196 protein-coding genes, 1 tRNA gene and 3 pseudogenes (2 of these 200 running past the window's edge) are annotated in these 230,686 nt (G+C 60.2%); 118 read left to right on the top strand and 82 right to left on the bottom strand.

The window, feature by feature from the left end:
• Nucleotides 1-333, top strand: partial view of a hypothetical protein gene (locus tag ABIE16_RS06855; protein WP_057716387.1) — the 3' portion only. 357 nt of this gene lie to the left of the window's left edge; only the last 333 of its 690 coding nucleotides appear in the window; its start codon lies beyond the left edge, outside the window; its stop codon occupies nt 331-333.
• Nucleotides 334-336: 3 nt separating this feature from the next.
• Here ABIE16_RS06855 and ABIE16_RS06850 read toward each other — a convergent pair whose 3' ends face one another.
• Nucleotides 337-1,122: an IclR family transcriptional regulator gene (locus ABIE16_RS06850; protein ID WP_429520762.1), complete on the bottom strand. Its 786-nt coding sequence runs from the start codon at nt 1,120-1,122 to the stop codon at nt 337-339.
• Nucleotides 1,123-1,285: 163 nt separating this feature from the next.
• Between ABIE16_RS06850 and hmgA the strand changes: the two genes are divergently transcribed.
• From hmgA to maiA, 3 genes are read left to right on the top strand one after another with little or no spacing between them, the layout of a single operon-like run.
• On the top strand, nt 1,286-2,590 hold the full coding sequence (gene hmgA, locus ABIE16_RS06845) for a homogentisate 1,2-dioxygenase (protein ID WP_429520761.1): 1,305 nt from the start codon (nt 1,286-1,288) through the stop codon (nt 2,588-2,590).
• 3 nt (nt 2,591-2,593) lie between these two features.
• The gene (gene fahA / locus ABIE16_RS06840) at nt 2,594-3,898 is read left to right on the top strand and encodes a fumarylacetoacetase (protein ID WP_429520760.1); all 1,305 of its coding nucleotides are present in this window, start codon (nt 2,594-2,596) and stop codon (nt 3,896-3,898) included.
• A 12-nt stretch (nt 3,899-3,910) separates the two neighbouring features.
• Nucleotides 3,911-4,546 (top strand): maleylacetoacetate isomerase, encoded by a 636-nt coding sequence (maiA, locus tag ABIE16_RS06835; protein WP_429520759.1) that lies wholly within the window; start codon nt 3,911-3,913, stop codon nt 4,544-4,546.
• A gap of 57 nt (nt 4,547-4,603) precedes the next feature.
• Here maiA and ABIE16_RS06830 read toward each other — a convergent pair whose 3' ends face one another.
• Nucleotides 4,604-5,407, bottom strand: a complete 804-nt coding sequence (locus ABIE16_RS06830; protein ID WP_429520758.1) for a SirB1 family protein — start codon at nt 5,405-5,407, stop codon at nt 4,604-4,606.
• A 183-nt stretch (nt 5,408-5,590) separates the two neighbouring features.
• Between ABIE16_RS06830 and ABIE16_RS06825 the strand changes: the two genes are divergently transcribed.
• Nucleotides 5,591-6,610 (top strand): Glu/Leu/Phe/Val dehydrogenase family protein, encoded by a 1,020-nt coding sequence (locus ABIE16_RS06825; RefSeq protein ID WP_057716381.1) that lies wholly within the window; start codon nt 5,591-5,593, stop codon nt 6,608-6,610.
• Nucleotides 6,611-6,798: 188 nt separating this feature from the next.
• On the opposite strand, the pseudogene ABIE16_RS06820 reads toward ABIE16_RS06825, so the two are convergent.
• Nucleotides 6,799-7,038: pseudogene (locus ABIE16_RS06820) on the bottom strand (YebG family protein); the annotation flags it as partial.
• 276 nt (nt 7,039-7,314) lie between these two features.
• On the opposite strand from ABIE16_RS06820, the gene ABIE16_RS06815 reads away from it, so the two are divergent.
• On the top strand, nt 7,315-7,815 hold the full coding sequence (locus ABIE16_RS06815) for a phosphate-starvation-inducible protein PsiE (RefSeq protein WP_057716379.1): 501 nt from the start codon (nt 7,315-7,317) through the stop codon (nt 7,813-7,815).
• On the opposite strand, the gene ABIE16_RS06810 is transcribed toward ABIE16_RS06815, so the two are convergent.
• Together ABIE16_RS06810 and ABIE16_RS06805 are read right to left on the bottom strand one after the other, a co-directional pair.
• On the bottom strand, nt 7,812-8,126 hold the full coding sequence (locus ABIE16_RS06810; protein WP_429520757.1) for a DUF3509 domain-containing protein: 315 nt from the start codon (nt 8,124-8,126) through the stop codon (nt 7,812-7,814). The two genes, ABIE16_RS06815 and ABIE16_RS06810, sit on opposite strands and share 4 nt — an antisense overlap.
• A gap of 309 nt (nt 8,127-8,435) precedes the next feature.
• Nucleotides 8,436-9,812 carry an L-serine ammonia-lyase gene (locus ABIE16_RS06805; RefSeq protein WP_057716377.1) on the bottom strand — a complete coding sequence of 459 codons (1,377 nt, stop codon included), beginning with the start codon at nt 9,810-9,812 and terminating at the stop codon, nt 8,436-8,438.
• A gap of 135 nt (nt 9,813-9,947) precedes the next feature.
• Between ABIE16_RS06805 and ABIE16_RS06800 the strand changes: the two genes are divergently transcribed.
• From ABIE16_RS06800 to ABIE16_RS06780, 5 genes are all read left to right on the top strand, one after another.
• Nucleotides 9,948-10,895, top strand: a complete 948-nt coding sequence (locus tag ABIE16_RS06800) for a LysR substrate-binding domain-containing protein (RefSeq protein WP_349733663.1) — start codon at nt 9,948-9,950, stop codon at nt 10,893-10,895.
• 214 nt (nt 10,896-11,109) lie between these two features.
• Nucleotides 11,110-11,517 carry an HPF/RaiA family ribosome-associated protein gene (locus tag ABIE16_RS06795; protein ID WP_057716375.1) on the top strand — a complete coding sequence of 136 codons (408 nt, stop codon included), beginning with the start codon at nt 11,110-11,112 and terminating at the stop codon, nt 11,515-11,517.
• Between the two features lie 223 nt (nt 11,518-11,740).
• Complete coding sequence (locus ABIE16_RS06790; RefSeq protein WP_057716374.1) at nt 11,741-12,319, top strand: RNA polymerase sigma factor; 579 nt, start codon at nt 11,741-11,743, stop codon at nt 12,317-12,319.
• Nucleotides 12,316-13,305 carry a FecR family protein gene (locus ABIE16_RS06785; protein WP_223501285.1) on the top strand — a complete coding sequence of 330 codons (990 nt, stop codon included), beginning with the start codon at nt 12,316-12,318 and terminating at the stop codon, nt 13,303-13,305. The genes ABIE16_RS06790 and ABIE16_RS06785 overlap by 4 nt, the downstream gene beginning before the upstream one ends.
• Nucleotides 13,306-13,542: 237 nt before the next feature.
• A complete protein-coding gene (locus ABIE16_RS06780) occupies nt 13,543-15,972 on the top strand; it encodes a TonB-dependent siderophore receptor (RefSeq protein ID WP_429520756.1) in 2,430 nt (809 codons plus the stop codon).
• A 143-nt stretch (nt 15,973-16,115) separates the two neighbouring features.
• Here the strand turns inward: ABIE16_RS06780 and ABIE16_RS06775 are convergent, their stop codons facing one another.
• Entirely contained in the window at nt 16,116-16,991 is an 876-nt protein-coding gene (locus ABIE16_RS06775) for a helix-turn-helix domain-containing protein (protein ID WP_057716371.1), read from the bottom strand.
• Nucleotides 16,992-17,142: 151 nt separating this feature from the next.
• Between ABIE16_RS06775 and ABIE16_RS06770 the strand changes: the two genes are divergently transcribed.
• The gene (locus ABIE16_RS06770) at nt 17,143-18,045 is read left to right on the top strand and encodes a DMT family transporter (protein WP_429520755.1); all 903 of its coding nucleotides are present in this window, start codon (nt 17,143-17,145) and stop codon (nt 18,043-18,045) included.
• A 27-nt stretch (nt 18,046-18,072) separates the two neighbouring features.
• On the opposite strand, the gene ABIE16_RS06765 is transcribed toward ABIE16_RS06770, so the two are convergent.
• Both ABIE16_RS06765 and ABIE16_RS06760 read right to left on the bottom strand, forming a co-directional pair.
• Nucleotides 18,073-18,582 (bottom strand): DUF2165 domain-containing protein, encoded by a 510-nt coding sequence (locus ABIE16_RS06765; RefSeq protein WP_057716369.1) that lies wholly within the window; start codon nt 18,580-18,582, stop codon nt 18,073-18,075.
• Between the two features lie 187 nt (nt 18,583-18,769).
• Entirely contained in the window at nt 18,770-19,744 is a 975-nt protein-coding gene (locus ABIE16_RS06760) for a 2-hydroxyacid dehydrogenase (RefSeq protein ID WP_090453152.1), read from the bottom strand.
• A gap of 195 nt (nt 19,745-19,939) precedes the next feature.
• Between ABIE16_RS06760 and ABIE16_RS06755 the strand changes: the two genes are divergently transcribed.
• Complete coding sequence (locus ABIE16_RS06755; RefSeq protein WP_340315238.1) at nt 19,940-20,197, top strand: hypothetical protein; 258 nt, start codon at nt 19,940-19,942, stop codon at nt 20,195-20,197.
• Nucleotides 20,198-20,325: 128 nt separating this feature from the next.
• Here the strand turns inward: ABIE16_RS06755 and ABIE16_RS06750 are convergent, their stop codons facing one another.
• The 5 genes from ABIE16_RS06750 to norR form a co-directional block, all read right to left on the bottom strand.
• The gene (locus ABIE16_RS06750; RefSeq protein ID WP_407514327.1) at nt 20,326-21,075 is read right to left on the bottom strand and encodes a YkgJ family cysteine cluster protein; all 750 of its coding nucleotides are present in this window, start codon (nt 21,073-21,075) and stop codon (nt 20,326-20,328) included.
• Between the two features lie 83 nt (nt 21,076-21,158).
• Nucleotides 21,159-21,485, bottom strand: a complete 327-nt coding sequence (locus tag ABIE16_RS06745; RefSeq protein WP_057716365.1) for a hypothetical protein — start codon at nt 21,483-21,485, stop codon at nt 21,159-21,161.
• 152 nt (nt 21,486-21,637) lie between these two features.
• Nucleotides 21,638-22,096, bottom strand: coding sequence for a GNAT family N-acetyltransferase (locus tag ABIE16_RS06740; RefSeq protein ID WP_191622249.1), 459 nt, complete (start codon nt 22,094-22,096; stop codon nt 21,638-21,640).
• Nucleotides 22,097-22,123: 27 nt separating this feature from the next.
• Complete coding sequence (locus ABIE16_RS06735; protein WP_007970363.1) at nt 22,124-23,026, bottom strand: chemotaxis protein CheV; 903 nt, start codon at nt 23,024-23,026, stop codon at nt 22,124-22,126.
• A gap of 196 nt (nt 23,027-23,222) precedes the next feature.
• Nucleotides 23,223-24,773 carry a nitric oxide reductase transcriptional regulator NorR gene (gene norR, locus ABIE16_RS06730; RefSeq protein WP_150815167.1) on the bottom strand — a complete coding sequence of 517 codons (1,551 nt, stop codon included), beginning with the start codon at nt 24,771-24,773 and terminating at the stop codon, nt 23,223-23,225.
• 156 nt (nt 24,774-24,929) lie between these two features.
• Between norR and hmpA the strand changes: the two genes are divergently transcribed.
• A complete protein-coding gene (hmpA, locus tag ABIE16_RS06725; RefSeq protein ID WP_429520754.1) occupies nt 24,930-26,111 on the top strand; it encodes an NO-inducible flavohemoprotein in 1,182 nt (393 codons plus the stop codon).
• 271 nt (nt 26,112-26,382) lie between these two features.
• Nucleotides 26,383-26,892, top strand: a complete 510-nt coding sequence (locus ABIE16_RS06720) for a disulfide bond formation protein B (RefSeq protein WP_057716361.1) — start codon at nt 26,383-26,385, stop codon at nt 26,890-26,892.
• A 551-nt stretch (nt 26,893-27,443) separates the two neighbouring features.
• Here the strand turns inward: ABIE16_RS06720 and ABIE16_RS06715 are convergent.
• Nucleotides 27,444-27,704 (bottom strand): hypothetical protein, encoded by a 261-nt coding sequence (locus ABIE16_RS06715; protein WP_057716360.1) that lies wholly within the window; start codon nt 27,702-27,704, stop codon nt 27,444-27,446.
• 27 nt (nt 27,705-27,731) lie between these two features.
• On the opposite strand from ABIE16_RS06715, the gene cyoA reads away from it, so the two are divergent.
• The 7 genes from cyoA (at nt 27,732) to ABIE16_RS06680 (ending at nt 33,918) form a co-directional block, all read left to right on the top strand.
• The gene (gene cyoA / locus ABIE16_RS06710; protein WP_057716359.1) at nt 27,732-28,676 is read left to right on the top strand and encodes a ubiquinol oxidase subunit II; all 945 of its coding nucleotides are present in this window, start codon (nt 27,732-27,734) and stop codon (nt 28,674-28,676) included.
• Between the two features lie 3 nt (nt 28,677-28,679).
• Nucleotides 28,680-30,710 (top strand): cytochrome o ubiquinol oxidase subunit I, encoded by a 2,031-nt coding sequence (gene cyoB, locus ABIE16_RS06705; RefSeq protein ID WP_015093557.1) that lies wholly within the window; start codon nt 28,680-28,682, stop codon nt 30,708-30,710.
• A 3-nt stretch (nt 30,711-30,713) separates the two neighbouring features.
• Entirely contained in the window at nt 30,714-31,334 is a 621-nt protein-coding gene (locus ABIE16_RS06700; RefSeq protein ID WP_030128695.1) for a cytochrome o ubiquinol oxidase subunit III, read from the top strand.
• Nucleotides 31,335-31,676 (top strand): cytochrome o ubiquinol oxidase subunit IV, encoded by a 342-nt coding sequence (gene cyoD, locus ABIE16_RS06695; protein ID WP_090453161.1) that lies wholly within the window; start codon nt 31,335-31,337, stop codon nt 31,674-31,676. It abuts the gene before it with no gap.
• Between the two features lie 11 nt (nt 31,677-31,687).
• A complete protein-coding gene (gene cyoE / locus ABIE16_RS06690) occupies nt 31,688-32,575 on the top strand; it encodes a heme o synthase (RefSeq protein WP_057716357.1) in 888 nt (295 codons plus the stop codon).
• A 268-nt stretch (nt 32,576-32,843) separates the two neighbouring features.
• A complete protein-coding gene (locus tag ABIE16_RS06685; RefSeq protein WP_218494955.1) occupies nt 32,844-33,482 on the top strand; it encodes a DUF6036 family nucleotidyltransferase in 639 nt (212 codons plus the stop codon).
• The gene (locus tag ABIE16_RS06680; protein ID WP_090453165.1) at nt 33,466-33,918 is read left to right on the top strand and encodes a hypothetical protein; all 453 of its coding nucleotides are present in this window, start codon (nt 33,466-33,468) and stop codon (nt 33,916-33,918) included. The genes ABIE16_RS06685 and ABIE16_RS06680 overlap by 17 nt, the downstream gene beginning before the upstream one ends.
• A gap of 283 nt (nt 33,919-34,201) precedes the next feature.
• Here ABIE16_RS06680 and ABIE16_RS06675 read toward each other — a convergent pair whose 3' ends face one another.
• Entirely contained in the window at nt 34,202-35,620 is a 1,419-nt protein-coding gene (locus ABIE16_RS06675; RefSeq protein WP_429520753.1) for a PLP-dependent aminotransferase family protein, read from the bottom strand.
• Between the two features lie 148 nt (nt 35,621-35,768).
• Here ABIE16_RS06675 and ABIE16_RS06670 point away from each other — a divergent pair, with 148 nt between their 5' ends.
• The 10 genes from ABIE16_RS06670 to ABIE16_RS06625 all read left to right on the top strand — a co-directional run bounded on the left by ABIE16_RS06670 (nt 35,769) and on the right by ABIE16_RS06625 (nt 45,091).
• Nucleotides 35,769-36,869, top strand: a complete 1,101-nt coding sequence (locus ABIE16_RS06670; protein ID WP_090453168.1) for a hypothetical protein — start codon at nt 35,769-35,771, stop codon at nt 36,867-36,869.
• 42 nt (nt 36,870-36,911) lie between these two features.
• Nucleotides 36,912-38,192, top strand: a complete 1,281-nt coding sequence (locus ABIE16_RS06665; RefSeq protein WP_429520752.1) for an ATP-grasp domain-containing protein — start codon at nt 36,912-36,914, stop codon at nt 38,190-38,192.
• A gap of 48 nt (nt 38,193-38,240) precedes the next feature.
• A complete protein-coding gene (locus tag ABIE16_RS06660) occupies nt 38,241-38,735 on the top strand; it encodes a RidA family protein (RefSeq protein ID WP_046040191.1) in 495 nt (164 codons plus the stop codon).
• An 83-nt stretch (nt 38,736-38,818) separates the two neighbouring features.
• Nucleotides 38,819-39,304, top strand: a complete 486-nt coding sequence (locus tag ABIE16_RS06655) for a cupin domain-containing protein (protein WP_340315259.1) — start codon at nt 38,819-38,821, stop codon at nt 39,302-39,304.
• Between the two features lie 243 nt (nt 39,305-39,547).
• Entirely contained in the window at nt 39,548-40,192 is a 645-nt protein-coding gene (gene yfcF, locus ABIE16_RS06650; RefSeq protein ID WP_429520751.1) for a glutathione transferase, read from the top strand.
• A gap of 32 nt (nt 40,193-40,224) precedes the next feature.
• A complete protein-coding gene (locus ABIE16_RS06645; protein WP_429520750.1) occupies nt 40,225-41,565 on the top strand; it encodes a KamA family radical SAM protein in 1,341 nt (446 codons plus the stop codon).
• A gap of 31 nt (nt 41,566-41,596) precedes the next feature.
• Nucleotides 41,597-42,472, top strand: a complete 876-nt coding sequence (locus ABIE16_RS06640) for a branched-chain amino acid aminotransferase (RefSeq protein WP_218494960.1) — start codon at nt 41,597-41,599, stop codon at nt 42,470-42,472.
• Between the two features lie 18 nt (nt 42,473-42,490).
• A complete protein-coding gene (locus ABIE16_RS06635; protein WP_429520749.1) occupies nt 42,491-43,249 on the top strand; it encodes a TauD/TfdA family dioxygenase in 759 nt (252 codons plus the stop codon).
• Nucleotides 43,250-43,316: 67 nt separating this feature from the next.
• Complete coding sequence (locus ABIE16_RS06630; RefSeq protein ID WP_090453179.1) at nt 43,317-44,276, top strand: diiron oxygenase; 960 nt, start codon at nt 43,317-43,319, stop codon at nt 44,274-44,276.
• 14 nt (nt 44,277-44,290) lie between these two features.
• Nucleotides 44,291-45,091: an N-acyl homoserine lactonase family protein gene (locus tag ABIE16_RS06625; RefSeq protein WP_090453180.1), complete on the top strand. Its 801-nt coding sequence runs from the start codon at nt 44,291-44,293 to the stop codon at nt 45,089-45,091.
• A gap of 248 nt (nt 45,092-45,339) precedes the next feature.
• Here ABIE16_RS06625 and ABIE16_RS06620 read toward each other — a convergent pair whose 3' ends face one another.
• From ABIE16_RS06620 to ABIE16_RS06605, 4 genes are all read right to left on the bottom strand, one after another.
• Entirely contained in the window at nt 45,340-46,770 is a 1,431-nt protein-coding gene (locus ABIE16_RS06620) for a PLP-dependent aminotransferase family protein (protein ID WP_090453182.1), read from the bottom strand.
• Between the two features lie 235 nt (nt 46,771-47,005).
• Entirely contained in the window at nt 47,006-47,710 is a 705-nt protein-coding gene (locus ABIE16_RS06615) for a hypothetical protein (protein WP_057716344.1), read from the bottom strand.
• Nucleotides 47,711-48,034: 324 nt separating this feature from the next.
• Entirely contained in the window at nt 48,035-49,555 is a 1,521-nt protein-coding gene (locus tag ABIE16_RS06610) for a HAMP domain-containing sensor histidine kinase (protein WP_429520748.1), read from the bottom strand.
• The gene (locus ABIE16_RS06605; RefSeq protein WP_090453186.1) at nt 49,552-50,271 is read right to left on the bottom strand and encodes a response regulator transcription factor; all 720 of its coding nucleotides are present in this window, start codon (nt 50,269-50,271) and stop codon (nt 49,552-49,554) included. The genes ABIE16_RS06610 and ABIE16_RS06605 overlap by 4 nt, the downstream gene beginning before the upstream one ends.
• A 298-nt stretch (nt 50,272-50,569) precedes the next feature.
• Here ABIE16_RS06605 and msrB point away from each other — a divergent pair, with 298 nt between their 5' ends.
• From msrB to msrA, 3 genes are read left to right on the top strand one after another with little or no spacing between them, the layout of a single operon-like run.
• The gene (gene msrB / locus ABIE16_RS06600) at nt 50,570-51,088 is read left to right on the top strand and encodes a peptide-methionine (R)-S-oxide reductase MsrB (protein ID WP_429520747.1); all 519 of its coding nucleotides are present in this window, start codon (nt 50,570-50,572) and stop codon (nt 51,086-51,088) included.
• 33 nt (nt 51,089-51,121) lie between these two features.
• Entirely contained in the window at nt 51,122-52,897 is a 1,776-nt protein-coding gene (locus ABIE16_RS06595; RefSeq protein ID WP_429520746.1) for a cytochrome c biogenesis protein DipZ, read from the top strand.
• Nucleotides 52,898-52,927: 30 nt separating this feature from the next.
• Nucleotides 52,928-53,635, top strand: a complete 708-nt coding sequence (msrA, locus tag ABIE16_RS06590) for a peptide-methionine (S)-S-oxide reductase MsrA (protein ID WP_429520745.1) — start codon at nt 52,928-52,930, stop codon at nt 53,633-53,635.
• Nucleotides 53,636-53,681: 46 nt separating this feature from the next.
• Here the strand turns inward: msrA and ABIE16_RS06585 are convergent, their stop codons facing one another.
• A complete protein-coding gene (locus ABIE16_RS06585) occupies nt 53,682-54,587 on the bottom strand; it encodes a LysR family transcriptional regulator (protein WP_429520744.1) in 906 nt (301 codons plus the stop codon).
• A gap of 102 nt (nt 54,588-54,689) precedes the next feature.
• On the opposite strand from ABIE16_RS06585, the gene ABIE16_RS06580 reads away from it, so the two are divergent.
• On the top strand, nt 54,690-55,865 hold the full coding sequence (locus tag ABIE16_RS06580; protein WP_429520743.1) for an aspartate aminotransferase family protein: 1,176 nt from the start codon (nt 54,690-54,692) through the stop codon (nt 55,863-55,865).
• 8 nt (nt 55,866-55,873) lie between these two features.
• On the opposite strand, the gene ABIE16_RS06575 is transcribed toward ABIE16_RS06580, so the two are convergent.
• The 4 genes from ABIE16_RS06575 to ABIE16_RS06560 all read right to left on the bottom strand — a co-directional run bounded on the left by ABIE16_RS06575 (nt 55,874) and on the right by ABIE16_RS06560 (nt 58,258).
• A complete protein-coding gene (locus tag ABIE16_RS06575) occupies nt 55,874-56,128 on the bottom strand; it encodes a Txe/YoeB family addiction module toxin (protein ID WP_057716336.1) in 255 nt (84 codons plus the stop codon).
• Nucleotides 56,125-56,379: a type II toxin-antitoxin system prevent-host-death family antitoxin gene (locus ABIE16_RS06570; RefSeq protein ID WP_057716335.1), complete on the bottom strand. Its 255-nt coding sequence runs from the start codon at nt 56,377-56,379 to the stop codon at nt 56,125-56,127. The genes ABIE16_RS06575 and ABIE16_RS06570 overlap by 4 nt, the downstream gene beginning before the upstream one ends.
• Before the next feature lie 208 nt (nt 56,380-56,587).
• The gene (locus ABIE16_RS06565; protein WP_218494968.1) at nt 56,588-57,079 is read right to left on the bottom strand and encodes an adenylate kinase; all 492 of its coding nucleotides are present in this window, start codon (nt 57,077-57,079) and stop codon (nt 56,588-56,590) included.
• A gap of 252 nt (nt 57,080-57,331) precedes the next feature.
• Nucleotides 57,332-58,258: a hypothetical protein gene (locus ABIE16_RS06560; RefSeq protein WP_218494969.1), complete on the bottom strand. Its 927-nt coding sequence runs from the start codon at nt 58,256-58,258 to the stop codon at nt 57,332-57,334.
• 468 nt (nt 58,259-58,726) lie between these two features.
• Between ABIE16_RS06560 and ABIE16_RS06555 the strand changes: the two genes are divergently transcribed.
• Nucleotides 58,727-59,875 (top strand): hypothetical protein, encoded by a 1,149-nt coding sequence (locus ABIE16_RS06555; RefSeq protein WP_057716332.1) that lies wholly within the window; start codon nt 58,727-58,729, stop codon nt 59,873-59,875.
• Nucleotides 59,876-60,084: 209 nt separating this feature from the next.
• On the opposite strand, the gene ABIE16_RS06550 is transcribed toward ABIE16_RS06555, so the two are convergent.
• A complete protein-coding gene (locus tag ABIE16_RS06550; protein ID WP_429520742.1) occupies nt 60,085-62,007 on the bottom strand; it encodes an alkaline phosphatase D family protein in 1,923 nt (640 codons plus the stop codon).
• Nucleotides 62,008-62,212: 205 nt separating this feature from the next.
• Here ABIE16_RS06550 and ABIE16_RS06545 point away from each other — a divergent pair, with 205 nt between their 5' ends.
• The 7 genes from ABIE16_RS06545 to ABIE16_RS06515 all read left to right on the top strand — a co-directional run bounded on the left by ABIE16_RS06545 (nt 62,213) and on the right by ABIE16_RS06515 (nt 68,636).
• Nucleotides 62,213-63,193: a quinone oxidoreductase family protein gene (locus ABIE16_RS06545; RefSeq protein WP_008050013.1), complete on the top strand. Its 981-nt coding sequence runs from the start codon at nt 62,213-62,215 to the stop codon at nt 63,191-63,193.
• Nucleotides 63,194-63,206: 13 nt separating this feature from the next.
• Nucleotides 63,207-64,055 (top strand): TauD/TfdA dioxygenase family protein, encoded by an 849-nt coding sequence (locus tag ABIE16_RS06540; RefSeq protein ID WP_057716330.1) that lies wholly within the window; start codon nt 63,207-63,209, stop codon nt 64,053-64,055.
• A 115-nt stretch (nt 64,056-64,170) separates the two neighbouring features.
• Complete coding sequence (locus ABIE16_RS06535; RefSeq protein WP_057716329.1) at nt 64,171-65,223, top strand: 3-keto-5-aminohexanoate cleavage protein; 1,053 nt, start codon at nt 64,171-64,173, stop codon at nt 65,221-65,223.
• Nucleotides 65,224-65,315: 92 nt separating this feature from the next.
• On the top strand, nt 65,316-66,647 hold the full coding sequence (locus tag ABIE16_RS06530; RefSeq protein WP_057716328.1) for an MFS transporter: 1,332 nt from the start codon (nt 65,316-65,318) through the stop codon (nt 66,645-66,647).
• Nucleotides 66,644-67,306, top strand: a complete 663-nt coding sequence (locus ABIE16_RS06525) for a DsbA family oxidoreductase (RefSeq protein WP_154947348.1) — start codon at nt 66,644-66,646, stop codon at nt 67,304-67,306. The genes ABIE16_RS06530 and ABIE16_RS06525 overlap by 4 nt, the downstream gene beginning before the upstream one ends.
• The gene (locus ABIE16_RS06520; protein ID WP_057716326.1) at nt 67,303-67,629 is read left to right on the top strand and encodes a Rieske (2Fe-2S) protein; all 327 of its coding nucleotides are present in this window, start codon (nt 67,303-67,305) and stop codon (nt 67,627-67,629) included. The genes ABIE16_RS06525 and ABIE16_RS06520 overlap by 4 nt, the downstream gene beginning before the upstream one ends.
• Nucleotides 67,626-68,636, top strand: a complete 1,011-nt coding sequence (locus ABIE16_RS06515; protein ID WP_349733625.1) for a YeiH family protein — start codon at nt 67,626-67,628, stop codon at nt 68,634-68,636. The genes ABIE16_RS06520 and ABIE16_RS06515 overlap by 4 nt, the downstream gene beginning before the upstream one ends.
• A 307-nt stretch (nt 68,637-68,943) precedes the next feature.
• Here the strand turns inward: ABIE16_RS06515 and ABIE16_RS06510 are convergent, their stop codons facing one another.
• Nucleotides 68,944-69,960 (bottom strand): AraC family transcriptional regulator, encoded by a 1,017-nt coding sequence (locus ABIE16_RS06510; protein WP_057716324.1) that lies wholly within the window; start codon nt 69,958-69,960, stop codon nt 68,944-68,946.
• 356 nt (nt 69,961-70,316) lie between these two features.
• On the opposite strand from ABIE16_RS06510, the gene ABIE16_RS06505 reads away from it, so the two are divergent.
• The 8 genes from ABIE16_RS06505 to ABIE16_RS06470 all read left to right on the top strand — a co-directional run bounded on the left by ABIE16_RS06505 (nt 70,317) and on the right by ABIE16_RS06470 (nt 82,341).
• Entirely contained in the window at nt 70,317-70,883 is a 567-nt protein-coding gene (locus ABIE16_RS06505; RefSeq protein ID WP_057716669.1) for an RBBP9/YdeN family alpha/beta hydrolase, read from the top strand.
• A 124-nt stretch (nt 70,884-71,007) separates the two neighbouring features.
• A complete protein-coding gene (locus ABIE16_RS06500; protein ID WP_102669165.1) occupies nt 71,008-73,011 on the top strand; it encodes a DUF1302 domain-containing protein in 2,004 nt (667 codons plus the stop codon).
• A 41-nt stretch (nt 73,012-73,052) separates the two neighbouring features.
• On the top strand, nt 73,053-74,411 hold the full coding sequence (locus tag ABIE16_RS06495) for a DUF1329 domain-containing protein (RefSeq protein WP_057716322.1): 1,359 nt from the start codon (nt 73,053-73,055) through the stop codon (nt 74,409-74,411).
• A gap of 224 nt (nt 74,412-74,635) precedes the next feature.
• Nucleotides 74,636-75,727, top strand: a complete 1,092-nt coding sequence (locus ABIE16_RS06490; protein WP_218494974.1) for a WD40/YVTN/BNR-like repeat-containing protein — start codon at nt 74,636-74,638, stop codon at nt 75,725-75,727.
• A gap of 16 nt (nt 75,728-75,743) precedes the next feature.
• The gene (locus ABIE16_RS06485) at nt 75,744-78,263 is read left to right on the top strand and encodes an efflux RND transporter permease subunit (protein WP_429520741.1); all 2,520 of its coding nucleotides are present in this window, start codon (nt 75,744-75,746) and stop codon (nt 78,261-78,263) included.
• Between the two features lie 6 nt (nt 78,264-78,269).
• Complete coding sequence (locus tag ABIE16_RS06480; protein WP_429520740.1) at nt 78,270-80,048, top strand: acyl-CoA dehydrogenase C-terminal domain-containing protein; 1,779 nt, start codon at nt 78,270-78,272, stop codon at nt 80,046-80,048.
• Nucleotides 80,049-80,072: 24 nt separating this feature from the next.
• Entirely contained in the window at nt 80,073-81,716 is a 1,644-nt protein-coding gene (locus tag ABIE16_RS06475; protein ID WP_429520739.1) for a fatty acid--CoA ligase, read from the top strand.
• A 283-nt stretch (nt 81,717-81,999) separates the two neighbouring features.
• Nucleotides 82,000-82,341 carry a potassium channel family protein gene (locus tag ABIE16_RS06470; protein ID WP_154861668.1) on the top strand — a complete coding sequence of 114 codons (342 nt, stop codon included), beginning with the start codon at nt 82,000-82,002 and terminating at the stop codon, nt 82,339-82,341.
• 154 nt (nt 82,342-82,495) lie between these two features.
• On the opposite strand, the gene ABIE16_RS06465 is transcribed toward ABIE16_RS06470, so the two are convergent.
• The 5 genes from ABIE16_RS06465 to ABIE16_RS06445 form a co-directional block, all read right to left on the bottom strand.
• On the bottom strand, nt 82,496-82,717 hold the full coding sequence (locus tag ABIE16_RS06465) for a formate dehydrogenase subunit delta (protein ID WP_057716316.1): 222 nt from the start codon (nt 82,715-82,717) through the stop codon (nt 82,496-82,498).
• Nucleotides 82,714-85,590, bottom strand: a complete 2,877-nt coding sequence (fdhF, locus tag ABIE16_RS06460) for a formate dehydrogenase subunit alpha (RefSeq protein WP_429520738.1) — start codon at nt 85,588-85,590, stop codon at nt 82,714-82,716. Before fdhF ends, ABIE16_RS06465 begins: the two co-directional genes overlap by 4 nt.
• Nucleotides 85,587-87,149: a formate dehydrogenase beta subunit gene (locus tag ABIE16_RS06455; protein ID WP_429520737.1), complete on the bottom strand. Its 1,563-nt coding sequence runs from the start codon at nt 87,147-87,149 to the stop codon at nt 85,587-85,589. Before ABIE16_RS06455 ends, fdhF begins: the two co-directional genes overlap by 4 nt.
• Nucleotides 87,146-87,622 (bottom strand): formate dehydrogenase subunit gamma, encoded by a 477-nt coding sequence (locus ABIE16_RS06450; protein WP_154910404.1) that lies wholly within the window; start codon nt 87,620-87,622, stop codon nt 87,146-87,148. Before ABIE16_RS06450 ends, ABIE16_RS06455 begins: the two co-directional genes overlap by 4 nt.
• Nucleotides 87,623-88,370: 748 nt before the next feature.
• Nucleotides 88,371-88,682, bottom strand: coding sequence for a DUF3077 domain-containing protein (locus ABIE16_RS06445; protein ID WP_150813618.1), 312 nt, complete (start codon nt 88,680-88,682; stop codon nt 88,371-88,373).
• Between the two features lie 836 nt (nt 88,683-89,518).
• Between ABIE16_RS06445 and drt2 the strand changes: the two genes are divergently transcribed.
• Nucleotides 89,519-90,814: an antiviral reverse transcriptase Drt2 gene (gene drt2 / locus ABIE16_RS06440; RefSeq protein WP_429520736.1), complete on the top strand. Its 1,296-nt coding sequence runs from the start codon at nt 89,519-89,521 to the stop codon at nt 90,812-90,814.
• A gap of 197 nt (nt 90,815-91,011) precedes the next feature.
• Here drt2 and ABIE16_RS06435 read toward each other — a convergent pair whose 3' ends face one another.
• Both ABIE16_RS06435 and ABIE16_RS06430 read right to left on the bottom strand, forming a co-directional pair.
• Nucleotides 91,012-91,341: a hypothetical protein gene (locus ABIE16_RS06435; RefSeq protein WP_429520735.1), complete on the bottom strand. Its 330-nt coding sequence runs from the start codon at nt 91,339-91,341 to the stop codon at nt 91,012-91,014.
• 150 nt (nt 91,342-91,491) lie between these two features.
• Nucleotides 91,492-91,576: transfer RNA gene (locus ABIE16_RS06430), tRNA-Leu, on the bottom strand.
• A gap of 107 nt (nt 91,577-91,683) precedes the next feature.
• On the opposite strand from ABIE16_RS06430, the gene queA reads away from it, so the two are divergent.
• The 6 genes from queA (at nt 91,684) to ABIE16_RS06400 (ending at nt 97,784) form a co-directional block, all read left to right on the top strand.
• A complete protein-coding gene (gene queA / locus ABIE16_RS06425; RefSeq protein ID WP_429520734.1) occupies nt 91,684-92,748 on the top strand; it encodes a tRNA preQ1(34) S-adenosylmethionine ribosyltransferase-isomerase QueA in 1,065 nt (354 codons plus the stop codon).
• 14 nt (nt 92,749-92,762) lie between these two features.
• The gene (tgt, locus tag ABIE16_RS06420) at nt 92,763-93,878 is read left to right on the top strand and encodes a tRNA guanosine(34) transglycosylase Tgt (RefSeq protein WP_162130301.1); all 1,116 of its coding nucleotides are present in this window, start codon (nt 92,763-92,765) and stop codon (nt 93,876-93,878) included.
• A gap of 43 nt (nt 93,879-93,921) precedes the next feature.
• A complete protein-coding gene (gene yajC, locus ABIE16_RS06415; protein ID WP_007956696.1) occupies nt 93,922-94,257 on the top strand; it encodes a preprotein translocase subunit YajC in 336 nt (111 codons plus the stop codon).
• Nucleotides 94,258-94,321: 64 nt separating this feature from the next.
• Nucleotides 94,322-96,190, top strand: a complete 1,869-nt coding sequence (secD, locus tag ABIE16_RS06410) for a protein translocase subunit SecD (protein ID WP_057716306.1) — start codon at nt 94,322-94,324, stop codon at nt 96,188-96,190.
• Between the two features lie 9 nt (nt 96,191-96,199).
• Complete coding sequence (gene secF / locus ABIE16_RS06405; RefSeq protein ID WP_154861686.1) at nt 96,200-97,114, top strand: protein translocase subunit SecF; 915 nt, start codon at nt 96,200-96,202, stop codon at nt 97,112-97,114.
• A 121-nt stretch (nt 97,115-97,235) separates the two neighbouring features.
• Entirely contained in the window at nt 97,236-97,784 is a 549-nt protein-coding gene (locus ABIE16_RS06400; RefSeq protein WP_057716304.1) for a glycine zipper 2TM domain-containing protein, read from the top strand.
• Nucleotides 97,785-98,037: 253 nt separating this feature from the next.
• On the opposite strand, the gene suhB is transcribed toward ABIE16_RS06400, so the two are convergent.
• Entirely contained in the window at nt 98,038-98,856 is an 819-nt protein-coding gene (gene suhB, locus ABIE16_RS06395; RefSeq protein ID WP_008053258.1) for a type III secretion system regulator SuhB, read from the bottom strand.
• 146 nt (nt 98,857-99,002) lie between these two features.
• Between suhB and trmJ the strand changes: the two genes are divergently transcribed.
• From trmJ to ABIE16_RS06290, 21 genes are all read left to right on the top strand, one after another.
• Nucleotides 99,003-99,773: a tRNA (cytosine(32)/uridine(32)-2'-O)-methyltransferase TrmJ gene (trmJ, locus tag ABIE16_RS06390; protein ID WP_008053257.1), complete on the top strand. Its 771-nt coding sequence runs from the start codon at nt 99,003-99,005 to the stop codon at nt 99,771-99,773.
• A gap of 2 nt (nt 99,774-99,775) precedes the next feature.
• Entirely contained in the window at nt 99,776-100,552 is a 777-nt protein-coding gene (cysE, locus tag ABIE16_RS06385; RefSeq protein WP_007982740.1) for a serine O-acetyltransferase, read from the top strand.
• 254 nt (nt 100,553-100,806) lie between these two features.
• Nucleotides 100,807-101,298 carry a Fe-S cluster assembly transcriptional regulator IscR gene (gene iscR / locus ABIE16_RS06380; RefSeq protein ID WP_007903581.1) on the top strand — a complete coding sequence of 164 codons (492 nt, stop codon included), beginning with the start codon at nt 100,807-100,809 and terminating at the stop codon, nt 101,296-101,298.
• 50 nt (nt 101,299-101,348) lie between these two features.
• Nucleotides 101,349-102,563 carry an IscS subfamily cysteine desulfurase gene (locus tag ABIE16_RS06375; RefSeq protein ID WP_057716303.1) on the top strand — a complete coding sequence of 405 codons (1,215 nt, stop codon included), beginning with the start codon at nt 101,349-101,351 and terminating at the stop codon, nt 102,561-102,563.
• Nucleotides 102,564-102,664: 101 nt separating this feature from the next.
• Nucleotides 102,665-103,051, top strand: a complete 387-nt coding sequence (iscU, locus tag ABIE16_RS06370; RefSeq protein ID WP_028620148.1) for a Fe-S cluster assembly scaffold IscU — start codon at nt 102,665-102,667, stop codon at nt 103,049-103,051.
• A gap of 34 nt (nt 103,052-103,085) precedes the next feature.
• Nucleotides 103,086-103,409 (top strand): iron-sulfur cluster assembly protein IscA, encoded by a 324-nt coding sequence (gene iscA, locus ABIE16_RS06365; RefSeq protein ID WP_003227904.1) that lies wholly within the window; start codon nt 103,086-103,088, stop codon nt 103,407-103,409.
• A gap of 8 nt (nt 103,410-103,417) precedes the next feature.
• Nucleotides 103,418-103,939, top strand: coding sequence for a co-chaperone HscB (gene hscB / locus ABIE16_RS06360; RefSeq protein WP_057716302.1), 522 nt, complete (start codon nt 103,418-103,420; stop codon nt 103,937-103,939).
• A gap of 51 nt (nt 103,940-103,990) precedes the next feature.
• Nucleotides 103,991-105,853, top strand: coding sequence for a Fe-S protein assembly chaperone HscA (gene hscA, locus ABIE16_RS06355; protein ID WP_429520733.1), 1,863 nt, complete (start codon nt 103,991-103,993; stop codon nt 105,851-105,853).
• 2 nt (nt 105,854-105,855) lie between these two features.
• Nucleotides 105,856-106,197, top strand: coding sequence for an ISC system 2Fe-2S type ferredoxin (gene fdx, locus ABIE16_RS06350; RefSeq protein WP_007998670.1), 342 nt, complete (start codon nt 105,856-105,858; stop codon nt 106,195-106,197).
• Nucleotides 106,198-106,211: 14 nt separating this feature from the next.
• A complete protein-coding gene (gene iscX, locus ABIE16_RS06345; RefSeq protein WP_008070969.1) occupies nt 106,212-106,412 on the top strand; it encodes a Fe-S cluster assembly protein IscX in 201 nt (66 codons plus the stop codon).
• Between the two features lie 89 nt (nt 106,413-106,501).
• Nucleotides 106,502-106,927 carry a nucleoside-diphosphate kinase gene (ndk, locus tag ABIE16_RS06340; protein ID WP_007903599.1) on the top strand — a complete coding sequence of 142 codons (426 nt, stop codon included), beginning with the start codon at nt 106,502-106,504 and terminating at the stop codon, nt 106,925-106,927.
• Nucleotides 106,928-106,955: 28 nt separating this feature from the next.
• Nucleotides 106,956-108,098, top strand: a complete 1,143-nt coding sequence (gene rlmN / locus ABIE16_RS06335; RefSeq protein ID WP_057716300.1) for a 23S rRNA (adenine(2503)-C(2))-methyltransferase RlmN — start codon at nt 106,956-106,958, stop codon at nt 108,096-108,098.
• 16 nt (nt 108,099-108,114) lie between these two features.
• The gene (gene pilW, locus ABIE16_RS06330; protein ID WP_057716299.1) at nt 108,115-108,873 is read left to right on the top strand and encodes a type IV pilus biogenesis/stability protein PilW; all 759 of its coding nucleotides are present in this window, start codon (nt 108,115-108,117) and stop codon (nt 108,871-108,873) included.
• Nucleotides 108,873-109,895, top strand: a complete 1,023-nt coding sequence (locus ABIE16_RS06325; RefSeq protein ID WP_429520732.1) for a RodZ domain-containing protein — start codon at nt 108,873-108,875, stop codon at nt 109,893-109,895. Before pilW ends, ABIE16_RS06325 begins: the two co-directional genes overlap by 1 nt.
• Nucleotides 109,896-109,898: 3 nt before the next feature.
• Nucleotides 109,899-111,008 carry a flavodoxin-dependent (E)-4-hydroxy-3-methylbut-2-enyl-diphosphate synthase gene (ispG, locus tag ABIE16_RS06320; protein WP_003185136.1) on the top strand — a complete coding sequence of 370 codons (1,110 nt, stop codon included), beginning with the start codon at nt 109,899-109,901 and terminating at the stop codon, nt 111,006-111,008.
• A gap of 37 nt (nt 111,009-111,045) precedes the next feature.
• Nucleotides 111,046-112,335: a histidine--tRNA ligase gene (gene hisS, locus ABIE16_RS06315; protein WP_008053247.1), complete on the top strand. Its 1,290-nt coding sequence runs from the start codon at nt 111,046-111,048 to the stop codon at nt 112,333-112,335.
• Between the two features lie 41 nt (nt 112,336-112,376).
• A complete protein-coding gene (locus tag ABIE16_RS06310; RefSeq protein ID WP_057716297.1) occupies nt 112,377-113,018 on the top strand; it encodes a tetratricopeptide repeat protein in 642 nt (213 codons plus the stop codon).
• Nucleotides 113,011-114,162 carry an outer membrane protein assembly factor BamB gene (bamB, locus tag ABIE16_RS06305; protein ID WP_057716296.1) on the top strand — a complete coding sequence of 384 codons (1,152 nt, stop codon included), beginning with the start codon at nt 113,011-113,013 and terminating at the stop codon, nt 114,160-114,162. Before ABIE16_RS06310 ends, bamB begins: the two co-directional genes overlap by 8 nt.
• A 240-nt stretch (nt 114,163-114,402) precedes the next feature.
• A complete protein-coding gene (der, locus tag ABIE16_RS06300; RefSeq protein ID WP_057716294.1) occupies nt 114,403-115,872 on the top strand; it encodes a ribosome biogenesis GTPase Der in 1,470 nt (489 codons plus the stop codon).
• A gap of 122 nt (nt 115,873-115,994) precedes the next feature.
• Entirely contained in the window at nt 115,995-117,143 is a 1,149-nt protein-coding gene (locus ABIE16_RS06295; RefSeq protein ID WP_429520731.1) for a pyridoxal phosphate-dependent aminotransferase, read from the top strand.
• Nucleotides 117,131-117,922, top strand: a complete 792-nt coding sequence (locus ABIE16_RS06290) for an amidohydrolase (RefSeq protein ID WP_057716292.1) — start codon at nt 117,131-117,133, stop codon at nt 117,920-117,922. The genes ABIE16_RS06295 and ABIE16_RS06290 overlap by 13 nt, the downstream gene beginning before the upstream one ends.
• Before the next feature lie 186 nt (nt 117,923-118,108).
• Here ABIE16_RS06290 and leuA read toward each other — a convergent pair whose 3' ends face one another.
• The 3 genes from leuA to xseA all read right to left on the bottom strand — a co-directional run bounded on the left by leuA (nt 118,109) and on the right by xseA (nt 122,445).
• On the bottom strand, nt 118,109-119,788 hold the full coding sequence (gene leuA / locus ABIE16_RS06285; RefSeq protein ID WP_057716291.1) for a 2-isopropylmalate synthase: 1,680 nt from the start codon (nt 119,786-119,788) through the stop codon (nt 118,109-118,111).
• A gap of 452 nt (nt 119,789-120,240) precedes the next feature.
• Entirely contained in the window at nt 120,241-121,062 is an 822-nt protein-coding gene (locus ABIE16_RS06280) for a peptidoglycan DD-metalloendopeptidase family protein (protein WP_102670186.1), read from the bottom strand.
• A gap of 3 nt (nt 121,063-121,065) precedes the next feature.
• Nucleotides 121,066-122,445, bottom strand: coding sequence for an exodeoxyribonuclease VII large subunit (xseA, locus tag ABIE16_RS06275; protein ID WP_429520730.1), 1,380 nt, complete (start codon nt 122,443-122,445; stop codon nt 121,066-121,068).
• 196 nt (nt 122,446-122,641) lie between these two features.
• On the opposite strand from xseA, the gene ABIE16_RS06270 reads away from it, so the two are divergent.
• Nucleotides 122,642-123,409 carry a sulfite exporter TauE/SafE family protein gene (locus tag ABIE16_RS06270; RefSeq protein ID WP_057716288.1) on the top strand — a complete coding sequence of 256 codons (768 nt, stop codon included), beginning with the start codon at nt 122,642-122,644 and terminating at the stop codon, nt 123,407-123,409.
• A gap of 140 nt (nt 123,410-123,549) precedes the next feature.
• Here the strand turns inward: ABIE16_RS06270 and ABIE16_RS06265 are convergent, their stop codons facing one another.
• From ABIE16_RS06265 to ABIE16_RS06255, 3 genes are read right to left on the bottom strand one after another with little or no spacing between them, the layout of a single operon-like run.
• Nucleotides 123,550-123,957 (bottom strand): DNA polymerase III subunit chi, encoded by a 408-nt coding sequence (locus ABIE16_RS06265; protein ID WP_429520729.1) that lies wholly within the window; start codon nt 123,955-123,957, stop codon nt 123,550-123,552.
• An 8-nt stretch (nt 123,958-123,965) separates the two neighbouring features.
• On the bottom strand, nt 123,966-124,394 hold the full coding sequence (locus ABIE16_RS06260; RefSeq protein WP_407514254.1) for a DNA polymerase III subunit chi: 429 nt from the start codon (nt 124,392-124,394) through the stop codon (nt 123,966-123,968).
• Nucleotides 124,395-124,454: 60 nt separating this feature from the next.
• Nucleotides 124,455-125,945, bottom strand: coding sequence for a leucyl aminopeptidase (locus ABIE16_RS06255; protein WP_090457748.1), 1,491 nt, complete (start codon nt 125,943-125,945; stop codon nt 124,455-124,457).
• 393 nt (nt 125,946-126,338) lie between these two features.
• On the opposite strand from ABIE16_RS06255, the gene lptF reads away from it, so the two are divergent.
• From lptF to pdxJ, 8 genes are all read left to right on the top strand, one after another.
• Nucleotides 126,339-127,457, top strand: a complete 1,119-nt coding sequence (gene lptF, locus ABIE16_RS06250) for an LPS export ABC transporter permease LptF (RefSeq protein ID WP_429520728.1) — start codon at nt 126,339-126,341, stop codon at nt 127,455-127,457.
• On the top strand, nt 127,450-128,511 hold the full coding sequence (gene lptG / locus ABIE16_RS06245; protein ID WP_057716284.1) for an LPS export ABC transporter permease LptG: 1,062 nt from the start codon (nt 127,450-127,452) through the stop codon (nt 128,509-128,511). The genes lptF and lptG overlap by 8 nt, the downstream gene beginning before the upstream one ends.
• A 171-nt stretch (nt 128,512-128,682) precedes the next feature.
• Nucleotides 128,683-130,482 carry a translation elongation factor 4 gene (lepA, locus tag ABIE16_RS06240; RefSeq protein ID WP_008053223.1) on the top strand — a complete coding sequence of 600 codons (1,800 nt, stop codon included), beginning with the start codon at nt 128,683-128,685 and terminating at the stop codon, nt 130,480-130,482.
• Nucleotides 130,483-130,487: 5 nt separating this feature from the next.
• On the top strand, nt 130,488-131,342 hold the full coding sequence (gene lepB / locus ABIE16_RS06235; RefSeq protein ID WP_057716283.1) for a signal peptidase I: 855 nt from the start codon (nt 130,488-130,490) through the stop codon (nt 131,340-131,342).
• Nucleotides 131,343-131,526: 184 nt separating this feature from the next.
• On the top strand, nt 131,527-132,216 hold the full coding sequence (gene rnc / locus ABIE16_RS06230; RefSeq protein WP_008053221.1) for a ribonuclease III: 690 nt from the start codon (nt 131,527-131,529) through the stop codon (nt 132,214-132,216).
• Complete coding sequence (gene era, locus ABIE16_RS06225) at nt 132,209-133,111, top strand: GTPase Era (RefSeq protein WP_007973959.1); 903 nt, start codon at nt 132,209-132,211, stop codon at nt 133,109-133,111. Before rnc ends, era begins: the two co-directional genes overlap by 8 nt.
• Nucleotides 133,112-133,283: 172 nt before the next feature.
• On the top strand, nt 133,284-133,967 hold the full coding sequence (gene recO, locus ABIE16_RS06220; protein WP_057716281.1) for a DNA repair protein RecO: 684 nt from the start codon (nt 133,284-133,286) through the stop codon (nt 133,965-133,967).
• Between the two features lie 49 nt (nt 133,968-134,016).
• Nucleotides 134,017-134,763 (top strand): pyridoxine 5'-phosphate synthase, encoded by a 747-nt coding sequence (gene pdxJ, locus ABIE16_RS06215; RefSeq protein WP_429520727.1) that lies wholly within the window; start codon nt 134,017-134,019, stop codon nt 134,761-134,763.
• 123 nt (nt 134,764-134,886) lie between these two features.
• Here pdxJ and mltF read toward each other — a convergent pair whose 3' ends face one another.
• Nucleotides 134,887-136,347 (bottom strand): membrane-bound lytic murein transglycosylase MltF, encoded by a 1,461-nt coding sequence (gene mltF / locus ABIE16_RS06210; protein WP_218494991.1) that lies wholly within the window; start codon nt 136,345-136,347, stop codon nt 134,887-134,889.
• A gap of 285 nt (nt 136,348-136,632) precedes the next feature.
• Between mltF and purL the strand changes: the two genes are divergently transcribed.
• A complete protein-coding gene (gene purL, locus ABIE16_RS06205) occupies nt 136,633-140,529 on the top strand; it encodes a phosphoribosylformylglycinamidine synthase (RefSeq protein ID WP_057716279.1) in 3,897 nt (1,298 codons plus the stop codon).
• Between the two features lie 5 nt (nt 140,530-140,534).
• Entirely contained in the window at nt 140,535-140,846 is a 312-nt protein-coding gene (locus ABIE16_RS06200; RefSeq protein ID WP_057716278.1) for a YqfO family protein, read from the top strand.
• A gap of 184 nt (nt 140,847-141,030) precedes the next feature.
• On the opposite strand, the gene nagE is transcribed toward ABIE16_RS06200, so the two are convergent.
• The 7 genes from nagE to ABIE16_RS06165 form a co-directional block, all read right to left on the bottom strand.
• A complete protein-coding gene (nagE, locus tag ABIE16_RS06195) occupies nt 141,031-142,746 on the bottom strand; it encodes an N-acetylglucosamine-specific PTS transporter subunit IIBC (RefSeq protein WP_429520726.1) in 1,716 nt (571 codons plus the stop codon).
• 29 nt (nt 142,747-142,775) lie between these two features.
• Nucleotides 142,776-145,292 (bottom strand): phosphoenolpyruvate--protein phosphotransferase, encoded by a 2,517-nt coding sequence (ptsP, locus tag ABIE16_RS06190; protein ID WP_429520725.1) that lies wholly within the window; start codon nt 145,290-145,292, stop codon nt 142,776-142,778.
• A 154-nt stretch (nt 145,293-145,446) separates the two neighbouring features.
• Nucleotides 145,447-146,469: an SIS domain-containing protein gene (locus tag ABIE16_RS06185; protein ID WP_090453264.1), complete on the bottom strand. Its 1,023-nt coding sequence runs from the start codon at nt 146,467-146,469 to the stop codon at nt 145,447-145,449.
• Nucleotides 146,450-147,556, bottom strand: coding sequence for an N-acetylglucosamine-6-phosphate deacetylase (gene nagA, locus ABIE16_RS06180; protein WP_429520724.1), 1,107 nt, complete (start codon nt 147,554-147,556; stop codon nt 146,450-146,452). The genes ABIE16_RS06185 and nagA overlap by 20 nt, the downstream gene beginning before the upstream one ends.
• A 39-nt stretch (nt 147,557-147,595) precedes the next feature.
• On the bottom strand, nt 147,596-148,327 hold the full coding sequence (locus tag ABIE16_RS06175) for a GntR family transcriptional regulator (RefSeq protein ID WP_057716273.1): 732 nt from the start codon (nt 148,325-148,327) through the stop codon (nt 147,596-147,598).
• Between the two features lie 295 nt (nt 148,328-148,622).
• Nucleotides 148,623-149,126: a L,D-transpeptidase family protein gene (locus tag ABIE16_RS06170; RefSeq protein ID WP_007982819.1), complete on the bottom strand. Its 504-nt coding sequence runs from the start codon at nt 149,124-149,126 to the stop codon at nt 148,623-148,625.
• A gap of 121 nt (nt 149,127-149,247) precedes the next feature.
• A complete protein-coding gene (locus tag ABIE16_RS06165) occupies nt 149,248-149,799 on the bottom strand; it encodes an NUDIX hydrolase (RefSeq protein WP_057716272.1) in 552 nt (183 codons plus the stop codon).
• 147 nt (nt 149,800-149,946) lie between these two features.
• On the opposite strand from ABIE16_RS06165, the gene ABIE16_RS06160 reads away from it, so the two are divergent.
• The 8 genes from ABIE16_RS06160 (at nt 149,947) to guaA (ending at nt 157,523) form a co-directional block, all read left to right on the top strand.
• Entirely contained in the window at nt 149,947-150,546 is a 600-nt protein-coding gene (locus ABIE16_RS06160; protein ID WP_150813638.1) for a CoA pyrophosphatase, read from the top strand.
• A 71-nt stretch (nt 150,547-150,617) separates the two neighbouring features.
• On the top strand, nt 150,618-151,142 hold the full coding sequence (locus tag ABIE16_RS06155) for a gamma carbonic anhydrase family protein (RefSeq protein ID WP_057716270.1): 525 nt from the start codon (nt 150,618-150,620) through the stop codon (nt 151,140-151,142).
• Nucleotides 151,139-151,354: a DUF1289 domain-containing protein gene (locus tag ABIE16_RS06150; protein WP_090453267.1), complete on the top strand. Its 216-nt coding sequence runs from the start codon at nt 151,139-151,141 to the stop codon at nt 151,352-151,354. The genes ABIE16_RS06155 and ABIE16_RS06150 overlap by 4 nt, the downstream gene beginning before the upstream one ends.
• Before the next feature lie 322 nt (nt 151,355-151,676).
• Nucleotides 151,677-152,144, top strand: a complete 468-nt coding sequence (locus tag ABIE16_RS06145; protein ID WP_057716267.1) for a VUT family protein — start codon at nt 151,677-151,679, stop codon at nt 152,142-152,144.
• Nucleotides 152,145-152,221: 77 nt separating this feature from the next.
• A complete protein-coding gene (gene purT / locus ABIE16_RS06140; protein ID WP_429520723.1) occupies nt 152,222-153,403 on the top strand; it encodes a formate-dependent phosphoribosylglycinamide formyltransferase in 1,182 nt (393 codons plus the stop codon).
• Between the two features lie 195 nt (nt 153,404-153,598).
• Entirely contained in the window at nt 153,599-154,147 is a 549-nt protein-coding gene (locus ABIE16_RS06135; RefSeq protein WP_429520722.1) for a sugar ABC transporter ATPase, read from the top strand.
• A 229-nt stretch (nt 154,148-154,376) separates the two neighbouring features.
• Complete coding sequence (gene guaB, locus ABIE16_RS06130; RefSeq protein ID WP_008053208.1) at nt 154,377-155,846, top strand: IMP dehydrogenase; 1,470 nt, start codon at nt 154,377-154,379, stop codon at nt 155,844-155,846.
• Nucleotides 155,847-155,945: 99 nt separating this feature from the next.
• Nucleotides 155,946-157,523, top strand: coding sequence for a glutamine-hydrolyzing GMP synthase (gene guaA, locus ABIE16_RS06125; RefSeq protein ID WP_008053207.1), 1,578 nt, complete (start codon nt 155,946-155,948; stop codon nt 157,521-157,523).
• 190 nt (nt 157,524-157,713) lie between these two features.
• Here the strand turns inward: guaA and ABIE16_RS06120 are convergent, their stop codons facing one another.
• Nucleotides 157,714-162,423 (bottom strand): membrane-targeted effector domain-containing toxin, encoded by a 4,710-nt coding sequence (locus ABIE16_RS06120; RefSeq protein ID WP_218494996.1) that lies wholly within the window; start codon nt 162,421-162,423, stop codon nt 157,714-157,716.
• Between the two features lie 190 nt (nt 162,424-162,613).
• Here ABIE16_RS06120 and ABIE16_RS06115 point away from each other — a divergent pair, with 190 nt between their 5' ends.
• Both ABIE16_RS06115 and tadA read left to right on the top strand, forming a co-directional pair.
• Nucleotides 162,614-163,990: a multicopper oxidase family protein gene (locus ABIE16_RS06115; RefSeq protein ID WP_429520721.1), complete on the top strand. Its 1,377-nt coding sequence runs from the start codon at nt 162,614-162,616 to the stop codon at nt 163,988-163,990.
• Nucleotides 163,990-164,487 (top strand): tRNA adenosine(34) deaminase TadA, encoded by a 498-nt coding sequence (tadA, locus tag ABIE16_RS06110; protein WP_218494998.1) that lies wholly within the window; start codon nt 163,990-163,992, stop codon nt 164,485-164,487. The genes ABIE16_RS06115 and tadA overlap by 1 nt, the downstream gene beginning before the upstream one ends.
• A gap of 128 nt (nt 164,488-164,615) precedes the next feature.
• On the opposite strand, the gene cmoB is transcribed toward tadA, so the two are convergent.
• From cmoB to ABIE16_RS06070, 8 genes are all read right to left on the bottom strand, one after another.
• Nucleotides 164,616-165,572, bottom strand: a complete 957-nt coding sequence (gene cmoB / locus ABIE16_RS06105) for a tRNA 5-methoxyuridine(34)/uridine 5-oxyacetic acid(34) synthase CmoB (RefSeq protein ID WP_057716261.1) — start codon at nt 165,570-165,572, stop codon at nt 164,616-164,618.
• Nucleotides 165,569-166,312 carry a carboxy-S-adenosyl-L-methionine synthase CmoA gene (gene cmoA, locus ABIE16_RS06100; RefSeq protein WP_008053199.1) on the bottom strand — a complete coding sequence of 248 codons (744 nt, stop codon included), beginning with the start codon at nt 166,310-166,312 and terminating at the stop codon, nt 165,569-165,571. Before cmoA ends, cmoB begins: the two co-directional genes overlap by 4 nt.
• A gap of 189 nt (nt 166,313-166,501) precedes the next feature.
• On the bottom strand, nt 166,502-167,137 hold the full coding sequence (locus ABIE16_RS06095; protein ID WP_340315381.1) for a lysoplasmalogenase: 636 nt from the start codon (nt 167,135-167,137) through the stop codon (nt 166,502-166,504).
• Between the two features lie 2 nt (nt 167,138-167,139).
• Nucleotides 167,140-167,532, bottom strand: a complete 393-nt coding sequence (locus ABIE16_RS06090) for a protease inhibitor I42 family protein (protein WP_218495000.1) — start codon at nt 167,530-167,532, stop codon at nt 167,140-167,142.
• A gap of 190 nt (nt 167,533-167,722) precedes the next feature.
• Nucleotides 167,723-168,181, bottom strand: a complete 459-nt coding sequence (locus ABIE16_RS06085) for a hypothetical protein (protein WP_218495001.1) — start codon at nt 168,179-168,181, stop codon at nt 167,723-167,725.
• A gap of 186 nt (nt 168,182-168,367) precedes the next feature.
• On the bottom strand, nt 168,368-170,785 hold the full coding sequence (gene lon, locus ABIE16_RS06080) for an endopeptidase La (RefSeq protein ID WP_256353229.1): 2,418 nt from the start codon (nt 170,783-170,785) through the stop codon (nt 168,368-168,370).
• A gap of 332 nt (nt 170,786-171,117) precedes the next feature.
• Complete coding sequence (locus tag ABIE16_RS06075; RefSeq protein WP_218495002.1) at nt 171,118-173,529, bottom strand: glucose/quinate/shikimate family membrane-bound PQQ-dependent dehydrogenase; 2,412 nt, start codon at nt 173,527-173,529, stop codon at nt 171,118-171,120.
• Between the two features lie 224 nt (nt 173,530-173,753).
• The gene (locus tag ABIE16_RS06070; protein WP_218495003.1) at nt 173,754-175,136 is read right to left on the bottom strand and encodes a carbohydrate porin; all 1,383 of its coding nucleotides are present in this window, start codon (nt 175,134-175,136) and stop codon (nt 173,754-173,756) included.
• A gap of 366 nt (nt 175,137-175,502) precedes the next feature.
• Between ABIE16_RS06070 and ABIE16_RS06065 the strand changes: the two genes are divergently transcribed.
• Entirely contained in the window at nt 175,503-175,733 is a 231-nt protein-coding gene (locus ABIE16_RS06065; protein ID WP_090453280.1) for a VF530 family DNA-binding protein, read from the top strand.
• A 2-nt stretch (nt 175,734-175,735) separates the two neighbouring features.
• A complete protein-coding gene (locus tag ABIE16_RS06060) occupies nt 175,736-176,380 on the top strand; it encodes a Pr6Pr family membrane protein (protein WP_218495004.1) in 645 nt (214 codons plus the stop codon).
• 171 nt (nt 176,381-176,551) lie between these two features.
• Here the strand turns inward: ABIE16_RS06060 and ABIE16_RS06055 are convergent, their stop codons facing one another.
• Both ABIE16_RS06055 and ABIE16_RS06050 read right to left on the bottom strand, forming a co-directional pair.
• A complete protein-coding gene (locus tag ABIE16_RS06055; protein WP_090453282.1) occupies nt 176,552-177,337 on the bottom strand; it encodes a siderophore-interacting protein in 786 nt (261 codons plus the stop codon).
• On the bottom strand, nt 177,334-177,909 hold the full coding sequence (locus ABIE16_RS06050; RefSeq protein ID WP_057716251.1) for a PadR family transcriptional regulator: 576 nt from the start codon (nt 177,907-177,909) through the stop codon (nt 177,334-177,336). The genes ABIE16_RS06055 and ABIE16_RS06050 overlap by 4 nt, the downstream gene beginning before the upstream one ends.
• A gap of 501 nt (nt 177,910-178,410) precedes the next feature.
• On the opposite strand from ABIE16_RS06050, the gene ABIE16_RS06045 reads away from it, so the two are divergent.
• Together ABIE16_RS06045 and ABIE16_RS06040 are read left to right on the top strand one after the other, a co-directional pair.
• Nucleotides 178,411-178,899 carry a CS1 type fimbrial major subunit gene (locus tag ABIE16_RS06045; RefSeq protein WP_057716250.1) on the top strand — a complete coding sequence of 163 codons (489 nt, stop codon included), beginning with the start codon at nt 178,411-178,413 and terminating at the stop codon, nt 178,897-178,899.
• Nucleotides 178,900-179,007: 108 nt separating this feature from the next.
• Nucleotides 179,008-179,751, top strand: a pseudogene (locus ABIE16_RS06040) (pilus assembly protein PapC); the annotation flags it as partial.
• A 70-nt stretch (nt 179,752-179,821) separates the two neighbouring features.
• Here ABIE16_RS06040 and ABIE16_RS06035 read toward each other — a convergent pair.
• Nucleotides 179,822-181,666: pseudogene (locus ABIE16_RS06035) on the bottom strand (TcfC E-set like domain-containing protein); the annotation flags it as partial.
• 31 nt (nt 181,667-181,697) lie between these two features.
• Between ABIE16_RS06035 and ABIE16_RS06030 the strand changes: the two are divergent.
• Together ABIE16_RS06030 and ABIE16_RS06025 are read left to right on the top strand one after the other, a co-directional pair.
• Nucleotides 181,698-182,147: a CS1 type fimbrial major subunit gene (locus tag ABIE16_RS06030; protein ID WP_429520834.1), complete on the top strand. Its 450-nt coding sequence runs from the start codon at nt 181,698-181,700 to the stop codon at nt 182,145-182,147.
• Nucleotides 182,148-182,316: 169 nt separating this feature from the next.
• A complete protein-coding gene (locus ABIE16_RS06025; RefSeq protein WP_224795449.1) occupies nt 182,317-183,516 on the top strand; it encodes a DUF2771 domain-containing protein in 1,200 nt (399 codons plus the stop codon).
• 145 nt (nt 183,517-183,661) lie between these two features.
• On the opposite strand, the gene ABIE16_RS06020 is transcribed toward ABIE16_RS06025, so the two are convergent.
• From ABIE16_RS06020 to ABIE16_RS06010, 3 genes are all read right to left on the bottom strand, one after another.
• The gene (locus tag ABIE16_RS06020; protein WP_429520720.1) at nt 183,662-188,335 is read right to left on the bottom strand and encodes a dermonecrotic toxin domain-containing protein; all 4,674 of its coding nucleotides are present in this window, start codon (nt 188,333-188,335) and stop codon (nt 183,662-183,664) included.
• 171 nt (nt 188,336-188,506) lie between these two features.
• Nucleotides 188,507-191,620: a transglycosylase domain-containing protein gene (locus ABIE16_RS06015; RefSeq protein WP_057716244.1), complete on the bottom strand. Its 3,114-nt coding sequence runs from the start codon at nt 191,618-191,620 to the stop codon at nt 188,507-188,509.
• A 292-nt stretch (nt 191,621-191,912) separates the two neighbouring features.
• Nucleotides 191,913-192,371 carry an REP-associated tyrosine transposase gene (locus ABIE16_RS06010; protein ID WP_218495120.1) on the bottom strand — a complete coding sequence of 153 codons (459 nt, stop codon included), beginning with the start codon at nt 192,369-192,371 and terminating at the stop codon, nt 191,913-191,915.
• Between the two features lie 529 nt (nt 192,372-192,900).
• Here ABIE16_RS06010 and ABIE16_RS06005 point away from each other — a divergent pair.
• The gene (locus tag ABIE16_RS06005) at nt 192,901-194,322 is read left to right on the top strand and encodes an amino acid permease (protein WP_429520719.1); all 1,422 of its coding nucleotides are present in this window, start codon (nt 192,901-192,903) and stop codon (nt 194,320-194,322) included.
• Nucleotides 194,323-194,562: 240 nt separating this feature from the next.
• On the opposite strand, the gene ABIE16_RS06000 is transcribed toward ABIE16_RS06005, so the two are convergent.
• Nucleotides 194,563-195,687 carry an OpgC family protein gene (locus tag ABIE16_RS06000; RefSeq protein ID WP_429520718.1) on the bottom strand — a complete coding sequence of 375 codons (1,125 nt, stop codon included), beginning with the start codon at nt 195,685-195,687 and terminating at the stop codon, nt 194,563-194,565.
• A 244-nt stretch (nt 195,688-195,931) separates the two neighbouring features.
• Between ABIE16_RS06000 and ABIE16_RS05995 the strand changes: the two genes are divergently transcribed.
• From ABIE16_RS05995 to ABIE16_RS05985, 3 genes are read left to right on the top strand one after another with little or no spacing between them, the layout of a single operon-like run.
• The gene (locus ABIE16_RS05995; protein WP_429520717.1) at nt 195,932-196,306 is read left to right on the top strand and encodes a GtrA family protein; all 375 of its coding nucleotides are present in this window, start codon (nt 195,932-195,934) and stop codon (nt 196,304-196,306) included.
• Entirely contained in the window at nt 196,303-197,244 is a 942-nt protein-coding gene (locus ABIE16_RS05990) for a glycosyltransferase family 2 protein (protein ID WP_429520716.1), read from the top strand. Before ABIE16_RS05995 ends, ABIE16_RS05990 begins: the two co-directional genes overlap by 4 nt.
• A gap of 1 nt (nt 197,245) precedes the next feature.
• Nucleotides 197,246-198,754 (top strand): glucosyltransferase domain-containing protein, encoded by a 1,509-nt coding sequence (locus ABIE16_RS05985; protein ID WP_340315416.1) that lies wholly within the window; start codon nt 197,246-197,248, stop codon nt 198,752-198,754.
• 27 nt (nt 198,755-198,781) lie between these two features.
• Here ABIE16_RS05985 and ABIE16_RS05980 read toward each other — a convergent pair whose 3' ends face one another.
• Together ABIE16_RS05980 and ABIE16_RS05975 are read right to left on the bottom strand one after the other, a co-directional pair.
• Nucleotides 198,782-200,401, bottom strand: coding sequence for an FMN-binding glutamate synthase family protein (locus ABIE16_RS05980; protein WP_407514211.1), 1,620 nt, complete (start codon nt 200,399-200,401; stop codon nt 198,782-198,784).
• Between the two features lie 164 nt (nt 200,402-200,565).
• Entirely contained in the window at nt 200,566-201,366 is an 801-nt protein-coding gene (locus ABIE16_RS05975) for a helix-turn-helix transcriptional regulator (protein WP_057716236.1), read from the bottom strand.
• Between the two features lie 124 nt (nt 201,367-201,490).
• Between ABIE16_RS05975 and ABIE16_RS05970 the strand changes: the two genes are divergently transcribed.
• The 5 genes from ABIE16_RS05970 to ABIE16_RS05950 all read left to right on the top strand — a co-directional run bounded on the left by ABIE16_RS05970 (nt 201,491) and on the right by ABIE16_RS05950 (nt 205,616).
• Nucleotides 201,491-202,312: a carbon-nitrogen hydrolase family protein gene (locus tag ABIE16_RS05970; protein WP_057716235.1), complete on the top strand. Its 822-nt coding sequence runs from the start codon at nt 201,491-201,493 to the stop codon at nt 202,310-202,312.
• Between the two features lie 226 nt (nt 202,313-202,538).
• Complete coding sequence (locus ABIE16_RS05965) at nt 202,539-203,864, top strand: APC family permease (protein WP_429520715.1); 1,326 nt, start codon at nt 202,539-202,541, stop codon at nt 203,862-203,864.
• A 155-nt stretch (nt 203,865-204,019) separates the two neighbouring features.
• A complete protein-coding gene (locus ABIE16_RS05960) occupies nt 204,020-204,454 on the top strand; it encodes an NUDIX hydrolase (RefSeq protein ID WP_057716233.1) in 435 nt (144 codons plus the stop codon).
• 23 nt (nt 204,455-204,477) lie between these two features.
• A complete protein-coding gene (locus ABIE16_RS05955; protein ID WP_057716232.1) occupies nt 204,478-205,116 on the top strand; it encodes a LysE family translocator in 639 nt (212 codons plus the stop codon).
• A 2-nt stretch (nt 205,117-205,118) separates the two neighbouring features.
• A complete protein-coding gene (locus ABIE16_RS05950; protein ID WP_057716231.1) occupies nt 205,119-205,616 on the top strand; it encodes a GNAT family N-acetyltransferase in 498 nt (165 codons plus the stop codon).
• Between the two features lie 177 nt (nt 205,617-205,793).
• Here ABIE16_RS05950 and metR read toward each other — a convergent pair whose 3' ends face one another.
• Nucleotides 205,794-206,711 carry a transcriptional regulator MetR gene (gene metR / locus ABIE16_RS05945; RefSeq protein ID WP_007985733.1) on the bottom strand — a complete coding sequence of 306 codons (918 nt, stop codon included), beginning with the start codon at nt 206,709-206,711 and terminating at the stop codon, nt 205,794-205,796.
• Between the two features lie 117 nt (nt 206,712-206,828).
• A complete protein-coding gene (locus tag ABIE16_RS05940) occupies nt 206,829-212,045 on the bottom strand; it encodes a dermonecrotic toxin domain-containing protein (protein WP_429520714.1) in 5,217 nt (1,738 codons plus the stop codon).
• 207 nt (nt 212,046-212,252) lie between these two features.
• Between ABIE16_RS05940 and ABIE16_RS05935 the strand changes: the two genes are divergently transcribed.
• Nucleotides 212,253-213,284 (top strand): alpha/beta fold hydrolase, encoded by a 1,032-nt coding sequence (locus ABIE16_RS05935; RefSeq protein ID WP_218495014.1) that lies wholly within the window; start codon nt 212,253-212,255, stop codon nt 213,282-213,284.
• Between the two features lie 130 nt (nt 213,285-213,414).
• Here the strand turns inward: ABIE16_RS05935 and ABIE16_RS05930 are convergent, their stop codons facing one another.
• The 7 genes from ABIE16_RS05930 to ABIE16_RS05900 form a co-directional block, all read right to left on the bottom strand.
• Nucleotides 213,415-214,743, bottom strand: a complete 1,329-nt coding sequence (locus ABIE16_RS05930; protein WP_429520713.1) for a sigma-54-dependent transcriptional regulator — start codon at nt 214,741-214,743, stop codon at nt 213,415-213,417.
• Nucleotides 214,740-216,641: a sensor histidine kinase gene (locus ABIE16_RS05925; RefSeq protein ID WP_090453313.1), complete on the bottom strand. Its 1,902-nt coding sequence runs from the start codon at nt 216,639-216,641 to the stop codon at nt 214,740-214,742. The genes ABIE16_RS05930 and ABIE16_RS05925 overlap by 4 nt, the downstream gene beginning before the upstream one ends.
• A gap of 223 nt (nt 216,642-216,864) precedes the next feature.
• The gene (locus ABIE16_RS05920) at nt 216,865-217,599 is read right to left on the bottom strand and encodes an amino acid ABC transporter ATP-binding protein (protein WP_057716227.1); all 735 of its coding nucleotides are present in this window, start codon (nt 217,597-217,599) and stop codon (nt 216,865-216,867) included.
• Nucleotides 217,596-218,267, bottom strand: a complete 672-nt coding sequence (locus ABIE16_RS05915; RefSeq protein WP_057716226.1) for an amino acid ABC transporter permease — start codon at nt 218,265-218,267, stop codon at nt 217,596-217,598. Before ABIE16_RS05915 ends, ABIE16_RS05920 begins: the two co-directional genes overlap by 4 nt.
• The gene (locus ABIE16_RS05910; protein WP_057716225.1) at nt 218,267-219,013 is read right to left on the bottom strand and encodes an amino acid ABC transporter permease; all 747 of its coding nucleotides are present in this window, start codon (nt 219,011-219,013) and stop codon (nt 218,267-218,269) included. Before ABIE16_RS05910 ends, ABIE16_RS05915 begins: the two co-directional genes overlap by 1 nt.
• 194 nt (nt 219,014-219,207) lie before the next feature.
• The gene (locus ABIE16_RS05905; protein WP_046041277.1) at nt 219,208-220,122 is read right to left on the bottom strand and encodes a glutamate/aspartate ABC transporter substrate-binding protein; all 915 of its coding nucleotides are present in this window, start codon (nt 220,120-220,122) and stop codon (nt 219,208-219,210) included.
• A 277-nt stretch (nt 220,123-220,399) separates the two neighbouring features.
• A complete protein-coding gene (locus ABIE16_RS05900; RefSeq protein WP_057716224.1) occupies nt 220,400-222,028 on the bottom strand; it encodes a glucan biosynthesis protein D in 1,629 nt (542 codons plus the stop codon).
• A gap of 416 nt (nt 222,029-222,444) precedes the next feature.
• Here ABIE16_RS05900 and ABIE16_RS05895 point away from each other — a divergent pair, with 416 nt between their 5' ends.
• The gene (locus tag ABIE16_RS05895; protein WP_046041279.1) at nt 222,445-222,630 is read left to right on the top strand and encodes a hypothetical protein; all 186 of its coding nucleotides are present in this window, start codon (nt 222,445-222,447) and stop codon (nt 222,628-222,630) included.
• 150 nt (nt 222,631-222,780) lie between these two features.
• Here the strand turns inward: ABIE16_RS05895 and ABIE16_RS05890 are convergent, their stop codons facing one another.
• The 7 genes from ABIE16_RS05890 to ABIE16_RS05860 all read right to left on the bottom strand — a co-directional run.
• Nucleotides 222,781-223,293, bottom strand: a complete 513-nt coding sequence (locus tag ABIE16_RS05890; protein WP_429520712.1) for a BRO-N domain-containing protein — start codon at nt 223,291-223,293, stop codon at nt 222,781-222,783.
• Nucleotides 223,294-223,732: 439 nt separating this feature from the next.
• The gene (locus ABIE16_RS05885; RefSeq protein ID WP_150815320.1) at nt 223,733-225,157 is read right to left on the bottom strand and encodes a gamma-aminobutyraldehyde dehydrogenase; all 1,425 of its coding nucleotides are present in this window, start codon (nt 225,155-225,157) and stop codon (nt 223,733-223,735) included.
• 176 nt (nt 225,158-225,333) lie between these two features.
• On the bottom strand, nt 225,334-226,143 hold the full coding sequence (locus ABIE16_RS05880) for an ABC transporter permease (RefSeq protein WP_057716221.1): 810 nt from the start codon (nt 226,141-226,143) through the stop codon (nt 225,334-225,336).
• Nucleotides 226,133-227,080 carry an ABC transporter permease gene (locus ABIE16_RS05875; RefSeq protein WP_154909578.1) on the bottom strand — a complete coding sequence of 316 codons (948 nt, stop codon included), beginning with the start codon at nt 227,078-227,080 and terminating at the stop codon, nt 226,133-226,135. The genes ABIE16_RS05880 and ABIE16_RS05875 overlap by 11 nt, the downstream gene beginning before the upstream one ends.
• 1 nt (nt 227,081) lies before the next feature.
• The gene (locus ABIE16_RS05870) at nt 227,082-228,119 is read right to left on the bottom strand and encodes an ABC transporter ATP-binding protein (protein ID WP_102670121.1); all 1,038 of its coding nucleotides are present in this window, start codon (nt 228,117-228,119) and stop codon (nt 227,082-227,084) included.
• 256 nt (nt 228,120-228,375) lie between these two features.
• The gene (gene ydcS, locus ABIE16_RS05865) at nt 228,376-229,527 is read right to left on the bottom strand and encodes a putative ABC transporter substrate-binding protein YdcS (protein ID WP_057716218.1); all 1,152 of its coding nucleotides are present in this window, start codon (nt 229,525-229,527) and stop codon (nt 228,376-228,378) included.
• Between the two features lie 83 nt (nt 229,528-229,610).
• Nucleotides 229,611-230,686, bottom strand: the 3' portion of a protein-coding gene (locus tag ABIE16_RS05860; protein WP_429520711.1) for a gamma-aminobutyraldehyde dehydrogenase. It continues 382 nt past the right edge of the window; 1,076 of the gene's 1,458 nt are visible here — the last part of the coding sequence; its start codon lies beyond the right edge, outside the window — the gene reads right to left on this strand; its stop codon occupies nt 229,611-229,613.

The following is a 230,686-nucleotide window of genomic DNA, read 5'->3' as shown; positions in this document are numbered from 1 at the left end:
TCAATCAACCTCTCAAAACGCTCGGTCAAGGTTTCTGGTATCGAGCAGGTCCACGCAGCGTTAAAGTATCAGATCCCGGAAATCAATATTGATAATGTGTACTTGACCAGCTTTGTGACTGAGTCGGACGGGCGAAAGATACTTCAATCCAGAAGTCTGGCCGAAGATATCTTTGCTCATTTTCAACATGATGAAATTCCTTACTATCACGGCGAAGGACTGGGTGTTTATTCGATCGCCTACAGTTCCCGGGAATCTGATTTGCATCCGCAACTGACGATCAAGGACATCAGTGACCTTGTAATCGAAATTGCTCCGGATTTCCTGATCTGATACTCAGGGACTTTCGTAGCCCATTCTCCAACTGACGGCCCGCGTCGCAGCCAGTAACCGCTGCGCCGCCGGGCCGTTTTCATCGGCATGAAACAGCGAGGTCGGCCCGACCACGGTCAGTACTGCCGTGATCCTGCCCATGGCGTTGAACACCGGTGCCGACAAGGCATCCACTCCGGGCATCAAGAGTCCATGCACATGATGCAGGCCCCGATGGCGGATCTGTTCGCACATCGTTGTGTAGGCCTGATCATCCGCCAAGGCGTGGGCGGTAACGTTTTGCAGTTCCTGTTCACGCAGATCCACGGTTTCACGCGCAGGCAGGTAGGCGCCAAACACCAGTCCCGTCGAAGAGCTGAGCAATGGCAACACCGAGCCCAGTTGTGTCACCACGGTCACCGCACGCACCGCCGGTTCGATATGCACCACGGTCGCGCCCTGATTGCCCCACACCGCCAGGAAACAGGTTTCGTTCAAGTCATCGCGCAGTTCAGCCAGGGGCAGGGCGGCGACTTTCAGCACGTCCATACTGTTGAGTGCCGCCAACCCTACGCGCAGGGCTTCGCGGCCCAGGCCGTAATGGTTGGTGGCGGCGTTCTGTTCGGCGAATCCGCTGGCGATCAAGGCCTGCAAATAGCGGTGAACCTTGCTCGCCGGCATCTGCACGTGTTCGGCCAGGCGCGACAGCGAAGTCGAAGGCGACAACTCGGCCAGGGCCTTGAGGATGTCGGTGCCAACCTCGGCCGAGCGGACTTTCTGTTTACCGTTGTTGTCGCTGGTTTTTTCCATGGTGGCTGGGATCCCGGGACGAATGGGCGTCTTTATAGCTTGACGGTCAATACCAATCAAATTACGTTATGCGTAATCAAATTACGATAAAAACAACCCAGGCGTGCCTCGACCTCTGCAACAGAGCGAGCGGCCACTGCCGACTCCCTGTTCAGGAGGCTCCATGAACCCCGATTCAACGACGCCAGCGCTGGCCTACCAGTCAGGCTTCGGCAACGAATTCAGCAGCGAAGCGTTGCCCGGCGCACTGCCTGTCGGCCAGAACTCCCCGCAAAAAGCCCCGTACGGCCTTTACACCGAACTGTTCTCCGGCACGGCGTTCACCATGGCGCGCAGCGAAGCGCGACGGACCTGGATGTACCGCATTCAGCCGTCGGCCAATCATCCGGCATTCGTCAAACTGGACCGGCAACTGGCCGGCGGCCCGCTGGGTGAGGTGACCCCCAACCGCCTGCGCTGGAACCCGCTGGACATTCCCGTCGAGCCGACCGATTTCATCGACGGCCTGGTGAGCATGGCCGCCAACTCGGGCGCAGAAAAACCGGCCGGGATCAGCATCTACAACTACCGCGCCAACCGTTCCATGGAGCGCGCGTTCTTCAATGCTGACGGCGAGATGTTGCTGGTGCCTGAACTGGGGCGCCTGCGCATCGCCACGGAACTGGGCGTGCTTGAACTGGAGCCGCTGGAAATTGCCGTACTGCCTCGCGGCCTTAAATTCCGCATCGAACTGCTCGACCCGCAAGCCCGCGGTTACGTCGCCGAAAACCATGGCGCACCGCTGCGTCTGCCGGACCTGGGGCCGATTGGCAGCAATGGTCTGGCCAATCCGAGGGACTTTTTGACCCCGGTGGCGGCCTACGAAAACCTGCAACAACCCACCACGCTGGTGCAGAAATTCCTCGGCCAGTTGTGGGCTTGCGAGCTCAATCATTCGCCGCTCAACGTGGTCGCCTGGCACGGTAACAACGTGCCGTACAAATATGACCTGCGCCGATTCAACACTATCGGCACCGTCAGTTTCGATCACCCCGATCCGTCGATCTTCACTGTGCTGACCTCGCCGACCAGCGTTCACGGCCTGGCCAACCTCGACTTCGTGATCTTCCCTCCACGCTGGATGGTGGCCGAGAAAACCTTCCGTCCGCCGTGGTTCCATCGCAACCTGATGAACGAATTCATGGGGTTGATCCAGGGCGAATACGACGCCAAGGCTGAAGGCTTTGTGCCCGGCGGCGCATCGTTGCACAGCTGCATGAGCGCCCACGGTCCCGACGGAGAGACTTGCACCAAAGCGATCAACGCTGAGCTAAAGCCGGCGAAAATCGACAACACCATGGCGTTCATGTTCGAGACCAGCCAGGTGTTGCGCCCAAGCAGTTTCGCCCTTGATTGCCCGCAACTGCAAAACACCTACGACGCCTGCTGGGCTACGCTGCCCGCCACTTTCGACCCGACCCGGAGATAACCCATGACGCAGACTTCCATCACTCGCAGCTGGGTTGCATCCGCCAACGGCCACGCGGACTTCCCCCTGCAAAACCTGCCGCTGGGCGTGTTCAGCCTCAACGGCTCGGCACCGCGCAGTGGCGTGGCGATTGGCGAGCATATCTTTGATCTGCAAGCGGCCCTGGAGGCCGGATTGTTCAATGGCGCCGCGAAGGCTGCCGTCGAGGCCACCTGTGGCGGCCAGTTGAATGCGTTCTTCGAACTGGGCCGCGAGGCTCGCGTCGCGCTGCGCGAGCGTTTGCTGGAACTGTTCGCCGAGGGCAGCACCCTGCACGGCAAGATCGAAGCCCAGGGCGCAAAACTGCTGCCACTGGCGGCGGATTGCGAGATGCACCTGCCGGCGAAAATCAACGATTACACCGACTTCTACGTCGGCATCGAGCACGCGCAGAACGTCGGCAAACTGTTCCGCCCGGACAACCCGTTGCTGCCGAACTACAAGTACGTGCCAATCGGCTACCACGGTCGTGCGTCGACCATTCGCCCGTCCGGCACCGATGTGCGCCGCCCGAAAGGCCAGACGCTGCCGGCCGGTCAGAGCGAACCGACGTTCGGCCCTTGCGCGCGCCTGGACTACGAACTGGAACTGGGCATCTGGATCGGCCAGGGTAACGACATGGGCGACTCGATTGCCATTGGCGACGCCGCCGACCACATCGCCGGTTTCTGCCTGCTCAACGACTGGTCGGCACGGGACATCCAGGCCTGGGAATACCAGCCGCTGGGGCCGTTCCTGTCGAAAAGCTTCATCACCAGCATCTCGCCGTGGGTGGTCACCGCCGAAGCGCTGGAGCCGTTCCGTCGTGCCCAGCCTGCACGTCCCCAAGGCGATCCGCAGCCGCTGCCGTACCTGCTCGACAAGCGCGACCAAGCCGCTGGCGCGTTCGACATCGAACTGGAAGTGTTGCTGCTCACCGAGGCCATGCGTGAACAGAACCTGCCAGCCCATCGCCTGACCCTGAGCAACACCGGGCACATGTACTGGACCGTGGCACAAATGGTCGCGCACCACAGCGTCAATGGTTGCCAATTGCAGGCGGGTGACTTGTTCGGCTCGGGCACGCTGTCGGGGCCGCAGAGCGGTCAGTTCGGCAGCCTGCTGGAAATCACCGAAGGCGGTAAAAAGCCGATCGAACTGGCCTCGGGCGAGGTGCGTAAATTCCTTGAGGACGGTGACGAAATCATCCTGCGCGGCCGTTGCCGCCGCGACGGTTTTGCTTCCATCGGTTTCGGCGAATGCCGCGGCAAAGTGCTGCCGGCGCGCTAACAGGAGCGGGGCATGGAACTCTATACCTACTACCGTTCGACATCTTCGTACCGGGTGCGTATCGCGTTGGCGCTCAAGGGCCTGGATTATCAATCCTTGCCAGTCAACCTGATCGCACCGCAGGGTGGCGAGCATCGTCAGCCGCCTTATCTGGGCATCAACCCGCAGGGCCGCGTGCCGGCCTTGCGCACCGATGAAGGCGAGTTGCTGATCCAGTCTCCCGCGATCATCGAGTACCTGGAGGAACGTTTTCCACAGGTCCCGCTGCTGTCCAAAGACCTGGCTGCCCGTGCTCACGAGCGCGGCGTGGCGGCAGTGATCGGCTGCGATGTACACCCGCTGCACAACGTCAGCGTGCTCAATCGGCTGCGCCAGTCGGGCCACGACGAACCGCAGGTGGTGGAGTGGATCGGTCACTGGATCGGCCAAGGGCTGGCCACGGTGGAGCAGTTGATCGGTGATGACGGTTACTGCTTCGGCCCCGAACCCGGGCTGGCGGACGTCTACCTGATCCCGCAGCTGTACGCGGCCGAGCGTTTCAATGTTTCTCTTGAGGCTTATCCACGCATCCGGCGAGTGGCGGCATTGGCGGCGACGCACCCGGCGTTCATCAAGGCGCATCCGGCGAACCAGCCAGACACGCCCTGAAACCTCACACCGTTCCAATGTGGGAGCGAGCAGGCTCGCTCCCACAATGATTTGTGATCAGTGAACGATGGAGTTCGGCGGCAAATGCCCCAGCCGCTCCGTCAGGCGAATCCGCTGGATCGGATCGTCGCTGAGCAGCAGCGCATGCTCCAGGTCAAAACGCTCGGCGTTCGGACAGTCCAGCCGTTGGTACAGGCTGGCCCGGGCCAGATAGTCGGCGGCGCTGGCGTTGCCCAGTTCCAGGACGCGTTCGGCGTCGATCAAGGCATTGATGACGTCGTCGTGGGACAGGTACAACTGGCGCAGGTTGCGCGACAGCCGTTGCAGCATCTGCACTGGCTCGGCGGTTTCCAGGTGCTCGGCGCTGAGCTTGATGTTCGGGCCGTACTGGCAGAGCAACAACTCCCGACAATCGTTGGGATAAAGGCGACGGCCGCCGCAGGGGTCGAGCAAATGATCGGCGCCCGGCACCCGCAGCAGGAAATGCCCGGGGAAGTTGACCCCGACCATGGGAATTTCCAGGCCCTTGGCCAACTCCAGCGCAATCAGCCCCAGCGTCAAGGGTTGTCCTCGTCGGCGCTCCAGTACCTTGTCGAGCAGTGCCACTTGCGGGCGCAATGGCGTGAAGTCGTCCTGGGCGAAGCCAAGGTCATTCATGCGCCGCAGCAGCGGTTGGGCCAGTTCACTGACCGGCAGCATCGGCAAGCCACCGCTGACCCGTTGTTGCAACGCCTGGAAATCGGCCAGCAGCGCTTGCGGTTCCACCTCGCTGTCGTGCTCGGCCGCAATCCACAGTGCCGCCTCGAACAGCGCGGGCGGTGAACGTTGCAGACAGGCGAAGAACGATTGGCGCGGGGTCATCAAAATCTCCGGGCAATGCCTCGTTTTAGCCCCCTCTCCGGCATTCGTCCAGTACCGTACAAGAGCGACCACGGGTTATTTCCGAAAGCCTGCATCGGGGCCGTGCTTATTCCGGTGCGCTTCTGCAATTTTTGGGCGCAAGCCTATACTGGCGACTACAAGAAGTGATTCGGGAGCCCTACGATGTTCGCTCTCATGCAAAGCACTCGCCTTGAATCGCTGCATCTGAGCGTTGACTCGGTCACCGGGTTGAAGGCGGTCATTGCCATTCATAACAGCCGGCTGGGGCCTGCCCTGGGTGGTTGTCGTTACCTTGCCTATCCCAGCGACGAGTCTGCGGTCGAGGATGCGGTGCGCCTTGCCCAAGGCATGAGTTACAAGGCGGCACTGGCCGGCCTGGCCCAGGGCGGCGGCGTGGCGGTGATCATTCGCCCCGTTCATGTGGCCAACCGCGCGGCGCTGTTCGAAGCCTTCGGGCGCTGTATCAATCAGCTCGACGGGCGCTACATCACGGCCATCGACAGTGGCACCTCAGTGGCGGACATGGATTGCATCGCCCAGCAGACCCAGCATGTCACCAGCACCACCGCGGCGGGCGACCCTGCGCCACACGCGGCGATGGGCGTATTCACCGGCATTCGCGCCACGGCGATGGCGCGACTGGGTAGCGATAACCTCGAAGGCCTGCGCGTCGCCATTCAAGGCCTGGGCAACGTCGGTTATGCCCTGGCAGAACAGTTGCACGCCGCCGGGGCCGAACTGCTGGTCAGCGATATCGATCACGGCAAGGTGCAACTGGCGATGGAGCAACTCGGGGCTCACCCCATCGCCAACGACGCACTGCTCAGTACGCCTTGCGATATTCTTGCTCCGTGCGGTTTGGGCGGAGTGCTGAACAGCCACAGCGTGACGCAACTGCGCTGCTCGGCAGTGGCCGGTTCGGCGAACAATCAGCTGACCCATCTGGATGTTGCCGACCAACTGGAACGTCGCGGCATCCTGTACGCACCTGATTACGTGATAAACGCCGGCGGACTGATTTACGTGTCGCTCAAGCACCGCGGCGAGGAACTGTCGACCATCACCGCGCACCTGTCGAAAATCAGCTCGCGCCTGACTGAAGTGTTCGCCCACGCCCAGGCGGAAAAACGCTCCCCCGCACGGGTAGCCGACGAGTTGGCGGAGAAGGTGTTGTACCGGTGAAACTGGCATGAGTTTTCCACAGGCATGAAAAAGGCCCTGGGTCATTCGACTCAGGGCCTGTTCAATTCGGGCTTTGCCTATTTGGCGGCTTTTGGGGCCTTGGCAGGCTTGGCCGGGGTGACCGGCTCAGCGGCCTCAACGACCTCGGTTGCCGCAACAGGTTGTGCGACTTCAACCGGTGCGCTGAGCAGTTCGGACAGGGCGTCCGGCTGGCTCTTGAACGCCTTGGCGAACACGTCGCGATTTTTCGCCATGTAGATCCCGGCTTCTTCCACTTGCTGCTCGGTCAGGGACGGAACGGCTTTTTGCAACACTTCAGCCAGCAATTCGGCCAGTTCGAGCATTTTGTCATGACGGTCAGCTTCGGCTTTATCCATGAACAAGCGCTCCAGATCTCGGCTGCTGCGGTATACCACTTCGACGGCCATTCACCACCTCACATGCCTTCACATTGGTTGTCGATTTCGACTACTGTATCTATATACAGCTAAAGGATAAGCGAATCCCTGCCTTTTGGGTAGTGGCTTTTTAATGTAGACCGGATTCGGGATTTGTCAGGCGAGGCGCTGCACAGGTGCGACCAAACGCCACGGCGCACAATCCCGAGCGGCTCGCCATCATGGGCTGGCCTTTTTTCTGCATGCAGAAAAACCGTCACGTCCAACCCGCATCATCCGGTCGAGCCGACCTAAGGAAGCATCATCGTGAAAATCAACTGGGCCGAAAAACTGCGGCAGAACGTGCATGAACTGGCCGAGTCCCTGGGCAATCTGTTTGTCGAAACCTTTCACTACCTGGCGTTGTTCGCCATTGGTGCGGTGACCGCATGGGCGGCGGTGATGGAATTTCTCGGGATGATCGAAGAAGGGCACATCAAGATCGATGACATCTTGCTGCTGTTCATCTACCTGGAACTGGGGGCGATGGTCGGGATTTACTTCAAGACCAACCACATGCCCGTGCGCTTCCTGATCTACGTGGCGATCACCGCGCTGACGCGGCTGCTGATTTCCAACGTTTCGCACCACAACCCGCCGGACCTGGGGATCATCTACCTGTGCGGCGGGATTCTGCTGTTGGCGTTTGCGATTCTGGTGGTGCGTTACGCTTCGTCGCAATTTCCTTCGGTGAAGATTGAGAACCCGCACCGCAAAACAGGTAAGGGCTCCAGTGAACATCCGGAAGTAGAAAAGGGCGAGCTTTAAAGCCCCATGGTGGGTCGGTGGCGGTCACTGGCTGGTGGGGGCAGGCTGCGCGTGCCGCCGTCGGTCATTGATTCGAGGATGGCCACGGCGCAGTGGCCCTGTTCGATGGCAATGCCGAACTGAATGCTTTGCACCAATCGTTTCAGGCGCTCGGGGTCATTGCGTTGTTCGGCGCTGATCATGCGTTTGGCCACCACGCGGCCACTGTTGGACAGGGTCAGCATGATGCGGCCGTCCAGGCCCTGAATGCTCAGGTTGATCTGGTAATCCGCTGCAAAGGCATCGGTAATGAGCTGGAAAGGGTTGTCCATGATGCGTCACCGCCTGATTGAACGTGCAGTTGTTGACCGGCCATGATCGGGTTGGTTCGCAACGCCAGACCACCGGCCATCTCGCCATCATTGTTCCAGCATGGAAGTAGCAAGGCCCATGCCGGAAAATTGTCGGACAAAAAACACGTTCTGTAGGAGCGAGCCTGCTCGCGATGGTCGTGAACGATAACGCGTCAAACCAGATGGTTTGCGGCGCCTGAGGGTTTTTCGCGAGCAAGCTCGCTCCTACGGGGGGCCGCGTTTTCTGCACGTTTCAGGGCAATTAACCTCGACGTGCCTCCAAAACGGTCAACATTCCACCCAGTTCACCGCCAGTCCGCCCCGCGACGTCTCTTTGTACTTGTCATGCATGTCGGCCCCGGTGTCGCGCATGGTGCGGATCACCCGGTCCAGGGAAATGAAGTGTTTGCCGTCGCCGCGCAGGGCCATTTGCGTGGCATTGATGGCCTTGACCGCGGCGATCGCGTTGCGCTCGATACACGGCACTTGCACCAGTCCGCCAACCGGGTCGCAGGTGAGGCCGAGGTTGTGTTCCAGGCCGATTTCGGCGGCGTTTTCCAGCTGCTCCGGGGTGGCGCCAAGCACCTCTGCCAGGCCAGCGGCGGCCATGGCGCAAGCGGAGCCGACTTCACCCTGGCAGCCGACTTCGGCACCGGAGATCGAAGCGTTTTTCTTGCACAGGATGCCGACGGCAGCTGCACCCAGGAAAAATGCGACCACGTCATCGTCAGACGCATCGGCATTGAATTTCATGTAGTAGTGCAGCACCGCCGGAATGATCCCCGCCGCGCCGTTGGTCGGCGCCGTGACCATGCGCCCGCCGGCCGCGTTTTCTTCGTTCACGGCAAGGGCGTACAGGTTGACCCATTCCATCGCTGACAAGGTGGACGTAATGACATTCGGCTTGCCGATTTCCTGCAGGCTGCGATGCAGTTTCGCCGCTCGACGCGGAACACTCAGGCCGCCGGGCAAGATGCCTTCGTGGCGCAAACCCTGCTCGACGCATTCGCGCATCACCGACCAGATATGCAACAGGCCCTGGCGGATTTCCGCGTCACTGCGCCATGCCCGTTCGTTGGCCATCATCAGTTCGCCCACTCGCAGCCCGTGCTCGTTGCAGAGTTTGAGCAGTTCGGCGGCGCTGGAGAAATCGTAAGGCAGCACCACGTCGCCGGCCGGCGCGATCCCGGATTCGGCTTCGGCGGCTTCGATGATAAAACCGCCGCCCACCGAGTAGTAGGTCTGCTCGAACAGTTCGCCGGTTTCACCGAAGGCTGTCAGGGACATGGCGTTGGGGTGGTAGGGCAGGCTTTCGTCCAGTAGCAGGAGATCGCGTTGCCAGTCGAAGGCAATTTGCGCAACGCCTGCAAGGCACAGTTTGCCGGTTTCGCGCAGGGTGTGAATGCGGCTGTCGATGGTGGTTGGATCGATGCGGTCGGGCCATTCGCCCATCAGGCCCATGACGCAGGCGCGATCCGTCGCGTGGCCGACGCCGGTCGCTGAAAGAGAACCATAGAGACGGATTTCCACGCGTCGCACGTCGGCCAGAAAACCGTGATCGACCAGCGCTTGGGCAAAGGTTGCGGCAGCGCGCATCGGACCGACGGTATGGGAACTGGACGGGCCGATACCCACTTTGAAGAGATCGAAAACACTGATAGCCATGCTAAAGCCTGCACACGCAATGGAAGGGAAATCGCTGCCATTTCTGTAGGACAAGCGCAATTTGGGCGATACTGCCTGTCACGAGCCTGCGTGACCAACGAAAATTCCTAAGACATCCTTTAGCAGGACTAAACGATGAGCCGTCAATTACACGCCCAGACGTATGTCTGGCTGAACGTGTTTGCCTGTGCCGCGCGGCACCTGTCGTTCACCCGCTGCGCCGAAGAGCTGCACATCACACCGGGGGCGGTCAGCCAGCAGATCCGCCAGCTGGAAGAACGCCTGGGCTTTCGCCTGTTTCACCGCCGCCCCCGCGGAGTGGAGCTGAGCGCAGAGGGCCAGCGCCTGGCCATAACCGTCAACGAGGCCTTTGGCAGCATCGACGCGGAATTGCGGCGACTGGACGCGGGCATGATCAGCGGGATTCTGCGGGTGCGTTCGATTCCGTCGTTCCTGAGTAAATGGCTGACGCCGCGACTGCCGCGTTTGCAGCAGCGTTTTCCGGACATCCAGTTGCGCCTGGTGGCCGAGGACAGCAGCGTGCCGTTGCATGAAGGTGACTTCGACCTGGCGATCGACCTGAACGACGGCAGTTATCCGGGACTGTTATCCACAGCCTTGCTTGATGAACAGATTTTTCCGGTGTGCGCGCCGAGCCTGTTGCGTGGTCGTCCACCACTGCATGGTCCGGCGGACCTGATGCACTTTCCCTTGCTGCACGACATCACCGCCTGGCGCGGCAGCTACGAGTACGCGGAATGGGAGTTTTACCTCAACGCCATCGGCTTCGAGGGTGCGGATGTGCGACGCGGGCATACCTTCAATCGCAATCACCTGACGATCGAAGCGGCCATCGCCGGGATGGGGGTGGCGATTGCTCGACGGACACTGCTCAACGATGAGCTGGAGCGCGGGGCGTTGATCGTGCCGTTCGGCCTGGCGGTGCCCAATCACAAGCGCTACATGCTGCTTTACGCACCGGGGGCGTTGAGCCATCCGGGTGTGCGCGCGGTGCACGATTGGTTGGTGGAGGAGGCGGGTGCTTTTCGCAGCCTGCACCCGTTGGGGGAGCGGCAAATGTGAGCAATTATTACGTAAGAGCAGGGCGACCCAACTCCCGACCTTAACAGCGCTTTTACCGGTTGTCCGGCTTTTTTTGCGATTGAAAATTTATCTTTTTTAGGGGGTTGAATTGTTCAGCGTACAGACCGATTGTGTAAGTAAGAGGTCACGGTGATGACGCCCAAGGGCTTAGCTGACCGGCCTCTCGCGAGCTAGCTGAAATAAGGGATGAACTATGCAAATCCAAGTCAATAGCGATAACCATATTCAAGGCAGTAAACGACTGGAGGAGTGGGTACGTACGACCATTGAGAGCACGCTCGAACGCTACGAAGAGGACCTGACACGAGTCGAGGTTCACCTGCGGGACGAGAACGGCGACAAGCCGGGTCCCCACGACATGCGCTGCCAGCTGGAGGCGCGGCCAAAAGGCCATCAACCGATTTCCGTCACCCATAAAGCCTCCACCATGGAGCAGGCGATCGACGGAGCGGCTACCAAACTTGAACATGCGCTGGAGCATATGTTCGGCAAATTACGCGGCAAACGAGCCAATGTGGTGCCCATCGAGAGTGCCGCCCATGCCGACCATCTGCTGGAAGAAGAGTTTCTTGAGAACGAACAGGCAGCGCTTAACGGCTGACACCTGATTCACTTTTTTACCTTCCCATGAAAACGGGCCTGCATTGCAGGCCCGTTTTGTTTTCGGTGGCTTTTGGATTCCATGGCTATGCCATTGGTGCAACCAACGGGCGTAATAAAGGGCTGCACCCGATCCTTTTGCATATGAGAATATTTATCATTAATATTGCGGCCTTTCCGGTCCCCTGACGCTGTCGTGGCCTCCCCGGTTTTCAGGTCGAAACATGAACGATGATCACTCCGCCCCCGAACCCCGCGATATCGAGCGCGATCCACTGCGCGGGGACCGTGCGCATTTTCTCCAGGTGTTTCTCTCCCAGCGTTCGCAAATGGAAGCACTGGTGAGCCGGCGTGTCGGTTGTCGGGCGACGGCGGCTGACCTGGTACAGGATTTGTTCCTGCGATTCTGGCGGCGGCCGTTGGTGCAAGTCGAGGAACTCAGCACCTACCTGCTGCGCTGCGCCGGCAACATCGCCATCGATCACTTGCGCAGTGAAGGCACGAGGGTCCGGGCCAGCGAAGGTTTGATGGTGGAATCACCAGACAGCCATGGCAGCGGACCGCAAGCGGCGCTGGAGGCGGGCAACGATCTGCGCCATGTCGAAGCCGCGTTGCGCGCCTTGCCGGAGCGTACGCGGCAGATCTTCTTGCTCAATCGCATTCACGGCCGCAAATACGCCGAGATCGCCAAGGCCATGGGCTTGTCCCAAAGTGCCGTGGAAAAACATATGATGCGCGCCCTCGAAGCCTGCAAGGCCAGCCTTCGGGAACCCGAACCGCGTACGCCAGGGACAGCACCGTGAACGACTTCAAACGCGTCACCCCGACGCCGGCGCAGGAGCAGGCCGCGCTGGCCTGGCTGAGCCTGTTGCATGACCAGCCCAACAGCGGTGACCAGGCGACGTTCAGCCAATGGTTGCAGGCCGACCCCGCCCATGCCGAGGCCTATGCCCGGGCGCAGGTCCTGTGGGAGTTGAGCGAAGGACCGGCGCGCACACTCGCCGATGAAGACGCTTTTGCCTTGCAGGGCTATCTCAACGCCATGGACAAGCCGCGGCGTAGCACGCTCGGGCGTTGGTCCGGTGCGTTGGCGATGGCCGCGTGTCTGCTGTTGATGATCAGTGTCGGTACAGGCTGGCAGCCTATGCGTTGGATTGATGACCTGGGGGCGGATTACGTCTCGGCACCGGGGGAAATTCGCACCGTTATCCTTGCCGATCAGTCGCAGGTGACACTGGATGCCGACAGCGCCATCGCCGTGGATTTCAGTCGCGGTGAGCGGCATGTGCAACTGCGCCGCGGCGCCGGCTTTTTCAGCGTTACCCATACCGGCGAGCCGTTTGTGGTGGACGCCGAGAAAGGCCAGACGCGGGTCCTGGGCACGCAGTTCGAAGTCCGTTTGCAGCCCCACGGTGCACAGGTCACGGTGCTGTCGGGACGGGTTGGCGTGACGGCGCACCAGAAAGCCGATCAGCAAGTGCTCACCGCCGGCCAGCAAGTGGCCTATGGCGAAGGCTCGGCGCAAACACTCCACTCGGTGGACAGCGAAGCGCAGTTGGCATGGCGCCAGGGCTGGCTCAATTACTACAAGGCGACGTTGGCCGACGTGGTACAGGATTTGGCGCGCTATTACCCCGGACGGATCGTGTTGCTCAATGATGAACTGGCGAGGCGCCGGGTCAGTGGCAGCTTTCCGAGCAGGAACCCGCAGGCGGTGTTGAGTTCGTTGCAGGGGGTGTTGGGGTTTGAGCAGCATCAGGTTTTGGGGCATCTGATTATTCTGCGCTAAAGCTGCTGGCCTCTTCGCGGGCAAGCCCGCTCCCACAGGGTTACGTGTTGCCCCAATATTGTGACCGACTCAATACCTGTGGGAGCGAGCTTGCTCGCGATGACGGCAGATCAGACACCCAACCACTCAAATAAAAATATTTTCAGTTTTTGCTGAGGTAAACCCGATTGCCATCCGTGTAGTGACTGAAACTGCGAGTCATTCGCATCCGTTGCGGTTCTACACAGGTCATGAGTCATGAAGTCCAGGGCAAAATCGGGTTCGGTCAAACAATGGTTGGGTGTGTCTGCGTTGAGCTTTTCGGCATTGTCCTTGTTGCCGCTGAGCGTAGCGCTGGCCGCAGAGGCAGGCAGCAGTCAGTCGCGTGGGCAATTCAATTTCGCGCTGGCCGCCAAACCGTTGCCCCAGGCCCTGAGCGATTTCAGCCGAGTGACCGGCATCAGCGTCGTCTACAGCGATGAGGCACCGTACGGTCTCAATGCGCCGGCCATCAATGGCCAGATGAGCGCCGAACAGGCTCTGCAACGTCTGCTCACTGGTTCGGGCTTGACGTTCCGTCGCACCGACGACCACACCATTGCACTGGAACCACGGCCGACTGAAGGGGCGTTGAACCTGGGCGCGACCACTATCACCTCGGTGATGGATGACTCCATGAGCTATCAACCGCCACCCATCACTTCAGTGATGCGCTCCTCGGCCCCCGTACAGGAGATCCCGCAGACGATCAACGTCGTTCCGGCCCAGGTCATCCGCGACCAGGCGCCGCGCAATCTCGATGACGCGCTGGCCAATGTCAGCGGCATCACCCAGGCCAACACCCTGGGCAGCACCCAGGACTCGGTGATGGTCCGTGGCTTTGGCGACAACCGTAACGGCTCGATCATGCGCGACGGCATGCCGATCGTGCAGGGTCGTGGCCTCAACGCCAGCGTGGACCGGGTCGAAGTGCTCAAGGGCCCGGCCTCGTTGCTCTATGGCATCCAGGATCCGGGTGGCGTGGTCAATATGGTCAGCAAGAAGCCCGAGCTTGAGCGGTACAACGCGCTGACCGCGCGCGGTTCGAGCTATGACGACGGCAAGAACGGCAGCGGTGGCAGCCTCGACAGCACTGGGGCCCTCGGCGATTCCGGACTGGCCTACCGCATGGTGCTGGACTACGAAGACGAAGATTACTGGCGTAACTTCGGTGTGCATCGCGAGAGCCTGATCGCGCCGTCGCTGGCCTGGTACGGCGAAAGCACCAAGCTGCTGTTCTCCTATGAGCACCGCGAATTCCTCACACCGTTCGACCGCGGCACGCTGATCGATCCGCGGACCAACCATCCGCTGGACATCTCGCGCAACGAGCGTCTCGACGAACCGTTCAACAACATGGAAGGGCGCTCGGACCTCTATCACTTCGAGGCCGATCACGAACTCAACGACAACTGGAAAGCCCATTTTGGCTACAGCTGGAACCGCGAAACCTACGATGCCAGCCAGGTGCGCGTGACCGCCATCGACACCAAAAAGGGCACCCTGACCCGCAGCATGGACGGCACCCAGAATGCGATCAGCACCGACCGTTTCACCACCGCCAGCCTCGAAGGCAACGTGAATGTGCTCGGCATGCAGCATGACCTGCTGTTCGGTATCGACGATGAGTACCGTAAGATCTACCGCGAAGACCTGATCCGCCAGAAAAGCCTGACCACATTCAGTTACGTCAATCCGGTTTATGGACGGGAAGTGCCGGGCACCACCGTCAGTGCGCCCGACAGCGCACAAACCGATGAACTGCGCAGCGATTCGGTCTTCCTGCAAGACTCCATCCACCTCACCGACCAGTGGATTCTGGTGGCCGGCGCGCGTTTCCAGGCGTACGACCAGTACGCCGGCAAAGGCGTACCGTTCCACGCCAACACCGACAGCAACGGGCAGAAATGGGTGCCGCGCGCGGGCCTTGTGTACAAATACACCGATGCCTTGTCGTTCTACGGCAGCTACACCGAGTCGTTCAAACCCAACTCGACCATCGCGCCATTGAGCGGCAGCAGTACCGTGCTTGACGGCGGTATCGCGCCGGAAGAAGCCAAGTCCTGGGAGCTGGGTGCCAAGCTTGATCTGCCGGGCCGCGTTACCGGCAACATCGCACTGTTCGACATCAAGAAGCGCAATGTGCTGGTGGCCAACGCCGAAGGTCCGACCACGATTTACAGTGCCGCCGGTGAAGTGCGTTCCCGTGGCCTGGAAGTGGACCTGAGCGGTCAGCTCACCGATCGCTGGAGCATGATCGGCAGCTACGCCTATACCGATGCCGAAGTCACCGAAGACCCGGATTACAAAGGCAATCAGTTGCAGAACGTGGCGAAGAACAGCGGCTCGTTGTCGGCCGTCTATGACTTCGGCAGCGTCATTGGCGGTGATCAACTGCGGGTCGGCGCCGGGGCGCGTTATGTGGGTGAGCGCGCGGGCAACGCGGTGAACGATTTCGACCTGCCGAGCTACACCGTGGCCGATGCGTTTGCCACCTACGACACCAGGGTCGAAGGGCAGAAGGTCAAGTTCCAGCTCAACGTGAAGAACCTGTTCGATCGCACCTACTACACCTCGGCGGCGAGTCGGTTCTTTGTGTCGATGGGGGATTCGCGGCAGGTGACGTTGTCGAGTACCTTGGAGTTCTGACGATAGACCGTGTCATCGTTCATCGCGAGCAAGCTCGCTCCCACAGGGGAATAGGGTAGCCACAAAACAGGTAAGCACCACCAAACCTTGTGGGAGCGGGCTTGCCCGCGAAGGCGGCAGTACAGGCGATAAAAAAATCGGGTCTAGCGCAAAAACGCCTGTCGATACTCGCCGGGCGTCCCGCCAAGTGTCTGGCGAAACCGGTTGGTGAAATGGCTGGCGCTGGCAAAACCACAAGCCAGTGCAATCTCCCCAAGAGGCTGCGAGGTCGTGCGCAGCAACTCCCGCGCCCGGTCAAGGCGCCGCGCCAGCACATACTGGTGGGGTGGCAAGCCGAAGCTTTCGCGGAACATCCGCGCGAAGTGGTATTCGGACAACGCACACAACGCCGCCAATTGACCGAGGCTGATGGCCTCGTCCAGATGGCTGTTGATGAACTCCACCAGATGCCGGCGCTGGTGCGCGGCCAGCCCGCCTTTAAGGCGTAAGCCCTGACGCACGTTGACCTGGCTGAGCAGGGCATGGCTGAGCAGTTCGTGAGCCAGGCTGCTGGTGAGCAGGCGCTCGCCCGGCTCGTCCCAGTTCAAGGCGACCAACTGCCGAAAGCGCAGCGCCTGCTGCGGATCATCGAGAAAGGTCTGCTCGCGCAGCTGCATTTCCCGTGGCTCGCGATCGAGCAGGGTGACGCAGCCAAGGGCAAATTGTTCGGGGCTGAAATACAGGTGTGCCAGGCGAATATCGCCATTGATCACCCAGCCTGACTGGTGATCGGCGGGGAGGATGCACAGTTTGTCCGGACCACCCTTGTTGCCGGGCTGGTCGCGGCGAAAGGTGCCGGTGCCGCCGGCAAGGTAACAGGACAGCGTGTGGTGGCTGGGCGCTTCGTATTCCTGAGCGTCGTGGTGATTGCTCCACAAGGCTGCAGACAAGCCGTCACCGAGCTCGGCGCTGTGCTCAAGGCGAGCATTCGGCGAGCGGTTGAGGGCTTGAAAGACTTGTAGGGTATCCAGTGCCGCCATGATCGTTGCTCTCTAACACCTGCATCCAACGGCTTGCATCCTACTCCGTAGACGTGCGCCTGCCAGCCTGTCGCCAGACAAAAGCGCAAGTTTATGCAAGTGCGCCCAGGCGTGGCGCCGGACACTGGGCACCTAGCGAGGAGCCTTAGTCATGAACCTTTCTTTGTACCTGCTGACTGTGCTGATCTGGGGTACCACCTGGATTGCCTTGAAATGGCAACTGGGCGTGGTGGCCATTCCCGTGTCGATCGTGTATCGCTTCGGCCTCGCCGCACTGGTGCTGTTCGTGATCCTGCTGCTCAGCCGACGCCTGCAAGTGATGAACCGTCGCGGGCACCTGATCTGCCTGGCTCAAGGCTTGTGCCTGTTCTGCGTCAACTTCATGTGCTTCCTCACCGCGAGCCAGTGGATCCCCAGCGGTCTGGTGGCCGTGGTGTTTTCCACCGCCACCCTGTGGAATGCCCTCAACGCGCGGGTGTTCTTCGGTCAGAGAATTGCCCGCAATGTGCTGATGGGCGGTGCGTTGGGCCTGCTTGGGTTGGGGCTGCTGTTCTGGCCGGAGCTGGCCGGGCATACCGCCAGCCCGGAAACCTTGTTTGGCCTCGGTCTGGCCCTGTGCGGCACCTTGTGTTTCTCGGCGGGCAACATGCTTTCGAGCCTGCAACAGAAGGCCGGTCTCAGACCGCTGACCACCAATGCCTGGGGCATGGCTTACGGGGCGGCGATGCTAACCGTGTGGTGCCTGGTCAAAGGCATTCCCTTCGACATGGAGATGAGCACGCGTTACATCGGGTCACTGTTGTACCTGGTGATTCCGGGATCGGTGATCGGTTTCACCGCCTACCTGACCCTGGTCGGCCGCATGGGGCCAGAGCGGGCTGCGTACTGCACAGTGCTGTTTCCGGTGGTGGCACTCAACGTGTCAGCGTTCGCCGAGGGTTATCAGTGGACGATGCCGGCGCTGTTGGGGCTGGTATTGGTGATGTCGGGTAACGTACTGGTGTTTCGCAAGCCCAAACCACGCTTGGTACAGGGGAGTAGCAAGCTCGCTTGAGATGACGTTCATCGAGCGCTGAAGTCCTCAGCGCTCGACTTTGATCGCAATATAAATCAGCAGCGGTAGTATGAAGTCGACAATATGCCGGGTCCAGTCTTTGTAATTCCAGGCTTGTGATTGGTCCATGTTGAACCATTCCACGCCGATAACTTGAAAGCCGACATAGTAAAGCAAGAGCGCAATGAGTAATCCTATGATCGCGGGCTTTTTGGCCTCGTGAAACTCTTCAGCGCTGCTACTCATGTTTTTATAAAGATAACAGGTTCCGATCATGAAGAAGAGCGTGTAGATAACCTCGAGTGTAATGATGAGCCAGTAGATGCGGTGATGGAGTATCTGCGAGGTAATGGCCCTGTAGGTGTACTTCTCGTCGTCATCTGTGGTCTCCATGCTCAGGATGTTACTGATGTTTTCGTAGTTGGTTGCGTAGTCCGTAACGTTGCTGTACATCACCAGCAATCCAAAAATACTTATGAATAACATTAGTGTGGCTTTGCTGAAGCGTATGACTTGATTTGTCGTAAGTTGATTCAAGGTGGTGATCTCCTTTGTTGTTTCCGTTGTGTCTGGAAAAGTAAGGAGAGTCTAGCGGGTGGTTTTGTTATTTGTTTATTGACTGAATTGCAGGGTGTGTATTCAGACAGTTTTTTTACAGGTTTAGAGTGATATTGTTTTTATTTTTTGCATTTAAGGGCAGGCGCTTTTAACGCCTGCCCTTTTTTCAACCCTTCCAGACTTGCGGGTTGACCAGGTCCTGTGGGCGTTCCCCCAACAGCGCACTGCGCAGGTTGGCCAGGGCACGGTTGGCCATGGCATCGCGGGTCTCATGGGTGGCCGAGCCAATGTGCGGCAAGGTCACGGCATTTTTCAACTGGAACAGTGGGGACTCGGCCAGCGGTTCTTTTTCGTAAACGTCCAGCCCGGCACCACGAATGCGGTTGTTTTGCAGTGCTTCGATCAGTGCCGGCTCATCCACCACCGGGCCACGGGAAATGTTCACCAGAATGGCACTTGGCTTCATCAGCGCCAGTTCACGATGGCTGATCAAGTGTTTGGTTTTCTCGCTGAGCGGCACCACCAGGCAGACGAAATCGGCCTCGGCCAGCAGTTGATCAAGGCTGCGGAACTGCGCGCCGAGCTCCTGTTCCAGTTCGGTCTTGCGGCTGTTGCCGCTGTAGATGACCGGCATGTTGAACCCCAGGCGACCACGTCGGGCGATGGCCGCACCGATATTGCCCATGCCGACAATGCCCAGGGTTTTGCCATGCACATCGCAACCGAACAGCTGCGCACCGACAGTGGCCTGCCATTGCCCGGCCTTGGTCCAGGCATCCAGTTCGGCGACGCGGCGCGCGCTGCTCATCAACAGGGCAAACGCCAGATCGGCGGTGCTTTCGGTGAGCACATCCGGCGTGTTGGTCAGCATGATCCCGCGTTCGTTGAAGTAGGCCAGGTCATAGTTGTCGTAGCCCACCGAGACACTGGATACCACCTCCAGCGTGGTGGCGTTTTCCAGTTGAGCGCGGCCGAGTTTGCGACCGACGCCGATCAAGCCGTGGGCGTGGGGCAGGGCTTCGTTGAATTGGGCGTTGATGTCGCCGTTTTTCGGATTCGGCACGATGACGTCGAAATCCTGTTGCAGGCGTTCGATCATTGGTGGGGTGACGCGGCTGAATGCAAGGACGGTCTTTTTCATGGGCGGGCGGGCTCGTCGGGCGGCGAAGAATGATGAGCACGCTAACATTCTTCGCGGGATTTGTGCGAGTCGTCAGGCGGTCTATGCAAGCTTGCAGCTTGTCGTGCTCCATCCAGTTATACTGCCGCACTTCTTATACTGTGGCATGCGGCCCGCTCACCGGGCCCGACATTTCATGCACCACCCGGAGCTTTCATGACTTCCCCGAAACAACCGCCGGTCGCCGACGCCCTGAACGACGTGCAGGCAGAGCTGCCAGACAGCGTCGACTCCAGCGCCGACAGCGAATCCAAAGCCGAGATCCCGGCCTTCAAATTCCCGTTCAAGCCGGGTGAGCTGGCGGCCGCCAAGGGTTCCAACCAGCCGTGGTACAAGAACGGCGCCAAGAACGGCCACACCAAGACGCCGGGCATGGCACCGCCGGGGACTCGTCGGTCGATGGGTAAGCGCTGAGTTCTTAAGTCTGCGGTGACTGATCTGCCGTCTTCGCGAGCAAGCCCGCTCCCACATTTGGAATGCATTCCTCCAGTGGGAGCGGGCTTGCTCGCGAAGGGGCCGGCACAAACACTGAAAATCCCGGATCAAGTCGCCCGCAACGAAATAAACGAGTAATTCGTCAGCGCATCCGCCGTCACTTGCGCACCTGCGGCCAGCACTTGCCCGGCAATATCATCCCCCGACACATGAAACCGCCATTCACTGCCCCACTGCGGCAACGTTTGCCCGGCCAGGTCGTCGATGATCGCGGCAAATTCCGCCATATCCGGCAGATAAGCGGTAAACCCGTCGCCCTTCAGGGCTGTGGTGCGAATCCCCAGCAGCGCACAAATTGCATCCTTCATCGGAATGTCATCACGATCCGCCTGACGGGAGCGCTGGATCAGTTCCGACAATTCCCGGTCGACCAGCTCACCACCGACAATCAGCTCCGGTCCTTTTTCCCACGACTCAGGTGGACATTCCTTCATGGCGGTGTTCAGAGGTATGTGCGGATTGATTTCCATCGGATAGATACGGCACACCAGCGGCCGGCGTTCGTAGATGCGACAGAGGTTGTCTTCGTCAAGATTTCGGCAGGGGCCGACATTGTAGGCGGCGAAGGTGATAGCCACGTACGCCTCGGATTCACCGCTGCGCACTGCCGCCGAACGGCGTTCGGCGTGTTCCCGTTGGTGCACCGGCAGACCCAGGCCATTGCCCAGAAACGCCTCCACCAGCACGATCACCTGACCGCCATCGGCTGCCCACATCCGGGCTTCGCCCAGGGTCAGGGGCACATGGTGGTCGTTACAGCATTTGCCGCAGCCTACACAGGAAAATGTTGTATTCATCGAGCGTTCGTTCGCGTCACAGGGCATGAAGCGGCGACAGAATGCCGCCGCAAAAGCCGCTATCGAAGCAAATTATGCGCCAGTCAGTTTGCCTTGCCGGCCGGGCGGATGGAGTCCCATTCGGTGACGTACGCGGTTTTGCTCTTTTTGTTGTACAGGCACAACTCGGTGCCTTGTGCGCCTTTCATGTGCTTTTGCGGGTACTGGCCCTGGAGCAGGAGCGCGGTGTAGCCGACCCGGTCATCGAACTGCGCGGCGTTGCCGACCGGTTTGCTGTCCTTCAGGCCACTGGCCTTGGTGCAACTGGTGAGTACGGCTTTGTCGTAGGTGGCCCAGGCGTCGGGGCTGGAGGCGTGGGCCTGGGAGGCGAGGGCGGTGAGGCAGAACAGAATCAGGGGCGCAGCTTTCATGGTTCAGGCTTCCTTGGGCTGAGTGGCCAAGGCAGGAGTATGCCTGAAAGGTAGATGGAGACTTTGCTGACCTCTTCGCGAGCAAGCCCGCTCCCACATTGGACGGTGTACACACATCAACTGTGGGAGCGAGCCTGCTCGCGATGGCGGCATCAGAGCGGAACCGGCTCCCGGCGGATCGCGCGCATCCCGACGTTTTCATACAAGCGCCGCGCACGAAGGTTGTCTTCACGTACCTTCAGGTCCACGAAACCTTCATGCCGCTGCTGGAACACCTTGAACGCCTGCAACAACAGCGCACGCCCCAACCCCCGACCCTGAAACCGCGGGTGCACCACCAGGTTCTTGATATAGGCACTGGTCCAGCACTGGCAAACGCCGACCACTTCCTCGGCATCCAGGGCAATGAAGCACAGGGCCGGGTCATATTCCGGATCGGTTTCGAACTGCCGTTGCCACATGTCCAGCGCGGCTACGCGACCACCGCCGTCGAGATAACCGAACTCCATCAACCGGTGCACGGCGGCGCCCAGTTCGGGGCGGTATTCGCTCAGTTGCAGGCCGGTTGGCCAATCAGGGGGCGGCACGACGACAGAGAGGTCGCGCCGCATCAGCCAGCAGAATTCTTCGGTCAACACTCAATAACCCTGTTCGGCGACAGCCTTGGCCGCGGTGATCAGGCACTGGGTCAATTCCGGCGAAGAAAACTTGGTCAGCACCGCGTTCGCGCCCGCCAGTCGTGCTTTCTCGGCGTTCATCGCACTGTCCAGCGAGGTATGCAGCAGTACATAAAGATGCGCGAAATCCGGGGTTTCCCGCAGGGTGCGGGTGAAGGCGTAACCGTCCATCTCCGACATCTCGATGTCCGAGACGATCAGGTTGATCTGCTGCGCGGTGCCTTGCAGGTCCAGCAGGCAGTCGATGGCTTCCTTGGCGCTGCGGGCCGTATGGCACTGCAGGCCGAGGTTACGCAGGGTGTGCACCGATTGCTGCAAGGCGACCTGACTGTCATCGACCACCAGGATGCGCGCGTTGCCCAGCAGTTCGGCGTCTTCCATGCTCAGTTCGGTCGGCGCCATTTCGATTTGTGCCGGGGCGATGCCATGGATGACTTTTTCGATGTCCAGCACTTGTACCAGGGTGCCATCGACCGACGTCACGCCAGTGATGTAGGCACGCAAACCACCGGAGCCGAAGGGCGGCGGGCGGATGTCGGTGGTCAGGCAATGGACGATCTTGCTCACGGCCTGTACGTGCAGGCCCTGCTTGGAGCGGCTGACGTCGGTGACGATCAGGCAGCCGCCGTTGGGGTCTTCCAGCGGACGCTCGCCAATGGCACGGCTGAGGTCGATCACCGACAGCGAGGCACCGCGCAGGGTGGCGATGCCTTTGACGTGGGGATGTGACTCCGGCAGCCTGGTCAGCGGCGGGCAGGGAATGATTTCACTGACCTTGAGCAGGTTGATCGCCATCAGCTTGCCGCTGCGCAAGGTAAACAGCAGAAGCGAAAGTGAGTCTGCGCGGGCTTTGGTGGAGGACATATAAACCTTCTCTGGAAAAAGGTGACGGGCAATCCAGGGATCGCCAATGACTTCGATGCCGGGTTATCGACTTGTTTGGGGCAGGCTTTAACAATTGCGGTGAACAGTAAGACGCCATCGCGAGCAAGCTCGCTCCCACATTGGATCGTCGTCGTTCACATATCCTGTGGGAGCGAGCTTGCTCGCGATGGGGTCATCACTTCATGCCGAGCCTTTTGGCCATCCGCCCAAGATTCGCCCGATCCAAGCCTAGCTCACGGGCCGCGCTTGCCCAGTTGTTGTTGTGCCGCTCCAGGCAGGCACCGATCAACTGGCGCTGATAGTTTTCGGTCGCCTCGCGCAAATCACCTGCTACCAACGCCACAGCGGCGATGGCGGGTTGCTCGGCAGCGGTTTCAACGCTGGCGCTGGGCAGGTCGAGATCGGCTGCGCTCAAGCTGAGAATCTTTGGCCGCTCCTTGCAATTGCCCAAGGCTTTCAAGGCGCTGCGGCCGATCAAATGCTCAAGCTCGCGCACATTGCCGGGCCAGTCGTAGGCCAATAACGCGGCCTGGGCGTCGCTGTTCAGGCGCAGGCTGTTGAGGCCCATGCGCGAGCGGTTCTGCTCCAGGAAGTAACCGCTGAGCAGCAGCACATCGCGCCCGCGATCGCGCAGGGCCGGCACCAGCAGCGGATACACGCTGAGGCGATGGTAGAAGTCGGCGCGGTAACGGCCGCTGCGTACTTCTTCTGCGAGGTCGCGGTTGGTCGCCGCGATCAGGCGCACGTCGACCTGATGCTCCTGGTCCGAACCCAGTCGCTGCAGTTGACCGCTTTGCAGCACCCGCAGCAACTTGGCCTGCACGGTCAGCGACAACTCGCCGACTTCATCAAGGAACAGCGTGCCGCCATTGGCCAGTTCGAACTTGCCACGGCGGTCGTTCATCGCCCCGGTGAAGGCGCCGCGAACATGGCCGAACAACTCGCTTTCCACCAGGGTGTCGGGCAGCGCGGCGCAGTTGAGGCTGATGATCGGTTTGTCGGCGCGGGGCGAGGCGGCATGGATGGCTTGGGCCACCAACTCCTTGCCGACCCCGGTTTCGCCGGTGATCAACACGGTCAGGTCGCTGCCGCCCACCAGGCTGATTTCTTCGACCAGGCGCTTGTGGGCCTTGCTCTGGCCAATCATCTCGCGATTCTGCTGGCCGCTGGCCTGGCGGTAGACCTCGGCGCGCTGATGCTCATCTTCGACCCGGTTGTTCAACCGCTCGATGCGCTCGGCGGCGTTGACCGTAGCGGCCGCGAGGCTGGCGAAGGCTTGCAGGGCATCCAGTTCGATCGGTTCGAAGCGCTCCGGGTCGAGGGCATCGAGGGTCAGCAGGCCCCATGGGCGCTCGTCGATGAACAACGGGCAACCCATGCAGTCGTGGACTTCCAGATGATCATCCAGGCCATCGACCAGGCCGTCATAGGGGTCAGGCAAGTCGCTGTCGGCAGCGAAACGGGTCGGGCCGGGGCCGCTGAGCAGCGCTTCGAAACGCGGGTGCTCGCTGACCTTGAAGCGCCGGCCGAGGGTGTCGGTACTCAAGCCGTCGACGGCCAGCGGCACCAGCCATTCACCATCAAGACGCAGCAGGGCGGCGGCGTCGCACGGGAGCAGGGCGCGCATGGCTTCCAACAGGCGGCGATAACGCTCACCCTCGGGCAGTTCGCGGGACAGGTCGGCGACCAGGGGCAGCAGAGCAGTGAGCAGGGGTTTTGCAGTCATAGTGACTCCGTGTAGTCGGTATGACTATAAAGCAGGCAGTGTCTAAATGACTATTAAGTTACTAACTTACTGATTTATAACGATTAAATAGTTGGCACGAAAGCTGATACGCATAGGGTAATCCGTTAGCAACCCAAGAAGACCAGGAGTCACCTTATGCTGAGCGCTCAAGACCGTGCCATCGTCAAATCCACCGTGCCGCTGCTCGAAAGCGGTGGTGAGGCGCTGATCACGCACTTCTACCGCATGATGCTCTCCGAATATCCGCAAGTCCGCCCGCTGTTCAACCAGGCCCACCAGGCCAGCGGTGATCAGCCGCGTGCCCTGGCCAACGGCGTATTGATGTATGCGCGCCATATCGACCAGCTCGACCAGTTGGGCGACCTGGTGGCCAAGATCATCAACAAGCACGTGGCCCTGCAGATCCTCCCGGAGCACTATCCGATTGTCGGCAGCTGCCTGCTGCGGGCCATCGCCGAAGTATTGGGCGAAGAGATCGCCACTCCTGAAGTGATCGCGGCCTGGGGCGCGGCCTACGGTCAACTGGCGGACATCCTGATCGGTGCCGAAACCAGCATCTACGACCAGAAGGAACAGGCACCGGGCGGTTGGCGCGGGGCGCGGGAATTCATCGTGGCAGACAAGGTCGAGGAGAGCGCCGAGATCACTTCGTTCTACTTTGAACCCGCGGACAAAGGCCCGATCCTGCTGGCAGAACCCGGCCAGTACATCGGCATGAAACTGATCCTCGACGGTGAAGAGATCCGTCGTAACTACTCGCTGTCGGCGCTGGCAAACAAAGGCCAGTACCGCATCAGCGTCAAACGCGAGGCCGGTGGCCGCGCTTCCAACTTCCTGCACGACCAGTTGCATGTCGGCGCCAGCATCCAGTTGTTCCCGCCATCGGGCGAGTTCGTCCTGACCGCCAGCGACAAGCCACTGGTACTGATCAGCGGTGGCGTGGGCATCACCCCGACCCTGGCGATGCTCGAAGCGGCGCTGGAAACCCAGCGGCCGGTGCATTTCATCCACTGCGCGCGCAACGGCAGCGTCCATGCCTTCCGCGACTGGATCGATGGCCTGGCTGAGCGTCACCCGCAACTCAAGCGCTTTTACTGCTATTCCGAGGACGACGGCGTGAGCCCGGCGGCGCACAAGATCGGGTTGTTGAGCCAGCAGCAGTTGCATCAATGGCTGCCGCAAGAGCGCGATCTGGATGCCTACTTCCTGGGGCCAAAAGGCTTCATGGTCGCGATCAAACGCCACCTCAAAGCATTGGGTGTGCCGGAGAAGCAAAGCCGGTATGAGTTCTTCGGGCCGGCGGCGGCGCTGGAGTAAGGGGGTGCGGCGGCTCGGGGGACCGAGTCGCCTGCTTCGCGAGCAAGCCCGCTCCCACATTGGTCCGTGTCGTTCACAGATCCAATGTGGGAGCGGGCTTGCTCGCGAATGCCGCACTGCGGTCTTGATTTGAAAAAAACACTGGAAAGTTAATCCCTTCTTAACCGCCTTATCGTCTATTCCCCCGAATCCCCCTCACATGCGCCAGACTCTCAAAGGTCCGGGCCAGCGTGTAGACTGACGGGCAATCGAAATATTGAAGGGAAACGCGATGAGCGATGAATCCATGCGGTTGGGGCGTGAACGGCGCTACCTGGTGTTTTTGGGCATCATTTGCCTGGCGCTGATCGGCGGCGCGCTGTACATGCAAATTGTTCTGGGCGAGGCCCCTTGCCCGTTGTGCATCCTGCAACGTTACGCGTTGCTGCTGATCGCGATCTTTGCCTTCATCGGCGCGGCCATGCGCGGCCGTCGCAGCATCACGGTGTTTGAAACCCTGGTGGTGATTTGTGCAGTGGCAGGTGCAGGCGTTGCCGGGCATCACGTCTATACGCAGTTCTATCCGGCGGTCAGCTGCGGCATCGATGTGCTGCAACCGATTGTCGATGACTTGCCGCTGGCGAAGATCTTCCCGCTGGGTTTCCAGGTCGATGGTTTCTGCTCCACTCCATACCCGCCGATCCTCGGTCTGTCGCTGGCGCAGTGGGCGCTGGTTGCCTTCGTGCTGATCGTGGTGCTGGTGCCGTTGCTGACTTCGCGTAACCGCAAAACGCTGCGCTGAGGTCAACTGCCGCCTCCCATTGTCGGACAAAAAAGCCCCGGTCCTCGAAGAGAGGGCCGGGGTTTTTTTTGTCTTGCAGAGCACATTTCAGAGGCCGGGTAAAAAGACTGTGACGGGTGGCAATCAAGGGTGCGACACGTGTGCGACATGTTGTCACAGAGTGGGCGCCGCAGGGCGTTCGAGAAGGCCGGATTGGTGCATGGAAACGTAACGAAATTGGCTTGTTTTGCAGGCTTCCGGTTTTTTCCATTACGGGCACGAACAGGCAGTTTTAACAGGCTCTGGCGAATGGCCAGAGCCCCCGTCATATCGGGCCTTGGGCAAGGTCAAGGGCCGAGAAGAGGGACACGATACTGTCTGAACCGTGGGTGGAAGACCTACTTATTTTGGTGTTTTTGTTGAGAATTAATTTCGATAAGATGCGCCACTTTTGCGAAAACGCTTAATGATTGTTGCCGGTTCGGATAAAAATTATTTCGGGATGAGACATGGTTTATGGAACGTTACATATCTACAATCGCCCGCACTGAATTCCCGGCACTGCTCAAATCTTAACCAGGGGTGAGCAGAAACAGGGTGTCGAGAGGTCTGGTGGCTTCATGCGATTCCCAGGTGTCGGAGCCTCCAATTACCCGCACCAAATGGAATTGGTCTGTAACAAGGCCTTTGACCACGTATTCGAATAAGAACTCACCGCAGGCCCGGGATTTGTCGTACAGCGTCTGACGCACGACGGGCATGCCCTTATTCAATCCAAGAAAAATGCCAACCCTTGGCAGGGTGAAGTGTTGGCGATCAAAACCCAACTGCATTGCGCAAGCTGCTTTAGAGGTCGTGAGATGAGTAAAAACAGGTACCCCAGACTACTAGGCTTATTGCCGCTGATCGGCACGTTGTTGCTGTCAGGCTGCAACATGACCTTGCTCAATCCCAAGGGCCAGGTTGGTCTGGACGAGCGAAACCTGATCATCACCGCAACGCTGCTGATGCTGTTGGTCGTCGTTCCGGTCATCATCATGACCTTCCTGTTCGCCTGGAAATACCGCGCGTCCAACACCAACGCTACCTACACCCCGAAATGGAACCACTCCACCAAGATCGAGATCGCGGTGTGGGCTGTTCCAGTGCTGATCATCATTGCCCTGGGTTACGTCACCTACAAGTCGACCCACGCCCTTGACCCGTACAAGCCGCTGGAATCCGACGTCAAGCCTGTGACCATCGAAGTGGTCGCGCTGGACTGGAAGTGGCTGTTCATCTACCCGGAACAAGGCATCGCCACGGTCAACAAGATCGTGTTCCCGGCGCACACCCCGATCAACTTCAAGATCACTTCCGACGCGGTGATGAACTCGTTCTTCATCCCTGCGCTGGGCGGCCAGATCTACGCGATGGCGGGCATGCAGACCAAGCTGCACCTGATCGCCAACGAGAACGCCGAGATGGACGGTATCTCCGCCAACTACAGCGGCGCGGGTTTCACCGGTATGAAATTCAAAGCGATCGCAACTTCCCAGGAAGATTTCGACGCCTGGGTAAGTGAAGTCAAAAAGGCACCTAAGCAGCTTGAACAAGCTGAATACGCAGCCCTTGCCAAGCAAAGCCAGAACAACCCAGTCGAGCTCTACTCCTCGGTGACGCCGAACCTGTTCCAGACCATCGTCGACAAGTACGAAGGCATGAAACCGGGTCCGAAAGTGAAGCACGAGAAAGAAGAGAAAGAAGTGGCCGCTACGCAAGGAATGGACATGAACTCGCATTCAGCTGCCGGGGCAGAGGAGTAAACGATGTTTGGTAAATTAAGTTGGGAAGCAGTCCCGTTCCACGAGCCGATCGTAATGGTGACCATCGCCATGATCGCGCTCGGTGGTCTGGCGCTGTTCGCTGCAATCACCTACTTCAAGAAGTGGACCTACCTGTGGACCGAGTGGCTGACGTCGGTCGACCACAAGAAAATCGGCGTGATGTACATCATCGTCGCCATGGTCATGCTGCTGCGCGGCTTTGCCGACGCCATCATGATGCGTACCCAGCTGGCCATGGCCACCGAGGGTTCGCCTGGCTACCTGCCACCTGAACACTATGACCAGATCTTCACCGCCCACGGTGTGATCATGATCATCTTCATGGCGATGCCATTCTTCACCGGCCTGATGAACCTTGCAGTGCCGCTGCAGATCGGCGCGCGTGACGTTGCCTACCCGTTCCTGAACTCCCTGAGCTTCTGGCTGCTGGTTTCCGGCGTGGTGCTGATCAACCTGTCCCTGGGCGTCGGCGAATTCGCCAAGACCGGCTGGGTTGCCTATCCGCCGCTGTCGGGCCTGCAATACAGCCCTGGCGTGGGGATGGATTACTACATCTGGGCGCTACAGCTATCCGGCCTGGGTACGACGCTGACGGGGGTCAACTTCCTGGCCACCGTGCTGAAAATGCGTACCCCTGGCATGAAGCTGATGGACATGCCGATCTTCACCTGGACCTGCACCTGGGCCAACGTCCTGATCGTGGCCTCGTTCCCGATCCTGACCGCTACTCTGGCACTGCTGACGCTTGACCGTTACATGGATTTCCACATTTTCACCAATGAACTTGGTGGCAATCCGATGATGTACGTGAACCTGTTCTGGGCATGGGGTCACCCTGAGGTGTACATCCTGATCCTGCCAGCGTTCGGTATCTTCTCCGAAGTCATCTCGACCTTCACCGGCAAGAAACTGTTCGGCCACCACTCGATGGTCTACGCATCGGGCGCGATCTCGATCCTGGGCTTCATGGTTTGGCTGCACCACTTCTTCACCATGGGTTCGGGTGCCAGCGTCAACGCCTTCTTCGGTCTGGCGACGATGCTGATTTCCATCCCGACGGGTGTGAAGCTGTTCAACTGGCTGTTCACCATCTACCAGGGCCGTCTGCGTTTCACCAGCCAGGTTCTGTGGACCCTGGGCTTCATGGTGACCTTCGCCATCGGCGGCATGACCGGCGTACTGCTGGCCATCCCGGGTGCTGACTTTGTTCTGCACAACAGCCTGTTCGTGATCGCGCACTTCCATAACGTGATCATCGGCGGTGCGGTATTCGGTTACATCGCAGGTTTCGCGTTCTACTTCCCTAAAGCGTTCGGCTTCAAGCTGCACGAAGGCTGGGGCAAGGCTGCGTTCTGGTTCTGGATCTCGGGCTTCTTCGTCGCGTTCATGCCGCTCTACGCGCTGGGCTTCATGGGTATGACCCGTCGTCTGAACGCCACCACCAACCCTGAGTGGGTGCCGTACCTGTACGTCGCCATGTTCGGTGCGGTGATGATCGCCGTGGGTATCGCTTGCCAGCTGATCCAGCTGTACGTCAGCGTGCGTGACCGCAACAAGCCGGAAAACATGTGCGAACACGGCGACCCGTGGAATGCCCACACCCTGGAATGGTCGACCTCGTCGCCACCACCGTTCTACAACTTTGCCGTACTGCCGAAAGCCGACTGCATCGACCCGTTCACCGAAGCCAAGGAAAACGGCACCGCGTACAAGGCTCCGGCCAAGTACCAGCCGATCCACATGCCTAACAACACCGCCACCGGTGTGGTCATGGGCGCGCTGTTGACCGTGTTCGGTTTCGCGATGATCTGGCACATCTGGTGGCTGGCAATCGCTAGCCTGGCCGGCACCGTGATCTACTTCGTGATCCACGCGGCCCGTGATGATCAAGGCTATATGGTGCCGGTCGACGTGATCGAGCGCATCGAAGCCGAGCAGCACAAGCGCCTGGTAGCGGCAGGGAAAATCCCGGCCACCGCCACCCGTGTTGAAACCTCGTTGGAACAGGCTTAAACCATGTCGAATTTAGTGACCAATGTTGGACACGCCCATGGTGACCATGGGCACGATGACCACCACGACTCGGGCGAGATGACCGTATACGGTTTCTGGCTCTACCTGATGACCGACTGCATTCTGTTTGCGTCGATCTTCGCGGTGTACGCGGTACTGGTTAACAACGTAGCGGGTGGTCCGTCGGGCCACGACATCTTCGAACTGCCATACGTGCTGGGCGAAACCGCTCTGCTGTTGTTCAGTTCGATCACCTACGGCTTCGCCATGCTGGCGTTCTACCGGGGCAACAAGAAGCAGGTCCTGGGCTGGTTGGCCATGACCTTCCTGTTCGGCCTGGGCTTCATCGGCATGGAGATCAACGAGTTCCACATCTTGATCTCCGAAGGCTACGGCCCTAGCCGTTCCGGCTTCCTGTCCGGGTTCTTCACCCTGGTCGGTACCCACGGTCTGCACGTGACCAGCGGTCTGATCTGGATGGCGATCATGATGTATCAGGTCAACAAGCATGGCCTGACCTCGACCAACAAGACCCGTCTGAGCTGCCTGAGCCTGTTCTGGCACTTCCTGGACGTCGTCTGGATCTGCGTATTCACCGTTGTTTATCTGATGGGGACTATGTAAATGGCTAACCCAGCTCATTCCCACCATGGCCACGACGACGCCGGTCACGGCAGCTACAAGTCGTACGTCATCGGCTTCATCCTGTCGGTGATCCTGACCGCCATTCCATTCGGTCTGGTGATGTACCCGACACTGCCGAAGTCGATCACCCTGTTGATCGTCCTGGCGTTCGCGATCGTCCAGGTGCTGGTGCACCTGGTGTACTTCCTGCACCTGGACCGTTCGGCCGCGCAGCGAAACAACGTGATTGCGTTTGTCTTCGCCGCGATCGTGATTGTCCTGCTGGTTGGCCTGTCGCTGTGGATCATGTTCAGCATCCACACGTTCATGATGGCGAAGTGAGGTAAGTCCGCATGTCCCTCAAGCACTTTATCCAAATCACCAAACCGGGGATCATTTTCGGTAACGTGCTTTCTGTGGCAGGCGGATTTTTCCTGGCCTCCAAAGGGCATGTCGATCTGGCCATCTTCCTGGCCGCCATGATCGGCACGTCCCTGGTGGTTGCCTCCGGTTGCGTGTTCAACAACTGCATCGACCGCGACATCGACCTGAAGATGGAACGCACCAAGAACCGGGTGCTGGTCCAGGGCTTGATCTCCCTGAAACTGGCCCTGATCTACGCGACCGTCCTGGGTGTCGCCGGCGTTGCACTGTTGTACAAGGTGGCCAACCCGTTGGCCGCACTGTTCGCAGTCATCGGCTTCGTGATCTACGTCGGCTTCTACAGCCTGTACCTCAAGCGCAAGTCGGTTCACGGCACGCTGGTGGGCAGTCTGTCGGGCGCCATGCCGCCGGTGATTGGCTACGTCGCAGTCAGCAACACCTTCGACATGGCCGCGCTGACCCTGCTGGTGATGTTCAGCCTGTGGCAGATGCCGCATTCCTACGCCATCGCGATCTTCCGCTTCAACGATTACCTGGCCGCATCGATTCCGGTGCTGCCGGTGAAGCGCGGCATCCAGGTGGCCAAGAAGCACATCCTGCTCTACATCCTGGCGTTCCTCGTGGCGACCTTGATGCTGACCTTCAGCGGCTACGCCGGCATGAGCTACCTCGCCGTCGCCGCCGCCATGGGCATGTACTGGCTGTACATGGCCTGGACCGGCTACAAGGCAGTGGATGACACGGTCTGGGCACGCAAGCTGTTCGTGTTCTCGATCTTCACCATTACCGCGTTGAGCGTGATGATGTCCCTGGACTTCAAAGTGCCGGCGGAGTTGTTGCTGACGTACGCGCCTTAAGCGTCGGATGCTGTAAAGAAAAGCCCCGCCTTCGAGAGAAGAGCGGGGCTTTTTGTTGGGTGCTTTCTGCGGGACCGCGTAGCCGCCATCGCGAGCCTGCTTGCTATGGCCGCGACGCGGACTGACAGGCCTCTTACGATAGGCGGCCTGACCGGCAAAAATGCTTACGGATTTGCCTGAACTTTCCCACGGGTTTTTCAGGTTGAGGGTCGGAAGTCGCCTATCTAGCCTCGGGAGCCGTTATTACGAGCATCCCAGAGGATCTACGATGGAGCTACCAGAGGTAATCACCCCGCGTGTTAATACGGAAACAGCGTTGGGGCAGGCTTTGATTTCAATATTCAAATCTGTCGAAGCGGAACTGGAGCTAGAGAACGCAGGACCAGGGGCCGTCAAAATTATCGTTTTCGGTGGCTGCGCTGTTCACCTTTATACCCATCATCGCGTTTCCACCGACGTCGATGCCGAGATTTATGAGGCTCATGTTCCCGAAGGTTTACACCTGCAAACCATGCTCGCAGAGATACCCGAACAGTTTGTTGATGAGCGATCCGGTCGATTGATGGAGCTGAACTACGACCTGCAATACAACACCAGTTTTGGGCCAATACATGAGGACTATTGGGAGCGGAGCCTTCCTATTGAAGCGTTTCCGATAGAGTCCCCGCTGCACGTTCATATCGCAGCACCTGTCGACATTGCCATCTCCAAACTGGGCAGAGCGACCGATCAGGACATTGGTGATATCAAGGCACTTCTCAGGGCTGGTTTCATCCTGACTACCGAGTTCCGTCGACTGGCATTGCAGGCGATTGATGTATATGTTGGCAACAAGGAGCCACCAATCTCCGTTCTCACTAATATTTTGCATGATTATCTGGAGAGCACAGATGACGAAGCCCCATAGCGGCCACGTCCTCTCATCCGCCTTGGACACGCTGGTAAAAAGACCTTTAAATCAAGCGGATGACGCTGCTCTCGTGAGCGCCGCCAAAGCTGTCTGGTACTCGGACTCAAATCTTGAAAGCGAGGTAACCGCTTTTTTGAATCGTCACACTGACGAAGTGGAGGTCCGGCGCGCTGGCTATCTGCTCGAGCGATTCACTCGATTTGCTTGCTTGTCCGATCTCCGGGTGTCGGAAACGCTCAATGTCCTCGAGCTTTTTGCACATTCGACTTCCGTGCAAGCCGTGATGCTACAAACCGTCACGCCATTGCGTCGACGCCGTGATGAACTCGCTGTCTCTTGGGGGTTGAGTGAGGGCCTCGGCCTAAAAGCCCAAGCCCTCATGCCTTTTCAGACCCGGCATTACGAAGCTGAGCAGCGCGCCATGTTTTCCTGAGCTCTGGTTGCAGCGAAGAGGCTGCATCGTTTGGCCCAAAAATTGAAACGGCCTGCAGCGCAAAGCCCCTCCTTTCGAGAGAACGGTGGGGCTTTTTCATTCATGCGCGGTTGTTACAGGGGGCATCGAGCACCTTCACCACGTTATCGCTGACATCGAGTACGACGCTGAACCCCTGTGGGAGCGAGCTTGCTCGCGATGGCGGCGTGTCAGGCAACATCAATTTTGAATGTGACGGCCTCATCGCGAGCAAGCTCGCTCCCACAAGATCGGTGGTCGTCGGTTACTTGCTTTGCTTATCAAGCAACCGGAAAAACCGCTCGCGCACTTGCAAGCTATCGCTGTGCGCCACATTGAAGCGCAGGAACTGGCTGGCATCCGGCCCTTTGCTCAGCAAGGTGCCCGGCGCCAATACCATATTGTTCTCCAGCCCTTGGCGAGCCAGGTTTTCGGCATGCAGGCCCTCCGGCAATCTTGCCCAGATAAACACGCCTTCGCCGGGCAACGAGGAAAGCGAACACCCAGCCTCCGCCAACCAACTGGCCACACGACTGTTCGATTCATAGAGCCGATCCACCGTGCGCCGCGCATGCTTGGCATAGCTGCCGTCGCTGAGCATGGTGCAGGTGATCTGCTCCGCCAGTTCCGAGGTCACGCCACCGCAGGCCATTTTCAACGCGACCATCCGCGCCGCCAATTGTGGCGAGAGCACGGTGTAGCTGACCCGGCTGTTGGCGGTCAGGGTCTTGGAGAAGCCGGAGACATAACTCACGTTGTCCAGCCCGCTGGCGGCCAGGCGCGGGGTGCGGCGATGCTGGATGTCGCAGTACAGGTCGTCTTCGACGATGTGGAAGCCATGGCGGTGGCTCAGTTCCAGCAAGCGGTAGACTTGGGCCGGGGTGAACGAGTGGCCGGTGGGGTTATGCAGCGTGCTGTTGGTCATGTACAGCACGGGTTTGTGGGCGATCAGCAGTTGCTCGAAGGCGTCGAGGTCCATGCCGTCGCAATCCCGGGCGATGGTGATGACTTTGGCCCCGTGCAGCGCCAGGTTGGCGTGCATGTTGAAGTAGCAGGGGTCGTCGAGCAGCACGGTGTCGCCGGGTTTGACCAGCAGGCGCATCAGCAGGTCGATGGCCTGCATGGTGTTGGCGGTGGTGATGATCTGGTCCACCGGCGCTTCGATGCCGAAGGTCGCCAGTTTCACCCGCAGGGCCTGGCGCAACGGCAAGTAACCGCCGGCCACGCCGTACTCGCCCATGCGCAACGACGTTGCTCGCAGGGTACTGCGCACAGCTTTCTGCAATTCTTCGGCGGGTAGCCACGAGGTCGGCAGAAAACCGCAGCCGGGGCGCAGCGCGCCGTTGTCCAGCAGCAAGGCGCGACGAATCACGCTGAGGGTGTCCTGGGGTTGCAGGTCCGGGCCCGTGCCGCTTTTCAGCGCCGCTTCGGAGCGATGCACGTAATGCCCGGAGCCCTGGCGCGACACCACCAGCCCTTTGGCCCGCATGCGGTCCAGGGCATCGACCACCGTGGACTTGCCCACGTTCATCAAGTCGGAGAGTTCGCGAATCGGCGGCAGCTTGGCGCCGTGGGGCAGGCCCCCGGTGCTGATGGCATGCGTCAGTTGATCGACGATCTGCTGCACCAGCGGCGCGCCGGGCTGGAATTCAATGGCGGCAATGACTGCACGTTGAACCTGCATTTTACTGGTCTCTCCGGCAGTAAAGTTCGTTGGATTCTATACGAACTTGCCCTGATCAGGACACGCCTCTCTCTCTACCATGCCCTTACAGACTTTTCTGAATGTCAGCCTTTGTCGGCGGGCATTCACCCGGTTCCTGAGGTGCTGCATGAGTGTCGAAACAACGGTCGCGGTGGCTAAACCGGTCATTAACCTGCGGTTATTCACGATCCGGATCATCACCGCCGTCTCGCTGTTCGCGGTACTGGGCAAGGCCAACGTCTGGCTCGACACGGCAACCAACAGCATCCTGGCCCTTGGATATCGCGCCTTGTTGCTGCTGTTGCCCCTGACTTTACTGGTACTTGGTCGTCGTTCCCTGAGCGTCACGCTGCTGTGTGCCGGCCTTGGCCTGGTGCTGCTGGCGCTGACCAGCAATCAAGGCATGGTGATGTTTGCTGCCGCGTTGTTTGCCTACGGCATTGCCATTGCCGGTTACCTGATCAAGAGCGAAGCGGCCCAGACCAAGGAAGGCGCGGCCTACAACCGCGTCGCCATGAACTTGGGCAGCCTGGTGGCCGGTTTGATCCTGCTGTCGCCGCTTCTCACGCCGACGATGTTTTTCCTCGGTGCGGCGGCGTTCGTGTTGCTGTGCCTGCCGATCGCCCTCGGCGCGACATTCACCACCGAGCCGGTGGTAGCCCGCCCGGCCACTCAGGTCGGCAGCAACTGGGGCAACAAACTGCCCTGGGTGATCGCCGGGATCATCATGGGCATCAAGCTGTTCGGGGTGTTCTCGATCCTGCCACAGGCAATCCTGCTCAAGACCGGCGAGTTGCCGGCCTGGTACGGCTTGATGCTGATCCTCAACAGCGCCGTGGTGGTCTTCGCCCAAGTGCCGGTGATGAAGCTGATCGAGCGCACCGGGCGCTACAAGGTCGTGGCGGTGATCGGGATCATCGTCGGCGGTTTTGCGGTGCTGTCTTCGCCTGCCGCGTTCCACGTCGAAACCCTCGCCGGGGCGCTGGTCTGGGTGGCGCTGCTGTCCATTGCCGAATGCGCCTTCAGCTACCTCGATTACTTCTCCGTCAAACAGAACAACATGTTCGTCAAGGAAGTGTCCCTGGGCGTCGGGGCCGGGCTGACCGTGTTGATCATGCGGGTGGTGCCGGCGCCGTACAACGCGCTGGTGCTGGCCGCCATCGGTGCCGCAGGGATCCTGGCCTGGTACTGGCTCAACCGTAAATCCAATGCGTCGTTGCATGACTGAGTCATTGCCGTTGCGGTTTTCACTTTGCAGGTCAGGGGCATTATGAATACGACTTCATGTGTAGTAGTGGTCGGTTACAACGGCAATCGGGTGCACGACATCCAGAAACTGCGCGAGCTGTGCAAGTCGCTCTACAACGCCAGGCTCATCCTGCTGGTCGAGAAAATCCAGCCCCATGACGACCAGGTGGCCGATCACGTCTGCAGCACTTCGCTGGCGGAAGAAGATGTGGCGGCGTCCCTTGAACTGGTGGTGGGGTGCCTGAATGCCGACAGCTGGAAGCTGATCGGCATACTGCCGTTCTCCGATCGCGGTGTGCTGCTCGGTGCAGCGCTGGCCACTCACTTCGGCCTGCCGGGCATCACCCCGGAAGAAGCGCGGGCGGGCCTGGACAAGCAGATCTTCCGTCGGCTCGAAGCGGCGGCCAGCACCTCCCCCGGAGATTACCGGCCGGTGTTTTCCGCGCGGGTCGAAAACCTGTCGGAACTGCGCCAGCGCGTCGTCGAACTGGGCGGCAAGGCCTTCATCAAACCGGCCTGCGAAGGTGCGAGCCGGGGCTGTCGCGTCATCCATCACCCGTCGGAATGCGATGACGCCTGGCTGGCCCTGAAGCCTTACCGCGAAGGCGGCATCGTCCTTGAAGCGCTGGTGCAGAACGCCAGTGAATACAGCTGGGATTGTGTGGCCGGCAGCACCTGGGTGACGGAAAAAACCACCACCGAAGGCGCCTACCGCGCCGAGATCCAGCAAGTGGTGCCTGCGCCGTTGTCGGTGGACGTGCAGGCGCGGCTGATGGCGGCTGGCCAGCACATGTCGGCGCTGGTCTCCCAGGACAACGGTGCCTGGCACAACGAAGTGTTCCTGCGCAGCGACAACCTGACCTCGGCCGTGGAAACCAACATGCGCCCCGGCGGCATGCACATCTGGGACCTGGCCAAACGCGCCTTCGTCAATTTCGATCCGTGGGAACGCTGGGTGCGCTGGGCGGTGGAAGGCAAGACCGAACAGCATGAGCCAGTGGCCCGCGGCTACTGCGGCATTCGCCTGCTGCGGGCGCCGGCCGGCGGCATCCTGCGGGCAACGCCCGACATCGCCACCGTGGCCCGTTCGCTGCGCATTGAACTGGTGGAAGGCCAGTACGCCAAGCGCATCGGTGACTCGGTCAGCGCGCAGGTCAAGGACAACTTCTCATTCATCGGCCACATCGTGTTGTTCAACGAACACTACGGGCAACTGAGCAACGACCTGTTGCGTCTGGCCGAGGTGATTGAGTCACGCATCGAGGTGACTTGCCTGGCACCGGTCACTCGCGCCGTGTGTTGAGCCAGCAAGCACCCGTTTTTTGCATTACTGATCAAGAGGGTTCGATCAATGATCCAGCACATGACCTGCGATGAACGCTTCATCGCCCTGGCCAAAGAGTTTGGTTATGACATTTACGGCGAAAACACCGCAGGCGGGCATTACGCGCCGCTGATCCGTCATCACGATGAGCTGTACATCAGCGGCCTGGTGCCGCGCATGAACGGCAAGATCCATTACCCCGGCCGCGTCGGGCTGGACCTCAGCATGGCCGATGCGCAAGCAGCCGCCAGCATCAGTGCGATGCGGGGGTTGGCGTTGATCGTCGATGCCATTGGTTCGCTGGACAAGATCAAGTCACTGATCCGGGTAACGGTGTATGTGAAGTCCACGGCGGACTTTGTCGATTTGAGCGAAGTGGCCAACGGCGCCTCGGATGTGTTCAGCCATGTACTGGGCGATGCCGGCAAACATACCCGCACCACGGTCGGTGTTTATCAGTTACCCAAGAATGCCGCGATAGAAGTGGACATGATTGCCGCCTTGCGCCCATCGGTTTTATAAGTTTTTTCCAGACTTTACAGCGCTGAGCCGTTAACTTAAGGTTTAGCGCTAAAGTATGGGAAATAATAAGAAAGGACGTGCGAATGGATAACTTTCAAGGTGCGTTTTTTTCATATAAGGACTTTCGTCAAAGCCTGCACCATCGAGCGCCAAGTCCCAAGGTATGGAAAGGCACTGAACTGACGGATATGCGCCAGACCCTTGAAGCCAGCGACGTTGATATTGTCGCGTTGGCTCATGAAAAGAGCATTGAAGGCTGTGAAGTGACGCCTGGCATGGCGATCGCCATGCAATGGCTCAACCCCGGTGTGACGCTCAACGGTCATGCCCATTCCTGGTGGCATCTGTTTGTCATCCAGTGCGGCAGCGGCGTGTTGACCCTAGGCGATGCCGACGGGGTCAACGTCAGCAACGGCGATGTGCTACTGGTACCGGCGTGGACCAGACACGGCTTCGTCAACACCAGTAAACACGAGCCTTTGGCGATGCTGAACATGAGCAATATGCCGCAAATGGCACTGCTTTCGAACTTTGCCGACAGCCATGGCCTGATCACCACCCAGCCGTAATTTCCCAGCGCATCAGCCAAGGGAGCCAACCATCGTTGGCTCCCTTTTTTGTTTTTCAGACCTGCCACCGGTATCGCCTTTTGCAGCGCTATTGCCGGGATTTTCGCTGCGTATCTGTCGGTGAAAAACAACTTTCTGTATCGATTGAAACAGGCAAATTCTGTATCTATCCAGCCTTCATCCAACTAACTACGATCACTTCCAATGCACGTTAATCCCTGCAGTCAGTGAATGGAGTGTTCTATGGATAACAGGAAGCTAAAACTGTATGTCGGCGCCGATCATGTCAGCGCTTTTGCGATGTCGGCTTTTGTGGCGCTCAAGGAAAAGCAACTTTCATTTGAACTTGTTACTGTCGATCTAAAAGCACGCGAAAACTATCTGGCGACTTATCGCAATCTTTCGCTGACCTGCAAAGTTCCAACGCTGGTTCACGACGATTTTGCCTTGTCGGAATCATCGGCGATTGCCGAATACCTTGATGAACTCTCCCCGGGGCATAAAAAACTCTATCCGCAGGACATTCGCCAGCGCGCCCGTGCCCGTCAATTGCAGGCCTGGTTGCGCAGTGACTTGTTGGTGGTGCGCAAGGAGCGCCCGTTTGACCTGGTGTACTTCGGCAAGAAAAACACCGTGCTGTCCGACGAGGCCCAAGCCGCCGTCGAGCGCCTGTTCTTCGTCGCCGGGCATTTGCTGGAAGAGGGCGCCGAGCATCTGTTCGGTGACTGGAGCATTGCCGACACCGACCTGGCAATCATGCTCAACCGACTGGTTGCCAACGGCGATCCGGTGCCGGCACGGCTCACGGCATATGTGCGTCGCCAGTGGGATCGCGACAGCGTTCGGGCGTGGATGGACATAGAGCGCAAAGCGCCGGCCATCGCGTAACAACACTCAGGGCAATCACCAGGAGCGCGGCCATGCAAGGACTGTCGGAGCACGAACGCTACAAACCCTATAACTCACGCACCATCCGCGACACACCGTACTGGCACAAGCTGACGCCGGCGTTGCAGGAGGCCATGACCGTGGTGGCCAGGGTCATGCCGTTTCGCACCAACGAATACGTGCTGGGCACGCTGATCGACTGGAACAACATTCCGGACGATCCGGTTTTGCGCATGACCTTTCCCCACAAGGACATGTTGCTGGCGGAGGAATATGCCTCGCTCAAACAACTGATCGAGCAGGATGACAGCGCGGCGATCAAGCGTCGGATCGAGGCGATCTGGCGGCGCATGAACCCGCATCCGGCCGGGCAGTTGACCCACAACGGAGTCACCCTCAACGGCAAGGTCCTGCCGGGCATCCAGCACAAGTACCGCGAGACCGTGCTGTTTTTCCCCGGTGCCGGTCAGACCTGTCACGCGTACTGCACCTTCTGTTTCCGCTGGGCGCAGTTCATCGGCGAGGAAGAACTCAAGTTCAACGCCCGTGAGTCCCAGGAGCTGGTCAGTTACCTGAGGGTGCACACCGAAGTGACCGACGTGCTGATTACCGGCGGCGACCCGATGATCATGAACACCCGCTCCCTGGCCGGTTACATCGAGCCGCTGCTGGATTTGCCACACCTGAAGAACATCCGCATCGGCACCAAGTCCGTGGCGTACTGGCCGCAGCGTTTTGTCAGCGACAAGGATGCACCTGAGCTGCTGGAGCTGTTCCAGCGCATCGTCGCGGCGGGGAAAAACCTGTCGATCATGGGCCACTACAACCACCCGGTGGAGATCCGCCAGGTCATCGCCCGCCAGGCCATCGAGCGTATTCGCTCGACGGGCGCGACGGTGCGCATGCAGGCGCCGATGATCCGCCACGTCAACGAAAACCCCGCTGACTGGGCGGCGTTGTGGACCGAAGGGGTGCGGCTCGGGGCGGTGCCTTATTACATGTTCGTCGAGCGTGACACCGGGCCCAGCCACTACTTCGCGATGCCGCTGGCCCGGGCCTTCGAGATCTTCCAGGCGGCGTACCGCACGGTATCGGGGCTGGCGCGAACGGTGCGCGGGCCGTCCATGAGCACCTTCTACGGCAAGGTGTTGATCAACGGCATTGAGACCGTCGCCGGGGAAAAGGTCTTCGTCTTGCAGTTCCTCCAGGCACGCAATCCGCAATGGGTGTTGCGCACGTTCTACGCGCGCTTCGATCCGCAAGTGACCTGGTTCGACGACTTGCAACCGGCCTTCGGCGAGCGTGCGTTCTTCTTTCAGACCGAGCTCACTGCCGTGCCGGAATTGATACCCGTGTTGCTGGAAACGGCGTAGGAAAATTCACGAACAATGGGGAGATATGGATATGAGCAGTATCCCGTTTGATCAGCGCGAGGGCGTTATCTGGCTCGACGGCGAGTTCGTCGAGTGGTCCCGGGCGCAGTTGCATGTGCTGACCCATGGCCTGCATTACGCGAGCACCGTGTATGAAGGCGAGCGGGTCTACAACGGCAGGATTTTCAAGCTGCGCGAACACAGCGAGCGCTTGTATCGCTCGGCGCAATGGATGGACTTTGCCATCCCCTATGAGATGGCTGAACTGGAAGCGGCGAGCCATGAACTGCTGCAACGCAACAAGGTTGTCGACGGCTACCTGCGCCCGGTGGCCTGGCGTGGCAGCGAGATGATCTCCACCTCGGCACGTTTCAACCGTGTGCATGTGGCCATCGCTTGCTGGCAGTGGCCGAGCTATTTCGACCCGGCGGCGCGCATGGCTGGTATCCGCTTGAAGACCGCGAGCTGGCGCCGCCCGCCACCGAGCAGCAGCCCGTTCCAGGCCAAGGCATCCGGGCATTACCAGATCGCCACACTGAGCAAGCACGACGCCGAGAACACGGGTTACCACGACGCGCTGATGCTCGACTGGCGCGGCCATGTTGCCGAAGCCACCAGCGCTAATGTGTTTTTCGTCAAAGACCGGACGCTGCACACCCCGCTGCCGGATTGCTTCCTCAACGGCATCACCCGCCAGACCGTGATCGAACTGGCCAAAGCGCTGGACTACCAGGTGGTCGAACGCACGATTTTGCCTACAGAGCTTGGCGACTTCGATGAGTGTTTTCTCACCGGCACCGCCGCCGAAATCACCCCGGTGCAGAGCATCGATGAGCAGCACTATCGACCGGGTGACGCCTGCCGCGACTTCATCGCCGCTTACACCTCAACCGTCAACGCCGGATAACCCGCCAGGAATCTCACCATGTCAGACCAAGGGATTGTTGCGTCTCAACCTTGCATTTCGCTCGGCCATCGTCACGAAGAACTGTCGACGTTGGGCTGGACGGTGCTGACCCCGGACGAATTTGCCGATGATATCGTAGGCACCTTGTGCGAGTTCGGTCGGATCATTCCGCAGTTCAACGGCCAGACGGCCTTTGCCATTACCCGCAAGCCGGGTTACGAAGACTTGCCGTATTCCCAGAGCATGAACGGCATCGGCCCGCACACTGAAGCGCCGGTGTACGGGCCGCCGCCACGCTATCTGGCGTTGCATTGCCATAAACAGGCCAGGTGCGGTGGCGGGCACACCGGGTTGGTGGACGGCTATGAATTTCTCAAGTCCCTGGAGCGCAGTGAACCGGAACTGCGTGAGTGGCTGGATGACACGCCGGTAGAATTTGTCGCCACCGCCAAACCGGGTGAACCGGGACAGCGGCGGGTCAAGGAATACATCCTCACGCCTACGGAAGACGGGGATATTTTCCGCTTCAGCTACAACCAGTTTCACTACGGCGACGTGAACCCGTCCAAGGAAGCGTTGCAGCAATCACTGGTGACCAACAACACCTCGCCGCTGGCCAGGTTTGCCGTGCTCGGCGAAGCGTACTTCGTCGAGCACAACGTTCCGGTGCTGATTCCCGACGGATGCCTGCTGATTTGGGATAACTGGCGAATGATCCACGCCCGCAGTCGTTACACTGACCCGGCGCGCAACCTGACCCGCTATTGGCTGGCCTGATATTTCCGTCACCCTTCATTCTTTTGGCGTACCCCTTGGCGGGTACGCGCCTTACAGGTATCGCGTCATGCAAACAGCAATCGAGATCGCCCAGGTCGATCATCAACTGATCGTGCGGCTCAACCAGGCCTGGACCAAGCGCGCCACGGTGTGTTCGCCGGACAGGGGCCAGGTGGAGGAAGTTTTTGACCCCGCGCGGCCGGACTACCCGGAGTGCATGGTGCCGTTCTTCCATCATCCGAAATTCCAGGCCTTGAGCGACGAGCTCAAAAGCAGCGTGGTGACCTGGGGCTGGATCGGCTACAACCTGCGCACCGTCACCGCCGAAGAACACGTGGTCAACCCGGCACTCAGTGTCATCGCCAATCAGTACCTGGGCAAGGATGACTGGCATTTTCGCGAGGCCATGCAACAAACCCTGATCGACGAGCACTACCACACGCTGATGCACCTGCGCGCCATCGAACGGACCAAACTGGACCGGGCGCTGGACCAGGATCTGGACTTGCCACCCTCCGTCACTTACCTGCGCCTGAAAGCCCAGCGTGAAGCACTGCCCGAGCAATGGCAGCGGGATCTGGCGGCGATCACGTTTGCGGTGGTGGCCGAGATCAGCGTCAACGCCTATCTGGACTTGCTGGCGGACGACCAGACCATCCAGCCGCAGAACCGCCGGGTGGCCGAACTGCACAACCGCGACGAGTACGCCCACAGCAAGGTGCTGGCCGAAGTGGCGAAGGTCATGTACGCCAACATGCAGCCCACGCAACGGGAATTTTTCGCACGCAACCTGTCGGTGGCGCTGAGTGCTTTTATCGCTCAGGACTACTCCATGTGGGAGGCGATTCTGACGCAGCTCGGGGTCGAGGAGGCGGCGCTGATCATTGCCGACACCCGCGAGAGCAACAGGAACGCGACCATCATGCGCGACTACAGTGGCCTGCATAAATTGGCCCATGACCTGGGCATCAGCGACCAGATCGATTTCGATTTCCGTCCGACCCTCAAAACCACGACGGTCGCCTGAACCCGGAGGTGCTTATGTCCACGCCTGTGTACGAAGTGTTCGCCATCCGTGTCGGTGCAAACGCCCAGCGCACCGCCAGGGAGAATTTTCTCTACGACGCCTGTTGCGGTGATCCGAATGCGCCGATGCCGCTGGACTACTACTTCTGGGTCATCCGCAACGAACAGCAGGTGATCGTGGTCGACACCTGTTTCCAGCCGGCCACGGCGCACCGGCGCGATCGCCAGATGTATCGCCTGCCGGAAGAATCCCTGCGGCAACTGGACATCGATCCGGCCCGGGTCGAGCACCTGATCCTTACCCATTTGCATTGGGATCATGCCGGCAACCTCGGGTTGTTTCCCAAGGCGACCGTGCATTTGCAGGACGCGGAGTTGCGTTTCTGCACCGGGCCGAAAATGGTCCATCGCACGGTGAACAAAACCTACGAAGTCGAGGACGTGATGTCGGCGTTGCCGCCGCTGTTCGAAGGGCGGATGCGTTTGCACGACGGTGTTGTCGAGGTCGTTCCGGGCGTGACCCTGCATCCGGTAGGCGGACATACACCGGGCAGTCAGGTGGTGCGGGTAGCGACCGAGCGCGGCTGGATTGTGCTGGCCTCGGATGCGGCGCATTTGTGGGCCAACATTCGCGGGCGAAGTCCGTTTCCGATTCTCGATGACCTGGCGCAAACCCTTGAAGCCTTCACCGAGATCGACCGTCTGGCCGACAGCGAAGATCATGTCATCCCCGGCCACGACCCGCTGATCGCCGAGCGTTTTCCGCACTGGAATGATGACCCGCATATCATTTGCCTGCATCAGAATCCGCTCTGAAGATCACCTACAACCCTGTGGGAGCGAGCTTGCTCGCGAGGGCGTCAGTACATTCAAAATTGATGTGTCTGACACACCGCCATCGCGAGCAAGCTCGCTCCCACATTTGGTTGCTGTCGTTCACCGATGTTGTGTCCACCGAAAGTCCCTTGTGGGAGCGAGCTTGCTCGCGAAGGCGTCAGTACATTCAAAATTGATGTGTCTGACACACCGCCATCGCGAGCAAGCTCGCTCCCACAGGGTCGCGGTCAACCCTGATTTTTCAGGATACGTCCCAACGTCTGCAGTGCCTCATCAACCCGCGGCGAATACGGCGCGCCACAGCCAATGCGCACAAAGTGATCAAAACGCCGGGCATTGGAAAAGATATCCCCAGGTGAAATCTGGATGCCGGCCTTCAACGCGTCGTGAAAAAACGTCATCGATGAATGCCGGCTAGGCAGTTCCACCCATAACAGCGTGCCGCCTTGCGGGTGGGTCACGCTGGTGCCGATGGGAAAATAACGGGTGATCGCTGCGCTCATCTGCTCGCGTTGTACGGTCAGGGTTTTCCTCAACCGCCGCAGGTAACGTTCGTAGGACGGTGTCTTCATGAACGCACTGGCCGCCAGTTGCGATAACGCCTCGCACCCGCGCGACTGCGTATGCTTGAGCATCTCCACGCGGTCGTGCCATTTGCCGGCGCTGATCCAGCCAAGGCGCATGCCCGGTGCCAGGGTTTTGTTCAGCGAGGCGCAATAGATCACGTTGTCGGTGCTATCCCAATGTTTGAGCGTGGACAGCGGCTGCTCGGTGTCCACCAGATCGCCGTAGGTGTCGTCCTCGATCAGCACGGTGTCGTGCTCGGCGCACAGTTTCACCAGCCGTGCCTTGTTGGCGTCGGGCATGATGCTGCCCAACGGGTTTTGCAGGTTGGGGATGACGATCAGCGCCTTGACCCGTTCGGGGCCTTGCAGCAGCCGTTGCAGGGCCTGCAGATTCAGCCCGGTATGGGCCGAGGCCGGGACTTCCAGCACGCGCAGGTTCAGGCTTTCGAGAATTTGCAGCAGACCGTAGAAGGTCGGCGACTCCACGGCCACGGTGTCGCCGGGGCGGGTGACCGCACGCAAGGCCAGATTGATCGCCTCGGTGGCGCCGTTGGTGATCACGATCCGCTCGGAGGCCAGGTGGGTCTTGCTGGCCAGTGCCCGCCGGGCCAGGATGTTGCGCAATGCGCTGTTGCCGCAGGCGCCGCCCGCGGTGCCGAGCAGGCAGGCGTCGTAGCGCAGCGCCTTGATCATGTTGTCTTGCAAGGTCTTCAGTGGGTAAAGCTGCGGCGCGCAGTAGGCGCTGGCGAAATTGACCTTGATCGTCGCGCGCTGACTGGCCTTGAGCACCGCACAGACCTGTTCATGAATGCCGACATACGCGCGGGTATCCAGCGCTGGCGCCGAGGTCGTCGGGGCGGGCCTGGGCAGGGTGTCGGGCTGGCGAATGTAGTTGCCGGAGCGTGGCCGGGCTTCCAGCACGCCATAGTCCTCCAGTTCCCGGCACACCTGCACGGCGGTCGACAGGCTGACGGCGTGTTTTTCCATCATCAACCGAATCGAGGGCAGGCGTTCACCGGTTTTCAGGGTGCCGCTGCGGATAGCGTCCAGGTAGTGGTTGGCCAGCTGGCGATACAAGGGGGGCGTGTTCATGATGACCTCGGCAGTTGCACCACTGAGGTCTGGGCTGGAAAGTGAGTTGACGCTCCCCGCAGGCGGACCCGTGGTGCTCATGGGTGAAGGGAAGTGGTGTTCTGCGTCGATACTGGAAGAGTAATCGCGGTTTTGCCCGAATCACGGGCAATAAAAAGCCCCGCACTGATGGCGGGGCTCTTGAGTCGGTCGCTCAGGACCTTGTGGCGAGAGGGCTTGCCACAAACAACAGGTATTACTGAGCGGCGATGCTGTACCCGTCGAACGCGGTCTGCTGCTGCAGGGCGGTGATGATGTTCTTGCGGTTGACCGCTTGCTCGGCGCCGCTGTTGTCCAGGAACGTCTCGCTTTCCAGTTCCGCCTCTTCGCCTTCGCCAACGAAGGTGAGGCCGAGGAATTCCAGGGCTTCACGGTCGACGCTCAGGCGCGAGCGCGGGGTGCGCAGCGGCAGGGTGACGCTAATGCCGTCCTTGCTGATGGTGAACACTTCGACTTCTTTCTTCGCCTTGGCGGCTTTGCTCTTGCCGCCGCTCGGGTTGCTGATGGCCTGGTGGGTCTGGTTCAGCACCTTCAGGGCCAGGCCGTAGACGATTTCCTGGAACGCCGGATCGTCCTTGAAGCTGGACAGGATGCGGCTGATCGGGAATTTGCCGCTCAGGTCTTCGAGGGCGGCGATATCGGCAGCCTCGGCGTCCTTGAGCTGCTTGAGCTGGCCCATCAGTTCGTAGGCTTTATCGTCATCGAAGCTGTCGTGGGCCTGGCGGATCGCGGCGCGCAGTTCGCGGATCTGGTCGCTTTCGCGGGTGGACTGGAACGCGTCCAGCACCATCTCGCTGATGGTCTTGGCCTGAGGCACGTGTTGTGAAAGATTGATGGAGTTTTCGTATTCCGCTTTGGACGACAAGGTGACTACGGTTTCAGCGGTATTGGAATCGGACATTGAAATTTCACTACTTCTTTGAACTTGAATAGGGGCGAAAAAGCCCGGGGGCTTTTTCAGGCCGACTAATCTATTGGACCGGGGCGGCGTTGTCACGGATCAACAGGCGGCCGGTCATGTTTTTGCTCCCCTGTAGGAGCGAGCCTGCTCGCGATGGACGTTAACGATAACGCGTTCATTCTGGATGAACGCGGTGCCCTTGAGACCATCGCGAGCAAGCTCGCTCCCACAGTGGTTTGGGTTGTTCGCAGATCTTGCGTACACCCACTCACCCTGTGGGAGCGGGCTTGCCCGCGATGGGGCCCTGTCAGGCACCACAACTTTTCAGGCCTGCCGCGGGGTAATCAGGTTCATCGACCGCACCGCCAACGCAGTCGCCGTTTCCTCATCGATCGGCAGCGAAAACCGGAACGTCGCACCCCGCCCCGGCACATCGATCAACTGAATCTCGCGCCCGTGCAATTGCAGGATGCGATGCACGATCCGCAACCCCAACCCGCCATCACGGCGTGCGCCGCCGATATTGAACGGCCGCAGGAACAACCCTTCGCGCAGTTCCGGGGCGATGCCGGGGCCGGTATCGCTGACCGTGACTTCGATGAATGAGCCTTGCGGGCGCAGGCCCAGTTCGACCTCGCCACCGGCCGGGGTATGGCGCAGGGCGTTGTCGAACAGGTTGGTCAGCACCCGCTCGATTAGCCCAAGGTCGGCGCAGGCCGCCGAGACGTTGGCGGCAAAAGTGGCCTTCAACTCGACTTGACGCGCTTCGGCGGTGAGTTCGAATTTCTGGAAGATGTCCTGGGCCAGGTCAGTCAGGGAAAAGCGTTCCAGCACCGGCTGTACGAAGCCATGTTCCAGCCGCACCAGTTCCAGCAGCGACTGCGCCAGACCACCTACCTTGCGGCTCTGGTCCAGCGCGATGCCCAGATAGCGACGGCGGTCGGCAGGGGACAGCGTGGCGTCCTTGAGCGACAGGGTTTCCAGATAACCGTGCAACGAGGCCAGCGGCGTGCGCAAGTCGTGGGAGATGTTCGCCACCAGTTCGCGGCGCTCCTGATCCTGGCGGGTCAACGAGCGCCATTGCTCGCCCAGGCGTGTCTGCATCTGTCGGAACGCCGCATCGAGTACGGCGATTTCATCGTGACTCGCGGCTTTCTCCACCGCGACGGGCAGAGCCGGTGTGACCGGCACCCCATCGATGTCGAACTGGCTGACGGTTTCGGTCAAGCGGCGTAACGGCCGGGTGATCAGGGCAAATGCGGTGAGACCGGCAATCAGGCACAGCAACGCCACCAGCCCGATGGACAACAGCGCGGTGTTGAGCGCTGCACTGGTCGCGCCGCGTTCGGCCAGGCGGTCGTGGTCTTCACCGAGCAACACCACGTAGAGATAACCGGCCGGCTTGCCGTCGACCTTAAGCGGTGCGGCGCTGAACACCTTGCGCGCATCGGCGCTGCGCGGGTCGTCGCCGAGAATCGGCAGGGCATCGCCCCGCAACAGGCGCTGGATCGGCGCCAGGTCGATCCGTTCACGACGGATCCGGCCTTCGGGCGCGGCGCTGCCGACAATCTTGCCCTCGGTGTCCAGCAGGTACACCTCGACGCTCGGGTTGACCTGCATCAGCTTGCTGAACAGGTCACGCACGGCATTGGGCATCAGGCCCTGTGTGTCCATCAGCACCGTGTCACTGGCGATGTGCTGCGCCAGGTCCCGGGACAAGCCTTGCACCACTTCCTGCTCATGCATCTGGTTGGAGCGCACCTGCATCCACGCCGACGTGCCGCAGCACACCAGCAGCAGCACGGCGAACACCAGGGACAGGCGTTGCGTCAGGGTCAGCCTCATGGCCGTGGTTCCTCCCCGGTGGCGAATTTGTAGCCGCGCCCCCAGACCGTGAGGATGCGCACCGGTTGCGCCGGGTCGGCCTCGATCTTGGCACGCAGGCGGTTGATGTGGGTGTTGACCGTGTGCTCGTAGCCTTCGTGGCTGTAGCCCCACACGGCATTGAGCAGGTCCATGCGCGAGAACACCTTGCCGGGCTGGCGGGCGAAGAAGTACAGCAAGTCGAACTCACGGGGCGTGAGGTCCAGGCGTCGTCCATCGAGGGACACTTCGCGGGTGATCGGGTCGATGGCCAGGCCGTCGGTGAGCAAACTGCCGGCGTCCATTTTCAGGTTGCGCGCCATGGCATCGACCCGGCGCAGCAACGCCTTGACCCGGGCCACCAGTTCAAGCATGGAAAAGGGCTTGGCCAGATAGTCGTCGGCACCCAGTTCGAGGCCGAGAATCCGGTGCACTTCGCTGGAGCGCGCGCTGGTGATGATGATCGGCGTATAGCGGGCCATGGCGCGGGCGCGGCGGCAGATTTCCAGGCCGTCGACACCGGGCAGCATCAGGTCGAGGACCAGTGCGTCCCAGTTGCCTTGCTGCAGCAGGCGCATGCCTTCATTGCCATCGGCGCTGTGCACCACCTCGAACTGCTCGTCGCGAAGATGCAGGCAGATCAGGTCGGCGATATGCATATCGTCCTCGACCACCAGGACGCGTTTGGTCTGTTCCATACAGCTCAATCCTTCGGCGCAATGGACGCATTGCCGCTCGGTCAAGGCGCAAAAACTGTGGGAGCGAGCTTGCTCGCGATGGCGCAATGTCAGTCAACGACGATGCTGACTGTGCAATCGTCATCACGAGCAAGCTCGCTCCCACAGGAAATGCATTGTTCAAAATTGGCGTTATGCATTGTGCGGGTTTTTCGGCGCCCGAGTTATCACGAATTGTTTAACTTCCCGTGAGGATTTGGCGATCACCCAAAGCCTAGGCTGTGTTCTATGAAACACCCCTGGATTTTTGGAGACGAACATGTTTTCACGACGGCAATTTCTTGTAGCGAGCGGCGGGCTGGGGGTGGCAGCCCTGGCGATCGGCCTGTTGCCGAAGTTTTCCACAGGCTCGGCCTTGATCAGTGAAGCCAGCGCAGCGGAGGTATTCGAAGTGATCCACAGCGACAGCGAATGGCACGCTCTTCTGAGCGATGAACAGTACGAAATCCTTCGCGAAGAGGGCACCGAGCGGGCTTACAGCAGCCCGCTGAACAACGAGCACCGCGATGGCACGTTCGTCTGTGCCGGTTGCGAGCTGCCGCTGTTTTCCTCGGCGACCAAATTCGACAGCCGCACCGGTTGGCCAAGTTTCTGGGCACCGCTGGACAAGGCCGTGGCGACCCGCCAGGACCGTGCGTTCGGCATGGTCCGTGAAGAGGTTCATTGCCGGCGCTGTGGCGGGCATCTGGGGCATGTCTTCGACGACGGCCCGAAACCCACCGGTCTGCGTTACTGCATGAACGGCCTGGCGATGAAATTCGTGCCCATGACGGTGTGATTCCATTCCACTCACTTTTTGCAGGTAATCGCCATGTGGCTGCTGGTCCTCGCTTATCTCGGTGGTGTGCTGACGATTGTCAGCCCGTGCATTCTGCCGGTATTGCCGTTTGTCTTCGCCCGCACCGGGCAACCCTTCGTCAAAAGCGGGTTGCCGCTGCTGGTGGGCATGGCGCTGACCTTCGCGCTGGTCGCCACGTTGGCGGCGGTGGGCGGCGGCTGGGTGGTGCAACTCAATCAGTACGGGCGCTGGCTGGCGCTGGTGTTCGTGGCGTTGTTCGGTCTGACGCTGTTGCTGCCGCAACTGGCCGAGCGTCTGACCCGGCCACTGGTGGCGGCGGGCAGTCGTTTGTCGGAGGCGGCGGGTGCCGATGCACGGCCACGTCCTGGTGCTTCGCTCCTGATCGGCGTGGCCACCGGCCTGCTGTGGGCGCCGTGCGCCGGGCCGATCCTGGGCCTGCTGCTGACCGGTGCGGCGCTGCAAGGCGCCAGCATTCAAACCACCTTTTTGCTGCTGGCGTACGCCGCCGGTGCCGCCACTTCCCTCGCGCTGGCCTTGTTGCTGGGCGGCAAAGTCTTCACCGCGATGAAACGCTCGATTGGCGCGGGCGAATGGCTGCGTCGCGGTCTTGGCGGGGCGATGCTGGCCGGTGTGGCAGCGATTGCCCTAGGTCTGGACACGGGGATTCTGGCGCGGTTTTCCACGGCGTCGACCAGTGGTATCGAGCAAGCGCTGGTGGAGAAACTGTCCGGCAAGTTACCGCGTAACAGCGGGGCGATGATGGCGCAAAACTCGACCTCCGTCGGCGCGGTGCAAGTGGCTGACAAAACCCCGGGCACCTTGCCGGTCGAAGGCAACCTGCCGTCACTGGAGGGCGCCGTGCAATGGCTCAACTCGCCACCCCTCGATGCCCAGGCCTTGAAAGGCAAGGTCGTGCTGGTGGATTTCTGGACCTACTCCTGCATCAACTGCCTGCGCTCGCTGCCCTATGTGAAAGCCTGGGCCGAGAAGTATCGCGATCAGGGCCTGGTGGTGATCGGCGTGCATGCGCCGGAGTTTGCCTTCGAACGCGATGTCAACAACGTCACCAAAGCCATGAAGGACCTGGGCATCAACTACCCGGTGGCCATCGATAACGAGTTCAAGATCTGGCGCGCCTTCAACAACGAGTACTGGCCGGCGCATTACTTTGCCGACGCCCAGGGACGCATCCGTTATCACCATTTCGGCGAAGGCGCGTACGCCGAATCGGAGCGGGTCATCCAGCAATTGCTGCGCGAGGCGGGGGCGGCCAAGGTCGCCGACGGGCTGATCAGTGCCAAGGCCGATGGCGTGCAAATGGCCCCGGACAAGGACGCCGTGCAGTCGCCGGAAACCTATGTCGGCTACCAGCGTGCTGAGCATTTCGTGCCCGAAACCGCGCTGGTGCCGGACAAGGTCGCGGCCTACAACCCGCCGGCGCAACTGGCCCTTAACGACTGGAGCCTGGGCGGCCAGTGGCATGTCGGCCCGGAGCGGGCCACCGCCAGCGCACCGGCCAGCCGCATCGTCTATCGCTTCCACGCCCGTGATTTGCATTTGGTGCTCGGCCCTGGCGCCGATGGCAAACCGGTGCGTTTCAAAGTGCTGATCGACGGCAAGGCCCCCGGCGATGCCCATGGCATGGACGTGGCACCCGATGGCAGCGGCACCGTGACGGACCAGCGCTTGTATCAACTGGTGCGCCAGAGCGGCGGCGTGACCGACCGGACCTTCAGTATCGAGTTTCTTGATCCGGGGGCGTCGGCTTACGCCTTCACTTTCGGCTGATAACTGTTCAACGCTTCAGGAGTTCGCCCCATGAAAACACTCTTTACCTGGCGCCGTATCCTGCTGGGGCTGGCGGCTGCCGGCATCATCAGCCAATGCTCGGCCTTCTCTTTCGGCGGTGCCGAAAAGGCGGTCATCCTTCCACCGCCGGCCCTTGATGAAAGCACCCAGGCCCGCAGCGAAACCGCGGTGTTCGCCGGCGGCTGCTTCTGGGGCGTCCAAGGGGTGTTCCAGCATGTCAAAGGCGTGAAGAACGCCGTCTCCGGCTACGCGGGCGGGGCGGCCAATACCGCGCAATACGAGCGCGTCAGCAACGGCAATACCGGCCATGCGGAGTCGGTCGAAGTCACGTTCGATCCAGCCCAGGTCAGTTACGGCACTTTGCTGCAGATCTACTTTTCAGTGGCGCACAACCCGACCGAACTCAACCGCCAGGGCCCGGACAGCGGCACCCAGTACCGCTCGGCGATCTTTACCAAAAACGCTGAGCAGCAGCGGGTCGCACAGGCCTATATCACCCAGCTCGATGCCGCGCATGTCTTCGACAAACCGATCGTGACCAAACTCGAAACCTTCAACGGTTTCTACCCGGCGGAGGAAGAACACCAGGATTTCCTGACCGAACATCCGACCTATCCGTACATCGTGATCAACGATTTGCCGAAGGTCGCGCAGTTGAAACAGCTGTACCCGGATCGTTATCAGGAACAGCCGGTGCTGGTGAAGGCGGGGATGTAGTGAATGGGGAATCGACGACCCTGGCACTGAATCGTCGGTCAGCGGATCAGTGCTTGCCCCACAGCTGCATGGCGAATTCGACGAAACGGCGCAACTTCGGCAAACGGTGGCGATCCTGGGCATAGACCAGGTGCATCGGCCGGCTGGGCGGACAGTAATCGGGCATCAAGGCCAACAGCTTTCCGTCCTTGAGGTCCTGCTCGACCAAGGCGTCGGGCATCATCACGATGCCCATGCCGGTGCGCGCCGCTTGATGCAGTCCGGCGGAACTGTTGATCAGCATCGGCCCGCCGACCCCCACGCTGACTTCGCCATCGGGACCGGCCAGGCGCCATTCCTTTTGCACCGATTGCCAGTCATCTCCGGCCGGATAGGCAAAGGACAGGCAGTCGTGATAGCGCAGGTCTTCAGGTGTTTGCGGAGTGCCGCGACGGGCCAGGTAGTCCGGTGACGCACACATGGTCAGGGTGTAGTCGATTAGCGGGCGGGCGATCAGGTTGGAGGGCTCCAGCGCCCCAAGGCGAAACGCTACATCGAGGCCGTTTTCCAGCAGATCCGGGCGTCGGTTGGTCAGCACCACGTCAAGTTTCACCCGCGGGTTTTGCCGGCTGAACTCACTCAGTGCCGGGGCCAGGCGCTCGGTCCCGAAGGTCAGGGGCGCGGTGATGCGCAAGGTGCCGCTCGGTTCGTCCAGAGCCTGCTCGGCCAGTCGCTCGGAATCGGCCACCAACCCCAGCACTTCCAGGCAGCGCTGGTAATACGCGGCGCCGAACTCGGTCAGCCGCTGGCGCCGCGTCGTGCGGTTGAGCAGGCGAACACCAAGCCGTTGCTCCAGGGCCTTGAGGTGATTGCCGACCATGGTCGTGGACATTTCACACTGCAAGGCGGCGGCGGTCATGCTGCCGGTCTCCACCACTTTCACGTAGACGGTCATTGCCTGGAATAAATCCATTATCAAGCTCTGCTTTTAAATGATTGAAGTTTTACGGTGTTTATCCAGCTCTGGTGGCTAACCATACTGCAAAAACACCGACCCTTGCTGGAGCTTGATGTCATGACCGCCGCCTGCCTGATGAGCACTTACCAACCCCTGGCCTTGAGTTTCAACAAGGGCCTGGGCACTCGCCTATGGGATCAGGCCGGTCGCGAATACCTGGATGCGGTCGCCGGTGTGGCGGTGACCAACGTCGGCCACTCCCATCCGAAAATCGTTGCCGCCATTACCGAGCAGGCCGGGTTGCTGCTGCACACCTCGAACCTCTACAGCATCGACTGGCAGCAACGGCTGGCGCAGAAACTGACGCAGCTGGCGGGCATGGACCGGGCGTTTTTCAACAACTCCGGGGCCGAAGCCAACGAAACCGCACTGAAAATCGCCCGGCTGCATGGATGGCACAAGGGTATCGAGCAGCCGCTGGTAGTGGTCATGGAGAATGCGTTCCATGGCCGCACCCTCGGCACCTTGTCTGCCAGCGATGGCCCGGCCGTGCGCCTGGGTTTCAACAAGCTGCCGGGGGATTTCGTCAAAGTGCCGTTCGGCGATCTCGGCGCGCTGGACAAGGTGCAACAGGCCTTTGGCTCGCGGATCGTGGCGATCCTGATGGAGCCGATCCAGGGCGAAAGCGGCGTGCAACTGGCGCCGCCGGGCTATCTCAAGGCCGTGCGGGAACTGTGCAACCGGCGCTCATGGCTGATGATGCTCGATGAAATCCAGACCGGCATCGGTCGCACCGGCCAGTGGTTCGCGTTCCAGCACGAAGGCATCGTCCCGGACGTCATGACCTTGGCCAAAGGCCTGGGCAATGGCGTGCCCATCGGCGCTTGCCTGGCCCGTGGCAAGGCGGCCGAACTGTTCACGCCGGGCAGCCACGGCAGCACGTTCGGCGGTAATCCGCTGGCCTGCCGGGTCGGATGCACCGTGCTGGAGATCGTCGAAGAACAAGGGCTGCTGGAAAACGCCCGGCTTCAGGGGGCGCGCCTGCTCGAAAGATTGCGCACAGAACTGGCGGGCAACCCGAACGTCTCGCAAATACGCGGCCAGGGCCTGATGATCGGCATCGAACTCAAGCAACCGATCCGCGACCTGAGCCTGATCGCCGCCCGGGATCATGGCTTGCTGATCAATGTCACGCGGGGGAAAACCATTCGCCTGCTGCCGCCGCTGACCATCGATGAGCGGGAAGTGGAGATGATTGTCAGGGGGGTGTGTCGGGTCGTGAACGCTGGCTGAGGTTCTGCTCAGTAATGGTATCTGCACATCACGACGTGTATTTCTCCGTCTTCAATGGCGTAGACCAGACGATGCTCAGCCGTAATCCGGCGTGACCAGAACCCGCTCAAGTTATGCTTGAGCGGTTCGGGTTTTCCAAGGCCGTCGAAAGGCTCACGTTGGATAGCTTTGATCAACAGGTTGATACGCTTGAGCCCTGCCTTATCGTTCTGCTGGAACCAGAGATAATCGTCCCAGGCTTCAGGGGTGAACTCGATATTCATTCTTCAATCAGTTGCCTGGCTTTGGTTTTGCCGGCTCGCAGGTTACCGATTGATTTGATCAAGCGTTCAGCATTGGCTGGGGAACGGAGCAGATAGGCGGTCTCTTCGAGAGCGTTGTATTCGGCCAATGACATCATCACTACCGGCTCGCCTTTCTGACGAGTTACCAGTAGCGGGGCGCGATCTTCATTCACCCGGTCCATGGTTTGCGCCAGATGTGCCCGAGCGTTGGTGTAGTTGATGGTTTCCATGTGTTTGTCCTCGCTTGATGCAGAGAACGTACAGAAATGAGTACATATTAGCAAGGCGATACCTACGAGTGGTTGTTACGTAGAAAGTGCATCCACATTTGTATCAAGTATCGCCGAATGTTCTTCAGGACGTTTCCGAGACAGGTGTAATCCCATTCTGAGCTACATGCCATCCATCAGGTTTGTGTCAGACCACAGCTCCGGATACTTACGAGTGACGAGCTAGTGCGGTGATTTCCTCCCGGTCTTCCAGCCGGATTTTCGCACCGCAAAACCCCTCGAACAGTTGCTGATGCGCCGCAAACCCACTGGACCCCAGCCGCTGGCGATAACTGCCCGCCCACTCCAGCAAGGCGATAAGCAACAGGTCCTGTTCATCGCGCCCGCCCTCGCGTTGTCGAATGTTGGCCACGCATTCCTCGTCCCCTACACTCAGCCAGATCAGCGCAGTCGCTCGTGGCAGGATTTCACTGACGATCCAGCCGTAACCCCCTTCGATCACCCAGCGCTCCTCATCGGCAGCGATCCGCGCCATTCCCAGCGCTTCATTTCGGGGGCGGGGGATGCTGTGTTCGTCGGACAGCCAGTGAATCCGGTCGAGATCGGTCCAGGGCACACTCAATTGCTCGGCCAGCCGCTGCGCCAGCCAGCTCTTGCCCGAGCCGGAGTTGCCGATGATCAAGGTTCGGGTGAGGTTCATGAGAGACACCGATCAATTGTGGGTGTGAACCTGCTCGCGAAAGCGGTGCTTCAGTCAGCATTGATGCTGGATGTGCTGGTCTTATCGCGGGCAAGCCTGCAGGTACACCAGAATCTGCCGGCCTGTGCGCCTTGAGGTCCATCGGTAACTTGCCGTGCGTCACTGCTCATCATTTCTGTAAGCCCTTTTATAGTGTCAGTTTTTAGACATCGCCGTGATGTGGGTGGTTGTAGTGAGAGCGATTAGGTTGGCTCAGTTGTGAGTTGGGCTTACCTTTACTGCTGGGCTCAGGAAATCTATGTGATAGCCAGAGGAACCGTCCCCAATTGCTATATGAACGCCATTAATTCCTTCGTTTAATTGAGAGTTGATTTTGTAGTCAATGCTATTTGCGATTGTTTCGTTTACTCCAATAGCAAACTCAGTCAGCTTGAGGCCTCTAGGTCCTGCTGCAAGATCCAATAGTTTTATGTGTTCATTGCCATTTGTTTTCAGTGAGGTGATTGTGTTGTCTTCAATGGTCAATAGTGCGCCTTCTTCAGATATGCGATCACTCAACCATTTTAAAGAAATATTTAAGCCTTCTGGTAAAGCTGGGTTGGGTCTTCTAAGAACTGTAAGTATTCCGGATATTTTTAATGCTCCGTGAAAGGAAAACGGACTCGGCTCTTGTGGCTTCATGTGAGCATAATGGACTTCAAAAAACTCCGCCACGGACTGAATGAAATCGTTTTCTATATCCTCGGTAATCAAAGCATAAGGCTGAGCGTGAGGGGCTATCGTTATTTGCGCGTCAGCGTCATTTCCGGTCAAGAAAAATGAGTTGTGTGAATTGAGCATGTTCAGTACACGTCTTTGTGTGCTTAGCGCTCGTTGAAAGTCGCTTATCAATAACAGATTCAAACTATAAAGTGCTGCTTTTAAAGTAGGCTCGAATACTTGTGTTGCACAAAAGATGCTTTTTTTGTGTTTGGTATTTTTCGCAATTTCAAATGTCTTTTTCGCTGCATCATTAGTGAATGAAAAGATGATGCTGTTTTTGGGGAGTCTGTCGATGTCAGAAATGTTGAGTGTCTTGAATCCTAAATTAGAGCACTCTTGGAGGAACTCCCCAAAGTCCGCAATTATGGAAGGCTCTTCTTGACCAAAGAGCGTTGTTATCATCGTTCTGGATAACATTGGAACCTCCTTTTTTGTCGGTGGGCGGCAAGAGCGATCTTGACGCCCATTTTCATCATTTACTCTTCAGTATGAGCCCAAGCTAACGGCGCCCAGCCAAAATTTTCCGGGCCGGAAGTTATGCGGGTGAGCTTTTCTTTAACGACATTTTTCTTTTTCATTTGATCGTCCTTTTTTTCATTTTGTTGGTTTTGTGCTCCCTGGTGGTCCTGAGGGGGCGAAATAATTAATACAGATTTTTTTGATGTATTAAATAGGTTGCTTGAGGTTTTTTTAGAACTAATGAAGCTTGTGAGGTGTCTTGTAAGAGACTCTTGGTTGTTTGTGTAAGTAGCGGCTGTAGTCCTCTTCTGAAAATTTAGTTTTTCACCGAGTTTGGTTGTGATGGACGATCTGAAATCGTTAGGTTGGTCTACGGGGCTCTTTTTACGGGGGGCTACATTCAATTGTTAATAAGGGGGTTGTTTAGTGCAGGAATCAAAGAAATATCTGACGGATACGTCCGTACACCAAGCCTTGTTACTGGCTGATCTAACAGAACCCGCTGCACCCGATCACGCCATTCGATTATTACTCAAGGAGGTCCTTCAAGGATTAACGGATAAAGGCTGGCCACAAGCGCAAGTGCAGACGGGGCCGAGAATTGTCTCAGCTGAAGAAAACTACGGATTGCTCGGTTATGACCCAGCAGAAATCACCCTCGGAAGTGCACACACCCGCTGGGTCGATGAGTGTTCGTTGCTGCGAACGCAAACCACCAGTCAAATTCCAGCAGCGCTTCAGCGAGCTGCCCAGCTACGGCAACCGGGGCAGTCAATATTATTGGCCGCGCCTGGTATCACTTTTCGTCGCGACAGCCGGGATCGTTGGCATTGTGCGGAACCCCATCAGATGGATATCTGGGTGCTCGGTGATCCTGATTTGTCAACGCATGAGCATTTACTTTGCTTGGTCGGCGATATCCTCAAATCTGCCGTGCCAGATATGCCTTGGATCTACAGTGATAGTCCGCATCACTACACTGAGGGCGGGATCGAAGTAAACCTGTTGAATGACGGCGTCCCGGTAGAGGTTCTGGAGTGCGGTCGAATTGCCAAATCATTATTGGAGCGACTGAAGATCGATCCTTTGCGTCATGGAGGACTGGCGCTGGGAATGGGATTGGATCGCTTGACCATGCTGCGCAAAGGCATCCCGGATATTCGTTTGCTACGTGATCAGAACGAACGAGTACAGGCACAGATGCATGATCTGAATCTGTGGAGCGCCGTCTCTCGGTTGCCTTCGATTACTCGAGATATTTCGTTGGCGGTAACGCCGGGGCTGAGCGAGGAGGTGTTGACTGAAAGGATGTTGCAGGCAGCTGGCGATTGTTCAGATTGGATCGAGGAAATGCAGATCAAAGGGCGCTGGGCGTTCACAGAACTGCCTCTGCAGGCCATTGATCGCCTCGGATTGCTGCCGGGGCAGGAGAATGTGCTACTACGTGTTGTACTGCGTGATTGTTCGCGATCAATCACCACTGCTGAGGCGAATGCCTTGTATTCGAAAATTCAGGTGGCACTCCATGAAGGTACGCCGGGGGCGGGTTACAGAATGGATTCCCCCAATATTTAACTGGCCTCTTCGCGAGCAGGCCCACAGGATCTGGAAATAGCACAAGAAGTGTATACGCCAGAAATCCAGTGTGTGCGAGCCTGCTTGCGAAGGCGGTATGACAGTCACAATTGTAGAGTCTGACAGACAGCATTCGTCGGTACGCCGCCCGGAGCAGGTCAGATCGCGGCACCGTCGCTTCCACAGTTTTTTGTGGTGTCTTCTCTGCCTCAATCATCGCTTGCCGGCGCAATCATCCGGGTCTTCGGTGAGCCGTTCGAATTGTGCTGATAGATGGTCTGCGGCTGTCCCAGGTCATTGAAATACACCTGGCCGATCCCCGCCGAGTTCCATAGCCGCTCACCCGCTTCGGCGTGTTCGGGCACGTGGGGCACGATGCGCATGCGTCGACGTTTGGTCAGCCAGTTCAACGGTGAGCGTGGCGAGTACAGCCAGCGGTTGAGGCGGTCGAACCACTCGAGCAGGCTGGGCGGGAATTCATTCTTGATGCCGCTGCTGGTGATCTGCCAGATGCGCGGTCCGGCCTTGCGGTGGCGGATCAGCACTTCGTAGACGAAGGAATAGTGCACATCGCCCGACAACACCACGTAGTTACCCGGGGTGCGCGAGTGGCGGAAAATGTTCAGGATCACCTGTGCCGCGCCGCGATGGGCCATCCAGTTTTCCGCGTCCACCAGCAGTGGATAACCGCACCAGCTGAATACCCGCTGCACGGTTTCAATCAGTTTGACGCCGAAGATCGGCGCCGGCGAAACGATGATCGCACTCGGGTGGTCCAGCAGTTCCTGTTGCAGTTCGCTGAGGGCTTCCCAGTCGAGCAAACCGGAAGGCTGCTTGAGGTTCATCTCGCTGCGCCAGCGCCGGGTGCGGGTGTCGATCACCACCATGGCCGGGGTGGTTGGCAGCACGTAATGCCAGTGCTGAAACTTCAGCAGATCACTGATCAAGTCATCCTGAACCGTGCTGTCGAGGTGAAGGTCGCGTGCGCTGGCGCTCAAGGCTCCGGACTTTTCCAGCAGGGTAGTGAACGCATCCGGGTTGTTGCCCCAGCCCTGGCACAACATGTACGCCAGCAGCGCGTTACCGATGATGCGCCGGGAGAACGGATGGCCGTAGGCTGTTTCTTCCCATTGCGCGGAAAGGTTCCAGTCATCGGTGATGTCGTGGTCGTCGAAAATCATCAGCGTCGGCAGATGCGCCAGTGCCCGCGCGACGTTGCCAAGGCCTGCCTTGAAGGCATCGATGCGCGTCTGCTCAAGGGCGTAGCGCTTGAGCCTTTGCGGCGTCAGCGTCGGTGCCTGGGGCGCGATCAGGGTCCAGGGCACTGGCGACCAGACCAACAAGTACATGGCCATGACTTCGGCGAAGGTCACCAGGTGATTGTCGGCGCTGCTGCTGGTGAAAATCGGCTTGCGCGCGCCACCGAAAAATCGCTCGCGCAGGGTTTCATTGCTTTGCAGTGCCGGCAGCAGATCCGCGCGGTGGTAGTAACTGGCCGGATGCTCGTAGAGCCTGGCGCTGTCGCTGACCACCGCGCCTTCGAGGTGCTCCCCGAACAGGCCCAGACGCTCGATCAAGGCGTGAATCGCCCGCAACATCGGCCCCGCGACATCGTCGGCGTAGACCTGATCGCCAGTCATCATCAGCAGTGCCGGGCGGTCCTTTGCCGCGTGTTCCTGGGCCAGCAACCGGTCGACGCACAGCAAGCCGTCTGTCGCCGGGTGATGAGGTTTGCGGCAAGAACCGTGCAGCAACTGGTCGACCCGTGCGCGCAGGACGAAGTTCGGGCAATGGGCATCGCCATACAGCAGGTGCGGTGCCCAGTCGGCGATGCCTTTTTCTGTGCCATCGATCAGCAGGTCATAGTCGATCGATTCATCCCGGGGCAGGGCGCAATCGAGTTGCACATCGATCAAGTGCACAAAGGCATGAGCCCCCACCGCAATCACCGTGCATTGCCCGGCATCGAGTCGGATATCGCCGACGCCCTGCAAACGCAAGGTCAGCGCCAGCGCCCGGGAACCCACCAGCCACAGCACCAGCCGCATGGGCTCAAGACGCCGCAACAGCGGGCCGGCCAGGACCGGCGGCAGGGCTGGGTGATCGTTGGACAGTGGCAGTGCTTCGGACATCCGGGGTCAAGGCTCTTGGGGAATCGAGGCGGGCGATGATAGCGCAGGTGACGACGGGACCGGCTAGAACGATCCCGTTTCTGCCTGTCACCAAATGAAAAGCCATTGTCGTCTGATGAGAAGCGTCTCAACAGGCCTCGTCCTACAGTCCAATCAGCGCAATTCGATGCAACACGCCCATATTGCAGATTGGAGAATAAGAAAAATGGCCAAAGCCGTACGCTTCTACGAAACCGGTGGTCCCGAAGTTCTACGTTATGAGGACGTCGAAGTCGGCGAGCCCGGTCCCGGCCAGGTTCGCCTTCGTCATGTGGCGGTTGGCCTGAACTATGCCGACACCTATTTCCGTAACGGTACCTACCCGATTCCGATGCCCAACGGTATGGGCGTCGAGGCCTCTGGCGTAGTCCAGGCCGTTGGTGAAGGGGTCACCAACGTCGAGGTCGGTGATCGCGTCACCTATACCGGTTTCCTCAACACCCTCGGCGCTTACAGCACCGAGCGCCTGATCCCGGCCGCGCCGCTGATCAAGCTGCCGGAAACCATCAGCTTCGAGACCGCTGCCGCGATGACCATGCGTGGCCTGACGTCCTCGTACCTGATGCGCCGCATCTACGACTTCAAACCGGGCGACAGCATCCTGTTGCATGCCGCCGCTGGCGGTGTCGGTCTCATCGTTTCGCAGTGGGCCAAGTTGCTGGGCCTGAACGTGATCGGCACGGTTTCGACCGAGCAAAAAGCGGAAATCGCCCGGGCTCACGGTTGTGACCATACGATCAATTACAGCCATGAAGACGTCGCCGCTCGCGTTCGCGAACTGACCGATGGCGTGGGCGTCAACGTGGTGTTCGACAGCGTTGGCAAAAACACCTTCATGGGTTCGCTGGATTCGTTGAAACCCCGTGGCCTGATGGTCTGCGTGGGTACCGCGTCCGGCCCGATCCCGGCGTTCGACCCGGTGATGCTGGCGATGAAAGGTTCGCTGTACCTGACCCGTCCTGCCCTGGCCAACTACATCAGCGACCCTGCGGAAAAAGCCGCCCTGGCCGGCGAGTTGTTCGACCATGTCGGCAGCGGCCGGATCAAGATCGAGATCAACCAGCACTACGCCCTGCAGGACGCCGTGCAGGCTCATCGCGACCTTGAATCGCGCAAGACTACCGGCTCATCGATTTTCGTCGTTTAAGGAGCGGCCAGCCATGAAAGTCGAACAATTGACCTGCAGCATTGGCGCCGAACTGATCGGCGTCAACCTGGCCGACGCGGTGCATGACGATGGTCTGTTTGCCGAGATTCGTGCCCAGTTGCTCAAGCACCGCGTGGTGTTCCTGCGTGATCAGGACATCACCCGCGCCGAGCACGTGGCCTTCGCCCGGCGCTTCGGCGAGCTGGAGGATCATCCGGTGGCCGGCAGTGATCCGGAGCATCCGGGGCTGGTGCAGATCTACAAGAATCCTGACCAGCCGATGGACCGCTATGAAAACGCCTGGCACACCGACGCCACCTGGCGCGAAGCACCGCCGATGGGCTGCGTGCTGCGTTGCGTGGAATGCCCGCCAGTGGGCGGCGACACCATGTGGGCCAACATGGTCCAGGCCTATGCGAACTTGCCGGAAGACGTAAAGGTCAAGATCGCCGACCTGCGTGCCCGCCACAGCATCGAAGCGAGCTTCGGTGCCGCCATGCCGATTGAAAAACGCCTGGCGCTCAAGGCGATGTACCCGGACGCCGAACACCCGGTGGTGCGCACCCATCCAGAAACGGGCGAGAAGGTGCTGTTCGTCAACGCTTTCACCACCCACTTCAGCAACTACCACACCCCTGAGCGGGTGCGCTTCGGCCAGGACGCCAACCCCGGCGCCGGCGAGTTGCTGCGTTACCTGATCAGCCAGGCGTACATCCCTGAGTATCAGGTGCGCTGGCGCTGGAAGCCCAACAGCATCGCCATCTGGGACAACCGCAGTACCCAGCACTACGCCGTCATGGATTACCCGCCGTGCCATCGCAAGATGGAGCGTGCCGGGATTATCGGCGACAAGACGTTCTGATCGAACGCCACCTGCATCCGCACTCGCAGCATTCGCACTCGTAAACACGTCTGCCCGGCACGACCCCGGGTGGGCGGAACAATCATAAGAACTGGCATAAGAACTGGAGTTAACCATGCAATTCTTCGACGATTCCCTGCACCCCGAAAACATGGAAAAGGTAGTCATTACCGTGGCCCCGTACGGCCCGGAGTGGATGCCGGAAGACTTCCCGGAAGACATCCCGTTGACCATGGATGAGCAAGTCCAGAAAGCGGTCGAATGCTATGAAGCCGGCGCCACCGTGCTGCACCTGCATGTGCGCGAACTGGACGGCAAGGGCTCCAAGCGCCTGTCGAAGTTCAACGAGCTGATCGCCGGTGTGCGTGAAGCCGTGCCAGACATGATCATCCAGGTTGGCGGCTCGATTTCCTTCGCTCCGGAAAGCGATGGCGAAGCGGCCAAGTGGCTGTCCGACGACACTCGCCACATGCTGGCCGAGCTGACGCCGAAACCGGATCAGGTCACGGTTGCGATCAACACCACGCAAATGAACATCATGGAGCTGTTGTATCCGGAGTACCTGAAGGGCACCTCCCTGGACAACCCGTTGATCCACGCCGCCTACAGCGAAATGACCGTACCGGCAGGTCCGGCCTGGGTGGCCGAGCACCTCAAGCGCCTGATGGACAACGGCATCCAGCCACACTTCCAGTTGACCGGCATGCACGCCATGGAAACCCTCGAGCGCCTGGTGCGCAGGGGCATCTACAAGGGCCCGCTGAACCTGACCTGGATCGGCATCGGCGGCGGTTTCGACGGCCCGAACCCGTTCAACTTCTTCAACTTCATCCACCGCGCGCCGGACGGTTGCACCCTGACCTCCGAATCGCTGCTCAAGAACGTCATGCCGTTCAACACCATGTCGATGGCCATGGGCATGCACCCGCGCGTGGGCAATGAAGACACTATCATTGATCACAAGGGCGATCGTTTCGGCTCGGTTGCACAGATCCAGCAAACCGTGCGCATTGCCCATGAACTGGGCCGTGAAATCGCCACCGGCAAAGAAGCCCGCGAGATCTACCGCATCGGCGTGCAGTACGAAACCATCGAAGAAACCCTGTTGGCCAACGGCATGGCCCCCAACCGCAAGGCTGGGCAGAAAGGTGTACCGCAACGCGGTTGACCTAGGGTCGGGGCGAGAGGCCGTGACCTCTCGTCCGCCTGACCGTTACACGCTTGATAAGAAAAATAAAACAAAGCTCTTGAGGAGGCTGCATGGCCTTTCACCCAATAGCCGCTGACGATGACGACTCCTGCGGAGTCGGCGTTGCGCGCCAATATGCCTGGATCGTCTTTGCCCTGACGTTCGGTCTGTTGATTTCCGATTACATGTCGCGTCAGGTACTGAACGCGGTATTCCCTCTGCTCAAGACTGAGTGGGCGTTGAGCGACGGACAACTGGGTCTGCTTAGCGGCATCGTTGCCCTGATGGTCGGCCTGCTGACATTTCCCCTGTCGTTGATGGCCGACCGCTTCGGTCGGGTCAAGAGCCTGGCGCTGATGGCTTTCCTGTGGAGCGTAGCGACCCTGGGTTGTGCGCTGGCTCAGGACTACCAGCAGATGTTCATTGCGCGGTTCATGGTCGGCGTCGGCGAAGCCGCCTACGGCAGCGTGGGCATCGCGGTGGTGATTTCGGTGTTCCCCAAACACATGCGGGCCACCCTGGCCAGTGCCTTCATGGCTGGCGGCATGTTCGGTTCGGTGTTGGGCATGGCTTTGGGCGGTGCGATTGCCGCCAAGCTGGGCTGGCGCTGGTCGTTCGCCGGCATGTCGCTGTTTGGCCTGGTGCTGGCGATGCTCTATCCGCTCATCGTCAAGGAAGCGCGCATAGCGCCACGACGTGCCGCGCAGATTGCGAACAAGACGGCTGCCGCGGTCAAGCGTCCGCTGCGCACGCTGTGGTCCAGCCGTTCGGTGGTGTCGACCTACATCGCCAGCGGCTTGCAGTTGTTCGTCGGTGGTACGGTGATGGTGTGGATTCCCAGCTACCTCAACCGCTACTACGACATGCCTACCGACAAGGCCGGTGGCATGGCGGCAGTCATCGTGTTGTGCAGCGGTGCGGGGATGATCCTGTGCGGCATGCTCAGCGATCGCCTGTGTCGGAACTCGCCGGAGCGCAAGGTCAGCCTGGCCATTGGTTTTTGCCTGGGCAGTTGCCTGTTGCTGTCGGCAGCGTTCGCATTGTCGGCAGGGCCTGTGCAACTGGCGCTGATCTGTCTGGGCATGGCGATTGCCACCGGCACCACCGGCCCCGCCGGTGCGATGGTTGCCAACCTGACCCATTACTCCGTCCACGGTACGGCGTTCGCCACGCTGACCCTGGCCAATAACCTGCTGGGGCTGGCACCCGGGCCGTTCCTGACTGGCCGTGTGTCCGACCTCATCGGCCTGCATGCCGCTTTCCAATTAGTGCCACTGGTCAGCCTCGCGGCGGCAGCGGTGTTCTTCTATGCCAAGTGTCATTACCAAAAAGATATCGCCCGGCTTGAGGGTCAGAGCGTGCCTGAGCCCGTCAGTGCAGCCGGGATAGAGGTGAAGTTGTGAGTCGTCGTTTACGTATTGATGTGTTTTTCGATTTTATCTGCCCCTGGTGCCTGATCGGCAAACGCCAACTGGAGCATGCGCAGGTGCAGTTTCGCAGTCGCCACCCGGATGTGCAGATCACCACGGTGTGGCATGGCGTGCAGTTGCTGCCCCAGATACCGGTAGAAGGTGAACCTTTCGCCGATTTCTACCGCAAGCGCCTGGGCAATGCCGACGCAATGACCATGCGCCAGAATCAGGTACAGCAGGCTGCCGGGGCGGTTGGACTGGCCATCGACCTCAGCCGTATCGAGACGATGCCCAACACCGCGGACGCCCATCGCTTGTTCGAGCGTGCCAGCGCACTGGGCAATGCCAGTCAGCGTGAAATGTTGCTCGAGCGACTGTTCGCCGCTTATTTCCTGAGGCGCGAAAACCTCGGTTGCCGTGAGACCTTGCTTGCCATTGCCCGCTCCTGCGGCGTCGCTCCGGACGGGGTGCTCGATTGCCTGAAGGGCGATGCCACGCCGTTTGAAGGATCCCCCGACGCGACCAGTGGCGTGCCGAGCTTCAAGTTCGACAACCGCATGACGGTGATCGGCGCACAACCTGCTCAGGCGCTGCTCGCGGCCATGACCGAAGCCCTCAAGGAAAGTGATCGCGAGCGGCAGCCAGCATGACCCGACGCATTCCCGTGCCAGCCGGCAAACACCCGCAGGCTGGAGGCCGGGCGCTGTTCGAATTCGAAGACAAAAGCCTGGCGCTGTTCAACGTCGACGGGCAGTTGTTTGCCATTGACGACAGCTGCCCGCACCAGGGCTCTTCCCTATGCGGGGGGCGTCTTGAAGGCCGGGTGATTCAATGCCTCGCCCATGGTTTGCGCTTCGATTTGCACAGCGGCTACCTGCTCAACTCCAGGCAGGTCAAAGTCACCAACTACCCGGTCGAGATCATCGACGGCCAGGCGTTTATCGTCATCGCATCCGAGGAGTCCGCGCCATGAGCGCCATTGCTCTTACCCGTATCCATAGTCGCACGCGCGAACTGGCACCTGGGTTTATCGTCAGTCTGATTGTCGCGGCCGCCGCGTCGTTCTTGTCCGAGCACTACGGTGCGCCGGTCATGCTGTTTGCCTTGCTGTTGGGCATGGCCCTGAATTTTCTCGCCGATGACGGCCCCTGCAAGGCCGGTATCGAGTTCACCGCCCGCACCGTGCTGCGCATCGGCGTGGCGCTGCTGGGCATGCGCATCACCCTGGAGCAAATGGCCGCGCTGGGCTGGAAGCCGATTGCACTGGTGGTGATCCTGGTAGTGGTGACCATCAGCGTGTCTGTGATCGCCGCCAAGGCCCTGGGCTTCCAGCGCCTGTTCGGCATGCTCACCGGCGGCGCGACGGCCATCTGTGGCGCTTCGGCGGCCTTGGCGCTGGCAGCGGCGCTGCCGAACCATCCGCAGAAAGAGCGGGCGACCCTGTTCACTGTCATCGGCGTTTCGGCGTTGTCGACTCTGGCGATGATTGTCTATCCGATGATCGCCAACTGGCTGCAGTTGTCGCCGCAGGTGGCGGGTGTGTTCCTCGGCGCCACGATCCACGACGTGGCCCAGGTGGTCGGCGCCGGCTACAGCATGTCGACCGAGACCGGCGACACGGCCACGGTGGTCAAGCTGATGCGCGTTGCGATGCTGCTGCCGGTGATCGTCACTGCGGCGATGATCACCCGCATGCAGGGCGCCGATCCGACCGGCAAGCGCCCGCCGCTGTTGCCGTGGTTCGCCGTCGGCTTTCTGATCCTGGCCTGCATCAACAGCACCGGATGGATAGCGCCTGCGGTGCAGGGATCGGTCAACGAACTGTCGCGCTGGTGCCTGGTGATTTCCATCAGTGCCCTGGGCATGAAGACCCGCTTGCGCGAACTGGCAGCGGTCGGGATCAAGCCGATTCTGCTGATGGTGGGGGAGACGGTGTTCCTGGTCGTGCTGGTGCTGTTGTTGCTGCGCTGGGGGCTCTGAACATCGGCCAGGATCAAAACCTGTAGGAGCGAGCCTGCTCGCGAAAAACCCAAGAGCACCGCGGGGCATCTGGTTTTACGCGTAATCGTTCACGACCATCGCGAGCGAGCTCGCTCCTACAGGATGTGCGTAGATCCCTGTAGGAGCGAGCCTGCTCGCGAAAAACCCAAGAGCACCGCGGGGCATCTGGTATTACGCGTCATCGTTCACGACCATCGCGAGCAAGCCCGCTCCCACAGGGATTGCAGTTCCAATCTCGCGCTTTCGGCGACTGTACCAGCAGTCGCCGTTTTTTTTTGCCCTGCTGTCAGGACGGTTTCGCCCCAGCCTGTTTCTGCGCACGCCACGTCGCCGGCGGCATGCCGAACTGGCTGATGAACCAGCGGGTAAACGAGCTCGCCATCGAGTAGCCGAGCATGTCGGCAATGCGGCTGAGGGAGTAGTTGGGGTTGTCCAGGTAACGCAGCACCAGGTCGCGGCGCACGTCGTTGATCACGTCGTTGAAGGCGCAGCCGTCGTCCTTGAGGCGGCGTTGCAGGGTGCGCACGTTCATGCCCTGGCTCTGGGCCACCTGCTCAATGGTGGCGCGTCCCATGGGCAGCAGCAGGTAGATGGCCTTGCGCACCTCGAACAGCATCGAGGCGCCTTCGTGGTTCTGCAGCGAGTCGAGGTAGCCTTGGGCATAGCGGGCCATGGCCGGGTCTGCGTTGGGGTTGGTCATGTCGAGGCTGATGTCAGGGCAGACGATGCCGTTGAACTCGCTGCCGAACTCCAGGTTGCAGCCGAACAGCCGGCGATGCAGGTGCAGGTTGTCCGGTGGCTGGTGCATGAAGTTGACGCTGTAGGGATGCCAGTGTGAGCCCAGCAGGGCCGAGCACAGCCGGAACATTACACCGATGGCCAGCTCCGTGGCCTGGCGGCTGGGCATCGGCGTTTCGGTGACCACCTCTTCGCGAATGATCACCATCTTGCCGGCCTCCTCAATGAAGATGGCCAGCGAGTCATTCATCAGGTGCCGGTAATCCACTACGACCTGCAAGGCATCGCGCAGCGTGCGCTGGTGGCTGAGCAGCAGGCTGACCACGCCGAAGTCCGAGAGCTGGCGCGATTCGGCCATGCTCAGGCCGAAGGTCTGGCAGCCGCTGGCGGCGGCCGAGTCTTCCAGCAAACGGACGGCGGCATCGATATGGATGCGGTGTTCAGGGGCTTGCAGTTGGGCCCTGCTCAAGCCGACTGCGGCCAGCACGTCGCGCGGGTTGAAACCCAGGTACTGGGTGACCTCCAGGTAGTTGGTCAAGACAGCGGCGCGAACAAGCTTGGTCATGCGAAAGTCTTCCCTGTGCCGATGGCGGTTGGCGTGAGCGTGGCGACTATATCCAGCGTATCAACAGTTGAACAGTTGTCATGTCGTTGATGGATTTCATGCCATACGGTCACCAATCTTCTACGCTGCATGGAGCCATCAGCGCTCATCCGTTGATTACAGTGACCTTGCGCCAACCTGCGGGGATTTTCGACCAGTGGTCGCACTGTCCTGCTGTCGGACAATTTGTCATCAAAAGAAAAGTGCATGACGTCCAATGTAAAGCGCTTCGGGTGGGCGCTCTTTAATGTCGACACTACAAAAAGCCCCTGGCGAAAACAGCCAGTCGAGTTATCGAGAAAGCGAAGGTGTTGACCGTGGACAAACTGCAAACTGCCGCCACCATTCTGATCGTTCCGGGTCTGCGCGAGCACGTGGCCGAACATTGGCAAACATTGCTTGCCGCCAGGCTGAGCAACGTGCGCAGTGTTGCGCCGCTGGAGACCGACAAACTCGATTGCATGGCCCGTGTGCGGGCGATTCAACACGAACTCGAACAAATCGACGGCCCCGTGATTCTGGTGGCCCACAGCGCCGGCGTGCTGATGGTCGCGCACTGGGCTGCGCACTACAGCCGTCCGATCAAGGGCGCTTTGCTGGCCGCGCCACCGGACCTCGATGCGGTCTGGCCGTCAAACTATCCGTCTTCCGAAACCCTGCGTAGCCAGGGCTGGAATCCTCTGCCACAAGGCCCGCTGCCATTTCGCAGCATCGTGGCCGGCAGCACCAACGATCACTTGGCCAGCCTTCCTGCGGTCACCCGCATGGCAGAAGGCTGGGGCGCCGAATTGCTCAATCTGGGCGATGTCGGCCACCTCAATCCGGCCGCAGGATTTGGCCACTGGCAGCAAGCTGAAGCACTCATCCTGGAGCTCGATCGCTAGTACAAGGAGCTGGACTGGCAGTACGCCAACCGGCATTTGCCCTCATTCCTTAAACGCAAACCCATCAATGTTTGCGCGAGGGCGGCTGCGCTTAAAACAAAGACAAAAAAGCGGAGACAACGCAATGCACAACAATAAGAGTCACGGCTTCACCGCTCCACGCTACACCTTGCTGGCCTCAGCCATTCTTGCGGCAACGGTACCTGCGGCCCATGCGGTCGAGATCGAGACGGGGAATCCGGACTGGAACGTCCGCGTGGATAACACCATCAAGTACAACTATGGCGTGCGCACCGAAAGCGCCGACAAACGCATGTTGGGAACGCCGAACAATAACGACGGCGACTACAACTTCCGCAAGGCCGGGACCAACATCACCAACCGTATCGATCTGTTGACCGAAATGGACGTGGTCTACAAGAACGCCATGGGCTTTCGCGTCAGCGCCGCCAGCTGGTACGACAAGGCCTATGACAACACCGGCTCCAACTCCAACCCGTTCGTCAACGGCAATGGATCGACCTCGGGCCTGATCGCCAATGACCCGCGCCTGGCCGGGGTCACCCGTGACAACGTCGGCAACGGCAGCTCGCACCTGAGCAATTATGCCCAGCGCTACTACAGCGGTCCTTCGGGCGAAATCCTCGATGCCTTCGTGTTCTACAGCACCGAAGTGGGCGAGGAGTCGATGTTCAGCGCCAAGGCTGGTCAGCACAACGTGTTCTGGGGCGAGACCATTCTCAACCCGGTGCACTCGGTCAGCTATGGCCAGTCCGGCCTCGACCTGGCCAAGCTTGCCGCGTCGCCGGGTACCGAGGCCAAGGAACTGTTCGTTCCGCGTAACCAGTTGTCGATGTCGTTCACCGTCAATCCCGAGCTGACCGTGGGCGCCCAGTATTTCCTGAATTGGGATGCCGCGCGTCTGCCGGAAGCGGGCACTTATTACGGTGGTTCCGACCTGGTCGGCTTCGGCGCGCAATCGTTCCTGTTGGGCAACACCAACGCCGTGGTACCGGGCAGCCCGCTAGGTTGTGGCCTGGCGCCGTGCAACGCCTTGACCAATGTGCGTCGTGGCAAGGATCTGACTCCGCATGACAGCGGTGACTGGGGCGTCATGGCCAAATGGTCGCCGGCCTGGCTGGATGGCACCCTTGGCGTTTACTACCGCGAAACCTCGGAAATCCTGCCCCAAGCCTATCTGGACGCCAGGGGCATTACCTCGGCCAACCCGAACGGCACCCGTCCGGCGGGGCAAGTGCCAGCGGTGATCAACACCCTCAATTCGCTGGACACCGCCACCTATCAACTGGCCTATGCCGACAACATCAAGATCCTTGGCCTGAGCTTGTCCAAGGACGTGGGTGGCGTGAGCGTGGGTTCGGACCTGAACGTTCGTCACAACATGCCGCTGGCCAGTATCCCGGCGATCGTCAGTACCCGCAGCCCGCTGGGCCTGGGGCAAGGGCTTGGTCTGCTGCCTGCACGTACGGACGCCACTGGTGTGGTCTATGACACCCCGAGCCGTGGCGACAGCATGAGCGCCACAGGCGACACCCTGCACTGGACGCTCAACGGTCTGATGACCCTGCCGAAAACCCCGGTGTTCGATCAGGCGACTGTGCTTGCCGAGCTGTACTACAGCAACCTGCTCAAGCTCGATAGCAAGAACGAAGCGCTCTACAAGGGTAAGGACAGCTATCGCGGCATCGACGCGCCGACCCGTGACAACTGGGGTCTGGCGGTCAACTTCACACCGACCTGGTACCAGGTATTCCCGGGTGTCGATCTCAACGCGCCGATGTCCGTCAACGTCGGTCTCGACGGTGTGTCGCCGGTCTCCGGTGGCGGTGCCAAGGACACCGGCAACTATGCCGTGGGCGTGGGTGCCATTGTCTACAACAAATACTTTGTCGACCTGAAGTACGTGGACTCCTTTGGCGAAACCGACAAGTGCAACGTCAGCGGTGTGAGCACCGGCTCCAAGGGCGGTGACGGCTCCACCCCGAACGCCTTTAGCGGCAACGAAAACTACGCCTGTTACGCCGGTGGCTACTCGTCCTTCTCCGGAGGTGGTGCCACGACTGAGGACCGTGGCGCCGTGTACCTGACGATGAAAACAACATTCTGATTCACCACTGATTTGCTCAATGCAAGCAGGAGAATAACAAGATGAAATTTGTAAAAACCGTGTTGGCCGCTTCGCTGGCCATGGTCTTCGCCGCTCAGGCACAGGCTGCTGTTTCAACCCAGGAAGCTGCCAAGTTGGGCACCAGCCTGACACAGGTAGGGGCTGAAAAAGCCGGGAACGCTGATGGTTCCATTCCTGCCTACAACGGTGGCCTGACCACCCCGCCGGCCAGCTTCAAGGCCGGCGACAGCATGCGCCCGGACCCGTTTGCCAGTGAAAAGCCGGTACTGGTGATCGACGGCAAGAACGTCGACCAGTACAAGGGCATGCTCACGGCGACCACGGTAGAACTGGCCAAGCGTTTCCCGACGTTCCGTGTCGACGTGTTCCCGACGCACCGCACCGTTTCGCTGCCTCAAGCGATCCTGGATAACGGCGTGAAGAACGCCAGCGGCGCCAAGTCCCTGGAAGGTGGCCTGGCCATCGACAACGTGCTGCCGGGCATTCCGTTTCCGATTCCGCAGTCGGGCAATGAAGCGATGTGGAACTTCCTGTTGCGCTACCAAGGCGTCAGCATCAGTTCCAAGTACGACTCCTGGAACGTTGACTCCGCGGGCGTTCCGAGCCTGGCGACCACCGGGCAAGCGAACATCTCCTACCCGATCTATGAAAACCTCTCGCAGCCGATCAGCAGCGCCGACGTGTACTACCAGATGAAGCTGGCATACACCGGCCCTGCGCGCCGCGCCGGTGAGGCGATCATGCTCAAGGATGCCGCCAACCCGTTGCAGCAACCGCGTCGCGCCTGGCAGTACTTGCCGGGGCAGCGTCGAGTGAAACTGGCTCCGAGCCTGGCTTACGACACGCCAAACCCGGGTACCGCCGGTGCGGGCACCTACGATGACGTGTTTGTCTTCAACGGTGCGCTGGATCGCTACGATTGGAAGCTGGTGGGCAAGCAGGAAATGATCGTGCCCTACAACACTTACAAGCTGACCTACGTGCAGGATCCGAAGTCGCTGACCACCGCCAATCACCTTTCACCTGACTTCGTACGCTGGGAAAAACACCGTGTATGGGTCGTGGAAGGCAACCTCAAGGCCGGTGCTCGTCACATCTACCAGAAGCGCCGCTTCTACCTCGACGAAGACAGCTGGACCGCTTTGGCCTCGGATCAATATGACGCTCGTGGTCAGCTCTATCGCGGTTCCTTCGCCTTCCTGAGCCAGAGCTATGACAAGCAGGTTCCGGACTCCACGCCGTTCATGATCTACGACCTGGTCGGTGGTTCCTACAACATCAACGGCGTAGTCGGCCCTTACGGCGGCATCAAGTACATCGAGCCGCTCTCCAAGGCCCAGTGGTCTTCGGAATCCCTGGCCGGCGCCGGTATTCGCTAAGCCAACCGCAACAACGCACCCGCACGGTCGGGTGCGTTGTTGTAGGAGCGAGCTTGCTCGCGATGGACGAGTGGGCGACGCGGGTGTCCAGACAGCACGCGTCATCGTTAACGCCCATCGCGAGCAAGCTCGCTCCTACAAACGGCATGACCTGCACGGCGCAAGGTTTGAACGTCAGGCACACGGATGTGTGTCCCGGCGCGGTTTTCCGAAGAGGACGCAGTATGTGTTCGTATAAAAATAATATTTTGCAGCTGGCGTTTGGCGTTGTGCTCGGCCTGTCGCAGGGCATCGCCCAGGCGGCCGATTACGTCGATGTACTGGACCTGCCCGCCAGAGTCAGTGCCTTGGCGATCAACAGCCCGTTGTCCGGCATGACCCGCGCCGGCGGGCGCGTGATTGCCGTCGGCCAGCGTGGCCATATTCTGTTTTCCGATGATTCGGGAAACCACTGGCAACAGGCCGCCGTACCGGCCAGTGCCGACCTCACTGCGGTGAATTTTCCGACCACCACCCAAGGCTGGGCGGTGGGTAATGACGGCGTGGTGCTGCACAGCAGCGACGCCGGCGCGACTTGGCAAAAGCAACTCGACGGTCGTCAGATCGGCGCCTTGCTGGTCAAGCATTACACGGCGCTGGCCAGCGCCGAACCGGGCAATGAGCAATGGCCCCAGTTGGCCATGGAAGGCCAACGACTAGCCGATCAGGGCGCGGACAAACCGCTGCTCGGCGTCTGGTTCGCCAACGACAAAACCGGCTATGTGGTCGGGGTATTCAACCTGATCCTGCGTACCGACGACGGTGGCCTGACCTGGACGCCATTCCAGGACCGCACCGACAACCCCCAGGGTTTCCATCTCAACGCCATCGCCTCTACCGGCGACAGTGTGTACATCGCGGGCGAGCAAGGCCTGCTGCTCAAATGGGACGACAGCGCCCAACGCTTCAACGCGGTACCGACGCCTTATCAAGGCAGCTTCTTCGGCGTGCTCGGCAAGCCTGGCGAAGTGCTGATCTATGGCCTGCGCGGCAACGTGCTGCGCAGCACCGACGGCGGCCAGAGCTGGACCGCACTGGACACGGGCCTGCACGTCAGCATCACCGCAGGCCTGATCGATGCCCGTGGCAATTATCGCTTGTTCACCCAGGGCGGGCAGATGCTGGTCAGCCAAGGGACGGGCGCGCAGTTGCATCTGAAGCAGCAACCGGCGCCGACCCCGGTCGCCGGCGCCACCCAGTCCGCCAATGGCGCCTTGGTGCTGGCCGGCAGCCGTGGTGCCCGGACGCTGTCCGCCGATCCAGCCCTCGAACCCTAAGAGCGAGAACCCAGACATGGGCAATATCAAACAAGACGCCATGCCGGTGATCCGCGAACTGCGGGATTTCGACCACCGCTCCGGCAACCTCCTCGAGCGGCTGGTGTTCAACTACCGCCCGCTGTTCATGCTGCTGATGGCGCTCGCCACCGTGGTGCTGGGCTTCATGGCCGTGACTCGCCTGGAGTTGCGCCCAAGCTTCGAAAAAATGATTCCCCAGAGCCAGCCCTACATCCAGAACTTCCTGGAAAACCGCCAGTCGCTGCGCGGTCTGGGCAACTCGGTGCGCGTGGTGGTCGAGAACACCCAGGGCGATATTTTCGATCCCGAATACCTGGACGTGCTCAAGCAGGTCAACGACCAGCTGTTCCTCACCGAAGGCGTCGACCGCGCCTGGATGAAGTCGCTGTGGAGCCCGGCCGTACGCTGGACCGAAGTCACCGAGGACGGTTTCCAGGGTGGCCCGGTGATGCCCGACACCTATTCGGGGCAGCCTGAGCAAATCGAACAGTTGCGCCAGAACATCTCCCGCGCCGGTGTCGTCGGCAGCCTGGTAGCCAGTGATTTCAAGTCGACCATGCTGATCGTGCCGCTGATGGACAAAGCCGCCGCCGGCGGTCAACGCATCAACTACCACGCCTTCTCGCAGATGCTCGAAGAGCAGTTGCGCGACAAGATCGAATACGCCGGTGACAGCGCTGCGCGTAAATCCGGGGTAGAAGGCACTGGTCAGTACAAGGTGCGGGTGATCGGCTTCGCCAAATTGATGGGCGACCTGATCGACGGCCTGATTCAGGTGATGATGTTCTTCGGCCTGGCCGTCGTCACGTCGCTGGTGATCATCTACGCCTACACCCGTTGCGTGCGCAGCACCCTGTTGGTGGTCGGCTGCTCGCTGGTCGCGGTGGTCTGGCAACTGGGTATCGTCGCCTGGCTCGGCTACGCCATCGATCCGTACTCGGTGCTGGTGCCGTTCCTGATCTTCGCCATCGGAGTGTCCCACGCCGCGCAGAAGATGAACGGCATCATGCAGGACATCGCCCGCGGCACCCACAAACTGATCGCTGCGCGCTACACCTTCCGCCGTCTGTTCATCGCCGGTGTCACCGCATTGCTGGCCGATGCCGTGGGCTTCGCCGTGTTGATGCTGATCGATATTCCGGTGATCCAGGACCTGGCGATTACCGCCAGCATCGGCGTCGCCGTGCTGATCTTCACCTCGCTGTTGCTGATGCCGGTGGCGCTGTCCTATGTCGGTGTGGGCGCGAAAGCCGCCGAGCGTGCGCTGAAAATCGACAATCGCGCCGAACACCACAAAGGCTTCGGCAAACTGTGGGACCTGCTCGACCGCTTCACCACGCGCAAGTGGGCCACCGGTGCCGTATTGGTCGCAGTGTTGATGGGCATCGGCGGTTTCATGGTCAGCCTGAACCTGAAGATCGGCGACCTGGAAAGCGGGGCGCCGGAGTTGCGCGCCGACTCGCGCTACAACCGCGACAACGCCTACATCACCAGCCACTACGCGCTGTCCAGCGACCTGTTCGCTGTGATGATCAAGACCGCGCCGGAAGGTTGCCTGAACTACAAGACCCTGGTGCTCGCCGACCGCCTGGCCTGGGAGCTGCAACAGTATCCGGGCGTGCAGGCGACCGCGTCCTTGGTCAACGCGGTACGGCAGATCACTGCCGGTACTTATGAAGGCAACCCCAAGCTCAACAGCATCCAGCGCAACCAGGACGTGCTCAACTACGCCGCCCAGCAAGCCTCGGTCAACTCGCCGGAGCTGTTCAACACCGACTGCTCGCTGATGCCGGTGATCACCTTCCTCAAGGATCACAAGGCTGAAACCCTCGATGCCGTGGTGGCGATTGCCGACAAGTTCGCCAAGGAAAACAGCAGCGAGGATCGCCAGTTCCTGCTCGCCGCCGGTACCGCCGGGATCGAGGCGGCGACCAACATCGTGGTGCGCGAAGCCAACCGCACCATGCTGCTGTACGTGTATGCCGCGGTGACGCTGTTCTGCCTGATCACCTTCCGCAGTTGGCGGGCCACACTGGTGGCCCTGTTGCCGCTGGTGCTGACCTCGATCCTCTGCGAAGCCTTGATGGTGGCCATGGGTATCGGCGTAAAAGTCGCGACCTTGCCGGTGATCGCCCTCGGGGTGGGCATCGGCGTCGACTACGCCTTGTACCTGCTCAGCGTGCAATTGCACTTCCAGCGCCAGGGCTTGCCGCTGTCCCAGGCCTATCGCAACGCCGTGTCCTTCACCGGCCGGGTGGTCGGGCTGGTGGGCATCACCCTCGCCGCCGGTGTGGTGTGCTGGGTCTGGTCGCCGATCAAGTTCCAGGCCGACATGGGCATCCTGCTGACCTTCATGTTCCTGTGGAACATGCTCGGCGCGCTGATCCTGATTCCCGCTCTGTCGTACTTCCTGCTGCGCGAGCGGGCACCCAAGCCCGGTTCTGTCGCGGCAACCGAAAACACCGAATCCACTGAACGTCCCGGCATGCCCCATGCCGTGACCACTTCCGAGTAAGCCAAGATGTCTGATTACAAAGCTCCCCTGCGCGACATGCGCTTCGTACTCAACGAGGTTTTCCAGGTGTCCCGGCTCTGGGCACAATTGCCCGGCCTGGCCGACGTGATCGATGAAGAGACCGCCGCCGCCATCCTCGAAGAGGCCGGCAAGATCAGCGGCGAAGTGATCGCGCCACTGAACCGCGCCAGCGACGAACAGGGCTGCACCTGGAACGACGGCGCGGTCACCGCACCGGACGGTTTTGCCCAGGCCTATCAAGCCTTCGCCGAGGGCGGTTGGGTGGGTGTCGGCGGTGATCCGCAGTACGGCGGCATGGGCATGCCCAAGGCGATTTCGGCCCAGGTCGAAGAGATGGTCAACTCGGCCAGCCTGTCGTTCGGCCTGTACCCGATGCTGACCGCCGGTGCCTGCCTGTCGATCAAGGCCCACGCCAGCGAAGAACTGAAAGCGGCTTACTTGCCGAACATGTACGCCGGCACCTGGACCGGTTCGATGTGCCTGACCGAAGCCCATTCCGGCACCGACCTGGGCCTGATCCGCACCAAGGCCGAACCCCAGGCCGATGGCAGCTACAAGGTCAGCGGCAGCAAGATTTTCATCACCGGTGGAGAGCACGACCTGACGGAAAACATTATCCATCTGGTACTGGCGCGGCTGCCCGATGCACCGGCCGGCCCGAAAGGAATCTCGCTGTTCCTGGTGCCGAAAGTGCTGGTCAACGCCGACGGTTCGCTGGGTGAAAACAACGCGCTGTCCTGCGGCTCCATCGAACACAAAATGGGCATCAAGGCCTCCGCCACCTGCGTGATGAACTTCGACGGCGCCACCGGCTGGATCGTCGACGCACCGAACAAAGGCCTGGCGGCGATGTTCACCATGATGAACTACGAGCGTCTGGGCGTGGGCATCCAGGGCTTGGCCCAAGGCGAGCGCTCGTACCAGAACGCCGTCGAATACGCCCGTGACCGTCTGCAAAGCCGTGCGCCAACCGGTGCGCAATTCAAGGACAAGGCCGCCGACCCGATCATCGTGCACCCGGACGTGCGCCGCATGCTGCTGACCATGAAAGCCTTGAACGAAGGCGGCCGTGCGTTCTCCAGCTACGTGGCCCTGCAACTGGACATCGCCAAGTACAGCGAAGACGCACCGACACGCCAGCGCGCGCAGGATCTGGTATCGCTGCTGACGCCGGTGGCCAAGGCCTTCCTCACCGACATGGGCCTGGAAACCACCCTCCATGGCCAGCAGATCTTCGGCGGCCACGGCTACATCCGTGAGTGGGGTCAGGAGCAACTGGTGCGTGATGTGCGCATCACCCAGATCTACGAAGGCACCAACGGCATCCAGTCCCTGGACCTGGCCGGGCGCAAGATCGTCGGCAGCGGCGGGGCGCTCTACCGCTTGTTCGCTTCGGAAATCCGCAACTTCACCGCCAACGTTGGCGCTGACCTTGCCGAGTTCATCCAACCGCTGAACGCCGCCGTCGACACTCTCGACGACCTGACCGCGTGGCTGCTGGACCGGGCACAAAACAACCCGAACGAAATCGGCGCGGCCTCGGTCGAGTACCTGCACGTGTTCGGCTACACCGCTTACGCCTACATGTGGGCGCGCATGGCCAAGGCGGTCATAAGCGGCGATGCCGAGGACGATTTCTACACCAGCAAACTGGCCACTGCGCGTTTTTACTTCGCCCGGTTGCTGCCGCGTATCCACTCGTTGAGCGCATCGGCCAAGGCCGGCAGCGACTGCCTCTACGAGCTGCAAGCCGATCAGTTCTGATCGAAAGAACAAGGAACCTTAAACATGATGGCGACAAAAATAATTCCGCCCGCCGACGGCGCCTATGCCTACCCCTTGCTGATCAAGCAATTGCTGCTGTCCGGCGTGCGCTACGAGCCGGGCCGGGAAATCGTCTACGCCGACAAGCTGCGCTACAGCTACCAGACCCTCAACAAGCGTATTCGCCGCCTGGCCAATGCGCTGACGGCGGCCGGGGTCAAGGCCGGTGACACCGTGGCCCTGCTCGATTGGGACAGCCACCGCTACCTGGAATGCTTCTTCGCCGTGCCGATGATCGGCGCGGTGCTGCACACGGTAAACATTCGCCTGTCGCCGGAGCAGGTGCTGTTCACCATGAACCACGCCGAGGATGATCTGGTGCTGGTGCATGATGATTTCCTGCCCCTGGTCGAGCAGATCCACGGTCGGCTGGAAACCGTTAAAGGCTACCTGCAACTCACCGATGACGAGGCGACCACGACCTCGCTGCCGGTGCTGGGCGAGTACGAGCACCTGCTGTCCCTGGCCTCGGACCATTACGACTTCCCCGATTTCGACGAGAACTCGGTCGCCACGCTGTTCTACACCACCGGCACCACCGGCGACCCGAAAGGCGTGTACTTCAGCCACCGCCAGTTGGTCCTGCACACCCTGAATGCCGTCGGCACCCTGGGCGTCTATCAGGGCCAGCCGCTGCTGCGCTCCGACGACGTGTACATGCCGATCACGCCGATGTTCCATGTGCATGCCTGGGGCGTGCCGTATGTCGCGACCCTGATGGGCATCAAGCAGGTCTACCCGGGCCGCTACGAACCCAACAGCCTGGTCAAGCTGTACCGTGAAGAGAAGGTGACCTTCTCCCACTGCGTGCCGACCATCCTGCAGATGATCCTCAACTGCGAGGAAGGCAAGGCGACCCGTTTCGATGGCTGGAAAATGCTCCTGGGCGGCAGCGCGCTGACCCTCGGCGTGGCCAGCGAAGCCAATGCCAAAGGCATGGTGGTGCACGCAGGCTATGGCATGTCCGAGACCTGCCCGTTGCTGTGCCTGACGTACCTGCGCGATGAAGACCTGCAGCTGTCCGCCGAAGCGCAACTGCCGATCCGCATCAAGACCGGCACCCCGGTGCCATTGGTCGACCTGAAGATCATCGACGCCGACGGCAAAGATGTGCCCCATGACGGTGAGTCCCTGGGCGAGATCGTGGTACGCGCGCCGTGGCTGACCCAGGGCTATCTGAAAGCCCCGGACAAAGGCGCGGAGTTGTGGCACAACGGCTGGTTGCACACCGGCGACATGGCCTCGATCGACAAGCTGGGCGGCGTGGAAATCAAGGACCGCATCAAGGACGTGATCAAGACCGGCGGTGAGTGGATCAGCTCCCTGGAACTGGAAAGCCTGATCAGCGAACACCCGGGCGTGATGTCCGTCGCCGTGGTGGGCATTGCCGACGAACAATGGGGTGAACGCCCGATGGCCATGGTCGTTTGCGAGCCCGGGCAATACCTCGACCGCAAGATTCTGGAGACGCACCTGCAAGCCTTTGTCGATGGCGGCCGCATCAACAAATGGGCGATTCCCAAGCAGTTCAAGTTCGTCGCCGAAATCCCCAAGACCAGCGTCGGCAAGATCAACAAGAAGCTGATTCGGGAAACTGAAGCGAACTGACCCGAACACTGTAGGAGCGAGCTTGCTCGCGATGGACTCAAGGGCGCCGCGTTTATCCTGTAAACACGCGTTATCGTTCACGACCATCGCGAGCAAGCTCGCTCCTACAACGAATTCAACAGTGGGCGGTTTCTGGATAGTTTGCGGGGCGTCATCTTTGTCATAGTCCTCGTCAGAGATAACGCCCCGTTAGTCGCAGTTTTCAGCGCCTGTGCCAAGCTGAACGGGGAATTAGCGCCGCGCATTCAACTGCAGGTCAGTCAAACCCCAGGAAGCCCATGCCATGAACCTCGCCCGTGCATCAAACGTCCGCCACGAGTTCTACAAAGCCGTCTGGTTCTATTTAAAAGTGGTGTGGCCGATCTTCTCGATACTGCTTTTGGTGATCATTGCGTTCGGCCTCATCATCGCCCACCTGGAAGGCTGGGGCCCGTTAGACGGTGTCTACTTCGCCTTCGTGACCGGCCTGACCATCGGCTATGGAGAGCTGGTGCCCAAACTGGGTGTGTCGCGAGTGCTGGCGATCCTGCTGGGTTTCAACGGCGTGCTGATGACCGCGACATTCGCGGCGATCAGTGTCCGGGCCATTGAAGTGACCGTGACGGCGGCGAGGAAGGAGGAATAGGGTGTAGCCTGGTCAACCCAAAGCCAAACCCCAACACAAAACCCCTGTGGGAGCGAGCTTGCTCGCGATAGCGGTGTATCAGCCAGCAAAAATGCTGAATGTTAAGCCCTCATCGCGAGCAAGCTCGCTCCCACAGTTTTTTGCAGCCAGCAGGCTAAGCCTCCCAACCCGCCCCAGTCACCGCCGCCTGCACCAGCGGGTGCAAGTCCGCCCCTTGATGTTCCGTCTGCCAGGCCAGCAATTCCTTGCGCATGCTGGGCGCCCAGTACATCTGCATATGATTGCGCACGCTGAGCACCGCCTGTTGCTGGTCCGGCTGGCTGGCAAAGTACTGGGCGATCTGGTTGGCCATCTTGATCAGGTTGTTCGTGCTCATCGGCGTACCTCCGCTTTGGCACCACGGCCCCGGTCCTTGAGCAGACGATGCTGTTCATCGCTGAATTCCTGGAAGCGTTTTTGCCACTCCGAAGGGTGATAAACGCGGCTGACTTCCACGGCGGTGACCTTGTACTCCGGACAGTTGGTGGCCCAGTCGGAGTTGTCGGTGGTGATCACGTTGGCCCCCGATTCCGGGAAGTGGAACGTGGTGTACACCACGCCCGGGGCGACCCGTTCGGTGATCCGCGCACGCAGCACGGTTTGCCCGGCGCGGCTGCCGATACCGACCCAGTCACCTTCATTGATGCCACGGCTCTCGGCGTCGGTCGGGTGGATTTCCAGGCGGTCTTCGTCATGCCAGGCGACGTTGTCGGTACGCCGGGTTTGAGCACCGACGTTGTACTGGCTGAGGATGCGCCCGGTGGTCAGTAGCAGCGGATAGCGACTGTTGACCTTTTCCTCGGTGGGCACGTAGCCGGTGAGCATGAAGCGCCCCTTGCCGCGCACGAACTCTTCGATGTGCATGGTCGGCGTGCCGTCCGGTGCCTCGGCGTTGCACGGCCATTGCAGGCTGCCGTGGCTATCCAGCGCGGCGTAGCTGACGTTGGTGAACGTCGGCGTCAGGCTGGCGATCTCATCCATGATTTGCGACGGGTGCGTGTAGTTCATCGGGTAACCCAAGGCATTGGCCAGGGCCACCGTGCCTTCCCAGTCGGCCTTGCCGCCCAGCGGGTCCATGACTTTACGTACCCGCGAGATACGCCGCTCGGCGTTGGTAAAGGTGCCGTCTTTTTCCAGGAACGAACTGCCCGGCAGGAACACATGGGCGAACTTGGCGGTTTCGTTGAGGAAAATGTCCTGCACCACCACGCACTCCATGGCCGACAAAGCGGCGGTGACGTGCTGGGTATTCGGATCGCTCTGGGCGATGTCTTCGCCCTGGCAATACAGGCCCTTGAAACTGCCGGCCAGGGCCGACTCGAACATGTTGGGGATGCGCAGGCCCGGGTCGGGTTGCAGGGTGACGTTCCAGGCCTGTTCGAACTGCGCCCGCACCACCTCGTTGGAGATGTGCCGGTAGCCAGGTAGTTCATGGGGGAAGGAGCCCATGTCGCAGGAGCCCTGAACGTTGTTCTGCCCCCGCAGCGGGTTCACGCCCACGCCTTCGCGGCCGATGTTGCCGGTGGCCATGGCCAGGTTGGCAATGCCCATCACCGAGGTACTGCCCTGACTGTGTTCGGTGACGCCCAAACCGTAGTAGATCGCCGCATTTCCGCCGGTGGCATACAGGCGCGCAGCGGCACGGATGTCGGCAGCGGGTACACCGCAGATCGGGCCAAGGGCTTCCGGCGAGTTTTCCGCGCGGCTGACGAATTCACTCCAGATCGCGAAATCGCTACCCTCGCAACGGGCGTCGATAAAGGCCTGGTTTTGCAGGCCTTCAGTGATGATCACGTGGGCCAAGGCATTGAGCATGGCGACGTTGGTGCCAGGGCGCAGCGCCAAGTGATATTCGGCGCGGGCGTGCACCGTGTCCACCAGATCGATGCGCCGTGGATCGATGACGATCAGCCGCGCGCCTTCACGCAGGCGGCGCTTGAGTTGCGAGGCGAACACTGGGTGGGCGTCGCTGGGGTTGGCGCCCATCACCAGGATCACGTCGGCCTGCATCACCGAGTCGAAACTCTGGGTGCCGGCGGACTCGCCCAGGGTTTGCTTCAGGCCATAACCGGTCGGCGAGTGGCAGACCCGTGCGCAGGTGTCGACGTTGTTGTTGCCGAAGGCCGCACGCACCAGTTTCTGCACCAGATAGGTTTCTTCGTTGGTGCAACGGCTGGAGGTGATGCCACCAATGGAGTCGCGGCCATATTTTTGCTGCAGACGTCGGAATTCGCTGGCGGCGTAAGTCACCGCTTCATCCCAGCTGACTTCCTGCCAAGGGTCGCTGATGTGCTTGCGGATCATCGGCTTGGTGATGCGATCCGGGTGTGTCGCATAGCCCCAGGCAAAGCGCCCTTTGACACAAGAGTGGCCGTGGTTGGCCTGGCCGTTCTTGTCCGGAACCATACGCACCAACTGGTCGCCTTTCATCTCGGCGCGGAACGAGCAACCCACGCCGCAATAGGCACAGGTGGTGATCACGCTACGTTCCGGCTGGCCCAGCTCGACCACGCTTTTTTCCATCAGCGTCGCGGTAGGGCAGGCCTGCACACAGGCACCGCAGGACACGCATTCCGAGTCGAGGAAGTTCTCGCCACCGGCGGCAGCCACACGGGATTCAAAACCACGCCCGGTAATGGTCAGGGCAAAGGTGCCCTGGGTTTCTTCGCAGGCGCGCACGCAACGGTTACAGACGATGCACTTGCTCGGGTCGTAATCGAAGTAGGGGTTGGAGGTGTCTTTCACGTCCTCCAGATGGTTCTCGCCTTCATAGCCGTAACGCACTTCCCGCAGGCCAACCTGACCGGCGACGGTTTGCAGCTCGCAGTTGCCGTTGGCCGAGCAGGTCAGGCAGTCCAGCGGGTGATCGGAGATGTACAACTCCATGACGTTACGGCGCAGGGTCGCGAGCTTTGGCGTCTGGGTGTGCACGGTCATGCCTTCAGTGACCGGCGTGGTGCAGGACGCGGGGTAGCCGCGCATGCCGTCGATCTCCACCAGGCACATGCGGCAGGAGCCGAAGGCTTCCAGGCTGTCGGTGGCACAGAGTTTGGGAATGGTGGTGCCCAGCAGCGCGGCGGCGCGCATCACCGAGGTGCCTTCGGGCACGCTGATGCTGCGGCCATCGATGTTCAGGGTGACTTGCACCTGGTTGTCGCGGGCCGGCGTACCCAGATCGATATCGGTTTTCGGGTCGAAGAGAGTGATCATTGCTCGGCCTCCGAGGGCTGCAAGCCGAAGTCGGCGGGGAAGTGCTTGAGGGCGCTGGCGACCGGGAAGGAAACCATGCCGCCCAATGCGCACAGCGAACCGTATTGCAGGGTGTCGCACAGGTCCTTGAGGATGATCACCTGCTCATCGCGACCGCTCGCGTCAGGCGCGGCGAGCAGGCGGTCGATCACCTCAACGCCACGGGTCGACCCGATGCGGCACGGCGTGCATTTGCCACAGGATTCCTCGGCGCAGAACTGCATGGCGAAACGCGCCATGTGGGCCATGTCCAGGCTGTCGTCAGCCACCACCACACCACCGTGACCGAGCATCGCGCCAATGGCGGCGAAGGCCTCGTAATCCAGCGGTGTATCGAATTGCGAAGGTGGCACCCAGGCGCCGAGGGGGCCGCCAACCTGTGCGGCCTTCAGCGGCCGGCCACTGGCGGTCCCGCCGCCGTAGTCTTCCACCAGCTCCCGCAGGGTCAGGCCAAAGGCCCGTTCCACCAGACCGCCATGACGAATATTGCCCGCCAACTGGAAGGGCATGGTGCCCAGAGAACGGCCCATGCCGTAATCACGATAGAACTGCGCACCCTTGGCCAGAATCAGCGGCACCGAGGCCAAAGTCAGCACGTTGTGCACCAGCGTCGGCAGGCCAAACAGACCCTTCAAGGCAGGAATTGGCGGCTTGGCGCGAACGATCCCGCGCTTGCCTTCGAGGGAGTCCAGCAGCGCGGTTTCTTCACCACAGATGTAAGCGCCGGCACCGACTCGCACTTCCATATCGAAGGCCTGGCCGCTGCCGCCGACATTGGCGCCGAGGTAACCGGCATCTCGGGCGATGTTCAACGCTGCACGTAGCGTGGCCACAGCATCGGGATATTCCGAGCGAACATAGATGTAGCCGTAGGTGGCGTCGACGCAGAGACCGGCAATGGCCATGCCTTCGATCAGCAGGAAGGGGTCGCCTTCCATCAACATGCGGTCGGCGAAAGTGCCGGAGTCGCCTTCGTCGGCGTTGCACACGATGTATTTCTGCACAGCTTCGGTAGCGCGCACCGTGCGCCACTTGATCCCGGCGGGGAAGGCCGCGCCGCCACGGCCACGCAGGCCTGAATCGAACACTGCCGTCGCGGTCTGCTCGCCGCCAAGGGCGATGGCCTGGGTCAAGCCCTCGAAACCGCCATGAGCGCGGTAATCCTCGAGGGACAGCGGCCGGGTAATACCAGCACGGGCGAACAACAGGCGTTGTTGAGTCTTCAGATAAGACAATTCTTCCACCAGGCCCAAGGCCAGTGGATGGCTGGACGGCTCGCCTTGCAACGCATCGAGCACCGACGGCACATCGGCAGCGGTCAATGGGCCGAAACCGATCCGGCCTTGGGGGCTGTCCACTTCCAGCAGCGGCTCCAGCCAGTACAGGCCGCGCGAACTGGTGCGCTGTAGCTCCAGCGGCAGATTGCGTTCCTTGGCCTGAGAGATCAGGGCCACGGATACCTCATCGGCACCCACGGCACGGGCAAGAGAATCACAGGGCAGATAGAGAGTCGGCATCATGCGTCCTCCCGGCAAGCGTCGAGCAAGGCATCCAGACGCTCAGCGCTCAGCCGCGCATGCACCCGGCCATCCAGCTCCAAGGCCGGTGAACAGGCACACGCACCCAGGCAATAAACTGGCCGCAAACTGATGCTGCCATCGGCGCTACTGCCGTGATCGTCCAGTTGCAGACGCTCACGCAACTGCGCGGCCAACTGCTCGGCACCGCGGCTCTTGCACGACTCAGCCCGGCACAGCCGCAGGATATGTTTGGCCGGAGGCGCGGTGCGGAAGTCATGGTAAAAACTGATCACCCCGCGAACCTCGGCCTGACTCAGATTGAGGGCATGAGCAATCTCGGGGACGGCGACATCGGGGACGTAACCGATGCGTTCCTGAATATCATGAAGAATGGGCAACAGCGCACCCGCAGAGCCCTTGTGGCGCTCCAGCAGACTGTTGACCACAGGCAGGTGCAACATCTCATCAGGCATTCAGCAATCCTCACGGTCACGGACAAACCAGATGGTCGTCGGTCGTCCGAAAGTGTCGGCTGCGGCACTCACACCACGTCACGGTATCGTGGCATTTTCAGGCCGTTGGCCAGGGCACCCTGAGCGGGCATCTTGTTGTGCCCGACGCGGTCTTCGCCGCATCTCTACTGGGCATAAAGGGCAGCTTGCCACGCTGCTGTTGATCGACCTGCACCAAAGCGACGTGCTCGGTTCTGCCTACGACTATCCATTAAGTCTAGATGAGTGCCGCAAGGGGCGTTCACACACTGGCCAAATGCCCGGAGGGCCTGTCGATGGCTGATGTATAGCAAGCATTACAGGGCAGAAGAAGCATCAGAACCATGGGCATTCTACGGAGCAGATCCGCCGATCCATTCCGCTACAAACCGAAAGCCATCCCCCGAACCGAACACAAAAAAACCCGAAAAACCTCAAGGCCAAGCCGAAATACCACCCGCCACACAACCCCCCTGTGGGAGCGAGCTTGCTCGCGAAAGCGCCAGCCCAACCACCCTCAATGCTGAAGATTGCACCACAAACCCACTCACACACTGGGGCCAAACAATGCCCGCCAGCCCACCGCAACCCCCTGTGGAAGCGGGCTTGCTCGCGAAAAACGCAAGGCATCCACATGTCCCGCTGAATACCCCGGCCACCGCAACCAAGCCCGCTCTCACAGCGTCACGTCTGACTTTTGAAACCAAAAACTATCCTGACGCCTCGCCCACTACCCCTCAGCCTTAGCCCCCGTCCGCTTAGACGCCAGCTCATTATCCCGATCCCGAGTAAGCACCTTCACCGCATCATCCACCAACGCCTTACTCATCGAAGTCAGATAATGCGCCGCCCAGGCATGACGGTCGGTATCTCTGGCATAAGCGGCATCTTCAGTAAGCGTCTTGGCCAGGAACAGAAAGTCGGAGGCCATGGATAACGCATCACCGAGAGGAACGCCGCGAGTGACATGAAACAGCGCTTGATCCGCGCAGTAGATGGCGGGCGTCAGGCCGATAGTTTTGAGTTCAGGTTGTTCGGTCATTGGCCACCTCTGAGGATGAAGAGGCAATGGGGGCGGGGGTTACGCGATTGGGAGCTGCGTCGAGGGGAAAGCCAAATTTCAAACGGATTGATACTGCGCATTATCCAACTCCTTGATATGAGGAGCTGCCACGTTCGTTACCACACGAATGGGTGACAGCTGTGCGCAGGGTGGTAAACCGGGAATCAAGGAAACCGGCACGCCCGAGGGCGTCCCACGCACAGCCGCCATAACTCACGCCGCAGGCATAAAAAAAGCGCCTGAAGACGTGATTGGGGCGCTGTTGCGCCTTGAATAACTCGGGTTACCACACCCGGTCGCTGAATTGGCAGCGACGGTGGGAGGGTATCGCGCAGATTTAGATCCTGCAACCTTGGAGGGATTCGATCACAAACACCAATGGCAAAAAATGTGGTTTGTTCCCGTTTTGATCCGAATCTTATTTTTTCCGGTGTAAAACTACGGTGTTGGAAGACGCCTTGGTTTTTTTGGGGCGAGGCTACGGGTGAAAAATATGATACGCGACCTAGGCGTGATCACATTCCTTGTGCTAGATTCAAAGTGCTTGTGGCATTAGGCCATGAGGTGGATCACAAGTTGTCAAGCCACCCATGATTATTTATCAGCGGGATACACATGGCGAACAACAGCACGCGGAATCTCTTCATTGAGAACCTCCAGATGTAATCGTGATACTGACACTATACGTCAACTCTAGCAATACGCGGCCTAGTCTGAAAAGATGGATAATGTTTAGAGCATTAAGTTTAGCCGGTGGGGCGGTTTAGGGATTGCCGCCATCCTAGTCCCACCGGTTGGCTTATCAAGGTGTGAGCATGGACGAACTGCCCTGGTATAAATCTAGAAAGTATCTTCATTTTGATCGTCCTGTTGGCCAGAAAGTTGCTCTAGATTACGTTTCATCTCCTCAGAAAGTCGCAGCTCATTCGTTTTATCCTTTTATTACCTATACCTCAGTGATTTTGAAGTATCGATTAGATAATGATCGTGGTGTATTCGTTAAAAATCCCAAGCCTAGGCCAATCAGTTACTCGGCTCACTTGGATTCGCACATATATGCATACTACTGCTTCGTTTTAAGTCAACTATATGAGAATGAGCTGGCGCGGCGAGGTTTGCATACGTCGGTATTAGCCTTTCGCTCCATTGAGGGGAAAAATAATATTCATTTCGCGCATGATGCATTCTGCGAAATCAAGGCTAAGGGAGCATGCTGCGTTCTTGCATTCGACGTTGAGAAGTTCTTTGATCGTCTTGATCATTCACGGTTGAAGGCGGCTTGGGCGAAGTTGCTAGGAGTCGAGAAACTTTCGGCTGATCATTTTGCGGTTTTCAAATCGATCACCAAAAGTTCTCGCGTCGATAAAGTCGCCCTCTATAATAAGCTCGGTGTATCGATCCATAATCCACGAGTTGAGGATAAGCGTCTCTGCTCGGCCAAACGATTCCGTGATGATGTGAGAGGTGGAGGACTTCTTGCTACCAACCCCGAGTCACGAGGCATTCCGCAAGGATCTCCAATAAGTGCCCTACTATCCAATATCTATATGTTGGAGTTTGATCTCGCTTTGCTTTCCAAATTGTCCTTGACGGAATCAGTCTTCTATCGCTATTGCGACGATATACTCGTCATATGTGATGCGGAAAAGGAGGATGAAATTTATGAATTTGTAAATGATGAAATTAGAAAGCTGGGGTTGAATTTGCAGGAGAAGAAAACAGAAATTAGACAATTTACCTTTGATGCTGGTGGCAAACTTCACTCTGATAAGCCGGTGCACTATCTTGGTTTTTCGTTTGATGGGCAGCGTGAGCATATTCGATCATCATCTATAACGAGATACTATAAAAAGCTTCGCAAGCGTATCTGGGTAAGTAAGAAAGCAATGGATCGTTGCAATGAGCTTCGGGCTGAAAGGGGGGAGCTTCCGCGAGAGCTTTTTCTTCGTACCATCTATAGGGGTTATAGCTACCTTGGGCGAAGGAATTTCATTTCATATGGATTCAGGGCGGCAAATATTATGGATTCCCAATCAATTAGAAAGCAGTTGCGTTCTCATTGGAAAAAGCTAAACAAGTTGTTAGCTGATGCTAGGTCAGGTAGTCAATAAAGAAGTTTGCAATGGTTCTGGGTGATGAGGGCGTAGGAGAATAATGAATAAAGAGAGTAGATATAATTCCTGAAAAAGAAAGTCCCGTCAATTTTCGCTCAACGAGAAAGGGGAAATACTTATCATTGGATAGCAGGTAGCGAATAATGTTGTCTGACTATCGTGTATTCCCGATTTTTAGATCCGCCCGCCTTGACTCATTGAATATCTTTCAGATAATCCTTAAGCGCAACGAGCGGGGCATCAATCTGCTCCATCGTCTGAATACTGGCAAATTCACCCGCCAACCTCCGCAACTCCCGCCCCAACGGCTTATCCACACCCCCAATGGCTTCCAACGCCAACCCCACACACTCATCCACCTTCACCTGAATCGCCTCAACATCCCCCCGACGCACCAGCAACTCAAACACATCCCGCTGGTAATCACCCATGACCAGATCGTCACGCAAAATCGGGCTTGAATCTTCCGACTCATAAGCCAGCTTGAGGGAGAAGAGGGCGACGGTTTCCAGGTGCAATTCCATGGGGGGAATCCTTGTGAAATATTCCGGCGGTGCGGGTGGTGTGGAAGAGCAGAGTCAAAAGCATCGCCAGCAAGCCGGCTCCTACAGAGAGTCTGTGGCTTTTCTACAGACGAAAAAAAAGGCCTTGCAAAGCAAGACCTTTCTTAATTTTGGTGCCCCGAGGGAGACTCGAACTCCCACTCCTTTCGAAAACGGATTTTGAATCCGCCGCGTCTACCAATTCCGCCATCAGGGCTCAATGGCGGCGAAGTATAGAGATGAGATAACCGCTGGTCAATCAGGTACATGGAGAATTTTTGATAATTCCGCTAGACTTCCCGGCCCTGCTAGACGAACCCCATCATGCGCGTTGCTGACTTTACCTTCGAGCTCCCTGATTCGCTGATCGCCCGCCATCCGCTGGCCGAGCGGCGCAATAGTCGCCTGTTGACCCTTGATGGGGTCAGCGGCGCCCTGGCACACCGTCAATTCACTGATTTGCTGGAGCATTTGCGCCCCGGCGATTTGATGGTGTTCAACAATACCCGGGTGATTCCGGCGCGGCTGTTTGGCCAGAAGGTTTCCGGCGGCAAGCTGGAAATCCTGGTGGAGCGGGTGCTCGACAGTCATCGCGTGCTGGCCCATGTGCGTTCCAGCAAGTCGCCCAAGCCTGGGTCGAAGATCCTCATCGACGGCGGTGGCGAGGCTGAAATGCTGGCGCGTCACGATGCGTTGTTCGAGCTGGGGTTCGCTGAGGAGGTGTTGCCGTTGCTCGACCGTGTCGGGCACATGCCGCTGCCTCCTTATATAGACCGCCCGGACGAGGGCGCCGACCGCGAGCGTTACCAGACCGTCTACGCCGAGCGTTTGGGCGCGGTGGCGGCGCCGACGGCGGGGCTGCATTTCGATCAGGTGCTGATGGAGGCGATTGCCGCCAAGGGCGTCGAGACTGCGTTCGTGACCTTGCACGTCGGCGCTGGTACTTTCCAGCCGGTGCGCGTCGAGAAGCTCGAAGACCACCACATGCACACAGAATGGCTGGAAGTCGGCCAGGACGTGGTCGATGCCGTCGCCGCCTGTCGCGCTCGCGGTGGTCGTGTGGTGGCCGTGGGGACCACCAGCGTGCGTTCCCTGGAAAGCGCCGCCCGCGATGGCGTGCTCAAGCCGTTCAGTGGCGATACCGACATTTTCATCTACCCGGGCCGGCCGTTTCATGTGGTCGATGCCTTGGTCACCAACTTCCATTTGCCTGAATCCACGCTGTTGATGCTGGTTTCGGCGTTCGCCGGTTATCCCGAAACCATGGCCGCCTATAAGGCCGCCGTCGACAACGGGTACCGCTTTTTCAGCTACGGTGATGCGATGTTCATCACGCGTAATCCTGCGCCGACTGCCCCTAAAGAATCGGGCCCAGAGGAAACTGTATGAGTCGCACCTGTCGTATGTCTTTCGAGCTGCTGGCCACTGATGGCAAGGCTCGTCGCGGTCGTTTGACCTTCCCGCGCGGTACCGTCGAGACCCCAGCTTTCATGCCGGTGGGCACCTACGGCACGGTCAAGGGCATGCTGCCACGGGATATCGAGGCGACGGGCGCGGAAATCATTCTGGGCAACACTTTCCACCTGTGGCTGCGCCCGGGCACGGAAGTGATCAAGAAGCACGGCGACCTGCACGATTTCATGCAGTGGAAAGGCCCGATTCTGACTGACTCCGGCGGTTTCCAGGTGTTCAGCCTGGGCGCCATGCGCAAGATCAAGGAGGAGGGCGTGACCTTCGCTTCCCCGGTCGACGGCGCCAAGGTGTTCATGGGCCCGGAAGAGTCGATGCAGGTCCAGCGTGACCTGGGCTCCGACATTGTGATGATTTTCGACGAATGCACGCCGTACCCGGCCGACGAAGACGTCGCCCGCATCTCCATGGAATTGTCCCTGCGTTGGGCCAAGCGTTCGAAAGAAGCCCATGGCGACAACACGGCGGCGCTGTTCGGTATCGTTCAGGGCGGCATGCACCAGGACCTGCGTATGCGCTCCCTGGAAGGCCTCGACAAGATCGGCTTCGATGGCCTGGCCATCGGCGGTCTGTCGGTAGGCGAGCCCAAGCACGAGATGATCAAGGTGCTGGATTACCTGCCGGGCATGATGCCGGCTGACAAACCTCGTTACCTTATGGGCGTTGGCAAACCGGAAGACTTGGTTGAGGGTGTGCGCCGCGGTGTGGACATGTTCGATTGCGTGATGCCAACCCGTAATGCCCGCAATGGGCATCTGTTCATTGATACCGGCGTGCTGAAGATCCGTAACGCGTTCCATCGCCATGATGATTCGCCGCTCGATCCGACCTGCGATTGCTATACCTGCCAGAACTTCTCCCGCGCTTATCTGCATCACCTGGACAAGTGCGGCGAAATGCTGGGAAGCATGCTCAATACCATCCATAACTTGCGCCATTATCAAGTGCTTATGGCTGGTTTGCGCGAGGCTATTCAACAGGGTACATTGGCCGCCTTTGTCGATGCCTTCTACGCCAAACGCGGGTTGCCTGTTCCGCCTTTGGACTGAGTTTACTGACCCCAAGATTCAACATTTGCAACTGGAGTGCTAAATGAGCTTTTTTATCTCTAATGCCATGGCAGACGCTGCTGCACCTGCGGCAGCCCCTATGGGCGGCGGTTTCGAGTGGATTTTCCTGGTCGGCTTCCTGGTCATCTTCTACCTGATGATCTGGCGTCCACAGGCCAAACGCGCCAAAGAGCAGAAAAACCTGCTGAGCAGCCTGCAGAAAGGCGACGAAGTTGTGACCACCGGCGGCATCGCCGGCAAGATCACTAAAGTGGCCGACGATTTCGTCGTTCTGGAAGTTTCCGACACCGTCGAAATGAAGTTCCAGAAAGGCGCCATCGCCGCCACGCTGCCAAAAGGCACGCTCAAAGCGATCTAAGTTTCAACTTCATTTTCAATCGACGGGGCGCGCAAGGCGCCCCGCGTCATAAACGGGCGGCGTGATGCTGAACAAATATCCTCTGTGGAAATACATTCTGATCCTGGCGGTGCTGGCGGTCGGTCTGATTTATTCCGCTCCCAATCTTTATCCTGATGACCCGGCCATTCAGGTCAGCGGTGCAAGCACTGCGCTGCAAGTCAATCAGGCTGATCTGGATCGCGTGAGCGCTGCGCTCAAGGAATCCGGGATCAACGTCAAGGCTGCCACGCTGGCAGAGGGCGGCAAGGGCGGTCTGATTCGCCTGACCAAGGCTGAAGACCAGCTGCCGGCCAAGGACGTCGTGCGCAAGGCATTGGGTGATGACTACGTCGTCGCGCTGAACCTGGCACAAACCACCCCGCAATGGCTGCGCAACCTCGCTGCGCACCCGATGAAGCTGGGTCTGGACTTGTCCGGTGGTGTGCACTTCCTGCTGGAAGTGGACATGGACAAAGCCCTCGACGCGCGCCTGAAAGTCTACGAAGGCGACGTCAAGAGCCTGCTGCGTAAAGAGAAGCTGCGCTATCGCAGTCTGCCGCAACTGGGCGGTGCCATTCAGCTGGGCTTCACTGATGAAGCAGCCCGCGAACAGGCCCGTACGCTGATCCGCAAGAACTTCAACGATTTCGACATTGTTCCGGCCGACCTCAACGGTCAACCGGTGCTGCGTCTGGCGATGACCCCGGCCAAGCTGGCGGAAATCCGTGAATACTCCATCAAGCAGAACTTGACCACGGTACGTAACCGCGTCAACGAGCTGGGTGTTGCCGAACCGATCGTCCAGCGTCAGGGCGCCAACCGCATCGTGGTTGAGCTGCCGGGCGTGCAGGACACCGCCGAAGCCAAGCGTATCCTCGGCAAGACGGCCAACCTCGAGTTCCGTCTGGCGGCTGAGCCGGGTGCTTCGAAAGCCACTTCCGAATCCTTCGAGTTCCGTGAGGGCAACCGTCCTCCTGCGCTGATCGAGCGTGGCCTGATCATCACCGGTGACCAGGTAACCGACGCCAAGGCTGGCTTCGACGAGCACGGCAGGCCAGAAGTGAATATCCGTCTGGATGGCCACGGCGGCGAGCTGATGAGCCGTGCGACCCGTTCGAACGTCGGTCGCAGCATGGCGGTGATCTTCATCGAGCAGCGCCCGGTTACCACTTACACCAAGCAGGTGGTCAACGGCGTCGAGAAAGACGTGCCGGTTCAGACCTTCAAGGAAGAGAAGAAGATCATCAGCCTGGCGACCATTCAGTCGCCGCTGGGTGCTCAGTTCCGCATCACTGGCCTGAACGGCCAGGGCGAGTCGTCCGAACTGGCGCTGCTGCTGCGTGCCGGTGGTCTGGCCGCTCCGATGTACTTCGCTGAAGAACGCACCATCGGTCCAAGCCTGGGTGCCGACAACATCACCAAGGGTATCGATGCATCGCTGTGGGGCATGCTGTTCGTCTCGCTGTTCATCATCGCCATCTACCGCTTCTTCGGCATCATCGCCACCGTCGCGTTGACGGTGAACATGGTGATGCTGCTGGCCTTGATGTCTCTGCTGGGTGCAACGCTGACCCTGCCGGGTATCGCCGGTATCGTGTTGACCATGGGTATGGCGGTCGACGCCAACGTGCTGATCTTCTCGCGGATCCGTGAAGAGATCGCCGCCGGCATGACCGTGCAGCGTGCAATCAACGAAGGCTTCGGCCGGGCATTCACCGCGATTCTCGACGCCAACCTGACAACACTGTTGGTCGGCGGCATCCTCTTTGCCATGGGCACCGGCCCGGTCAAGGGCTTCGCAGTGACCATGTCCCTCGGGATCTTTACCTCGATGTTCACGGCCATCATGGTGACCCGCGCGATGGTCAACCTGATCTTCGGCGGTCGTGACTTCAAGAAGTTGTGGATTTAAGGGGCTGCCATGTTACGTACAATCAACTTCATGGGCGTTCGCAACTTTGCGTTCGGCGTCACATTGTTCCTTACGGTGCTGGCCTTGTTCAGCGTCGCCACCAAGGGCATGAACTGGGGCCTGGACTTCACCGGCGGTACGCTCATCGAGCTGACCTACGAGCGTCCGGCCGACGTCACCCAGGTGCGTGAGCAGCTGGTGACCGCGGGTTATCACGAAGCCATCGTGCAGAACTTCGGTGCAACCACCGACCTGCTGGTGCGCATGCCTGGCGAAGACCCGCAACTGGGTCACCAGGTGGCCGAAGCCTTGCAGAAGGTGGGCGGCGAGAACCCGGCGACGGTCAAGCGCGTCGAGTTCGTCGGCCCGCAGGTGGGTGAAGAGCTGCGCGACCAGGGCGGCCTCGGCATGCTGATGGCGCTGGGCGGCATCCTGATCTACCTGGCGTTCCGCTTTCAGTGGAAGTTTGCGGTCGGTGCGATCGTGTCCCTGATCCACGACGTGATCGTGACCATCGGTATCCTGTCGTTCTTCCAGATCACCTTCGACCTGACGGTGCTGGCGGCGGTGCTGGCGATCATCGGTTACTCGCTCAACGACACCATCGTGGTATTCGACCGGGTTCGTGAGAACTTCCGGGTACTGCGCAAGGCCAGCCTGATCGAGAACATCAACATCTCGACCACGCAAACCCTGCTGCGGACCATGGCGACTTCGATTTCCACCTTGCTGGCGATCGCGGCCCTGCTGTTCTTCGGTGGCGACAACCTGTTCGGCTTCTCCATCGCCCTGTTCATCGGTGTTCTGGCGGGTACTTACTCGTCGATCTACATCGCGAACGTGGTGCTGATCTGGCTGAACCTGAGCACGGAAGACCTGATTCCTCCGGCCAATACCGAGAAGGAAGTCGACGACCGTCCTTGAAGGAAGCTTCTTTCAGCGATGTAGTCCGAAAAAGGCGCGAGTTGAACTCGCGCCTTTTTTTGTGCTCCAAGGCAGGGAGAAGCGCGGGTTTATCCCGCATGTGATGGTCCAGGAGGTTCATGTGAACAAGTCGATGCTGGTTGGTGCTGTACTGGGTGCTGTCGGTGTGACTGCCGGGGGTGCTGTGGCCACCTACAGCCTGGTTAAAAGCGGCCCGGAGTTCGCACAAGTACTCGCCGTTGAGCCGGTCAAGACACAAATCAAGACTCCACGTGAAGTGTGCAAGGATGTAGCGGTCACCCGGCAGGCGCCGGTGAAAGATCAACATCAGATCGCCGGTACGGTGGTCGGTGCATTGGCAGGTGGTTTGCTGGGTAACCAGATCGGTGGCGGCAGCGGTAAGAAGATCGCCACGGTCGCAGGTGCTGTCGGTGGCGGTTACGCCGGTAACAAGGTGCAGGAAGGCATGCAAGAGCGTGACACCTACACCACCACCCAGACCCGCTGTAACACGGTTAACGACATCAGTGACAAGGTTGTAGGTTACGACGTGCGTTATTCGCTGGACGGCAAGGAGGGCAAGGTGCGCATGGATCGTGATCCGGGGAACCAGATCCCTGTGGATAAAGAGGGCAAGTTGATCTTGTCGGAGAATCAGACGGCTCACTGATCTGCTGACGCTGGATTAAAAAAGAAGCACCCTGCGGGGTGCTTTTTTGTGCCCGCGATTTATGCGCCACCCCAATCCCTTGTGGGAGCGGGCTTGCTCGCGAAGGCGGTGTGTCAGTCGCCATCTCAATTGACTGACACGGCCTCTTCGCGAGCAAGCCCGCTCCCACATTTGGATTTGCGGTGTTTGAGGGGGGGCAAATTCCAGGCATAAAAAAAGCACCCCGAAGGGTGCTTTTTCTGTCGCTGGAAGCTTAGCGCTTCAGCGAGGCTGGCAGGTGCGGCTGGATGGCCGTCAGGACTGCCTTGAAACACTTGGTGTTACCAGCAACGACGTGGCCTTTTTCAAGGAAGTCGTGACCGCCGGTGAAGTCGCTCACCAGGCCGCCAGCTTCCTGGATCAGCAGGGCGCCTGCCGCCATGTCCCATTCGGACAGGCCCGACTCCCAGAAGGCGTCGAAGCGGCCGGCGGCCACGTAGGCCAGGTCCAGGCTTGCAGAGCCGGCGCGGCGGATGCCGGCAGTCTGGCCAACCAGGGCGCGGAACATGCCCAGGTAGTTGTCGAGGTTGTCCATCTGGTCGTCACGGAACGGGAAGCCGGTACCCAGCAGGGCGCCGTCGAGGCTGGTGCGACCGCTGACGCGCAGGCGACGACCGTTCAGTTGAGCGCCGCGACCACGGCTGGCGGTGAATTCTTCCTGGCGAACCGGGTCCAGAACAACAGCGTGCTCAAGACGACCGCGGTATTTGCAGGCGATGCTGACAGCGAAGTGAGGAATGCCGCGCAGGAAGTTGGTGGTGCCGTCCAGCGGATCGATGATCCACAGGTACTCTTCGCCTTCGATGCCGGTGCCGGCGTGCATGCCGGTCTCTTCACCCAGGATCGAGTGATTCGGGTACGCCTTGCGCAGGGCATCGATGATTTTCTGTTCGGCGGCGCGATCCACCTCGGATACGTAATCCTTGGCGTCTTTTTCGTCGACCTTGATGGTATCCAGGCGCTCGATGGAGCGGAAGATCAATTCACTGGCGCTGCGGGCGGCGCGCAGCGCGATATTCAGCATGGGCTGCATGGATGTGTCACCTAAGGTTGTTAAAGAAAGCCGGGCATTCTATCAGAAAGTTTCTACAGGAGAAGGACGACGTTCGCTTTCATGGCTTAACGGTAGGTTCAGCTGTAAGATTCGGCTCCCGATTATTGTGTTCGAGAGCGCCTCCCTTGCTGCAAAACATTCGTGTCGTCCTGGTCAATACCAGCCATCCGGGCAATATCGGCGGGGCTGCGCGTGCCATGAAGAACATGGGGCTGTCGCGGCTGGTGCTGGTCGAGCCTCGTGTGTTCCCGCATCACGAGGCCGATGCCCGTGCCTCCGGTGCCGGGGACATCCTTGAAAACGCGCAAGTCGTCGCCACCTTGGAAGATGCCTTGGTCGGTTGCAACCTGGTGCTTGGTACCAGTGCTCGCGACCGGCGCATTCCCTGGCCGCTGCTCGACCCCCGCGAATGCGGAACGAAGGTGGTCGAGGAAGCGGGGCAGGGTGCGGAAATCGCTCTGGTGTTCGGTCGTGAAGATTCCGGTCTGACCAACGAAGAACTGCAGCGATGTCATTATCACGTGCACATTCCATCAGACCCTGAGTTCAGTTCGCTGAACCTTGGGGCGGCGGTGCAGGTGTTGGGTTATGAAGTGCGCATGTCCTGGCTGGCGGCCCAAGGTCAGCCGAGCAAGGTCGAGAAGGAAGAAGTGGCCTCGGTCAAAAGCGCTGAGCTGGCGACCATGGACGAACTGGAGCGATTCTATGAGCACCTGGAGCAGACCCTGGTGGCCATCGAATTCCTCGATCCGGAAAAGCCACGGCACTTGATGGCGCGCCTGCGCCGGTTGTACGGACGCAGCTCGGTCAGCCGGGCGGAAATGAATATTTTGCGTGGCATCCTCACGGAAACCCAAAAAGCGGCCCGTGGTGAGCTCCTTAAGCGGAAGGATTAATGATGTTCGAGCGTTTGCGTGAAGATATCCAGAGCGTATTCCACCGAGACCCGGCGGCGCGTAACGCTTTTGAAGTCCTGACTTGCTATCCGGGCATGCACGCCATCTGGATCCACCGTTTGTCGGCGATGCTGTGGCGCGCGGACCTGAAATGGCTGGCGCGGCTGGTGTCGAACTTCGGCCGCTGGTTGACCGGGATCGAGATCCATCCGGGGGCCAAGGTCGGTCGTCGTTTCTTCATTGACCATGGCATGGGCATCGTCATCGGTGAAACCGCCGAGATCGGCGATGACGTCACTATTTATCAGGGCGTGACCCTGGGCGGCACCAGCTGGAACAAGGGCAAGCGTCACCCGACCTTGGGTGATGGCGTCGTGGTCGGGGCGGGCGCGAAGGTGCTCGGCCCGTTCACGGTCGGTGCCGGTGCCAAGGTGGGTTCCAACGCTGTCGTGACCAAGGAAGTGCCGCCGGGTGCCACTGTGGTGGGTATTCCGGGGCGAATCATCGTCAAATCCGACGAAGAGCAAGATGCCAAACGTAAGGCCATGGCCGAGAAAATCGGCTTCGATGCCTACGGTGTGACTGAAGACATGCCTGACCCGGTGGCTCGCGCCATTAACCAGTTGCTCGATCACCTGCAGGCGGTCGATGGTCGTCTGGAGGGGATGTGCGGGGCGTTGAAGGACCTGGGCAGCAATTACTGTGCGAAAGATCTGCCTGAGCTGCGCGAAGAAGATTTCGCCTGCGTGAAGGACAAGGATCAGAGTCAGGCCAGCTAAACCGAGTCGAATTCATCGCGAGCAAGCTCGCTCCCACAGGTGATCAAGTTGTACAGGCTGACGCGGTCCAGTGTGGGAGCGAGCTTGCTCGCGATGAACGATAACGCGGTACTGCTGGCTGTATATGGCCGGCCTTTGCTATGATGCTGCCGCTCTTTTGCGGGTAAACCTGACTAAAGTACTAGGTCTTATAGTTGACTTAAATACTCGGGAATTGCATACTCGCCTCATTCCGAACTCCGTGGTAATTGTCCATGCGACTGACTACAAAAGGCCGATACGCCGTGACCGCCATGCTTGACCTGGCGTTACACGCGCAGCACGGGCCCGTGTCCCTGGCCGATATCTCCGAGCGCCAAGGCATCTCCCTGTCCTACCTCGAACAGCTTTTCGCCAAGCTGCGCCGCAGCAATCTGGTGTCCAGCGTGCGTGGTCCGGGTGGTGGCTACCAATTGTCCCGCGACATGCAGGGCATCCAGGTCGCCCAGGTGATCGATGCGGTGAACGAATCGGTCGATGCAACCAAATGCCAGGGCCAGGGTGATTGCCATCAAGGCGACACCTGTCTGACCCACCACTTGTGGTGCGATCTGAGCCTGCAAATTCACGAATTTCTGAGCGGTATCAGCTTGGCTGACCTTGTGACTCGCCGTGAGGTGCAAGAAGTAGCCCAGCGTCAGGACCAGCGCCGTTGCAACAGCAAGGCGCCACGCCTGGACAAGATTGAAGCGTCCGCCGTCGAATGACAGCCAAAGAGCTAGCGGCACGCCAGCCAGCCTGATTTAGGAGATAGTCCATGAAATTGCCGATTTACCTTGATTACTCTGCGACCACCCCGGTTGATCCGCGTGTTGCGCAAAAAATGAGTGAATGCCTGCTGGTCGACGGAAACTTCGGTAACCCGGCGTCCCGTTCCCACGTGTTCGGCTGGAAAGCTGAAGAGTCCGTTGAAAACGCTCGTCGTCAGGTCGCTGACCTGGTCAACGCCGACCCGCGTGAAATCGTCTGGACTTCCGGTGCCACCGAATCCGACAACCTGGCAATCAAGGGTGCGGCACATTTCTATGCCACCAAAGGCAAGCACCTGATCACCACCAAGATTGAGCACAAGGCTGTCCTGGACACCATGCGCCAACTGGAGCGTGAAGGCTTCGAAGTGACCTACATCGAGCCTCGTACCGATGGCCTGGTGACTCCGGAGATGATCGAAGCCGAACTGCGCGACGACACCATCCTGGTTTCGGTCATGCACGTGAACAACGAAATCGGCACCGTCAACGACATCGCAGCGATCGGCGAACTGCTCCGTTCCAAGGGCATCCTGTTCCACGTCGACGCCGCTCAGTCCACCGGCAAGGTCGAGATCGACCTGCAGAAGCTGAAAGTCGACATGATGTCGTTCTCCGCCCACAAGACCTATGGTCCTAAAGGCATCGGCGCCCTGTACGTAAGCCGCAAGCCGCGCGTGCGTATCGAAGCGACCATGCACGGTGGTGGCCACGAGCGCGGCATGCGTTCCGGCACCCTGGCGACCCACCAGATCGTCGGCATGGGTGAAGCTTTCCGCGTAGCCAAGGAAGACATGGCTGCCGAGAATGCGCGCATCAAGGCGTTGAGCGACCGTTTCTACAAGCAGGTCGAGCACCTGGAAGAGCTGTACGTCAACGGCAGCATGACCGCCCGCGTTCCGCACAACCTGAACCTGAGCTTCAACTACGTTGAAGGCGAGTCGCTGATCATGGCGCTCAAGGATCTGGCGGTTTCGTCCGGTTCGGCCTGCACCTCGGCGTCCCTTGAGCCTTCGTACGTACTGCGCGCCCTGGGCCGCAACGACGAACTGGCACACAGTTCGATCCGCTTCACCTTCGGCCGTTTCACCACCGAAGAAGAAATCGATTACGCCGCGCAGAAAGTCTGCGAGGCCGTTACCAAGCTGCGCGCTTTGTCGCCGCTGTGGGACATGTACAAAGACGGCGTCGATATCTCGAAGATCGAGTGGGCGGCACACTAAACAAAGAAGCCGCCGGATACGGGTCCTGTAGCAGCGCGGCGGTCCACGCAGCGTAACTACAGGGTCTCAAGAGCGGCCCTGATGAGTGAGGATTGAGAATCATGGCTTACAGCGAAAAGGTCATCGACCACTACGAAAACCCGCGCAACGTCGGCAAGATGGACGCGGAAGATCCTGATGTCGGCACCGGCATGGTCGGTGCTCCGGCGTGCGGCGACGTGATGCGCCTGCAGATCAAGGTCAACGAAGCCGGCATCATCGAAGATGCCAAGTTCAAGACTTACGGCTGCGGTTCGGCTATCGCTTCCAGCTCCCTCGCCACCGAGTGGATGAAGGGCAAGACCCTGGACGAAGCGGAAACCATCAAGAACACCCAGCTGGCTGAAGAACTGGCCCTGCCGCCAGTGAAAATCCACTGCTCGGTACTCGCTGAAGACGCCATCAAGGCGGCTGTTCGCGATTACAAGCAGAAGAAAGGCTTGATCTGATTTTCGAGTTTTGGCGACGAGTAAGGAGTCACCGATGGCTATCAGCATGACAGAAGCGGCTGCTCGACACGTGCGGCGCTCCCTCGACGGGCGCGGCAAAGGTGAAGGGATTCGTCTGGGTGTTCGCACCACAGGCTGTTCCGGCCTTGCCTACGTGCTGGAGTTTGTCGACGAGGTGGTTGCAGAGGACCAGGTGTTCGAGAGTCACGGCGAGAAAGTGATCATCGACCCGAAGAGCCTGGCCTACCTGGACGGCACCGAGCTCGATTTCGTCAAGGAAGGGTTGAACGAAGGCTTCAAGTTCAACAACCCCAACGTACGCGGTGAATGTGGCTGCGGCGAAAGCTTCAACATCTGAGGCTTGTCGTGGGTACTCCTTGTCATTTCGCTTTATTTGAGCTGCAACCGAGTTTCGATCTGGACCTCGATCAGCTGGCTACGCGCTACCGTGAGTTGGCGCGCGGCGTTCATCCGGACCGTTTTGCTGACGCTTCCGAGCGTGAGCAGCGGTTGGCGCTGGAACAATCCGCGAGCCTCAACGAGGCCTACCAGACGCTCAAGAGTCCACCCAAGCGCGCGCGTTACCTGCTCGCCTTGAATGGTGGCGAGCTGCCGCTGGAGGTCACGGTGCATGATCCGGAGTTCCTGCTGCAGCAGATGGAGTTGCGCGAAGAGCTCGAAGACCTGCAGGACAGCGCCGACCTGAATGGCGTTGCCGTCTTCAAGCGCCGCCTCAAGGCTGCCCAGGATGAACTGAACCAAAGCTTCGCAGCTTGCTGGAACGATGCCGCGCACCGTGAACGGGCCGAACGCCTGATGCGGCGCATGCAGTTCCTCGACAAGCTCACCTACGAAGTGCGCCAGTTAGAAGAGCGCCTCGACGATTAACCCAGTGCCGCTCCGGTCGCACGCCTGATATACAGATAAGTCCTGATAACGATGGCCCTACTGCAGATCGCCGAACCCGGCCAAAGTCCTCAACCGCACCAGCGTCGTCTGGCTGTGGGGATCGACTTGGGCACTACCAATTCGCTGGTCGCTGCATTGCGCAGTGGACTTTCCGAGCCTCTGGCTGACGCAGAAGGGCGGGTCATCCTGCCGTCTGCCGTGCGCTACCACGCCGATCGCGTCGAAGTTGGCGAATCCGCCAAGCTGGCCGCCGCCACCGATCCTTTGAACACCGTGCTGTCGGTCAAGCGCTTGATGGGTCGTGGTCTGTCCGACGTCAAGCAATTGGGCGATCAACTGCCGTACCGCTTTGTCGGTGGCGAATCGCACATGCCGTTCATCGAGACGATCCAGGGCCCGAAAAGCCCGGTGGAAGTCTCCGCCGACATCCTCAAGGTCCTGCGTCAGCGTGCTGAAGCGACCCTGGGCGGTGAGCTGGTGGGTGCGGTGATCACCGTTCCGGCCTATTTCGACGACGCTCAACGTCAAGCCACCAAGGACGCGGCCAAGCTGGCCGGTCTGAACGTGTTGCGCTTGCTCAATGAGCCGACCGCGGCAGCCGTGGCTTACGGTCTGGACCAGCACGCCGAAGGCCTGGTCGCGATTTACGACCTGGGCGGCGGCACCTTCGATATTTCGATTCTGCGCCTGACCGGCGGTGTCTTCGAAGTGTTGGCCACTGGCGGCGACAGCGCCCTGGGTGGCGATGACTTCGACCACGCGATTGCCGGCTGGATCATTGAGGGCGCCGGTTTGTCGGCCGACCTTGATCCGGGCGCGCAGCGTCAACTGCTGCAGACTGCCTGTGCCGCCAAAGAAGCGCTGACCAGTGCCTCGTCGGTCGAAGTGGCGCATGGCGCCTGGAAAGCCGAACTGACCCGTGAAGCCTTTGATGCGTTGATCGAGCCGATGGTCGCGCGAAGCCTGAAGGCCTGCCGCCGCGCGGTGCGTGATTCCGGTGTCGAGCTGGAAGACGTGCATGCCGTGGTCATGGTCGGTGGTTCGACTCGCGTGCCTCGCGTTCGTGAAGCTGTCGCCGAAGCCTTCGGTCGCCAGCCGCTGACTGAAATCGATCCGGATCAAGTGGTGGCCATCGGTGCCGCGATCCAGGCCGATACCCTGGCCGGCAACAAGCGCGATGGCGATGAGCTGCTGCTGCTCGACGTGATTCCGTTGTCCCTGGGGCTGGAAACCATGGGTGGCCTGATGGAGAAGGTGATTCCACGCAACACCACCATCCCCGTCGCTCGTGCCCAGGACTTCACCACTTACAAAGACGGCCAGTCGGCCATGGCCATCCACGTATTGCAGGGCGAGCGCGAGCTGATCAGCGACTGCCGCTCCCTGGCGCGCTTTGAGCTGCGTGGCATTCCAGCGATGGTGGCCGGCGCAGCGAAGATTCGCGTGACCTTCCAGGTCGATGCCGATGGCTTGCTCAGTGTGTCCGCCCGCGAACTGGGTTCGGGCGTCGAAGCCAGCATCCAGGTCAAGCCGTCCTACGGTCTGACCGACGGCGAAATCGCCAAGATGCTCAAGGATTCGTTCCAGCACGCCAACGACGACAAGGTTGCCCGCGTACTGCGTGAGCAGCAGGTCGATGCCCAGCGCCTGATCGAAGCGGTGCAGGCTGCCCTGGAGGCCGACGGCGACCGACTGCTCGACGCCGACGAGCGCATGGTCATCGACCTGCAGGTGAAGGAACTGACCGAACTGATGAAAGGTACCGATGGTTACGCCATCGAGCAGCAGACCAAGCGTCTGTCGCAAGTGACCGACGCCTTTGCTGCCCGCCGCCTGGACTCGACGGTGAAAGCCGCGCTGGCGGGGCGCAACCTGAATGAGATTGAGGAATAACGATGCCGCAGGTCATTTTTCTGCCACACGAGAAGTTTTGCCCCGAAGGCATGGTTGTTGAGGCTGAGACGGGTATTTCCATCCTCGAACTGGCCCACGAGCACCACATCGAGATGGAAAGTGCCTGTGGCGGCGTTTGTGCCTGCACCACTTGCCACTGCATCATCCGCGAGGGTTTCGACTCGCTGGAAGAGGCTGACGAGCTGGAAGAGGACTACCTTGATAAGGCTTGGGGTCTTGAGCGCGAGTCCCGTCTGGGGTGCCAGGCCAAGGTCGGTACCGAAGACCTGACCGTCGAGATTCCGAAGTATTCGCTCAACCATGCGGCCGAAGCACCGCACTGATTCAAGGATCTGAAATGAGTCTGAAATGGGTTGATGTGCTGGAAATCGCGATCCAGTTGGCTGAAAGCAAGCCTGAGGTGGACCCGCGTTACGTGAACTTCGTCGATCTGCACCAATGGGTGCTGGCATTGCCGGAGTTCAGCGATGATCCGACCCGCGGCGGCGAGAAAGTGCTTGAAGCCATTCAGGCCGCCTGGATCGAAGAGGCAGACTGAGTCTGTCGAGCAGGTTAGGCAATACCCGAGAACCCGCGTATAATTCGCGGGTTTAATTTTTCGTAAATTACCGTTTCTGGAGTTACACCATGGCTGTTCAACGTACTTTCTCCATCATCAAGCCTGACGCCGTTGCTAAAAACGTTATCGGCGAGATCACCACTCGTTTCGAAAAAGCTGGCCTGCGCGTTGTAGCTTCGAAACTGAAGCAACTGTCCAAAGCCGAAGCTGAAGGCTTCTACGCTGAGCACAGCGCTCGTGGTTTCTTCAACGACCTGGTTGCTTTCATGATCTCCGGTCCGGTTGTCGTTCAGGTTCTGGAAGGCGAAAACGCTATCGCTCTGAACCGTGAGCTGATGGGCGCTACCAACCCTAAAGAAGCTGCTGCCGGCACCATCCGCGCTGACTTCGCTGATTCCATCGACGCCAACGCCGTACACGGTTCGGACTCCGAAGCCGCTGCCGCTCGCGAAATCTCGTACTTCTTCGCAGCTACTGAAGTAACCACTCGCTAAGCATTGGCTTAAGAGTGAAGGTGAATCCATGACTACATCGACTGTAAAAACTAACCTGCTGGGTCTGACCCAGCTGGAAATGGAAAAATTCTTCGACTCAATCGGGGAGAAGCGTTTCCGTGCCGGTCAGGTAATGAAATGGATTCACCACTTTGGTGTCGATGATTTCGATGCCATGACGAACGTCAGCAAGGCCTTGCGCGAAAAGCTCAAGGCTGTTGCTGAGGTCCGTGGTCCGGAAGTGGTCAGCGAGGACATCTCCAGCGACGGCACCCGCAAGTGGGTGGTGCGCGTGGCGTCCGGCAGCTGCGTCGAGACCGTTTACATTCCCCAGGGCAAGCGCGGCACCTTGTGCGTTTCGTCCCAGGCAGGCTGTGCCCTGGATTGCAGTTTCTGCTCCACCGGCAAGCAAGGCTTCAACAGCAACCTCACCGCCGCCGAAGTCATCGGGCAGGTGTGGATTGCCAACAAATCCTTTGGCAGCGTCCCGGCAACCGTCGACCGTGCCATCACCAACGTGGTGATGATGGGCATGGGTGAGCCGCTGCTGAACTTCGACAACGTCGTCGCGGCCATGCATTTGATGATGGACGACCTGGGCTACGGCATTTCCAAGCGCCGTGTGACCCTGTCGACCTCCGGCGTGGTGCCGATGATCGATGAGCTCTCCAAGCACATCGACGTCTCCCTGGCGCTGTCCCTGCACGCACCGAATGACGCATTGCGTAACCAATTGGTGCCGATCAACAAGAAGTATCCGCTTAAGATGCTCCTCGAGTCGTGCCAGCGCTACATGTCGAATCTCGGCGAAAAGCGCGTGCTGACCATCGAGTACACCTTGCTCAAAGATATCAACGACAAGGTCGAGCACGCCGTGGAGATGATCGAGCTGCTCAAGAACATCCCGTGCAAGATCAACCTGATCCCGTTCAACCCGTTCCCGCACTCCGGTTACGAGCGCCCGAGCAACAACGCCATTCGTCGTTTCCAGGATCAGCTTCATCATGCCGGTTTCAACGTCACCGTCCGCACCACCCGTGGTGAAGACATCGATGCGGCCTGTGGTCAATTGGTAGGGCAGGTGCTGGATCGCACCCGTCGCAGCGAACGTTATATCGCCGTGCGTGAACTCAACGCCGACAACGATGTAGCGCAAGACGCCGCGAAATAACCAAGAGAGGATCTCTATGTCCCTGCGCTTTGCGCTGCTGTTGCTGTTGGCCAGCCTGTGTGCTGGCTGCGTGCTTTCGGGTGATTACAACCCGATGAAGACCAGCAAGGGCCGTGATGAAGCGCGTGAGGCCTATGTGCAACTTGGTATCGGGTATTTGCAACAAGGCATGACCGAACGCGCCAAGGTTCCGTTGAAGAAAGCATTGGAGCTGGATGGCTCCGACCCTGATGCCAACGCGGCGCTGGGGCTGGTGTTCCAGGCCGAGATGGAACCGGAACTTGCCGACGAGCATTTTCGCAAGGCGCTGGCTTCCCGTCCCGCCGATGCACGAATCCTCAATAACTACGGCAGTTTCCTGTTCGAGCAGAAGCGTTACAACGAAGCCTACGAGCGCTTTGAACAGGCCGCTGCCGATACCCTGTATCCTGAGCGTTCGCGGGTGTTCGAGAACCTGGGCATGACCGCAGCGATGCTCGGTCAGCGCGATCTGTCCCGGCAGCAACTGGAAAAAGCCCTGCGCCTGAACCGCCAACAACCACGTGCATTGCTGGAAATGGCTGAGTTGTCTTACGAAGACAGGCATTATGTGCCTGCGCGTGACTATTACGACCGTTTTAGCCAGCTCTCGGAGCAAAATGCACGTAGTCTATTGCTCGGCGTTCGGCTGGCAAAAGTGTTCGAAGACCGCGACAAGGCCGCAAGTGCAGGCCTGCAACTAAAAAGACTCTATCCCGGTACGCCGGAATATCAGCAATACCTGTCGGAGCAATGATGAAAGCGGCGCATCCCGAAGTTGTAGCAGCGAATCGCGTAAACCCCGGTGAGACTTTGCGCCAGGCCCGCGAAAGCAATGGCTGGTCGCTGGCCGAAGTGGCCCTCAAGCTCAACCTCACCACCACTTCCTTGAGCAATCTGGAAGCCGGCGCCTTCGACAAGCTGCCCGGGCATACTTTTGCCCGCGGTTACATTCGCGCCTATGCCAAATTGCTCGGCATGGACCAGGCCGTTCTGGTCCAGCAATTCGATCAATCCACCGGTACCGACTCCCAGGGCAGCAATGTTCACAGCCTGGGCCGTATTGAAGAGCCGGTCCGGGTTTCCCACACCATTTTGCGAATCGTCAGCCTGCTGTTGCTGGTCGCGGTGATCGGTGGCGGTTTCGTCTGGTGGCAGGATCAGACCTCGATGCGCACCAAGGACCTGATCGGTCTGGCACCAGAGCACGTAGAAGTCGAAGGCGCCGACGGTACGACACAGATTCACCCGCTGGACGAGCCGGAAGACCAGGCCGTCGTGGAAGGTCAGAGCGAAGGCGTAACCGCCCTCGCGCTGCCACAGGCCGACGCTCCGGCTGAAGCACCAGAGCAGGCTCAGGCGACTACGCCAGCCGCCCCGGTAGCGCCGACCACGCCAGCCGCACCCGCGCCCGTTGTCGCAGCGCCGGTTTCTCCGGCAGCTCCGGCTCCGGCAGCTCCTGCCGTCCCGGCTCCGGTGGCGACTGCACCGGTAGCCCCTGTCGCTCCTGCTCCAGCGGCAGCCGCGCCGGTGGCCGGCCAAGGCCAGGTTCAGGTGCAGTTCACCTCCGATTGCTGGACACAAGTGACCGACGGTAGCGGCAAGGTGCTGTTCAGCGGTCTCAAACGCAAAGGCGACAGCCTGGCAATCAATGGCAAACCACCGTTTGCCGTGCGTCTGGGCTTTGCCCGTGGCGCTCAGGTCAGCTACAACGGCCAGCCGGTTGATGTCGCTCCGTTCACCAGTGGCGAGACTGCTCGCCTGAAGTTGGGTCAATAAGTCATGCACGGCGAATCTCCAATCAAACGTCGCGAATCCCGCAAAATCTGGGTCGGTAACGTGCCTGTTGGCGGCGATGCGCCTATCGCTGTGCAGAGCATGACCAACAGCGACACCAACGATGTTGCGGCCACCGTCGCGCAGATCAATCGCCTGGAAGCGGCCGGTGTCGATATCGTGCGGGTCTCCGTACCGGACATGGACGCTGCCGAAGCCTTCGGCAAGATCAAGCAGCTGGTCAAAGTACCCTTGGTTGCCGACATCCACTTCGACTACCGGATCGCTTTGCGCGTAGCCGAACTGGGTGTCGATTGCCTGCGGATCAACCCGGGCAACATCGGTCGCGAAGACCGCGTGCGTGCGGTGGTGGATGCCGCCCGTGACCGCGGGATCCCGATCCGTATCGGCGTGAACGCCGGTTCCCTGGAAAAAGACCTGCAAAAGAAATACGGCGAGCCGACCCCGGCGGCGCTGGTCGAGTCTGCCTTGCGCCACGTCGAGCACCTTGAGCGCCTGAACTTCCAGGACTTCAAGGTCAGCGTGAAAGCCTCCGATGTGTTCATGGCCGTCGAAGCCTACCGCTTGCTGGCCAAGGAAATCGTCCAGCCGTTGCACCTGGGCATCACCGAAGCCGGTGGTTTGCGTTCCGGCACGGTGAAATCTGCCGTGGGCCTCGGTATGCTGCTCGCCGAAGGGATTGGCGATACTATCCGCATCTCGTTGGCGGCCGACCCGGTCGAGGAAGTGAAAGTCGGCTACGACATTCTCAAATCCCTGCACCTGCGTTCCCGTGGCATCAACTTCATCGCCTGCCCGAGCTGCTCGCGGCAGAACTTCGATGTGGTCAAGACCATGAACGAGCTGGAAGGGCGCCTCGAGGATTTGCTGGTGCCGCTGGATGTCGCGGTTATCGGTTGCGTGGTCAATGGCCCGGGCGAAGCCAAGGAAGCCCATATCGGCTTGACCGGCGGCACGCCGAACCTGATTTACATCGACGGCAAGCCGTCGCAGAAGCTGACGAATGACAATCTGGTGGATGAGCTTGAACGCTTGATCCGCCAGAAAGCGGCCGAAAAGGTCGAAGCTGACGCTGCAGTCATTGCGCGCGGCTGAGTCCGACTAACGAGCCGCATGAATTTAAGGATTTAAAGTGAGCAAGTCTCTGCAAGCCATTCGTGGCATGAACGACATCCTGCCCGAACAGACTCCCCTGTGGCGTCATTTTGAAGGCACCGTTTCGCGCCTGCTGGATAACTACGGTTACAAGCAGATCCGCATGCCGATCGTCGAGTTCACCGAACTGTTCAAGCGTTCCATCGGTGAAGTGACCGACATCGTCGAAAAAGAGATGTACACCTTCGACGACCGTAACGGCGACTCCCTGACCCTGCGCCCTGAAGGCACGGCGGCCTGTGTGCGCGCGGTGCTGGAGCACGGCATCACCGGCGGCGGCCAGGTTCAGAAACTCTGGTACATCGGTCCGATGTTCCGCCACGAGCGTCCGCAAAAAGGCCGTTATCGCCAGTTCCACCAGATCGGTGTCGAAGTGTTCAACCTCGACGGTCCGGACATCGACGCCGAGTTGATCGTGCTGACCTGGCGCCTGTGGGGCGAACTGGGCATCCGCGATGCGGTCAAGCTCGAGCTCAACAGCCTGGGCACCAGCGAGTCTCGCGGTCGTTATCGCGAAGCACTGGTCGAGTTCCTGTCCCGGCATCTGGACAAGCTGGACGAAGACAGCCAGCGCCGCCTGAAGACCAACCCGTTGCGGGTCCTGGACACCAAGAACGCCGAGACGCAGGCGATTCTGGTCGATGCGCCGAAAATGGCCGACTACCTCGACGAAGAATCCCGCGTGCATTTCGAGGGCCTCAAGGCTCGTCTGGACGCCGCCGGCATTCCTTATGTGATCAACCCGAAGCTGGTTCGCGGGCTGGACTACTACAGCAAGACCGTTTTCGAATGGGTCACCGACAAACTTGGCGCCCAGGGCACCGTGTGTGCCGGTGGCCGTTACGACGGTCTGGTGGAGCAGATGGGCGGCAAGCCGACCGCCGGCGTTGGCTTTGCCATGGGCATCGAACGCCTGGTGCTGTTGCTCGAAACCCTGGAGCAGATCCCGCAAGAGATCTCCCGTCAGGTCGACGTCTACCTCTGCGCCTTCGGTGAAGCCGCCGAACTGGCCGGCCTGACCCTGGCAGAGCGCGTGCGTGACCAGTTGCCCAACCTGCGCCTGCAAGTGAATGCCGGCGCAGGCAGTTTCAAAAGCCAGTTCAAGAAGGCCGACAAGAGCGGCGCGCTGTACGCGCTGATCCTCGGTGACGACGAAATGGCCCAGCAAGTGGTAGGTTTCAAACCCCTGCGTGGCCAGGGCGAACAACAAAGCATTGCCTGGGATGCGCTTGCAGCACACCTGGCCACCTGCGTCGTGCAGGGTTGAAGCTGTCTTAACAGCCGAATTAGCGATTAAGGAGTATTGGGGTGTCGAGTACCGAAGACGAACATTTGATGGAATTGAAGGAATGGTGGTCACGCAACGGTAAGCCCCTGGTCACTGGCGGCCTGTTGGCGCTGGTCATCGTGTTCGGCTGGCAGGCGTTCCAGAAGTATCAGAGCAATCAGTCGCAAGGCGCCTCGATTCTCTATCAGCAATTGCTCGAAACCACGCTGACGCCTGACGGCAAGCCTGATGCGGCCCGTGTTTCGGACCTGGCCGGCAAGCTCAACAGCGAGTTCGGCGGCAGCGCCTATGCGCAGTACGGCAGCCTGTTCGTGGCCAAGGTAGCGGTCGACAGCGGCAAGCTGGACGACGCGGTCACCGAGCTCAAGGCCATTGTCGCCAAACCGGCCAACCCGGCGCTGGGCGAAATCGCCCGTCAGCGTCTGGCCCAGGTACTCGGCGCGCAAAACAAGGCCGACGAAGCACTGAAGCTGCTCGAAGGCGATGCCGACAAGGCATTCCTGGCCACTCGCGAAGAGCTCAAGGGTGACCTGCTGGTGCAGCTGGGTCGTACCGACGAGGCGAGCGCGGCGTATCAAAAAGCCAAGGCGGCACTGTCGGATGAAGCGGCGGTCGGTGGCCTGCAAATCAAGCTGGACGACCTGGCCAAAGGGGATGCGTGACGTGATTCGTTGGAAACATGCAGCATTGCTGGCCCTGGCCATTTTGGCCGCGGGTTGCAGCAGCAACAGCAAAAAAGAACTGCCTCCGGCCGAGCTGGTCGACTTCAAGGAAGAAGTGGTTCTGCACAAGCAGTGGAGTCGTTCGATCGGTGACGGTCAGGGCGAAACCTACAACATGCTGGTTCCGGCCATCGATGGCGATACCATCTATGCCGCCGACGTCACTGGCGTGTTGATGGCGATGGACCGCAACACCGGCGACGTCAAATGGAAGAAAGACCTCGAGTTGCCTGTTTCCGGCGCCGTTGGCGTAGGTTACGGTCTGGTCACCATTGGTACGATCAAGGGTGAAATCGTTGCCCTGGACGCGATCAACGGTGAAGAAAAGTGGCGCGCTCGCGTGTCCAGCGAAGTACTGGCGCCGCCAGCCAACAACGGTGACGTCGTGGTGGTTCAGACCCAGGACGATCGTCTGATCGGCCTGGATGCCTCCACCGGTGACCGTCGTTGGATCTATGACAGCACGCCTGCGGTACTGACCCTGCGTGGCACCAGTGCGCCGATCGTGACCAACCGCCTCGCGGTGGCTGGCCTGTCGACCGGTAAAGTGGTTGCCGTGGACATCTCCAACGGCGTACCGGTGTGGGAACAGCGCGTAGCGATCCCGCAAGGTCGTTCGGAGCTGGAGCGCGTGGTCGACATCGACGGTGGCTTGCTGCTGTCGGGCGAGACGCTGTATGTCGCCAGCTATCAGGGGCGCGTTGCTGCTCTGGACCTGCAAAGCGGCCGTCAGCTCTGGCAGCGTGATGCTTCCAGCTATGCCGGTGTCGCCCAGGGTTTCGGTACCGTTTATGTGACCCTGTCTTCGGGCACCGTTGAAGGCGTCGACGAGCGTTCCACCACAGCCTTGTGGAGCAACGACTCGCTGGCCCGCCGTCAACTGTCGGCTCCGGAAGTGTTCTCCAGCTACGTTGCAGTCGGTGACCTGGAAGGTTACCTGCACCTGCTGAGTCAGGTGGACGGTCGTTTCGTCGGCCGCGAGCGCATCGACAGCGACGGCCTGCGTGCCCGTCCGCTGGTGGTGGGTGACACGATTTATGTGTATGGCAACAGCGGCAAACTGGAAGCCCTGACCATTAAGTAAAGGTTTGACTATGCTTGGGGTTAACCCCCCAGGCTGCTTCACCGTTTGTAAGAGTGTAGGAGCGAGCTTGCTCGCGATGGACGTCAACGATTACGTTGGCAATCTGGTTAAACGCGGTGTCTTTGCGTTTTTCGCGAGCAAGCTCGCTCCTACAAAAAAGCACACGGTGATTGCCCCGAGCACCAGCCGCTGCCTCGCAGCGGCTTTTGTATTTTCTGAAATAACGAAGTGGAGAGCCGCATGGTTCCCGTAATCGCCCTGGTGGGCCGACCGAACGTCGGCAAGTCCACCTTGTTCAACCGCCTGACCAGGACTCGTGACGCCATCGTCGGCGACTTGTCCGGTCTGACCCGTGATCGCCAGTACGGTGAGGCCAAGTGGCAAGGGCGTTCCTACATTCTGATCGACACCGGCGGTATCTCCGGTGACGAGCACGGTATGGACGAAAAAATGGCCGAGCAGTCGCTGCTGGCCATTGAAGAAGCGGATGTCGTTCTGTTCCTGGTAGATGCCAAGGCCGGTTTCACCGCCGCCGACCAGATGATCGCCGAGCATTTGCGCAAACGTAACAAGCGTTCCCATGTGGTGGCCAACAAGGTCGACAACATCGACCCGGAAATGGCCCGCGCCGAATTCGCCCCGTTGGGTATGGGCCACGCGATCCCGATCGCCGGTGCCCACGGCCGTGGTATCACCCAGTTGCTGGAAATCGCACTGAGTGACTTCCCGAAAGACGAAGACGAGCTGGAAGAAGGCGAGGAAGAAGATGTAGCCGAAGGCGAGGAAGCCAAGCGCATTCCTGGCCCAAGCGAAAAAGACGGGATCAAGATCGCCATCATCGGCCGTCCGAACGTTGGCAAGTCGACCCTGGTCAACCGCATGCTCGGGGAAGATCGGGTAATCGTCTACGACCAACCCGGCACCACCCGCGACAGTATCTACATCCCGTTCGAGCGTAACGACGAGAAGTACACGCTGATCGACACCGCCGGTGTGCGCAAGCGCGGCAAGATCCACGAAGAAGTCGAAAAGTTCTCCGTGGTCAAAACCCTGCAAGCGATCAAAGACGCCAACGTGGTGATCTTCGTGATGGACGCCCGCGAAGGCGTGGTGGATCACGACCTCAACCTGCTGGGCTTTGCCCTTGAGGCCGGTCGTGCATTGGTCATCGCGATCAACAAGTGGGACGGCATGACGCCGAGCGAGCGCGACTTCGTCAAGATCGAGCTGCAGCGTCGTCTGTTTTTCGTCGAGTTTGCCGATATTCACTTTATCTCGGCACTGCACGGCACCGGCGTGGGCAACCTCTACGCGTCGGTACAGAACTCGTTCAAGTCCGCGGTTACCCGTTGGCCGACCAGTCGCCTGACCCAGATCCTGGAAGACGCGGTCAGCGAGCACCAGCCGCCGATGGTCAACAGCCGCCGGATCAAGCTGCGTTATGCTCACCTTGGTGGCGCGAACCCGCCGATCATCGTGATCCACGGCAACCAGATCGAGAAGGTGCCGAAGTCCTACGTGCGTTACCTGGAAAACACCTACCGCCGTGTGCTGAAGCTGGTCGGTACGCCGATCCGCATCGAGTTCAAGGGTGGCGAGAACCCGTACGAAGGCAACAAGAACACGCTCACCGACCGTCAGGTCAACAAGAAGCGTCGCTTGATGTCGCACCACAAGAAGGCCGACAAGAAGCGTCGCGACAAGCGCTGATCGAGGTTTTTCCCGTGGGATGGAAAGGGCGCCAATGGCGCCCTTTTTCATGCCTGCCGTTTGGGCTATCCTCGGACTCCCCCGCGCCGCCGTAGAGCCGGGTGTAGAGCAGGGAACCACCGATGATCACCAGCAAGCTGCCGAATGTCGGCATCACTATCTTCACTCAGATGTCTCAGCTCGCGGCTCAGACCGGCGCGCTCAATCTGTCCCAGGGTTTTCCCGATTTCGCGGCCCCGCAGGCCCTGTGCGATGCGGTCGGCCGGCATATCGCCAACGGCCATAACCAGTATTCGCCAATGACCGGGCTGCCGGTGTTGCGTCAGCAGATCGCGGCGAAGATCGCCCGCAGTTATGGCGCGCAGGTGGATGTGGATACTGAAGTGACGGTCACCCCCGGCGCGACCGAGGCGATTTTCTGTGCCATTCAGGCGGTTATCCACAGCGGTGACGAAGTCATTGTGTTTGACCCGGCATACGACAGCTACGAACCTTCGGTGGAGCTGGCAGGCGGCCGTTGCGTGCATGTGCAACTGGGCCTGAACGATTTCAGTATCGACTTCGAGAAGCTTGCTCAGGCACTGAGCCCGCGCACGCGGATGATCATTCTCAACACCCCGCACAACCCTAGCGGTGCGTTGATCAGCCGTGACGAACTCGACCAGTTGGCGACGTTAATCCGTGATCGCGATATCTATGTGATCAGCGACGAAGTCTACGAGCACCTGGTGTATGACGGCGTGCCTCACGTCAGCGTGCTGGCCCATGAAGAGCTGTATCAGCGTGCATTCGTGGTCAGTTCGTTCGGCAAGACCTACCACGTCACCGGCTGGAAAACCGGTTATGTGATCGCACCGCCGGCCCTGACGGCGGAATTGCGCAAGGTGCACCAGTACGTCAATTTCTGTGGTGTGACGCCGCTGCAATATGCCTTGGCCGATTTTATGGCCGAGCATCCCGAGCACGTCGAAGAGCTGCCTGCTTTCTATCAGGCCAAGCGTGATCTGTTCTGCGATCTGCTGGCGCCGTCGCGTTTCAGTTTCACCCGGGTGACCGGCACCTATTTCCAGTTGGTCGATTACTCGCAGATCCGCCCGGACCTCAATGACGTCGAGATGGCCCTGTGGATGACTCGCGAGCACGGCGTGGCCAGTATCCCGATCTCGGTGTTCTACCAGACGCCACCGGTCGGCCAGCGCCTGGTGCGGCTGTGCTTTGCCAAGCGTGAGGAGACCCTGCGTGAAGCGGCGGAAAAACTATGCGTGATCTGAGTGCATTGCCGAAACTGACCGTTGCGCTGATCCAGACGTCCCTGGCCTGGCACGACCGCCAGGCCAACCTTGAGCATTTCGAGCCGTTGCTGGAGCAGGCTCGCGGCGCCGACCTGATCATTCTGCCGGAGATGTTCACCACCGGTTTTTCCATGGAGTCGGAAGCCCTCGCCGAAGCGGAAAACGGGCCTACCAGTAAATGGTTGCGGGCTCAGGCTTTGAGGCTTGATGCGGTGATCACCGGTAGCGTGATCGTCCAGGCCGCCGACGGCAGTCATCGCAATCGTCTGTTGTGGGCCCGCCCGGATGGCGAGGTGTGGCATTACGACAAGCGTCATCTGTTCCGCATGGCCGGTGAGCATAACCACTACACCCCCGGCGAGCGCCAGGTGCAGTTCGAGCTCAAGGGCTGGCGAGTACGGCCGCTGATTTGCTACGACCTGCGCTTCCCGGTGTGGAGCCGCGACGCCCAGGACACCGACCTGCTGCTGTACACGGCGAACTGGCCCGGTGCGCGGCGCCAGCACTGGAACCGCTTGCTGCCGGCGCGGGCGATCGAGAACCTGTGCTATGTGGCGGCGGTGAACCGTATTGGCACGGATGGCAAAGGTTTTGCGTATACCGGTGACAGCCAGGTCCTGGATTTCCAGGGCGAGACGCTGCTCAGTGCCGGAGAGGCTGACGGGGTGTTCAAGGTGGTGCTGGATGCGGCGGAACTGGCGGCGTATCGCACGCGGTTTCCGGCGAATCTGGATGCCGATACCTTCGAGTTCACCTGAAATCTTTACTGTCTGACAGGGCCTCATCGCGAGCAAGCTCGCTCCCACAGTGACCGCGTTCACACCGATCAAATGTGGGAGCGAGCTTGCTCGCGATGGGGCCGGGACAAGCAACACAAAAACAGGCAGGCAAACAAAAAGGCCCCAAGGTTCGCACCTTGAGGCCTTTTGCATTTCAGCGATGGGTTACGCCGCTTTCGCTTCCGGCTGGCTCAGCGAGCGGTTCAGTGCGCTGAACAGGGCCTTGAAGCTGGCGGTGGTGATGTTTTCGTCGATGCCGACGCCATGCACCGCGCGTTCGCCGTTCACTCGCAGTTCAATGTAGGCCGCAGCCTTGGCATTGGTGCCAGCGCCGATGGCGTGCTCGTTGTAATCCATGATTTCCACCGGTACCGGCAAGCCGGCCACCAGCGCCTCCAGGGCGCCGTTGCCCTTGCCGCGCCAGTGCAGGTTAGTCTCGCCCTGGCCTTGGCTGGCCACTTCCACTTCGACGGCGCTGTGACCGTTTTCTTCCTGCAGGCGATGGCTGACCAGCGCGTACGGGGTGTTGGCCTGCAAGTACTCGCTGTGCAGCAATGCGTGGATCTGCTGGGCGGTCATTTCCAGGCCCAGGCGGTCGGTTTCACGCTGCACGACCTGGCTGAACTCGATCTGCATGCGACGCGGCAGGCTGATGCCGTATTCCTGTTCCAGCAGGTAGGCGATACCGCCCTTGCCCGACTGGCTGTTGACGCGGATGACCGCCTCGTAGCTGCGGCCGATGTCGGCCGGGTCGATCGGCAGGTACGGTACTTCCCACAGTGCGTCCGGTTTCTGCTGGGCAAAGCCCTTGCGGATCGCATCCTGGTGCGAGCCGGAGAACGCGGTATGCACCAGGTCGCCGACGTACGGGTGACGCGGGTGCACCTGGATCTGGTTGCACTCTTCGACGACTTTGCGCACGCCGTCGATGTCGGAGAAGTCCAGCTCAGGGTTCACGCCCTGGGTGTAGAGGTTCAACGCCACGGTCACGAGGTCGACGTTACCGGTACGCTCGCCGTTGCCGAACAGGCAGCCTTCGACACGGTCGGCGCCAGCCATCAGGCCCAGTTCGGTGGCGGCAACGCCGGTGCCACGGTCGTTGTGGGTGTGCAGGCTGATGATCACGCTGTCACGACGGTTGATGTGACGGCCAAACCATTCGATCTGGTCGGCATAGATGTTCGGCGTCGCGCATTCCACCGTGGCCGGCAGGTTGAGGATCATCTTGTGCTCGGGCGTCGGGTTCCAGACTTCGATCACCGCGTCGCAGACTTCCTTGGCGAACTCCATTTCGGTGGCGCTGAAGGTTTCCGGCGAGTATTCGAAGGTCCACTCGGTATCCGGCTGCATGGCCGCGTATTTGACGAACAGCTTGGCGGCGTTCACGGCGATGGCCTTGACCCCGTCCTTGTCCTGGTTGAAGACAATGCGGCGGAAGGAAGGGGAGGTCGCGTTGTACAGGTGAACGATGGCTTTCTTCGCGCCGCGCAGGGATTCGAAGGTGCGCTCGATCAGGTCTTCACGGCCCTGGGTCAGCACCTGGATGGTGGTGTCGTCCGGGATGTGGTTGCCTTCGATCAGGGTGCGGACGAAGTCGAAGTCGGTTTGCGAGGCGGCCGGGAACGACGCTTCGATTTCCTTCACGCCGACCTGCACCAGGGTTTTCCAGAAACGCAGCTTCTTGACGGCGTCCATCGGTTCGATCAGCGACTGGTTGCCGTCGCGCAGGTCGGAGCTGCACCAGATCGGCGCGGCGGTGATGGTTTTCGACGGCCAGGTGCGGTCCGGAATGTCGATGGTCGGGAACGCGCGGTATTTCGAAGACGGGTCTTTGAGCATGCTCATCAGGAAATCCTTATTGTGTTGGCCGAAAAAAGGCGGCCTGCCGGTGGATCAAAAGTTCTTGGACTAACGCTTGGGACGAGGCACCACGATTCAGCCCGGCAGTCGTGCACTGACGAGGCACAGGCTGCGGTGCTGGCGGAGCTGAATGAGGGTGTGAGAGGTTTTCATGTCTTCAACCCTAACCTTGGGGGGGAAAGATGGCAAGCAGTCGAAAAAAATTGAGAGGAATACTCGTGGGCGGGTATTTATCGAGATTTTATTGCTGTGATTGGCAGTGATTGTTTTGTTGTTTGCGCGAGGTTTGAGTGGTGCGCAATTGATGATGTGACACTGCCGGACTGCTTTCGGTGTCTGTGATATTGCCATCGCGAACAAGCTCGCTCCCACAGGTACAGCGCAAACCCTGTGGGAGCGAGCTTGCTCGCGATGAGGCCATCAGCCTCAACAAAAAGCTAGGGCTGAAACGCACCAATGAAGATAGCCGGATCGACCCGCGCATCGTTCAGGCTGATGTTCCAGTGCATGTGCGGTCCGGTCGCGCGGCCGGTCGCGCCGACTTTGCCGACCACGTCACCACGGGCCAGTGGCTGCCCCACCTTCACGTCGATTTTCGACATGTGGCAGAACATGCTGATAAAGCCCTGGCCATGGTCGACGAACACCGTGTTGCCATTGAAGAAATAGTTGCCGATCAGGATCACCTTGCCGGCGGCGGGGGTCTTGATTGGCGTACCGCCGGGTACGGCGAAGTCCAAGCCTGAGTGGGGGTTGCGCTCTTCACCGTTGAAAAAGCGCCGCACGCCGAACTTGCTCGACAGCGGTCCGTTCACCGGTTTGTCCAGCAGCAGGTTGCTCGGGGTGTTGGGGCTGAACGTGCGGTAGGCAGTAATCTGCTCAGCCAGTTCACGCTCGATGCGCTTGAGATTTTCCGGGTCCGGATTGACCTGTTGGGTGTTCTTCAGGGTGATGCGCTGTTCCGGGTATTTCTTGTTGCCAACCGTAAAATTCAGATTTCGGCCGCCGCTGCTGACCGATTGAACCCCCGGCTTGACCGTCAGCGGCAGGCCGACAATGGCCAGCCAGTTGTTCTGTTCCTTCACTACCAGCACCGGTTTGCCTTGATAAGTGGCTTTTGGCGCCTGGGCGGACGTGCCAAGGTCCACCACCGCAACGCCTCCCGGCACCGGTTTGTTCAACTGGCGAGTAATGTAGCTGTCGGCATGGGCGTTGAAGGTCAGGAGCAGCAACAGCAACGGAGCAAAGAAACGCGGCATGGATCAATCCAGTAAAGAAAGGGTGACGGGCGTCAGGTAATTGTCTTCGACCCGTACTTGCAGTTCGCCTTCGCCCAGTTTGGCCGTCAGGCGCTGGCCGGTATGGGTTTGCGCGGCGTTGCGGATCGCGTTGCCGCGCTCGTCCAGCAAGATGCTGTAGCCACGGCCGAGGGTCGCCAACGGGCTGACCACATGCAGTGTCTGCATCTGGCTGTGCAACTGCAGGCGACGGTTTTTCAGCCCTTCGCGGATCGCGCGCGGCAGGCGTTCGGCCAGGCTGTCGAGGCGCTGGCGAAGCATTGCCAGTTGCCGGCCCGGATGTTGTGCAGCCAGACGGGTTTCCAGGCGGATCAAGCGTTCGCGGCGGGTGTTGAGGCTGCGCTCGAACGTGCGGCGCATGCGCATGTCCAGGTCATCCAGGCGTTGCGCTTGCTGACGCAGGCGCTCGCCGGGATGGCGCAGGCGTCGGGAAACGCCTTCCAGGCGCAGGCGGTCGCGCATCAAGCGGTCCCGCATGCGCATCACCAGCCGTCGGTGCAGGCTTTCGACCCGACGCACCAGGTCGCTGGAATCCGGTGCCAGCAATTCGGCGGCAGCGGAGGGGGTGGGCGCGCGCACGTCGGCCACGAAGTCGCTGATCGATACGTCGGTTTCATGGCCGACCGCGCTGACAATCGGCGTCACGCAAGCGTCTACGGCGCGGGCCACGGCTTCTTCGTTGAAGCACCAGAGATCTTCCAGCGAGCCACCGCCCCGGGCCAGGATCAGTGCGTCGAAACCGCGGGCATCGGCCAGTTTCAGGGCGCGGACAATCTGCGCTGTGGCTTCGCGGCCCTGTACGGCGGTAGGGATCAGGGTCAATTGCACCTGCGGTGCACGACGGCGGAACACGCTGATGATGTCGCGGATCACCGCCCCAGTGGGCGAACTGATGATGCCGATGCGTTGCGGATGCGCCGGCAACGGCACCTTGCGCTCGGCACTGAACAGGCCTTCGGCGCTGAGCTTTTCCTTGAGTGCATCGAACGCCAGGCGCAAGGCGCCATCGCCGGCCGGCTCCACGGTGTCGAGGATCAGCTGATAATCACCGCGTCCCTCGAACAGCGAGACCTTGCCACGGACCTTGACCGCCAGGCCGTCCTTCAAGGCCTGGCGAACCCGTGCCGCGTTCTGCCGGAACAACGCACAACGGACCTGGGCGCCGCTGTCCTTGAGGGTGAAATAGACGTGGCCGGAAGCCGGGCGGGCGAGGTTGGAGATTTCGCCTTCGACCCAGATGTTGCTGAACACGTCTTCAAGCAACACCCGCGCGCGGCCGTTGAGCTGGCTGACGGTCAGGACTTCGCGGTCCAGGCCGAGTCTTGCAAAGGGATCTTTAATCATGGGGCGCAGTTTAAAGGCATTTGCCTGGCAATCTCCACGACTGCTCACAAATCCATTGAGGGCATTTATGTGGGAGCGAGCTTGCTCGCGATGGGGCCAGCAAATTCAGCATTGATGTGCCAGACAGATCGCCATCGCGAGCAAGCTCGCTCCCACAGAGGTAAAGTCACCTCATGTGATCAAGGAAGATGTTCGGATGAATGTGTTTGAACTGTTGAACCAATGGCCATTCGGCCCGCTGGACTGGCTGGTAATCGGTGCGGGCATCGCCCTGGCCTACATCGTGTTCGGCATCGCCGGTTTCGGCACCGCGCTGGTGGCGGGGCCGATTCTGATTCTGTTCATGCCGCTGTCGAAGATCGTGCCTTTACTGGTGTTGCTGGATTTTGTCGCGGCATTCGGCAATCTGTTGCCTTCGCGGCGCGATGTGGCGAGGCCGGAGCTGTTGCGGTTGCTGCCGTGCATGGCGGTGGGTTGCACACTTGGCGTGATATTCCTGCTGAACCTGAAATCCGACCTGTTGTTGCTGTTGATGGGCCTGTTTATCAGCGCCTATGCAATTTACAGCCTGTGGATAAAGGTCCGTCCGGCGCAGTTGTCCGCCGCGTGGGCGCTGCCGATGGGGACGGTGGGTGGAATGTTTGGCGCGTTGTTTGGCAGCGGCGGCTTTCTCTATGCGATCTATTTGAACAGCCGGTTGCCCAAGGAGGCGGCCCGGGCCACCCAGAGCGCGCTGATCAGTTGCAGTACGGTGGTGCGTTTGAGCCTGTTTGCAATCGCCGGTGTGTATGCCGATTTGCCGTTGCTGGTGCTGGCGGTTTGTCTGTTGCCGGCGATGGTGCTGGGGCTGTGGTTCGGTCGACGGCTGACCATGCGCTTGTCCCGCGAGGCGTTTGTGCGCCTGGTGACGTGGTTGGTGCTGGCCAGTGGGATCGCGTTGATCGGACGCTATCTCAGTACCTGAAGATTCAACTTGTGGCGAGACGCTTTGTGTGGGAGCGAGCTTGCTCGCGATGGGGTCAGCAAATTCAGCATTGATGTGCCAGACAGATCGTCATCGCGAGCAAGCTCGCTCCCACAGAAGAGCCCCCCACTGCAAGTTGTTTAGTCGTTGTACTGGTTCAACAAGCGCTCCAGTCGCGCACTGAGGCGGCGTTTGATTTCGGTCTCGATGTGCGGGGCGAAATCGTCGATCACGTCTTGCATGATCAATTGCGCGGCGGCGCGCAATTCGCTGTCCAGGTGCAGCAAGTCATCCGGGTTCTTGCTGGGGGCGGGCGTCGACGTCGCCGCGGTGACGGGTTCAACGATCGGGGCAGGCGTTGTCGGTACGACGGGTGGCGAAGGCTCGCTCACGGCGTCGAACAACATGGGAATCTGTTCCTGATCACCTTCCTCGACCGTGTCGGTCAGCAGAGGCGGTTGCAGGTTGTCATCGCCGAGCAATTGGCGGATCGACTCAAGGTCGTCCAGCAGGTGCGCGGACTGTTGCAGCGGTTTTGGAGTGTCCATTGGAAGGCTCAGAGTCGCTGTAAACGGTGATCTTGCAGAGGATAGCCCTGTTCGCGGTAGAAACGGAAACTCTCCCGCGCGGCCGCTCTGATCGTCGGATCCTCCACCACCACTTCCGCCACCCGGGCGAACTTGTTGGCGAAGACCGGGACTTTCAGGTCGAGATTGACCAGCAAATCCTGATGTTGACCGCAGTCATCGCCCAACCCCAGGACAATCAAACCCTCAGGCTCGGTGTCGGCGGGGCCGTGGGGCACGAAGCTTTCGCCCTTGAACGCCCACAGCCGCGCATCGAGATCGTCACGCTGGGCCGCGTCGCTGCAATGCAGGTAGATGCGGTGGCCCATGCGCCAGGCTTTCTCGGTGAGCTTGCAGGCAAAGTCCAGGCGTGCCGAAGGATCGGCGCTGGGCAGGATATAGAAGTCGACTTTGGTCATTGCGGTTCCAGAGCGGCAAGCGGCGCCACCGAAAAGTGACGCCGCCGCCCATCAACGGTTTCAGGCTTTGGCGCGGTCCAGCAGGTATTGGGTCAGCAGGGGAACCGGACGGCCAGTGGCGCCCTTGTCCTTGCCGCCGCTGGTCCAGGCCGTGCCGGCGATGTCCAGGTGCGCCCAGTTCAGGTTCTTGGTGAAGCGCGACAGGAAGCAGGCCGCAGTGATGGTGCCGGCTTTCGGGCCGCCAATGTTGGCGATGTCGGCGAACGGGCTGTCCAGCTGTTCCTGGTACTCATCGAACAGCGGCAGTTGCCAGGCGCGGTCGTCGGCAGCCTTGCCGGCGCTCAGCAGTTGGCCGATCAGTTCGTCATTGTTGCCCAGCAGGCCCGAGGTGTGGGAACCCAGGGCAACCACGCAGGCGCCGGTCAGGGTCGCGATGTCGATGACCGCTTGCGGCTTGAAGCGCTCGGAGTAGGTGAGGGCGTCACACAGCACCAGACGGCCTTCGGCGTCGGTGTTGAGGATTTCCACGGTCTGGCCGCTCATGGTGGTGACGATGTCGCCCGGGCGCGAAGCGTTGCCGCTCGGCATGTTTTCGGCGCAGGCCAGGATGCACACCAGGTTGATCGGCAGCTTCAGCTCGAGCACGGCACGCAGGGTACCGAACACGCTGGCGGCGCCGCCCATGTCGTACTTCATTTCATCCATGCCGGCACCCGGCTTGAGGCTGATGCCGCCGGTGTCGAAGGTGATGCCTTTGCCGACCAGCGCGTACGGCTTCTCGGATTTCTTGCCACCGTTGTATTGCATGACGATCAGGCGCGGAGGCTGGGCGCTGCCCTGGCCGACGGCGTAGAACGAGCCCATGCCCAGGGCCTTGATCTTCTTCTCGTCGAGGACTTCGACTTTCAGGTCCTTGAATTCTTTGCCCAGGTCTTTGGCCTGCTCACCGAGGAAGGTCGGGTGACAGATGTTCGGCGGCAGGTTACCCAGGTTGCGGGTGAAGGCCATGCCGTTGGCGATGGCGGTGGCGTGGGTCACGGCGCGTTGCACTTCAGCCTGGGCGGCCTTGATGGTCAGCAGGGTGATTTTCTTCAGCGCGCGGGGTTCGGCCTTCTGGCTCTTGAACTGGTCGAAGCTGTACTCGCCGTCCACCAGGGTTTCGGCCAGCAGGCGGGTCTTGCCATAACTGTCGCGGCCTTTGACGACCACTTCATCCAGGGCCAGCACCGCATCGCTGCCGCCCAGGCTTTTGAGGGTATTGAGGATGCCGGCGATGATTTTGCGGAACGGGCGGTCACCCAGTTCGTCGTCCTTGCCAACGCCCACCAGCAGCACACGCTCGGCCTTGAGGTTCGGCAGGCTGTGCAGCAGCAGGCTCTGGCCGACCTTGCCGGCCAGGTCGCCGCGCTTGAGCACAGTGCTGATCGCGCCGCCGCTCAGTTCGTCGAGTTGTCTGGCAACACCGCCGAGCTTGCGGCCTTCGCCGACGGAGACCACGAGAGTGGCGGTCTTCAACGTTTCGGGGTTGACGCTTTTTACAACCAGTTCCATGTCCGGGTCCCTGAATTGATGGTTATCACGCATGCGCCCGACACTTTATGTGCGTCGATTGCTTATAAACAGAAAGGCGCCAGGATCGACCGGCGACAAAGGCCGCAGTTTGAACCTCGCTACCGGCGGCTGACAACCCTCGACCGCACGAATGTAGGAGCGAGCCTGCTCGCGAAGAACCCTAGATTGACGCAGGGTGTCAGGCTCCCCGCGTTATCGTTGACGACCATCGCGAGCAGGCTCGCTCCTACAAGGGGGGGATGCATTGCGCAGTGACAGGCGCACCCAATCACAGGATAATGCGCCATCTTTTTTCGGCGGCTCTGCCTTGCGGGCTGTCCGATACGTTTGCTTGTTTGGCCGCCTTAGCCTGACAACCCTGGAGTGTCTGGTTTGATCGTCTTCCGTTATCTATCCCGCGAAGTCCTGTTGACCTTGAGCGCCGTCAGTGCCGTGCTGCTGGTCATCATCATGAGCGGTCGCTTCATCAAATACCTCGCCCAGGCGGCTTCGGGCCTGCTGGATCCGGGGTCGTTGTTCCTGATCATGGGCTATCGCCTGCCGGGCTTCCTCCAGCTGATCCTGCCACTGGGGCTGTTTCTCGGGATCCTGTTGTCCTACGGTCGCCTGTACCTCGAAAGCGAAATGACCGTGCTCTCGGCCACGGGCATGAGCCAGCAGCGGCTGTTTTGCATGACGCTGTTCCCGGCCACCCTGGTTGCGCTCGTCGTGGCGTGGCTGAGCCTGAGCCTGGCGCCACAGGGGGCCAATCAGTTTCAGTTGCTGCTGAACAAGCAGGATGCCCTGACCGAATTCGATACCCTGGAGCCAGGGCGTTTCCAGGCTTTGCGCGACGGCACCCGGGTCACCTACACCGAGAGCATGTCCGATGACCGCGTCAATCTGGGTGGTGTGTTCATCTCGCAAAAAAACATCAGTTCCAATAACAAGGATCGCGGGATTTCTGTGCTGGTGGCGGAAAAGGGGCGCCAGGAAATTCGTCTGGACGGCAACCGCTACCTGATTCTTGATAACGGCTATCGCTATGACGGTAGTCCGGGGCAGGCCGACTACCGGGCGATCAAGTATGACGAGTACGGTGTGTTGCTGCCAAAACCGGAAGTCAGTGACGAAGTCACCGACCGTGATGCAATGCCGACCCGTACATTGATCGGCAGTGACGACATTCGCATGCGCGCCGAGCTGCAATGGCGCATGTCTCTGCCGTTGCTGGTGTTCATCGTGACCTTGATGGCGGTGCCGCTGTCACGGGTCAACCCACGTCAGGGCCGATTCCTCAAGTTACTGCCGGCGATTCTTCTTTATATGGCTTACCTGAGCATTCTGATTGCCGCCCGCGGTGCCCTGGACAAGGGCAAGATCCCTGCGGTGTTTGGCTTGTGGTGGGTGCACGGGATTTTCCTGTCCATCGGCCTGGGCTTGCTCTACTGGGAACCCTTGCGCTTGAAGAGGGCGAGTCGCCGCAGCGCGCTGGAGGTGGCCCGTGGTTAAGCTTGATCGCTACATTGGTAGCAGTGTGTTCATGGCGATCCTGGCGGTGCTCGGGATCATTCTTGGTCTGGCGACACTGTTTGCCTTCATCGACGAGATGGGGGAAATCAGCGATACCTACACCCTGGTCGATGTGCTGAGTTATGTGTTGTTGACCGCTCCGCGCCGGATGTACGAAATGCTGCCGATGGCTGCGCTGATCGGCTGTCTGATCGGTCTGGGGAGCCTGGCCAGCAACAGTGAGCTGACCATCATGCGCGCCGCCGGTGTGTCGATCGGCCGGATCGTCTGGGCGGTCATGAAGCCGATGCTGGTATTGATGCTGGCCGGCGTGCTGGTCGGCGAGTACGTCGCTCCGCCCGCTGAAACCGCCGCACAGGCCAATCGCTCGCTGGCCCAGGGCAGCGGTGATGCACAAAGCGCCAGGCACGGCTTGTGGCACCGCCAGGGCGATGAGTTCATTCACGTCAACTCGGTACAACCCAACGGCATCCTGTATGGCGTGACCCGTTATCGCTTCGACAAAGAGCGGCACATGCTGTCGGCGAGTTTCGCCAAGCGTGCCAACTTCGAAAACGATCACTGGCAGTTGTCGGATGTCACGACCACGCTGTTCCACGAGCGCAGCACCGAAGTGGTTTCGACCCCGCAAGAGCGCTGGGACGTTGCGTTGAGTCCGCAGTTGCTGAACACCGTGATCATGGTGCCCGAGTCGCTGTCGATCAGTGGCCTGTGGAGTTACATCCACTATCTGGCGGACCAGGGGCTGAACAATGGCCGCTACTGGCTGGCATTTTGGGTCAAGGTGTTGCAGCCGCTGGTGACTGCCGCTCTGGTGTTGATGGCGATTTCCTTCATCTTTGGTCCGCTGCGCTCGGTGACCCTGGGTCAACGGGTGTTCACCGGCGTGCTGGTGGGCTTCACCTTCCGCATCGTTCAGGATCTGCTGGGGCCTTCGAGCCAGGTGTTCGGCTTCCCGCCGTTGCTTTCGGTGCTGGTGCCGGCGGGTGTTTGTGCCGTCGCGGGGCTCTGGCTGTTGCGTCGAGCTGGCTGATGGCGGGCATTTTCCGACCGCTTTGACGTTAAAAAACGCCCTTGTCGCAAGACCGGGGCGTTTTTGTAGGCACCGTCTGACCTGCGAACGTGACGCTTGCGCCGTGGATCAGGTACAATTCCCGGCTATTTTTCGGCGGGCTATGCCTGCAGCCTTTTTGAGTGTTGATCCGTGAGTGATTTGAGTCATATCCGCAATTTCTCCATCATCGCCCACATTGACCATGGCAAGTCGACGCTGGCCGATCGCTTCATCCAGATGTGTGGCGGCCTCGCCGAGCGCGAAATGGAAGCCCAGGTCCTGGACTCCATGGACCTTGAGCGTGAACGCGGGATCACCATCAAGGCGCACAGCGTCACCTTGTATTACAAGGCTCGCGACGGTATCAACTACCAGCTGAACTTCATTGATACCCCCGGCCACGTTGACTTCACCTATGAGGTGAGCCGTTCGCTGGCCGCCTGTGAAGGCGCGCTGCTGGTGGTCGATGCCGGTCAAGGCGTTGAAGCGCAGTCGGTTGCCAACTGCTACACCGCGATCGAGCAGGGCCTGGAAGTGATGCCCGTGCTGAACAAGATCGACCTGCCACAGGCCGATCCGGACCGTGTTAAAGAAGAAATCGAAAAAATCATCGGCATCGATGCCACCGATGCGGTCGAGTGCTCGGCCAAGACCGGCCTGGGCGTCGACGAAGTGCTCGAGCGCCTGGTCGCCACCATTCCTGCACCGACCGGCAACTACGAAGATCCGCTGCAAGCGTTGATCATCGACTCCTGGTTCGACAACTACTTGGGTGTTGTTTCCCTGGTACGCGTGCGCCACGGTCGTGTGAAGAAGGGCGACAAGATCCTGGTCAAGTCCACCGGCAAGATCCACCTGGTGGACAGCGTCGGTGTATTCAACCCGAAGCACACCCCTACCGCTGACCTCAAGGCCGGTGAAGTGGGCTTCATCATCGCCAGCATCAAGGACATTCACGGTGCGCCAGTGGGCGACACCCTGACCTTGAGCTCGACGCCGGACGTTGATGTACTGCCAGGCTTCAAACGTATTCAGCCGCAGGTTTACGCCGGTCTGTTCCCGGTCAGCTCCGACGACTTCGAAGATTTCCGCGAAGCGCTGCAAAAGCTCACCCTGAACGACTCGTCGCTGCAATACACGCCGGAAAGCTCTGACGCACTGGGCTTCGGCTTCCGTTGCGGCTTCCTCGGTATGCTGCACATGGAAATCATCCAGGAGCGCCTGGAGCGCGAGTACAACCTGGACCTGATCACCACGGCGCCGACGGTAATCTTCGAGCTGCTGCTCAAGACCGGCGAGACGATCTACGTCGATAACCCGTCGAAGCTCCCGGACCTGTCCTCGATCGAAGACATGCGTGAGCCGATCGTGCGGGCCAATATTCTTGTGCCGCAAGAGCACCTGGGCAACGTCATTACCCTGTGCATCGAAAAACGTGGTGTGCAGGTTGACATGCTGTTCCTCGGCTCCCAGGTACAAGTGACCTACGACCTGCCGATGAACGAAGTGGTGCTGGACTTCTTCGACCGCCTGAAATCCACCAGCCGCGGCTATGCTTCGTTGGACTACCATTTCGATCGTTATCAATCGGCTAGCCTGGTGAAACTGGACGTGCTGATCAACGGTGACAAGGTCGACGCTCTGGCGCTGATCGTGCACCGTGACAACTCGCACTACAAAGGTCGCCAGTTGACCGAGAAGATGAAAGAACTGATTCCGCGGCAGATGTTCGACGTGGCAATCCAGGCCGCCATTGGCGGGCAGATTGTGGCGCGGACAACCGTCAAGGCGCTCAGAAAGAACGTATTGGCCAAATGCTACGGTGGTGACGTCAGCCGTAAGAAGAAACTGCTGGAGAAGCAAAAGGCCGGTAAGAAACGCATGAAGCAGGTCGGCAACGTGGAGATTCCACAGGAAGCCTTCCTTGCAGTGCTCAGGTTGGATAGTTAGGTCCTATGTCGCTAAATTTCCCGCTGTTGCTGGTCATCGCCGTGTTCGTCTGCGGCCTGTTGGCGTTGCTCGATCTGTTGATCCTGGCCCCGCGTCGGCGTGCCGCCATCGCTTCCTATCAGGGCAGCGTCAGCCAGCCTGACATGGTCGTGGTCGAGAAGCTGAACAAAGAGCCGCTGCTGGTTGAATACGGCAAGTCGTTCTTCCCGGTGTTGTTCATCGTGCTGGTGCTGCGTTCGTTCCTGGTGGAACCGTTCCAGATTCCTTCCGGTTCGATGAAGCCAACCCTGGATGTCGGCGACTTCATCCTGGTGAGCAAGTTTTCCTACGGGATCCGCTTGCCGGTGATCGACAAGAAAGTCATCGAAGTCGGTGATCCGCAGCGCGGCGATGTGATGGTGTTTCGCTACCCGAGCGACCCGAACGTCAACTACATCAAGCGTGTGGTTGGTTTGCCGGGCGACACGGTTCGCTACACCGCCGACAAGCGCCTGTTCGTCAACGGTCAATCGATTGCCGAGCAACTGGTCGGCTCCGAGCCGGGCACGCTGGGCAGCGCTGAGCTCTACAAGGAAAAACTCGGTGTGGCCGAGCACATGATCCGCAAGGAAATGAGCCGCTACCGCGCAATGCCGGACCATTCGTGGACCGTGCCGGCCGGGCACTACTTCATGATGGGCGACAACCGCGACAACTCGAACGACAGTCGCTACTGGGATGATCCGAACATTCCCAAGGATCTGCTGGGCATGGTTCCCGACAAGAATATCGTCGGCAAGGCCTTTGCGGTCTGGATGAGCTGGCCGGAACCCAAACTCAGCCACCTGCCGAATTTCTCGCGGGTTGGCCTGATCAAGTAATCAGACACGGCGCTGTTGAACACAGCGCCGAATGCATTTCTGGAGCCGGCACAATGGGCGCCAGAGGCATGAAAACAATGATATTCAGGACGTTATTTTTGAACACAGCTTTAATTGTCCCAAGCCTGCGCCAACTTACGGCGATGGCGGTGGAATTCAGCCACGAACTCAGCGTGGGTAAACCGTGAGCGTCTCCTTAAGCCGTCTAGAGCGTCAGCTCGGCTACACCTTCAAGGATCAGGAACTGATGGTCCTGGCCCTGACTCACCGCAGCTTTGCCGGGCGTAACAACGAACGCCTGGAATTCCTCGGTGACGCCATTCTCAACTTCGTCGCCGGCGAGGCGTTGTTCGAGCGCTTCCCGCTGGCTCGCGAAGGCCAGTTGTCGCGTTTGCGCGCACGTCTGGTCAAAGGTGAGACCCTGGCCGTACTGGCCCGTGGTTTCGATCTGGGCGAATACCTGCGCCTGGGCTCGGGCGAGCTGAAAAGCGGCGGTTTCCGTCGCGAGTCGATTCTGGCCGATGCCCTCGAAGCGCTGATCGGTGCGATCTACCTCGATGCTGGCATGGAAATGGCCCGCGAGCGTGTGCTCGCCTGGCTGGCCGGCGAGTTCGAAGGCCTGACGCTGGTCGACACCAACAAAGATCCAAAGACCCGCCTGCAAGAGTTCCTGCAGTCCCGTGGTTGTGAGCTGCCGCGTTACGAAGTGGTGGATATCCAGGGTGAGCCGCATTGCCGGACGTTCTTCGTCGAATGCGAAATCATCTTACTGAATGAAAAAAGCCGAGGTCAGGGTGTGAGTCGTCGTATTGCCGAACAGGTAGCGGCCGCCGCAGCACTGATTGCCCTAGGTGTGGAGAATGGCAATGACTGATACAAACGCAACTCGCTGTGGCTATGTTGCCATCGTCGGCCGTCCGAACGTGGGCAAGTCCACGTTGCTGAACCACATCCTGGGTCAGAAGCTGGCGATCACCTCGCGCAAACCGCAAACCACCCGTCACAACATGCTCGGTATCAAGACCGAGGGCGATGTGCAGGCGATCTACGTCGACACCCCTGGTATGCACAAGGGCGGCGAAAAGGCCCTGAACCGCTACATGAACAAGACCGCTTCGGCGGCGCTGAAAGACGTCGACGTGGTGATCTTCGTGGTCGACCGCACCAAGTGGACCGAAGAAGACCAGATGGTTCTCGAGCGCGTCCAATACGTGACCGGCCCGCTGATCGTGGCGTTGAACAAGACCGACCGCATCGAAGACAAGGCCGAGCTGATGCCGCACCTGAGCTGGTTGCAGGAGCAGTTGCCGAATGCGCAGATCATCCCGATTTCCGCACAGCACGGGCATAACCTCGATGCACTGGAACGCGTGATTGCCGAGCACCTGCCGGAAAACGATCACTTCTTCCCGGAAGACCAGATCACCGACCGCAGCAGCCGTTTCCTCGCCGCCGAACTGGTGCGCGAGAAAATCATGCGCCAGATGGGCGCCGAGCTGCCGTACCAGATCACCGTTGAAATCGAAGAGTTCAAGCAGCAGGGCAAGACCCTGCACATTCATGCCTTGATCCTCGTCGAGCGTGATGGCCAGAAGAAAATCATCATTGGCGACAAGGGCGAGCGTATCAAGCGCATCGGCACCGAAGCGCGCAAGGACATGGAGCTGCTGTTCGACTCCAAGATCATGCTCAACCTGTGGGTCAAGGTTAAGGGTGGCTGGTCCGATGACGAGCGTGCATTGCGTTCGTTGGGTTACGGCGACCTGTAATACGTTTTCCGGATCAACAATGATCCCCTGTGGGAGCGAGCTTGCTCGCGATAACGGTCTGTCAGTCAACATTGATGTTGAATATCAGGCCCTCATCGCGAGCAAGCTCGCTCCCACATTGGTTTCAGGTTGTATGTAAAACTGCGCTCCTTCATCGAGAACTGCGATTTCCATGTCCCAAGCGCCCGCCCAACCCGCCTATGTCCTGCACTCCCGCGCCTACCGTGAAAACAGCGCGCTGGTGGACTTCCTCACGCCGCAAGGTCGGCTGCGGGCGGTGTTGCGCAGTGCGCGGGGCAAGGCCGGGACACTGGCGCGGCCATTCGTGCCATTGGAAGTCGAGTTCCGGGGCAAGGGCGAGCTGAAGAATGTCGGGCGCATGGAGAGTGCTGGCATCTCCACCTGGCTCAATGGCGAGGCGCTGTTCAGCGGTCTTTACCTCAATGAATTGCTGATTCGCCTGTTGCCCGCCGAAGATCCTCATCCCGGTGTATTCGATCACTACGCTGCGACTTTGCTGGCGCTGGCTGAAGGTCGTGCTTTGGAGCCCTTGCTGCGCTCCTTCGAGTGGCGCTTGCTCGATGACCTCGGCTACGGTTTTTCCCTGACGACTGATATTCATGATCAACCCATCGCGCCGGACGGCCTCTACCGTTTGCAAGTGGATGCCGGGCTGGAGCGTGTCTACCTGTTGCAACCGGGCCTGTTCAACGGCACCGAATTGCTGGCCATGGCTGAAGCCGACTGGTCTGCCCCCGGCGCTTTGTCTGCCGCCAAGCGCTTGATGCGCCAGGCGTTGGCCGTTCACCTGGGCGGCCGTCCACTTGTCAGTCGCGAGCTGTTTCGCAAGCCCTGATCACACCGTATGCTGTGCACCGAACTTTCTCTTCTTCTGGAGCGCTTCCGTGACCACCAGCACCCGTATTCTTCTTGGCGTGAACATCGACCACGTTGCCACCCTGCGTCAGGCCCGGGGCACCCGTTACCCGGACCCGGTCAAGGCTGCACTGGACGCGGAAGAGGCGGGCGCCGACGGCATCACCGTGCACCTGCGCGAAGACCGTCGGCACATTCAGGAGCGCGACGTTCTGCTGCTCAAGGACGTGCTGCAAACCCGCATGAACTTCGAAATGGGGGTCACCGAAGAAATGATGTTGTTCGCCGAGCGCATCCGCCCGGCGCACATTTGCCTGGTGCCGGAAACCCGTCAGGAGCTGACCACCGAAGGTGGCCTGGATGTGGCGGGGCAGGAGGCGCGGATCAAGGCGGCGGTCGAGCGTCTGTCGAAGATCGGCTCCGAAGTGTCGCTGTTCATTGACGCCGATGAGCGCCAGATCGAAGCCTCCCGCCGTGTCGGCGCGCCAGCCATCGAGTTGCACACCGGGCGTTATGCCGATGCCGAGACGCCGACCGAAGTCGCCGAAGAACTCAAGCGTGTAGCCGATGGCGTGGCCTTCGGTCTGGCCCAGGGCCTGATCGTCAATGCCGGTCATGGCCTGCACTATCACAACGTCGAAGCCGTGGCGGCGATCAAGGGCATCAACGAACTGAACATCGGCCATGCGCTGGTGGCCCATGCGCTGTTCGTTGGCTTCAAGTCGGCTGTTTCGGAGATGAAGGCGCTGATTCTGGCGGCGGCTACCAAGGCTTAAAACCAACACAAAACCCTGTGGGAGCGAGCTTGCTCGCGATAGCGGTCTGACAGACACAATTGATGTGACTGACAGGGCCTCATCGCGAGCAAGCTCGCTCCCACATTTGATGTTGGGTGGCTGTCAGAGCGGTGCAGGTTCCTGCGACGGCTTGCTCTTGTCGATCCCCGGAACAAGCAGTTTGCCCTCGGCGACCTGGTCCCCTTCAAGCTGCGGCTGCGTGACCCAGGTCAGGATGTCGTAGTAGCGACGGATGTTCGCCACGAAATGCACCGGTTCGCCGCCGCGGGCGTAGCCGTAACGGGTTTTGCTGTACCACTTCTTTTCCGACAGGCGCGGCAGGATCTTCTTTACGTCCAGCCATTTGTCCGGGTTCAACCCTTCCTTGGCCGCCAGTTTGCGTGCGTCATCCAGGTGGCCGCTGCCGACGTTGTAGGCCGCCAGGGCAAACCAGGTCCGGTCCGGTTCCTGAATCGAGTCGTCGAGCTGGTCTTTCGTGTAGGCCAGGTACTTGGCGCCGCCCATGATGCTCTGCCTGGGGTCCAGGCGGTTGGACACGCCCATGGCCTGCGCGGTGTTCTGGGTCAGCATCATCAGGCCGCGCACGCCGGTCTTGGACGTGACCGTCGGTTGCCACAACGACTCCTGGTACCCGATGGCCGCCAGCAGGCGCCAGTCGACTTTCTCCTTCTTGGCGTAGGCCTTGAAGTGCTGTTCGTACTTGGGCAGGCGTTGCTGCAAGTGTTGGGCAAACGTGGTGGCGCCCATGTAGCCGAGGACGTCGACATGCCCGTAGTAGCGGTCCTTGAGGCGTTGCAGGGTGCCGTTCTTCTTGACCTTGTCGAGGTAATCGTTGATTTCGTTGAGCAGGCTGTTGTCGTCGCCCGGGGCGACGGCCCAGCTCTGGTTGCTGGCGTCGCCGAGGTCGAAGGCGACCCGGATGTTGGTGAAGTACACCTGGTTCATCGCCACTTCGTTGGAGTCGACCAGGGTCAGGTCGATCTGACCTTCATCCACCATGCGCAGGAGATCGACGACCTCGACCGCGTCAGACTCTTCGTATTCGATGCCGGGAAACTTCTGTTTCAGCTGCGCCAGTTGTTCGGCGTGGGTGCTGCCCTTGAGCACCATGATCTTCTTGCCCACCAGATCCTTCGCATCGGTTGGCCGGGACTGGCCGTTGCGATAGATGATCTGCGGGGTGACTTCCAGATAGGAGTGGGAGAAGCGCACCTGCTTCTTGCGCTCTTCGCTGCTGACCAGGCCGGCAGCCGCCAGCACCGGGCCATTGGGCTTGCCGACCTGGTTGAACAGGTCATCGAGGTTGTCGGCGGTCTCGATCTTGAGCTCGACCCCCAGATCGTCGGCGAAGCGCTTCACCAGCTCGTATTCGAAGCCGGTCTCACCGTTGCGATCCTGAAAGTAGGTGGCGGGGCTGTTTCGGGTAACCACCCGCAGCACACCATCCTCCTTTACGCGCTCGAGCGTGTTGGGTTTATCAACACAGCCACCGAGCATCAGGAAGAGTCCGGTTGCGATCAGCCATTTGGCGTACCGCGGACGCAAAGCCGTTGGGAAAAACATCTGCGCAGTATACGCAAAGGACCACGAGCGCCATATCTCGACAGTGAGGGGCTTGTCTGCTAGCGATCACAAAACCGGCCGAAACCCCGCAGGAATGGGCCTTGCCTGCATTTTGTTACAGTAAAAATAAGCTGTTGCTGCACGCCCGGTTAACCTGACTTTCGAGGCAGAAACACAGATCGACGCCCGAGTGCAACCGTGCGTAGCGTTTCGGGTGATGTCGCGGGCTGTTTAGGCTAGAATGCACGGCCTCAAAGCACACCCCTTCCCGAGGCTGTCCCGAAGATGTTGATCCTGCGCGGCGCTCCTGCCCTTTCTGCCTTTCGCCACAGCAAGCTCCTTGAGCAACTGAGCCAGAAGGTTCCGGCTGTCAGCGGCCTGTATGCTGAATTCGCTCACTTCGCCGAAGTTACCGGCGTCCTGACCGGCGACGAACAGCAGGTGCTCGCGCGCCTTCTGAAGTACGGTCCAAGCGTTCCGGTACAGGAACCGACCGGTCGTCTGTTTCTGGTGCTGCCGCGTTTCGGCACCATCTCGCCGTGGTCGAGCAAGGCCAGCGACATCGCCCGTAACTGTGGCCTGGCGAAAATCCAGCGCCTGGAGCGCGGCATCGCGTTCTACGTGGCCGGCCAGTTCAGCGACGCTGAAGCCCAGCTGATCGCCGACGGTCTGCACGACCGCATGACCCAGATCGTCCTGGGCAACCTCGAGCAGGCCGCCGGCCTGTTCAGCCACGCCGAACCGAAGCCCCTGACCGCCATCGACGTGTTGGGTGGCGGCCGCGCCGCGCTGGAAAAAGCCAACACCGAGCTGGGCCTGGCCCTGGCCGAAGACGAGATCGACTATCTGGTCAACGCCTTCGTCGGCTTGAAGCGCAACCCGCATGACATCGAACTGATGATGTTCGCCCAGGCGAACTCCGAGCACTGCCGTCACAAGATCTTCAACGCCAGTTGGGACATCGACGGCGAGAGCCAGGAAAAAAGCCTGTTCGGCATGATCAAGAACACCTACGTGATGCACAGCGAAGGCGTTCTGTCGGCTTATAAGGACAACGCTTCGGTGATCGTCGGCTCCGTGGCCGGTCGCTTCTTCCCGGACCCTGAGACCCGCCAGTACGGTGCGGTGCAGGAGCCGGTGCACATCCTGATGAAGGTTGAGACCCACAACCACCCGACCGCGATCGCCCCTTTCCCGGGCGCATCCACCGGTTCCGGTGGCGAGATCCGTGACGAAGGCGCCACCGGTCGCGGTGCCAAGCCGAAGGCTGGCCTGACCGGTTTCACCGTGTCGAACCTGCAGATCCCGGGCTTCGAACAGCCGTGGGAAGTGCCGTACGGCAAGCCCGAGCGCATCGTCACCGCGCTGGACATCATGATCGAAGGCCCGCTGGGCGGCGCTGCGTTCAACAACGAATTCGGTCGTCCGGCACTGACCGGCTACTTCCGTACCTTCGAACAATCGATCACCACCCCGCACGGTGACGAAGTTCGCGGCTACCACAAACCGATCATGCTGGCCGGCGGCATGGGCAACATCCGTGAAGAACACGTCAAGAAAGGCGAGATCGTCGTCGGCTCCAAGCTGATCGTGCTCGGCGGCCCGGCGATGCTGATCGGCCTGGGCGGCGGCGCCGCTTCCTCCATGGCCACCGGCACCAGCTCGGCAGACCTGGACTTCGCTTCCGTACAGCGCGAAAATCCGGAAATGGAACGTCGCTGCCAGGAAGTCATCGACCGTTGCTGGCAACTGGGCGACAAGAACCCGATCAGCTTCATCCACGACGTGGGTGCGGGCGGTCTGTCCAACGCCTTCCCGGAACTGGTCAACGACGGCGACCGCGGTGGCCGTTTCGAACTGCGCAATATTCCAAACGACGAGCCGGGCATGGCCCCGCACGAAATCTGGTCCAACGAATCCCAGGAGCGTTACGTTCTGGCCGTCGGCCCGGCGGATTTCGAGCGCTTCAAGGCGATCTGCGAACGTGAGCGTTGCCCGTTTGCCGTCGTCGGCGAAGCCACTGCCGAACCGCAGTTGACCGTCACCGACAGCCACTTCGGCAACAGCCCGGTGGACATGCCGCTGGAAGTGCTGCTGGGCAAGGCTCCACGCATGCACCGTTCGGTGGTTCGCGAGAACGAACTGGGCGACGATTTCGATCCGTCGACCCTGAGCATCGCCGACTGCGTCGAGCGCGTTCTGCATCACCCGGCCGTGGCGAGCAAAAGCTTCCTGATCACCATCGGCGACCGCACCATCACAGGCCTCGTGGCCCGTGACCAGATGGTCGGCCCGTGGCAGGTTCCGGTGGCCGACGTTGCCGTCACCGCCACCAGCTTCGACGTCTACACCGGTGAAGCCATGGCCATGGGCGAGCGCACTCCGCTGGCACTGCTGGACGCTCCGGCGTCGGGCCGCATGGCCATCGGCGAAACCCTGACCAACATCGCGGCCTCGCGCATCGGCAAGATCTCCGACATCAAACTGTCGGCGAACTGGATGTCGGCTGCCGGTCACCCGGGTGAAGATGCACGCCTGTACGACACCGTGAAAGCGGTCGGCATGGAGTTGTGCCCTGAGCTGGGCATCACCATTCCTGTGGGCAAGGACTCGATGTCCATGGCCACCCGCTGGAACGATGAAGGCGTGGACAAGTCCGTGACTTCGCCGATGTCCCTGATCGTGACCGGTTTCGCGCCAGTGACTGACATCCGTCAGACCCTGACCCCGCAACTGCGCATGGACAAGGGCACCACCGACCTGATCCTGATCGACCTGGGCCGCGGCCAGAACCGCATGGGCGCCTCGATCCTGGCGCAGGTTCACGGCAAGCTCGGCAAGCAGGCGCCGGACGTCGATGACGCCGAGGACCTGAAAGCGTTCTTCGCGGTGATCCAGGGCCTCAACGCCGACGGCCACCTGCTGGCTTACCACGACCGTTCCGACGGTGGTCTGCTGACCAGCGTTGTCGAGATGGCGTTCGCCGGTCACTGTGGCCTGAGCCTGAACCTCGACGGTCTGGCAGAAACCTCTGCCGACATCGCCGCCATCCTGTTCAACGAAGAACTGGGTGCCGTGATCCAGGTTCGCCAGGACGCCACCCCGGACATCCTCGCGCAGTTCAGCGCTGCCGGCCTGGGTGACTGCGTGTCGGTGATCGGTCAGCCAATCAACAATGGCGAGATCGGCATCACCTTCAACGGTGACACTGTGTTCGAAGGCCAGCGTCGTCTGCTGCAACGCCAGTGGGCCGAGACCAGCTACCAGATCCAGCGTCTGCGTGACAACGCCGACTGCGCCGAGCAAGAGTTCGACGTGCTGCTGGAAGAAGAAAACCCGGGCCTGAGCGTCAAGCTGAGCTACGACATCAACCAGGACATCGCCGCGCCTTACATCAAGAAAGGCATTCGCCCACAGGTTGCCGTACTGCGTGAGCAGGGCGTCAACGGTCAGGTGGAAATGGCTGCCGCGTTCGACCGCGCCGGTTTCAACGCGATCGACGTGCACATGAGCGACATTCTGGCCGGCCGGGTCGACCTGAACGAGTTCAAGGGCATGGTCGCTTGCGGCGGCTTCTCTTACGGCGACGTATTGGGTGCCGGTGAAGGCTGGGCGAAATCCGCGCTGTTCAACAGCCGTGCCCGCGATGCGTTCCAGGGCTTCTTCGAACGCAACGACAGCTTCACCCTCGGCGTATGCAACGGTTGCCAGATGATGTCCAACCTGCACGAGCTGATCCCGGGCAGCGAGTTCTGGCCGCACTTCGTGCGCAACCGCTCCGAGCAGTTCGAAGCCCGTGTTGCCATGGTGCAGATCCAGGAGTCGAACTCGATCTTCCTGCAAGGCATGGCCGGTTCGCGCATGCCGATCGCCATTGCTCACGGTGAAGGCCATGCCGAGTTCGCCAGCGAAGAAGCACTGCTGGAAGCCGATCTGTCGGGTTGCGTGGCGATGCGTTTCGTCGACAACCACGGCAAGGTCACCGAAAGCTACCCGGCCAACCCGAACGGCTCGCCGCGCGGGATCACCGGTTTGACCAGCCGCGACGGTCGCGTGACCATCATGATGCCGCACCCGGAACGTGTGTTCCGCGCCGTGCAGAACTCGTGGCGTTCGGATGACTGGAACGAAGATGCTCCGTTGATGCGTATGTTCCGTAACGCTCGTGTGTGGGTGAACTAAGCGCCGTGTACAAGCTCAGCTTTTTTGTTCCCGACAGTCATGTCGAGGTGGTCAAAAGCGCCGTATTCGCCGCCGGTGGTGGGCGAATCGGTGCTTATGACCACTGTGCATGGCAAGTGTTGGGCACTGGCCAGTTTCGTCCACTGGACGGCAGCCAGCCGTTCATTGGCGAGGCAGGGCAGGTCGAACAGGTCGAGGAATGGAAGGTTGAGCTGGTGGTGGCCGATGAGTTGATTCGCTCGGTAGTGGCGGCTCTGAAACAGAGCCATCCCTATGAGACACCGGCTTATGAAGTGTGGCGGCTGGAGGATTTCTGATTCTCCGGTGCTGAAATGAAAAACCCGCTGAAAGAGATTTCAGCGGGTTTTTTGTTGCCCAAACTATTGTGGTGTCAGTGAGGGCCTCATCGCGAGCAAGCTCGCTCCTACATTGGATCTGCATACACCGGACCACTGTGGGAGCGAGCTTGCTCGCGATGGCGGCCTATCAGGCACCGAAGATCTAAACCTTGGCACTGACCTCGCTGCGATTGACCAACACTTCCAGTGCATCACTCAAGCTCGGCGCCTTGTCGCCAATCAGCAGATGCCAGATACCGCCATCCAGCTGACTTACACCCTGGCAACCCAACGCTTTCAAATCGAACTCCGACAACGCCTTGCCATCGGCCAGTTGCAGGCGGATGCGGGTCATGGCCACGCAATCGAGTTGCAGCACATTGTCGCCGCCGCCCAGGGCATTGAGCCATTGCTGGGCCTCGGGTGTCGCCATGGCGGCAGGTGGCGGCGCGTCGATTTCTGCAGCCGGTGACGACACCATGGCGCGACCTAGCGCAGGCATCGCCAGGCGAATCTCATCGGCAATCGCGTCGGCCATTGGCCCCACCACCACTTGCAAACTCCCGCCCTTGCCCGGACGCACCACGGCCATGGCACCGAGCGCTTTCAAGTCGGAATCCGAGGCTTTGTTGCGATCCACCATGTCCAGGCGCAAGCGCGTGGTGCAGGCGCCGACGGTGATCAGGTTTTCGGCACCACCCAAGGCCTTGATGTATGCCCCGGCGCGTTCATTGTCGGCGACGGCAACCTGCTCGACGTCAGCGCTGGTTTCGCGGCCCGGTGTCTTCAGGTCGAAGCGGCGGATACAGAAGTCAAACACCACGTAATAGATCACGGCATACGCCAGGCCCACCGGGAACACGAGCCAGCCGTTGGTGGACTTGCCCCAGCCCAGGATCATGTCGATGAAGCCGCCGGAGAAGGTGAACCCCAGGTGGATGTTCAGCGCATTGGTGATGGCCATCGACAGGCCGGTCAGCAACGCATGCAGCACAAACAGCAACGGCGCGAGGAACATGAAGGCGAATTCAATCGGCTCGGTGACGCCGGTCAGGAACGCGGTCAACGCCATCGACAGGAAGATCCCGCCCATCACCTTGCGCCGTGCCAGCAGGGCGTTGCGGTACATCGCCAGGCACGCGGCGGGCAGGCCGAAGATCATCATCGGGAACATGCCGGTCATGAACTGGCCACCCTTCGGATCGCCGGCGAAGTAGCGCGACAGGTCGCCAGTCACCAGCGCCCCGGTGGTGGGGTCGGTGAAGTTGCCGAACACGAACCACGCCATGTTGTTGAGGATGTGGTGCAGGCCGGTGACGATCAGCAGGCGGTTGAACAGGCCGAAGACGAACGCACCGAAGCTGCCGCTTTCCATCATCAGTGTGCCGAAGCTGTTGATGCCGTGCTGGATCGGCGGCCAGATGTAGCCGAACACCACACCCAGCCCCACGGCGGCGAACCCGGTGACAATCGGCACGAACCGTCGGCCACCGAAGAACGCCAGGTATTCCGGCAGCTTGATGTCCTTGAAGCGGTTGTACAGCGCGCCGGCCATCAGGCCGCTGACGATCCCGGCGAGCATGCCCATGTTGATGCTCGGGTCGAGCGCCTTGAGGGTGGAGATCATCACCAGGTAACCGATCACCCCGGCCAGACCCGCCGTACCGTTGTTGTCCCTGGCGAAACCGACCGCGATACCGATGGCGAAGATCATTGCCAGGTTGGCGAAGATCACCTGGCCGGCGTCGTGGATGATCGCGATGTTCAGCAGATCGGTATCGCCCAGGCGCAGCAGCAGGCCGGCAATCGGCAGGATCGCGATCGGCAGCATCAGCGCGCGGCCGAGGCGTTGCAGGCCTTCGATGAAAAGTTGGTACATGGCGGTTCTCCGTGGATTCTTGTTGTTCTTCAGCTCAGAGGCCAATGCTGGTGACAGGCGTGACGCACGGCGCTGGCGCTGCTCAACTTGAGCAGGCCCTGGCTGATGCGCCGGCATTCGCTGGCGTCGAGATGACGCACGCGGTCCTTGATTTCGCCGACCTGTACCGGGCTCACCGACAATTCACTGACCCCCAGGCCGATCAACACCGGCGTGGCCAATGGATCGGACGCCAGTGCGCCGCACACGCCCACCCAGCGGTTGTGCTGCGCCGCACCGGCGCAGGTCTGGGCGATCAGCCGCAGCAGTGCCGGGTGTAGCGCATCGACGCGCGCGGCGAGCCCGGCGTGGTCGCGGTCCATGGCCAGGGTGTATTGCGACAGGTCGTTGGTGCCGATGGACAGGAAGTCCGCGTGTTCGGCCAGTTGCTCGGCCAGCAGCGCGGCGGCCGGAACTTCGATCATCACACCCAGTTCCGGGCGTTGCGCCAGGCCGAGTTCACCGCACAAGGCATCGAGGCGCTGGCGGATGTGCAGCAGTTCATCGACTTCCGTGACCATCGGCAGCAGGATCCGGCAGCGTGACAACGGGCGCAGGTGCAGCAGCGCGCGCAATTGCTGGTCGAGCAGTTCAGGGCGAGCCTGGGCCAGGCGAATGCCGCGCAGGCCGAGCACCGGATTGGCCTCGGCGGGCAGTGGCAGGTAGTCCAGTTGCTTGTCGCCGCCGACGTCGATGGTGCGGATGATCACCGACTTGTCGCCCATGGCATCGAGCACCGCTTGATAGGCGTGGTGTTGTTCCTGTTCGTCCGGCGCGGTGTGGCGGTCGACGAAGAGAAACTCGGTGCGCAGCAAGCCGACGCCGTCGGCGCCATTGGCCAACGCGTCTGCCGCTTCCGTGCTGGATGCCACATTGGCGGCGACTTCGATGCGCAGGCCATCGGTGGTCAGTGCGGGGGTGTGCGCCTGGGCCTGTTGTTCGGCCCGGCGTTGTTGCTGTTGCTGTTGCAGCTGGCGCACGTCGGCCAGGCGCTCGGCACTGGGTGTCAGTTCGAGGCGGCCGCCGTCGGCGTCCAGCACCACCGGTTGCCCCTGTTGCTGATCGAGCAGCGTCGAACCCAGCGCCACCATGCACGGTAGGCCTTTGCCCCGGGCCAGAATCGCCACGTGGGAGGTCGCGCCACCTTCGGCCATGCACAGTCCGGCGACACCTTGCTGGCTCAGTTGCAGTAAATCGGAGGGCGTCAATTCATGCGCCGCGACGATGGCGCCGGCCGGTATGTCGTAATGCCAGGTATCGCCGAGCAATGCGCGCAGCACCCGTTGCTTGAGGTCGCGCAGGTCGTTGGCGCGTTCGGCCAGCAGTGTGCTGCCGGTTTGCTGGAGGACTTCGCACTGCACGTCGATGGCCTGGCTCCAGGCGTGAGTCGCGGCCGTGCCCAGGGCGACGGTTTGTATGGCGGCGTCCAGCAGGGCCGGGTCTTCCAGCAGCGCCAGGTGTGCGGCGAAGATCGCCTCTTCAGCGGTGTCCTTGTGTTTTTTCGCCAGGACCAGCGTGCGTTCGATTTCGCTGCGCACCTGGCTCAGTGCCGCGTCCAGCACTTGCTGTTGTTGCTGCGGATCATGATGGCCGGCATCCACCGGCAGGCTGATCGCATTCAGGTGGAACAGCGGCCCGCCGACCAGGCCGGGCGCCGCACAGACGCCGTGCAATACGCCAGCTTCGGCGGGGCGATTGCGTTGGGCAATCGTGGTCGGCGCGGCGGCGTGGCTGTCTTCGGCCAAGGCTGTGGATAACGCGGTCAGCAAGGCTTGCAGCGCGGCTTCGGCGTCCGGGCCCTGGCAACTGACCTGGACTTCTGCCTGTTCGCCGATGGCCAGCCCCATCAGGCCGATCAGGCTGTCGCAGGTGGCCGACTTGCCGGCGAAATGCAGCTGCGATTTGCTTTTGAATCCTTGCGCGGTCTGACGGATCAGCGCGGCCGGCCGTGCGTGCAGACCGCCACGATGGGCGATGCGGATGTGGCCGACCACTTCTTCGCCAGCAAGCTCCACGTCCGCCTGCGCGCCCACGCCCTGGCGGCGAATGATGTGCAGCAGCGGCTCGCCGACCTTTACCGACTTGAGGGTGATGGGCCGTGCCTGAAAGTCCTGGCTGTTGGTGAGGATCAGCAGACTGACCAGGCTCTTGCACTGTTGCGCGACCTTGTCCAGGTCGTAGCGCAGCAGCGGCTGGCCATTGGCAACCCGTGCGCCTTCCTGCACCAGCATCGAGAAGCCCTGGCCCTGCAACTCGACCGTGTCCAGGCCCAGGTGCAGGAGCAATTCCGCGCCGTTGTCGGCACGCAGGGTCACCGCATGGCCGGTGCGGGCGACATGCACCACCACGCCCGCGCACGGCGCATGAAGGGTATCGTTCAACGGGTCGATGGCGATCCCGTCGCCCATGGCGCCGCTGGCAAACACCGCATCCGGGACTTTGGCGAGCGTGAGCACCGGGCCGCTGAGCGGGGCGCTTAAAGTCAGCTCTTTATTGTTGTTATGCATGGCTCGGTCTCATCAAAAAATACGGTTCGGATCAACACGCCCCCCTCTGTAGGAGCGAGCTCGCTCGCGATGGACTAAAGAACGCCGCGTTTATCCAGCAAACGCGCGTTTTCGTTGACGACCATCGCGAGCAAGCTCGCTCCTACAAGGGTGGTTAGTGTGTACGCGTCACTTTGCTCAGGTGCCGTGGCTGGTCCGGGTCCATGCCTCGGGCCACGGCCAGGCCGGCGGCCATCACGTAGAAACTCTGGATCGCGAGAATCGGGTCGAGGGCCGGGTGTTCGGCGCGGGTCAGCGTCAGGTCGCGTTCAAGCACGTCATCCGGCGCGGCCAGCAGGACAAGGGCGCCGCGTTGGCGCATGTCGGCGGCCAGGCTCAGCAAACCGGCCTGTTCGGCGCCCCGTGGGGCAAACACCAGCAGCGGGTAGTTGTCGCCAATCAAGGCCATCGGACCGTGACGGACTTCGGCGCTGCTGAAGGCTTCGGCCTGGATCGCCGAGGTCTCCTTGAACTTGAGCGCCGCTTCCTGGGCGATGGCGAAACCGGCGCCACGGCCGATCACCATCAGCCGCTGACAATCGCGCAAGGCGTCGATGGCCGGGCTCCAGTCCTGTTGCGCAGCGTCACGCAGGCCTTCGGGCAAGGCGCGGCAGGCGTCGAGCAGTTCGGCGTCTTCTTTCCAGTGGCCAATCAGCCGGGCGCTGGCGCTGAGGGTAGCGATAAAGCTCTTGGTCGCCGCGACGCTGCTTTCGGTGCCGGCACACAGCGGCAGGCTGAATTCGCAGGCGGCTTCCAGCGGCGAGTCTTCGGCATTGACCAGCGAAATGCTCAAGGCGCCGCGCTTGCGCAACAGGCGCAGGCTGTTGACCAGGTCCGGGCTTTGCCCCGATTGCGAAAAGGCGAATGCCACCTGGCCGCTGACCTTCAACGGTGCCTGTTGCATGGTCACCACCGACATCGGCAGCGACGCCACCGGGATGCCCAGCAGTTGCATGGTCAGGTAGGCGAAGTAACTGGCGGCATGGTCGGAGCTGCCACGCGCCACGGTCATGGCCACTTGCGGCGGCTGACGACGCAGGCGCCCGGCGATCTCGATCATCTGCGGGTCGAGTTGCTGTAATTGGGCTTGCACGGCCTCGAACGAGGACAGCGCCTCTTCAAGCATTTTTGAAGTCAATGTCTTCTCCTTCGACCATGACGGCGGTCAGTTTCAGTGAGCGATCCAGTCGTACACAGTCGGCCCAGGCCCCCGGTTGCAGGCGCCCGCGTTCGGTGATGCCGAGGTAGTCGGCGGGGAATTGCGACAGGCGCTGCGAGGCTTCGGCGATGGGCAGGCCGATTTTCACCAGGTTGCGCAGAGCCTGATCCATGGTCAGGGTGCTGCCGGCCAGCGTGCCGTCGGGCAGGCGCACGCCACCGAGGCATTTGGTCACGGTGTGGCTGCCGAGTTTGTACTCGCCATCGGGCATGCCGGCGGCGGCGGTCGAGTCGGTGACGCAATACAGGCAAGGAATCGAACGCAGGGCCACGCGGATGGCGCCGGGGTGCACGTGCAGCAAATCCGGGATCAGTTCGGCGTATTTGGCGTGAGCCAGGGCAGCGCCGACGATCCCGGGTTCGCGGTGATGCAGTGGGCTCATGGCGTTGAAGAGGTGGGTGAAACTGCTGGCGCCGGCCTCCAGCGCGGCCACGCCTTCCTCATAACTGCCCAGGGTGTGGCCGATCTGCATGCGAATGCCGCGGCTGCTGAGGTCGCGGATCAAGGTATCGTGACCGGCGATTTCCGGGGCAATGGTGATCACCCGGATCGGTGCGAGCGCCAGGTACGCTTCGACTTCGGCCATCAGCGCGGTGTGGGCGAAGTTGGGTTGCGCGCCGAGTTTGCCCGGGTTGATGTAGGGGCCTTCGAGGTGTACGCCAAGCACCCGGGCGCAGCCTTGGGGCCGCTGCTCACAGAATTCGCCGACGGCCTGGAGCACGCTGGATATCTCTTCGCTCGGTGCCGTCATGGTGGTGGCCAGCAACGACGTAGTGCCGAAGCGCACGTGGGTACGGGTGATGGTTTCGAAGGCCGGCGCACCTTCCATGATGTCTTTGCCGCCGCCGCCGTGAACGTGCAGGTCGATGAAGCCCGGCAGCAGGTACGGCAAATCGTTGTCCGCCGGATCGCAGGGCTGGCCTTCGATCGACATGACTTTGCCGTGCTCATGGACCAGTCGGCCGCGAACCCAGCCGTGGGCGGTGAGGATGTTGTCTTCGGACATGATCGGTTCTCTGGGTGGGCGGTTTCGCGATGCAGCGTTCTAGCGGCGAAGCTCTGCGACAAAGTCGTAGTAGTCGTTACGGCAATAGGTGTCGGTGACTTCGATGGGCGTGTTGTCTTCCAGGTAGCCGACCCGGGTCATCAGCAACATGGCGGTGCCGGGGGCGATGCCCACCAGGGCTGCGAATTCGTCCGAGGCGTTGATCGCCTGGATGTGCTGCAGGGCGCGGACAACCGGTTTGCCGATGCCGTCGAGGTATTCGTAGAGGGAATCGCCCACGGCCTGCGGCTTGGGAATGATCGAGGCGGGCAGGGTGCTCATCTCGATGGCCATCACCGTGTCGTCGGCCTTGCGCAGGCGTTTGAGGCGCGCGACTTTGTCGTTGGGCGACAGGCCGAGGCGGATCAGTTCTTCGTGGGTCGGCAAGGTGATTTCCCGCTCCAGCCATTGCGATCCGGGCACGAAACCCTTGAGGCGGAGCATTTCACTGAAACCGGAAAGGCGCGACAACGGTTGTTCGAGACGCGGCGTGATAAAGGTGCCGGAGCCCTGGTTGCGGCGGATCAGGCCTTGTTCGAACAACACTTCCAGAGCCTTGCGTGCAGTGACGCGGGAGATGCCCAGCGCCTCGCTCAGATTGCGCTCCGACGGCATGGCCTGTTCGGCTTTCCACTGGCCGGCATGAATCGCCGCTTCCAGATTGCGTGCCAGTTGCAGGTACAACGGCGTGGGTTGGGTGTCGTCGGGGCGCAGGGCTGAAAGGTCGTTCATTTAATTATTGTCCGACGCGTCTGTAGGAAAGTTACTTGTTCGCTGTAGGACAAAAAACTAATACCACTTGAATACCATGTCAATGCAGCTCTCAGGCTGCAGGTGCGGTAAACAGGCCTTATTGGGCGCAGTGGAAAGAGGCTGGATTGAAGTGGTATTAGCGGCGGGAGGATTTAAAGCAAAGATCGCAGCCTTCGGCAGCTTCTACAGGGGGAAATGGTATTCACCCTGCAGGAGCTGCCGAAGGCTGGAATTTTTTTGATTTTTTTTGCGAGGCGACCAAAGGTCGGGGGATTTACGGGCGGATCTCGATCATCGTGCCGTCCGGCACCAGGTTCCAGACTTCGCGCATGTCCATGTTGCGCATGGCGATGCAGCCGTCGGTCCAGTCCAGGGTGTGGAACAGGTCTTCCGGGGTGTCCTCGCTGTCCGGGGTGCCGTGGATCATGATCATGCCGCCGGGCTCGACGCCTTCACGACGGGCGCGGGCGGAGTCGCTGATGTTCGGGTAGGAAATGTGCATCGCCAGGTTGAAACGGTCGCTGATCTTGCGCCAGTCGACCCAGTAGAAGCCTTCCGGGGTGCGCTTGTCGCCTTCCATCAGCTTCGGCCCCTTGGGACGCTTGCCCAGGGAAATGCGATAGGTTTTGAGCGGCTTGCCGTCATTGATCAATTGCAATTGATGGGAAGACTTGAGAATCAGGATTTTCTCGATGACCTTGCCGTCCAGGGTTTCCACGGCAGAAGCCTGGGACACCGTGACAAACGACAAACAGAACAGGGCAAGCAACCAGCGCATTGAAACGATTCCCCAGGAGGTGTCGCGACTATTTATGTATAGAAGTTTTTGCAGGAGCTGCCGCTGGCTCGGGCCGCATTCGGACAATCTTTCGGCGCCTCCCGGTGATGCCGAGATGACATCAGATAATGGCAGGCTGAGCAAGCGGTGGGATCGATTCAGACCGAACGGGATAGATTTCGGTCCGCCGGTCAGCGAAGAAGCATTCTAAGGTACGGCCCACCGTGCGGAAAGCCAGCTCATCCCATGGAATGTCCGCTTCGTCGAATAGTTGCACTTCCAGGCTCTCGGGGCCGGCGCAAAAGTCCAGGTCCACCAGTTCGGCACGGAAGAACACATGCACCTGGCTGATGTGCGGCACGTCGATCAGGGTATAGATATTCAGGTTGCGCACCCGGGCGCAGGCTTCCTCGGCCGTCTCGCGAATGGCAGCCTGTTCGATGGTCTCGCCGTTCTCCATGAAACCGGCGGGCAGGGTCCAGTAACCGCGTCGCGGCTCGATGGCCCGCCGGCACAGCAATACCTGGGTGCCCCAGGTCGCCACGCAGCCGGCGACGATGTTGGGGTTCTGGTAGTGAATGGCGTGACAACTGTCGCAGACAAAGCGCAGGCGCGAATCGCCTTCGGGAATGCGCTGGGTCACCGGGTTACCGCACTGGCTGCAAAATTTCATGCTGGGGTTCCTGAATGCTGCGCCTATCTTGGCGTGCGGCAGTGCCGGTCGGCAAGTTGTCGTTTCGCGACATGGGGCGGTTACGGGGGTTGGGCGACCGCAGCGATTGGTGCATGATGCCGGGTAAGGCACAAATCGAGAACACTCATGCTGGACGAGCTACTGCATCGGGTTAGTAACCACACTCCACGCACACTGGAGACCGATCGTCGTTTTCCCGAGGCAGCGGTGCTGGTGCCCATCACCCGCAGTGACGAGCCCGAGCTGGTGTTGACCCTGCGTGCCAGCGGCCTGTCGACCCATGGCGGCGAAGTTGCCTTCCCCGGCGGGCGCCGTGACCCCGAAGACCCCGACCTGATTTTCACCGCCCTGCGTGAAGCCGAAGAAGAGATCGGCCTGCCGCCGGGGCTGGTCGAGGTGATCGGACCGCTCAGCCCGCTGATCAGCCTGCATGGCATCAAGGTCACGCCCTATGTCGGGGTGATCCCGGATTTTGTCGAATACCGGGCCAACGACGCCGAGATCGCCGCAGTGTTCAGCGTGCCCCTGGAGTTCTTCCGTAAAGACCCTCGCGAACATACCCACCGCATCGACTATCAGGGCCGCAGCTGGTACGTGCCGAGCTATCGCTATGGCGAATACAAGATCTGGGGGCTGACGGCGATCATGATCGTCGAGTTGATCAACCTGCTGTATGACGCCAAAATCAGCCTGCATCAGCCTCCCAAAAGCTTTATCAATATCTGAAGCCATCGTTCGAATGGCCTGAATCCTGGTTTTGCTGAAAAAAGCCTGCCTGAGCCTTGAGGAATACAACAATGAAATACCGCCTGGGCGACGCCCGCGTCGAAACCCATCCACAGAGCTGGGTCGCACCCAATGCCGTGCTGGTGGGCAAGGTCAAGCTGGAAGAGGGCGCCAACGTCTGGTTCAACGCCGTATTGCGCGGCGACAACGAATTGATCCTGATCGGCAAGAACAGCAACGTCCAGGACGGCACCGTGATGCACACCGACATGGGCTACCCGCTGACCATCGGTACCGGCGTGACCATTGGCCACAACGCCATGCTCCACGGTTGCACCGTCGGCGACTACAGCCTGATCGGCATCAACGCGGTGATTCTCAATGGTGCGAAGATCGGCAAGAACTGCATCATCGGCGCCAACTCGCTGATCGGCGAAGGTAAGGAGATTCCGGACGGATCGCTGGTCATGGGCTCGCCCGGCAAAGTGGTGCGTGAGTTGACCGAGCCGCAAATCAGGATGCTGGAAGCCAGCGCTGCCCACTACGTGCATAACTCGCAGCGCTATGCCCGCGACCTGGCCGAGCAGGAAGAATGACTGCCAGCGAACGCCCGGTTGCATCACCCTGCGTGAATATTTGTGCGCTGGACGACGATGACATCTGCACCGGTTGCCAACGCACGGTGGAGGAGATTACCCGCTGGAGCCGCATGACCAACGACGAGCGCCGCACGGTGTTGGGGTTGTGTCATGAGCGGGCCAAGGCCAGTGGGTTGATCTGGATGTTGCCTTCCAAATCCGATAACTGAATTGCCCCCAGAAAGTGCTTCGCACTTTATCGCGAGCAAGCTCGCTCCCACATGGGAATGCGTTCGATTGTAGGAGCGAGCTTGCTCGCGATGGACTCAAGAACACCGCGAGGAGCCAGACGTCCCGCGTTATCGTTAACGACCATCGCGAGCGGGCTCGCTCCCACATGGGAATGCGTTCGTCTGTGGGAGCGAGCTTGCTCGCGATGGACTCAAGAACACCACGGGGAGCCAGACGTCCCGCGTTATCGTTAACGACCATCGCGAGCAGGTTCGCTCCTACAGTATCCTGTGCGGCAAAATTACAGGTACTTCCACGCCCATGCTCTTCCTGATCGCCTACATCAGCAGCGTCGTGCTGATCAACTACGCCTTTTCCACCGCCCCGCACCTGGACATCATCTGGTCGGCCTGGGGCGGGCTGGTGTTTGTGTTGCGCGACATGGTGCAAGCCCGATTCGGGCATGGCGCCCTCGCAGCGATGCTGGTGGCGCTGGTGTTGTCCTATGTCACCTCCGATCCGTCCATCGCCCTGGCCAGCGCCACGGCGTTCGCCGTTTCCGAGTGCATCGACTGGCTGGTGTTCAGCATCACCCGGCGCCCGCTGCATGATCGCCTGTGGATAAGTTCGGCCCTGAGCATTCCCCTCGATACCTTTATCTTTTTTGGCATGATCGACGCCCTGACGCCGGGCGTGATCCTCACCGCCCTTGGCTCGAAATTCGCCGGGGTCACCGCCGTATGGCTGATCATGGCCTGGCGCCTGCGCAAACAGGCTGTCGTCAGCTGAAGTTCATGTAAAATGCCGCGCTTTCTCCCCATGGGAAGCGTGCTTCCCTCGATGATCCGCTCCTTGAGGACCTTCAGATGACCCGTATCGGAACTCCATTGTCGCCGACCGCGACCCGCGTATTGATGTGTGGCTGTGGCGAGTTGGGCAAGGAAGTGGTGATCGAGCTGCAACGCCTGGGCGTTGAAGTGATTGCCGTGGACCGCTACGCCAACGCGCCGGCCATGCAGGTGGCGCACCGCAGCCACGTGATCAACATGCTCGATGGTGCTGCCCTGCGTGCCGTGATCGAAGCCGAAAAGCCGCACTTCATCGTGCCGGAAATCGAAGCCATCGCCACCGCGACCCTGGTGGAACTGGAGGCCGAAGGCTTCACCGTTATCCCGACCGCCCGTGCTGCGCAGCTGACCATGAACCGTGAAGGCATCCGTCGCCTGGCCGCTGAAGAGCTGGACCTGCCAACCTCGCCGTACCACTTCGCCGACACCTTCGAGGATTACAGCAAAGCCGTTGAAGACCTCGGGTTCCCGTGCGTGGTCAAGCCGGTCATGAGTTCTTCGGGCAAGGGCCAGAGCCTGCTGCGTAGCGTCGATGACGTGCAGAAGGCCTGGGACTACGCCCAGGAAGGTGGCCGTGCCGGTAAAGGTCGGGTGATCATCGAAGGCTTCATCGATTTCGACTACGAAATCACCCTGCTGACCGTGCGCCACGTCGGCGGCACCACCTTCTGCGCGCCGGTCGGTCACCGTCAGGAGAAGGGCGACTACCAGGAATCCTGGCAGCCGCAAGCCATGAGCCCGGTTGCCCTGGCTGAGTCCGAGCGTGTCGCCAAAGCCGTGACCGAGGCCTTGGGCGGCCGTGGCCTGTTCGGTGTCGAGCTGTTCATCAAGGGTGATCAGGTGTGGTTCAGCGAAGTCTCGCCGCGCCCGCATGACACCGGCCTGGTTACGCTGATTTCCCAGGACCTGTCGCAGTTCGCCTTGCACGCGCGGGCCATTCTCGGTCTGCCGATCCCGTTGATCCGTCAGTTCGGGCCTTCGGCCTCGGCGGTGATCCTGGTGGAAGGGCAGTCGACCCAGACCGCTTTCGCCAACCTGGGCGCTGCCTTGAGCGAGCCGGATACCGCATTGCGTCTGTTCGGCAAGCCTGAAGTCAACGGCCAGCGCCGCATGGGCGTGGTCCTGGCGCGCGACGAATCGATCGAAGCCGCCCGCGCCAAGGCGACCCGTGCTTCGCAGGCGGTTGTTGTCGAGCTGTAAAAACAGCTGCGGCGGGCCTATACCTTCTAAAGGCTCGCCTACTGATCCTTGTAGGAGCGAGCTTGCTCGCGATGGACTAGAGGGCAACGCGTTCAATCAGAAAGTACGCGTTATCGTTAACGACCATCGCGAGCAAGCTCGCTCCCACAGGTAATTCGCGTCCGATCTTTTATCAGCGCTCCAGGCCTGTACCCCATGAATTCCCAAAGCATCATCGTCCCGAAAATCTCCACCCTGCCGGTACACGAACCCCGGGCCCGGGCCGTCGTGCGTTGGCTGGTGCGCAAGAACATCATCCAGGAAGAACTGACCACGTGCGGCCGCACCGGCAATCGCATGGGCCATGCGATCGCCGAAGGTGCCCGTGAGGTGGTCCTGCACCCGGACGCGCTGCCGTTCGGCGAGTCGATCAATGGCATGGAGATCATCACCAAGCGCTGCATCTATACGCCGGCCAAGGGTTTTCTTGGCGAAGCGGGCTGCGCCGAGTGCCGCAAGGAAGTGGGTGAAGCCCTGTTCGAAAGCCTGGAAGACTGGATGCCGGGGCGTACCGACAACTTCACCTGCCCCGAATGCGGGCATGAAGACGACATCAACGGCTTCCTGTTCCTGCAGGAGTGCGGCTTCTCCAACCTCGGTTTCATCTTCAACAACTGGGCCGAAGCCGGGTTCAAACAGAGCTTTATCGATGAATTCGCCGATTGGCTGGATCAGCCGGTCAGTTGGGTGAAAGTCGAGTTGTAGGAGCGAGCTTGCTCGCGATGAACTTGAAGGCGACGTTGGTTTCCAGAAAGCACGCGTCATCGTTCACGACCATCGCGAGCAAGCTCGCTCCCACAAAAAAGCAGCAATCCGTAACGCCGTAATCCCCGTATGTCAGTAATGCCAATAATAGACAGAGTTTTACATTGAACCCGACGGGGTGTCTGACTATAATGGCGCGCTTCCATTTTCCCGCTCGGGAGCCCCCGCGATGCTGCGTATCAGCCAAGAAGCTCTGACATTCGACGACATTCTCCTAGTGCCCGGTTATTCCGAGGTGCTTCCTAACGAAGTCAGTCTCAAGACCCGCCTTACCCGTGGCATCGAGCTGAATATTCCACTGGTTTCCGCTGCCATGGACACCGTCACTGAAGCCCGTCTGGCAATCGCCATGGCTCAGGAAGGTGGTATCGGCATCATCCACAAGAACATGACCATCGAGCAGCAAGCTGCCGAAGTCCGCAAGGTCAAGCGTTACGAAGCTGGTGTGGTCAAAGACCCGATCACCATCGTCGCCGACGCCACCGTGCGCGAGTTGTTCGAATTGACCCGCATGCACAACATCTCCGGCGTTCCGGTACTGCACAATGGCGACCTGGTCGGCATTGTCACCTCCCGTGACGTGCGTTTCGAGAACCGTCTGGAAGCCACTGTCCGTGAAGTGATGACGCCTAAAGAGCGTCTGGTCACGGTCAAGGAAGGCGCCGACAAGAACGATGTGCGTGAACTGCTGCACAAGCACCGCATCGAACGCGTGCTGATCGTCGACGACAAATTCGCCCTCAAGGGCATGATGACCGTCAACGACATCGAAAAAGCCAAGGCTTACCCGCTGGCCAGCAAGGACGATCAAGGTCGTCTGCGCGTGGGTGCTGCAGTCGGTACCGGTAAAGACACCGGTGATCGCGTTGCCGCACTGGTCGCCGCCGGCGTTGACGTGGTGGTGGTCGACACCGCTCACGGTCACTCCAAGGGCGTGATCGACCGCGTTCGCTGGGTCAAGCAGAACTTCCCTGAAGTGCAGGTCATCGGCGGCAACATCGCCACCGGCGCTGCCGCCAAGGCCCTGGCCGAAGCTGGCGCTGACGCAGTCAAGGTCGGTATCGGCCCTGGCTCGATCTGCACCACCCGTATCGTCGCCGGTGTCGGCGTGCCGCAAATCAGCGCCATCGCCAACGTCGCCGCTGCCCTTGAAGGCACAGGCGTACCGTTGATCGCCGACGGCGGCATCCGTTTCTCCGGTGACCTGTCCAAGGCCATCGTGGCCGGTGCTTCCTGCGTGATGATGGGCTCGATGTTCGCCGGTACCGAAGAAGCGCCGGGCGAGATCGAACTGTTCCAGGGCCGTTCGTACAAGGCTTATCGCGGCATGGGTTCGCTGGGCGCCATGTCCCAGGCCCAAGGCTCCTCCGACCGTTACTTCCAGGACTCCTCGGCAGGCGCCGAGAAGCTGGTTCCGGAAGGCATCGAAGGGCGTGTTCCGTACAAGGGCACCCTGAGTGCGATCATCCACCAGTTGATGGGCGGCCTGCGCTCCTCGATGGGCTACACCGGCAGTGCCGACATCGAAGAGATGCGCACCAAGCCTGAGTTCGTGCGGATCACCGGCGCCGGCATGGCCGAATCCCACGTTCACGACGTGCAGATCACCAAGGAAGCGCCAAACTACCGCGTAGGTTGAGCCTTCAAGCAACAAGCTAAGCAACCGGGGCTGTTTTATTCAGCCCCGAGTTGTTTCTGAATCACGACTGTTTCCGAATTTTTTAGACGAGACTGAATCATGGCCCTCGACATTCACGCTCACCGCATCCTGATCCTCGACTTCGGTTCCCAGTACACCCAGCTGATCGCCCGCCGCGTGCGTGAAATCGGCGTGTACTGCGAACTGCACCCGTTCGACATGGACGAAGATGCGATCCGCGAATTCGCTCCTAAAGGCGTCATCCTCGCCGGCGGCCCAGAGTCGGTTCACGAAGCCAACAGCCCTCGCTGCCCGCAAGCCGTTTTCGACCTGGGCGTGCCGGTCTTCGGTATCTGCTACGGCATGCAGACCATGGCCGAGCAACTGGGCGGCAAGGTTGAAGGTTCCGAGCTGCGTGAGTTCGGCTATGCCCGCGTTGATGTAGTCGGCAAGAGCCGCCTGCTCGACGGCATCGAAGACCACATCGACGCTGACGGCCTGTTCGGCCTCGACGTGTGGATGAGCCACGGTGACAAGGTCACCCGCATGCCGGAAGACTTCCACATCCTGGCCAGCACTCCGAGCTGCCCGATCGCCGGCATGTTCAGCGACGAGCGTCGTTACTATGGCGTGCAGTTCCACCCGGAAGTGACCCACACCAAGCAGGGCGGTCGCATCCTGTCGCGCTTCATCCTCGACATCTGCGAGTGTGAAGCCCTGTGGACTCCGTCGAAAATCGCTGAAGACGCCATCGCCCAGGTTCGCGCCCAAGTCGGCACCGACAACGTCCTGCTCGGCCTGTCCGGCGGTGTGGACTCGTCCGTGGTTGCCGCGCTGCTGCACAAAGCCATCGGCGACCAACTGACCTGCGTGTTCGTCGACAACGGCCTGCTGCGCCTGCACGAAGGCGAGCAAGTGATGGCCATGTTCGCCGAGAACATGGGCGTCAAGGTGATCCGCGCCAACGCCGAAGAGCAGTTCCTCGGTAACCTGGCCGGTGAAGCCGACCCGGAGAAGAAGCGCAAGATCATCGGCCGTACCTTCATCGACGTGTTCGATGCCGAATCCTGCAAGCTGGACAACATCAAGTACCTGGCCCAGGGCACCATCTATCCGGACGTGATCGAGTCGGCTGGCGCGAAAAGCGGCAAGGCCCACGTGATCAAGTCGCACCACAACGTGGGCGGCCTGCCGGAAGAAATGAACCTCAAGCTGGTTGAACCCCTGCGCGAGCTGTTCAAGGACGAGGTCCGTCGTCTGGGCCTGGAACTGGGCCTGCCGTACGACATGGTCTACCGTCATCCGTTCCCGGGCCCGGGCCTGGGCGTGCGCATCCTCGGTGAAGTGAAGAAGGAATACGCCGACCTGCTGCGTCGCGCCGACCACATCTTCATCGAAGAACTGCGCAAGGCCGACTGGTACCACAAGGTCAGCCAGGCGTTCGTAGTGTTCCAGCCGGTGAAATCGGTTGGCGTGGTGGGTGATGGCCGTCGTTACGCCTGGGTCGTGGCCCTGCGTGCCGTGGAAACCATCGACTTCATGACCGCGCGTTGGGCACACCTGCCTTACGAACTGCTGGAAACCGTTTCCGGCCGCATCATCAATGAAATCGAAGGTATCTCCCGCGTCACCTACGACGTGTCGAGCAAGCCGCCAGCGACCATTGAGTGGGAATGATCGTATGAGCCTGTGAACGCAGGCTCAAAACGATAGCGACAAAAAGAAGCCCCGGGTTGTGAGACCCGGGGCTTCTTGCTTTTCAGTTGTGTTCGCCCCAAATCCCCTGTGGGAGCGAGCTTGCTCGCGATGAGGCCAGCACATCCAACATCTCCCGCGCCTGACACGCCGCCATCGCGAGCATCTTGATTTACACCGGCAAACGCCCTTCGAGGTTCATGCCCATACGGCTAAGACCCCAGGACAGCTCGTCGATGCTGGCATAAGGCACCTGATTCACGTCGGTCCATGCGGGGCGATTGATCAGGTAGCTGCCGTCAGCTGTGCGCTCGACCGGTGTTCTTGCCAGTTGACCGACTCTGCTGCGATGGATCAGTGTCCAGTTTCCGTTCGATTTCTCGAAAGTGAACATGCCTTGCCGATATAGCAGTCGATCAAGTGCTTCCGGTGTCTTTTCAAGCAACGGCAGTGGCATCTGCAAGCTCAAGTCAGCGTGCAAGGTGTCGAAGTTTCCGTCGGTTAATTCGGGTTGGGTGGCAAAGCCGCGGCCTACCTCAATGCCTCGATCCGTTTCAATCAGCAGGCTTTCTTCCGGCAGCACTTCTTCGATGCGCAAACCAATACCGCCCTGCATTTCGCTGATGCCGGACATTCCGCGAAAGGTGTTGATGTTTTCCTGATCCGTCAGCACCACCCATCTGCCCGCTCCGTTGAGCGTTTTGTCGGCCTCCATGATGGTGTGGGTGAGGTAGGTCTTGATGGCTTGCTCATGCATGTCGGGAAGTGATGGGCCGGGGAAACGGTAACTGGCCAGGCAGTCGGTTGCCTGAATCCGAATGCCATTTTGTTGAGCCGCCTTGACCACTTCAAGCGGGGTGAATCTGCCGGTGGGATCGCTTTTCAGCTTTTGCAAATACGCCTTGAGATCATCGGGCATTGACCCGGTCTTGAAGAATTGATCGAGTTCCACCTGGTTGAAATCGTTGAGCAGGCGATGGAAATAGATCGTCTTGACTTCCTGTTGGGCAAGGATCGGCATGTTCTCGATGAGAAACCGCATGCTGGCAATGCGGTCCTGGCTTTCACCGATGACCAGGCCCGGTGCCGCTTCAAATATCTTCGGGAGCAGTTCTGCGGCAGTGGTTGATGGCGTCACGACTGGAAGCTGCGGACGAGGGGGTAATGAAGCGAAAAATCCACTGCGGGAAAAGAATTGACGGGCGTCTTGTGACAGCGTGGCGCGCGGGGCCGCGACGTATCGTGCGTAAGTGGACTCTGCGCGAAAGCTTCCGTCTGGCTGACGGACCAGTTTGATATGGGTTTCTCTCTCGCCCATCGCCAGTAGTCTGATACTGAATCGGTTAGTTGCGTCGTATTGCGTGGCAGGGCGGCGCAGGATGGCCTGTGTTGGCTCTTGAACAGAGGCAGACGCAGAGGCGGGAGCAGGCGTAGAGGCCGGAGCAGATGTAGACGGCGGAACGCGGGACCCGCCCGGATGCCGGTTTCCACCGCCCCTGAGCCCGGCTCGGGGTGCCAGCTCCCATTCGCCCTCGGCATTGAGACGCACAGGGAGTGAACCTGAAAACGCGTTGGGATTTTCAGGGTCGATGATGGCCCAGGTGCCGCCTCCGTTGGGATCGGCTTCGTAGCGCACGTAATAGGCCCTGTCATCGAGCAAGATCGCGGAGGAAAGGTTGGAGTCGAGTTGATAGATGCCCTGGAATTTTCCGGCTTCACTCACGGGTGTCCGCCCCTCGAGCAGTTCATTGGCTTGCCAGTGGTCCGGTATTTCGATGGGTTGAGAGGTTCCTGACAAGGGGGAATCGAGTTCACTTGCCAGCTCGACGGGCCAGCCCATGGGTTTCATGCCCTTTGCAACCAACGCTTGCTTGAGTTCTTCGAGGTTGTCCACTGTCATGGACTCGTAGGCTGGCCGAAGCGGGGTATCCAGATTCAGCCGTCCACCCGGCGTGGATCTGATGACGCTGTCTGTCATCCCGTTGTTGGCATTGCGATAAACCACAAGGACGCTGCTGCGGTAGCGCTGGAAGGTGAACATCCCCGGTTCAGGCAGCAGCGCTCGCAGTTGTTGCGGAGTCCTGTATGCCCACGGGGTTTGCATCTGCACGCGCCAGTCGCCTTTGATCAGGGCATGGACGCTGTCGAAGTCCATGCCATCAGATACGTAAAAAACAGGGGAATCCGGATAGTCCGCATGCTCCACAGCCAATCCCGGATCGGAGTTGATGGGTTGCGCTTGCCCCGGCGCTACGTCATCGATACGAATGCTCAGGGCATCGGTCTGTTCGCTAATGCCGCGATAGCCTCTGAATGTCGCCATGTTTTCCTGATTGACCAAGGCAACCCATTTGGCCGGTTCTTTCAATGCTTCGTTGAACCGGATGACCTCGCTGGCAAAAAAACTCCTGGCCATCTGGTAATCGGATTCCCAGTTAATCGCTTCTTTGTTGATGTTGTAGGTCGTCGACATGTCGAGGGCCTGAACCCGGATCTGTTGGGCATTGGCGGCTTTGACCAGCGCCAGCAGATTGAATTGGCCTGTTGGGTCGTTGCCGGCCTTGATGTCGAGTTTTTTCAGGTAGTTTTCCAGCTCGACGGGCATTTCACCGGTGCGCGCGAAGGAGTCCAATTCGAGTTGATTGACGTTGGCCAGCAGCTCCTGCAAGTACAGGGTCTTGACGCCATGTTGCGCGAGCGTTGGCATGTTTTCGATCAGGAACTGTTTGCTGCCGATGCTGCCCCGGCTCTCGCCGACGACCAGCCCCGGTTTTTCTGCGTAGGCCGCTTCAAACAGTTCGCCAGGCGTGGCAAACGCTTGTGCAGAGGGCGCCGGTTGGCTCAGCGTCGGAGGGTGAAGCTCGTACCAGGCCCTGGCGTCGCTGACCAGATTGCGACGAGATTCTTCCTGGGCCATCTCGAATTCGCTGAGGGTGATGACCTCTTGGTCGGCATCGGACATGAGTACGCTGTGGACGTCGATGTCTGCCACTGACCAGATCCGTCTGAACGGGCTGCGTACGTCGGGTCCACCCAGCGCCCATGCCCGCATTTCAGGGTCGTCAAGGCCCGGCACGTGAACGCCTGGCCGTTGTGACCACTCCTCGACGGCGGGGGAGGCGGCGTCCGCTGCTTGCATCCCGCCTCTGAGGCCCAGTTTGGGAACGACTTCCCATTCTCCCGAATCATTCATAAACCGTACTGGAATCGAATCCGTGAAGGAGTCGGGATTGGCCGGGTCGATGATTGCCCAGTACCCACTCCCGTTGAGGCTGTTTTCATAACGCACGTAATAGGCGTTGCCGTTGAGTTTGATGGCGGACGAAGGATTCGAGGCGAGCCGATATGTACCCTGGAACTTGCCTGACTCACGAACCAGGGCGTCATCGCTGAGCACATCATTAATCCTGAAGGAGTCCGGCACTGATGACGCTGGCCTGTCCTCAGTCGAGCCCGTGACAGCCTCTGATTCTCCTTCGATGGTTTCGACCTTCGACCCCGCGGTTTCGGCAGGTGTGGTTGATTCAATCAGGTCGGCCATTTCTTTGGCTTCGGCGGCGTCGATGTCCGGGCCGATTTCCTCCAGCGATCCTGGACCTTTGAGCACCAGGAGGTTGAACAGCAAATCGATACCGCTGAGCACGGCGCCAAGAACGCCGGCCTTGCGTTCCTTGGCGGTTTTGCCATTGACCGCCTGATCGATGTTCAAACCCAGGCTGGCGATACTGGCGCCGACCACCGGCAGGGCAATCGGCCAACCGACCACCGCCATGGGGCCAAATACTTTTAAACCGGCGCTGAGGTAACCGATCCACAGTTTCTTGCGCAGATCGCCATTGGACGTCAGCGAGAGTTCGGCTTCGGCAAACATTGCGCTTTTGGTCGAGTTGCTCAACCAGCTGAATGCGTCGCCGGTGATGATCTGGTTTTTTTGATTGATCAGGTGATGGTCGTACTTGCCCCAAGTGCTGACCAGCCGGTTCATGATATCGGTGATGTTCTTGTCGATGGTTTGACGATCGGCCAAGGAAAAATGCGTCATGAAGCCTCGGCGAGCCTCTTCTTCGTTCATCTGCTGCAACATCCAGTAGTGCATGTCCGTCGCGGTTTCCAGCACTTTGAAAGCGACGTTTTCACCGGGCAGATACACGATCTGGCGCCCCTTGGGTGCGACGAAACGCAGGATGTTGGTGGCAAGGTACCCGTCGACGTCCAGAGTCCGAACAATGTCGGCGCAAGGGTGCTGAGCCCGCAGCATCTGCAGGTCGACAGGCCAGTTGATCGGACCCATTACGGCGTTAGTGACGAACTGAAAGTCATCGTCGCTCAACTGCCGTTTGTCCCTGGCCTTTACGGCTTGTATCAGAAAATTGCATTTGGCCAGGGTTCGGAAGTCGGTGCCGGACTGCTTCCAGAACGCGGTCAATTTGTCGGTATAGAGCGTGCTGAAATCGATGTTCCAGAACGCCTTCAGCACCTCGTTGCCGTGCAGGCGTACTTCGTTGGTTTCGTTGAACCTCCCGGCATTCGGGCCGGCGGTATAAAAGCCTGCATAGACGTCAAGCAGGTCGGCGTTGTCCTGATCGCTGGTGCGAAAGCGCTGGATCACCAGCTGCGTCAGGGTCGTGGTTGACGTCGGCGTTGCTTTGACATGCTCCCACCCCGTGAACGTTTTCGAACTGCTTTCGGCTGTGTCGAAACGGTGGAAGTACACCTGATCCGGATCGAGGTCGGTAATGCCGGATTTTTTCAGTAAGTCGCTGGCGACTTCGTGCGCCGTGTCTTGCAGGCTCGGGCAAGTCTGGATGACGGTGGTGGCGATCGCCTTGAGCGCGGCCTTGTCGGCGGCATTGGGCAGCGGGCGTGTTTCGTTCGGGTTCATGCACTCTCTTTCCTTGAGAAAACGGGATGTCGAGGATGGCCGGTTTTTTCAAGGCAAGTGCACTACATAGTTATGCCCACAGCTGATGTGCGGCCACAGGTCACCCTTACCGTTTCGCAGTTGCAGGTGTATCGTATTCGCCTTTTGCAGGCTCCCGGGCCTGTCGCTGATACGTGAGGTAGTTGAGTTCATGTCGTTTACCCGTCGCCAAATCCTCGGTGGCCTGGCCGGTCTTGTTGTCGTTGGTGTCGGTGCAGGGGGCGCGTCGCGCTACTGGCTGGGCAAGATGGCTGACGCCGAGGCGGGCCACGACTATGAGCTGATCGCAGCGCCGTTGGACTTGGAACTGGTAGCCGGGCACAAGACCCAGGCTTGGGCCTTCGGCCCTTCGGCGCCGGGCACCGAGTTGCGGGTGCGCCAGGGTGAATGGCTGCGGGTGCGTTTCATCAACCACCTGCCGGTCGCCACCACCATCCACTGGCACGGCATCCGTCTGCCGCTGGAAATGGACGGTGTGCCTTACGTCTCGCAGCTGCCGGTGCTGCCGGGCGAATACTTCGATTACAAATTCCGCGTGCCTGATGCCGGCAGCTACTGGTATCACCCCCATGTGAGCAGCAGCGAGGAACTCGGTCGCGGCCTGGTCGGCCCGCTGATTGTCGAGGAGCGTGAGCCCACCGGCTTCAAGTACGAAAAAACCTTGAGCCTGAAGAACTGGCACATCGATGAGCAGGGCGCTTTCGTCGACTTCAGTATTCCCCGGGAAGCGGCCCGTGGCGGCACGGCGGGGCGTCTGTCGACCATCAACGGCATCGCGCAAGCGGTGATTGATTTGCCGGCCGGGCAGATCACCCGTGTACGTTTGCTCAACCTCGATAACACCTTGACCTATCGCCTGAATATTCCCGGCGTCGAAGCGCAGATCTATGCGCTCGATGGCAACCCCATCGAACCGCGCCCGCTAGGCAAGGAATACTGGCTCGGCCCCGGCATGCGTATCTGCCTGGCGATCAAGGCGCCGCCGGCCGGTGAAGAATTGTCCCTGCGCAACGGCCCGGTGCGCTTGGGTACGCTGCGTTCGGTGGCCAACACCGACGCCCCGACCGAGTGGCCGCCCGCGCTGCCCGCCAACCCGGTGGCCGAGCCGGACCTGACCAATGCCGAGAAACTCAACTTCAATTTCGAATGGGTCGGTTCGGTGTCGGTGAACGTCGATAATGGTAAGCCGCCAAGCCTGTGGCAGATCAATGGCAAGGCCTGGGACATCACCGACAAAACCTGTGCCGACCGCCCGATCGCCAAACTGGAAAAGGGCAAGAGCTACATTTTCGAATTGAAAAACATGACCCAGTATCAGCACCCGATTCACCTGCACGGCATGAGTTTCAAGGTCATCGCCTCGAACCGGCACAAGGTCATTCCGTATTTCACCGACACCTACCTGCTGGGCAAGAACGAGCGCGCGCAGGTAGCGCTGGTGGCGGATAATCCGGGTGTATGGATGTTCCACTGCCATGTGATCGATCACATGGAAACCGGCCTGATGGCCGCTATCGAGGTGGCGTGATGCGTCAGATTCGTCCCGCCGCCATCATCGACCGCAGTCGTGATCGCGAATTCATGCGTGAGGCCCTGGCACTGGCGGCCCAAGGCGCGGCCCTCGGCGAAGTGCCGGTGGGCGCGGTACTGGTCCAGGATGGGGAAATCATCGGTCGCGGCTTCAACTGCCCGATCAGTGGCAACGACCCCAGCGCCCACGCCGAGATGGTCGCAATCCGCGCCGCCGCCCAGGCCGTCAGCAATTACCGACTAACCGGCAGTACGCTTTACGTGACGCTGGAGCCGTGCAGCATGTGCGCGGGTCTGATCGTGCATTCGCGGATTGCCCGGGTGGTGTACGGCGCGCTGGAGCCCAAGGCGGGGATCGTGCAGAGCCAGGGGCAGTTCTTTACCCAGGGCTTTTTGAATCATCGGGTGTTGTATGAAGGCGGGGTGTTGGCGGATGAGTGTGGAGCGGTGTTGAGCGAATTCTTCAAGGCCCGAAGAGCGAAACCAGCAGACTGAACCCGGACCTGTGGGAGCGAGCTTGCTCGCGATAGCGGACTAACATTCAACATCTCTGTTGGCTGACAGTGCCTCATCGCGAGCAAGCTCGCTCCCACAGGGTTCTTCTGTATTTGGGTGGTTGTGGTTTACTTCCGCGCCACAATCACCGCCCGCATCGGCGCCGGCAACCCTTCAATGGTCTTGCTGTGATCTTCCGGATCGAGGAAGTCACTGAGCGACTGATACTTCATCCACTCCGTCCCGCGCTGTTCCTCGATCGTGGTGGTGCTCACGTCCACGCACTTCACGTCTGTGAACCCGGCACGTCGCAACCACAACTCCAGCGCCGGCACCGACGGCAGGAACCACACGTTGCGCATCTGCGCGTAGCGGTCCTCCGGCACCAGCACCTGATGTTTGTCGCCTTCGACCACCAGGGTTTCCAGCACCAGCTCACCGCCCTTGACCAGGCAATCCTTCAGCGCCAGCAAATGTTCGATGGGCGAACGGCGGTGGTAGAACACACCCATGGAAAACACTGTGTCGAACCCTTCGAGGTTCGGCGGCAGGTCTTCGAACGGGAAGGGCAGGTGCCAGGCGTTCGGCTCGGACAGGTAGCGTTGCACCGCCTGGAACTGGCAGAAGAACAGCCAGTTCGGGTCGACACCGATCACGCTGTCCGCGCCGGCGCCAAGCATGCGCCACATGTAATAACCGTTGCCACAGCCGACATCGAGGATGCGCTTGCCTTTCAGGTTCAGGTGCGGGGCGACCCGTGACCACTTCCAGTCCGAGCGCCATTCGGTGTCGACGTGCACGCCGAACAGGTCGAACGGCCCTTTGCGCCATGGCGACAGGCCCATCAGCGCGGTACGCATTTGCGCGCGGGTCTCGTCGCTGCAATCGGTATCGAGCTTCAAGCCATTGAGCAAATCGACTTCGCTCGGCTGGATCTTCGGCAGGGCGTCCAGCGCGCTTTGCCAGCGTTCCAGGTCGCCATGGCCCTTTTCCATTTTCTTGTCGAGTTGCGCTTGCAGAGTGTTGGCCCATTCGGCCAGCGGCGTGCCGGCCAGACGGCGGGCGAGGGGAGACAGATCAATCATGGCAAGGCAATCAACGAGGCAAAGTTAAGACACTGGAACCACGGCACGACTTTCGAGAACCCGGCGGCCAGCAGGCGTTCGCGGTGTTCTTCGAGGCTGTCGGGCTTCATGACGTTTTCGATGGCGCTGCGCTTCTGGGCGATTTCCAGTTCGCTGTAGCCGTTGGCGCGTTTGAAAGCGATATGCAGGTCGGTGAGCAACGCGTGTTCCTGCTCGTCTTCGAAACGCAGTTTTTCCGAGAGGATCAGGGCGCCGCCGGGCAACAGCGACTGACGGATGCGCGACAGCAATGCCGTGCGTTGGTCCGGGGCGATGAACTGCAGGGTGAAGTTCAGCGCCACCACCGAGGCCGGCTGGAACTCCAGGGCGAGGATGTCGCCTTCGATCACCTCCACCGGCAGCAACTCCTGGAACATCGAATCCTGCCCGTTGAGGTACTCGCGGCAGCGTTCGACCATCGCTGCGGAGTTATCCACAGCGATCACCCGGCAGCCATCGGTGCGCACGTGCCGGCGCAAGGCCTGGGTCACGGCACCGAGCGACGAGCCCAGGTCATACAGCACGCTGCCCGGCTGGGCGAACTGCGCGGCGAGCACGCCGAGGTTTTCGACGATGGTCGGATAACCCGGCACCGAGCGCTTGATCATGTCCGGGAACACCCGCACCACGTCCTCGTTGAAGGCGAAGTCAGGCACCTGGGCCAGAGGCTGGGCGAAAAGGCGATCGGGTTCTTTGCTCACGGCGGTTCCAGCGGTGTAGGTGGAAAAGGCCGGCATTTTAGCCAAGTTGGCGCGGGGATGCGCGGGTTGTCTGATAAACCGCCAAGCAGCCTGCAAAGTCTGTGTGTTCAGTGATATTGCTATCGCGAGCAAGCTCGCTCCCACAAGGGCTGTGCAATACCTGTGGGAGCGAGCTTGCTCGCGATGGGGTCAGCGCGGTTTCTGAGTGAACGCCGATGCCGTGATCCCCCATTGCCCCAGCCAATAGCTGAGGATGATCACGTACGACGCCGCGTCGAACGGCACCACAAACCGGCTGATGCCAATCACGCTGTCGGAGAACACGAATGCCACTGCGCCCGCCGCCGCCAGTAGCGCCGAGCGTTTGGGCACATCGGTCCCGAGTCGGGCCAGGGCGCGCCAGAGCATGGCGCTGATCGCCGTGCCATAGACAATCACAGGCACCAACAATGGCCCGAGGCCGTTGGAAATCAGAATCCCCAGCAGGACGGCGCCGACGCCGAGGGCCAGCACCAGTGGCAGCAATGCCAGGCGCCGGCAATCGCTCAAATACGCTTTCAGATAGGCCAGATGCGCAACCAGAAACGCCCCAAGGCCGAACACGAACAAATCCCCCGGCCATGCCAGCAACACGTCGCCGACCAGGGAGAAAATCAACCCCAGGCTGATCCAGCGCCGATATTCGCCTGGTGGTGCGTCATGCAACCAGCCAAGCAGGGCCAGCACCGGCAGCGGCTTGACCAGCAGGCACAGCAGGGACGCATGCACGCTCAGGCCATAAAGGAAGGTCACTGCGCCCATCAGCGCCAGAATCAGCCAGCCCACGGTCAGTTAACCGAGATCGCGCAGTCGAACGAATCCACCGGCAGTACTTCCGGCGCCCACGGCTGTTGCGAGGTCAGGCGCAAACGCCCGGTGCCGGTCGCAAACGCCTGAAAGCGCCAGGTCGAGACCCCGGCCGCGCCGACGATGCCGGCATCTTCCGGGTTTCGATAAACCTCTGGCCCCAGGGTGTGCAAGACGCCACCAGCCGAATCCTGGATCGCCCAGCGATAGCCCGTGGTCGGATTGCTCGGCAGGGTCAGGATCAGGTTTTGCCCGTTGCTGAGTTTCACCGGACATTCGCTTTGTTTTTCCACGGTCACGTTTTGTTTCGGTTGCGTGGCACACGCGGCCAGCAAGGCGAGGGCGAGGGGGACAAGCAGGCGAATGGGGGACATGTGGTCAGTGGCTCCGGCGTTCACGACGAACGGCGAGCATAACCGAGATGAGACAAAGTGTGACAGTCGCCCGCAATGGGGGTGTAAGAGTTGACGCTATCGCGAGCGGGCCACACACAGGGGGTAGAGGTAACCTCGTGAGAGCGACCTGCTCGGGATAAAGAAAATATTTACTGGTAGTGCTTAACGGTTAACTCACAAGAGAAAAACAGAAATCGCTTTCTGATGTAAATTCGATGCCATGCAGATCTTTGAACTTCATAACGACGTTGCCAGAGTACTGTTGTGTTTCGTTACTCACGGTCAAGTTCATGACACCTTCCAATGCCCAATGGCTGGTGTAGGCAGGGAAGTTTTCGGTATAGGCAATTTCTATCAAATGGTCCGGAGAGTTCAGTGTGTAGATTCCCGTCTCGATATGCTTGGGCATGTAAATGTCAAAGGCCCGGTCGAGTGGGGTGTTTTTTTCTCCGGCCTTGAAAATAGCGAGGATTTCCCTGTTTCCGACGCTGGCGAAAAATTCTTCGGACTGAAAGTCTTCACGATTCTGAAGGGTTGCATTCAAGTGGTTGTTTGGGCAGCAACGGCGAAATTTGACATTGTCATCAATGCGCTCGTCGACAAGATTTCTTCGTTGTTTGATATCCATGGGGTTCTCTCCTTTGTGCTTCTCGCACGAATGATTTGAACCTTGAGGATATAGAGCCGAAGTGCCTGGATGTACTCTCTGTTCTGATAGGATTACAAACCTATTAATTATGTATTTTTAGTTATTGCTGGCCTCGAAAAAATGGTCAGGTTACGAGCCTGACCATTTCGAAATCACACTGTTTAATCAGAACAACACCTTCGCCACATCCGCAAAGCGCTTGGCGAAGTGCACGGTAATGCCTTCCTTCAGGTATTCCGGCAGCTCCTCGAAATTCCCGCGGTTGGCCTCCGGCAGAATCAGTTCGAAAATCTTCTGCCGCCGCGCCGCAATCACTTTTTCCCGTACCCCGCCAATCGGCAATACATGCCCGGTCAACGTCAGTTCGCCGGTCATGGCCACGCCTTTTTTCGGTGGCTGATTACGTGCCAGCGACAGCAGGGCGCTGGCCATGGTCACGCCGGCGCTCGGGCCGTCTTTTGGCGTCGCGCCTTCCGGCACGTGCAGATGGACGAAGGCTTCGTCGAAGAATTTCGGATCGCCGCCATAGGACTTCAGGTGCGAACTGACGTAGCTGTAGGCGATTTCCGCCGACTCTTTCATCACATCACCCAATTGCCCGGTGAGCTTGAACCCACGGTTGAGGGTGTGGATGCGCGTGGCTTCGATCGGCAGGGTTGCACCGCCCATGCTGGTCCAGGCCAGCCCGGTGATCACGCCGACCCCCGCCAGTACCTGCTCGTTGCGGAACACCGGCTTGCCCAGAGACGCCTCCAGGTCTTTCGGCCCGAGCTTGATTACGGCTTTTGGATCGTCGAGCAGTTTCATCACCGCTTTGCGCACCAGTTTGCCGAGGTTTTTTTCCAACTGGCGCACGCCGGCTTCACGGGCATAACCGTCGACCAGCGCCTTGAGCGCGCTGTCGCTGATGCTCAGGCTGCCCTTGGACACACCGGCTTTCTCAAGCTGCTTGGGCCACAGGTGACGCTTGGCGATGGCGACTTTTTCTTCGGTGATGTAGCCCGACAGGCGAATCACTTCCATCCGGTCCAGCAGCGGGCCGGGGATCGAATCCAGGGTATTGGCGGTACAGACGAACAGCACTTTCGACAGGTCCATCCGCAGATCCAGATAGTGGTCGAGGAATTCGACGTTCTGTTCCGGATCGAGGGTTTCCAGCAGCGCCGAGGCCGGGTCGCCCTGGTAGCTCTGGCCCATCTTGTCGATTTCGTCGAGCATGATCACCGGGTTCATCACTTCGACGTCTTTCAACGCCTGCACCAGTTTGCCCGGCTGCGCGCCGATGTAGGTGCGGCGATGGCCCTTGATCTCGGCTTCGTCGCGCATGCCGCCAAGGCTGAAGCGATAGAACGGCCGGCCCAGGGATTCGGCGATGGATTTGCCGACGCTGGTCTTGCCCACGCCCGGCGGGCCCACCAGCAATACGATGGAACCGCTGATCTCGCCTTTGTAGGCGCCGACCGCGAGAAATTCGAGGATACGGTCCTTGATGTCATCGAGACCTGCGTGGTGTTTGTCCAGCACCTTGCGCGCGTGCTTGAGGTCGAGTTTGTCCTCGCCGTACACGCCCCACGGCACCGAGGTCGCCCAGTCGATGTAATTGCGGGTCACCGCATATTCCGGCGAGCCGGTCTCGAGGATCGACAGCTTGTTCATTTCTTCTTCGAGGCGTTTCTGCACCTGCGTCGGCAGGACTTTGCCCACCAGCCGCTGCTCGAACTGTTCGAGGTCGGCGCTGCGGTCGTCCTTGGTCAACCCCAGCTCCTGCTGGATAACCTTGAGTTGTTCCTTGAGGAAAAACTCGCGCTGATGTTCGCCGATCTTTCGGTTAACTTCGGCGGAAATCTCTTTTTGCAGGCGCGCGACTTCGACTTCCTTGCGCAGCATCGGCAGGACTTTTTCCATGCGCTTGAGCATCGGCACGCAGTCGAGCACTTCCTGCAACTCGCTGCCGGTGGCCGAGGTGAGCGCGGCGGCGAAGTCGGTCAGCGGCGACGGATCGTTGGGGCTGAAGCGGTTGAGGTAGTTCTTCAGCTCTTCGCTGTACAGCGGGTTGAGCGGCAGCAGTTCCTTGATCGCATTGATCAGTGCCATGCCGTAGGCCTTGACCTCGTCGGTCGGCTCGGTGGGCTGGTGCGGGTATTCGACTTCCACCAGGTACGGCGGGCGGTGATGCTTGAGCCAGGTCTTGAGGCGTACGCGGGTCAGGCCTTGGGCGACGAACTGCAGCTTGCCGTTTTCGCGGCTGGCGTGGTGCACCTTGACCAGCGTGCCGTAGAGCGGCAGGGCCGAGGTGTCGAAATGGCGCGGGTCTTCCTGGGGCGTGTCCATGTAGAACAGGGCCAGGGAGTGGTGATCGGATTTGCTGACCAGATCGAGGGTTTCGGCCCACGGTTCTTCGTTGACGATGACCGGTAGCACCTGGGCCGGGAAGAACGGTCGGTTATGGATCGGGATGACGTAGACCTTGTCCGGCAGGTTCTGGCCAGGCAGGGCCAGGCCTTTGCCAGGTTTGTGCTGCTGGGCGTTTTCCGGATCGGCGTATTCACTCGGGTCTTCGGGGAATTCCTGCTGGTCGCTCATGGGGGCACCTGCGCAATGGGTATGGGTCTTAGATGGGGCAGGTTGGCGGTGGTTTCAACGGTCATTTTCTGCGACGCGGTGTTTCGCAGGTGTGTTCAGCGCAGAGACAGGTTAGCTGGATTTCGCGGCGACACTATCCCCTGTGGGAGCGAGCTTGCTCCGGGCGGCGTTCCGACGATGAGGCAAGGACAGGCACCCTTGAAGTGACTGTCAGACCGCTATCGCGAGCAAGCTCGCTCCCACAGGGGGGGGCGGGGGTGATTTGAAATCTGCGATAACAAAAAAGGCGACGTCCTCACGGACGTCGCCTTTGTTCTGACTGCCGCTAAAACTTACTCGGACAGTTTGTAAGCAATCACATAGTCACCCATTTTGGTGCCCAGTGAGCCGTGACCACCGACGACCAACAGCACGTACTGCTTGCCGTCCTTGCCGGTGTAGGTCATCGGCGTAGCCTGACCGCCAGCCGGCAGGCGCGATTTCCACAGCTCGTTGCCGGTGTTGACGTCATAGGCGCGCAAGTACTGGTCCAGCGTACCGCTGAGGAAGCCGACGCCGCCGGCGGTGACCATCGAGCCGCCCATGCTTGGCACGCCGAGTGGCAGGCCGATAGGCAATGGCGAGCTGTCGCGGCTGGTGCCGTTCTTGCGTTTCCACACGACTTTGTTTGTGGTCAGGTCGATGCCGGCCACGTAGCCCCAGGCCGGAGCCTGGCACGGTACGCCTAACGGCGACATGAACGGGTGCATGATCACCGCGTAAGGTGCGCCCGTGTTCGGTTGCACACCCGCGGTTTCGCTCTCGCGCTTGCTGTCGGCCGCGACTTCGGCGCGAGGTACCATTTTCGAGACGAAGGCCATGTAGTTCGGGCTGGTGAAGAGCATCTGGCGAACCGGGTCGACCGAAACGCCGCCCCAGTTGAAGACGCCGACGTTACCCGGATAGATCAGGCTGCCCTGTTCCGACGGCGGGGTGTACTGGCCTTCGTAGCGCAGTTCCTTGAACTGGATGCGGCACAGCATCTGATCGAACGGGCTGGCGCCCCACATGGCTTTTTCGGTCAGTTCCGGGGCCAGCAGGTTCAGGTCCGAACGAGCCTGGGTCGGCGCGGTGCGGTCACCTTTTACGGCACCTTGCGGAGCCGGAATCTCCTTGATCGGGATGATCGGCGTGCCGTCACGACGGTCGAGGACGTACAGGCTGCCCTGTTTGGTCGGGGCGATCAGCGCAGGTTTCACGCCGTCGGCGGTTTTCATGTCCAGCAGGGTTGGCTGGCTGCCGACGTCCATGTCCCACAGGTCGTGGTGAGTGAACTGGTAGTTCCAGCGCACCTTGCCGGTGGCCAGATCCAGCGCGACCAGGCCAGCACTGAACTTCTCGGCGCCCGGGGTGCGGTCTGCGCCCCACTGGTCAGGGGTCTGGTTGCCCAATGGCAGGTAGACCATGCCGAGTTTTTCGTCGACGCTGGCCAGCGACCACATGTTGGCCGAGTTGCGGCTGTAGTGTTCGCCCTCTGGCAGCGGTTCGGTCGCGTCGGGATTGTTGCTGTCCCAGTTCCACACCAGATGACCGTCGTGTACGTCAAAGGCACGGATCACGCCGGATGGCTCGTTGGTCGACTCGTTGTCGGTGACGTGGCCGCCCATGATCACCAGATCACGAGTGATCGCTGCTGGCGAGGTGGAGTAGTAGCCGCCGGCGGTGAACGGGCCGATGCCTTGAGTCAGGTCAACCACACCGTTTTTACCGAAGCCTTCGCAGATCTTGCCGGTGTCGGCGTTGAGTGCGATCAGGCGTGCATCGGCGGTTGGCAGGTACAGACGACGCGGGCAAGCCTGGGCAACGGCTTTGCCAGCCTCGGAAATCACTGCGGAGGCAGCGCTTTCAGACTTGGCGTAGGCTGCTTCGTCGTAGTACGACACGCCACGGCAGGTCATGTGGGCGAAGCCCTTGAAGCCCACCGGGCTCTTGATCTGCGGGTCGAAACGCCACAGTTCCTTGCCGGTGTCCGGGTCCAGCGCCAGCACCTTGCTATGGGCGGTGCAGGCATAGAGCATGCCGTTGGCCTTGAGCGGGGTGTTTTCGTTGGTCAGTTCCACCGGGTCATCAGCGGTTGGCAGATCGCCGGTCTGGATACGCCAGGCTTCTTGCAGCTTGCCGACGTTGGCCGGGGTGATCTGCTTGAGCGGCGAGTAGCGGTCACCGAATTCGCTGCGGCCATAGGCCTGCCAGTCGCCTTCGGGCATCTGCGGCGCGGTGCTGGTCATGTCCGCGGTGTCGCGGCCCAGTTCGCCGAAGGTTTCGCCCGGATGGGTGAACTGGCTGGCCACGGCGGTGGCGCCGGCCAGGACCACGGCCACGCTCAAGGCGCCAGTACCCATAGGGGCAGGGCCGTTGATCAGCAATGGACGACGGAACCACGGCAGCAGCATCACCACACCGAGGGCGAACCACAGCGCCAGGCGCGGCACCAGTTGCCACCAGTCGAGGCCAACTTCCCACAGCGCCCAAACAGTGCTGGCGAACAGTACCAGTGCGTACAGGCCCAGCGCCGCGCGGCGGGCAGCGATCAGCAGGACGCCGCTCAGCGCGATGCCGATACCGGCCAGCAGGTAATAAAGCGAGCCGCCAAGCATGCTCAGCTTGATCCCCCCGGCCAGCATGGCCAGGCCCATCAGCAGAAGCAATATGCCGAGCAGGGTCGGCAATAGACGGCTTCGGCTCAAGGCACCATCAGTGCTCATAGTGTGATTCTCCGTGACGTTTCAAGTAGTCCCGCGCAAGTTCACTGTAGATGACGATCTTGTGCGGGCAGGGTTCATATAAAACGGGTTTGGCTGACGCAGCCCCTGTAGGAGCGAGCTTGCTCGCGAGAAGCCTGAGAACACCGCGGGGTGTCAGGCTCCAAGCGTTATCGTTCACGTCCATCGCGAGCAAGCTCGCTCCTACAGGGGGGGTGTGGTGTTTTTTAGAACGACGACTGGACCTTGATCCCGCCGATCAGCGCGTCATCGACCTCGTCCACGCCACCGGGATGGCGGATGTATTGCAGGTTCGGGCGCACGGTCAGCCAGTTGGTCACGTGCACGCCGTAATAGAGTTCGGCGCTGTATTCGGTGTCCTGAGGCGGCAGGTAGGACGGATTGTCGTAGTCGAAAACAACATTGGCCTGGTTGGTCGCCTCGGCATTCTTGCGATAGGCCGGGTTGACGTGGACGCGGGCCATGGCAAAGCCGATGTCGTCCCTGGCGCGCGCATCGAGCAGGCCTTTGTAGACGAGGCCGGCCTGGACGTAGTTGTCGATGGCGTTGGTTTTTTTGTCGTGCATCGTGCCGTTGGCGAACAGGCTCAAGCCGCGAGAGTGGTCGCTGGCGAGGCTGGTGACTTGCTGCTGAAGGCCCAGCCACGCGCCGTGTTTGCTCGACGCGCTGCGATAGGCTTCGCCACTCAGGGCGGCAGGCTGGCCATTGCTGTCCTTGTAGACGTCGGTGGCGTTAGCGCTGCTGTAGTAGTAACCAGCGCGGTATTCACCCGGCAGGCCGTTGAGTTTCGGCGTCCACACCAGCTCTACCGGCAGGACTGCGCCCTGGGTGCCGCTGCCGCTGAGCTTGAAACCGTTGTCGCGGTCAAGGTTCGACGGGTTCTGCTCATACGCGCCGATCTGCGCGTACAACTCAGGCGTCAGGTGATATTTGACCCGCAGCGCCCACTGACTGACCGGCCAGTTGTACCAGATGTCGCCCGCCCAGTTGCCGACCTGGGAGCCGCAGAACGCCAGGTTTTGGAAGTCGCAGGGGAAGCTGTTGAAGTCTTCGCCTTCGCCGAAACGGCCGACCTTGATGTCGAGCTTTTCATCGAAGAACTTCTGCTGATACCACATCTGCGTCAGGCGCCAGGTCTGGCCGCGGCCCCAGACTTCCTGGGCCGAGGTGAAGCCACCGACACGCGGGTCGTTGATGCGGTCGTTGCTGATGTTGTTGCCGCTGCGTTCGGTGATGGTCAGCTGAAATTCGGCATCGTCCCAGCCGAGGATCTTCTGCAAGTCCAGGTGGGTGCCCAGGCCGAACTGGTCGCTGTAGCGCGCGGTGCGGTCGTGGTCGTAGCCGCCGTGAAGGTTGCTGCCCATTTCGCCGGTGTAATCCAGTTTGAAGTCATAGCCTTTTTCCGCCAGCTCCGTACGTGTGCCGTTCCAGTCGCCGAGCATCCACGGTGAGTCGCTATCGAATGCCGGAGCGGCCTGGACACAGGTGGCGAGGCCGAACGCGGTGAAACCGCCGATCAGTTTGAGGGCGTTGTGGCAAGAGACAGTCTTAAAGACAGCGCTGTCTTTCGAAAATCGCAAATCAGGCATAGGGAAGAAATTCTTGATCTTTTTCTGGGGGATGAGCGGAAGAAGTGACTGGCAGAAGCGTTTCAGCTAAAGCGTGCGCAAGGATAATGTTCCGTTACAAATAGAGAAAGGGCTTTTGATGACATGCATCGTTTCGGATTTTGTAACAGTCAGCTCTTTGTAGGAGCGAGCTTGCTCGCGATGGTCGTGAACGATAACGCGTCAAACCAGATACCCAGCGGCGTCGTTGCGTTTTTCGCGAGCAAGCTCGCTCCTACAGGATTCCAGGATCCCAAAATCACCTACATTTGATAGATCGCTTCCACCCGAAGAAGCCCTCGGCTAAGGTGCGCGGCTTTCCCATTCCAACATCGCTGAAGGCCCGGCATGACCGAACACAACACTGATCCGCTGCATGGCGTGACGCTGGAACAGATCCTCAACGCGCTGGTTGACCACTACGAGTGGTCGGGGCTGGCCGAGCGCATCGATATCCGCTGCTTCAAGAGCGACCCGAGCATCAAGTCGAGCCTGACATTCCTGCGCAAAACCCCGTGGGCGCGGGAGAAGGTCGAGCGCTTGTATGTGAAGTTGATGCGCACCAAACGACCGCTTTGAACATGGTCAACCCTTCTGCGTTACACCGTCGTTTTGTGGTCGTGGCTGCCATGCTCGGCTGGGCGGGGTTGAGCATCCAGATGTACCTGATTTTCCATTCGCGCTGGACGCTGGGCGCCAGCCTGATCGGTGGGCTGGTGAGTTTTTTCAGCTATTTCACCGTGCTGAGCAACACCCTGGTGGCGACCGTGCTGACCTGTGCAGTGACATCCCGCGAGTCGGCGGCGCGTCGCTGGTTCTTGCAGCCGTGGGTCAGTAGTGGCATTGCCGTGAGCATCGCCGTGGTGAGCCTCGCTTACAACCTGCTGCTGCGCCACTTGTGGCATCCCGAGGGCTGGCAATGGCTGGCCGACGAACTGTTGCACGACGTCATGCCGCTGCTGTTTCTGGTGTATTGGTGGAGTTGCGTGCCCAAGGGCAGGCTGCGGGTGGGACACATCGGGTTGTGGGTGATCTATCCGCTGGTCTACTTCGCCTATTCGCTGCTGCGCGGGCATTTGCTGGCGGTTTATCCCTACCCGTTCATTGATGTCGAGAAACTGGGTTATCCACAGGTGTTCATCAATGCCGGCGGGTTGTTGACGGGGTTTGTGGTGATTGCCTTGCTGGTGATTGGGTTGGATCGGTGGCGTGCCGCCCGGAAGTGAACGCTGATTGTGGCGAGGGGGCTTGCCCCCGTTGCGCTGCGAAGCAGTGCTAAAAGCTGCAATGAGTATTTATCTGAAACACCGCATCAGCAGATTTTACGACTGCTTCGCAGCCGAACGGGGGCAAGCCCCCTCGCCACAAAGTCTTCAACCAGCGATTGAGCGAGCAGATCACTCCTCGTCACTGTCCCCCAATTTCCAGTAACCCACCGCCTTGACGAACTGCTCGTCCAGCCCGTGCTCATCCAGCAGCACCCGACGAATCTGCCGCGACACTTTGCTCTCGGTCGCCACCCATGCGTACAGGCTGCCGGCTGGCACCTGGATCTGGCGCACCGTGCTCAACAAATGATCTTTGCCCCCTTCGCGCAGCACCCAGATCACATTGACTTCGGCAGCGCTCTCCAGCACTTGCTGCTCCTTTCCGTTTTCCACTTCGACAATCACCAATGCGCGTCGATTGGCTGCCAAGCCTTCGAGGCGTCGGGCAATGGCGGGCAGGGCGGTTTCGTCGCCGATCAGCAGATAGCTGTCGAACATGTCCGGCACGATCATCGAACCCCGTGGCCCGCCGATGTGCAGGAACTGCCCCGGTTTGGCCTGTTCGGCCCAGGTCGAGGCAGGGCCGTCGCCGTGCAGTACGAAGTCGATGTCCAGTTCCAGGGCGTCCAGATCGTAGCGACGCGGGGTGTAGTCGCGCATCTCAGGCAGCGGACCATTGTCCTTGCCGGCGCCCAGCACCAGGGTTTCCAGCGCCGCGGCCTGTTCGGCATTTTGCGGGAACAACAGTTTGACGTGATCGTCCGTGCCGAGGCTGACAAAACCTGCCAATTCAGGGCCACCCAAGGTAATCCGGCGCATGCGCGGAGTCAGGTCGACCACCCGCAACACTTCCAGGCGACGGCGTTTGATTTCGTGCATGACACGGTGAATGGTTGAGGCGATGACTTCAGTCATTCGGCGTTCTCCTGAACGGGTTGAACGGCGGGGCCGTCGACGATGGCTTTGGCGGTGTCGTTGAGCAGGACAGCGACGCGCCGGATTTCTTCCTTGCTCCAGCGGCCGTGGTGCAGTTGCAGCGCGTGGCGCAGGTTATGCACGGCTTCATGAATTTCGGGCGGGCGATCATGGCCGCGCAGCGAGCGTTTGCTGACATCGATGCGCACCCGCACACCTTCAAGGGCGATGGCTTGCTCTTTCAAGGACAGACGTCCGGCGTCGGTCACGCTGTAGCGTTTTTTTCCGCCTTCGGCGTCGCCCTGGATCATTTCGCTCTCTTCCAGAAAGGTCAGGGTCGGGTAGATCACGCCGGGGCTGGGGCTGTAGGCGCCGTCGAACATGCCTTCGATCTGGCGGATCAGGTCGTAGCCGTGGCAAGGCTGTTCGGCGATCAGCGCCAGCAACAGCAGTTTCAGGTCACCGGGGGCGAAGACCCGGGGGCCGCGACCACCGCGCTCACGTCCGGGACGTTTCTCGAAGCCGTCGCGGCCGTCGCCGTGTTCACGGTGGGGGGAATGATGGTCTCTCATTTCTGCTTTCTCTCGTCGTGTTTAGATACAACTTAAGATATATCTTAACGAGAAAGCAAGCCCCCCTGACCGGTGGCCGTTCCGAGCGTCGAGCCGATGACCCCGCCAAAACCGCAAAAATAGTGGTAATCAGTGCGGGTGAAAAACCTGAAATTAGTGTTAACTCTCTAATGTTGGGTTTTGGCCTGTTAAATGCGGGGTTTGTGGTATTGGTCTTACAGAAGTAACTTCGTTAGTTTCTGCTTGTCATTGCCGTTAGTGTGCGGTTTGTAGTATTTCTCTTACAGTCAGACATTGGTTTTTAAGTTATTTCAGGTTTTTTCTTTCTCGGGTGATAGCACTTTGGCTACGCACTTGCAGGAACGTTCCTGCTTACTTTCCAGATAAATTGATCGATCATCTTTCGGCGTTGAAAGTTCAGCTGAGCAAATAGCTGCTCGTGACGGTTTTGCTCAACTTGAACTTTCTGCGCTTATCCTTTTAAAAGACAGGTACTGAAAGATGTTCAAGAAAATCGCGTTTGCTGCTCCTCTGGCTGTTCTGGCTCTGAGTTCTTCCGCCGTATTTGCCGCGGGTGAAGCCCGTCACTCCATCAACCTTGTCGCGCATGTACCGACCAACGGTTTCTACGTGGTACCGGTCGATCCGGATCTGGTCAACAAGGATCAGAGAATGGATTACATTCCAAGCAAGGGCACCATGGATGAGGTCAACGGTTTCTTCGACGTACGCAACAACAACGGCTCGGTGCATGCCAGCCTTGAAAGCGTGCCGGAGCTGATCAGTGGTGCATCCAAAATTGGCCTGCAAGTGGCACTCAACAATGTAGTGCTCACCACGACTCCGCAAATGGTGGTTGGCGAGACCGAATCGAATGTCAATTACCGTGCCCCACTCAACATCAAGGCACAAGGCACCACCTTTGCACCAGGTGATTACACCGGTGCCGTCACCATGATGTTCGACGCTGTTCCTCCGGTTGCTCTTTGAACTTGATCAAGAGTTATAAGCGCTTACTTGTATAAGTAACGTGACCGATCGGCAATATTAAAAGTTGCCGGTCGGGTTTCAACTTCTTTGATATTAGAGTATTCGTTCATGTTCCCGATGACGCCCATCGCGGCAGCGCTTGCGTTGCTGTTATGTAGCAGCGCATTTGCGGCGCCCGCTTCCGTTGATAATACGCCGCGAAGTTTGCTGGCCCAGGCCAAAGGCTTGCCGGCAGAGTTCGAGGAACATTTTTTCGACGTTCCGTTGGCGGTTCGGGTCGAACTCGATCAGCAACCGTTGGGCGAGGCGATGATTGTATTGTCCCGCGATGACCGGGTGACGTTGCTCGATTTCACCGACACCAGTGAAAGCCGCTTCGGCGCCAGCGAACGCGAGACTTGGGCGGATATCCTCAAACCCGGCGTGGCGCTGGGCGCCTGCAGCGGTCAATGCCCGGAGCAGATGCTGGCGGTGCACTACAACCTGGAAAATTCATTGCTGTCGATCGTCACCGAAAATGCCGAGCGCGACAGCGAAGCCAAGCGTTTCTACGATCAGCCTGAAGGCGGCAGCAGCGGCCTGATGGTGCGCAATCAACTCAATCTCAACGGCGGCCAGGATCAAGACCTGGGCGGTCGTTTCGGTCTGGAAGCCAGCGGCAGCCTGGGCAACTGGAGCCAGACCTTCAACATGCAACTGGCGCGTCTGGGTGGACCGGACGACAAGACCTATCACGCCGTGCATGAGCTCTTCACCCAGCGCGAACTGGAGGGCAGTTTTTTCCGGCTGACCGCTGCGGCTGAAGCAGGGAACAGCGCCACGACTACTCCAACAACAGCGGCTGCATATATGGCTGACCTTTTAACTTGTGAAATATCTAACATTTGACATGACCTCAAAAATCCCTTGAACCGGATATCCGTCATCCCGCCGTCTCAGCCGTGCGATTGGCGTCCGCCAAGGTGTCCGGCGAACAGCGCAAATCACCGATCATCAGCACGTTGTTTTCACTGCGGTGTTTGTCGGTATCGAGGCGGAACTGGCACAGCAACTGATCGGCATAACGCACTTCCAGGGTCGGTGAACCAGCGTTCATTTCCATCGAGAAGAAGCCATCGACCTCGCTGACCCCACGGCTGGCGTGGTTGATCACGTGGTGGCCCTTGAGCGGCCGACCCTGCGGATCGAGCAGACGCCCGAGCACGGTCAGGGTTTTCATCACCCGCACCTTGCGGTACTCCACACCGCCCTTGTTCAGGTGATAGCGAGTGCGCGCCGGCTCGATGCTGGCCGCTGGCACGTGATTGCCTTCGAAGTCGAAGCTCACCGAACTGTTTTTGTAGGCCGTGAGCGGAATGAAATTGCGCCCCGGCCGCAGCGCCGCGCTGCCGCCGCTGAGGTCGTCGGCGCGCAAGGCGATACCGTCGATGTCGGACTCGACGTCGACAATCATCCCGGCGCCGCGCCCTTGATGCTGGCTGGTCAACGCCATGCGTTGCGCGCCGACCACCACCGTGCTGTCGAGGTTCACGCCACCGGTGAATTTGTTGTTGAAGGACGAACGCTGGATAAAACCGTCGCCATTGATGGCGTCGGTGCGAAAGTTCGCCAGGCTCGACAAACCGACGCCATAAGTGTCGGTCAGCGCCGTCACCGAGACGCTCTGCAACACGTGGTCTTGCAGGTCTTTGCGGTAACCGAGCGAGGCGTTGTTGTCGCGACCACCCTCACGGGCGGTGCGGCTGCCGATGCTGCCGGAAATCTGCTGGCCCGGACCGCCGAGCGCCATGTTGATGCTCAGGTCGACCCCCCGATTGCGCGCATCGCCGCTGCTGAAGCTGCCCGGACGGTCGAACAGCGACAGGCGCCAATTGGCATCGCTGCCAAACAGCTGGGTCCGTTGGGTCCAGCCGAGGTCGACGCCGACGCCCTCGACATTGCCCTCACTGTGGGACACCCGCGCGTTGAGCGAACTCTTGCGACTGATGCGGTGGTTCAGCGCCAGCGACGAGTTGCTGGTCTGGCCGGTGAACACATTGCGTTGGCGTACGCGGGTGCCGTCGGGCAGGGTGTCATAAGTGTTGGTGGTGTCGAGCCAGCTACGGTTGTGGCTGATCACCAGACTGCCAGAGCCGTAGTTGTACAGGCCTTGCAGATCGGCGCCGGTGCCGTGGTCTTCGGTCTGGTAAAGATTGGCGTAGACGCTGGTGCTGTTGCCCAGGGTCCAGTCAATGGAGCTGCCGTACTGGAGTTTTTCGCGCACCTGGCGTGCCGACAGTCCGAGAATCACCCGTGGGTGCAGCAGGTAATTGATCGAGGCGCCCGCCGTGGCATCGCCACTGCTCTGTTGATCCCAGTTGCTCAGCAGTTTGCTTTCCTGCCCGGCGAACAGGTTGTAGCGCCAGCGCTCATCGTGGTTGCGCCAGTTGTTCGGCTTGTAGATCAGCTCCTGGGTGGTCGAGGTGATTTGACCATCTTCGATCAACCGCACTTCCACCTCGTAAATACCGCCCGGCAATGGCCGTGTGTCGAGGGTCTGCAACCCTGCTGGCACTGACTGTGTATTGATCAGCAGGCCATCGCGATAGATTTCCACGGAACCCTGACGGTTGGCCGTGACGTAAACCGGGTACACGCTGGGTTTCGGGCTGTCGATCGCCAGACTGTCGGAGCTGCCATACATCACGCCCACGGCGGTATCCGGGCTGCTGCCGAATGAGCGTGGCTGACGTGTCAGGCCTTCGGAGTTCGGGGTGAAGTACCCCAAGCAATCGGCCATCGCCCTCTGTGTGGGCGTGATGACGTGTGCCCAGGTTTTCGCGGCACGGGAAGAGCGCACGTTCGAAGTGTGGGCGGATATTCCGACCCTGGGCTTTTACGTGCTACCGGCCGAGACGAACTGGATTCATCTGGAACAGACCCTGCCGTGGAATCGCAACACGTCGAAGCTCGAAGGGTTGCGCAAGAATTTCGACGTCAAGCACGACACCAGTGCGATCGAAGCGCGGCTGGACGCCGAGCCCTATCTGTTCAACGGGCGGGAGGACCAGAACATCTACTTGCGGGTCACCTTCAATGGCCAGGAGTTGAGCCACGAGGCGACGCCGCGCGAAGTGGTATCGGCGGCGCAGGCCATGGCAGGCGGGCGCTTTGCTTTGGAAGTCCAGCCGAAAGAGCCGGTGGGTGGTTACAAACCCGGCACTTACTACGGAACGGTGCAATTGATTTTCAGTGCCGCGGCACCCTGATCTGTTTTTGACAGGGCCCAAAAGTGTGAGAGCACACGGGTGTTGCAGCGTTTGAATGTCGAGTGGATATCGCCACCCAGGGAGCAGGGCGGCTTTTCGGAGATGGATACAGATGAATGTCACAGGTGTTTTGTTTTCAAGACGGCTTTTTTGGTTATGGAGCCTTTTAATGGTGTGGTGGCTGATGCCCCAGGCGTTGGCACAAGACGTATCAATCACGGCGTTGTTCAAGCCTGATTCGGCTCATCCGCATCTCAACCAATTCAAGAACACTACTCCGCCCAGTGGCTACTGTCAGCTGTATCCGGGGCAATGTGAGGAAAACAAGACGTTCAGCCTGCAAGTCCCGATTCGATTCGATTCCAGCCAAGCGATCCCGGCCAACCATGCATCGCCGCGCCAGGGCGCAACGTTCAAGGTGCCGGCGCAATGGCGTGATCTGACGGTTCGTCACGAATCCGGGGAAGTGGAGACTGTAAAGGTGAGGATTACGGGTGTGGGCTCCAGGCATGTGACACAAGATGTGATGCAGTTGGTGGGCGGCGCCGATGATTATCGGATTGCGCACAACCTCTTATGGGGATCGAGCTGGGTGAACTCCCCGCCGCCATGTCTTTACAGTGGCGTGGGTTACTACGGTACCAACTACTACGGTTTTTTCTGGAAAACACCGGTTGAGGCCGCGTGTGATAAACAGGCGAAATTCAATATTCCGTGGTTGCGCTACGACCATCTGGATTTTTCCTATGAACTGGTCACGCCCAATCCATTGGGCATGTTGGCAGGCCATTACACAGGCTCGCTCACCTACACGATCGGCCCCAGCGGCGACTTCGATTTCGGCGATGTCATGCTGCCGAGCAGTCCGGTGTTAACCATGAACTTCAACCTCGACGTTCAGCACACCCTCAAGGTCGACATTCCGCCCGGTGGTGAGAAAGTCCAATTGGTACCGGCCGGTGGCTGGCAGAGCTGGTTGCAGGCGGGGCGCAAACCGGTGCGGTTGTTCCGTGACCAGACCTTCAACATCTCGGCCTCATCGCGTTTCAAGATGTACATGGAGTGTGAGTGGAGCACTGCCTACGACTGCATGCTCGATGACCGTGTCTCCAAGCGTGGGGTGGAGCTGCAGGTCTTTGTCACCCTGCCCAATGGCCTGACCGACATGAGCGGGCAACCCGTCAGGCACATGCGAATGCGATCGGGCGCCGCCAATGCGTTGTATTTCCAGCCGGGTTTCTACGTCGACAGGGCGCCGGGTGTTCTGCACTTTGAAGTGCCCCAGAGTCAAATGGCATTCATGCTCGAACCGGGTGCCGGTCCTTTCTACAGGGGCAAGGTCACCGTGATCTGGGATTCCGAGGTCTGAGGCTCGGGGCTGCCGCCATCGCTGGCAGGCCAGCTCCCACAGTGGATGGGTGTCGTACACAGATCTTGTGGCGACCACCGATCCCCTGTGGGAGCGAGCTTGCTCGCGATGAGGCAGGCACATCCAGCATCAATGTTTATGCTTTTTACTGGCCGGCGCGCTTCATGGCTTGACGGGTCAAGCGCCTCGACAGTTCTTTCTCGGCGTCACCGAGGTCGACCAGCAGGCGATCGAAAATTCCATCGCTCAATGGCTCATCGGCAAAGACCACCGTGTCCGGCGCCGGCAGATCGTTCATCAGTTCCCTGAGCCGGCTGCGCAGGGCAGCTCGCTGAGTATCCGACGTCGATTCAGCCCATTCGCGCTGGGTCGTGCGCAAAGTGTCCAGTTGATCCGACAGGCCCTGATAGCGACGTTTATTGGCTTCCATGTCGGTCGCATAGCGCTCGTTCAAATGGTTTTGCCAAAAGTTCTGCTCGAGCATTCGATCGACCAGACCATCGCCTTCGCCCAGGGCCAGCACCGTGTCATAGGCTTGATCGATCATCGCGTCAGTGACGCCGGACACCGGCCGGAACAACATGCCCTTCGATTGCCAGGGCAGGTCGAGGCGCTCTGCCAATCCGGTCTGATAGGCCAGGTAGACCTCGACTTCGTCCGGGTTGCCGCCACGACTGGCGACATCGGCACGGGCAATGTCGTTGACCTGTTCCAGCCGCGCCGCGCCTTTGGCCAGGGTCACCAGCTTCTGCTCCAGCTGCGCCGGGTCGGTGGAATACGCGTGGGCCTCATAGGCGAGCACATGGATGCCCATGTGATTGAACAACTGCGCACCGGCGTCGGCGCCATCCACCGGCGCGACGGCCATGGTGAACAGCTTCTCCCGCAGAGGCGTGTCGACGTAGGCGGCATCGAGCATGCGCCAGACACGCTGCACCAGTTGATCCCGGGCCGGGCCGGGGTTCTGGAAGTCGCGGCTCAGGCGGGTATCGAGCAATACGTTCAGGAAGCCCTGTGCCTGGGGCTCATCGGCCAGCTCCGACCAGAGATTGGTCCGGTCCATGCCCCAGCTGGGAACATCGCTCCAGTGATTCGCGCTGTAATCCGAGCTGACCACCCACTCGGCCTGGCTGTTGTAGGGCACGATGGGCTCCGGAGGCAGCGCCACCGAGCGGCGAACCGCCTGATAGTGAACCTGGTTTGCTTCCGACAGGTTGCCGAGGTCCAGCCGGGTACGTGCCACGACCCAGGCCTGCGGTGAGCCGGGTACCACCTCGGGGATCACGCTGATCGGGTTATCCCGAAGATCCAGCAGAAAACCGCGGGGCCTGGTTTTGCTCAGCGTACCTTCGGGCCAGGTGGCAATGCCCGTGTTGCGCAGCCCGACGACCTTCAGCCGGGGCATGCGCGAGATATCGACAGGCCTGCCCAGAGGATTTTTGTCCAGACGCAGAATTTCCAGGTAGGTCAGGTGTTTGAGTTTCTCGACGGCGGCGGCGTCCAGCGCGATGTGATTGTCACTCAAACGCAGGCGTTCGAGCCGATGCATGGCGCCGATGTTTTCCGGCAGTTGCGTCAGGTAGCATCGGTTGGCGCTGAGTTCGCGCAGGTTGGGGAAATCTTTCAGCAAGCCATTCGCCTTGGTGGAAAACAGTGTGTTATCGAGTTTCAGGATGGTGACCTTGTCCAGAAACCTTTTCAGTTGCGGTCGTTTCGGCCATTCGGACTCCAGATCTATCGGAAGCAGCTCCCGAGACAGATCCAACGCATAGCCATGGAGTTCGGTACGGCTGCCGAGCTCGGTATTCTTTCGTTCGAAACAGGCGAGTAAACGCTCGGCAATGTGTTGTCGAACACCGCGCAAAGGCATCGGATTATCGGCATCCAGCCCGGCGGACTCCGCCCTCCACAAATCGATGAGATTGCGCAGCTGGTTGAGATCGTTTTCCTGTTCCTCCAGAAGCCTCAGCGGCTCACCCTGGTTGGTCAGGGCAGTGGCGAAATTGTCGACCTCGGCCTCGCTGAAATGCGGATAAAGATCCTGGATGCGTTCGTGCAGTGTCAGGCCTTCCCTGCTGAGCCAGCCTCCACGCACCAACAACATCGTTTCATGCTCGGCCACCGGGCGAACGGGCGGGTCGGCGAGTACGGTGCGGCGTTCGCTGGGCGGGGCCGATTTGACCATGACCCATTCCCTGAACAGTTCAGCATCCCCCGGTTTGTAGCCCAGGCTGTTTTGTCCATTCTCCTGCGTGGCTTGCAGGACGGCTTCGAAAAAGTCATCGGCTTCATGGATCGGCTGATCCTCGCCATCACGCACCTGATACTGTCCGACCTCGTCGCGAATCAGCACCCGCACCCGCGTGGCGTCATCGGGGCCGACGCTGCAACGCAACTCGCCATCGAATGTGCCCTGGCGAACCTCCAGGCGCAGGTCGCCGAAGGTATCGGTGTTAAAGCGCAAGGTGCCGAGTACCAGGCGCTCGGTGTCGGGCGTGATTGATGCGCTCGGGTACAGACCCTGGGCCGCTCGTACTGTTTGTGTTTCGAATTGCAGCTCTCGGGCCTGGGTCCTCATGCGCAAAGGCAGGCGGTTTTCCTGGGTAATCCGTTGACGTTCCGCGGCGCTGGCACGCGTATGGATTTGTTCCGCAACGGTCGCCGGCAGCTCCGGGAAATCGCTGAACAGCGGCGCGATTTCAGCGGGTACCGCGGCGGGCGCGATTGGCGGTGAAGCCAGGCGTTGCAGGGTATCGGTCAGCAGCGGTGGCGGCGGGGCGCTTTCAACGTGCACCCGGCGCAGCTCGGCTTCATCGGTGCCGCTGATCTGGCGAATCTGCTCCAGTTGTTCATCGTTGAAACCATCGGTGCTGTGGCCGAGGCGGCGCATCAAGGTCGAACCTTCCCATTCCCGCGGGTTTTCCGTTTCGCAAACCCAGGCCCCACGGCCATTGTGGCGCAGGGTCGGTGCGTAAGCGTCGAAACGCTGCGGATGGCGGATGCGTTGTTGCCCGGTTACCGGGTCTTCCAGCACTTCGAAGTGTTGATCGTTCAGGCGCACTATGCGTCGGCCCTGATGCTGGTGAATACCCAGGCCATCAGGCCGGGCGTCCTCGGGCAAATCCACGTCGGTGCGTTGATAGGGGCTGAGGTCAGGGTTCCACAAGCGCGTTTCACCGTTTGCCAACTGCACCGGTTTCAGGCCTTCGAAAAACGGTGAAAGTTTCGCCTGCGCAACATTGCCGACGGCGCCTGCCGCCGCGAACACGCCCAACTGGACCACGCTTTCCAGGACGCCGAGGGTCTGCTCGCCGGCCTCGGCCAAGCGTCCCTCGGCCAGGTCGACAAGGCCCTCGACCACGCCATCGGTCAATTGATAGGCCGTGTATGCCAGCATCAGTGGGCCCAGGACAGGCACAAATGGGGTCGCCACCAGCAAGGCGATCGTGAGGATGTCCGAGAGCATTTTTTCCAGGTTGTCCCACCAGGCCCAGCGGGCCATGCGGTCGGCGTATTCGGTGGAGATGGCGATCTCCCGGGCATCGTTGAAAATCTTGTTGAGGGTCTGCCGGTAGCGGTAGCCCCACAGGTCATTGTTGAAGGTCGTCGCGCGGTCGGTCTTGATGCTCGACACACTGAAATGCAGATCGGGTTTATCCACAGGCGTTTCGCGCCAGCTCGGCAAGCTGGAACCGGCGGCAACCGGCTGCCATTTCACCGTGCTGAGACGCGCGTTCAATCCGGCAAAAAAATGCCCGCGTTGCTCATGGGGCACGAACTGGCTGAAGAACTGTTGATAGCTTTTAACCGATGCGCCATCGCGCAACTGGCGTGTCAGTTCCGCCATGAATTCCAGAGACGAAGGGTATTGCTTGAGCGGGTGCTGCGGGTCATGGGGCACATAGGCAATCACCGGGACCGGGCCGCTGGCACTGGCTGTATCCGCCGCGATCAGGATGATGCCGCTCAGGCGCGTGTCCATCATCGCCAGGTTGTAATAGTCGACGGGTTTGCCGTTCCACTTCAGCCGTGAACGATCCTCGAGCATGCCTTGCACCACGTCATAGGCATCCTGGTCGATGTCGTGCTTCATCAGGGCCATTTGCGCGGCGACATTCAGTGCGCTTTTCTGGCTGAGAACGACTTTTTGGCGCAGGACATTGCTCGCTGCCTTGTCGCTCGGCTTTAAAGTGTCTTGCAGGTGCTGCTGATAGCGGGCGCCGATGTCCAGTTCGCGACACACGGACTTGAACTGCTCGATGCTCAGTTTGTGCTTGAGCTGTTTGACGTTGAAATGCCCGCGTGCGTCGGGGCGGGTGATGAATTCGGAATCTTGGGTGAACGCCTCGTCTTGGGAAAAGTTGTGCAGCGCGGCATCCAGCAGCGAGATGGTGCGACTGGTGGTTCCTGCGGAAAAGTCATGGACCCACCAGGCCGTCTTAACCGGGGCATACAGGCGCAGCCAGGTTTCCTCGACATCGTCTTCGACGCCGAAGCGGTCCCTCAGTTTTTGCTGCAGCAGGGGTTTGGCAAAGGCTGAAATATCCAGCAGATCGCGCAGGGCCTGATCCACGGTGTTCTGCGAGGTCCAGTTAAGCTGGTTGGCTTTTTTCAACTTGCGGTGAGCGGTTGTCGACGCGGTCCTGTGCCAGTCGGGCAGCGTCAGCCTGACAGATTTCAGCGCATCGACACGAGATGGGGAGGTGTTCAACAGCCAGGACGGAATCGCCTTTCTGACCTGATGGAAGTGGATGCTTTTATCGAATGGGGCGATGGCGATCGGGTCTGATCCTTGAATCGCCGAGGGGGTAATGGGCATTGTTTGATCGTCCTTTGATCAGTACCGGGGACGACCAGACTAGGTAAGCATGTAGCCTAAAAAAAGCGCAAAGATTGGTTGTTAAAGGTGCCGGGTGCGACTCGATTCTCCAAAAATCAAAGAGTGAAAAATACATATGTACCGCCATCGTTCCATTTCGTTGAGTCGGGCTTAGCGGCTCGCCGCCACCTCGGTTGGCTGGCACATCGTGTGGGTGCCCGGTTGCAGGTAAGGCGTGAGGATCGGTGCCATGCCCTTGAGCACCTGCACCGGCAACGCCGAGGTGAAGGTAAAGCTTTCCGCCGAGCGGCCTGGCACGAACGCCGTCAGGGTGCCGAAATGGTGATCGCCTATGTAGAACACGAAGGTCGCCGTGCGGTTGAGCGATTTGGAACTCAAGATTCGCCCACCGGACCCGATGGCCTCGATGCGGTTGTCACCGGTACCGGTCTTGCCTCCCATCGCCAGCGGGCTGCCGTCGGGCAGTTTGAAACTGCCGGCCACGCGTTTGGCGGTACCGGCGTCGACCACTTGCGACAGGGCCTCGCGCATGGCGGTGGCTACTTCGGACGGCATCACCCGTTTGCCGACGTCCGGGTCATTGATCAGTTGGGTTTCAAAGGGGGTGTTCGCGGCAAAATGCAGGCTGTCAATGCGCAGGGTCGGCATGCGCACGCCATCATTGAGGATGGTGCCGATCAATTCGGCCAGGGCTGCGGGACGGTCGCCGGAGCTGCCGATGGCGGTGGCCAGCGACGGTACCAGGTGGTCGAACGGATAGCCGACTTTCTGCCAGCGCTGGTGGATGTCGAGGAACGCTTCGATCTCCAGCATGGTGCGGATGCGACTGTCGCGGGCGCCCTTGTGCCGGCTTTTGAACAGCCAGCTATAGACCTCCTGGCGCTCGAACTGGCTGGCTTTGACGATGTCGCTCCACTTGGCGTCGGGGTGATTGAGCAGGTAGCCCATCAGCCACAGGTCCAGGGGGTGGACCTTGGCGATGAAGCCCTGGTCCGGCAAGTCGTAGGAGCCTGGACCGTAGGCCTCGTAGAGCCGCACAAGACGTTCGTCGGTGAGCTTTTCCGTGAGCTTGGCGCCTTTGAGGTGCGAGCGCACAAAGGCGTTGAAGCTTTCCTGGCTGGCCTGCGGCAGCAGGTAGCGGTGCACGGCGGCCATGCGGATCGGGGTCGGGCGCATGCTGTCGAGGAAGGTGTCGAGGCGGTCCTGGGTGTCCTTGTTCTTGTACTTCTTCCAGAACTTGAGCAGGAACGAAGTGCCCTCGCGGTCGGCGAATTCGGCCAGGTACTCCTGACGCCGCGGGTTGCGGTCATCCTTGAGCAGTTCGGCACTGCTGTTCGGGCCGGAGTAGGTGGTGTAGCGCACCAGATCACGCATCAGGCGAATGAACGGCAGGTTGATCGATTCGCGCAGAGCGTCGCGCAGGGGCGGTATCCGGCCGTTGTCTTCCTTGCGGAAGTTGTGGAACGTGTGCAGGCCACCCCCGGTGAAAAACGCCTCGCCGGGGCCGGCGGAGTATTTGCGGTCCAGGGCGGCGCCGAGCATTTTTTGCAGGTCGCGGTCCTTGTTTTCGATCAGGTAGTCGACCGCCCAGCGGCTCAGGCGATCCTGATCCGGCACGTCAACTTTCTTCAGTTCCGGAACGGCCATGCCGGCGTATTTGTCGTGCAACTCGGCGATGATTTGCAGGTAGGTGGTCAGCACGCGCATTTTCGCGGTGGAGCCCAGTTCCAGTTTGCTGCCTTCGTTGATGTCGAATGGCTGGTCGGTGCTGTCGGTCTGCACCCGCACCCGCGAGCCGTCCGGGGTCAGTTCGAACAAGGTGAAGCTGTAGCGTACCTGGGTGGTGCTGGTGGTGGTCAGGAGGCGTTCGCCGATCAGGCCGATTTGCGTGGCAAACTCAGGGTCGGCCAGTTTTTTCAGGTACTCGGTGGCCTCGCTTTGCAACTGGCCTTGCAGGGTGCTGGTGGCGGAGAGGTCAAGGCGGTCGAGGTCATACAGCGGGCGATTGAGCATGCCGGCCAGACGGCTGCGCGCGACACTGATGCCCTTGTTGGTTTCAATCGGTTGAATGGTCGGCTGGGTGGCCCAGTCGCGGTAGATCACTTTGCTGGCCAGGGCGGCGGCGGCGAACTCGGCGTCGATCACATGGTTTTGTGCCAGCAGACGTATATGGCTGTCGGTGAGGTCGGCCAGTTCATCGTGACCCTTGGTCAGGTAGTGCGACGGGCGGCGCTGGGCAATCATCAACGACAGCATTTCACGCAGGGCCAGGCCTTTTTCCGCCATGGTTTTTGGATCCGTAGCGGTGCTGGACAGCGCTTCGTTGGCCTGTTTGAAGTCGGAGCCGTACCACACGCGCAACCCTTCAGCCATGCCGTGCACTTCACCGTGGCCCGGTACCGCTGACAACGGCACGCTGTTGAGGTAGTCACGAACCACGTTCTGCCGGATTTCGAGGGTTTGTGGCCCGGCCTGATAGGCGCGTACGGTGGCGGAAACCATCTGGCGAATCTTTTCCGCGCCATTGACCGTCAAGCCATCGGGGGAATGCCGGTACTTCTCCAACTGCGTGGCCAGGGTACTGCCACCGGCGGATTGGCCGGGCACGTGCAACATCTTCGCCAACTGGGACCACGCCGCCATGCCGAACCGCGGCCAGTCCACCGCCGGGTTGGCCAGCGGTTGCCTGGGGTCGAGCAGGAAGCGGTTTTCGATGAACAGCAGGCTGTTGACCACCACCGGCGGGATCGAGGCAAAGGTTGAATAAAGCTGCTGCGGATAGTGGTACTGGTACAGCGGCGCTGCGCGGCAGTCGGTGATCGACAGCCCGGCCTGGATTTTCTCGGCATAAGGCACGAACAGGCCCTTGTCGCTGTACTTCAGCAACGCCGGAGAAAAGCGGGTTTGCGCCTCAACGATGAAATTGCGCTTGATCAGGCGCGGCAGGAACTCACCCAATGAGCTGTAGCCCAGGCGCCGATCGAATGGACCTTCCCCCGGATAGCGAATCGCATCGCTGGGGCCGGGTTTGAGCTCATAGCTCAGTGACGCGGCGTATTTGCTGACTTCCTGGGCCTGGAACTTCGAGGTGCGCATCTCCCTCATGGCGGCCAGCCCCACGACAATCGCGATAATCAACAGCAATAGCCAGAACGCACCCCATCCGTGTCTGGAACGACGGGGTTTTTCAGGTAACGGCGCTTCATCCTCACTTTCATTCGGAACCACGGTTTTACTCGAATCTGTTTGCCACAAAGCGCCCATAGTCGACTGATCCATTCACGCAGATTGATCGGACTTGACTCAAGCTTAGACGGTGGTTGGCGAGGGTGAAGAAAATGTGAAGGGCAAAATGATGCACGGACGCACCGATAATCAGGCTGATTGAAGCACTTGTGGCGAGGGGGCTTGCCCCCGTTCGGCTGCGAAGCAGTCGCAAATCCGGTATTTGCGGTGTGTCTGATACAACAGGGGTTGCCTGATTGAGGGGCCTGCTTCGCAGTCCAACGGGGGCAAGCCCCCTCGCCACAAAACGCTCGGCGTATGGACTGCCTGTTTACAGCCAGCACGCATCCCAGAGCGGGTAGTCGCCAATTTTATCCACAAGTCCCGCCCTGAGTGGATTGGCAACGATGTAGCGAGCGAACGGCAGAAGATCTTCTCCATCGCGAATGGCCCGGTCGTGGTAGCCGGTTTGCCAGAGTGGGCCACGGCGGCCAGTGATTTCGTTCACTTCACGGGTGCAACGTGACTTGATGGCTCCGATGACACGCCCAAGATTGCCTTCCTCCAACTGCATCAGCCAATGAAAGTGATCGGGCATGACCACCCATGCGATGGAGTTCACTACGTTGGTTTCATGAGCTCGACGTAGTTCTGAAACAAGTAAGCGTCCCAAATGCCAATCCGAAAAGATCGGTTGGCGACCATGAACAACGGCGGTGACGAGATATGCCCGACCGCTCTCGGAATATCGGCCCAGACGCAAGCGGTGGGAGTTGGGTTGAGTTGGTATTCCATTGCTTCCCTTGAGGGGATCAATTGCACCTTCAAGGCTAGTACCCGGTTGTCCAGGGTAGATCTGCATGTGTTGAGTGAAAGCTCTGATACCTGTGAAGGAATGACGGCGTGAGAAACCTGTTGTTGTTTTTGTGGCGAGGGGGCTTGCCCCCGTTGCGCTGCGAAGCGGCGCTAAAACCTGCGACTGGTGGTTGTCTGGCACACAGCGTTTTCCTGTTTTGCGACTGCTGCGCAGCCGAACGGGGGCGAGCCCCCTCGCCACAGTTGTGATCGCACCTGGAGAAAGGGGGCGGTCTGTAATGGCTGAAGTAGAGCCTTTTCGAGGGTAAGTACGACTTTGGCAGGGGCATGACGATGCACCATTGTTGTGCAATACTCGGCGCCGTTTTTCCCACTGATCTTGCGGGTTTTTCCTACAAGACGACTCTGCCCACGAAGCAGAACCGGTTCGGGACGCGATGGCTTATCGGTCAGCGCTTCGCCACTCGGTGGTCATATCCAATAACAAGACGAGGTTGTCCCCCATGCCCGTAGGCAATCACCTGCCCCAAGGCGAGACCGCTCAGGGCGGTCCGCTCAAACGTGAACTCGGCGAGCGGCATATTCGCCTGATGGCACTCGGTGCCTGTATCGGCGTCGGCCTGTTCCTGGGCTCGGCCAAGGCCATTGAAATGGCCGGTCCGGCCATCATGCTGTCTTACATCATTGGCGGTCTGGCGATCCTGGTGATCATGCGCGCTCTCGGTGAGATGGCCGTGCACAATCCCGTCGCCGGCTCGTTCAGCCGTTACGCCCAAGACTACCTCGGCCCGCTGGCGGGCTTCCTGACCGGCTGGAACTACTGGTTCCTGTGGCTGGTGACCTGCGTCGCGGAAATCACTGCCGTGGCGGTGTACATGGGTATCTGGTTCCCCGATGTACCACGCTGGATCTGGGCGCTCGCTGCGTTGATCAGCATGGGCTCGATCAACCTGATCGCGGTCAAGGCCTTCGGTGAGTTCGAGTTCTGGTTTGCCTTGATCAAGATCGTCACCATCATTGCGATGGTGCTCGGCGGTATCGGCATCATCGCCTTCGGTTTCGGCAACGACGGCGTGGCCCTGGGTATTTCCAACCTGTGGACCCACGGCGGCTTCATGCCTAACGGTGTACAGGGTGTGTTGATGTCGCTGCAAATGGTGATGTTCGCCTACCTGGGCGTGGAGATGATCGGCCTGACCGCCGGTGAAGCGAAGAACCCGCAGAAGACCATTCCGAACGCGATCGGCTCGGTGTTCTGGCGCATCCTGCTGTTCTACGTCGGTGCGCTGTTCGTGATCCTGTCGATCTACCCTTGGAACGAAATCGGCACCCAGGGCAGCCCGTTCGTGATGACGTTCGAGCGGCTGGGCATCAAGACCGCCGCCGGCATCATCAACTTCGTGGTGATCACCGCGGCGTTGTCGTCCTGCAACGGTGGCATCTTCAGCACCGGGCGCATGCTCTACAGCCTGGCGCAGAACGGCCAGGCTCCGGCGGGCTTTGCCAAGACCTCGAACAACGGCGTGCCGCGTCGTGCATTGCTGCTGTCGATTGGCGCGTTGCTGTTGGGCGTACTGCTGAACTATCTGGTGCCGGAAAAGGTGTTTGTCTGGGTGACGGCAATTGCCACCTTCGGCGCGATCTGGACCTGGGTGATGATCCTGCTGGCCCAGCTGAAGTTCCGCAAAGGCCTGAGCGCCAGCGAAGCGGCCGGCCTGAAATATCGCATGTGGCTGTACCCGGTCAGTTCGTACCTGGCGTTGGCGTTCCTGGTGCTGGTGGTCGGCCTGATGGCGTACTTCCCGGACACCCGCGTGGCGCTGTATGTGGGGCCTGCGTTCCTGGTGCTGCTGACGGTGCTGTTCTACGTGTTCAAGCTGCAACCGACCAATGTTTCGCAAGGTGCGGCGCGTTCGGCTTCGTAAGTTGTAACGCTTGAAAAGCCAAAGCCCCGGTCGATTGGCCGGGGCTTTTTGTTGAAAGTCATTTATCTGCGAACCGGGGCTTTTGTGGCGAGGGGGCTTGCCCCCGTTGGACTGCAAAGCAGTCCCTAGATCAGGCCCTAAAGTTGTGCCAGACACACCGCAAATATCGGATTTGCGACTGCTTCGCAGCCGAACGGGGCGGTGCGGCGATCCGACAAGCCCCCTCGCCACAGGTATCAGTCAAGCGACTACCACCTGCTTTGGACCAGTCAAGCGCTTGTTGAACTCAAGCCACGCCGCCAGCAACGCCATCAATCCGGCACCCACCAACGCCGTGAAGATCTGCATGGCAAAAGCATCGTCGGTCAGCGCATTGACCATGTCCGCCAATGGCGCCAGCAGCACGCCCAGACAGAAAATCTCCAGCGAGAAACGGCCCATGCGGCAACTTTGCTGCGCGAGCCAGTTTTGTGTCCATCCGCTGTCGGGAATCAGTTTCGCCGTGACGTAGGCCAGTGCCATGAAGTGCAGCAGGCGCGCGGGGGAAAGGTCGGTCTTGCTGATGGGATACAGGATGTTTTGCAGGCTCGCCGGCACCACGGCATCGTGCAGCTCCGGCCAACGCCACAGCACGGTCAACACACCCGCGACCACGACATACAGCGCCGCACCGACAAACAACGGCTGGCGAACCAATGGGCGGGTCTGGGGCAGGCGCGGGCGCTGGCTGTGAATCGCAGCGGCACCGCCGAGTACGAACAGCAGCTGCCAGGCGACCGGGTTGAAATACCACACGCCGTCCTTGATGGCCGCCAGGTTCCAGCCAGCCAGCGGCACCATCAGGTACAGCGCCAATGACATCGAGACCACCACCCAGGCCTTGCGCACCAGCAGCGGCAGCACCAGGGGCAAGCCCGCCAACAGCACGATGTACAGCGGCAACGGGTCCATCAGGTTCGGCTTGAAGCGCAACAGCAGTTCATCGATCAGGGCCTGCTGCGGGTTGCTGATGAAGTGATGCATGCCCATTTCTTCCACCAGATCCCGTGTTTCCACGTGGCTGTTGGCGAAAAACACAATGCCCATCAGCATCGCCAGCAGGAAGATATGCACCACGTAGAGCACCCACGCCCGGCGCAGGATTTTTACGCAGGCGATCAGAAAGCCTTCGCGCGCCAGGACTTTGCCGTACGCCAATACGGATGCGAAACCTGCCAGAAACACGAAGACCTCGGCTGCATCGCTGAAACCGAAGTTACGCAGGGTGATTTGCCCCAAAGGGTTGTGGGGCACGTGATCCCAAAAGATGAAGATCAGTGCCAGACCACGAAAAAAGTCGATCCGGTGATCGCGCGCTAAGGTCATGACAGCAGGCTCGTAACAGCAGGTAAAAATGGGATTGGCCGCTGGCGCAAAGGCCACGCGCCCAATCGGCGGCGCGCAGGGTGGACTGATTCGCGGGCAATTGCAAAACCGGGATATTACCGGATGTCTCGGGCATTGCCCCAAGGCTCAACCGCTGGTCTGAAAGACCGCTTGACCTGCGATTTATGACAGTAAACAGGCTCAAATATCAATAAGTGCAACGTTCTTGAAACGGGAGCCTCACATGAGACTGTTGTGGAAAGGGCTGTCCAGTTACACGGTGATCGGGGTCGCCAACACCCTGATTCACTGGCAGATCTTTTTCCTGTTGAGCGTGGCAGCCGGCCTCAGTCAGGCGATCAGTAACCTGGCCGCCTTCTGCGTGGCCGCGTCATTTTCCTTCTTCATGAACGCGCAATTTACTTTCGCCGCCAGTGCCACGGTCGCGGGTTATCTGCTGTTTCTTTTGGGCATGGGGGCACTGAGCCTGGGTATCGGCCATCTGGGTGACCTCTGGCGGTTGCACGGCTTGCTCACGGTGGTCCTGTTTTCGGCGTTGAGCCTGGTGTTCGGTTTTCTATATTCCAAATACGTGGTGTTTCGCGGACGTGATCAATGAAAATCTCGCTCATTGTCCCGGTCTTCAACGAAGAGCAGTCCATCAACCTGTTTTATCAGGCGGTGCGAAGGGAGTTGAGATTAGGCGACACCGAAGTCGAGATCGTATTCATCAACGACGGCAGCTCCGACAACACGGCCGAACAGGCTATGGCACTTGCCCAGGCGGATGATCAGGTCATGCTGATCAATTTCTCGCGCAACTTCGGCAAGGAACCGGCACTGTTTGCCGGCCTGGAGCATGCCAGCGGCGATGCCGTGATTCCCATGGATGTCGACCTGCAGGACCCGATCAACGTCATTCCGTTGTTGATCGAGCAATGGCAAAAGGGTGCCGATGTGGTACTCGCCAAGCGCCGCAACCGGGCCGCCGACGGCTACCTCAGGCGCCACAGCGCATCGATTTTCTACCGTGTGCTCAATCGCATCGCCTACACCCGCATCGAGGAAAACGTCGGGGACTTCCGGCTGATGGATCGCAAGGTGGTCGATGTGATCCGTTCCTTGCCGGAGCACCAGTTATTCATGAAAGGCGTGCTGTCGTGGGCCGGGTTCAACACCGTAGTGGTGGAGTTCGAGCGGCCAGGAAGGGTGGTGGGGAGCAGCAAGTTCAATATCTGGAAGCTGTGGAACCTGGCCCTGGAAGGCGTGACCTCGTTCAGTACCGTGCCGCTGCGCTTGTGGACTTACGTCGGTGGCGGCATTTCGATGTTCGCGGTGTTCTATGCGGTGTACATGGTGCTGGACAAGATTTTCTTCGGCAACAGCGTTCCCGGTTATCCGTCGCTGATGACTGCGATCCTGTTTCTCGGCGGCGTGCAACTGATCGGCATCGGCATCCTCGGCGAGTACATCGGTCGCATCTATATCGAGGCCAAGCACCGGCCGCGTTATGTGATCAAGGACATCGTCGGCGGTAAAGACCGGGGCGGGCGTTAGAATGGGGCGGTTCAGCGACGTCTTCGTTCGCGAGCTCAGCCGGCATCAGGTCTGGCGGTTTTTTCTGGCCGCCACCCTGGTGTATGTCCTGCCGTTGATCCTCGCCGATTATCCCTACATCGATGACAACTGGCGCTCGCTGGCGGCGGGCATGGCCTGGGCCGAACAGGGCCGACTCTTCGCCCAGCTTTTCTACAACGCGCTGACCTTCAGCCATGCCGCGCCGAACATCTTTCCCTTGCCCTTGTTGATCGCCACGCTGGCCATGGCGTCGGCGCTGACAAGCCTGACGTTCCATTACTTCCGTCGGCCCACCGTTGCTTGCTGCCTGGTGCTGTTGCCGCTCTGGTACAACCCGTTCTTTCTGCAGAACCTGTCTTATCAATACGACGGTCCCACCACGACCCTGAGCCTGGTGGCGGTGATCTACGCGATCACCTTTCGCCACCCTTGGCGCGGCGTGCAGTGGCTGGTGCCGTCGTTCCTGATTGCCTTGGCGCTGGGGCTGTATCAAGTCAGCCTGAATGTGTTCCTGGGTCTGTGTTGCCTGGAGTTGCTCAGGGCCGCCAACGATAAAACCACCCCGGTACCATGGCGCGACCTACTGGGCTGGAAAGCCGCTCAGGTCATCCTCGGCGGGTTGATCTACAGCGTCAGTGCTTATCCTTTCATGGGTTCCAACCGTACATTGCTGCTCGATTGGACGGCGCATCCCTCATTGCAGATCCAGATCAACATTGGCCGGGTCCTGGAAAAAGTCGTGCTGCTGTTCCATGGCGGATGGCTCTGGGTGTCCGGCGGGTTGCTGTTGCTCGCGATAGCCGGGGCGGTGCGGTTGGGATTGAACGTAGCGGCGCGCCAGGACAGCGGGCCGAAGAAGCTGTTGATCGGCCTGATGTGTTTGCTGACTTTGCCCGTCGTGACGCTGTTGGTGTCCGGTGTCGCGTTGTTTTTCCGCGACTTCAACGAAGGTGCCCGCACCTTGATGGGCTTCGCCGTGCTGCTGGTGTTGCTGTTCTACCTGGGGCATCTGGCGCTGGCGTCGATCCATGAGCGGTTGCCGCTGCTGTTGATGATTCCCCTGCTGGCCATGTTGTCGTTGTCGTTCGCTTATGGCCGGGTGCTGACGGTGCAGAAAACCTTTGCGTCCACGGCACTGGCCGGTCTTGCGTACGACATCGCCAGCCATCAGTCGCTGCGCGAGGCCAGGCGGATCTACCTCTCGGTGAGTTACTCCGACTATTGGTTGGTGGCGGCGGCAGGCTCATTCAAACAGCTGCCAGTGCTGCACTACTTGCTCAATACCGACTTTTACATGCTGGCCGAAAATCTGCCGAAAGCAGGCATCACCAACGTGGTGGCGGAGCAGGAGCGGCGTAATGCGACGCGGGTCGGCTATCAGGGCTATCCGGCGTTGGTCGAAAGCCGGTTCTACCGGATTTACCTGATCGGCGATTACGGTTTTATCGTTATGAAAGAACCGGCCCCGAGCAAAACACTGCGCTGGTGACGCGCGATTCTGCTCGGGGTGGCGAGGTCATGCCGCCGCTATTTCACTGGGCTCGAAACTATCGGCCCGGGCCATCTGCCACATCCGCGAGTAGAACTCGCCGTTCACTTCACCGGTCAGCAACTCACCCGGTTTGAGGAACACGTGCAACTGCGAGAACAGCTTGATCTCGGTTGCCGACATACGTCGCACCAGATGCTTGGCGGACAACTGCGATGGATGTTCGAGGCCGGCGGCGGCGAGCATTTCCGCCAGGGCCTTGAGGGTGTTGCGGTGGAAGTTGAACACGCGTTGGGCTTTGTCCGGTACCACCAGCGCGCGCTGGCGCAGGGTGTCCTGGGTGGCGACGCCAGTCGGGCATTTGTTGGTGTGGCAGCTCTGCGACTGGATGCAGCCGATGGCGAACATGAAGCCGCGCGCCGAGTTGGCCCAGTCGGCGCCGATGGCCAGCACGCTGGCGATGTCGAAGGCGCTGACGATCTTGCCGCTGGCGCCGAGTTTGATCTTGTCCCGCAGGTTCAGCCCAACGAGGGTGTTGTGCACGAACAACAGGCCCTCGCGCATCGGCACGCCGATGTGGTCGGTGAACTCCACGGGCGCGGCGCCAGTGCCGCCTTCCTTGCCGTCCACCACGATGAAATCCGGGAGGATGCCGGTTTCCAGCATGGCCTTGGCGATGCCCATGAACTCCCATGGATGGCCAAGGCAGAACTTGAAACCCACCGGTTTACCACCGGACAGCTCACGCAGTTGCGCGATGAAATGCATCATTTCGATCGGCGTGGAAAACGCGGTGTGGCGCGACGGTGACACGCAGTCCTCGCCCATCAGGATACCGCGGGTTTCGGCGATTTCTTTGGTGACCTTGTGTTTGGGCAGGATGCCGCCGTGGCCGGGCTTGGCGCCCTGGCTCATCTTGATTTCGATCATCCGTACCTGTGGCGTCCGGGCTTGCGCCGCGAAGCGCTCCGGGTCGAAGCGGCCGTCGCTGGTGCGGCAGCCGAAGTAGCCGCTGCCCAGTTCCCAGGTCAGGTCGCCGCCGTTTTCCCGGTGATAGGGGCTGATGCTGCCTTCGCCGGTGTCATGGGCAAAATTGCCGAGCTTGGCACCCTGGTTCAAGGCACGGATGGCGTTGGCACTGAGGGAGCCGAAACTCATGGCCGAGATATTGAATACCGACGCCGAATACGGCTGAGTGCATTGCGGGCCGCCGACCGTCACCCGGAAACTGCTCGGGTCGCTCAAGGGAGCGGGGCGCATGGAGTGGCCGATGAATTCGAAACCCGATTGATACACGTCAATCAGCGTGCCGAAGGGTTTGTCGGCGGTTTCATTCTTGGCCCGGGAGTAGACCAGCGAGCGCTGGGCCCGGGAGAAGGGCAGGGCGTCACTGTCGGATTCGAGCAAGTACTGGCGGATTTCCGGGCGAATGCCTTCGACCAGGTAGCGGATATTGCCCAGGATCGGGTAATTGCGGCGCACCGCGTGGGGGCTTTGCAGCAGATCGAACAGGCCGATCAGACTGAGGACGGCGGTGACGGCGGTAATCGGCCAGAGCCAGTCATTGTCAAGAAAAGGCAGGCTGGCGAGGGTGAAGATCACACAGACGGCAAAGAAGGCGTAGCGGCTCAGGAGTGACAGGCTCATACGGTTTCCTTGGGTTCGGACTCAATATTTGGACAAAACACAAAACACTGTGGGAGCGAGCTTGCTCGCGATGGCGGCGGGTCAGTCAACATCAATGCTGAATATGAAACCGCAATCGCGAGCAAGCTCGCTCCCACATAAAAGCAAAGTGCTCCACAGGTCATTCAGGCATTTTGTGCCTGGAGAAATATCGAAAACAGCTCGGACTGGGATTTGATCCCCAGCTTGCTGTACATGTGTTTCTTGTGGACTTTCACGGTTTCGACCGAGATTTCCAGCTTGCGGGCGATTTCTTTACTGGAGCAACCGCTGAGCATCAAACGCCCGACATCCAGCTCCCGGGCCGTCAACTGCGCGCCTTTGAGTTGCTGCACCGAGGCTTCCAGTTGTACCCGCCAATCAGCTTGCGGCGGTGCGGGGGCCAAGGCTACGACTTCGTTGATTTCATAGGGTAGACGCTGGCGCAACAGGCCGAGCACCCACGGCTGGATCAACGACAGCAAGGCGATCTGCTGGCCGCTGAAACGCTGGGTGCTGCCCAGGGACAGGCACAGCGTGCGGTCGCCTTCGAGCTGGCAATTGAACTGGATTTCGTCGGCCACCACATTCAGACGAAAGTAGCGCTGGTAATACTCCGTCAGCTCAAAGTGCTCCGGGGCCACTTCCGACAGGCGATACAGCCCGGTGCGCGATTGCTCGCGACAGGCGATGTAGAAGGGGTCGAGCAGGTACAGGCCGCGCAGGTAATCCTGGAACAACTGGTCAGGGCTGCCGTCTTCGCCGGGGCATTCGGCGAACACCTGGGGGCGCTGATCGGCACTGAAAAGCAGCGCCACCCAGCTGTCGAAGGGCACGTACTGGTCCAGCAGGCGTACAAGCTGGGTCCAGAAATTGGGCTTGTCCAGGGCGTCGATCAGTTGCCCCACCGAGCGGTGCCAGGCGATGTCGTCCAACGAGAGTGTCATGCATCTACCCCTATCGTGTTACCCCGGCGGCGTAATTCCCCGCCCGGTTGCTTGCTGCGCATACTGGCGCACAGACACCGACCGGGCAATCTTTCTGCCGCCCGGCGCATAACAAGGAATACCCATGAAGGTCGAACTCGCCCAATTGGCAGGCCGTGACAACGACACGGCCTACAACCTCGAACGCACCCTGGCGGCAATGGCTGCATGCGCAGCCGATTCGCAGCTGATCCTGTTCCCCGAAGGCCACTTGATGGGCTTCCCTTCGGCCGAGTCCGTGGCCGAGGTGGCCGAGCCGCTGGACGGCCCGTCCGTCAGTGCAGTGATCGCCGCTGCCCGCCAGCACAATATCTCCGTGGCCATCGGCATGGCCGAAAACGACAACGGCCGTTTCTACAACACCACGCTGCTGATCACCCCCGAAGGCATCGCCCTGAAATACCGCAAGACTCACTTGTGGGCCTCGGATCGCGGTGTCTACGAGGCGGGCGATCGCTACGCCACCTGCCTGTGGAACGGCGTGCGTGTGGGCCTGCTGATTTGCTACGACATCGAATTCCCCGAGAGCGCCCGCGCCCTGGCGCAACTGGGGGCTGAACTGTTGATCGTCACCAACGGCAACATGGACCCCTACGGTCCGACCCATCGCACCGCCATCATGGCCCGCGCCCAGGAAAACCAGGCGTTTGCGCTGATGGTCAACCGGGTGGAAGAGGGCGATGGCGGTTTGTTGTTTGCCGGCGGCAGCGCATTGGTCGATCCGCTGGGCACCTTGTTGTTCGAAGCCGGACGCGAGGAAGGGCAGTTTGCGGTCGAACTGGACCTGAACCAGCTGACGGTGGCGCGCCAGGATTACCGCTATCTGGACGATCAGCGGCTGAGGTTGCCGGGGGAGGTGGTTGAGCAGGCGGGTGGGCTGCGGGAGCTGCTGATTCCTGTGCGCTGATCCGGATTCTGTGTTGACCGGGCTGTCGCCTTCGCGAGCAAGCCCGCTCCCACATTGGTCTTGTGAACGCCCGAGATCCCCTGTGGGAGCGGGCTTGCTCGCGAAGAGGCCGGCACAAACAACACACATGCTCGATCCTTGACCCAAGAACAACAACGCAACACCCGAAAATCCTGCGCCGAACTCGGCTCTGCCATAAATCCAATAAAATCCGGAGTAGTCGCTCATGGCTCGTTTGCAACGCACCCTGTCATTAGGCTCGGTGGTGCTGTTTGGCATCGCCTATATGACACCGATCATTGTGCTCGGCACCTTTGGCATCCTCGCTCAATCCACCGCCGGCATGGTGCCGGCCGCGTATCTCGCGGCGCTGGTGGCGATGTTCTTCACTGCCATGAGCTATGGGCGGATGGCTTCGGCGTTCCCGGTGGCCGGCTCGGCCTACAGCTATGTGCGCAAGGCCATCAGCCCGAAACTCGGGTTCATCGCCGGTTGGGCGGTGCTGCTCGATTATCTGTTCCTGCCCATGGCGATCTGGCTGATCGGCGCGGCCTACCTCAACTCCGCATTCCCGGCGGTGCCGCAGTGGGTCTGGGTACTGGCGTTCATCAGCATCACCAGCGCGATCAACATCGTCGGCCTGAAGCTGGCCAACGGCATCAATGCCCTGTTGATGCTGGTGCAGTTCCTGGTGCTGATCGCCTTCGTCGCGCTGTGCGTGCATTACGTCGGCGGTGATGCAAGCACGCCGTTGTGGTCGATCAAGCCGTTCTTCAATGGCGACATGCAGATGCCGTTGATCATGAGCGGCGCGGCCATCGCCTGTTACTCGTTCCTGGGCTTCGACGCGGTCAGCACCCTGACCGAAGAAGCCCGCGATCCACGCCGCACCATTCCCCGGGCGATCATGCTGATCACCCTGATCGGCGGGCTGATTTTCGTCGGCGTGTCGTACTTCGTGCAGATCGCCCATCCGTCGTTCCAGTTCGACAGCGTCGACTCGGCGGCCTATGAAATTGCCCGCAACATCGGTGGCGACCTGTTCGTGTCGATCTTTCTGATCGGCCTGATCGTTGGCCAGTTCGCCTCGGGGCTGTCAGCCCAGGCCAGCGGTTCGCGGCTGCTGTACGCCATGGGCCGCGACGGCGTGTTGCCGAAGTCGTTTTTCGGGACCTTGCACGAACGCTTCGGTACGCCGATCAACAGCATTTTGCTGTGCGCGGTGGTGGCGTTGCTGGCACTGAAACTGGACGTCACCACCTCGACCTCGTTCATCAACTTCGGCGCGTTCCTGGCATTCAGTCTGGTCAACCTGTCGGTGATCTTCCATTACTGGATCGGTGGCGAGAAAAAAGGCCCGCGCGAATTCGTGCTGTTCCTGTTGTTTCCGTTCATCGGCCTGTCAGCGGATTTGTGGTTGATGGTCAGCCTCGATCATCTGGCGGTTTATCTGGGGTTGAGCTGGCTGGCGATTGGCGTGGTGTACCTGGCGGTATTGACCGGTGGTTTCCGTCGGCAGCCGCCGGAGATGGATTTCCAGGAAGCCGCATAAAGGAAACTGTAGGAGCGAGCTTGCTCGCGATAAACCTGAGGGCGCCGATGGGCATCTGGTTTTACGCGTTTTCGTTCCCGACCATCGCGAGCAAGCTCGCTCCTACAGGGCGGACATGTGATCCTTAGCGTTTTTGAGTCAAGGGCCTTCTGTTTATGTCGACGTTTTCCATGCCTGCCTCCGGGATTATCCGCATCGCCGCCGCCCTGTTGATCGGCCCTGACGGCCGCACGTTGCTGGTGCGCAAGCGCGGCACCACGGCGTTCATGCAGCCGGGTGGCAAGATCGAGCCCCATGAATTGCCGGTCCACGCCCTGGCCCGGGAGCTGGAAGAAGAGCTGGGTCTGGACATCGACCCGGCGCAGGCCGTTTACCTCGGTCACTTTTCGGCACCAGCCGCCAACGAACCGGGGTTTGTCGTACACGCCGAGCTCTTTCAACTGAATATTCATTGCGACGTCACCCCGGCGGCGGAGATCGAAGAGGTGCTCTGGATCGACCCGGCCACCGACGGCGATGTCAGCCTGGCGCCATTGACACGGGACCTGATTCTGCCGTTTTATCGAGCATCGCTGACCGCGATCGCCTGATCATCACGCAAAGGACCTCGCCCATGATCCCGCTTCAAGACCTGCTGATTTTTGCTGCTGCCGCGTTGCTGATGGTAGTGACACCGGGGCCGAACATGATCTACCTGATCTCCCGTTCGATCTGCCAGGGGCGCAAGGCCGGGGTGATCTCGCTGCTTGGGGTGGTCGCCGGATTCTTCGTGCACCTGTTTGCCGCCGCTGCGGGTTTGACTGCAGTGTTCCTGGCGGTGCCGATGGCTTATGAGGTGTTGAAGTGGGCCGGTGCGCTGTACCTGTTGTGGCTGGCCTGGCAGGCGGTCAAACCCGGTGCGCGCTCGCCGTTCGAGGCACAGCAGTTGCCCCCGGATTCGTCGCGCAAGCTGATCACCATGGGCTTTCTGACCAGCGCCCTGAACCCGAAAATCGCGGTGTTCTATCTGTCGGTGTTTCCGCAGTTCATCACGCCGGAGCACGGATCGGTGTTCACCCAGAGCATCATCCTCGGCCTGACCCAGATCAGCGTCAGTTTCTGCGTCAACCTGCTGATCGCCATGTTTGCCGCAGGCATCGCCTCGTGGTTCGTCAACAATCCGACCTGGCTGGCGATGCAGCGCTACTTCATGGGCTTTGTATTGTCGGGGCTGGCGCTGCGGCTGATGCTTGAGCAAAAACGGATGGCCTGAGGATGTGGATCGAACGACTTGATGCCAGCCATGCCCTGGACTACCGGGCGCTGATGCTTGAAGCCTACGACCTGCACCCGCAGGCCTTTACCTCGAGCGTGCGTGAGCGGGCAGCGATGCCGCTGAGTTGGTGGGAGTCGCGCCTGACCGGCAAGCTGGACGTGGTGCTCGGGGCGTTCGAAGAGGGCCGGTTGGCCGGCATTGTCGGCCTCGCGTTCGAGCCTCGGGAAAAGGCCCGGCACAAGGTGACACTGTTTGGCATGTACGTGACCGCCAAGGTCCGCCAGCGTGGGCTCGGCTATCAACTGGTTCAGGCGGCATTGGCCGAGGCGCAGAACCATGCGGGTTTGCGCCTGATCCAGTTGACCATCACCGCCGGCAACGATGCCGCGTTCAACCTCTACCAGCGCTGCGGTTTCGTCCAGTTCGGCCTGGAACCGATGGCCGTGCGGGTGGGCGAGGATTACTTCGACAAGATCCACATGTGGCGTGAGATATAACCATCACATAGATCCCCTGTAGGAGCGAGCTTTTGTGGCGAGGGGGCTTGCCCCCGTTGGAGTGCGAAGCGCTCCCCAGCATTTCTTCAGACACATTGCGCTTGCAGTTTTCGCGACTGCTTCGCAGCCGAACGGGGGCAAGCCCCCTCGCCACAAAGACCGCATCGTCTGATTGTTCTAGCGAACGGCGCTGACCCCATCCAGCGTCGAAAACGACGTGTCCTTGGCCGTCAGCAAGAAGTCGCGCATGTACGGCGCATCGAGCATGTCGGCGCGGATCGCCGCATACAGTGTGGCGAACAAACCTTTCTCACCCAGCCGCTTGGCTTTCACATAGCCTCGCGAGCTGTATTCATGCAGTGCCCAATGGGGCATGCCGCACACGCCGCGACCGCTGGCCACCAGTTGCATCATCATCACTGTCAGTTCCGAGGTGCGGACCTGGGCCGGTTCGATGTCGGCGGGTTCGAGGAAGCGGGTGAAGATGTCCAGCCGGTCCCGTTCCACCGGGTAGGTGATCAAGGTTTCCGGGAGCAGGTCTTCGGGGACGATATAAGCCTTGCTGGCCAGGCGGTGCTGGTTGGCCACCGCGAGCATCGCTTCATAAGTGAACAGGGGTACATAGGTGATCCCGGCCAGGTCCACCGGATCGGAGGTCACCACCAGGTCCAGGTCGCCACGGGCCAGGGCTGGCAGCGGGGCGAAGGAAAACCCCGAGGCCAGGTCCAGTTCGACTTCCGGCCAGGCGTCGCGGAACTGGTCGATGGTCGGCATCAGCCACTGGAAGCAACTGTGGCACTCGATCGCCATGTGCAGACGACCGGCCGTGCCACCGGCCAGGCGACTGATGTCGCGCTCGGCGGCGCGCAGCAGCGGCAGGGTAGCGTCGGCCAGTTGCAGCAGGCGCAAACCGGCGCTGGTGAAGCGCACCGGTTTGGTCTTGCGCACGAACAGCGGCATGCCCATGCGCTCCTCCAGCTCCTTGAACTGGTGGGACAGGGCTGACTGGGTCAGGTGCAGGCGATCGGCCGCATCCACCAGGCTGTCGGCTTCGCGCAAGGCGTGCAGGGTCTTGAGGTGACGGATTTCAAGCACCGGAGGCTCCATGAGGAAAACTTGTCGATAAATCGAAAACGTTGAGTTTGTCTCATGTTGATGCCGCTGTCGACCATAAGCACGGCGGAGCACATGGTGTGCTCCGCCGTTGTTGCTTTACAGCGAGGAAAAGTGTTTGTTGCCCAGCGGTTTGCCAATGTCTCCGCGCCAGATTGCCTCGACCGTACCGCCACTGGCGGCCACGTCCTTCTGCCATTGCAGGCCCAGGTTGCGTTGTTCCGGCAGTTTCAGATGGCCTTTGACGAAGTCGCTGAACTGGGGCTTGGCCGAGGTGTAGTGGAAGTGTGCGTACCACAGGGGTTGCGCCGGTTCGCTGCGCAGGTCGCGCACCTCGTACTCCTGCAGAAAATCCCGTCGTCCGTCTGCGCGTTTGCCCAGATCGCGCAGGCCGCCCTCCTTGCGGATGTCCACCACGCGTTGTTCAAGCAGATAGTCCAGATAGCCCTCGGTGGGGGTTTTGCTGTTCAGGGTCTGCTCAATACGCAACGTGCGGCCGGCACGGGTCAATTCATTCGCGCGATTGCGCAATTGCAGCGCGACCGTCTCCGTGGGCGACAGGCGTTCGATGGCCCGGGCTCGCATGTTCAGTTCCTCGGCTTCACTGATCATCATGTGTTCCAGATCGACCGGCAACATGTCCTGACGGGCGTGGCCTTCGACTTTGCTTTTGTAGGCGTCCACGGTGCCGAGCCTTTTCCTGGCCTCCACCAGCAACGGCGTGATATCGGTCACAAGTTCCGTTGGCGCTGCCGCCACGGGTTCACTGAGGTGATATTTGCCGCTGGAGGAACGGGGTAGCCAGGTTTCCCTGAACCCATTTGCACCCTCGACGGTGAAGCGCTGTTGGCGGGTTGCGGTATCCGTGCTGGCGATGCCGATGAGCAACTGATTGTCTTCCGTCTCGAACAGCTGCTTTGACGCATTTACCGCTTTCGCACTTTTGGACGGGCGAGTCTTGATGGCATGACGAGCCGCCGCTTCGACTTCTGCCAGATTGTCGAGAAACGCCGTGACTTGCTCCAGATCCAGATGCTGCGGATAACCCAGGGACCAGGCCCCGAGGTTGCGACGAAATTCGGCATAGGTCGCCAGGCAATCTTCGAGCACCTTGTTGCGCTGGGTAAACGTGGCCTGTACTTCAGGCAATTGATGTTGGGTCAGCAGCGCTCGCCCGACCTTGTCGCGGGCCTGTTTCAACTGTACGTGAAAGTAGACCCAGGACTGGTCGGTGACGGCGTTGTAGTGAGTGATGATCTCCAGCTCATTTGCCGTTTTCAGATAGTAGTAGTTGGCATCGCTGAATTTTTCGTTAACCGTGGCCATATCCGGGGCCATCTTTGATTTTTGCACGCGGTTGGTGATCCGTCCGTTCCATCGATTGGCTTCTGCGACCTGAGTGTGAAGCCGGTCGAAGTCCTTGAGAAACTCGATTCGGATTTCCTTGCGTTGCGCCATCAGTTGAATGTGTGCGGTGGTATTGCTGAACGGCGTGGCCTCCGAACGGGCAATCATTTGATCGATGCGGTTGAGGTGTTCCACCAGGCGCTCCTTGACCAAAGCGATCCGCCGTACCCATCGGTCGACGATGACCCAGGCGCAGCGGCTTTGAGCATCTTCGACCAGCATGCGTCTGCGGCCGTGGCTGATCAGCATCAGTTCTTCAAGGTTCAGGTACTGGGCCTGCGCCAGCTCGATGTCGTTCACGCAAAGAATGTCGGCATTGGCTCGAAGCGGTTGGCGCTGCTCCCGGTCAAGGCTGAAGTAATGTTCCAGCACAGTGTTGGAACTGCGGGTCTGGGTCCCGATGCGCCGGGAGTAGGCATCGGCAGTGTTGGTCAGCGTCAACTGGCGTCGCAACGCCCGATCCGTCCACCAGCGTGGCAGCCAGCGGCGAATGGCGGCGGGCCAGAGCGGGTCGAGGCCGTCAGCCATGTGGCCGAGCACCGCGCCGCCACCGGCTCCGCCGCCTGCCGTCACGGTGCCGTACACCGCGTAATGGGTTTTCCAGTGGCCGGTTTCATCCAGGGCGATGGGTTGTTTGTAGGTTCGGGTGCTGGTTGCACTCAAGCGCCATTGCGGTGGGTTGTCGGTCAATTCGATGCGATAGATACGACCCTGGCTGACCATGAAGTCGCCATCGGCGTGGCGATAAACGTTGCGATAAATCCCTTCGGTGCCCGGTTGCAGGCCGGCGAAGGAAATCTCGTGTTCGTACTCATAGCCCCTGAAGCGTTCGAGGGTGCGTCGGACCTGCTGCGGGGTCGAGACCTGCAAGGCGCCCGGTTGTTTGGTCAGGGCGCGCAATTGTCGCCCGCGAGTGGCGGCGCGCGCGGCACTGGAAGTGGCGCCAACAACGGGCAGTACATCCATGGCAGCGTCGATCAACGACAGCAACACGGCTTCCACCTCGGCCAGGCCATGGCCGACATCACCGCGCAGGAAGGCCGCCGCTGCTTGGTTGGCGCTGTTCCAGGCGTCGTACAGGGCAATGGCGGTACCGATGAAAGGCACGACGCCCAGCGCCATTTTCAAGTAGTTGAACATGGCCCCGGAGCGCAGCGCGACGTGCTCAAGATACAAGGCATCGTTGGAGCGCGATGTCGACCGATGCGCCTCCAGCAAACGGCCCATGTGCACATTGAGCAGATGCGCTGCCAGGGATGTACTGGCTGGCCAGGCGGTGCCGACGCCGATCAGGGCATCGAAGTTTTTCACCCGGGCCTGGTTGATCCGGCTGACGTGCGAGGCAAATTCCCCGGTCAGGGCGCGACCGGCCAAATAGTTGACCATCGTGCTGTTCAGGCATTGGTTGAAGAGGAACGTCCGCGCCTGTTCAAGGCTGTCGAACTGACGCACAAACACCCCATCGGGGCAGTCAGGCCGATAGAGCAGGGTCAGGCCGCTGATCTGCTCGACGATAAAAGTCACCCCGGCCAGGGTGCTCGGCCCCTCGCCCGGCGTGTCCGTGCCGCCAACGGTCAGGTGCGCGGGCAACAACACGATGCGCTTGCCGTCGACCGCAAAGGCTTCACGACTGTTGGCGTCGATGGCGATCTGCAGCACGCGCTGGCCCGAGACGTCGATGTCCTTGGCCAGCACGGCGAATTCGCCGTGCAACTGGAGCATCAACCGCCACGGTTCGTTCAGGCATTCACGACGAAATTCATTGCTGAAGGCCGAGGCGCTAGGGGCGCCAAGGAAGGTCTCGCGAATCAGCCTTTCGTATTTCCCGGCCAGATCCAGCTCGGTGACCATGTTGCGCAGGTAGTCCTGGGTGATGCCGGTTTTCAGTTTCTGCCGTTGCGCCTCGTCGGCGCCGCTGATCTGGACCCGCATCAACGACACCCGATACCACATCGACTGATCGATATTGCCTTGCGCCAGTTCGGCGAGGGACAACAAGCTGCGCTGTTCGCTGCCGGTCAGTACATTCTTTTGCGGTGTTCCCGGCGCTGCGCCCTCGATCAGCACCTTGCGCCACGTAGTGGTGTCGGGGATGTCCAGCATCACTTCAGCGGTTTGCGTCAGGGCGAAGTCTTTACGCAGGCGGGCGTCGATGGCCTTTTTGCTGAATGACTCGCGCAGTGGCAGTTCCCGTTCAAGCAGTTGATGGGAGCGCTTCATCGCCGCGATGTAAGCGGTGAACAACGCCTTGAGCCGATCGCGTTCGGCCGCGGACAGTGCGCTGAGGGAGGACGGCAAGCGTGTTGCCAGCGTGGCGCTGCGGTTTTGCTCGACGATTTGTGCGAAGGCCAGCTCCCGCGCGGAGACAGTGGGGACGGTCAGGCGGGCGAGCGTCTGTTCACGCAGTTTTTCCAGTTCCGCCGCGCGTTGGCCGGCATGGGAGGGCACGGGGTTGGCGGTCATCAGCCGCGTCGCATGCTGTTCACAGCTGTGAAGCTGGGTTTGCAGGGCGTACTCGAACGGGTTGCCGGCCAGCGGCAAAAGCTGCAGCGCTTGCGTGTCGTCGTTGGCCGGCTGCCTGAACATCTTCTGCTCCAGTGCCTGGCGGGAGGCGAACCGTTGCAGGCCGCCGAAATGTCCGGGCCAGTAGAGCAACACGCTGTCGCTGGCGGACGGCAGCAATGCCGATGGCCGGGCAAACAGCAGTACACCGTCGAGCTCCTGGGTCTGCGTGCGGAGGGTGTCGCCTTCGCTGTCAGTCGCGGTCAACACCAGTCGGGCGACCACCACATCGGCCGGTCGAGGTTTTTCGGGCGCGTCGAGCACGGCCGTCAGCCACTGATATTCATCGCTGCTGATCTGATTCAGGTTCAATTGCAGGTCGGCTTCGGCACGCAGGCCACTCAGGCGCGCCTGGTACAGGGCCTTGTAATGTGTGCCCGACGAGTGGCGCAGTTCCAGCAGTTGCGGTGCATCGTCGGCGCTTAACAGGGCACTTGCGGCCTCGCTGCTGGCCTGTTCGGCGGCGCGCAGAGCGTCGAATTGCTGTTGCAGCCGCTGCATGCGCGGGTCGTCGGTGGTGCCTGCAAAGTCCGGCCCCAGAAAGTTTTGCAGTGCCGTTTGCTGTTGCACTAAAGCGCTGTGACGCAGACTGAAGGGAACGTCGGGGCTCAGTTGCCCGAACGGAGCGATGTCGTTGCTTGTATCCGGCAGGGGCAGGTCGGTGGGCGAGGCAAAAACACGGTCGTTGCGTTGCCGCTCGGCAGGGGCCGTGGCCAGTCCCGCCAAAAGGGACTCGGCACTTTTCGTCAGCTGCGGGGTGTCCAATACGGTGTAATCGACAGTGACGCGGCTGCCCTCGGGTTCGGGTTGCTGCTGGGTCAACCAGCGTTCCAGACTGTTGCGATTTTCAAAGGTCATCCAGGGCGCTTGCCGAGACGGCAGATACAGCAACTGGGTGACCGGTTGGTCGGTGTTGCGGGTAATGACCAGAGCACCCGCCAGTTCGTCAGTCAGACTGCTGTTGCCCCCGAGCGACAGGGTCTCAACGTAAACCAGGATCTCGGGGGAAGTTGTCTGCGCTGCCGGGTTGACGAGATCCAGCAGCACGCTGAGCTGTTCGGCATTCAAGGTGCCCTGGGCAAATGCCAATTGGCACGACGCTTCGAAATGCTGGCGATACAAGCGAAGGGCCTGTGCCTTGCGTGAAACGTCGGTACCGCGTGCGCGTGCCTGCCACCAGTTCGTGGTCAAGGGAACTTGCGGGTTCTGTGCCATGAGGGCCAGCCATTGATCGCGGCAGTCGTTCCAGCGCGCCGAGGCGCTCAGGTACAGGTTTTCATCCGTGCCTCGGGCCAATGAGGCGACGTGGCCGAAGTCGGCCAGCGGTGCGGCAGGTGATTCGTGCATGAAGAAGGACTCCGATGGGTGAAAAAATCGGGGCCATTAAAGTTCGTTCGAGAAGAGGCATGGTGGTACATAGTTATCGCGTGCTGCTGTCTGGTCTGATGACCGTCCGGCACTCTTCATCAAACTGTCACGTAACTGTGGCAGCGCGCTTGAACAAACTTCATCAGACTCGCGCTCTACTGGGGTTCTGCGTTTCGGTGTTTCTTCATGCGTGTTTTCTTATCAAGATTTGTTTTTTTGGCCGCCTTTTTATTCGGCCTGCCGTCATTGGCGGCTTCGCGTTGTGATGTCAATGTTCCGACCGAACGGGTGGATCTGGCCCAGGTAAGCCTGGCGTACCAGAGCATTGGCCGTGCGTCGGATCCGGCATTGCTGTTGGTGATGGGGCTGGGCGGGCAATTGATTCACTGGCCGGACGAAGTGGTTGTCGCCCTGTGCCAGCAGGGGTTCCGGGTGATCCGCTATGACAATCGCGATGTCGGCCTGTCGACCTGGCGGCAAGCACCGGCCGACGCCAACCTGACCTTCGAAGTGCTGCGCTACAAACTCGGATTGCCGGTGTCGTCACCGTACTCGCTGACCGACATGGCCGACGATGGCCTGGGCTTGATGGACGCCTTGCACATCGATCAATTCCACGTGTTGGGCGCCAGCATGGGCGGCATGATTGCCCAGCACATGGCTGCCATGGCACCACAACGGGTCGAGAGTCTGACCCTGATCATGACCACCTCCGGCGCCGAAGGCTTGCCGGCCCCGAGTGCGGCGCTGGTGCAGTTGTTGGCGCGGCGCGGCGCACCGAACCGCGAAGTGGCCCTGGAGCAACAGGCCGACCTGCTGGCGGCGCTGGGCAGCCCGATAGTGACCGACGATCGCCAGGCGTTGCTGCATCAGGCGGCGCAGTCCTATGACCGGGCGTTCAATCCCGAGGGCGTGAAACGCCAGATCATGGCCATTCTCGCCGAGCCGAGCCGGGTGACCCTGCTCAATCAGTTGCGGGTGCCGGCGCTGGTGGTGCATGGCACCGCCGACCCGCTGTTGCCGGTGATGCACGGGGTGCATCTGGCGGCGCATCTGCGCGGCAGTCAGTTGATCTTGATTCCGGGCCTGGCCCATCGTTTCCAGGAGGCGTTCAAGGCGCCGTTGCTGGCGGCGGTGTTGCCGTACTTGCGCGAGCACCGAGAAGACACGTCACATTGGGCGCAAATCGAGCCTGTGGCCGATCGCAACCTCCTGTAACCCCCCGATCATCTGTGGGAGCGAGCTTGCTCGCGATTGCGGTGTTTCAGCCAACGATGATGTCGACTGGCCCGGCGCCATCGCGAGCAAGCTCGCTCCCACAGGTTCTGGGTCGCTTTGAGCAAGCCCCCTAATGACTCAGGCCGTACTTTTTCACTTTGTCGAACAGAGTGGTCTTGGCCATGCCCAGTTCCTGGCTGGCCTGGGTCAGGTTGCCGCCGCTGCGTTGCAAGGCGTCGCTGAGCAGATTGCGCTCGAACGCTTCCACCGCTTCGGCAAAGGCCAGCCCCTGATTGCCGCCACTGGCACCGGTTTTCTTGAACGCCGGCAGGCCCAGGGCAAAGCGCTCGGCAACGTTGCGCAATTCACGCACGTTACCCGGCCAATCGTGGCTCATCAGGTTCGAAACGGTCTGGTTGTCCAGCTCCGGCACCGTGCGATCGAAGCGTAGGGACGACTGCTGCAAAAAGTGTTCGAACAATTGCAGGATGTCTTCGCGGCGCTCGCGCAGCGGCGGCAGTTCCAGGGTCACCACGTTGAGGCGGTAATACAGGTCACTGCGGAACTCGCCGGCCTTGCTCGACTCGACGAGGTCGGATTTGGTCGCTGCGATGACACGGCAATCCACCGCCACGCTCTGGTTCGAGCCGAGGCGTTCGAGGGTGCGCTCCTGTAATACCCGCAGCAGTTTGATCTGCAAGGGCAGGGGCATGCTTTCCACTTCGTCGAGGAACAGCGTGCCGCCGTCCGCGTGTTCGATCTTGCCGATCCGCCGTTTGCCCGCGCCGGTAAAGGCGTTGGCCTCGTGGCCGAAAATTTCGCTTTCGAACAGGTTTTCCGGCAGGCCGCCGCAGTTCAGTGCGACGAACTGTTTGGTGTGGCGCCGACTGAAATCATGCAGGCAACGAGCGACCAGTTCTTTGCCAGTGCCGGTTTCGCCCTCGATCAGCACGTTGGCCGAGGTGTCGGCGACGTTGGCGATCAGTTCACGCAAATTCTGCATGGCTGGCGAACGGCCGATGATCCGCCCTTCGAGGGAGTCGCGCTCGGCCAGTTGCCGACGTAACGACGAGACTTCCCGCGCCAGGCTGCGTTGCTCCAGGGCGCGGCGGGCCACGTCCACCAGGCGCTCCGGGGAGAACGGCTTTTCCATGAAGTCGTAGGCGCCTTTCTGCATCGCGCCGACGGCCATGGAGATGTCGCCGTGCCCGGTGATCAGCACCACCGGCAGGCTGCGGTCGCGGGCCTTGAGCCGGGTCAGCAGTTCCAGGCCATCGATGCCCGGCAGGCGAATGTCGCTGACGACGATGCCGGCGAAGTTGTCGCCGACCCGCTCCAGGGCTTCTTCGGCGCTGCCCACGCCAATGCAGGGAATGTCTTCCAGGGTCAGCGCCTGTTGGCAGCCGAGCAGCACATGGGGGTCGTCTTCGACAATCAATACACTAAGGTCGTTGTTCATATTGGCTCGGCGAGAGTGGGGCTTACCAACGGTAAACTGAGGACGAATGCAGTACCACCGCTGGCCGGGTGCTCGACACCCAGGTGACCGCCGGTGGCGGCGGCGAGGCTGGCGGAAAGGGTCAGGCCCAGGCCCAGGCCCTGTTCGCCGGGTTTGGTGGTGAAAAACGGTTCGAACAGGTGCTTGCGCGCTTCGGCGTCGATGCCGTGGCCGTTGTCACGCACCCGCAGGCGGTATTTGCCATCGAACGTTTCGCCTTCGAGCCACAACTCGGGTTGCGGCTGCGCTTGCATGGCGTCGAGGGCGTTACCGATCAGGTTGACCAGAATCTGCTCCAGGCGGGTCTGGTCGATCTGCACCTGCACATCGGTGAAGTCGCGGTGTAATTGCAGCTGAATATTTTCCACCCGGGCGCCTAGCAATTGCAGGGCCGCGTCCACCGCTTTGCCGAGGCAGGCCTGGCCTTTGTCGTCTCCGCGCCGGGCGAACGAACGCAGGCTGGCAGTGATCCGGCCCATGCGGTCGATCAGTTCGTTGATGGTCTTGAGGTTGGTGCTGGCTACGTCGAGCTGGCCGCGTTCGAGGAAGCGCACGGTATTGCCGGACAAGGTGCGCAGCGCCGCCAGCGGCTGGTTCAGTTCGTGGGCGATGCTGGTGGACATCTGGCCGATGGCCGCGAGTTTTCCGGCCTGCACCAGTTCATCCTGGGCACGGCGCAAAGTCTCTTCGGCGAGCCGGCGTTCGCGGATCTGGCCCTTGAGCCGTTCGTTGCTGGCGCGCAGGTCGGTGGTGCGTTCGGTAATCCGACGCTCCAGCTGATTGTTGGCTTCCTGCAAGGCTTCCCGGGCTGCGAGGCGGGTGGCGATCACCTTGCGCCGCTCGTTCCAGGCGATCAAAAGGAACGCCAGGAGGGCAAACGCCACGGCCACCAGGATCCCCTGGTTGATCGCTTCGCGGCGCAAGTCCTGGAGTGGCGTGAGCAGGGTGAAATTCCACGGTGTATCGCTCAACGGCCGGGTTTGCGCCAGATAGCTGATGTTTTCATCGTCGGACACCAGCTCGCTGTTGGCCGGGAACGTGAGTTTTTCCACGCCTTCGGACAGGGTTTCCCGGGCCAGCGGCTGCAGTTCGTTGAGCGGGAACCAGTAGTACTGCAGGCTGCGGGCGAGTTTTTCCTTGGTTTCTTCGCTCAGCGGCACCACCGATTTCAAGCGCCGAGCCGGATCGCTGGAAAGAATGATGATGCCGTTTTCGTCGCTGACGAAGGCTTCCAGGCGAGCCCGTTGCCAGCGTTCTTCCATGGCTTCCAGGCGGACCTTGACCACGGCGACGCCGATGATCTTGCCGTGTTCTTCCAGGCCATGGGCCAAGTAGTAACCGGGTTCGCCGTTGGTGCTGCCGATGCCATAGAAACGCCCCGGCTGACCGCGCACGGCGTTCTGGAAATAGGCGCGAAAGGACAGGTCTTCACCCAGGTAACTGTCGACATCGCGCCAGTTGCTGGTGGCCATGACGCGACCGGTGGTGTCCATCACGTAGATGGCCCGACTGCGGCTGCGTCGGTTCAGGCCTTCGAGGTAATCGTTGACCGTCTGCCGGTATTCCGGAGTCGGGTCGGCCAGCAACTGCGAAACGCTGGTTTCGAGTTCCAGCAGGCTGGGCAGGTAGGTGTATTTGCTGATTTCGCTTTCGACGGCGCGCGCGTGCAGTTCCAGCTGGCGCTGGCCGTTTTCGCTGAGGCTGCGGATGCCGTAGTGCTCACTGATCCAGAAGCCGATATAGCCCAGGCCGATCATCATGGCGATGATCAGTGGCGGCAGGAACAAATGACGAACCAGACGGGGTTTCACGGCGAGTGATGGCGACGTGGCGCGATAAAGAGTGGGGTCGCATTTCATCACAGATGCCTTGGGTCAACCACAACACAAATCTGCAAGCCACCGCCGGCCCCTGTGGGAGCGAGCTCTGTGGCGAGGGGGCTTGCCCCCGTTCGGCTGCGAAGCAGTCGTAAACCCTACACACGCGGTTCGACTTTGCAATGCAGGGGCCGCTCCGCGACCCAACGGGGGCAAGCCCCCTCGCCACACAAGCCCGCTCCCACATTAGGGGAACGGTGTTTGCTTAGTGCTGCAGAATCTTGTTGAGGAAGTGCTGCGTACGCTCCGCGCGGGCATTGATGTCACCGAAGAACTCTTCTTTCTTGCAGTCTTCGATGATCTTGCCCTGGTCCATGAAAATCACGCGGTCGGCCACTTTACGGGCGAAGCCCATTTCGTGGGTCACGCACATCATGGTCATGCCTTCGTGGGCCAGTTGCACCATCACGTCGAGCACTTCGTTGACCATTTCCGGGTCTAGCGCCGAGGTCGGTTCGTCGAACAGCATGACGATCGGGTCCATCGCCAGCGCACGGGCAATCGCCACACGCTGCTGCTGACCGCCGGACAGTTGGCCAGGATGCTTGTGGGCGTGGGCCGAGAGACCGACGCGTTCGAGCAGTTGCAGGCCTTTCTTGGTGGCCTCTTCCTTGCTGCGGCCCAACACCTTGATCTGCGCGATGGTCAGGTTTTCGGTGATGGTCAGGTGCGGGAACAGCTCGAAATGCTGGAACACCATGCCCACGCGCGAGCGCAGTTTCGGCAGGTTGGTCTTCGGGTCGGCGATGGAGGTGCCGTCGACCACGATGTCGCCTTTCTGGAACGGTTCCAGGGCGTTGACGCACTTGATCAGGGTCGACTTGCCGGAACCGGATGGCCCGCACACCACGATCACTTCGCCTTTCTTGACCTCGGTGCTGCAATCAGTCAGTACCTGGAAGTCCCCATACCACTTGTTGATGCTTTTGATAGAGATCATACGGCGAACCTTTTTTGCAGACGCTTGACCAGCTGCGAGGCGGCAAAGCTGATGATGAAGTACACGAGACCCGCGAAAATCAGGAACTCATTGGAGCGGCCAATGATGTCGCCACTGGCGCGCGAAGCATTGAGGAAGTCCACCAGGCCGACGGCGTAGACCAGCGAGGTGTCCTGAAACAGGATGATGCTCTGTTGCAGCAACAGTGGCGTCATCTTGCGGAACGCTTGCGGCAGGATGATCAGGCGCATCATCTGCCCGTAACTCATGCCCAGCGCCTGGGCAGCGCCCATCTGGCCCTTGGGAATCGACTGCACACCGGCGCGGACGATTTCGCAGAAGTACGCCGCTTCGAACATCATGAACGCCACGATGCACGAGGCGAACGCGCCGATCGGCGTGTCTTCGCCGGTGATCCAGCGCAGCACGAACGGTACCGCCAGGTAGAACCAGGTGATCACCAGCAGCAAGGGGATCGAGCGGAAATAGTTAACGTACGCGCCGGCGATGTTCGACAGCACTTTGTTGTGGGACAGGCGCATCAAGGCAAGGATGGTGCCGAGGATGATGCCGCCGATCACGCCCATGGCCATCAGCTTGAGGGTCATGATCATGCCGTTCCACAGGCCCGGCAGGGACGGGATGATGCCCGAGAAGTCGAATTCCATCATTTACCCCCTACGGAAATCAGGCCCGGTACGGCGACTTTCTTCTCGACCACGCGCATCAGCAACATCAGGCTCATGTTCAGGGTGAAGTAGATCAGCGTTGCCAGGGTGAAGGCTTCGAACAGGTTGGCGGAGAACTCGGCGGTCTGCTTGGTCTGCGCGAGCAGCTCCATCAAACCGATCAGCGAGGCCACGGAGGTGTTCTTGAAGACGTTGAGGAATTCCGAAGTAAGCGGCGGAATGATGATCCGGTAGGCCTGGGGCAGCAGCACGTTCCAGTAGATCTGCGGCAGCTTGAAACCCATGGCGCGAGCCGCGGATTCCTGGCCTTTTGGCAGGGCCTGGATACCGGTGCGCACCTGTTCGCAAACCCGGGCGGTAGTGAACAGGCCCAGGCACACGACGACGCTGAGGAAGGCCGAGGTGGTCGGGTTCAGATCCTGCTTGTACCACTCTTGCAGGTCGGCCGGCAGCAGGTCGGGTACCAGGAAGTACCAGATGAACAGCTGAACCAGCAGCGGCACGTTACGGAAGAGTTCGACGTAGCAGGTGGCGATGCCCGATACGATACGGTTCGGCACGGTACGCATGACGCCCAGGATCGAGCCCAGTGTCAGGGCGATGATCCAGGCCGCGATGGCGATGCCGATGGTCCAGGCCAGACCGGTCACGTACCAGTCGAAATAGGTCTCGCTGCCCACGCCGGTGGACTTGAAGAACACGCCCCAGTCCCAGTTGTAATTCATTAGGGTCTCCCCTCAGTTCAATCAATGTACAAGTGCCCGCTTGGGGGAAGCTCCGTTCCCGCCCGACCTTTACGATCAGGCACACGCTCCCGGCTCGACAGCCACCGGTTCGAGTGTTTCCAAAAAATGCCAGCAGGAAGTGACCACCTCCTGAAAGGGCCAGGGCCCTCTCAGGAGATAAGGTTAGTCAGAAATCAGGACTTCTTGTCGTCAGCCGCTTTATCAGTCGGTTTGGCGATCAGGGCCTTGAGCTCGTCGCTCATCGGGAAGTTCAGGTTCAGACCTTTTGGCGGGATCGGTTGCATGAACCATTTTTCGTAGATCTTGTTGATCTCGCCCGATGCGTAGGTGGCCTTGATGGCGTCATCCACAGCCTTTTTGAACGGTTCGTCGCCTTTGCGCACCATGCAGCCGTAGATTTCGTAGGACTGTGGAGTGCCGGTCACGGCCCAGTCACTTGCCTTCTTGGCCTTGGCTGCTTCACCGGCCAGCAGGGCGTCGTCCATCATGAAGGCCACTGCGCGGCCGGTTTCCAGCATCTGGAACGACTCGCCGTGGTCTTTGGCGGAGATGACGTTCATGCCCATCTGCTTGTCGGCGTTCATCGCCTTGAGGATGCGCTCGGACGTGGTGCCAGCGGTGGTCACAACGTTCTTGCCGGCCAGATCAGGGAAATCCTTGTACTTGGAGTCTGCCTTGGACAGCAGGCGAGTACCGATTTCGAAGATGCCAACGGAGAAGTCAACTTGCTGCTGACGCTCGACGTTGTTGGTGGTGGAGCCGCACTCGAGGTCCACGGTGCCGTTTTGCACCAGCGGGATACGGGTTTGCGAAGTCACCAGGTTGTACTTGACCTGGAGGTTCGGCATGTCGAGGTCTTTTTTCAGCGCTTCGACGACTTTCAGCTGGATGTCGTGGGAGTAGCCGACCGGTTTGCCGGAAGCATCCGCGATATAGGAAAACGGAATGGAAGCGTCGCGATGGCCCAGGGTGATGGTGCCGGACTCTTTGATCTTCTTCAGGGTGCCGGTGAGTTCGGCGGCGAAAACTGGCGTGCTGATCAGAGCGGCAGCAATGGCTGCGCCCAGGATATGGGGAACGATGCGCATCAAATTTTCCTCGACATTGTTTTTTTTATGGAGCCAGTTCACCGGCCCTTTTGTGCTGCAAAACACCTGAGCGCTACGATGAGTCGGCGCAAAGGACATTCGTCGATGAAGTGTAGAGCATGACTCGTGCCAGACCAGTGTGAATTGGTCAAAGCGTTGATTTACAAGGAAATTAAATATTTTTTGCGTTGGGATTTCACTGGGATGATCCGGTTAACCGAACCGACCCGCAGGTCGCGTTCGGAAAACCGAATGGTGGCAGGGTGCTACCCGATCATCAAATGTATTTGCGCTTGTCCGGTGCTGGCGGGAAGTACTGGTACAACCAGGTTTCACTCAGCGTGCGGTCGTTGGTGCGGATGAACAGGCGCAGCTCGACAGGCTCGACGCTGTCATTGGTCGGGTACCAGTCAAACAGGATGCGGTAGCCCTTGATGTCATCGAGCTTGAGAACGCTGAAATCCTTGACCTCGCCGTTCGAGCAAGTGACTACAGGCTCGATGCCCGTGCCTTCAGGCAAGCGGTCCAGGCCGCCGCCGGTGAAGTCCACGGCAAAACGACGGGCCCAGACTGGCGGATAGTGTTCGCCCGGCGCCCAGCCCTCGGTGAAGCCGCCCATCCCGGAACGGGTCGCATTGACCCGTGCGAGCGGCGTTCCGACCGGCGGCAATGCGCTCCAGTACAGCTTGTAGCCGTAGTTCAGCGAGTCGCCCGCCGCCACCGGTTTCTTCGGCGTCCAGAAGGCGACGATGTTGTCCATGGTCTCGCCGGTTGTCGGGATCTCCAGCAGATCGACCGAGCCTTCGCCCCACGCCGTGGTCGGTTCTACCCACAGGCTCGGGCGACGGCTGTACCAGTCGACGGTGTCCTGATAGCTGGCGAACTCGTGGTCGGTCTGCACCAGGCCGAAGCCCTTCGGGTCGGTATCGGCGAAGGCATTGAATTGCAGGGTGGCCGGGTTGTTCAGCGGGCGGCAGATCCACTCGCCGTTACCGCGCCACATGGCCAGGCGGTCGGAGTCGTGGATTTGCGGGTGAATGGTGTCGCACATCCGGCGCTCGTGGGTGCCGCAACTGAACATGCTGGTCATCGGCGCGATGCCCAGCTGGTCGATGGCGGTGCGTGCGTTGACGTGGGCATCGACCTCCATCACCACGCGCTCGGCCTGGCAGTCGATATCGAAGCGGTAGGCGCCGGTGGCGCTCGGCGAGTCGAGCAGGGCGTAGACCACGAAGCGGGTGCTGTCCTTGTTCGGAGTCTCGAACCAGAACTTGGTGAAGTCGGGAAATTCTTCGCGTTTCTTGGCGTAGGTGTCGATCGCCAGACCGCGGGCCGACAAACCGTACTGGCCGGTGGCGTCTACCGCACGGAAGTAACTGGCGCCGAGGAAGGACACGACGTCGTGCTTGTCCAGTTCCGGGGCCTTGAACAACTTGAAGCCGGAGAAACCCAGGTCGCCCTTGAGCTGTGCGGTGTCGACCGTGGTGTTTTCATAGTTGAACAGCGACGGGCGGAAATGCACTTCGCGGGCCATCCGGGTTTTCGGATCGACGCTGTACATGCGCACCGGCTGCTTGAACCCCATGCCGACGTGGAAGAACTGCACGTCCAGCTGCCCCTTGTTTTCTTTCCACAACGAATGATTGCCGTCGTAGCGAATCGCATTGAAGTTCTGCGGGGTCATGGTCGCCAGGGTCGGCGGCAACTGTTGCTTGGTGTCCTGGTAGCGATTGCTGGCGAGCTGTTTGGCCTGGAGCTTCAGCGCCTCGAAATCGAACGCGGTGGCCTCGCCATCAGCGGTGCCACCGCTGGCGGCCCAGGCCTTGGCGGCCAACAGGCCCGTGGCGGACAAACCGGTGTAGGCCGCGATGGCCATGGAGGCTTTGAGCAAGTTCCTGCGGTGCATAAATACAACCTGTCGTGAGCAATCCCGCGCCGTTCCTGGCACGTGCTGGATCAGAAATATCGGTTCGGACATGCCTTCGGCCAAACGCAACGGACTTATAAACAGATGCCCGACAGCTTAAACCGTTCGAATGCGGAGCAAAATTGATTGATGGCACTGCGCTGGCTCGGCAATGAAACAAGACATGTCGGGAAACAATTCCGACAGGGGTTTCTGATTTAGAGGGCATTTCTGCTTTTTTCGACTAATTACTCTAAAAACCGCTTTTCAGCGCCCGGATTATTTCTATTCTGTGCACATGACCGGTTTAAGCCCGAAAGACCGGTGCGGTTCAGTCGGCACGATGCGGCTGCCGAAAAGGGGTAGGGCGATGCGGTTTTTTGCAGTTTTCTTTGACGTTTAGAAGGACATCGTCCATGTCGAAAGTACAAGGCATCACCGAAATGTTGGGAATCTTTCCGTGTCTGGCCCTGGGGCGACGAAGACGCCGGCTCAACAGCGAGGAAATGAAACTGGTGGAACGCTATCGGGAGCTGTCGGAGAGCGACAGGATTGCGATGAGGTATCTGGTGGACGCGATGAGGAGTGTTTCGCGGTTTTGAGTGGACCTGGAGCAGTAATGTAGGAGCGAGCCTGCTCGCGATGGTCTTTAACGATGACGCGTCCGTTCTGGATGTACGCGGTGTCTTTGAGTCCATCGCGAGCAAGCTCGCTCCTACAGTTTCCCTTTTTGATCGGCTCGATTTATCCCTTCAACGGCAAGTGCCAGCGATTGGGAAGGGGCGCTGCACCTGCATCAACTCAGGCATGTCTCGCCACTTGATCCAGGCGTGGTGCTGGTAATACAGCAAGGGCACCGAAACTCCGGCCCAATTCAAGGAACTCAGGCTTGGCAGGTTCTCCACAGGCTCTGATTTCGCATCACGCAGCGAAGGTATGACTTCGTTGCTCAGCCATTGGCGCAGGTTGCGGTTTTCCGGGACGAAGTGGTGAACCAACAGGGCGTACATGCCTGATTCGCTGACCATCAGGGTTTCGACCGTTTTGCCGTCTTTGCGCAGCCAGACGGTGCGACGCTGATCGGGGTCGAGTTTCAGGGTCAGGCGTTCATTGAGTGATTTGCCCATCAGGCGACCCAGATCCTGGGCACAGAACCAGGCTTGGTTGTCTTGCATGAAAGCGTGGAGGAAGCGGTTGTGGCGGGTGAAGACTTTAGGGATGAAGCAGGAAGGAGCTTCAGTCGGATGTGATGTGTGCTTGTGCATTTTTCGACTCCATGTTGAAGAAAGGAGCCGCCAATAATCCTTCGACAGATTTGGGTGGCGGACCGTGAGGCGTTCGAAGTCGGAACATTCTCGATCAACATGGAAGCCGAGAGGCCCGCGCCACACGGCCCGCCATAACGCGAGACTGAAAGGCAAAAAATGCCCCAGCTCATATGGGGGCGCGGATGCGCCATGTTGATATGTTCCGGCTTCGACTCCGGGCCGCTGATTTGGCAGCGACGGAACAAAGCCTATCGGTCAGGCGCTCGCGGCGCCAAGTCTACTCTGGCGACGCGTGTTGTAGGAATCGAGGGTTTTTCAGGCAGGCTGAATCTGTAGGAATTTACTGTTTGCAGTGTTGCGGTGGCGCCATCGCGAGCAGGCTCGCTCCTACAGGGGAATGCGTTCCAAACGTGGGAGCGAGCCTGCTCGCGATGCTTTAGTGCTTGAACATCACATGCCGCACAACGGTGTAGTCCTCCAGCCCATACATGGACATGTCCTTGCCATAGCCGGACAGTTTCTGACCGCCGTGGGGCATTTCGCTAACCAGCATGAAGTGCGTATTCACCCAGGTGCAGCCGTACTGCAAACGGGCCGACAGGCGATGGGCGCGGCCGACGTCGGCGGTCCACACGGAGGAGGCCAGGCCGTAGTCCGAATCGTTGGCCCAGCCCAGCACTTGGGCTTCATCGGTGAATTTGGTTACCGACACCACTGGCCCGAACACTTCGCGGCGCACGATTTCGTCGTCCTGTTGTGCGTCGGCCAACACGGTCGGTTCGAAGAAGAAACCATCGCCCTCAACCGCCTTGCCGCCAGTGATCAAACGAATGTGTGGCTGGGCGATGGCGCGCTCGACGAAGCCGGCAACGCGGTCGCGGTGTTGTGCGGTGATCAGCGGGCCGAGTTCGGTCGACGGATCATCCTGCAAGCCGTACTTGATGCTGCTGACGGCGGCGCCGAGCTTCTCCACGAACTTGTCGTAAATGCCTTCCTGGGCATAGATGCGGCAGGCGGCGGTGCAGTCCTGGCCTGCGTTGTAGAAACCGAAGGTGCGGATGCCTTCGACGGCGGCATCGATGTCGGCGTCGTCGAAGATGATCACCGGGGCTTTGCCGCCCAGTTCCATGTGCATGCGTTTGACGGTGTCGGCGGTGCTGGAAATGATGTTCGAGCCGGTGGCAATCGAACCGGTCAGCGACACCATGCGCACTTTCGGGTGAGTGACCAATGGGCTGCCGACGGTAGGACCACGGCCGAACACCAGGTTGAGTACGCCGGCCGGGAAGATATCCGACGCCAGTTCAGCCAGGCGCAGGGCTGTCAGCGGAGTCTGTTCCGACGGTTTGAGCACCACGGTATTACCGGCGGCGAGGGCCGGGGCGATTTTCCAGGCGACCATCATCAATGGGTAGTTCCACGGCGCAATGGAGGCGATCACGCCCACCGGATCTCGGCGGATCATCGAGGTGTGACCCGGCAAGTACTCGCCACCGGTTGAACCACTCATGCAGCGGCTGGCGCCGGCGAAGAACCGGAACACGTCGGCAATTGCCGGGATCTCGTCGTTCAGCGCAGCGCTGTAAGGCTTGCCGCAGTTGTCCGATTCCAGTTTGGCCAGTTCTTCGCCGTGGGCTTCGATGGCATCGGCGAGTTTGAGCAGCAGCAGCGAGCGGTCTTTCGGCGGGGTATGCGACCAGCTGTCGAACGCAGCGTCGGCGGCGCGCACGGCGGCATCGACCTGGGCTTCGCTGGCTTCGTTGATTTCCACCAGCACACTACCCAGCGCCGGGTTGAACACAGGTTGGGCGGGGCCTTCGCCGCTTTGCAGTTGGCCGTTGATCAGGAGTTTGGTTTGCATGGCTTTGTCCTCTTCGGAACTGTTGTTTTTTCTCGGTGGAAACCGACCCCCTGTGGGAGCGAGCTTGCTCGCGATAGCGGTGTGTCAGGCAACATCAATGTTGAATGTCAGTCAGCCATCGCGAGCAAGCTCGCTCCCACAGGTTCCGGTTTCCACATTGGGAATTGAGTTGTCAGTTACTTACCACCGCTGCCAGCCACGCTTTCGCCACCACGGGTCAGGTAATAAGCGCCGAGGATCGGCAGCATGGTCACCAGCATCACCAGCATCGCCACGACGTTGGTCACCGGCACGTCCCGTGGGCGGCTGAGCTGGTTGAGCAGCCACAGTGGCAGGGTGCGTTCATGGCCGGCGGTGAAGGTGGTGACGATGATTTCGTCAAACGACAGGGCGAACGCCAGCATGCCGCCGGCCAGCAATGCCGAGCCGAGGTTCGGCAGGATGATGTAGCGGAAGGTCTGCCAGCCGTCGGCGCCGAGGTCCATCGAGGCCTCGATCAAACTGTGTGAGGTGCGGCGCAAACGGGCGATGACGTTGTTGTAGACGATCACCACACAGAAGGTCGCGTGGCCGACGATGATGGTGAACATCCCCGGCTCGATTCCCAGGGTCTTGAAGGTCGCCAGCAATGCGATCCCGGTGATGATCCCCGGCAGGGCAATCGGCAGGATCAGCATCAGCGAGATGCCTTGTTTGCCGAAGAAGTCCCGGCGGTACAACGCGGCCGAAGCCAATGTGCCAAGGACCATGGCGATCAGGGTGGCAATCGAGGCGATCTGCAACGACAGCTTGATGGCCTCGAGCACGTCCGGCCGCGAGAACGCCACGCCGATCCACTTCCAGGTGAAACCCTTGGGTGGAAAGCTGAACGCCGCGTCTTCGGTATTGAAGGCGTACAGGAAGATGATCAGGATCGGGAAGTGCAGGAACACCAACCCGCCCCAGGCGGCGAGGCGCAGGCCCAGGGAAGCTTTGTCAGAGTGCATCGAAGGCCCCCAGTCGTTTGACGATGGACAGGTAAATGGCGATCAGCACGATAGGCACCAGGGTGAAAGCAGCGGCCATCGGCATGTTGCCGATCGCGCCTTGCTGGGCATACACCATGCTGCCGACGAAGTAGCCGGGCGGGCCGACCAGTTGCGGCACGATGAAGTCGCCCAGGGTCAGCGAGAAGGTGAAGATGGAACCGGCGGCAATGCCCGGGATCGACAGCGGCAGAATCACTTGCATGAAGGTCTGGCGCGGCTTGGCGCCGAGGTCGGCGGAGGCTTGCAGCAGCGAAGGCGGCAGGCGTTCCAGCGAGGCCTGGATCGGCAGGATCATGAACGGCAGCCAGATGTAGACGAACACCATGAAACGCCCCAGGTGCGAGGTCGACAAGGTGCTGCCGCCAACTCCCGGAATGCCCAGTACGAACTGCAGGACCGGCTCCAGCCCCAGGTGCTGCACGAACCACTGCGCCACGCCGCCCTTGGCCAGCAGCAGTGTCCAGGCGTAGGCCTTGACGATGTAACTGGCCCACATCGGCATCATCACCGCGATGTAGAAAAACGCCTTGGTCTTGCCGGTGGTGTAGCGCGCCATGTAGTAGGCAATCGGGAACGCGACGATGGCGCTGGCAATCGATACGGCAATCGCCATGCCCAGGGTGCGCAGGATGATGTCGAAGTTCGACGGCTGGAACAGCGCGGTAAAGTTCGCCAGGGTCAGGTCGGGAGTGACCGCCATGGTGAAGTCATCGAAGGTGTAGAAACCTTGCCACAGCAGGACCAGCAATGAACCCAGGTAGATCGCGCCGAACCACAGCAGCGGCGGCACCAGCAGCATCGACAGGTACAGGTTCGGCCGGCGATACAGCAGGTTGGAAAACCTGCGCAACGGCGAGCCGCCTGACGAGGTTTGAGAAATAGCCAAGGTGCTCATCTCACACCCCGCCTGCAACGGTGTCGTGCAACGGAATCATTGCCTCGCGCGCCCAGCGTGCGCTGATGCGTTGCCCGGTCTGGTGCTGTGCACTGGTGTCCAGCCACTGGTTGTTGGCCTTGCTGATGTTCAGGGTCTGGCCGTTTTCCAGTTTCAGCTCATAGCGAGTCGCACTGCCCTGGTACTGGATGTCATGTAGCAAACCGCTGACTTCAATCTCGTGGCTGGCCAGCGGACCTTCGGCGAATCGCACGTGTTCCGGGCGAATCGAAAACGGCTGTGGATTGCCACTGAGTTGCTTGGCCAGATCGCCGCGAATCACGTTGGAGGTGCCAACGAATTCCGCCACGAAGGTGGTGGCCGGTTTCATGTACAGGTTGCGCGGGCTATCGACTTGTTCGATGCGCCCCTTGTTGAACACCGCCACGCGGTCGGACATCGACAAGGCTTCGGTCTGGTCGTGGGTGACGAAAATGAAGGTGATGCCGAGCTGGCGTTGCAGCTTTTTCAGCTCGCCCTGCATTTGTTCGCGCAACTTAAGGTCGAGGGCGCCGAGGGGTTCGTCGAGCAGCAGCACCCGTGGACGGTTGACCAGGGCGCGGGCCAGGGCCACACGCTGGCGCTGACCGCCGGAGAGTTGCACCGGCTTGCGCTCGCCGTAGCCACCGAGGGCGACCATGTCGAGGGCTTCTTCGGCGCGCTTGAGGCGTTCGGCCTTGCCGACGCCTTTGACTTTCAAGCCGTAGGCGACGTTGTCGCGAACGTTCATGTGCGGGAACAACGCGTAATCCTGGAACACGGTGTTCACGTCGCGCTGGTACGGCGGCAGGCCGGCGGCCTCCTCACCATGAATACGGATGGAGCCCGCGCTCGGTTGTTCAAAACCGGCAATCAGGCGCAAACAGGTGGTCTTGCCCGAGCCGGACGGCCCCAGCATGGAGAAAAACTCGCCGTCCTGGATGTCGATGGAAACCCGGTCTACGGCTTTCACTTCGCCGAATTGACGGGAAACGTTGGTGAACTGGACTGCAAGCGTCATGGTGCGATGCTCCAAAAAGGCGAAGGCCGTCGCAGCGGCCCTGCCTGGACTTCTGAAAAAACTGAATCGTGTTCGCGCATGTGTGGCTGGAATACTGACTGTGGCGAGGGGGCTTGCCCCCGTTGGGCTGCGCAGCAGCCCTGAAAACGGTGGACGCGGTCTGCCAGACCGCAGTGACGGACTAGGGGAGGGCTTCGCCCTCCAACGGGGGCAAGCCCCCTCGCCACAAAAGCGTTTTTGCCACAGAAACGGTGTGTTACCTGCCGCCCATGATCGCGATGTAGTCCTGGGTCCAGCGGCTGTACGGCACGAACTTGCCGCCTTCAGCCTGCGGGGTTTTCCAGAAGGCGATCTTGTCGAAATTGTCGAAACCGTTGGTCTTGCAGCCTTCGGCGCCGAGCAATTCACTGCCCTTGCACGCTGCCGGCACCGCTGGCAACGAGCCGAACCAGGCCGCTACGTCACCCTGGACTTTCGGTTGCAGCGACCAGTCCATCCACTTGTAGGCGCAATTGGGGTGCTTGGCTTCGGCATGCAGCATGGTGGTGTCGGCCCACCCGGTGGCGCCTTCTTTCGGGATGGTCGAGGCAATTGGCTGCTTCTCGTTCATCAGGCCGTTGACCTGATACGGCCAGGCACCGGAGGCGACCACGCCTTCGTTCTTGAAGTCGCTCATTTGCACAGTGGTGTCGTGCCAGTAGCGGTGGATCAACGGCTGCTGGGCGCGCAGCAGATCGAGCACGGCCTTGTACTGGGCTTCGGTCAGTTCGTACGGGCTCTGGATACCCAGTTCCGGCTTGGCGGACTTCAGGTACAGCGCCGCGTCGGCGATGTAGATCGGGCCGTCATAGGCCTGCACGCGACCCTTGTTCGGCTTGCCGTCCGGCAGGTTTTCCGCGTTGAACAACACGCCCCAGCTGGTGGGCGCAGTCTTGAACACGTTGGTGTTGTACATCAGCACGTTCGGGCCCCATTGGTACGGGGTGCCGTAGGTCTGCTTGTTGACCACGTACCAGGGTGCATCCTTGAGGCGCGGGTCGAGGTTCTTCCAGTTCGGGATCAACGCGGTGTTGATCGGTTGCACACGCTTGCCAACGATCAGGCGCAGGGAGGCGTCGCCGGACGCCGTGACCAGGTCGTAACCGCCCTTGGCCATCAGGCTGACCATTTCATCGGAGGTGGCGGCGGTCTTGACGTTGACCTTGCAGCCGGTTTCCTTCTCGAAACCGGTCACCCAGTCGTAGGCCTTGTCGCTCTCGCCACGTTCGATGTAGCCGGGCCAGGCCACAATATCCAGTTGGCCTTCGCCCGCCCCGACAGCTTTGAGCGGCTCGGCGGCCTGGACACTGGCGCTGGCCAGCAGCGCGGTGGTGATTGCACTGAGCAGTGCGGTCTTGTGCACGAACATGGGAATTCCCTCTTCTTTAAATTATGGTCGGGGCAGTTGTGAACGTGGTGAAGCATGCCGTTGGCGGCTTGTTATTAGCTTAGTCAGAGATGCTCGCCATGGCGGGCCATGATGTGCCGCACCACGCTGTAGTCCTGAAGCGAATCGCTGGACAGGTCCTTGCCGTAGCCCGAACGTTTCAGGCCACCATGGGGCATTTCGCTGACCAGCATGAAGTGGCTGTTGATCCAGGTGCAGCCGTACTGCAAGCGCGCCGCGACCTGCATGGCCTTGTCGAGGTTCTGGGTCCAGACCGACGAGGCCAGGCCGTATTCCGAATCGTTGGCCCAGTCCACCGCTTGTCCCAGCTCATCGAAGCGGGTCACGGTAACCACCGGCCCGAACACTTCGCGCTGGACGATCTCGTCACTTTGCTTGCAACCGGCGAGCAGGGTCGGCTGGTAATAGAAGCCGGCGCCGGAGTGCACCGCTGCGCCGGTCACCCGCTCGATGTGCGGCTGGCCCAAGGCACGTTCGACGAAACTGGCTACGCGGTCGCGTTGGCGGGTACTGATCAGCGGGCCGATTTCGTTGTCGGCATCGCGCTTGCCGGCGAAACGCAGGCTGCTGACGGCCGCACCGAGCTCGGCCACCAGGCGGTCATGAATCCCGGCCTGGGCGTAAATGCGGCAAGCGGCGGTGCAATCCTGGCCGGCGTTGTAGTAGCCGTAGGTGCGTACGCCTTCGACCACGGCCTGAATGTCGGCATCGTTGCAGACGATCACCGGGGCCTTGCCACCGAGTTCGAGGTGGGTGCGTTTGAGTGTCTTCGACGCGGCCTGGAGAATCTTTTGGCCGGTGACGATATCGCCGGTCAGCGACACCATGCGCACTTTAGGGTGGCTCACCAGGTGGCTGCCGACGCCTTCGCCGCCACCGCAAATAATGTTGATTACACCGCGCGGCAGGATCTCGGCCAGCGCTGGCGCCAGGGCCAGGATCGACAGCGGCGTGTGTTCCGACGGCTTGAACACCAGGGTGTTGCCGGCGGCGAGGGCCGGGGCGATTTTCCACGCGGCCATCATGATCGGGTAGTTCCACGGCGCAATCGACGCCACGACCCCGATAGGATCGCGCCGGACCATGCTGGTGTAACCCGGCAGGTATTCGCCGCTGAGCT

The sequence above is a fragment of the Pseudomonas sp. 2725 genome (genome assembly GCF_050434585.1).
GTDB lineage: Bacteria > Pseudomonadota > Gammaproteobacteria > Pseudomonadales > Pseudomonadaceae > Aquipseudomonas > Aquipseudomonas jessenii.
This window is presented reverse-complemented; position numbering and strand designations above follow the sequence as displayed.

Excerpts from the sequence above, each read along its gene's own strand:
- ABIE16_RS06850 (WP_429520762.1), bottom strand. The coding sequence starts at position 1,122 with ATGGAAAAAACCAGCGACAACAACGGTAAACAGAAAGTCCGCTCGGCC.
- hmgA (WP_429520761.1), top strand. The coding sequence starts at position 1,286 with ATGAACCCCGATTCAACGACGCCAGCGCTGGCCTACCAGTCAGGCTTC.
- fahA (WP_429520760.1), top strand. The coding sequence starts at position 2,594 with ATGACGCAGACTTCCATCACTCGCAGCTGGGTTGCATCCGCCAACGGC.
- maiA (WP_429520759.1), top strand. The coding sequence starts at position 3,911 with ATGGAACTCTATACCTACTACCGTTCGACATCTTCGTACCGGGTGCGT.
- ABIE16_RS06830 (WP_429520758.1), bottom strand. The coding sequence starts at position 5,407 with ATGACCCCGCGCCAATCGTTCTTCGCCTGTCTGCAACGTTCACCGCCC.
- ABIE16_RS06825 (WP_057716381.1), top strand. The coding sequence starts at position 5,591 with ATGTTCGCTCTCATGCAAAGCACTCGCCTTGAATCGCTGCATCTGAGC.
- ABIE16_RS06810 (WP_429520757.1), bottom strand. The coding sequence starts at position 8,126 with ATGGACAACCCTTTCCAGCTCATTACCGATGCCTTTGCAGCGGATTAC.
- ABIE16_RS06805 (WP_057716377.1), bottom strand. The coding sequence starts at position 9,812 with ATGGCTATCAGTGTTTTCGATCTCTTCAAAGTGGGTATCGGCCCGTCC.
- ABIE16_RS06800 (WP_349733663.1), top strand. The coding sequence starts at position 9,948 with ATGAGCCGTCAATTACACGCCCAGACGTATGTCTGGCTGAACGTGTTT.
- ABIE16_RS06795 (WP_057716375.1), top strand. The coding sequence starts at position 11,110 with ATGCAAATCCAAGTCAATAGCGATAACCATATTCAAGGCAGTAAACGA.
- ABIE16_RS06790 (WP_057716374.1), top strand. The coding sequence starts at position 11,741 with ATGAACGATGATCACTCCGCCCCCGAACCCCGCGATATCGAGCGCGAT.
- ABIE16_RS06780 (WP_429520756.1), top strand. The coding sequence starts at position 13,543 with ATGAAGTCCAGGGCAAAATCGGGTTCGGTCAAACAATGGTTGGGTGTG.
- ABIE16_RS06775 (WP_057716371.1), bottom strand. The coding sequence starts at position 16,991 with ATGGCGGCACTGGATACCCTACAAGTCTTTCAAGCCCTCAACCGCTCG.
- ABIE16_RS06770 (WP_429520755.1), top strand. The coding sequence starts at position 17,143 with ATGAACCTTTCTTTGTACCTGCTGACTGTGCTGATCTGGGGTACCACC.
- ABIE16_RS06760 (WP_090453152.1), bottom strand. The coding sequence starts at position 19,744 with ATGAAAAAGACCGTCCTTGCATTCAGCCGCGTCACCCCACCAATGATC.
- ABIE16_RS06755 (WP_340315238.1), top strand. The coding sequence starts at position 19,940 with ATGACTTCCCCGAAACAACCGCCGGTCGCCGACGCCCTGAACGACGTG.
- ABIE16_RS06750 (WP_407514327.1), bottom strand. The coding sequence starts at position 21,075 with ATGAATACAACATTTTCCTGTGTAGGCTGCGGCAAATGCTGTAACGAC.
- ABIE16_RS06745 (WP_057716365.1), bottom strand. The coding sequence starts at position 21,485 with ATGAAAGCTGCGCCCCTGATTCTGTTCTGCCTCACCGCCCTCGCCTCC.
- ABIE16_RS06740 (WP_191622249.1), bottom strand. The coding sequence starts at position 22,096 with ATGCGGCGCGACCTCTCTGTCGTCGTGCCGCCCCCTGATTGGCCAACC.
- ABIE16_RS06735 (WP_007970363.1), bottom strand. The coding sequence starts at position 23,026 with ATGTCCTCCACCAAAGCCCGCGCAGACTCACTTTCGCTTCTGCTGTTT.
- norR (WP_150815167.1), bottom strand. The coding sequence starts at position 24,773 with ATGACTGCAAAACCCCTGCTCACTGCTCTGCTGCCCCTGGTCGCCGAC.
- hmpA (WP_429520754.1), top strand. The coding sequence starts at position 24,930 with ATGCTGAGCGCTCAAGACCGTGCCATCGTCAAATCCACCGTGCCGCTG.
- ABIE16_RS06720 (WP_057716361.1), top strand. The coding sequence starts at position 26,383 with ATGAGCGATGAATCCATGCGGTTGGGGCGTGAACGGCGCTACCTGGTG.
- ABIE16_RS06715 (WP_057716360.1), bottom strand. The coding sequence starts at position 27,704 with ATGCAGTTGGGTTTTGATCGCCAACACTTCACCCTGCCAAGGGTTGGC.
- cyoA (WP_057716359.1), top strand. The coding sequence starts at position 27,732 with ATGAGTAAAAACAGGTACCCCAGACTACTAGGCTTATTGCCGCTGATC.
- cyoB (WP_015093557.1), top strand. The coding sequence starts at position 28,680 with ATGTTTGGTAAATTAAGTTGGGAAGCAGTCCCGTTCCACGAGCCGATC.
- ABIE16_RS06700 (WP_030128695.1), top strand. The coding sequence starts at position 30,714 with ATGTCGAATTTAGTGACCAATGTTGGACACGCCCATGGTGACCATGGG.
- cyoD (WP_090453161.1), top strand. The coding sequence starts at position 31,335 with ATGGCTAACCCAGCTCATTCCCACCATGGCCACGACGACGCCGGTCAC.
- cyoE (WP_057716357.1), top strand. The coding sequence starts at position 31,688 with ATGTCCCTCAAGCACTTTATCCAAATCACCAAACCGGGGATCATTTTC.
- ABIE16_RS06685 (WP_218494955.1), top strand. The coding sequence starts at position 32,844 with ATGGAGCTACCAGAGGTAATCACCCCGCGTGTTAATACGGAAACAGCG.
- ABIE16_RS06680 (WP_090453165.1), top strand. The coding sequence starts at position 33,466 with ATGACGAAGCCCCATAGCGGCCACGTCCTCTCATCCGCCTTGGACACG.
- ABIE16_RS06675 (WP_429520753.1), bottom strand. The coding sequence starts at position 35,620 with ATGCAGGTTCAACGTGCAGTCATTGCCGCCATTGAATTCCAGCCCGGC.
- ABIE16_RS06670 (WP_090453168.1), top strand. The coding sequence starts at position 35,769 with ATGAGTGTCGAAACAACGGTCGCGGTGGCTAAACCGGTCATTAACCTG.
- ABIE16_RS06665 (WP_429520752.1), top strand. The coding sequence starts at position 36,912 with ATGAATACGACTTCATGTGTAGTAGTGGTCGGTTACAACGGCAATCGG.
- ABIE16_RS06660 (WP_046040191.1), top strand. The coding sequence starts at position 38,241 with ATGATCCAGCACATGACCTGCGATGAACGCTTCATCGCCCTGGCCAAA.
- ABIE16_RS06655 (WP_340315259.1), top strand. The coding sequence starts at position 38,819 with ATGGATAACTTTCAAGGTGCGTTTTTTTCATATAAGGACTTTCGTCAA.
- yfcF (WP_429520751.1), top strand. The coding sequence starts at position 39,548 with ATGGATAACAGGAAGCTAAAACTGTATGTCGGCGCCGATCATGTCAGC.
- ABIE16_RS06645 (WP_429520750.1), top strand. The coding sequence starts at position 40,225 with ATGCAAGGACTGTCGGAGCACGAACGCTACAAACCCTATAACTCACGC.
- ABIE16_RS06640 (WP_218494960.1), top strand. The coding sequence starts at position 41,597 with ATGAGCAGTATCCCGTTTGATCAGCGCGAGGGCGTTATCTGGCTCGAC.
- ABIE16_RS06635 (WP_429520749.1), top strand. The coding sequence starts at position 42,491 with ATGTCAGACCAAGGGATTGTTGCGTCTCAACCTTGCATTTCGCTCGGC.
- ABIE16_RS06630 (WP_090453179.1), top strand. The coding sequence starts at position 43,317 with ATGCAAACAGCAATCGAGATCGCCCAGGTCGATCATCAACTGATCGTG.
- ABIE16_RS06625 (WP_090453180.1), top strand. The coding sequence starts at position 44,291 with ATGTCCACGCCTGTGTACGAAGTGTTCGCCATCCGTGTCGGTGCAAAC.
- ABIE16_RS06620 (WP_090453182.1), bottom strand. The coding sequence starts at position 46,770 with ATGAACACGCCCCCCTTGTATCGCCAGCTGGCCAACCACTACCTGGAC.
- ABIE16_RS06615 (WP_057716344.1), bottom strand. The coding sequence starts at position 47,710 with ATGTCCGATTCCAATACCGCTGAAACCGTAGTCACCTTGTCGTCCAAA.
- ABIE16_RS06610 (WP_429520748.1), bottom strand. The coding sequence starts at position 49,555 with ATGAGGCTGACCCTGACGCAACGCCTGTCCCTGGTGTTCGCCGTGCTG.
- ABIE16_RS06605 (WP_090453186.1), bottom strand. The coding sequence starts at position 50,271 with ATGGAACAGACCAAACGCGTCCTGGTGGTCGAGGACGATATGCATATC.
- msrB (WP_429520747.1), top strand. The coding sequence starts at position 50,570 with ATGTTTTCACGACGGCAATTTCTTGTAGCGAGCGGCGGGCTGGGGGTG.
- ABIE16_RS06595 (WP_429520746.1), top strand. The coding sequence starts at position 51,122 with ATGTGGCTGCTGGTCCTCGCTTATCTCGGTGGTGTGCTGACGATTGTC.
- msrA (WP_429520745.1), top strand. The coding sequence starts at position 52,928 with ATGAAAACACTCTTTACCTGGCGCCGTATCCTGCTGGGGCTGGCGGCT.
- ABIE16_RS06585 (WP_429520744.1), bottom strand. The coding sequence starts at position 54,587 with ATGGATTTATTCCAGGCAATGACCGTCTACGTGAAAGTGGTGGAGACC.
- ABIE16_RS06580 (WP_429520743.1), top strand. The coding sequence starts at position 54,690 with ATGACCGCCGCCTGCCTGATGAGCACTTACCAACCCCTGGCCTTGAGT.
- ABIE16_RS06575 (WP_057716336.1), bottom strand. The coding sequence starts at position 56,128 with ATGAATATCGAGTTCACCCCTGAAGCCTGGGACGATTATCTCTGGTTC.
- ABIE16_RS06570 (WP_057716335.1), bottom strand. The coding sequence starts at position 56,379 with ATGGAAACCATCAACTACACCAACGCTCGGGCACATCTGGCGCAAACC.
- ABIE16_RS06565 (WP_218494968.1), bottom strand. The coding sequence starts at position 57,079 with ATGAACCTCACCCGAACCTTGATCATCGGCAACTCCGGCTCGGGCAAG.
- ABIE16_RS06560 (WP_218494969.1), bottom strand. The coding sequence starts at position 58,258 with ATGTTATCCAGAACGATGATAACAACGCTCTTTGGTCAAGAAGAGCCT.
- ABIE16_RS06550 (WP_429520742.1), bottom strand. The coding sequence starts at position 62,007 with ATGTCCGAAGCACTGCCACTGTCCAACGATCACCCAGCCCTGCCGCCG.
- ABIE16_RS06545 (WP_008050013.1), top strand. The coding sequence starts at position 62,213 with ATGGCCAAAGCCGTACGCTTCTACGAAACCGGTGGTCCCGAAGTTCTA.
- ABIE16_RS06540 (WP_057716330.1), top strand. The coding sequence starts at position 63,207 with ATGAAAGTCGAACAATTGACCTGCAGCATTGGCGCCGAACTGATCGGC.
- ABIE16_RS06535 (WP_057716329.1), top strand. The coding sequence starts at position 64,171 with ATGCAATTCTTCGACGATTCCCTGCACCCCGAAAACATGGAAAAGGTA.
- ABIE16_RS06530 (WP_057716328.1), top strand. The coding sequence starts at position 65,316 with ATGGCCTTTCACCCAATAGCCGCTGACGATGACGACTCCTGCGGAGTC.
- ABIE16_RS06520 (WP_057716326.1), top strand. The coding sequence starts at position 67,303 with ATGACCCGACGCATTCCCGTGCCAGCCGGCAAACACCCGCAGGCTGGA.
- ABIE16_RS06515 (WP_349733625.1), top strand. The coding sequence starts at position 67,626 with ATGAGCGCCATTGCTCTTACCCGTATCCATAGTCGCACGCGCGAACTG.
- ABIE16_RS06510 (WP_057716324.1), bottom strand. The coding sequence starts at position 69,960 with ATGACCAAGCTTGTTCGCGCCGCTGTCTTGACCAACTACCTGGAGGTC.
- ABIE16_RS06500 (WP_102669165.1), top strand. The coding sequence starts at position 71,008 with ATGCACAACAATAAGAGTCACGGCTTCACCGCTCCACGCTACACCTTG.
- ABIE16_RS06495 (WP_057716322.1), top strand. The coding sequence starts at position 73,053 with ATGAAATTTGTAAAAACCGTGTTGGCCGCTTCGCTGGCCATGGTCTTC.
- ABIE16_RS06490 (WP_218494974.1), top strand. The coding sequence starts at position 74,636 with ATGTGTTCGTATAAAAATAATATTTTGCAGCTGGCGTTTGGCGTTGTG.
- ABIE16_RS06485 (WP_429520741.1), top strand. The coding sequence starts at position 75,744 with ATGGGCAATATCAAACAAGACGCCATGCCGGTGATCCGCGAACTGCGG.
- ABIE16_RS06480 (WP_429520740.1), top strand. The coding sequence starts at position 78,270 with ATGTCTGATTACAAAGCTCCCCTGCGCGACATGCGCTTCGTACTCAAC.
- ABIE16_RS06475 (WP_429520739.1), top strand. The coding sequence starts at position 80,073 with ATGATGGCGACAAAAATAATTCCGCCCGCCGACGGCGCCTATGCCTAC.
- ABIE16_RS06470 (WP_154861668.1), top strand. The coding sequence starts at position 82,000 with ATGAACCTCGCCCGTGCATCAAACGTCCGCCACGAGTTCTACAAAGCC.
- ABIE16_RS06465 (WP_057716316.1), bottom strand. The coding sequence starts at position 82,717 with ATGAGCACGAACAACCTGATCAAGATGGCCAACCAGATCGCCCAGTAC.
- fdhF (WP_429520738.1), bottom strand. The coding sequence starts at position 85,590 with ATGATCACTCTCTTCGACCCGAAAACCGATATCGATCTGGGTACGCCG.
- ABIE16_RS06455 (WP_429520737.1), bottom strand. The coding sequence starts at position 87,149 with ATGATGCCGACTCTCTATCTGCCCTGTGATTCTCTTGCCCGTGCCGTG.
- ABIE16_RS06450 (WP_154910404.1), bottom strand. The coding sequence starts at position 87,622 with ATGCCTGATGAGATGTTGCACCTGCCTGTGGTCAACAGTCTGCTGGAG.
- ABIE16_RS06445 (WP_150813618.1), bottom strand. The coding sequence starts at position 88,682 with ATGACCGAACAACCTGAACTCAAAACTATCGGCCTGACGCCCGCCATC.
- drt2 (WP_429520736.1), top strand. The coding sequence starts at position 89,519 with ATGGACGAACTGCCCTGGTATAAATCTAGAAAGTATCTTCATTTTGAT.
- ABIE16_RS06435 (WP_429520735.1), bottom strand. The coding sequence starts at position 91,341 with ATGGAATTGCACCTGGAAACCGTCGCCCTCTTCTCCCTCAAGCTGGCT.
- queA (WP_429520734.1), top strand. The coding sequence starts at position 91,684 with ATGCGCGTTGCTGACTTTACCTTCGAGCTCCCTGATTCGCTGATCGCC.
- tgt (WP_162130301.1), top strand. The coding sequence starts at position 92,763 with ATGTCTTTCGAGCTGCTGGCCACTGATGGCAAGGCTCGTCGCGGTCGT.
- yajC (WP_007956696.1), top strand. The coding sequence starts at position 93,922 with ATGAGCTTTTTTATCTCTAATGCCATGGCAGACGCTGCTGCACCTGCG.
- secD (WP_057716306.1), top strand. The coding sequence starts at position 94,322 with ATGCTGAACAAATATCCTCTGTGGAAATACATTCTGATCCTGGCGGTG.
- secF (WP_154861686.1), top strand. The coding sequence starts at position 96,200 with ATGTTACGTACAATCAACTTCATGGGCGTTCGCAACTTTGCGTTCGGC.
- suhB (WP_008053258.1), bottom strand. The coding sequence starts at position 98,856 with ATGCAGCCCATGCTGAATATCGCGCTGCGCGCCGCCCGCAGCGCCAGT.
- cysE (WP_007982740.1), top strand. The coding sequence starts at position 99,776 with ATGTTCGAGCGTTTGCGTGAAGATATCCAGAGCGTATTCCACCGAGAC.
- iscR (WP_007903581.1), top strand. The coding sequence starts at position 100,807 with ATGCGACTGACTACAAAAGGCCGATACGCCGTGACCGCCATGCTTGAC.
- ABIE16_RS06375 (WP_057716303.1), top strand. The coding sequence starts at position 101,349 with ATGAAATTGCCGATTTACCTTGATTACTCTGCGACCACCCCGGTTGAT.
- iscU (WP_028620148.1), top strand. The coding sequence starts at position 102,665 with ATGGCTTACAGCGAAAAGGTCATCGACCACTACGAAAACCCGCGCAAC.
- iscA (WP_003227904.1), top strand. The coding sequence starts at position 103,086 with ATGGCTATCAGCATGACAGAAGCGGCTGCTCGACACGTGCGGCGCTCC.
- hscA (WP_429520733.1), top strand. The coding sequence starts at position 103,991 with ATGGCCCTACTGCAGATCGCCGAACCCGGCCAAAGTCCTCAACCGCAC.
- fdx (WP_007998670.1), top strand. The coding sequence starts at position 105,856 with ATGCCGCAGGTCATTTTTCTGCCACACGAGAAGTTTTGCCCCGAAGGC.
- iscX (WP_008070969.1), top strand. The coding sequence starts at position 106,212 with ATGAGTCTGAAATGGGTTGATGTGCTGGAAATCGCGATCCAGTTGGCT.
- ndk (WP_007903599.1), top strand. The coding sequence starts at position 106,502 with ATGGCTGTTCAACGTACTTTCTCCATCATCAAGCCTGACGCCGTTGCT.
- rlmN (WP_057716300.1), top strand. The coding sequence starts at position 106,956 with ATGACTACATCGACTGTAAAAACTAACCTGCTGGGTCTGACCCAGCTG.
- pilW (WP_057716299.1), top strand. The coding sequence starts at position 108,115 with ATGTCCCTGCGCTTTGCGCTGCTGTTGCTGTTGGCCAGCCTGTGTGCT.
- ABIE16_RS06325 (WP_429520732.1), top strand. The coding sequence starts at position 108,873 with ATGAAAGCGGCGCATCCCGAAGTTGTAGCAGCGAATCGCGTAAACCCC.
- ispG (WP_003185136.1), top strand. The coding sequence starts at position 109,899 with ATGCACGGCGAATCTCCAATCAAACGTCGCGAATCCCGCAAAATCTGG.
- bamB (WP_057716296.1), top strand. The coding sequence starts at position 113,011 with ATGCGTGACGTGATTCGTTGGAAACATGCAGCATTGCTGGCCCTGGCC.
- der (WP_057716294.1), top strand. The coding sequence starts at position 114,403 with ATGGTTCCCGTAATCGCCCTGGTGGGCCGACCGAACGTCGGCAAGTCC.
- ABIE16_RS06295 (WP_429520731.1), top strand. The coding sequence starts at position 115,995 with ATGATCACCAGCAAGCTGCCGAATGTCGGCATCACTATCTTCACTCAG.
- ABIE16_RS06290 (WP_057716292.1), top strand. The coding sequence starts at position 117,131 with ATGCGTGATCTGAGTGCATTGCCGAAACTGACCGTTGCGCTGATCCAG.
- leuA (WP_057716291.1), bottom strand. The coding sequence starts at position 119,788 with ATGAGCATGCTCAAAGACCCGTCTTCGAAATACCGCGCGTTCCCGACC.
- ABIE16_RS06280 (WP_102670186.1), bottom strand. The coding sequence starts at position 121,062 with ATGCCGCGTTTCTTTGCTCCGTTGCTGTTGCTGCTCCTGACCTTCAAC.
- xseA (WP_429520730.1), bottom strand. The coding sequence starts at position 122,445 with ATGATTAAAGATCCCTTTGCAAGACTCGGCCTGGACCGCGAAGTCCTG.
- ABIE16_RS06270 (WP_057716288.1), top strand. The coding sequence starts at position 122,642 with ATGAATGTGTTTGAACTGTTGAACCAATGGCCATTCGGCCCGCTGGAC.
- ABIE16_RS06265 (WP_429520729.1), bottom strand. The coding sequence starts at position 123,957 with ATGGACACTCCAAAACCGCTGCAACAGTCCGCGCACCTGCTGGACGAC.
- ABIE16_RS06260 (WP_407514254.1), bottom strand. The coding sequence starts at position 124,394 with ATGACCAAAGTCGACTTCTATATCCTGCCCAGCGCCGATCCTTCGGCA.
- ABIE16_RS06255 (WP_090457748.1), bottom strand. The coding sequence starts at position 125,945 with ATGGAACTGGTTGTAAAAAGCGTCAACCCCGAAACGTTGAAGACCGCC.
- lepB (WP_057716283.1), top strand. The coding sequence starts at position 130,488 with ATGTCGCTAAATTTCCCGCTGTTGCTGGTCATCGCCGTGTTCGTCTGC.
- era (WP_007973959.1), top strand. The coding sequence starts at position 132,209 with ATGACTGATACAAACGCAACTCGCTGTGGCTATGTTGCCATCGTCGGC.
- recO (WP_057716281.1), top strand. The coding sequence starts at position 133,284 with ATGTCCCAAGCGCCCGCCCAACCCGCCTATGTCCTGCACTCCCGCGCC.
- mltF (WP_218494991.1), bottom strand. The coding sequence starts at position 136,347 with ATGTTTTTCCCAACGGCTTTGCGTCCGCGGTACGCCAAATGGCTGATC.
- purL (WP_057716279.1), top strand. The coding sequence starts at position 136,633 with ATGTTGATCCTGCGCGGCGCTCCTGCCCTTTCTGCCTTTCGCCACAGC.
- nagE (WP_429520726.1), bottom strand. The coding sequence starts at position 142,746 with ATGTACCAACTTTTCATCGAAGGCCTGCAACGCCTCGGCCGCGCGCTG.
- ptsP (WP_429520725.1), bottom strand. The coding sequence starts at position 145,292 with ATGCATAACAACAATAAAGAGCTGACTTTAAGCGCCCCGCTCAGCGGC.
- nagA (WP_429520724.1), bottom strand. The coding sequence starts at position 147,556 with ATGTCCGAAGACAACATCCTCACCGCCCACGGCTGGGTTCGCGGCCGA.
- ABIE16_RS06175 (WP_057716273.1), bottom strand. The coding sequence starts at position 148,327 with ATGAACGACCTTTCAGCCCTGCGCCCCGACGACACCCAACCCACGCCG.
- ABIE16_RS06170 (WP_007982819.1), bottom strand. The coding sequence starts at position 149,126 with ATGCGCTGGTTGCTTGCCCTGTTCTGTTTGTCGTTTGTCACGGTGTCC.
- ABIE16_RS06165 (WP_057716272.1), bottom strand. The coding sequence starts at position 149,799 with ATGAAATTTTGCAGCCAGTGCGGTAACCCGGTGACCCAGCGCATTCCC.
- ABIE16_RS06160 (WP_150813638.1), top strand. The coding sequence starts at position 149,947 with ATGCTGGACGAGCTACTGCATCGGGTTAGTAACCACACTCCACGCACA.
- ABIE16_RS06155 (WP_057716270.1), top strand. The coding sequence starts at position 150,618 with ATGAAATACCGCCTGGGCGACGCCCGCGTCGAAACCCATCCACAGAGC.
- ABIE16_RS06150 (WP_090453267.1), top strand. The coding sequence starts at position 151,139 with ATGACTGCCAGCGAACGCCCGGTTGCATCACCCTGCGTGAATATTTGT.
- ABIE16_RS06145 (WP_057716267.1), top strand. The coding sequence starts at position 151,677 with ATGCTCTTCCTGATCGCCTACATCAGCAGCGTCGTGCTGATCAACTAC.
- purT (WP_429520723.1), top strand. The coding sequence starts at position 152,222 with ATGACCCGTATCGGAACTCCATTGTCGCCGACCGCGACCCGCGTATTG.
- ABIE16_RS06135 (WP_429520722.1), top strand. The coding sequence starts at position 153,599 with ATGAATTCCCAAAGCATCATCGTCCCGAAAATCTCCACCCTGCCGGTA.
- guaB (WP_008053208.1), top strand. The coding sequence starts at position 154,377 with ATGCTGCGTATCAGCCAAGAAGCTCTGACATTCGACGACATTCTCCTA.
- guaA (WP_008053207.1), top strand. The coding sequence starts at position 155,946 with ATGGCCCTCGACATTCACGCTCACCGCATCCTGATCCTCGACTTCGGT.
- ABIE16_RS06120 (WP_218494996.1), bottom strand. The coding sequence starts at position 162,423 with ATGAACCCGAACGAAACACGCCCGCTGCCCAATGCCGCCGACAAGGCC.
- ABIE16_RS06115 (WP_429520721.1), top strand. The coding sequence starts at position 162,614 with ATGTCGTTTACCCGTCGCCAAATCCTCGGTGGCCTGGCCGGTCTTGTT.
- tadA (WP_218494998.1), top strand. The coding sequence starts at position 163,990 with ATGCGTCAGATTCGTCCCGCCGCCATCATCGACCGCAGTCGTGATCGC.
- cmoB (WP_057716261.1), bottom strand. The coding sequence starts at position 165,572 with ATGATTGATCTGTCTCCCCTCGCCCGCCGTCTGGCCGGCACGCCGCTG.
- ABIE16_RS06090 (WP_218495000.1), bottom strand. The coding sequence starts at position 167,532 with ATGTCCCCCATTCGCCTGCTTGTCCCCCTCGCCCTCGCCTTGCTGGCC.
- ABIE16_RS06085 (WP_218495001.1), bottom strand. The coding sequence starts at position 168,181 with ATGGATATCAAACAACGAAGAAATCTTGTCGACGAGCGCATTGATGAC.
- lon (WP_256353229.1), bottom strand. The coding sequence starts at position 170,785 with ATGAGCGACCAGCAGGAATTCCCCGAAGACCCGAGTGAATACGCCGAT.
- ABIE16_RS06075 (WP_218495002.1), bottom strand. The coding sequence starts at position 173,529 with ATGAGCACTGATGGTGCCTTGAGCCGAAGCCGTCTATTGCCGACCCTG.
- ABIE16_RS06070 (WP_218495003.1), bottom strand. The coding sequence starts at position 175,136 with ATGCCTGATTTGCGATTTTCGAAAGACAGCGCTGTCTTTAAGACTGTC.
- ABIE16_RS06065 (WP_090453280.1), top strand. The coding sequence starts at position 175,503 with ATGACCGAACACAACACTGATCCGCTGCATGGCGTGACGCTGGAACAG.
- ABIE16_RS06060 (WP_218495004.1), top strand. The coding sequence starts at position 175,736 with ATGGTCAACCCTTCTGCGTTACACCGTCGTTTTGTGGTCGTGGCTGCC.
- ABIE16_RS06055 (WP_090453282.1), bottom strand. The coding sequence starts at position 177,337 with ATGACTGAAGTCATCGCCTCAACCATTCACCGTGTCATGCACGAAATC.
- ABIE16_RS06050 (WP_057716251.1), bottom strand. The coding sequence starts at position 177,909 with ATGAGAGACCATCATTCCCCCCACCGTGAACACGGCGACGGCCGCGAC.
- ABIE16_RS06045 (WP_057716250.1), top strand. The coding sequence starts at position 178,411 with ATGTTCAAGAAAATCGCGTTTGCTGCTCCTCTGGCTGTTCTGGCTCTG.
- ABIE16_RS06030 (WP_429520834.1), top strand. The coding sequence starts at position 181,698 with ATGACGTGTGCCCAGGTTTTCGCGGCACGGGAAGAGCGCACGTTCGAA.
- ABIE16_RS06025 (WP_224795449.1), top strand. The coding sequence starts at position 182,317 with ATGGTGTGGTGGCTGATGCCCCAGGCGTTGGCACAAGACGTATCAATC.
- ABIE16_RS06020 (WP_429520720.1), bottom strand. The coding sequence starts at position 188,335 with ATGCCCATTACCCCCTCGGCGATTCAAGGATCAGACCCGATCGCCATC.
- ABIE16_RS06015 (WP_057716244.1), bottom strand. The coding sequence starts at position 191,620 with ATGGGCGCTTTGTGGCAAACAGATTCGAGTAAAACCGTGGTTCCGAAT.
- ABIE16_RS06005 (WP_429520719.1), top strand. The coding sequence starts at position 192,901 with ATGCCCGTAGGCAATCACCTGCCCCAAGGCGAGACCGCTCAGGGCGGT.
- ABIE16_RS06000 (WP_429520718.1), bottom strand. The coding sequence starts at position 195,687 with ATGACCTTAGCGCGCGATCACCGGATCGACTTTTTTCGTGGTCTGGCA.
- ABIE16_RS05995 (WP_429520717.1), top strand. The coding sequence starts at position 195,932 with ATGAGACTGTTGTGGAAAGGGCTGTCCAGTTACACGGTGATCGGGGTC.
- ABIE16_RS05990 (WP_429520716.1), top strand. The coding sequence starts at position 196,303 with ATGAAAATCTCGCTCATTGTCCCGGTCTTCAACGAAGAGCAGTCCATC.
- ABIE16_RS05985 (WP_340315416.1), top strand. The coding sequence starts at position 197,246 with ATGGGGCGGTTCAGCGACGTCTTCGTTCGCGAGCTCAGCCGGCATCAG.
- ABIE16_RS05980 (WP_407514211.1), bottom strand. The coding sequence starts at position 200,401 with ATGAGCCTGTCACTCCTGAGCCGCTACGCCTTCTTTGCCGTCTGTGTG.
- ABIE16_RS05975 (WP_057716236.1), bottom strand. The coding sequence starts at position 201,366 with ATGACACTCTCGTTGGACGACATCGCCTGGCACCGCTCGGTGGGGCAA.
- ABIE16_RS05970 (WP_057716235.1), top strand. The coding sequence starts at position 201,491 with ATGAAGGTCGAACTCGCCCAATTGGCAGGCCGTGACAACGACACGGCC.
- ABIE16_RS05965 (WP_429520715.1), top strand. The coding sequence starts at position 202,539 with ATGGCTCGTTTGCAACGCACCCTGTCATTAGGCTCGGTGGTGCTGTTT.
- ABIE16_RS05960 (WP_057716233.1), top strand. The coding sequence starts at position 204,020 with ATGTCGACGTTTTCCATGCCTGCCTCCGGGATTATCCGCATCGCCGCC.
- ABIE16_RS05955 (WP_057716232.1), top strand. The coding sequence starts at position 204,478 with ATGATCCCGCTTCAAGACCTGCTGATTTTTGCTGCTGCCGCGTTGCTG.
- ABIE16_RS05950 (WP_057716231.1), top strand. The coding sequence starts at position 205,119 with ATGTGGATCGAACGACTTGATGCCAGCCATGCCCTGGACTACCGGGCG.
- ABIE16_RS05940 (WP_429520714.1), bottom strand. The coding sequence starts at position 212,045 with ATGCACGAATCACCTGCCGCACCGCTGGCCGACTTCGGCCACGTCGCC.
- ABIE16_RS05935 (WP_218495014.1), top strand. The coding sequence starts at position 212,253 with ATGCGTGTTTTCTTATCAAGATTTGTTTTTTTGGCCGCCTTTTTATTC.
- ABIE16_RS05930 (WP_429520713.1), bottom strand. The coding sequence starts at position 214,743 with ATGAACAACGACCTTAGTGTATTGATTGTCGAAGACGACCCCCATGTG.
- ABIE16_RS05925 (WP_090453313.1), bottom strand. The coding sequence starts at position 216,641 with ATGAAATGCGACCCCACTCTTTATCGCGCCACGTCGCCATCACTCGCC.
- ABIE16_RS05920 (WP_057716227.1), bottom strand. The coding sequence starts at position 217,599 with ATGATCTCTATCAAAAGCATCAACAAGTGGTATGGGGACTTCCAGGTA.
- ABIE16_RS05915 (WP_057716226.1), bottom strand. The coding sequence starts at position 218,267 with ATGGAATTCGACTTCTCGGGCATCATCCCGTCCCTGCCGGGCCTGTGG.
- ABIE16_RS05910 (WP_057716225.1), bottom strand. The coding sequence starts at position 219,013 with ATGAATTACAACTGGGACTGGGGCGTGTTCTTCAAGTCCACCGGCGTG.
- ABIE16_RS05905 (WP_046041277.1), bottom strand. The coding sequence starts at position 220,122 with ATGCGCATCGTTCCCCATATCCTGGGCGCAGCCATTGCTGCCGCTCTG.
- ABIE16_RS05900 (WP_057716224.1), bottom strand. The coding sequence starts at position 222,028 with ATGCACCGCAGGAACTTGCTCAAAGCCTCCATGGCCATCGCGGCCTAC.
- ABIE16_RS05895 (WP_046041279.1), top strand. The coding sequence starts at position 222,445 with ATGTCGAAAGTACAAGGCATCACCGAAATGTTGGGAATCTTTCCGTGT.
- ABIE16_RS05890 (WP_429520712.1), bottom strand. The coding sequence starts at position 223,293 with ATGCACAAGCACACATCACATCCGACTGAAGCTCCTTCCTGCTTCATC.
- ABIE16_RS05885 (WP_150815320.1), bottom strand. The coding sequence starts at position 225,157 with ATGCAAACCAAACTCCTGATCAACGGCCAACTGCAAAGCGGCGAAGGC.
- ABIE16_RS05880 (WP_057716221.1), bottom strand. The coding sequence starts at position 226,143 with ATGCACTCTGACAAAGCTTCCCTGGGCCTGCGCCTCGCCGCCTGGGGC.
- ABIE16_RS05875 (WP_154909578.1), bottom strand. The coding sequence starts at position 227,080 with ATGAGCACCTTGGCTATTTCTCAAACCTCGTCAGGCGGCTCGCCGTTG.
- ABIE16_RS05870 (WP_102670121.1), bottom strand. The coding sequence starts at position 228,119 with ATGACGCTTGCAGTCCAGTTCACCAACGTTTCCCGTCAATTCGGCGAA.
- ydcS (WP_057716218.1), bottom strand. The coding sequence starts at position 229,527 with ATGTTCGTGCACAAGACCGCACTGCTCAGTGCAATCACCACCGCGCTG.